This window comes from Lactobacillus sp. W8172 (assembly GCF_016102055.1).
GTDB lineage: Bacteria > Bacillota > Bacilli > Lactobacillales > Lactobacillaceae > Lactobacillus > Lactobacillus apis_A.
Genome location: NZ_JACFPG010000001.1, coordinates 1 through 230,686 on the forward strand (window position 1 = coordinate 1; position 230,686 = coordinate 230,686).

A 230,686-nucleotide genomic window follows, 5' to 3' on the forward strand; every position below is an offset into this window, starting at 1 on the left:
CATGCCGAACACAGCAGTTAAGCTTCTTCACGCCGAGAGTAGTTGGTGGGAGACTGCCTGCGAGGGTAGGACGCTGCCGTGCTTTTTTAATATTCCGGCTTAGCTCAGTTGGTAGAGCGCTTGACTGTTAATCAAGATGTCGTCAGTTCGAGTCTGACAGCCGGAGTATTTTGGAGTGTTGTCCGAGTGGCTTAAGGAGCATGATTGGAAATCATGTATATGGGTTAATCCTGTATCGAGAGTTCAAATCTCTCACACTCCGTATTTCGAATTAAGAAAGCTGTTAAACTAACGTTTAGCGGCTTTTTTTGTATAAAAAGTTCGAAAAAAATAAATTAAAGACCTAATTCGTTCATGAAATCTCGCACTCTGTTTTGTCCATCTTGAGTTGAGTGAGTGTAATGCTGAGTCATCGAAAAAGTTGCATGCCCCATCACTGCTGGAACATCTATCATATCTTCACCCTTGTTTAGAATAGCGTATGTATGTCTAAAATTGTGCACAGTAATATGTTTTTTTATTGTGGTTAGATATTTATATATTGACTTTAACCATGCTTGAGGTCTGGATAGATTTAAATATTTGCCTGATTCTTTATGGAAAATGATAGGACAAATTACTTCATTCTTTCTATGATATTCAAGTAAAATGCAGCCATATGATCAGTTAATACAGTAATCCGTTTTGAGTCAGCACTTTTGGAGATTGAACAAGAATTTTGTTTCCAACTCTGTTGGCAGATGTTTTATTTACATCGACAGGCTTTTTCTTAAAATTAATGTCTGACCAAAGCAATGCCAAAGCTTCTGATTTGCGTAACCTTGTAGTTGCAAGTAGCATAAAGTATATATATAAGAATGAAGGTTGCGTTCTTTAGCAACAGCCAAAAATTCTCTTAGAGTATAAGAATCATTTCTAAAGTGCTTTCTTTTTTTGTTTTATTAGGAATTATAACCATATTAAATGGTTTCTCTTCAGGTTTACTAAAACTGCTGATAGAAGAAAACGATAAATTTAATCAAAACTCCTTGGGCTAATAGCTTAATGGAATTTTATTAATTTAAATAGCTCTTTTTTTTAAAAAAAGAGCGTAGAAACGCAAACTAAGAATTCGACAGACACTACAAAGGTAGAGTCATAAAAGAACATTAAAAAAGATGCCAATACTGGGCAGGTGTATTGATCTTTTCTGTATACTCGATGGCCATAACTTCTTTTAATAATACTAAACAAAGTAATAGTAGTAATGGTTTGCAATAAAAAAATAGTCATTCAGTTGCTGTTGTTGAAGTCGCTGACGCCAGTAGTACTGATGAAAAAGATGATAGTAAAATTGATTCTCAAGAAGTTAAGTCTAATATCAATATGCTACTGAAGGGTGCTTCAAATGGTAATAAAAAATAAAGTACAGTAAAGATAGTATACAGGTCCAAGTTACCAACGATTTCTTTAATCTTTTAAATTATTAAGAGGATACTGTTGCTGAAAGAGTACAAGGTGTAGTCGGTGTTGGAATTTCAATGGTTGACAGCGACTACGAACTTAAAGATGACCACCAAGGATGTCACTTGAGTTTTTATTGTGGTATAAATCAACCAACTAATATATCTTTAATATCTTTTATTTAATAAAGTAGATATAACTATGGCCGTGTGTCCGTTGAAACCTAGATTGTCTCAGTAACTCAGTGGGAAAAAACTATAGCGACTTTGAAGTAATTCGAAAAAGTTCTTTTTTTACAGCATTTACTCAGATACACGGTTTTAATAATTGTTTGTTCGTTTATTAAGGGTAACAAAGCGGAAGGTATTTTTCATAGAGGCAAGAAAAGAGCTTCCAACAACTAAAGCGTGGTGAAAGCTCTTTTTATAACTAACTAAAATGATATCGTAATGTTCTTTTTAGTTAGTTGATTTATATATAACATGAAGTAATAAAGTATAAAGTAAAGTATATATGTAAGCTGACAAGTAATGCTACGCCAACTCACTATGAATTATAGCATTTGATTATTAGATGTTCAAATTAATTAGAAGAATTGTTCTTATTTATCTTAGTTATAAATAAGCTTTTTGGTATTAGCTGATTGCCCTTACGTTGAATTCTGAGGCGTATACGTTATTTATTTTGCTTGTCGACATATTTTTGAAAATAAATTAACTTCTCTTCCTATTTTTCTACCAAACATTTAAAGTACTATCTTGATTTTTTAATGAAGTGATTAAAAGTGAAATAGTTGTAAAAAAATATAGAATAAAAACCCTAGACATGATTTGCGCATTATGGTAAAGTTTTAAACGTAGTCGAGTGACCGGAGGATTAGCTCAGCTGGGAGAGCATCTGCCTTACAAGCAGGAGGTCACAGGTTCGAGCCCTGTATCCTCCATAAATGATACATATTTATAATAAAGAACGTTTTAACGACGTTCTTTTTTTGTTTTTAAAATTTACATTTTAATTTTTGGAATTTATTTTCAAAAATCGTCTCAAATTTGTTCCAATTTGGTACTTTACTCCAATAGTATTGATATCATTGAATTGGAAAGCGATTACAAGATATAATGGCGGTGTCGATTGAGTAATTGATCTTAGCGGCCGAAAGGAAAATTATGATATTAGACGAAATGCTTAAAAGTAGTAAATTGACCGGCCAAGAACGTGAAGTTCTAGATTTCATTAGTAATAATCCACAAAGAGTACTTGGAATGACAGTTCATGAGGTTGCAAAAGCAAGCTTTTCGAGTTCATCAACAGTAATTAGGCTTTGCCAAAAAGCAGGCGTTAGCGGTTTTACTGAGTTTAAATATAAATTAGCAACTGAATTGCCCACGATTATTGAATTAGATGATGATCTAAAGAGCAATGGCTTTAATGGCAGTGAGGCTTCAAGAGAAGTTTTAGATAGAATTGAAACTGTTCATCGAAACTCTCTGAAATATACCAAAAACATTTTTAATACAGAGTTACTTAATAGAGTAGCTAGTTTACTTAAAACTGCTGATAGAATTGAAATTTATGGTGATGGACTTAATTATCCGCTAGCTCAATTATTTTGTTTAAATTTTCAAGAAGTCGGTGTTGAAGCAGGAGCATATGATTCTTTGAATTTGATGCATGCGAAAGTATATCGAAATAGAAAAGTCAGACCCTTAGCCTTTATTTTGACCCATACTGGGAATAACGAGCATATGTATGGTATTGCTAAAAAACTGAAGGCTGAGGACTATAAAATTGTTGTTGTGTGCGATTCCGTTAAGCGCTCAATTTGTCGATTATGCGATGAAACAATGGTTATTAAGACTACTAAAAACACGTTGGAACTTAGTAATATTGTGTATATTTCATCGATTCAATACCTATTTGACGTGTTGATGTCATTGAAAATGCTCAATAATTACTCTGAAGTAAGTGAGACTTCAGATGAGGTTGAGAAGATTAAGGAAAGACAAAATTGATTAATAAAGACTTTTTATGGGGCGGTGCAGTAGCCGCTAACCAATATGAAGGAGCTTGGGATACAGGAGGCAAAGGAATTAGTGTAACTGATGTTATGACTAAAGGTGATGTAAATACGCCTAGAAAAATAACAGCAGGGGTTTTACCAAATGAAGAGTATCCCAATCATTTTGGCATTGATTTTTATCATCATTACAAAGAAGAAATAAAACTTTTTGCAGAGATGGGATTTAAATGTTTCAGACTAAGTATTGCTTGGTCAAGAATTTTCCCACATGGTGACGAGGAAAAGCCAAATGAAGAAGGATTAGCATTTTACGACAATGTTTTTGATGAATGCTTGAAATACGGCATTCAACCTGTTGTTACGCTATCGCATTTTGAAATGCCATATTATTTGGCTGACCATTATGGTGGATGGCGTGATCGTAGGGTAATTGATTTCTTTTTACGATATGCAAAGGTTTGCTTTGAACGCTATCACGAAAAAGTAAAATATTGGATGACTTTCAATGAAATTAATAATTTGATTGATACAGATAATCCATTCAATGCATGGACTGGTGCTGGTGTTTTATATAAGGAAGATGAGAACCCAGAGCAGACAATGTATCAAATTAGTCATTATCAGTTTGTAGCAAGTTCTCTGGCCGTTCAAGAAGCTAAGAAAATTGATTCAAAACTTCAGATAGGCTGTATGCTTCATTTAGGGCCCCTATATCCTGCAAGTTGTAAACCACTTGATCAAATTGCAAGTCTTAAAGCAATGGACAGGCGCTTCTTCTTTAGTGATGTTCAGATCAGGGGTACTTATCCTTCATATACAAAAAAACTGTGGGAACGTAAAAATGTTAAATTAGACATCACACAAGAAGATTTGGCTAATTTAAAAAAAGGAACTGTCGATTTTCTAGGCTTTAGTTACTATAAGTCGACTATTGCAGAATATAATGCTCAGGCTGATTTTTTGGAAAAGCCTAATCCTTATGTTTCTAAAAGTGACTGGGGTTGGGCCATTGATCCGGTCGGACTGCGATATATTTTAAATGTTGCTTATGAGCGATATCAGAAACCATTGTTTATCGTCGAAAATGGTTTTGGTGCTTATGACAAGTTAGAAAATGGCTCTGTTAATGATGATTATCGAATAAATTATCTTCAAAGCCATGTTGTTCAAATGTTGAAAGCTATCGAACTTGATGGTGTTGATGTAATTGGCTATACCCCATGGGCAGCAATCGATATTATCAGTGCTTCAACTGGTGAGATAGAAAAACGCTACGGCTTTATTTATGTCAATTTAGATGAAGTAAAGCAAGGTACTGCAGGCGTCTACCGTAAACAATCATTTGAATGGTACAAAAATATTATAAAAACTAATGGTGAGTGTCTAAAAGATCAAGTGAGGGTAGAGAAATGAAAAAGTTCATTAACGATAAATTAGTACCAATGGTTATGAAATTTACCAATACTAAGATTATTAGCGCACTAAAAGATGGAATGATGTTTGTATTACCATTTCTAATTGTTGGCTCGCTGTTCATGCTCTTAGCAAACATACCAATACCAGCAGTCGCAAATGCGATTACTAAGAGTGGTTGGGCTGATGTTTTTAACCAAATATACCAATCTTCATTTTCATTGATGGCAATTTTTGCCGTAGTAGGTATTGCATATACTTATATTAAAAATGAAAAAGTTGATTCACCTTTTTCAGGTAGTTTAGCTGCACTCGGTGCGTTCATTATGCTATTGCCATCTGAAATTAAGCCTAAAGGTGGAGAACTTATTACAAATGTTATTTCAAAAAATTGGACTGCGGGTCAAGGGATGATCTGCGCGATTATCGTTGGTTTACTAAGTGGTTTTATTTATAGTTACTGTGTTAAAAAAGATTGGCAAATCAAACTACCTGCTGGTGTTCCACCAGCTGTAGCAAATTCTTTTATGGCACTAATTCCAACTGCAGCAGTTTTAGTTGTTGCTGGAGCAATCTGTGCAATCTTTAAATTTGTAGCTCAAACTAGTTTTGCAGAAATAATTTACTCAGCAATTCAAACGCCACTTCAAGGAATCACTGATTCTCTTGGTGGAGTAGTAATTATGACAATCGTAATGTCATTACTATGGTGGTGTGGTGTTCACGGTGGAGCAATTTGTGGCGCTATTCTGACACCAATTTTGCAGTCTAACATGTCTGATAACCAATCAATTTTGGATGCAGGGAAAAAACTAACAGTTGCTAATGGTGGACACATTTTCACCCAACAGTTTTGGGACAATTATCTGTGTATGACAGGTGCAGGAATTGTAATGGGTCTTGTCATCTACATAACATTTTTCTCAAAGTCCTCCGCTTTAAAAGAACTTGGAAAACTGTCGTTAGTCCCAAACATTTTTAATATTAATGAGCCAGTTATTTTCGGCGTTCCGATTGTAATGAACTTATACTTATTAGTTCCATTTGTGGTTTTTCCAACTTGTGTTGGAATCATTAGTTACTTACTGATGCAATGGGGAATTTTGCCACTGTTTTCTGGCGTGATGGTTCCGTGGACAACGCCACCAATTATTTCAGGATTTTTAATTGGAGGATGGCGAACCGCTTTATGGCAATTTGTTATTATCATTCTTTCAATGATTGTGTATTGGCCATTCATTAAAAAGTATGATCAATTTTTGCTAAAGCAGCAAAACGCAACGAAATAAATAAAGAGGATTAGTATCTTGAAGTACTAATCCTTTTTTGGTAGAATAACAAACGTTGTTGATCAAAGTAGCTGCTATTGCTGTAATTAACGTGTGTATTGAGTAAAAGCTATTCTTGTTGTTGCTCTAATAGGCTTTAGCAGGAGTTTTCAAACAAATTTACTTTTTTTGATTTTTTTACTTGCAAATCATTTTTTATCTAGTATACTATTGAATGTACTTTGATTCAGAACCTGACCCGTTGGTCAAGTGGTTAAGACATCGCCCTTTCACGGCGGTAACATGGGTTCAAATCCCGTACGGGTCACTTTGGAGGATTAGCTCAGCTGGGAGAGCATCTGCCTTACAAGCAGGAGGTCACAGGTTCGAGCCCTGTATCCTCCATCGTTCGATGACTACCGAATACACGGTAGTCTTTTTTTTACAAAAAAAAGAACGAATATAATTATATTTATCGGTTCAAGTCCTGAGAGGATCCAATATTTGGAGATGCCTTGTAACCGAATAGCTGACGTCTATAGGGGGACTAATATGGAAAAACGTTTATTTACTTCAGAATCTGTTTCTGAAGGGCACCCAGATAAAGTGGCTGATCAAATATCAGACGCAATTTTGGATGCAATTATTGCCAAGGATCCACAAGCTCACGTAGCTTGTGAGACGGTGGTAAATACGGGAATTGTTTATGTCTTTGGTGAAATATCAACTAGTGCATATGTTGATATTCAGAGCATTGTTAGAAAAACAGTTCTACGAATTGGTTATGACCGTTCGGAACTTGGTTTTGATGGCAATAACTGTGCTGTTTTAGTAGGGATTGATGAGCAATCACCTGATATTGCACAGGGAGTTGATCACTCGCTTGAGACGCGTGAAAACAAGTCTGATGATGACAACTTTGATCAAATTGGGGCTGGAGACCAAGGCTTGATGTTTGGCTTTGCAGTTAATGAAACGCCAGAACTCATGCCGTTGCCAATTTCTTTAGCTCATCGCTTAATGCGCCAAGTTGCAAAATTGCGTAAAGACGGCGAATTAACGTGGCTCAGACCTGATGCTAAAGCACAAGTAACAGTTGAATATGATGAAAATCAAAAACCTAAACGTGTTGATACAGTCGTAATTTCAACTCAAACAGATGATCAAGTAGCCAACGAAGAAATTCGCCAGGCGATGATTGAGCTAGTAATTAAAAAAGTAATTCCAGCAGAATTTCTTGATGAAGACACTAAATTTTTAATTAATCCATCTGGCCGTTTTGTAATAGGTGGACCAAAAGGTGATTCAGGTTTAACTGGACGCAAGATTATTGTTGATACTTATGGTGGTTATGCTCGTCATGGAGGCGGTGCCTTTTCAGGAAAGGATCCGACAAAGGTTGACCGTAGTGCCAGCTACGCTGCTCGTTATGTTGCTAAAAATATTGTTGCAGCAGGTTTAGCAGATCGCTGTGAAGTCCAACTTGCATATGCGATTGGGGTCGCACATCCTGTTTCAGTAATGATTGATACCGCAAATACCGGTAAGGTAAGTGATGAATTGTTGACAAGTGCTGTACGACAAATCTTTGACCTTCGTCCTGCGGGTATCATCCAAATGCTTGATTTAAGACGACCAATATATGAGCAAACGGCTGCCTATGGTCACTTTGGTCGAACTGACGTTGATTTACCATGGGAGAGAACCGATAAAGTTCAAGAATTACTTGACTTTGTTAATAAAAATAAATAAATTTTAAAAATTTGAAGGAGTTGTAATTGTGAAAAAGACAAATGTACCTGTAGTTACACTTGCGATTTTTATGACAACGTTTATGACAGCGATTGAAGGCACAATCGTTTCCACAGCGATGCCAACCATTGTTTCGGATCTAAATGGATTAGAAATCATGAATTGGGTTGTTTCAATCTTTCTGTTCATGACGGCTGTTTCAACTCCTTTATATGGAAAATTAGCTGACAGCATTGGTCGGAAGCCTATCTTTTTATTCGGGATAGCCTTATTTGTAATCGGTTCGGCACTTTGTGGCCAAGCTCACAATATGATTGAGTTAATTCTTTTCCGTGTGATTCAGGGACTTGGTTCGGGAGCTGTTCAGCCAGTAGCAATGACCATTATTGCCGATATGTATACTCTGGAAAAAAGAACTAAAATGCTGGGGCTTAACTCCGGTTTTTGGGGTGTAGCTTCTGTTATTGCACCACTTTTAGGTGGGTTTATTGTTCAGAATCTTTCTTGGCATTGGGTCTTCTACATCAATGTTCCAATAGGATTAATAGCTTTTTTATTAGTCGTGTTCTTTTTAAGCGAACCGAAAGATAAGCAAAAGTCTAAACTTGATGTTAAAGGCACATTTTGGCTGGTCGTCCTGCTCTTGACAGTAATGTTTACTTTGCAAGAATTGAGTTCGCTCAGCGGCTTAATATTAGCAGCTTTAGTAGCTTTAATTGTTGTTAGTGCAATTATGTTCTACCGCGAGGAAAAACGCGCAGAAGACCCAATAATGCCGCTGACGATGCTTAAGGGTAGAGAGTTCCTTGCTGTCAATATGATTACCTTGTTTGTATCAGGTGTTGTTATCGGCTTTGAATTCTATATTCCGACTTGGATGCAGGGAATTAAAGGCACTACAGCTACCATTGCTGGATTTGCAGTAACGCCAAGTTCAGTTATGTGGGTAATTGGTTCATTTTTAATCGGCGGAATGCTAAGTAAATGGGGTGTCCGTAAAACATTCTTTGGAATGTTAACCCTATTGTTGATAGCAGACGCTATGCTTTTGATTGTTCCAATGCACGCACCATTTTGGCTGTTTTGCATTATTGCAGCTATGAACGGCTTTGGTTTTGGTTCTATTATGACCGCAGCGCAAGTTCGCTCACAAGTTTTAGTTGATCAAGACCATGTTGGTGTTGCAACATCGTTTAATACCTTAATGCGCTATTTAGGACAAACTATGATGGTTTCAATTTACGGTATTACTTTCAATACGATTGTAGCAAGTGAACTTGCCAAGCATCCAAATCTAACTCAGGCAATGATGAACAAGATTGTTTCTTCTATCAAAGCTAAAGAGTTGGCGGCTAACTTGATTCCACAATTGCGTCAAGTACTGTTTAGTGCGTTAAAGGGCGTTTATGTGGTTTCCTTGATAGCAATTATTCTTTCAATTGTGTTCAACTGTATTTATAAAAAGCAACAAGAAATAGTTGATTAAAATAAATATCGACTAAAAACCTGCTGATAACTAATCAGCAGGTTTTTTATTTATAAACTTTTCTGTATAGTAGAAAAATTGGTTTCTAAAAGCATAATAGATGATATCAACAAAATTACAGATAGGAGGTATAGAATAAAAGACAAATTACTAATTAACGTTCTTTAGATGGTAGAGAGAAAAAGGCTAGAAATAACCTGCTTTTTCGGCGTGGTCAATTTGCTTGCTTAAAGCAATCAAACAAGCATTTTTCTGCTTAATTTCTTGTCTAAAAACAGCCCAGCCAATTTTGCCTACAAAAAAAGCTCAAACTATTAAAAGCTCAAACTATTAAAAGTTTGAACTTTTTGATTTTAAACTAAATTTTTTCTTGTACTCGCGTTTCCAAATAATAGTGATATAAGAAGGAGTAACCAATTAATAAAAAGGCAATTCCTTCTAAGAAACCACCAACTACGTCTGATGGATAATGAACATGATTGAAAATTCTAGTATAACCAATTAGAAATGGGAAGCACAGCCAAACGATGCATACGACTGTTTTAGCGGCTTTATTTTTAATTAGTAAAATAGTTAAGACAATTAGAATGCCAAATAATGTTGCACTACCAACGGAGTGACCTGATGGAAAACTATATCCATGTGCATCAACAAGATGATGCACTGAAGGACGCTGTCTAGCAATTGCATGCTTAATGATCCAATTATATCCATTGGCCGCAATCATAGTTCCAGCAGTAAAAAATGCATAAGCATATTTTTTAAAAATTCCGAGAATCACTACCAAAATGATTGTTTCAATCATGATAACACTCGTATTACCGAGATTAGTAAAAGTAGTGGCAAATTTGATAATTGCAGGATTGTTATTACAAATTGTCCCAATTAAAGCAGTATCAAACTGATGGATGAATTGACTGTCAGCTGAAACTAATATTGCCCATACCGCGTACAACATTAAAAAAATCGTCGCGGGTATGATGGTATCTCTTTTTGAATGAATTGTCGTATCCAAATGACTTTCTCCCCTTGTTTTTTTTAGCATTTGTGGTAAATTATAATCATTATTGAACAAAAAATAAAGGTTAGGAAATAGTAGCGATTTTATTTTTCTATAGAGAAAAGTCGGTTGGTGCAAGACTCGAAAAATATATTGTGAACTGAGCCTAGATGAAATCTTTCGTTGGCTAGCCGCGTTAAGGAGCGTTTGAGTGTCATGCAAAAATGTATGAAACTTAGGTGGTACCGCGATTATTCGTCCTATGAAATTAATTTCATAGGACTTTTTTTATGAGGTAAAATTTATGTACAATCACAAAGTTGTAGAGAAAAAATGGCAAGAATATTGGGCAAAAAACCACACATTTAAAACGGGTAATGATCCTAAAAAGAAAAATTACTACGTTTTAGATATGTTTCCTTTCCCATCTGGTAAGGGACTCCATGTAGGTCACCCAGAAGGCTATACTGCTACTGATATTGTGGCGCGGATGAAGCGTAGTGAGGGCTACAATGTTCTTCACCCAATGGGCTGGGATGCATTTGGACTGCCAACTGAGCAATATGCACTTCAAACTGGTCAAGACCCTGCAGTAGTAACCAAAGAAAATATTGCTAATTTTAAACGGCAGCTTAACACATTGGGTTTTTCTTATGATTGGGATCGTGAAGTTTCTACCAGTGATCCTAAGTATTACAAGTGGACTCAATGGACTTTTGAGCAAATGTATAAAAATGGTCTTGCTTATGAAGCCGAAGTTCCAGTCAATTGGTCACCAGATTTAGGTACAGTTGTAGCCAATGAGGACATTGTTGATGGTAAAACAGAACGTGGTGGTTACCCAATTTACCGTCGCAACATGAAGCAATGGATGCTTAGAATTACCAAATACGCAGATCGTCTGCTTGCTGGACTTGATAATCTTGACTGGCCAGAAAACGTTAAAGAAATGCAACGTAATTGGATTGGCCGTTCAGTAGGTGCTCAGATTACCTTTAAGATAAAGGATTCGGATGAAACTTTTGATGTCTTTAGTACTCGTCCTGATACTTTATTTGGTGCTACCTATGCCGTATTGGCTCCTGAAAACAAGTTAGTTCAAAAGATTACGACTGACGGGCATAAAGAAGAAGTTGACGCATACATTAAGCAAATTGAATCCAAGTCAGACTTGGAAAGAACCGATTTAAATAAAACTAAATCAGGTGTCTTTACTGGAGCTTATGCAATTAACCCAGTTAATAATCAAAAAATTCCAATTTGGATTGCTGATTATGTTCTTGGTAGTTACGGAACTGGTGCTGTTATGGCTGTGCCGGCTCACGACACGCGTGATTACGAGTTTGCGCAAAAATTTGATTTGCCAATCAAGGCTGTTATCAAGGGTGGCGACATCAGTAAAGAAGCATTTACAGAAGATGGTCCACATATTGATTCTGACTTTTTGAACGGCTTGAATATTGAAGAAGCCAAGAAGAAAATTGTTGATTGGCTTGAAGAACATAACGCTGGTAAGAAGAAGGTTAATTACAAACTTCGTGATTGGGAATTTAGTCGTCAACGCTACTGGGGTGAACCAATTCCAGTTATTCATTGGGAAGATGGCGAAACTACTTTAGTTCCTGAAGATGAATTGCCACTAGTTTTACCTCACGCTACAGACATTAAGCCATCAGGCACCCCAGAAAGTCCACTGGTTAACCTTAAAGATTGGGTTAATGTGGTAGACAAAAATGGTCGTAAAGGAAAACGTGAGACCAACACAATGCCTAACTGGGCAGGTTCATCGTGGTACTTCTTACGCTACATTGATCCACATAATGACAATAAGCTTGCAGACTACGAATTGCTCAAGCAATGGATGCCAGTAGACTTGTACATCGGTGGTGCTGAACATGCAGTTCGTCACTTATTATATGCAAGATTTTGGAATATGGTTCTATACGACTTAGGCGTTGTACCGAATGAGGAACCATTCCAAAGGCTATATAATCAAGGCTTAATTCTTAAAGACCATGACAAGATGTCAAAATCAAAGGGCAATGTTGTTAACCCTGACGATGTTATTGAGGAGTATGGTGCCGATAGTCTGAGAATGTATGAAATGTTCATGGGTCCTCTAGATGCTTCAATTGATTGGGATGACAACGGTCCTGCATCAACTAAGAAATTCTTAGATAGAATTTGGCGTCTTTTTGTAAATGACTTAGATCTGAAGGCAATTCCTCAAGAAAACGTTGTTGAAGAAAATGACGGTACATTGGACAAGGTTTATAACGAAACGGTCAAGAAGGTAACTGAGGACTTTGATGCCTTACACTTTAACACTGCAATTTCTCAATTAATGGTCTTCATTAATGCAGCACAAAAGGCAAAAACAATTCCAAGAGAATATGCAGAAGGCTTTATGACCTTAATTGCACCAATTGCACCACACATGATGGAAGAGATTTGGCAAATTTATGGTCATGATGAGTCAATTACTTTTGCTAAATGGCCAACTTATGATCCAAGTAAACTGGTTGAATCAACAGTTGAAATTATGGTTCAAGTCAACGGAAAATTACGTGGTAACTTTGATGCGCCAAAAGATGCTGACAAGGACGACTTAGAGAAACAAGCTCTGGCTTTACCGCATGTACAGAAATTTTTAGACGGTAAGGAAGTCAAAAAAGTTATTATTGTTCCGAATAAAATTGTCAATATTGTTGCCAAATAAACTTAATTTTTCCTAAAGTGCAAAGTAGATTTGTTGTTAATTGCCTTTTTTCAGTCAAAATAGGATAGTTAGTAAAATAAATTTAGGGAAAATTAATGAGAGAAAATAATTTGAAAGAACAAAATACGCAAGATACCTTTGTTAAAGGCAGTGCGTGGATGACTTTTGGTTCGATTACCTCACGTTTATTGGGCGCCCTCTACATTATTCCATGGTTTATTTGGATGTCACCGTATGGCAACATTGCCAACGCTTTAACGGCTCGAAGTTACAATATTTACAGTATCTTTATTTTGATTTCGACTGCCGGCATTCCAGGTGCAGTGGCCAAACAAGTGGCAAAATATAATGCATTGAATGAGTATGGGGTAGGACAAAAATTATTCCGTAGAGGATTAGTTTTGATGGTTGTTTTGGGCGTAATCTCAGCTGCAATCATGTACTTTGCTTCACCACTACTTGCCTCAAATGGATCTCGTAGTGATCCACGGCAGGTTGCTGTAATGCGTAGCTTATCGTATGCCATTTTGATTATTCCTGTACTAAGTATTATGCGAGGGTATTTTCAAGGCTATTCTGATATGATGCCTTCAGCCATGTCACAGTTTGTTGAACAATTGGCACGAGTAATCTGGATGTTACTCACCGCATACATCATTATGCAAGTACAACATGGTAATTTTGTTGATGCGGTTGTTCAGTCAAACTTGGCTGCTGCAATTGGGGCAGCTTTTGGGATTTTAGTGCTAGCTTGGTTCTTGTTTTCTAGACGTAAGGAATTGAATTATTTAGTTGATAATTCAAATAATGAAATTCAGGTTTCCACTGCTTCACTTTTTCGCGAGATAATTGAACAAGCAATCCCATTTATCATTATCGATGCTGGGATTCAGTTGTTCTACTTAGTCGATCAATACACTTTCCATCCAATGATAGCAAGTGTAGTTAAAGCAAGCTATAACACAATTGAAACTTGGTATGCACTTTTTGCTCTTAATGCAAATAAGTTGATTATGATTATTGTGTCATTGGCAAGTGCAATGGCTGTTACAGCTATTCCATTATTGTCTGCGGCACACGCAAAACATGACTTTAAAGGAATTTCTGACCAAATAAGTAATACATTAGACTTATTTTTGTTTGTGATGATTCCTGCCGCTTTTGGAATGGCAGCTATTGCAACACCAATTTATACAGTTTTTTATGGTTTTGATCAATTAGGATCGAATATCTTATATTTGTCGGCCTTTACCTCGATTACCTTGGGACTTTTTACGGTATTAATGGCCATTTTACAAGGACTGTCTGAAAATGGACTAGCAATTAAATATTTAGTTTTAGGCCTAGTCATTAAGATGATAGTTCAGTATCCAATGGTTTACTTGTTTAAAGTGTATGGGCCATTAATTGCTACTAATTTAGGGATGCTAGTAATTATCTTTATGTCATTTAAGCATCTCGAGGTGGAGTTTAACTTCAATAAGAGTAGAACAAGTCGTCGCTTTATCGGGATTACATTTTTCTCGATAATCATGTTCTTATTGGTATTAGCAGTGGAACATGGCTTAGAGATCTTCTTAAGTCCAGCTAAACGTGCTTCAGCATTAATAATTGTTTTTGTTGCTGTAATTGTTGGTGGTATCTTCTACGCACTGGTTGCAATCAAATCGCATTTAGCGCAGAAAATACTTGGGGATAAAATTATTCCAATTTTAGAAAAATTACACATTAAGATATAAAAACGATATTGCTAATTGCAGCAATATCGTTTTTTTGACTTATTCAAGCTAAAAATAATATATTAGCTTGCTGCCCCTGCCAAGGAACTTCATTTTAGCAATTGCTTGTTAAAGTTGCAATGCTGTCTCATCTAACTAGTAGTAAGTAGGTTAATTGTAAAACTTAGCAAGATTTTATTGCTTAAAGTTTAAAGTATAATCAACACAATCAATAATTTTCTGGACACCTTTATGCAAGTCATCGTTAGTTGCAGACAAAGAAATTCTAAAGTATCTATTTGAGTAATCAAATTCATCTCCAGGTGCTACTAAAACGTGGAAGTGCTCTTCCAAGAGTGTATAAAATAAAGCTGGCTTCTTGATTTCATCTGTCACTTTGACGAATAGATATAGGCCACCATTATAAGTGCAGGAATTAAAGTAGTTACTTGAACGGAATAATTGAGCAACTGATTTACCTTTTTGTTCAATATCCTTTAAATGTTGTTGATACTGGGAAGTGTTATCTAATACGATTTCACCAATATATTGGCTAATGGTTGGCGGGCTGAAGGTAATCCCTTCATTATAAAAAGCATTTTGGTCAATGATTTTCTTAGGAGCGATTACGTAACCTAATCTGATACCAGGCATCGCAAAATTTTTTGAAAAACTGCTTACTAGAACCTGATGAGAAATATCTGTAGATGTTGGTTTGTAGGGATGTGTGCTTGGATAATCACTGTAAACATGGTCATCGATGATAAAAATATTCTTTTCTAGAGCAAGTTCATTTAAAAAATTACGTTCTTGATCTGACAGTCCGACACCAGTTGGATTATTTGGATAATTAATAATAATTGCTTTAGTTTTTTCACTTACACAGTCCTGAATTTGCTTAATTGGCAATGCAAAATCTGGAGCAATTGATTTGACTACAACTGGTGTTCCGTTAGCTCCCTTAATTAAGTTTATATAGGAAGGAAAATACGGTGCAATAATAATTACTTCATCGTCTTTCGATGTGATAATTGACTTTAAGGCTAAAAATGCGCCGTGCAAACAAGATACAGTAATTTGAATATTTTCCGTAGTAATATTTTTAATACCGTAAGTATCTCGATAGTGAGAAATAATTTTTTCTCTAAGAAGGGGTAGACCAAGACCGGGTGTATAACCGTTACCGTCTGTTTGAACTTTTTTCGTAAGTTTTTCGATAACTGTCGGTTCTACACCAGAGCGAAAATCACCTATGGTGAAATCAATGTAGTCTGGGGGCAAAATGTTAACGTCTAAGCTCATGTTTTAACCTTTCATTGCATTAAGAATTTATTAAATAATATTCCATAATTGCAAAAGCGTCAAACTGGTTGGGTAATTAAATTCAGATAGTGCGTTCTCTATGGTAGACAATGAAAAAGCTTCAAGTAAAAGCTAACTGCAGTTTACTTGAAGCACTTCTAAATTTTTAAAATGGAATTGTAGTTGGAATATTATAGTTTATGAAAATCGCCCTCTGGAGTATCAGAGTGCTTTGGTTTGTCAGGCATCACGATTGCAGCAGCAATATATGCAATCAAACCAAAGCCAGTGCAACAAATTAGAATTGTTCCACCGATTCTAGTCCAAGCTTTGTCCCAACCAAAATATTCAGCAATTCCACCAAAAACACCTGTTAAAATTTTATCTCTTGATTTAGTTAAATGTTTCTGCATGACAAACCCTCCTCACTTAACTAAATTTTAATACAAAAAAAGCTAATCAACAATGATTAGCTTCTCAAATTAGTGCCCCGAAAAAGATTCGAACTTTCACTTAGTTACCTAAACAGCGACCTGAACGCTGCGCGTCTGCCAATTCCGCCATCGGGGCCTTATTCAATCTAGTAATAATGATACCAAAAATTTGATAGAATGTAATCATAAAACTAAAAATATCCAAAAAAGATATTGGAAGGTGATCTCCATTTTGAAACGAAAAATTTCCCAGCTTTTAGTGGTACTTGTTACCATAGTCACATTATTATTACCGACACAGACCATATCGGCTCAGGCAATACCGGACAATTACAGACAAGAACAATTGGATTTAGATGTAAAGTCTGCTCTTGCCATTGATAGTAGCACAGGTCAGCTTTTATATGGTAAAAATATTAACGAGCCACTCCCAATTGCCTCAATGACGAAACTTATAACAGCCTATCTAACATTGAAGGCAATTGATGATAAAAAAATCACTTGGAATACTGAAGTTCAACCAACTGAGCAAATTGTCAAGGTGGCGAATAATAGACTTTTTTCCAATGTGCCATTAAAACTGAATTATTCTTATACAATTAAGCAGTTGTATCAAGCCACTTTAATTGAATCGGCAAACGGTGCAGCGATGTTATTAGCTCAAGCTATTAGTGGCTCACAAAAAGCCTTTGTAAAGCAAATGCGTTTGCAAGTAGAGCAATGGGGCATAAAAGATGCCAAGCTATATACTGCTTGTGGCTTGCCCAACAAAAGTGTAGGGAGTGACGCTTATCCTGGAGCTGAAAAAAATGCAGAAAATCTAATGTCGGCTAAAGATATGGCCCTAGTTGGTCAGCATTTACTAAATGAGTATCCAGAAATAATTGAGACAACTAGAATTGCCCATTTGGATTTCGTAGATCAAGCTACCAAAACACCAATGACAAATTTTAATTGGATGCTTAAGGGGTTATCGCAACATAGTTCCAATTTCAACATTGATGGTCTGAAGACAGGTACAACTGATGCAGCGGGTGCGTGTTTTATTGGCACTGCGAAGCATCAGGGAGCGAGGGTTATCACTGTTGTTATGGGGGCTAAACACCTAAATAGTGCTGATCCAGCTCGATTTGAACAAACCAAGAAATTATTATCGTTTGTTTATCAAAAGTATCAACCAATTAAATTGAATAAGGACCAAGCAATTATTGGTTCAACTAATGTTAATGTGCATAATGGAAAAAGTAAGCAGGTTAATATTAGTTTAAAGAAGCAAGCAATTATTTGGCGACCTGTTGATGAAACATTTTCGGTTGGTCTAACTAAAAAAACAGTAGAAGCCCCAATCACTAAGGGTCAAACAGTCAGTTCATATTATTTCAAGTCAGGTAATTCAAAACTATTTTCGCTAAAGCAGCCAAACGGCATCATGCTTCCAGCTCAAGCGCAAACGTCAACTGATAGAGTAAATATCTTTATTCGCTTCTGGCACTGGCTATTTGGAGGATAAAATGACAAAAGTAACAGAAAAGATTTTAACAAAAGTAATTTCAAAGAGAAAAAGTGCTAGTCATAAAGGCGATTATGGCAGGGTTTTGCTAATTGGTGGTAGCGAAAACTATGGTGGAGCGATTATCATGGCTACTGAAGGAGTACTAAAAAGTGGTGCAGGCCTGGTAGCTGTGGCTTGTCACTCGATTAATTTAAATGCACTTCATGCCCGCGATCCAGAAGCAATGTACATCGATTGGCGTAGCAGCGACTTGGCAGAACTAGTTCCAAAAGTAGATGTTATTATTTGTGGACCAGGGATGGGTACTAATGAGTTTGGTAAAAAAATACTGATGATGTTATGCCAAAAAATTACAAGTAAGCAAACATTGATTTTAGATGCCAGTGCGCTTGATTTAATTGCAACTAATCATGAACTAATTCCACAAGCTGCTGGCTTAGTGATCCTCACCCCGCATCAAATGGAGTGGCAACGCGTCAGCCAGCTCAGAATACCTTATCAAACTGATAGTGCCAATCTTTCTACTCTTGTTAATCTTTTTCCTAATAAAAATGGCATTTTGGTTTTGAAATCAAATCATACTCACATTTATGATTCAAACGGAAATATTTATGAAAATACTACTGGTAATCCAGGAATGGCAGTAGGAGGCATGGGAGATACCTTAGCTGGAATAATAGGTGGATTTGTAGCTCAGTTTGGTAGCAACATTGATTCAGTTTTAGCAGCAGTTTACTTGCATTCACTGGCTGGAGATATCATTGCAAAAAGAGATTATGTTGTTCAACCAACTAAAATCAGTGCACTTTTGCCTAAATTAATGAAAGAATTTGAAGATCAATAAGTTTATTTTGTAAAAGATTGTAAAATAGACCTGAGAGCTTCCTAAGGAGGTCGGTTAACATGAAAGACAACTTATTAAAACCGCTCGCTACTTTTTTTATACTTTTGATTTGTGCGATTAGTTTGGCGCGCGTTTCAATGCCTCCAACACAAGAAAAGGCAAATTTGCCTCAAAAACAAAGTACGGCAACTAAGACTGCAGCTTCTTATCGTCCTTATAAAGACCCTAAAACTTTAAATGTGCCAATCAATTGGCGTAAACCAAGTCAAAGCATACCCTATCCCAAAGTTAAACGTCTTGAAAATGATTTAACGATTCGTGTCTCCTTAAAAGGGAATCGCGTTTATATTTTACGTGACAATCATGTTGTATACACAATGGTTTCAAGTGCAGGAAAGTATCACAATGGCAAGTCATATACGCCGACTGGTACATTTAAGATTCAGAATAATCGTGGGGCGTCCTTTTACAATCCTAAATTAAATGAAGGCGCGAATTATTGGACAAGCTTTGACACTGACAATGTCTATTTATTTCATTCTGTTCCCGTCAAAACCAATGGCAAGTACAATAAAAAAGAAGCAAAAAAAATGGGTATTAAGCCCTCATCACACGGTTGTATTAGATTAAGTGTGCCTGATGCATATTGGATAATGAAGCATGTACCGGCAAACACCGAAGTTATAATCAAAAACAATTAAAACGGTTGGCTTTGACAGTTTTTCCTGTTATAATCTGTTTTTGTAAGGTGTTAGGAGTAGTAAGTATCTTTTCCATTTTTAGCGAGTTCACGTTGGTGTAAGGTGAACTGGAAAAATAGCCGAAGGCGTGCCTAACGATATAAAAAGATAACAAATTAAATAAGCGGATACTTAGTGTCAATTAGAGTGGTACCGCGGGTAAAAACTCGTCTCTTCCTTTTAAGTAAGGAGGAGACTTTTTGTTTGATTTTGGAGGTAACGATGGACTTTAAAAATAAAGTAGTTGATTTGGTTTCAAGCCAAGTTGATCTACCAAAAGATAAGATTAGTCAGTTAATCGAACGGCCTAAAAATGAAAAAATGGGTGATTATGCTTTTCCTGCTTTCGTCTTGGCAAAAACAATGCATAAAAATCCAGCAGAAATTGCAAAAGAAATCGCAGCTAATTTGACTAGTGCTGACTTTGCAAATATTCAGGCAGTTGGCCCTTATGTCAATTTTGCAATTGACCATGAAAAGCTAATCAGTCAAACTCTTGATGAGGTGCTAAGTGAAAAAGAACACTATGGTGACCAGAAGTTAGGTGAAGGTAATGTTCCTATCGACATGTCGAGTCCTAATATTGCAAAACCAATGTCAATGGGCCATCTGCGTTCAACTGTGATTGGTAATTCAATTGCAGAAACAATGAAAAAGGTTGGTTACACACCAATCAAAATCAATTATCTTGGTGATTATGGTACTCAATTTGGTAAATTGATTTATGCATACAAGCGCTGGGGCAATGAAGAAGACGTCAAAAAAGACCCTATCATGAACTTGTTTAAGTACTATGTTAAATTCCATGAAGAAGCCGAAAGAGATCCTAAATTGGATGATGAAGGACGTGCTTGGTTTAAGAAGCTGGAAGACGGTGATCCTGAAGCAGTCGAATTATGGCAATGGTTCCGTGAGGTTTCTTTAGCTGACTTTAAGCGGATCTATAAAGAATTAGGCGTAGATTTTGATTCTTATAAAGGTGAAGCCTTTTTCAATGACAAAATGCAGCCTGTTATTGATGAATTGAAGGAAAAGGGCTTGTTGCACGAATCTCGCGGAGCCCAAGTTGTTGATATGGGTGAAGATGAAAACCCAGCTTTAATTGTTAAATCTGATGGTAGTAGTATTTATTTAACAAGAGATTTGGCAGCCGCAATTTATCGGATGAACACTTACCATTTTGTAAAAATGCTATATGTTGTTGGGAATGAGCAAGCACAACATTTCGTAGAATTAAAAACTGTTCTTAAGAAAATGGGTTATGACTGGGCAGATCGAGTCCATCATGTTCCATTTGGCTTAATCACACAAAATGGCAAAAAGCTTTCTACTAGAAAGGGTAATGTTGTTTTCCTTGATCAAGTTTTAGGGGATGCAGTTGACCTTGCGCGGAAGCAAATTGATCAAAAGAATCCTAACTTGGCTAATAAGGAACAAGTTGCGCATGATGTAGGTGTTGGTGCAGTTATTTTCCACGATTTGAAAAATGATCGAATTGAAAACTTTGATTTTGACTTGGATGAAGTTGTTCGTTTTGAAGGTGACACTGGTCCATACGTTCAATACACCAATGCGCGTGCTCAAAGTGTTTTACGCAAAGCCGCGAAGATGGGTCAAGAACCTAGCCTTTCAAATAATAGTCTCAATGATGATTGGTCATTTAGCGTTGCTAAGGCTCTAGCTGATTTTCCTAGAATCATTGCACGTAGTAGTGACAAGTTTGAACCTTCTGTAATTGCTAAATATGCTTTAGATGTTGCGAAAAAGTTTAACAAGTACTACGCTAATGTTAAAATTTTGACTGAAGATGAGCAGATTAATAGTCGTTTAGCCTTGGTTGAAGCCACTTCAATTGTTTTAACTGAAGCATTAAGATTATTAGGTGTAAATGCACCAAAAGAAATGTAATTTTTTTGCAAAAATAGCGTTTACATTGATTAAAAGATTGCTCATCACTTCATTATTACGGTACAATGTGACTGTAAGATTAATAGGAGGTAATTATTAATGGCATATTTAGATAATGGTAACCAAATCTTTAAAGATGCGCGTGAAAACCATTATGCAGTAGGTGCTTATAACACTAACAATTTGGAATGGACTCGTGCAATTTTGCAAGCTGCTGAGGAAACTAGAACCCCAGTTTTAATCCAAGTTTCAATGGGTGCTGCTAAGTACATGGGTGGTTACAAGGTTGCTAAGGATATTGTTGAAGACTCAATGGATTCAATGAATATCTCAGTTCCAGTTGTTTTGAACTTGGACCATGGTGATTTTGAAGCTGCTAAGGAATGTATTGCACTTGGCTACTCATCAGTTATGTTTGATGGTCATGCTTTGTCAACTGAAGAAAACTTAGCTAAGACCAAGGAAATCGTTAAGTTGGCTCACGAACGCGGCATTTCAGTTGAAGCTGAAATCGGTAAGATTGGTGAAAACCAAGGTTCCGAAGGTGGAGAACTTGCTTCTGTTGAAGACGCAAAGGCATTTGCTGCTGCTGGTGTTGACAAGCTTGCTTGTGGTATCGGTAACATCCACGGTGTTTACCCTGCCGACTGGAAGGGTCTTAACTTTGACCGTCTAAAGGAAATTGCTGATGCTGTTTCAGTTCCACTTGTATTACACGGTGGTTCAGGAATTCCTGAAGAACAAGTTAAGAAGGCTATTTCACTTGGTATTTCAAAGGTTAACATTAACACTGAATTCCAATTAGCATTCCAAGAAGCTACTCGTAAGTACTTCGAAGCTCACAAGGATGAAGACAAGGACAACAAGGGTTACGATCCTCGTAAGCTTCTTCTTCCTGGTACTGAAGCAATCACTGACTCAATGAAGGAAATGATTACTTGGTTAGGTACTCCATCAATCGACGACAAGATTAAGTCAGTTGCATTTGATAAGAGCTCATTAAACTTAGAATAATCTAAAAAGCAAAAAGTCAGTTTAAAACTGGCTTTTTTTGTACTTCAAAAAGCTAGTTCTCTAATTTTTAAATGAGTGGAAAAATTCTTGACTTAAAGTGGACTTTAAGAACTATACTCAAGAAAAACATATGGGAGGACAATTATGATTTTTGATGAAACATTTACACTTACTAATGGAGTAAAAATCCCTAAATTAGCTTTGGGAACTTGGGAAATTCCAGACGATGAAGTGGCTTCACCTGTAGCAGCCGCTTTAAAGATGGGATACCGTCATATCGATACCGCACAGGCTTATCATAATGAAAAAGGGGTTGGTCAAGGAATAAGAGAATCTGGCATTCAACGTGACCAAATTTTTGTTAATTCAAAAGTTGAGGCTGAAATCAAAAACTATCAAGAGGCGAAAAAGTCAATTGATGAAACTCTCACACGGATGGAACTTGATTACTTAGATATGATGATCATTCATAATCCACAACCTTGGCGAGAAGTAAATCAATCTTCTGATCGTCATTTTGAAGGAAACTTAGAAACCTGGCGTGCTTTAGAGGATGCAATGAAGGAGGGTAAATTAAGAGCTATTGGTGTTTCAAGCTTTGAACCAGAGGATTTGCAAAATCTGATTGCTAACAGTGATACTAAACCAATGGTAAATCAAATTTTATGTCATATTGGGGCAACTCCTAAGAAACTAATCGATTTTTGCCAAAAAAATGATATTGTGGTTGAATCATTTTCTCCAGTTGCACACGGAGAAGCAATGAATAACTCAACAATTAAAAAAGTTGCAGATAAATATGATGTTTCCGTTGCTCAATTGTGTATTCGCTACGATTGGCAATTAAACACTGTAGTTCTACCTAAAGCAAAAAATCCAGATCACATGAAGCAGGATGCAGAGCTGAATTTTGAAATAAGCGCTGAAGATATGTCTACTTTGGAAAATATTACTAGCTTTGATTACGGTTCTGCTGGACATTTTCCAGTATTTGGTGGCAAAATGTAAAACAAGAATCTAAATTTTCTAAGAAGTAAAAATGCGCAGGCAATTAGCAGCTTGGATTAAAAAGCTCTTGTAAATAAAAAACATCGTTTTTAAATGTATATTTCAATACTGAACAGTTTTTGATTCGATCTTTACGCGTAAAGGTGTTGTACTTTTCCCATTGCCGATAGAAGTTTGCAATAGCAGCTCCATGCGAAACGATTAAAATTTGTTCATGGCTAGACTCTGTAACTATTTCGGTAATGGTTTTATTGATTCTCTTAGTTAGCTCAACTTGAGATTCACCGCCAAATTGAACAAAGAAGTCATTATAAGGAAGGGGCGGATTTAAATGTTCACCCTCGCCCTCGTAAGTACCAAAGTTCCATTCACGCAACCCTTTGTGAGTTGAAAAAGGTAAATCAGTGATCAGCTTTAGAGTATCAACTGCGCGTTCTGAAGTAGAACAATGAGCTTCTTCCAGAGTAATCTGGTTGCAATCAAAATATTCTTTTTTGGTAGTCAAAGCTTGTTTAATACCTAATTCGGTCAATGGTGAATCACAGAAGCCTTGAATTTTATGTTGAACATTAAACAAAGTTTGCCCATGACGTACCAGATAAACTGTTTTCATAAATAAGTTACCTTTCTATTTTGCATTAATGCGTAAAATTCAGAATATATTATATTACTTTTGCTTTTAAATATCATCGTAGCTTTTATGCAGCACACTAAATTAGTATGTTAAGATTTCAGTAGTAAAAGTTCTTTTCAGTATTTTGCTAACTTCGCTAATTTCTTCTGCCAGCTGAATATTTGCCGTATCAGTAGAAACCGCAAAATTGACATTAATCTCATTAACCGGCAACACAATATAATTGATATTGCTAAATCTATCATTTTTAACCATTTCAATACTAGTTGTCATGTTTCCCAATCCCTTGCTCGCTAGCTTAAGGGCAGTGAGCGAATCTCGAACGTGAATTTGTGGGTAAAAATGAAGGCCAATTTTATTAAAGTAGTTATTAATAATTTCTTGATAATGACGTTCACCATCAACAATAATAAAGTTTTCCTGGATGAGCTCATGAAGTTTGTTAAGAGAAAAAGGGATTTCTTTTTGACGAGGCTGGTATAACTTTGAATTTCTACCTAAAACTAAAACTTGAGTATCTTTGTGCAGGCTTTGACTTTTAATACCTGGAAGTTGAATAATATTACCAACAAACAAATCTAGTTGTTCATCTTTAAACGCTTTTTCTGCATCAGCTGTACTAAGTTCTAGTGTAGAAGTTTTTAAGTTAGGAAACTTCTCCAATAAAATTGGTAATATGGTTAAGTTAAAGTTCTCTCCAAGTGGGGGAGTAATTCCCATTCGTAATGTGGGAAAAGAACTTTGCTCATATTTTCTCATTTTATTAGTTAATTCGTTTTGTAATTGTAAATCTTTGCGCAAATAAGTGATTAAAAGATGCCCTGCAGGGGTTAATTGTACGGGGTGAGAATTACGATTAATTAGAGTAACATTGTACTGTTTTTCATATTTTTTGATGACACGACTGACGTAAGGCTGGGATAAATAAAGCTTTTGTGCAGCTTCGGAAAAAGACGTACTGCTTTCAAGTGCTTCCAAAAAAGTTAACAACCGACTATCCATTTTATTCACCTATTCCTATTTTGTAATAGTGATTTCAATAATTAAGTATTTCACATACTTTGAATTATAGTGTTAAATAAAAGAGTAAACAACAGTTTATATAGGAGAATAAAAATGGTTAATAACGAAAAATTTCAATGGGATGCAGTATATGATGTAGCCGTTTTGGGCTTTGGTGGAGCTGGTGCAACTGCTTCTAGATTTGCCGCTGATAACGGTGCAAAAGTTCTTTTAGTAGATAGTGCCCCTGAGGGCCATGAAGGTGGTAATACAAGATATTCAGGTCAAATGGTTGGTGCTGGTACTGACTATGAAGCATTAAAGAACTACCATGAACATATGGCGGCACCGCTTAAGCCAGACAATGAAGCTTTTGAAAACTTGATTGAAGGTATGGCTAACATGGGAAACTATTTTAGAAAGTACTTAGATGTTGAGCCAGTAAGTATGAAAAAAATGCTCGCAGGAACGCCTTCAACAGCATACGTAACTGAATACCCTGAATTACCTGATGCAGATTCATATGACGATTATTTAGTTCACGAAGGCGTTGATGACGCAGCTTTGTGGAAGATTTTGAGACAAAAGGTCATTGATCGCTCAGATAAAATTGATATTTGGTATTCTTCTCCAGCTAAGCATTTAATTCAAGACAGTGTCTCAAAAACAGTTATTGGTGTTCAAATTGAACGTGATCATGTTTTAAGAAATATCAAAGTCAAGAATGGTGTGATTTTGGCTGTAGGTGGTTTCGAAAATAATAAAGAAATGATTCAAACGTTTTTGCAATCGCCTTATTTGTCACCAATTGGTTCCCTATATAATAAAGGTGACGGCATTAAAATGCTGCAAGAAGTAAATGCTCAATTGTGGAATATGCGATCATTTGAATCATTGGGACAATTCCACGGTTTATCATTGCGTCAAAAAGAGGGTGTTCGCTCGACTTACGCTTTGAATGTCTTTTGGCAAGAGAGTTCAACTGGTAGTGTCGTTGTAGTTGGTGATGATGGTACACGTTACTTTAACGAAGCCGAAATGAACCGTCATGGTCATATTTATAACCACGGCGACTGGGTTGTTCCACTAAATCAAGAGCGCCCATACATGATCTTTGATCAACAAAAATATGATGAACTAAAGAATGAACCTGATGATGGTCTAAAAGTTCCTGGTTACCTTGAAAAAGCTATTAAAGCAGAAACAATCGAAGAATTAGCAGAGAAAATTAATAAGAGTGCTACTAATTTGACTGAAACAATTGAAGAATTTAACTTTATGGCTGAACAAGGCAAGGATTATGCCTTTCATCGAGATCCAAAAACTTTGCGTAAATTTAGCGTAAATGGACCTTATTATGCAATTGCTTTAAGACAAAATATGCTTAATACGCAAGGTGGAGGAAGAAGAGACGGACACTGCCAAGTTCTTGATTCTAATAACCAACCAATTCCACACCTGTATGAAGCTGGAGAATTAGGATCACCATTTGTTAACAAATATACTACTGGTGGTAATGTAGCGGATTGCTTGATTTCTGGTAAAATTGCTGGAGAAAACGCGGCAATGCTTAAGCAGGATTTACCAGTTTCTGGTGGTATTGACCTTAACGAAGCAGCTGTAAATAGTAATTTTGATGCAACCAGTGATGAGGACAAAGGACAATATTCTGTTGGTGAGAACCAATATTTAGGTTATAGCAACCAAGGAATGGGTGACGGTGTCGTTGTCCGGACTACAGTTGGTGATAATGGCCAGATTAAAAATGTTGAGATATTGAAACAAACTGAGAGTGACGACTATGGTCTAAAGGCAGTGAAAGAATTGCCACAAAAAATGGTCGAAGAAAACACGTATGATGTTGATGCAGTTTCTGGTGCTTCACAAACTAGCCGCGCAATTAAGGAAGCAGTTAAGGACTCATTAGATAAAGTCAAATAAACTAGATGATTTTCTATATATAAAAAGGCACTGCAATTTGCAGTGCCTTTTTAGTTTTTTATTTTACTTTTGTAAATTCAGTTGATTCTTTAAGTGCAGGATCAGATTGAAGTGCAATTTTATCTTTACCTAATGTAATTGGAATTAGGCCATGTTGGTATAATCTTTCTTCGATGAACATTTTACCGTCTGCATTTTCAATTACTGGATAATTCCATTTGCCAATAGTAGCTTTTAGTTCACCGTTTTCATCGCAGAGGGTAACCAAACCGTAACCTGGATTTTGATAATCACCGAGTAATTCAACTGTTGCTTTTACTGCTTTTGGAGATGGTCCTTTAAGCTTAGCAATGTTATCTTCACGAGCACGATTTTTATCTGCCATGATTTTACTTACTTTGTCTGCCCAATCTGTATCATGAATTCCTAAAGTTTCATCAATTGTTTGATAGCCAAGAGCAAAAATTGAATCTGTTGAATCCATATTGGTGGTAAAGACAAAGGCAAGGTCAAGGTCAGGAACAAAACCAAGGAATGAGCAATAACCAATGTATGAGCCACTGTGATAGAAGTATTTGTGACCGCGATAGTCTTCCATCATCATACCCAAACCATAAGCACCAAAGTTTGCCCCACCGTAAGGACGATTAGGTAACATAATTGATTGTGGTAAATAACGTTGTGCTGTCACTTCATCTTTGGTTGATTTTTGGGTTTTCAGTTGAAATTCTGCCCAAGTTAGCAAGTCAGAAATTGTAGCTAGCATACTGCTGGCACCACCAACTTTACCAGGGGCAATAAATGGTACTTCTTCTGTTACATCATTGTCTCTAATATATGGTTTAGGAATGCGGTCACGAGGAGCCTCATTATGGTTGATGTATGTGTCATTCATGTGTAGTGGCTTTAAAAGGTGTTCACGCTCATATGAACCGTAATCTTGACCGATTGCTTGTTCCATTACGTAGGTAGCCACAGCATAAACCAAGTTGCTGTATTGCATTTTTACACGCAATTCGTGATTGGGCTGTAAATAACCGACATGCTCTGCTTTTTCTTTTAATGAAAGATCATGTTTATTCATATTAGTAAAACGCATTAAATCATGTGCTGGTAAGCCACTTTGATGACTTAATGCATCCCTGAATGTTAAGTGATCTTCAACATATTTGTCGACCATTTTAAAGTCAGGCCAATATTTCTTTAATGGATCATCTAAGCTAATTTTGCCTTCATCAGCCAATTGACAAATTGCTGTAGCTAAGAATGACTTAGAAATAGAAGCCAATGGATACAGACTATCTTCATTTGCATCACCGTAGACGTGGCTGTAGCTTTCATTTTTGTAATATACACCAAAGCCTAGACTAGGTAAATTAAATTTATCCATTACTTTTTCAGCGAAATCAGTTATTTTTTGCTTTTCCATTACTACTCCTTTAAAAATTACCGGTACATTGGTATAAAAGTATCGGTAAAAAACAGACTTTTATCATCATTTTACTCCTTTCTTTACTAAAATTAAATGTTGTTTTTATAATTATGATGTAATAATTTTATTTGTATGATATATTTATTAATATTAATAAATATAATTTATAAAGAAATGAGAAATAAGATGAAAAAAGCTAAACTATTTTCTTCAATTGGTATTTTGAGTTTGTCTGCATTTGCTTTAACCGCATGTGGTAAAGGTAATGACAACAACAATGCTAATAATGATGACACCAAATCAGTAGCCAAGTTTCCAATGGAAACACCGAAAAAGGCAGTTAAAAAGGGTGGCACAGTCAAAATTGCCGTTGAAACAGATACTCCATTTTCAGGTATCTTTTCTCAAGAATTGTCTTCTGAAGATGTAGATTCTACAGTTGCTTCACCTGGTCAGGAAACCCTGTTTGATAGTGACGATAATTATCGCGTTACGGACAAGGGTGCTGCTACACGTAAATTAGATCCAAAAAACAATACAATCACCATTAATATTAAAAAAGGTGTTAAATGGTCAGATGGTAAGCAAGTCGTTGCCAAGGACTATGAATATGCATATGAAATCCTAGCTAACAAGGATACAGCTTGCCAAAGATATAGTAGCCAATTTGAACTCTTAAAGGGCCTCAAAGAATACCATGAAGGTAAGGCTAAGACTATTTCTGGAATTGAAATGCCAGATGGAGAAAATGGCCGTAAGTTGATTCTTCACTTCACTGAATTAAGCCCAAGTATGTACAATGCGGGAAGTCGTTCACTTTGGGAAGGGGTTGAACCATACCACTACCTTAAAGACGTTCCATTTGCTAAATTAAAGTCATCTGACAAGATCAGAAAGAACCCATTATTCTTTGGTCCATATAAGATGGAGAAACTTGTTCGTGGTCAATCAGCTACTTGGGTACCTAACGAATACTACTGGCGTGGTAAGCCTAACCTAGATAAGATCGTTGTTTCAGTTATTTCACCAAACTCTGCTTCACAAGCAATTAAGAGTCATAAGTTTGATGTAATCCCTGTAATCAACACGCAATGGCCACAAGTTAAGGAAACTAAAGACGTTAACTTCATTGCCCAAATTCCAATTGCATATCACTACTTAGGTTTTAAGGTTGGTAAATGGGATAGTAAGCTCAGCAAGAACGTTGAAAATCCAAAGGCTAAAATGAACAACAAGTATTTACGTCAGGCAATTGGATATGCAATGAACGTTGATGCAGTTAATAAACGTTATACTTATTCATTAACTTTCAGAGTAAAAACACTGGTTCCACAACAATTTGGTGACTTTTACGATAAGAGCGAAAAAGGTTTTGATTATAACTTAAAGAAAGCTAATGAAATTTTAGATAAGGCTGGTTATAAGAAGAAGGGTAAATGGCGTGTACAACCTAATGGCAAGCCTTTAACTATTAATGTTGCCGCTATGAGTGGGGACGCAACTAAGGAACCAATCATCCAAAACTACATCCAACAATGGCACAAAGTAGGCTTGAATGTTCAATTAGCTACTGGCCGTTTAATCGAGCACAACTCTTTCTACGACAAGTTGCAACACGATGACAAGGGGATTGACATGTACATCGGTGGTTGGTCAACCCCTACAGAACCATCGCCCAACCCATATTACAGTGAAACGGCACCATTTAATATGACTCGTTTTGTAACTGAAAAGAACAACAAGCTCTTGGAAGAAATGAACTCGCAAAAGGCTTTGAACCATGAATATCGTGTTCAAAAATTCCATGAATGGCAAAAATACATGAATGACGAAGCTTATGTAATTCCAATCGATAATTCATATCAAATTTCAGCAATTAACGATAAGATTACTGGTTATTCATTGAAGCCATCTGATGGTAATAACGGGCACCCATTATGGTACAAAGTTGGTTACGCAAAATAAGATTAAAATAGGCTAGAAAGGGACTAGACTAACTAATGAGAACAGGTTCAAAAATTATCACTTTAGATAACGGCTATCACTTATGGACAAGTACCCAAGGTGAAGGCGATATCCATTTATTAGCATTACATGGAGGCCCAGGCGGCAATCATGAATATTGGGAAGACGCCGCAGATCAATTGGCTAAACAAGGACTTAACGTTCAAGTAACAATGTATGATCAATTAGGCTCACTTTATTCAGATCAACCTGACTATGATGATCCTGAGATTGCAGCTAAATACCTAACTTACGAATACTTCCTTGACGAAGTGGACGAGGTTCGGGACAAGCTCGGCCTTGATAATTGCTACTTGATTGGACAAAGCTGGGGCGGCTTGCTTGCGCAAGAATATGCGGTTAAATATGGTCAACACTTAAAAGGAACAATTATTTCTTCTATGGTTGATGATACTGATGACTACATTGAATCAATCAATCGTCGTAGACAAGAAATTTTCCCACAATCAGAAATTGACTTTATGCGTGAATGTGAAGAAAACAATGACTATGACAATAAACGCTATCAAGAAGACGTTCAAATATTGAACATTAACTTCCTTGATCGCCGTCAGCCATGTAAGCTATATCATATTAAGCGGATTGGCGGTTTGCCTGTATACCACGCCTTTCAGGGTGATAATGAATTTGTGGTGACTGGTAAATTGAAAGATTGGCACTTTAGAAAGTATTTAAAAGAAATCAAAATGCCAACATTATTGACCTTTGGTGAAGAGGATACGATGCCTTTGGAAACAGCAAGAATTATGCAAAAAGAAATTCCTAATTCTCGCTTAGTTACTACACCGAATGCGGGACATCACCATATGGTTGATAATCCAGATGTTTACTACAAGCATGTAGCTGATTTTATCCGTGAAGTTGAAGCTGGCACTTTTAAGGGGGAATAACCGCTTATATAACTGCTCGAGCTAAAGATAAATAAAACAAAAGAAACCGTGAGTCGATTGACTTACGGTTTCTTTTACTTTTTGCTTAACTAGTATCTATTCTTTTGACTCGTTTTTATTTACCAATTATGCCGAATCCACCTAAAATAATTCCGGCAATCAAAACGGTAATAATCAATTTAGTTGAAGTCATTTTCTTCTTGCCGAGAAGCCAGTAGCAGACTGAAACTAATAGTACTGGAACAAGGGAAGGCATGATTTGATCTAAAATTGATTGTGCTTTTAGAACAACTTTACCTGTTTTAAAGACTAATGGTACATTTGCATTAACAACTGTTGGAATCAGAGCTCCTACAACTGTTACTCCGAGTAAAATTGCTGCATCAGTTAGTCTATTTAATTTATTTCCTGCTGCATAAATTAATTTTTCACCCTGCGAATATCCCATCGGAAGTAGGGCAAAACGTAAGAATAGGACAACAAAGTTTGCTATCAGCCAAATGATTGCACCAATTGGATTTCCTTTTAGTCCCATATATGAAGCAATTGAACCGAAAATTGTTGGTAGAATAACACCAAAAATTGTATCACCGACACCAGCAAATGAGCCCATCAGACCAGCTTTTAAACCGGCAATTGCTTCTTCAGCTTTCCGTCCTTCTTTTTCTTCGATGGCCATATCCATTCCGACAATAAACCCACCGACGTATGCGTTCGTGTTGAAGAACTGGTTGTGAAGTTTCATCATTGCAACACGATCTTCTTTTTCAGGATAGAGTTTTTGAATTGTTGGTAACATTGTGTAAAGATATCCAGTCGACATCATTCGCTCATAGTTCCAACAGATTTGGCTGCTCCACAACCAACGCCAGTTTGCGCGGAATAAATCTTTCTTAGTTATTTTTTGGGAATTAGTCTTCGTATTCGCCGAGTTCATTTTCATGTCCTCCTTCAGTTTGAGTAGTTGTTGCTTCCTTAGTTTCACTTTGTTTGTAATAGATAATTGCCATTGCCGCACCAATAATTGCTACACCAAGCATTGGTACTTTGATGTATGCTGCTAAAAAGAAACCAATTAGTAGGTAAGCGATAAAACGTTTAGTAGGTAAAAATCTAAGTAAAATTGCAATTCCGACTACTGGTAAAATTCCACCGGCTGCGGATAAACCATTAGTTAGCCATTGAGGCATAGAGTTAACTACAACCTGAATTGTGTTTTTACCAACTAATAACATCAAAAGTACAGGGAGTGCTCGTGATAACCCCCAAGGAAACATCCCGTAAATAATGTTATGGGCAACGCCTTTTTCATTATCTTCTTCAATCATCTTATCTACCCGATGTAAAAAGAAGGTATTAGTAAAACGAGCCAGAACATCTAGTTGAACCATTAAAAGGCCGACAGGAACTGCTAAACCAATTGCAAAGCTAACCCCTTTGTTACTCATAACTGCATAGGCAGTGCCGACGATAGCCCCAGTCATGAAGTCTGGCATGCTGGCGCCGCCATAAGTACCAACACCTAGTACCATTAATTGAAGCGTTGCGCCCACAACTAAACCTGTTTTTATATCACCCATAATAAGTCCAGCTACAAGACCAATTAAAAGCGGATAATTACACAATATTGCAACTGTCAGTTGGTCAATAATCATCCAAAAAGCAAGTGCTGTTAATAATAAAATTTGCCACCATGTGATTGCCATTTTAGTTCTCCTTCTTATTTAACATTGAAATAAATGGCTCTTGTTTATCGTTGGGAACCATTTGATGATAAAATTCAATTCCTTTTTCCGCCATCTGACTAAAGGCAGCAGTATCCTCGTCAGTAACAGCAACACTTTTAGCAACTTGACGCGCTCCCTGAGACATTGACATGTTACCAACATTTACTGCCGGAAGCTTAACACCAGCAGATACTAACTGTGCCAAGATTTGCGGCTTTTTAACGAGTAAAAGAACTCTTTGACCATTGTATTGCCCATTATTGATTCGTTTTGCAGCTCCCTTAGCCGTAAGAATACTTAAGTGAATCCCAGCTGGAACAGCTGTTTTTAAGGTTGCCTTTTGTACCTCACTGGTAACGATTTGATCGTCAACGACCATGATTCTCGTCGTATTAAGGCTTCTAGTCCACATGGTAGCAACTTGACCATGAATTAAGCGCGAATCAATTCTTACATTGACTAGAGGGTTACCAGTATTTACAGGAGCAGTTTCTTTATTGGGTGCTACGGACTGCTTTTTAGGCTTCTTTTTGATGTTTGACTCCATTAATTCAATTGTTTGACTGATTGCCTCTTCAGCAGGAGTTCCTGTTGCCAGTGATAAGGTCAACATCAGGGAAAGACCGGAATATAGTTTGACATCAGGATGTTCTGCAATAAAAGTATTTGCTGCGTTTGCTGGTGTACCGTTTGGAATATCAGCAATAATTGCGACCTCCTCAGCAGCATCTTGCCTGTTCTGATAAATATCTTCATAGCATTTGACGACATCATCAATGCCCATCGGATCTTTAAAAGAAACTGTGGCGAAATTAGTTAATTCGCCTGTAATCATTTCACAGCTCTTAAGCGTTTGTTTTGCATAGTCACCATGACTTGCTAAGATATACATATAAAAATCACTCTCCTTCAACTTAATGTGTTAACTTTGTTACAATATAAATATTAATTCTAAATGAAAGCAATTGCAATAGCTTAATAACAATATTTTATCAAAGAAAGCTATGGACTTTTATATTTCTTAGTGTTTAACTTAATGTGTTAAATGTTGAAATGGAATGGGAGGAATAAATATGGTAGAAGCTTTGACTAGAATCAAACAATATGAAGACTTGGGGTTAGGCTTATTTATTCATTGGGGCTTATATTCGCAATTAGAAGTCGGAGAGTGGACAGAATATATCCATCATCGAGATAAAGCAGAGTATGAACACTTAATTAACAATTTTTCTGCTAAAGATTTTGATGCTGAGCAAATTGTTCTGTCTGCTAAAAAAATGGGTGCTAAGTATATTGTTTTAACAACCAAGCACCACGAAGGCTTTTTCCTGTATGATACTCAAGGACTATCTGAGTTTGATGCAATGCACAGTCCTGCTCATAGAGACTTGATTCGTGAATTTATTGATGCCTGCCATAAATATAATGTTCAGCCTTTTTTATACATGGCGACATATGATTGGCATAGTGATCTGTACCAAACTGACTTCAATAAGTATTTAGATTATCTATTAAAATCCGTTGAAATTTTGTGCAAGAATTATGGCTCAATTGGAGGATTTTGGTTTGATGGTGATTGGAATAAAAAAGAGGCTGATTGGAAATTAGATCGTTTATATGGAACAATCAGAAAATATCAGCCTAACGTAATAATTGTTAACAATACAGGTTTAAAAAACAGAGGAAAGATAAGTAATCCTGAAATTGATGTTGTGACATATGAGCGAAAAACGCCAGATCAAGTTAATCATGGTTTCCAAGATAAATATGTTGCTGGGGAAGCCTCAGTAACAATGAATAAACATTGGGGCTACGCAAGAGATGACTTAAACTTCAAATCTACAAAAGAGCTGATTGAAAATATTGTTCATGCTCGTGGCATTGGAGCCAACATTTTACTTAACATTGGCTTAACGGGAACTGGACAAATTCCGCTAATGAATCAAGCTGTCATGGAGCAAATTGGTAAATGGACAAAGATGGCGGGGCAAAGTATTTATACTTCACGACCTTCTTCCGAAATCAAGGCTAGTGGAAATGATAAAGATATCGCCTTGATAAATGAAAATACTCTATATTTATTTTTGCATGATTTAGAAATTGTTGGCGATGATAACGTGGTTTTAGGCGGTGAAGGTATCAATTTACGTTCATTTAGTGGTATATTCAAACAGATAGAAAAAATAACTTGGCTAGATGATCAAAAAGAACTTCCTTTTATGCAAGATGTTGATCGAGGAATGCTTACGGTGGACATAGGTGGATACACTTATGGGACAGATTGGTGTGTAAGAATAGCCAAGGTTTCCTTTAAATAAAGCCGGTGAAATTGATGTCAAAATATCAAGATATTGTTTTAAAATTGGTTGAAAAGTTAGATAATGGATGGCTAAATCCTGGTGATCGTTTCTATAGTGAAGCAGAAATCAGTCGAATTTATCATGTTAGCTCTACGACCGCAGTAAAAGTTCTAAATACCTTAGAACAACAAAATAAGGTAACTCGAGTTCAAGGAAGTGGGACTTTTGTAGCAAAAGAAGCACATAAGCAGGTTGCAATGCTCACGGATTTGAACTTGGCTGAGGGACAAACTGAAAGTGTTAAAGTTCTTTTAGTCAGAATGGGCGATGATCAAGATGTACTGCAAAAACTTCATTCCGATGAGATTAACAATTATCTTGAAGTAAGACGTTTACGCTATATTGGTAAAAAAGTAAGTCAATATTCAATTAGTTATCTAAATCCAAATTATTTAAATACTGATGAATTGGATAACTTGTCATTGTTCAATTCAATTTACCAAAAGGTTAGGGATGACTCTAAAATTGATCCTTTTGAATTGCCATTTAAACAAAAAAATTGGGCAAAAACTGTTTCCGATAAAGAAATATTGCAGTACTTCACGCAAGAAGCAAAACAACTTTTTATTTATCAGGAACGAGAAACTTATTTGCCACTAGTTTCTGGTGAACTACTTGAATATACAATTAGCTATAAACTACCTGAATTCTGGGGTTATGAGGCAACTGCAACAGCTTATCGCCAGTAACTCTTACATCTAAATTAATAGAAAACAAAAAACTAAATCAAAAATGATTTAGTTTTTTGCTTCTTTAAGTAAAAGCACTTTGTCGTCAGGTAACTTAACCCTCAGTTTGTCTAATGTGAAGGGTACTTGTAAAGAAATCTGATATGCGGTTAAGTGGAGAAACTCGTCTTTTTTAGCATTTCGGTTATAGAGGGGATCACCTATAATTGGACAACCAATTGCGGCAAGATGAACGCGAATTTGGTGTGTGCGTCCAGTCTCCAGTGTTAATTTAACTAAAGCTGTATTGTTGTCATAGCGCTTCAAAACTTGATAGTGTGTGATTGATTTCAGTCCATCACTAACAACTTTGCGCTTACGTTGATCAAGCGGGTCATGTCCAATGGGTAAGTCAATTGTTCCGCTGTCATCAATTGCTTTTTCTAGATTAACAACTGCTAAATATTCACGGTGAAAGGCCTTGGTAACTAATTCACGGTTTAGAATAGGCACAACTGCTGGATTTTTGGCAACGAGGAGCAGCCCACTCGTCAACATGTCTAAACGATGTACAATAAAGGGAGAAAAAACCAGATAGGTGGCGCAATCATTTAGGGCAGTGTTAGTTTCAAACAAGTTAGGATGAGTTTTTTGACCCGCTGGTTTGTTAATTATTATGAAATTTGGGTCTTCGTAGATTATTTCCGGCATTTTACCACTAGGTGCATATTCATTTTGCGCTGTTTCAACGTGGTCTAACCAAAGTTCGACTTTATCGTTAGGATAGACCGCTTGATTGAAATACCGATAAGCACCATTAATTATTATCTTTTGTTCGGTACGCAAAAAATGACGCCATTTGCGTGGAATTAGTAATTGACGTAACAAGTCGTTTACTGAACAGGGTTCATGATTTGTTGGAATGTTAAATGTAAAGTAATAGCTCATAAATATTTGTTAAATCTTCTTGAAAATAAAGGGAAGCCTTGTTAATATGATAAAATTTTAGTTGTTTCTAAAGGAGCAGATAAAATGGAAAATAATGAACCAAAGAAAAGTGGCTTAGCGGCCTTATGGTATCGCATTGATCACCGCTTTTATATCGGGCGCTGGATTATCTTAATCTTGCTCAGCATGACGCTTTTGGTTTGTACTTATTATACCGTCAAAGTTAAAACATCAAACATTTCAAATTTGAAGGCTTCATTGTCTACGACGACAGCTATTTATGATTATAAAGGTCAAAAAGCAGGAGCACTATATTCGCAAAAGGGAACTTTCGTAGAATATAACAAAATTTCGCCAAACGTAAAAAATGCTGTGATATCGACCGAAGACCGTACTTTCTGGAAAAATCCTGGCTTCAGTATCAAGGGAATGGGACGTGCGGCATTAGGACTGGTCGTCCACCATGGTCAAATTTCAGGTGGTGGTTCGACTTTAACGCAACAGCTAGCCAAAAATGCTTTACTGACACAGAGGCAAACTTTATCGCGAAAAATCGAAGAATTATTTTTTGCGGTTGAAATAACTCATGTATACTCTAAAAAAGATATTTTAACAATGTATCTTAATAATGCCTATTTTGGCAATGGGGTTTGGGGTGTCCAAGATGCCAGTAGAAAGTACTTTGGTAAAAACGCAAACGAGTTAACGGTCGGAGAAGGTGCAACCTTAGCAGGAATTTTACGTAATCCAAGTAATTATAACCCAATTGATCATATGAATTATTCTTTATCAAGACGGAATTTAGTCTTGGATTTAATGGTTGCAAACAACAAGTTGACTTCTTCCCAAGCTAAGATTGCAAAAAGTCAAAGCTTGGTTCTGCGTGATACTTATCACAACCAGGATGGCTACCGCTACCCGTACTTCTTTGATGCTGTTGTCGATGAAGCAATCAAACGCTACGGCTTAAAAGAAGAAGATGTTATGAATAAAGGCTTGCGTATTTACACGACGCTGAACCAAAATTACCAGGGACAACTGCAAGAAAAATTTAGCCAAGACTGGTTATTTCCTCAAGGTTCAACTGATGGAACTAAGACGCAAGGCGCTAGTGTGGTAATGGATCCAGGTACTGGAGCAGTCCGGGCGGTCATTGGCGGACGCGGCAAGCATGTCTTTCGTGGCTATAACCGAGCTACTCAAATGAAACGTCAGCCTGGCTCTTCAATCAAACCGCTTGTGAGCTACGCACCTGCATTACAACAAGGCTATCATTATGACTCTCAGCTTTCTAATAAGTTGCAGCGTTTTGGTAAAAATGGTTATGAGCCGCATAACGTTGATAACGGCTATTCAGATAAAATCCCAATGTATGTTGCTTTAGCCCAAAGTAAAAACGTACCAGCGGTTTGGTTACTAGACCGGATTGGTGTGTCCAAAGGGGTACAATCTGCAAATAATTTTGGCATTAAAGTTCCAAAAGAAGACCAAAACCTAGCTTTAGCCCTAGGTGGTTTATCAACCGGTGTATCTCCACTACAGATGGCACGAGCATATTCTGCTTTTGCCAATAAAGGTAATTTGCCGAATAATTCATATTTCATTACTAAAATTACTGATGCAAGTGGTAACGTAATTGCCGAAAATCATGATACTGGCAGACACCGGGTTATTTCTGAAAGCACAGCGCATGAAATGACAACAATGTTATTAGGTGTGTTTACCAATGGTACAGGAGCATCTGCTCAACCAGCTGGTTTTCGAGTTGCCGGGAAAACTGGTTCAACTGAGGTTCCAAATTCATACGGCTTTGGAACCAAGGATCAGTGGATTGTTGGTTATACACCAGACGTAGTTGTTGCAACTTGGGTTGGATATGATCGCACTAATAAGCAACATTTCATGCATGGTGTGTCAGAAACTGAAATCACTAGGCTATACAAGGCAGAGATGGAAGGAATACTTCCTTATACTGCCCAGAACCAATTTACCGAACAAGCTCCTAAGCAAATTATCCAAAATAATGGTACTGGATCGGATTGGACAAACGGGTTGAATGATAAAATTCAAAAAGGTATAGGGTCAGCGGGAGAAAAGCTAAATGAATGGTATAATAACCTAAAGGGTCTTTTTGACCGATGATTAGGAGGACTAAAAAATGGTGAATATTTTCGATACGACCAATCAATTAGCATCCGAACTGCAAGAAATTGATGAATTTAGTGGTTTGAAAGAAGCAATTGAAGGTGTTAAGAATAACGCAGAAAGTAATGCACTTTTCAAGGAAATGGACAAGGTGCAAAATGCGATTGTAATTGCCCAATCCAAAGGTGAAGACTTATCGCAAGAGCTTCAAGATGAATATAAAAACTTAAATGAAAAAGTACAACAAGATCCACAAATTTTGAACTTATTACAAGCAGAACAAGGTCTATATGGTACGATTGAAGAAGTACAGAAGATAATTACTCAGCCGATTAATGATCTGTATAAAGGTCTTAGAAATTAGTTAGACCAATGAAATTTATCCACTTAGCGGATGCGCATCTAGATAGTCCTTTTTTGGGGCTATCTTTTTTGCCATCTAAGAGCTCATTACAAATACATCAGGCACCCAATAAATCGTTCACCAAGATTGTTGACTTGGCTTTAAAAGAAGACGTTGACCTAGTATTGATTGCGGGTGATACATTCGATAGTGCGCGTCCTAACCCAAGTACGCAGATTTTTTTCGCTGAGCAAATTGAACGGCTAACTAAGGCACAAATTCAAGTAGTCATGATTTTTGGTAATCATGATCACATGGCAGAAGCTGATTTGCTCGTTCCCGAAAGCCAGTATTTCAAGTTGCTTGGCGACGAAGAGAAAATCGAGTCTATTACTTGTCAGACCAAGACGGGCTTTACTTATGATGTAACGGGTTTTTCTTATTTAAATAATCACATCACGGAAGATAAGGCGAGCCAATTTCCTAGTAAAGCAGCGCATTACACCTTCGGACTAATACATGCACAAGAAAAGACAAATCAAAGTGCCCAGGATGTTTATGCGCCTTTCAGCTTAACTGCTTTAAAAGACCTGAATTATGACTATTTTGCTTTAGGTCATATTCATCTTAGACAGGTTTTAGCTAAAGATCCGTGGATTGTATACTCTGGAAATATTCAAGGGCGCCACATTAACGAAACAGATAAAAAAGGCTGCTACTTGGGTGAAATTAATGAACAGACAAAGGAAACAACCATTCAGTTTGTTCAAACAGGTCCAATTGTGTGGCAGCAGCAAGTAATTAAGTTGAATTCTGAAGTTTCACAAACCGAATTGCAGAATCTAATTATCGATTCATTAAATCCAAATGAAACAACTTACTTTTGTCTGCAAATAAGCGGAGCGGAGTATTTAAATGATAAAGAGCGTGAGCTGATTCAGAAAAATGATTTTTGGCGCATGATTTCCAATCAATTAGATTATGATTCTCAATTAGTAGACGTTCGTCTTTCGGCGAATAGTCAGCTAAAAATCGCTGAAAGTGATCTTGCCTTTTTTAATCGAGCAGAAAAAGAGCTTTTTGCTACAGATGAATTTACTGAATTAAGTAAAGACTGGGCCAAAAAAGATGAACTCTCAAATCAACTGGAAAATGCTCCAGATTTTCTAAAGGAAGTGAAGGAACTGGCCGAGGTTAAACTGAATAGCAAGCTGAAAGGAATTAGCGATGAAGTTAAAGAAAATTAAAATTGTCAATTTTGGGCAGTTTTCTAATGTTACCTTTGACCTGTCCAGTCCTAAACTCAACGTTTTCTATGGTACGAACGAAGCTGGTAAAAGTACGGTAGTTGCCTTTATTAAGCAGATTATGTTTGGCTTTCATTTAAAAAAACAGAGTTCAACTTTTTTTGAAGATTACACACCTTTAGCGCGGGTCAGTCCGATGGGGGGCTCTTTATTTTTTGAAAACAATCAAGGAGATCTCTTTGAACTTGAGCGCTTATATGCTGGCGGTAAAGGACTTAAAGGAGGCACATTAACGGTAAAACTAAACGAGCAGATTGTTCCAGAAAGCGTCTTTTTCGAAGAAATCAAAAATATTGATGGCGACTTTTATGCGGATAGTTTTATTTTTAATCAAGACATGCTTGCTAAAGTCGAGAAAATTCAACAAACTGACCTCTTGGAACGAATCTATTATTTGGGAGCCTCAAACAGTGACCAGTTAATCGATTTAAGAGATGACTTTGCTAAAAAAGCTTCCGAAATCTTCAAAAAGATGGGGAGTAACCCGCCACTTAATGTTCTTTTTAACAAATTAAGGGATCAGCGAATTAAGGTTGATGAAGCTGAAAACGAGTTTAATGATTATCGTACTTTGAGTGAGCAAGAAAAAACACAAGCAAGTGCACTAAGAGATCAGGAGCAAGCTCTTCAAAAACTTCAGAGTGAGCAAGAGCAATTACGTCAACTGCAAAATCAGGTTCCTAACTACCGCAAGCTAATCGAACTAGAGCAAGAAGTGGAACAAGTTGAATTTGATCCAGAAAAATATCAAGCTGCGCAAAGACTCGATTTAGAAGCTAAAAATCTTCAAAAAGAGCAAAGTGAGCTAGAACAGCAACTCGCCAACTTTTCGTCTAATGATGAAAATCAGATTCCTTTGAAGTTGTTGGTACAAAAAAAGCCTGAAATATTGCAATGGCGCGCAGAAGACCGTGATTGCCAGCAGGACTTTCAGCAAGTTAGTCAGCAGCAGGAACAATTACTCACTTTAAATCCAGACTTGCATCAAATCACCAATTTAACTCAAGTAGATATTATTCAATTACAAAATGATTTTGAAAAATTGCCAGCTTCTGAAGACAATACCTCTAGTTCTGAAAATGCTGTTGGTAAATACGCTACGATTGGTTCAGGCTTAATCTTTGTTATCGGCATAATTCTGTTAGTTGCATCATCACCTCTAATCGGTGGTTTTGTCATGTTAATTGGCCTAGTCGGAGCTTGTTGGGGCATTGGCAAACAAAAGCAAGAAAAGCGTGTGCTCAACCAACAGGCTAAACAGGCGAAGCTGATTAAGGAACAAAGAATTACATTTTCACATAAGTATGGTCTTAATCCTGATCAGCTTGATCTTCATAGTTTGGTCAATGAATGGCGTCAATACCAAATGCTTGAGCAAAAAAAGCAGAATGATTTGCAGCATGAACGCGAGCTTAACGAGCAACTTGCAAAAATTGCAATGAAAATCAGTGCCACACTCGATCGCTCAATTGAACCTAGTTTTGAGGCCGTTATAGCTTCATTAGATGAACTTGAGAATCGGTTAGCGAACTCGCGGCACATAGCAGATCAAAGAATTGATCTGCAAAAGCGGCTGGCAAAAACTCAAGCTAAGTTGCATGATCTGAATTTACGGTTAAAGACGGCATTTGCTCAGGCACAGGTTCAAGATATGGCTGAATACCAGGTTTTGCAGGCTAAGAGTACTCGACAAGCGGAACTTAAAACTAAGATTTCTCTTTTGAAAGATAATCTTGGCGAAAATCTAGCTGAGATTAAACAGCTTCAAGAAAGTGATCAACTTGCCAAAAAGCTTGAAACAGTCCAAATTAAAATTGACCAAAAGCAAGAAGTAATCAAGGAATTGCAGACTAAAGATGCCGAAATAAAGGTAAAAATGACCAATTTGGCGAATTCAAATGCCGTTTTCGCAGCTAAACAAGAATTAGCTAATACAGAAACTGAATTTAGGAATTTAAGTATTGAATATCTAGCTAATTTAGCTGTTTCAAAGTGGATTTCACGCGCTTTAGACCTCGCTTCAAATGAACGGTTCCCTAAAATGTTAAAGACAGCAAAAGAATATTTGCGACTATTAACAAATAATCGGTATAATAGTCTTAATATTGATAAGAAATTAACAGTTACTAGATTCGATGGTAAAAAGATTAAAGTACAATATTTGTCACGCGGCACATCTGAGCAGCTTTATTTTGCACTCAAGTTGGCTTTTGTTGAACAAATTAAAGATCAGATTAACTTGCCAATTTTAATTGACGACTCTTTTGTAAACTTTGATGATCAAAGAGTAAATCAAATTAAGCAGTTGTTGGGCCAGGTATCCGAGAATAATCAAGTACTTATTTTTACCGCACAAGCTGGATTAGTTGAAAAGTTACAGCTTAAGCCGCTAACTTTTACGAAAGGAACCGAGTAATGTATAAACACTTACTGGACTACAATGATGGCGAAGAATTAGAGGCGATTGTCTTAATTAAGAATTCCCAGTTAAGACATACTCAGAAGGGTAAATTATATTTGGCATTGTCTTTTGGTGATGCTTCTGGTGAAATTCGTGGAAATTATTGGGATGCAACTAATCAAGATGCTGCAACCTATAGTAGTGGCACAATCGTTGAATTGGACGGTAAGCGCGAAGAATATCAGGGACAGCCACAAATTAAGATTTATGGTTTGCGTGTGGTAGGACCTGAAGAGGGCTATGATCTAAATCAATTTGTTAAATCGGCGCCAGAAGAAATTTCTTCAATGAAAGATGAAATTAATCAGTATGTGTTTGAAATCCTAAATCCAACTTGGAATAGAATTGTGCGCTATTTATTGAAAAAATGGGACAAGCGCTTTTTTGATTATCCAGCAGGCAAGAGCAATCACCATGCGGTACGTGGCGGTCTGGCATACCATACATTGTCAATGCTAAGGGATGCTAAAGCAATTGCCGATAACTATTCACAAGTTGACCGTTCTCTCTTATACGCTGGCTGCATTTTACATGATATGGGTAAAGTTTTGGAATTGTCTGGTCCAGTGGCAACCCAATATACTACGGAAGGTAACTTGATTGGGCATTTAGTTTTAATTGATGAGCAAATAATGCTTGCTGCAAGAGAACTAAATTTTGATCTTGAATCAGAAGACGTTTTGTTGTTACGCCACATGGTATTGTCGCACCACGGTAAATTTGAATATGGGTCACCAAAATTGCCAGCTTTATTAGAAGCTGAGTTATTACACAGAATTGATGACCTGGATGCATCGCTTTATGCAATAACAAACGCGCTGCAAAATACACGTCCTGGTAACTTTACAGATAACATTATGAGCCAAGGAGGAAGACGCTTTTATCGGCCGAAGAATGATGAGGCGTTGACGAAGTTTAAAAAATTAGAGTAAAAAAAGAAGTTCATTAGAAAATGAACTTCTTTTTTATTGCTTTTTATTTCTTAGAGTCTGAAGTAGAAACGTAAGATGATAAGACGTTCTTCAGGTCGTTATCCTTAATTGAAACATCAGCCTTCTTTAGAACAGTTGAAATAACACTACGCATTGTTTCCTGATCTTGGGACATTGAACGATAAATTTCATCATCAATTTCCTTCTTGTGAGAAGCAAATGTACCCTTATCTGGGTGTTTAATCATTCTAATTACGTGGTAACCAGATTGAGATTTAACTGGGCTACTAGTAGTTTCGCCAGTCTTAAGTTTAAATGCTGCTTTCTTGAATGCAGGATCTAAAGTTGCATCAGTTGAATCAAATGCAGGAAGCTTACCTTCATCAGCCTTAGTACCAGGGTCTAATGAGTACTTCTTAACTAAGCTTTTGAAGCTCTTACCATTCTTTAATTCTTTAATGATGGTGTCAGCCTGTGATTTCTTAGAAACCAAGATGTGTTGAACAGTAACCTTAGGTTGATATTCTTTCCAAGCCTTGTCTTCCTGACTCTTGGAAATTTTCTTAACATCTTTTAATGCAGCTTCACTGAGTAAATTGGTCTTCAAGTTTTGTTTGAAACTTGAAACTGTCATACCGTTTTGTTGTAAAACAGCACTAAATTGAGAACCATATTGCTTTTTGTAGCTGTTGAATTGTTTATCAACTTGTTTCTTAGAAACTTTACTACCATATTGTTGCTCTAAAACATGGTTAATAATCATGTTTGCAAGAGTAGTTTGACCCGCTTGTGATTTCTTCATTTCATCGTAGTAATCATTTTGGGTAATCTTGCCACCCTTATAGGAAGCAACTGTTTTACCACCGTTAGAACAAGCAGTGGTTGATAGCGCAATACCAGCTACAGCAGCTACTGTAGCTAATTTTTTAATATATTTTTTCATAAAATATTTCTCCACATCCTTAATTAAATAAGTCACCGACAATTAATATAACATAAACTCGCAGAACAAGTTTTTAAATTTACAGAATTCATTCAAAAAACAAACTTTCTTTAACAATTTTTAGAATTATTTGTTCTTTGAAGTACTTTGAACTAGTTTATCAAGTTCTTGCTGTAAACTATCAACTATGCGAGAAACACTAAGTTGGTAATACTCAATCTCTTTTTCTACTTCAGTCAATCCCTGCTTAGCAATCGGTGTTGCATCTTTTAATTCTTGTTGAGCCGTTTTTAAATCAGCGATGGCATTAGTCAGACTCGTAACATCATCTTTAACACCATTAAATTGCTTTTGAACCGGTTTAGCTAAACGATTGCCATTTTTATCTTCAAAAAGAGAGAGGACCATCCCGAATCCTGCACCTACGGCAAGTCCTAGGCTAAAATGTTTCATTTTTTCTCCTTAAAATTGTGCTTTATCTGATCAGCAATCTTTTGATAGTCGTCAGGAGTGTATTTATCTTCATTATTCCGGGTGGCAAGTTTTAAGCCATCGCCTTCAAAACGGGGAATGAAGTGAATATGTGAGTGCATTACAACTTGACTAGCACTTTCACCATTATTGGTGGTAACGTTCATTCCAGTAATCTTAGGATCAAATTTCTTAATTGCATTGGCAATTGCCGGAATATACTTTAAGTACTTTTCTGCATCTTCGGCAGTATAATCAAATAAGTTTGTGAGATGCTTTTTGGGCACCATTAAGGTATGTCCTGGATTAACCTGTGATAAATCTAAAAAAGCTTTAACGTCATCATTTTCGAAAACGGTATAACTAGGAACTTCACCACGAATAATTTTGCAAAATAAACAGTCTTTATCTAATTCATCCATTTTTAAACCTCTTGATTTTGAAATTTAGTTTCCATTAATATCATGCTATCATATAAAATAAGTAAATTCACTAAAAGAAAGATAGGAATTATGGTTCTAAAAATAGAGCATTTGACTGGTGGCTACACTGGTGTGCCAGTCATTAACGATATTAATATTGAAATCAAACCAGGAGAAGCATTAGGCATTATTGGACTTAATGGTGCTGGAAAATCTACTACAATTAAACATATTTTAGGATTGTTACGTCCGCAAAAAGGGAAAATTAGTTTAAATGGAATAGAATTAACTAAACAACCAACTGAATTTAAGCGACAAATTGCTTATATTCCGGAGATACCAGTTTTATATCCTGAACTGACCTTAAAAGAGCATCTAGATTTAACAATTTTAAGCTATCAACTGGATGAAGATAAGGCTTGGCAAAGAGCGAATAAGCTGTTAACGATGTTCAGGTTGGAGGACAAGCTAGAGTGGTTACCAATTCATTTCTCCAAAGGGATGAAGCAAAAGGTGATGATCGTCACTGCGTTTCTAGCAGACACGCCACTTTTAGTGATTGACGAGCCATTTACTGGTCTGGACCCACTTGCTGTAGCTAATTTAATTGAACTGATTAAAGCAGCGATAAGTGACGGTAAAATGATTTTGATGTCGACTCATATCCTAGCTGATGCAGAGCAAGCAATTTCAAATTATGCGGTATTAAACAATGGGGTAATTGATGTTGTAGGTAATCTGACTGAGATTAGGCAGCATTATGGTCTAAACGATAGCGATTCTTTCGACAAGATTTACCAAATCTTAAATCAGGAGCAACGTCATGCGTGAGTTAGCTCAAAAAAGATTACGCAAAAATTTACAGCAGTCGCTTAAGTACCTGGTGCTAGTTTTTAATGATTTCTTTATTCTGGCCCTGATTTTTCTATTCGGCGCCTTAATGTTTTGGTACGCCCAGAGTATGAAAAAGATGCCAACCGGATTATGGTTTTACCGCCCGCTAGTTGGAGTAATTATTTGGTTGCCCTTAATTTCTGGAAAACTAGTAACTTTACTAGAGCCAGCTGATTTACATTTTCTCTTACCGCAGGATAAGCAAATGCGTGACTATTTAAAACCAATGCTAAATTATAGCTTGATTGTACCCACAATTATTTTGGTACTTATTGCGGGAATCTTGTTTCCCTTCGCGACACTTAAAGCTGAAATATCTCCAGTAGCATATGTTGTACTTGCAGTAGTAGTTTTATTGGCAAAAGTTCTTCAGTTGAAATTAGAAGAATATAATTTATATTCGAGTCATAAGCTTTCATTGCCACTACTTAGCTTGCTACTGTTACTTGGCTTAATTTGCAGTGCCACTTGGACAATTTGTAGCTATATAGCTGTCATCTTGATTTTAGGTGCGCTTTTTATGCTTGCACAAAAGCAAAAAAATGTTGCTTTATTTGATTGGCAATATGCGGTTAACCAAGAACAAGGTAGAAAAAATCGTGTTTATAGTGCCTTTAGCATGTTTACTGATGTAAAAGAAAAGAAAATCAGTATAAAGCGGCGTAAATGTTTAGACTTTTTGCTACCAAAATCTTTGGCAAAAGAAGAACCAAATAAATTCCTATACCGTCGTTCTTTGTTGCGTAACCCGGAATACCTTAATTTACTGGTAAGAATGACTGCATTTGCAATTTTAATCTCATGGCTAGTTCAGAACTGGCTTTGGGCGTTTGGTTTGTCATGCTTAGTTATTTTTCTGACCGTTTACCAGTTATTACCTTTGGTATCTGAATTTGATGATAACGTTATGTATCGAATTTATCCGATTGAACGTGAAAAAAGGGGCCAAGATTTAGTAGCAGTACTTAAATTAGCGCTAGGCCTGCAATGGCTTATTATTAGCTTATCTTGGCTAATTATCTTACCAATTAATTTGCAGCTAGCTGAGGCAATCCTCGGTCTATTAATTTTTAGTATAATTATTTTGTGGTTGTATTTACCAATCAAAATCAAGAAAAGGAAGATTTAAAAGTGAGATTACGGAATAAGCCGTGGGCAGTTAAATTGGTGCAAGAGCATCCAGAAAGTGTATTAGACCGTCCTGATCCTGAAAAACAGATTGATTGGTCACAGCGTTTTGCAGACTGTTCCAGACCGTTGGAAATTGAAGTTGGTTCAGGCAAGGGACATTTTATTACCACTTTGGCTGAACAAAATCCTGATAAGAATTTTGTTGCACTTGAACTGCAAGTGACAGCTGCCGGAATGATTTTGCGAACCAAACTTGAAAAGAAGCTGGATAACTTACAAATTTTATGTGCTGATGCAGCTGACATTACGGCATTTTTCGCTGCAAATAGCGCTGATACACTATACTTAAACTTCAGCGATCCATGGCCTAAAACAAAACATGAAAAACGGCGCTTAACTTATAAAACCTTTTTAGAAAAATATAAAAAGATTTTGAAGCCTGAAGGTCAAATTGAGTTTAAGACTGATAACTCAGGATTATTCTCATATTCAGTCGCTAGCATGAACAATTATGGCATGCATTTTGACTTCGTTTCTGTTGATCTTCATCATGAAAATGAGGAGATTGTAGCAAAAAACATTGAAACTGAGTATGAGCACAAATTTGCTGCTAAAGGTAATCCAATTTACGCTCTTCATGCAGATTTTGGAGTAGAATAGATTAGATATTTATCTAGATGAGTGAGGCTAATAAGATGGAACAGATTAAAGAATTAAACAAAGAAAAATTATCAGAGATAACTAGAAGTGGCCGAGTAGTTTTAGAATTTTCAGCTGATTGGTGCCCTGATTGCCACTTTTTAGATCCATTTTTACCTGAAATTGAACAAGACTTTTCTGAAAGTAAGTTTTACCAAATTGACCGTGATGGTTCAATTGATGTGGCTAAAGAGTTAAATATTATGGGAATACCATCATTTGTGGTCTACCAAGATGGCGAAGAAATTGGTAGACTAGTTAATAAGGATCGTAAAACCAAAGACCAAGTTGAAGACTTTTTGCGGTCATTGGACTAAGTGAAAGAGGATTGAATTTTGATGATTACTAGTATTAATAAACATAGCTATCCCAATACTTTGATTGTTATTTTAGGCCAAGATCAAGGTAAGAGTGAATATGAAGAAAAAGGTGATATTACTCGTATCACTGATGAAAAAGGGAACGTCACTGGCTTCAACTTTTTCAACGTTGATAAAGTTATTGACTACGATAAGTTACCAGACGGTCAAGTTAAATTATCCGATGCAGATTTAAGTGCATTGAATAAAGCATTAGCAGATGCCGGTTTTGCTGAGGGACTTGCATATGGTAAACCAACATTGGTTTATGGCTATGTTAAGACTTGTGATAAGCACCCTGATTCTGATCATTTACATGTCATTACAGTTGAAGTTGGTAATGGCGAAGAACATCAAATTGTTTGTGGCGCTCCTAATATTGCTCAAGGACAAAAGGTAGTTGTTGCCTTACCAGGAACTTTAATGCCTAACGGACAAATGATTTGGCCTGGTGAATTACGTCATGTTGACTCATACGGAATGATTTGTTCAGCACGCGAATTAGGCCTTGAACATGCTCCAGAAAAACGTGGCATCATGGTTTTACCAGATGATTTTCAAGTTGGAGACGAATTTGATGCTGCTAAATGTGATGAATTATTAGCTAGCGGTAAAATCAGCCTATAAATAAACATAAACTTCACGGTTAACGTGAAGTTTTTTTATGGTTAAAAACGTACAGCGGTAATTTGAAATTTATTTTTATAATTAACTGTTTATTTGAATTCTGCTCTTTTTACTGCAACAATGGTAAAATAATAAACGATGAAAAATAGATTTTGGAGCTAAGATATGTTAGACAAGAACAAGCAAATTTGGTTTATTGGAATTAAGGGAACAGGAATGGCTGCCCTAGCATTATTACTTAATGATCTAGGTTATGAAGTGAGCGGTAGTGATATTGAAAAATATACATTCACGCAGGAACCACTCACAAAAGCTGGGATTAGAATTGCTCCTTTTAGTGCTGACAATATCAAAACTGAAGGTCAAGTAATTGTTAAAGGGAATGCGTTCAAAAACGATAATGTTGAAGTTAAGGCTTGTGAGGACAAAGGGATTAGCTGGCAAAGCTATCCTGATACGGTTGAAGAAGTTGTTGCGATGCATACAAGTATTGGTGTGGCAGGAACTCATGGCAAGACCTCAACAACTGGAATTCTTGCTCGCGTAATGAGCGAAGCAGCGCCAACTTCATATCTAATTGGAGATGGTGAAGGAAAAGGAATCAAGAATTCACGCTTTTTTGTCTACGAAGCTGACGAATATCGCCGTCACTTTTTGGCCTACCATCCTGACTATCAGATTATGACAAATATTGATTTTGATCATCCTGACTACTTTAAGGATCAAGCAGATTATACTTCTGCTTTTCAAACCGCTGCTGATCAGACAAAAAAGGGTTTATTCGTTTGGGGTGGAAATGAACGTTTACGTGAACTCAAAACAGCAGTCCCTAAATATACTTACGGGTTTGAAGCTAATGATGATTTTCAAGCAGTAGACGTCAAGCGAACAACAGAAGGCTCCACCTTCAGTGTTTTGGATCACGGTCAAATGATTGGTGAATTCACAATTCACTTGTTTGGCGATCATAATATTTTGAATGCAACAGCTGTTATTGCTGTTGCTCACACAGAGAAGATACCTTTGGAAGATATCAAGCAAGGGCTCCTTACGTATCAAGGTGCTAAACGTCGCTTTTCCGAAAAGGATTTTGGCGATATTAATATTATCGATGACTATGCTCACCACCCAACTGAAATGCGGGCAACGATTCAAGCAGCTAGACAGAAGTTTCCTGATAAGAGACTTGTAGTTGTCTTCCAACCGCATACTTTTTCGCGAACTAAAAAGTATGCACATGATTTTGAAGAAATTTTAAGAGGAGTTGATAAAGCATACGTTACCCCAATTTATGCTTCCGCCAGAGAAGCAAGTGGCGACATCTCGAGTGAGGATCTAGTAGCTAAGATTCCCGGGTCCGAAGTAATCAACCTCGACAACATTGCTGACCTGGCCCAAAATAAAGACAGTGTGATTGTCTTTATGGGCGCAGGTGATATTCAAAAATATGAAGATGCTTTGGAAAAATTAATTTAATTAAAAAATGGCTGTTACTTATTAGGTAATGGTCATTTTTATTTATTAAAGTCGTAAATAGTATTTAGGACTATAATTGATAATGAGGTGATATTATGAAGTTAAAGAAAAGAATTGCATTAGGTGCCATAGCAAGCGTTTTGGCGTTAGGATCTTTTGCAACAGTACGTCAAGCAAATGAAGTGTTTGCAGCAACGACAACTACGAATACAATGAAATTAGTGCATGGCGCTTACGTTTATAATAAAAATGGTAAACGACTCAAGAGATTTCAGGGCAGTAGATACAAGACTCATTTGTATAAAGGAGCAACTGTAAAGTTTGCTGATAAACTTGAATCAATCGAGCCCAATACTAAGCAGTACTTCCTTTTAGATGATGATAATTATCACCAAACATGGTTACCATATACTAAGATTGGCAAAAGCTATTATTACAATATAGGTTCTGGTGGTTATATTAATGCGGCCAATGTTGGCCAGATTAATCAAAAACCGCTTTATACTGCTGAAGCAACCGTTAAGGTAAAAACTCCTAATTCTTTTCCTGTTGGTCGCGGAAAAGACAGCATGATGATCAAGAATAAGCAAAATATCAAGGTAGATCGTACCACGTTAAAGCAGGAGGATCCATCTGCAGTTCCTTCTTACCGCATTAGTGGTACAAAGACTGGCTTTTTAGCAAAATCAGTTGTAGTAACGCCACCAAGACAGAAATTACTGACTTTTAGTGGTTACACCTATGTTTTAATTAATGACAGTATCAATACTTTTAACAATAAAGGTGAAGTTAGAGAAAATCAACAGCCACCATTTGAAGCCTATAGACCTTTTGGTAAAGGTGATAAACTACCAGTAGATGAATTACTTTATATTTGGTTACCAAAAGAAAATAAGGCGGAGTTATTTTATCATTTGCTAGGTGATTCAGGTATGGGTGATATTGTTTACGTGGACAATTCTAAGGATAATTTGAGCTATCTTAAAGCAGATGACTGTAAATATATCGGTGGCCCATACTTTACGCCAGTTAATACGCCTGAGCAGGCTAAAGCTGATACCCGGCTAGCAACAAATACTGAAAAATCAGACTTGCAGAAACTAATTGATCAAGAAAATGTAGTTAAGAATTCAGAATCTTACAAGGAATTTAAACATGACGGTTATGATGCAGCGTTAGCAACTGCCAAAAAGCTCGTTGCCTCAGATACTGCAACTGTAATGGAAGTCAAACAAGCAACCTTTGTCCTAAAAGGACAGCAAGAAAAAGAATTGAAGTCGCCTGACGAACTTAGTCTTCTAGATTATGTAACCGATACGAAGCCATATTAGGTGTTGATTTAATAGTTTTTATTAAGCATTAGAAATTCTGTAGTTAATTTATGAACCAAACTAAAAATTTTAGTTTGGTTTTTTCTTTATTAATTTTATTTTTCAGCTAAAATAGAGATTAAAATTTTTAAAAAAGTAGTTTGAGGTAATTATGAATTTACAAAAAAAGATGCTTAAAGGCGCAGTAGCTGGAATGATAACGCTTGGGCTTGTAAGCCGGTTAGCAAGTTTTAACGCTGCAACTGTTAAAGCAGCAACAGACAATAACAGTCTCGAATTAGCGCATAATGCCTATATTTTTAATCAAAAGGGTAAAAGGATTAAAAATTATCATGGGCAAAAGAATAATGCATATTTGAAAAAGGGCACGAGTATAAACTTTTCTGGTTCTATTAAAGAAGTTGAACCTAACACTAAAAAGTTCTATTTGTTAAATGAAGATCGTGAAAAGCAATCTTGGTTACCATATAAGATGATTAAGGGCCAATGCTATTACAAACTTAGCTCCGGTGGATATGTTAAAGCAAACAATGTTTATCGAATTGCTGGCCATCCCTTATATACTGATCAAGCAACTGTTAAAATTGCCAATTTAAAAAAGAACGAATCATACAAAATCGGTGTTGGTAAAGACAGCATTAACTTAAAAAATGGTAAAACCTACCAAGTTGACCGTGTGACTGGTATGTCAGGTCAATCCGGTCTTTCGGTTGAATATCGTGTTCGCGGAACTAAGACTGCCTTTATTCCAGAAACCAAAATAAAGGCTAAACCTAAGCAACAATTGCAAACTTATACGCAAGCTAGTTACATTATATTTACCCAAAAAGCTGGAACTTATAATGTGGATGGTTCAGCTCGTCCTACAACTGATCCTAACGCAACTTTTGCTGCCTATGATGTTTATCCAGTTGAAAGTGCAACTTATTTGTGGAATGCTAATGACAATAAGGCAGAACTATTTTACTTGTTAAAGGATTCCTGGAACGAGCCTCGTTTTTATTCATTAGCTAATTATCACGCACAAGATTTTACTGGTTTAGTTTATGTTAAGGCAGATACAACTGAATATGAATCAGGTCCAGCTTTAAAACCAACTAACACACCTGAGCAGGCTCAAAAAGATGCTAAGATAGCAGTCAAAGAAGACAAACAGGAATTACAAGATTTAGTAGATCAAGAAAACATTACGCCATACCAAAGCTCGTCTTTGAGTAATCTTGAAAATCGCTTTAATGCTGCACTGAAGTTAGCTAAAACGACACTAAGTTCTGATAAGGCAACAATTGCAGAAGTCAAAGCTGCAAAAGCAATCTTGGTTAAGACCCAAAATGATTTATCTCATTATGATAAGTCACAAGCAGAAAGTGATGCTATTTTAGGCGCTACTACACCATATATTATATGGATCAGTACAATGAACTAAATAGAAAACAACAAAAAAGACTGAGTTTTCAGTCTTTTTTGTTGTTCAAAATTAATAAGTTAAGTAAATTGCAAGATAGATCTGTATTGTGCCAGAAAAAAGGAAAAACTGGTAAAATGATTAATGAATACTAGACTAGTTTAACTGTGAGGAGATCTAATGGCTAACCAAAAACTACTTTTAATTGATGGTAATTCTGTTGCCTTTCGCGCTTTTTATGCATTATACCGTCAGCTTGAGAACTTCAGAAATCCTGAGGGATTACATACTAATGCCATTTATACATTTAAAAACATGCTTGATGTCTTACTTAACGATGTTAAGCCTGACCATGTTTTAGTTGCTTTTGATGCGGGCAAAACTACTTTTAGAAATAACATGTACGAAGATTATAAGGGTGGACGTCAGAAAACTCCAGGCGAATTGTCCGAGCAATTACCGTATATTCAAGAATTGCTGCATGACTTAGGTATATCGACCTACGAGCTGGAAAACTATGAAGCGGATGATATCATCGGTACTTTTTCTAGAATCGGTGAAAAAAATGGTTTCGATGTAACAATTGTGACTGGTGATAAAGATTTAACCCAATTAGCTACTGAAAAGACTACGGTCATGGTGACTAAGTCAGGTGTGATGAACTTAGAGGCTTACACACCGGAACACATGAAAGAAGTTAATGGTGTTACACCAACTGAATTTATCGATATGAAAGCATTGATGGGCGACAATTCCGATAATTATCCTGGAGTAACCAAGGTGGGTCCCAAAAAGGCTTCGCAATTGGTCCAAGAATATGGTTCAGTTGAAAATCTTTATGATCATATCGACGAAATGAAGCAGTCAAAATTAAAAGAAAACCTGCTAAACGATAAAGACAAGGCTCTTTTGGGTAAAAAACTTGCTACTATTGATTGTCAAACTCCAGTTACGATTGGAATTGATAATATTAAGCGTAAGGATGTCGACTACCCAAAATTACGACGTTTTTATGAAAAAATGAATTTCAGAAAGTTTTTAAGTGAACTTGATCCTAGCGCTGCAGATTCAGAAAATCAAAATGATGAAAATGAAAAAGTTTTGATGGAATATACGGAATTGACAAAGGATAATTTGGCAAAAGTTGACGCTAAAGAAGGCGACACCATTGTCTTTTACTTAGGGATGCTCGGACCTAATTATCATTTAGCTGATTTCGTTGGTTTTGCAGTTAAAATTGCTGGTCAAATTTATGTCAGTCGCGATGTTGACCTATTAAAAGAGCAAAATTTGCAACATCTGTTAGAAGATGAAAAAATCAAAAAGGATGTTTTTGATTTAAAACGTACGACAGTTGGACTTAACCGACTTGGAATTCATGCACATGGAATCGATTATGATATGCTCCTTGCTTCATACTTGATTAACAATGAAAATAATTCGGATGACATGGCTGAAGTTTGCCGGATGTATGGTAATAATTCGGTTAGAAGTGATTTGGACGTCTACGGAAAAGGAAAAAGTGAACAAATCCCTGAAGATGATAAGGTTTTGTTTAATCACCTTGCAACCAAGGCTGAAGCAATCGAAAGCTTGAAGGAAACCTTACTTGCTAAACTTAAGGAGCATGAACAGGATGATCTTTTTGCTAGCGTCGAGATTCCCGTTGCGCGCGTTTTGGCAAAGATGGAAATTAATGGTATCAAGGTATTACCTGATACATTGACCCAATTGCAAGATGAGTTTGCTGGTGAATTGTCCAAAATGGAGAAGGAAATTTATGAAGAAGCTGGCGAAGAGTTCAATATTAATTCGCCAAAACAGCTTGGCCATATCCTGTTTGAAAAAATGGGCCTTAAGCCAATCAAAAAGACTAAAACTGGCTATTCGACTTCAGTTGATGTTTTAAATCAGCTTAAGGATGAGAATCCAATTATTGAAAAGATTCTTTCTTATCGTCAAATTGCAAAAATCCAGTCAACTTATGTTAATGGCTTGCTCGATGTCATTCAAAAAGACGGACGTGTACACACGCGCTATTTGCAAACTTTGACCGCAACAGGACGTCTTTCTTCAGTGGATCCTAACTTACAAAATATTCCAACTAGGACAGAGGAAGGAAAGCAGATTAGAAAAGCGTTCGTTCCTAGTCAACCTGATGGTTATATTTTCTCTTGTGACTATTCACAAATTGAATTGCGGGTTTTAGCTCAGGTTTCAGGTGACGAGCAGATGCAAGAAGCATTTAGAACGGGTTACGATATCCACGCTCATACTGCAATGAGAATTTTTCACTTAAAGTCAACCGATGAAGTAACACCATTAATGCGTCGCCGTGCAAAGGCAGTTAACTTTGGTATTGTTTATGGTATTTCAGATTATGGTTTGTCCAAAAACTTAAATATTAGTCGTAAGCAGGCAAAAGAATTTATTGATAACTACTTTGAACAATATCCACAAATTAAAGATTATATGGATAAAGCAGTGAAAGTTGCGCGTGAAAAAGGTTATGCGGAAACTATTATGCATAGACGTCGGTACCTTCCTGACATTCATGCGAAGAATTTCAATGTCCGTTCTTTTGCGGAAAGAACTGCAATCAACTCACCAATTCAAGGATCTGCCGCAGACATTATTAAAATTGCAATGATTAATATGCAGCAAAAGTTAGATGAAATGCACTTGAAGACTAAGATGGTTGTCCAGGTTCACGATGAATTGATTTTTGATGTTCCAAAAGATGAGCTTGAAACAATTAAGAAGATTGTGCCTGAAGTAATGCAATCAGCAGTTAGATTAGATATTCCTTTAGTTGCTGATTCAGGTTATGGTCACAACTGGTTTGATGCCAAATAAGGAGTATAAGTAATGCCAGAAATGCCAGAGGTTGAGACGGTACGTCGTACCTTATTACCACTGATTAAAGGAAAAACAATAAAAAAAGTTACGTTGTGGTACCCCAAAATTATTGCCAGTGATCCGCAAGAATTTGAACAGCAATTAGTTAATAAGAAAATAGAAACGATTGATCGCTATGCCAAGTACTTGTTGATTAGGTTGAGTGGGAATTTGACGGTAGTTTCTCATTTGCGCATGGAAGGCAAGTATCGCTTAGTTAAAGAAAATACGAAAAAAGATAAGCATGATCATGTTCAGTTTGTTTTTACCGATGGCTCAGCTTTGAGATATAACGATGTTCGTAAATTCGGTAGAATGCAGTTAGTTAAAACTGGAACGGAAAAAGAAGTAACTGGTATCAGTAAACTGGGACCAGAACCTAATTCCCCCGATTTTACAGTTGCTGCTTTTACTAGGGGACTTGCGCGCAAGAAAAAGAGTATTAAGAATACGCTTCTTGATCAGTCAGTGGTTGCCGGACTAGGTAATATCTATGTTGATGAAGTTTTATGGGAAACCAAAATTCATCCTTTAAGTATGGCCAATGCTCTTCCCAAAACAAAAATCAAGCAGCTTCACGATAACATTAATTCTTTAATTGAATTAGCGATTGAAGAACGAGGAACTACGGTTCATACATACCTTGATGCTAATGGAAAAACCGGTGGTTTTCAGGAAATGCTCAAAGTTTATGGTCATAAGGGAGAGCCATGCGTTCGTTGTGACACACCATTAGAAAAAATAAAAGTTTCGGGCCGAGGGACTACATTTTGTCCCCACTGTCAGGTAATTTATAAATGACTTTAGTACTTGGCTTAACAGGTGGAATTGCAAGTGGAAAAAGCACGGCAGATGCTTTTTTCCTTAAGCGCAATTTACCTGTTATTGACAGCGATGTGATTGCACATGACATTTTAAATATTGGTCAGTTAGGCTATAAAAAAGTGATTAGTTACTTTGGCCAAGATATTTTAAATTCTGATCGTACACTTAATCGCAAAAAGTTAGGACAAATTGTTTTTAATGATCAAAGTAAGTTAAATGTGCTTAACCAGATAACACATCCATTGATTTTTAGCGAAATTGAAGATAAAATTACGCAAAATAAACTTTTAAAGAAACCAGTAGTTATTGTAGATGCACCTTTGCTATTTGAAACTAAAGTAAAAGATTATTGCGATAAAACCTTGTTAATTGCGGTTCCAGAGGAGTTGCAATTGCAGCGATTAATGACACGTGATCGCCTAAATAAAACTGAGGCTTTAAATAGAATAAAAACACAGATGCCACTATCGCAAAAGGAAAAATTAGCAGATTATGTCATCACAAATACTGGTACAATAAAAGAGCTAGAAACTAAATTAGCAAACCTGCTATGTGAACTAAAAGAGGAGGACTAAGATGGAATGTCCTAATTGTCGGCAAAATGCCTCACGTGTAATCGATTCGCGTCCAAGTGATGAAAATCGCGCAATTAGACGCAGAAGAGAATGTGAAAACTGTGGCTTTCGCTTTACTACTTTTGAGCGAATTGAAACAACGCCATTATTAGTAATTAAGAATGATAATACTAGAGAGCCGTTTAATCGTAAAAAGATTCTGCATGGTGTAATGGCAGCTGGACAAAAGCGTCCAATTACCAGTGCACAATTTGAAGAACTAGTTGATCACGTTGAAAACAAGGTTAGACAGCAAGGTGTAAGTGAAATATCTTCGAAAAAAATTGGTCAGTTGGTAATGGATGAATTAGCTGAACTAGATGATGTTGCTTATATTCGTTTTGCGTCGATTTATCGCGAATTTAAAGATATGTCGAGTTTTATGAAGACAATGGAGGATATGATTGCTAAAAGAGAGAAAGGAAATTAGAAATGTTTGAGACAGATAATCCCAAACACCCCTTTTTTATTGCTAATCATATTGACCTATATCCAGCTGATCTTCGCATTTTAGTAAAGCTTTATCAGCCTTTAATTGGCTCTCTAGCTCTTTCCATGTACCTTAGTCTGAATGAAGATTATAATTCTGGTGCAATGCTATCTGATTCAACTGGCTTATACGCGTTACAAGAACAGCTTGATTGCAACCTTAAAAGTCTTTTTACTGCGTTGCATAAGCTTGAAGGTACTGGTTTGATTCAAACACGCATGATTGAAAATGAAATTATGGGTAAGGTACTAGTTTTTCAGCTAGCAAAGGTTCCAAGTAGTAATGAATTTTTTGCCACACCTCTTTTAGCCAGTTTGCTTAAAGAAAAAATTGGTATCAGCGCATTTCAAAAATTGAGTCATGTCTTTGCGCAAGAAGCTAGTCAGAACTTAAACCAACCTAATGGCTTAACAACTGCAACTGATGTTTCGGCCTCATTCATGGATGTCTTTCGCTTACCTGATCAAGAAGCAATTGAACCTTCAATTGAAGTGAAACAGGCTGCTCAAGAAAACCAGATTCCTAAACCTGTTCAGGCAAGTATCAAACAAGATGACAAGATTGACTGGGATTTTATGAAGCAGCAGTTTGAGATTTATCAGATTCCGGAGACAGAAATTGATCGCAACCGCGAAGCAATTCGGGCCGTTATGCGCACCTATGGTTTGTCCGAACAAGAATTTGTTGATGAGGCTTTATCGTGTTTACACGGTGACTATCAGCTTGATATGTCTTTAATCAAAAAAACAATCGCAAACAGTATTCATGCCCAAACAACACGTGATCAACTTAAAAGAGTCACGCGTGCTGAAGAAACCAGTCCTTCAAATACGCATTTTAGTGAACAAGAACAAAAACTTTTACAACTTGCTAAGAGTAAATCTCCAGCTCAGTTTTTATATTATCTAAAAACTGAGCGTCATGATTATGTTGATGCAAGCGAATATCATGTCCTTGACAGTTTATACAATGAAAAAGGGATACCAGCTGAATTGCTGAATCTTTTGACCTACGCTTGTCTAAAAAGCGCACCGAATATTTCCTATCGTTTAGCGAATAAAATCCTGCATGATTGGTTGCAGCACGGTGTGAAGACGGGTGAGCAAGCACTTGACTATATGAGTAAACGTGAGCAAAATAAAGGGAAATATCCTCGTTATAGTCAGGCGAAAAGGGTTGAAAAGGCAACGGACTGGAGCAAGAAAAAAGCTACAGTTAAATCAGACGTTTCTTCGGCAGATTTAAAGAACTTTTTCAAGAACTTTGAAGACCAAAATGGCATGAAGTAGGTGAATCTATGGAACCGATTAATAAATTTATTTCTGGAAAGAATCATCCAGCAGCTAAAAAAATTGATCCAGCTCAGATTAGGCAACAAGTTTTAGCTGAACCGGCTGTCAGTCAGTTCATTAGCGCTCATCAGGACAAAATAACGGATGAAATGATTGATAAGAGTATGTCTGCTCTTTTTGAATTTTATTTGTTTCAACAAAATAAAAAGGATCCAGTCACACAGGGTTTTAAACCGAAATTGATTCTAAATACTAATGCGATTGATATTACTTACGTTCCTGAAGACAGTAAGATTGAACATGATCGGGAAATTAGTGCCAGAAAGAATCTGCGTTTAATTGATCTGCCAACCAGTTTGCATGATATTAAACTCAGTCAAGTTGAGATAACGCCTGAAAGAAAGCAAGCAATGGCTGATATTAGTCAATTCTTGAGTGCGTACTCTAAGAATATTCATCAAAAAGGTCTATTTTTATCAGGTAGTTTTGGAGTAGGTAAAACTTTCATTCTTGCTGGCTTGGCAAATTCGCTTGCAATGATGAATAAGCGTGTTGTTTTCATGCATGTGCCTAATTTCATTGCCGGTCTTTCAAGTCATTTTAATGATAATAGCCTGCCGGAAGAGGTACAGCGAATTTCAAATTGTGATGTACTAATTTTGGATGATATTGGTGCTGAAAATCTCAGTCAGTGGTCTCGTGACGAAGTTTTAGCAGTAATCCTGCAATCCAGGATGGACAATCAATTGCCGACTTTCTTTTCTTCCAATTTCTCGATGAACGATTTGGAAGAACATTTTAAGGAGACTAAAAATGCAATAGATCCAGTTAAAGCTGCAAGACTAATGGAAAGAGTACGGACTTTGGCTAAAGAGGTCGTTGTTTCTGGTCCTAATAGACGACGCTAAATTAAAAAAAGGTTAAAGCAAAAGCACTTAACTAAAAAGTGCTTTTTGTGATTTTTATTAAAAAAGTTCTTGCAAAAAAATGTTAGATATGTATAATTATCTTAATTGAATGAACATGATGCAGCTCAAGTCAGAGAGAATCACATTATTCTGGAAGTGGTTCAATGTAGATGTACCCCACTCATTCAAACTTAAAAAGTAATTAAAATGGGTGAGTTCCATTATCAACTTAATTTGAGAAGTTAGATTTGTATGTCTGACTTGAAATTTGGGTGGAACCACGCTAATAACGTCCCAGTGCAGTGATGCACTGGGGCGTTTTTTTATATTTTCGGAGGTATAGATGAGTTTTTCAGTTATTTTGCCAGATGGATCAAAACGTGATTTTGATCAAGCAATTACAATTAGTGATTTGGCACATGGTATTTCAACATCACTAGGAAAAGCAGCACTTGCTGGTAAGGTAGATGGACAATTACAACCGGTTGGTTATCAACTCGATCGCGATGCTAATGTAGCAATTATTACTGATAAAGATGAAGAAGGCTTGAATGTCTTACGTGACACAGTAGCATTTGTTTTTGAAGCAGTTGCTAAAAAAGCATATCCAGAATTACGTTTTGGTGAACATGCTGCAGGCGAAGATGGCTTTTTTGTTGACACCGATAAGGAAAATCAAATTAAAGTCAATGAATTACCTGAACTTGAAAATGCTGTTAAGAAAGCAGTTAAAGCAGGCGAAAAAATTGAAAGTGTTGTTATGCCTAAGGCTGAATTGGAAGAAATCTTTAAAGATGATCCATTCAAGCTTGAGCTATTAAGTCAAGAAGCAGGCGATGAAGTTAAGGCATACAAGTTAGGTGACTTTGTTGACTTTGGGTTTGCCGCACTTTTACCAAACACTGGCAAAATTAAACAATTTAAGCTTTTATCTGTTGCTGGTGCATATTGGAAGGGCAAGTCATCCAATCCAATGCTGCAAAGAATCTCAGGTACAGCATTCTTTAAGAAAGCAGACTTGGATGCAGATATTAAACGCCGTGAAGATATTAAAGAACGTGATCACCGGACAATCGGACGTGATCTTGACTTATTCTTCGTTGATCCTAAAGTTGGTGCTGGCTTACCATACTGGATGCCAAAGGGTGCAACTATTCGCCGTGTTGTTGAACGCTACATTATTGATAAAGAAGTTGCCGATGGCTATCAACACGTATATACCCCAGTTTTGATGAATGTTGATGCATATAAGACTTCTGGACACTGGGCACACTATCGTGATGATATGTTCCCACCAATGGATATGGGTGATGGTGAAATGCTCGAATTACGGCCAATGAACTGTCCTTCACATATTCAAATTTACAAGCACCATATTCGTTCTTACCGTGAATTACCAATCAGAATCGCTGAATTAGGTATGATGCACCGGTATGAAAAATCAGGTGCCTTATCTGGATTGCAACGTGTTCGTGAAATGACTTTGAATGATGGTCACACTTTCGTTGCACTTGAGCAAGTTCAAGAAGAATTTACCAAGATTCTGAGACTAATCATGGAAGTATATAAGGACTTTGATATTACTGATTACTACTTCAGACTTTCATATCGTGATCCAAAGAACACTGAAAAATACTTTGCAAATGATGAAATGTGGGAAAGAAGTCAATCAATGCTTAAGAAGGCAATGGATGACATGGGACTTGAATATGTTGAAGCCGAAGGTGAAGCAGCCTTTTACGGTCCTAAACTTGATATTCAAACCAAGACTGCTTTAGGTGCGGATGAAACCATGTCAACCATTCAACTTGACTTCATGTTGCCAGAACGCTTCAACTTGTCATACGTTGGCCAAGATGGTGAAGAGCACCGTCCAGTTATGATTCACCGTGGAATTGTTGGAACAATGGAACGTTTCATTGCTTACTTAATTGAAATTTACAAGGGTGCGTTCCCAACTTGGTTAGCACCAGTACAAGTAGAAGTAATTCCAGTTAACCTTGATGCACACTCTGAATATGCGAAAAAGGTACGCGATGAACTTAACAAGCGCGGCTTCAGAGCTGAAGCAGATTTAAGAAATGAAAAATTGGGTTACAAGATTCGCGAGTCTCAAACCCAAAAGATTCCATATACCTTAGTTTTAGGTGATGAAGAAATGTCTTCTAACAGCGTTAACGTTCGTCGTTACGGAACTGAAGAAGAAATTGTAAAGAGTTTTGACGAATTTATTGCAGAAATTGATCAAGATGTTAAGTCATACTCAAGAAAAAAATAGGTAGTTAGAAATTGAAAAAGTATTTATCGATAAATCAAAGATTATAGGGTGACAACATAAACATTTAATTTTTAGTATACTGGAACTTTGCAAGTCGGGTAACAAACGTAGTGTTGACGGGGATGCACTTTTGATTTTTTAAATCAATTGATAAGAAAAGTATGATGTGTTTTTGTTGATCGAACACAAAGGAGCATTTATATGTCAATGATAGAATTCCACGACGTGCAAAAATATTATGGTAAATTTCACGCCTTACACGATATTAATTTAGAAATAGACAAAGGTGAAACGGTCGTTTTAATTGGTCCTTCGGGGTCAGGTAAGAGTACGCTAATTCGGACAGTAAATCGATTAGAATCGATTCAAGGTGGAAAGTTGATTGTTAATAATCAAGATTTATCCAATCCTAAAACGGATTCCAATCGTTTACGTCAAGATGTCGGGATGGTTTTCCAACACTTCAATCTTTATGCAAACAAAAATGTACTAGAAAACATTATGTTGGCACCAAGAATAGTTAGTCATATGCCTGAAGAGGAAAACAAAAAACAGGCGATGGAGCTATTAGACATGGTTGGTCTTGCAGATAAGGCACAAAACATGCCTGCGCAAATTTCTGGTGGACAGAAGCAGCGTGTTGCAATCGCTAGATCCTTGGCAATGAAACCTAAGTTGTTACTGTTTGATGAGCCAACTTCTGCACTTGATCCTGAAATGATTGATGATGTTTTGCAGGTTATAAAAAAGGTAACCTCTGCAAGCGAAATGACATCATTGATTGTTACGCATGAAATGGGTTTTGCTAAAGAAGTAGCTAATCGCGTGATTTTTATGGATCAAGGACATCTTGTTGAAGATGACGAAAGTATAGCCTTCTTTAAGCAGCCTAAGACAGTGCGTGCACAACAATTTTTGAGTAAAATCATTTCGCACTAAGGAGGTTGGCATGATGAAAAAAATTATCTGGCCAATTGCTCTATTATTCAGTGCATTAATGCTCACTGGTTGCGGAAAAAGCGTAACAGATCAATCCGCTTTAAAAAATGTCCGTTCATCTAACACAATTACATGGGCCGTCGAAGGTGACAAAAAGCTTTTCAGTCTAATTGATATTCGTGATGACCAGGAAAAGGGATTTGACATCGATATGGCTAAAGCCATTACTAGAGAGATTTTGGGGCCAAAGGGCCAAGCAAGATTTACTTTAGCAACATCACAATCAAGAATCCCACTTTTGAAAAATGGTAATGTTGATGCAGTAATTGCAACTTTAACGATTACGCCTGAGAGAGCCAAAATCATTAGTTTTTCTAAGCCATATTTTAGGGCTGGTAAATCATTGCTGGTTAATAAGGACTCTAATGTTAAAAGTGTTCGTGACCTAAATGGTAAAACTGTGATAGGAATTGTCGGTGACAACTCGGTCGAAGTAATTAAAAAAGTTGCTCCTAAAGCTAAAGTTGTTGCAATGCAAGATTACGGTCAAGCTGTTTCTGCCCTTAAATCACATCAAGGTGACGCCTTAACTAGTGATAATGGTATTTTGTATGGACTTGCTGCGCAAAGTGCGGGAAGTTTAGAAGTAAGAGGTGGCACTTTTACGAAAGAACCTTATGGTATTGCGGTTAACCAAAATCAGGAACCTTTTCATCGCGCAATTAATCGCGCAGTTGATAAAATACAACGCAGTGGTGAATATAATCGCTTAATTAAAAAGTGGTTTGGCCAAGTTCCCGGTTTCAACTATAAGGAGATGTATTACAAATGATCAACATATTAAATCACTTTAGTAACGAACTTTTTGTAGGTTTTGGCTGGACACTTTTAGCTAGTTTTTTAACCTTAGTTTTCAGTTTGATTTTCGGTATTTTAATTGCTTTGTTAGAAGTAATTCCTCATAAAGTTGCTAACAAAATTGGACGTGGTTATGTAGAAATTTTTCGTAATATTCCTCTGTTGATTATTGTGATGTTTTTCTACCTAATAGTTCCAAAGTATATTATTCAATTAAATGGTTTCACAGCAGGTACAATCGGATTGTTTCTCTATACTTCAGCTTTTATTGCTGAAATAATTCGTTCAGGTATTCAATCAGTATCTGGTGGTCAAATGGAAGGTGCTAGATCTACTGGCATGACTTATAAACAGGCAATGCAGTACATCATCTTGCCGCAAGCAATGAAGATTGTAATTCCACCATTAGGTAATCAGTTCGTTAACCTTATTAAGGATTCCTCAATTTTAGCCTTTGTAGCTGGCTTTGATTTAATGTATCAAGCCAATGCAATTGCATCCGTAACTTTTGACACAATGAATAGTTACTTCATTATTGGGGTCCTGTATTTAATCATCACGATGCCGTTAAGTTACTACATGCGGTACCTTGAAAAGAAATTAGCGTAGGGAGGCGACTGATATGCAAACATGGATAGATGCACTATCTTGGCTCAACTTTGGCTTCTTGCTTAAAGGTTTGGCCGTTACATTATATATTTCATTAGTATCGATTGTTTTAAGTTTTATTTTGGGTTCGGTATCAGGGATAATAAGATATTCAAAAATTAAATATATTTCAGCTGCGGTTGGATTTGTAATTGATCTGGTTCGTAACCTTCCTTTATTGTTAATTATTTTCTTTACTTATTTTGGAATGCCTAAAATTGGCTATCGACCTAGTGCAATCACTTCGGCAATCATTGCAATGACAATTTTTGAATCAAGCATGCTAGCTGAAATTGTTAGATCTGGTATACAGTCAGTTTCTGAGGGGCAAATGGAAGGGGCAAGATCGACGGGGATGAGTTTTGTCCAAGCATTGTGGCACATTATACTGCCACAAGCATACCGCCATATGATCCCAACGATTATTGGACAATTTGTCTCTTTAATTAAGGATACCTCTCTTGCCACAATTATCGTTGTTCCAGAATTGATGCAACATGCTCAAGTCATCTATGGTCAAAATGCTAATTACATTGTTCCAATGTTTGCAGCATTAACCTTGCTGTATTTTATTATTTGTTTTACACTTTCAATGGCAGGAAGCTATTTGCATAAGCACATGGCTAGTTAACAATTTTGATTTTTTGATAAAAGGTCTTTCCTCAAGACTAAGAACATTTTTAGACAGATTATATTGACTAATTGAATACTAACGCGTATAATCACATTAGTTGAGAACAAGAAGAAGCTCCCGCTTCTCGCCTATGTTAAGTTGACCTCTGGGCTAATCGATATTTTCTGTTGATTAAAGGCGGGTACGTTTTACCCGCCTTTTTCTTGTCCTCAAATTAACACGGAGGTGAAGAATTATACCAAAGAATTTGATATTAAACGATCAAATACGTGCTCGTGAAGTTCGTTTAATTAATGAAGATGGTGAACAAGTTGGTGTTGTAACAAAGACTGAGGCTTTACGCCAAGCCAGTGCTGCAAGTTTAGATTTAGTTCTAATTTCGCCTAATGCCAAGCCACCAGTTGCCCGCATTATGGATTACGGTAAATACCGCTTTGAACAACAAAAGAAGGTTAAGGAATCTCGTAAGAAATCTAAGACCGTCAGTGTCAAAGAAATTCGTTTGAGCCCAACAATTGAAGGCAATGATTTTAACACTAAATTAAAGCACGCTCAAAAATTCCTCACTAAAGAGGGAGCAAAAGTTCGTGTTTCAATTAGGTTCAGGGGTCGAGCTATTACTCATAAGGAATTAGGTCGCGAAGTATTGGAAAAGATGGCTGAAGCCACTTCGGATATTGCTACTGTAGTAAGTAAACCGAAAATGGAAGGTCGCTCAATGTTCTTAATGCTTGCTCCCAAGAGTGATAAAAAGTAAATTAGTTAATTTGGAGGAATTAGAAAATGCCTAAAATGAAAACCCACCGCGCTTCTGCAAAGCGTTTCAAGAGAACAGGTTCTGGTCAATTAAAACGTCATCACGCTTTTACTGGACACCGTTTCCACGGTAAAACAAAGAAGCAACGTCGTCATTTGAGAAAGGCTGCATTAGTTTCACGCAGCGACTTGAAGCGCATCAAACAGATGCTCTCTCAAATGCGTTAATTAATTGTAAGAGACGATATTTAGGAGGAATTTTAGATGCCAAGAGTTAAGGGTGGAACTGTTACACGTAAACGTCGTAAGAAGGTTATGAAGCTTGCCAAGGGTTACCGTGGCGCAAAGCATATGCAATTTAAGGCTGCAAGTACACAATTATTTGTATCTTACAGATATGCATTCCGTGACCGTAGAAGACGCAAGAGCGACTTTAGAAAATTATGGATTGCCAGAATCAATGCAGCTGCAAGACAGAATGATATTTCATATTCTAAGTTAATGCACGGCTTGAAAGTAGCTGGTGTTGACATTAACCGTAAGATGTTAGCTGATATTGCTTATAACGATTCAAAGACCTTTGCACAATTAGCTGAAACAGCTAAGAAGGCTTTAAATTAATTTAAAAATGGCGCATTGGCGCCATTTTTTTATGTCAAAAATTATCACTTTACTGAATTTTTTTGATATATTAGATGAGTGAAAACTTAAATAAAGGGGAAGTTGAATGTTATTCAGGCCACGTTATACAATTGATACGATTTATCATTTAGATACTGATGTGCTTCAACAAATGAATGTCAAAGCAGTTTTTTCAGATTTAGATAATACATTACTTGCATGGAATGAATTTGAGACTGCCAAAAAAATGGATGAGCTCAATCAACGTTTGGCTAAAGCTGGCATCAACTTGGTTGTAATTTCCAATAATAATGCAGAAAGAATCGGTAAGGTTCTAAACCCATATCAAATTGACTTCGTTGCGAAGTCAAGAAAGCCGCTTCCTTTTGCAATAACTAAAAAAAGAGAACAACTTGGTTTGGCAAAAGATCAGGTAATGATGGTTGGCGACCAGTTGATTACTGATATTCAGGCTGGAAATTTAGCCGGTGTAGAGTCAGTTTTGGTGAAACCATTGGTTGAAACGGATAAATGGAATACTCGCATTAATCGCTTCTTAGAAAAAATAATTTTTTTCTTTTTAGCAATTTCGCATAGAGTTACCTTTAAGGAGACATTAGAAAATGGATGATGAGTTAATTTGTATCGGTTGTGGAGCAAAGCTGCAATCAACTGATCCAGAAGAAGCAGGTTTTTTACCAGCGCAACGTTTGAAGAAAGCTATCGAAAATCAAGACGAAGATAATGATACATATTGCCAACGCTGTTTCCGCTTGCGTCATTATAATGAAATTATGCCTGTTAATGCGGATAACGATGACTTTTTAGCACTGCTAAATTCATTGGCAGAAAAAAAGGCGTTAATTGTTAACGTGGTTGATTTGTTTGATTTTACTAATTCATTATTATCTTCTCTTAAACGTTTTATCGGTGATAATGACTTCATTTTAGTAGGAAATAAATTTGATTTATTTCCGCTAAATTCTCGTCAAAGCAAAATTAAAGATTGGATGCGTCAAGAGGCTAATAGAGTTGGCCTATTTCCAAAGAAAATTTTTTTGGTTAGTGCAAAAAAACAAAAGAACTTAGAAACTTTAATTTCGTATTTAGATAAAGCTTCTAGAACAGAAGATGTATACTTTGTTGGCATGACTAATGTTGGAAAATCAACTTTGTTAAATGCAATTATTGACCAAATGGGTGACATTAAGAATCTGATTACAACTTCTCGTTTCCCTGGAACTACATTGGACAAAATTGAAATTCCGTTGGAAAATGGACACTTTTTAGTTGACACTCCAGGTATTATGACTGAAAATCAGTTGGCAACGCGGTTAAATGCTAGTGAATTAGCAGTTATTTCACCACAAAAGCCATTGAAACCTATGACATACCAATTAAAGCCAGGTAATACACTATTCTTGGGAGGACTTGGGAGAATAGACTTTATCAAGGGTGATCCGGCTAGCTTTACAGTATATGCGGCGCGTGGATTATACATTCATCGCACCAAGACTGAGAATGCTGATACTTTTTACGAAAAGCATGTTGGTGAATTATTGAATCCACCAGAAAAAGAAACAGATCTTCCCGAACTAAAAGGGCAAGAATTCCATACTTCAAGTAAAAGTGACTTGTTATTTGGTGGTATTGGTTTTGTGACAGTACCGGTAGATTGTTTGGTTAAGATTTATACTCCTGATAAAATTGGTTTAGGAATTAGACGCGCACTAATTTAGAGGCAAAAATGATCGCTATTGCTAAGGATTTAGGAAAAATTCCGTCAGTTGAAATTAAAGAAGAAAAAATAGAGCCTAAGAAGGGTAAACAAATTGGAATTTTAGGTGGAACATTTAATCCCGTTCACTCGGCTCATTTAATAGTAGGTGAACAGGTATATAATAAGCTTCATCTCGATGAAGTTTGGTTTATTCCAACTAATATTCCGCCTTTGAAGGATTCCCCAACTGTTTCACCGCAAGATCGTGCTAATATGTTAGAATTAGCAACTCAGGACAATCCTCATTTTCAGGTGAAGTTATTTGAACTCTATCGAGGTGGAGTTTCATATACAGTCGATACATTGCGATACCTACATGAAACTCAACCTGAAAATCATTACTACTTGATTATGGGCAGTGATCAGGTAAATAATTTCAACGAATGGAAAGAACCGACTAAAATTGCGCAAATGGCAACCTTGGTTGGAATTAAACGCGCGGGCTATCCCACTAAAGCAGAATTGCCAATGATCTGGGTCGATGTGCCAAGCTTAGATGTCAGTTCGACCTCAATACGTCAAACTATTGCAATGGGTGGCTCAATCAGGTATCTTGTACCTGACACAGTGAGAAACTATATACATAAAAAGGAACTATATCATGAGTGATTTATTTTTTAATGAAACGTACTCACCGCTATCTAGCGCTGAAATAGTTGCTAAAGAAAGAAGCAATATGGATCAAAAGCGTTTTACCCACTGTGTAGGAGTGAGTGAGACGGCTCGTAAGCTTGCTAAACTAAATGGTTATGATGAGGATAAAGCCGCACTTGCTGGTTTTATCCACGATTATGCCAAGCAAGTGCCAGTAGAAGAGTTTCAACAAGCAATTAAAACCCAGGGATTTGATCAGGATTTGCTTAATTGGGGTCCTGCAATCTGGCATGGAATAGTTGGTACTTACTTTATTGAACGTGATTTAAAAATTACTGATGCGGAAATATTAACCGCTGTTCGACGTCATACAACTGCAGATACAGAAATGACCACCTTAGATAAGATTGTTTATATGGCTGATTATATTGAGCCTGGACGGGATTTTGCAGGGGTTGAGCAAGCACGTAACGTTACCTATGCCAACTTAAATGAAGGTGTAGGTTATCAGCTTGCACATACGCTTGAATATTTAGTCCATAACAGAAGTAAAATTTATCCACGCACTTTAGAAGCATACAATGTGTGGAGTATCAATAAGCAATAAGGAGAAAAATTGACTAGTAAAGAAATTTTAGCTTTTACATTAAAAGCGATCAGCGACCGCCATGGTGAGGATACTGCTGCATATGACATGCAAGGATACAGTATTTTAGCTGATTATTACGTTGTTACCAGTGCGGGTTCTAATAGGCAGTTGCACGCAATTGCTAATACAATTATTGATGAGGCACATAAGGCTGACTTCTATGATTATCGAGTTGAAGGAAGTAGCGAATCAAATTGGCTGCTTTTAGATTTAGGTGATGTAGTCGTCAATGTCTTTACTGAAGAAGCCCGAGACTTTTATAATGTCGAAAAACTATGGGCAGACGGTAAAAAATTAGAGTTAGAGGAAGATTAGCTGCTAATGAGTGTTGTTGGGATCATTGCTGAATACAATCCCTTTCATAGTGGACACGAGTTTTTGATGAATCAGGCTCGCTATCTGGCAGGAGACAAAGATCCAATCGTGATTGTTATGTCAGGTAACTATGTTCAAAGGGGCGAAATGGCAATTATGGATAAGTGGTCGCGTGCTAGGGCTGCACTTGAAAGTGGTGCGGATTTAGTATTTGAACTACCATTTTCAACTGCGGTTCAACCAGCAGACCTCTTTTCGCTTGGAAGCATCGACCAATTAGTTAAAGTTGGTGTTACTGACTTAGTTTTTGGCGTTGAAGATGCAACCCAAAATTTTGCTTACTTAGGAAGCAAAATTGCAGAAATTCCACAAAGTCATATGGACTTTAATGATTATAGTCAGACATATTCAACACAGTATAATCAAATGGTTGCACGTGAAGTTGGGCATGAAGTTAATGAGCCTAATGCAATTTTGGCGTTGGCCTATGCTGTTGCAAATCACAATTTAGGTACACCTTTAGCACTACATCCAGTTAATCGAATTGGTGCTGGGCATGATGATTTGTTACAAAATAATGGTGTAGTTCAAAGTGCGAGTGCAATTCGCAATATTATTTTGCATAACAAAATAGATTCGGAATTAGAGCAATGGCTGCCCAAAAAAGAAGTTCAAATGCTTGATGCCCAAAGCGAGTATCCAAACTGGAATATATTGTTCCCATTTTTAAAGTATCGACTTGAATCTACTAGTGTAGAAGAACTACGTCAAATATATCAAATGAGTGAAGGCCTTGAATATAAAATGAAACAAGAGATTCACTTGGCCCATGACTTTACTGAGTTTTTACGTAGAATCAAGTCGAAACGGTATACCTATGCGCGTTTGAGAAGATTATGCTTGTATACTTTACTGAATGTAAGTCAAGACGATATGATTGAAAGCTTTAACCATGAGTCGTTGTTACTATTGGGTTATAGTAAGCTTGGGCGCAATTATTTGAAGCAAATTAGAAAAGATACTTCTGCCAATATTATTTCAAAGGTTGATCAGAACAATGCTAAGCATGGTTCATTGGGCTTACAGGTTCGCGTTGATCGTTTATTTGAACAAATAATGCAGAAGGATCAAAATTTTGGCCGTCGTCCGTTGGAGGTTTAGAATGCTATCAATTAACTTTTCACAAATCAAAAATAGTAATGAAGTTTTGACGAAGATTGATCAGGAAGTTCAAATGAGGCCAGAATTTTTTGACCGGAGCAAAAACTTAGTTGATCAAGTAAAAAAGGTGAAGTTAACTGGTTCACTTTTTTACAATGAACCATATGTAACTGGCGATTTTCATGTTAAGGCTTCCTTGGTTGTTCCGTCGAGTCGAAGTTTAGAACCTGTCGATTACCAACAGGACTTTCGGTTTACGGAAAACTATACTGATGAAGAAGTACCGAAGGAAAAGATTGATGAAAGTGAAATTCCAATCGTTAAGGTTGAAGATGACTTAATCGATTTGCAGACTGCAGTCGAAGATAATATTATTCTTAATATTCCAATCACAATTTTGACACCTGAAGAAGAAAAAGAAGATATCTATCCTCAAGGCAATGGCTGGTCTGTTATTTCAAAAAGTGATCATGACCAAGGAAAGAAAAATCAAGTTAATCCCGCATTTGCCAGGCTTAAATCCTTGCTTGAGCAGGATGAACATGATAAAAATAATAAGCAAAAATAAAAATAAGTAATGCAAAAACTTTGAGTTAGTCTTAACTCGGTTTTTTAATCTTGTTTTAAAACCTCTTTTAAAGTATGCTTATCTTAATTAAAAGGTTTTAACTTGATTTAGCATTTGATAGTTAATATAAAGGATGATAAAAATGGCAAAAATTTTAATTGTTGAAGATGAAAAGAACTTAGCTCGCTTTGTGGAGCTAGAATTAAAACATGAAAAATATGATACTGTTGTTGAGAGCAACGGTCGTAAAGCATTGGATTTGGCTTTGAAAGAAGACTTTGATGCTATTTTACTCGACCTAATGTTGCCTGACTTAAATGGTCTTGAAATTGCTCGTCGTGTTCGTCAAGTTAAGAGTACACCGATAATTATGATGACTGCACGTGATTCTGTAATTGATCGTGTTTCTGGTTTAGATCATGGTGCAGATGATTACATTGTTAAACCTTTTGCCATTGAAGAATTGTTAGCTCGTCTACGTGCCGTTTTACGTCGTGTCAAGATTGAAAAAGATGCGTCAGATGATACAGTTGAAAAGAAGGTAGTTAAGTTTAAGGACTTAACAATTGAAACTGCAAATAGAATTGTTCGTCGCGGGGATGGTAAAGCAGTTGACCTAACCAAACGTGAATACAACCTCTTGATGACTTTAATTAAGAACAAGAACAACGTTGTTAGCCGTGACCAACTACTTTCTAAGATTTGGGGACCAGGTTCAAACATTGAAACTAATGTTGTTGAAGTTTATGTTCGTTACTTGCGTAATAAGATTGACATCCCAGGTCAACAATCATATATCAAGACTGTTCGTGGTACCGGATATATGGTAAGAGATGAAGATGATGAAAAGAAGTAAAGTCAAAGGTAAAAAAGAGACTAAGCACTCATCGTTAATTGTACGCTGGGTCAGTATCGTTGCTTTAACGATCATGGTCTCTTTTATTGTATTTTCAGTTGTTATTTACTCTGTTGTTGGACAGCAATCGTTGGTGCAGCAGAAAAAAACTTCGACTGAAATGGTTGTTAAGCTAAATGAGAGCTTAAATAGAATCCCACATGAATTACAGATTTCCAATGTAGTTCCTGCTCTAACGCCATCAACCAGAAATGTTTTAGAAGGCAATCCGCCTATTACTAATGATGACCATCCTGGAAGTGCATTTAATGATGACCTCCTTTCATCACTAACGAATCCTGATTTGAGTGTTGTTGTTTATAACTTGGAAAAAGAAGACGTTTTTGATAACGGTGGACCAATCCCTAAGTTTAAGCATATTAAGGGTGATTATTCGATGGAGAGCGTCTATGTTAAGGGCCATCGGCGACAAATTATTACCTATCAGAAAGTTAGAGCAGCACATAGTGGCAAACTCACAGGCTACATTGTTGTTGCCAACAAGATGTCTTACTACAATGAATTGATGCACGATCTACTTAAATGGATGGTACGGATTTCCGCTATTGCAATTGTGGTCTTTATTTTGATCTCGTACATGATTGTGCGCGGCGTTGTTCGGCCAATCAAAGAAATGTCTAAAGTTGCCCGTGAAGTTAATGCAGATCCAAATAGTACTGCTCGAATAAGAAGTTTTCACCGAAATGATGAGCTGCAAGAACTTGCAGTTTCTCTGAATCAAATGCTTGATCGAATGCAGCGCTACATTGATCAACAAAAAGAATTCGTTGGTGACGTTTCACACGAGCTGCGTACACCAGTTGCGGTAATCGAAGGGCATTTGAACTTGTTAGAACGGTGGGGCAAAGATGATCCAGAAATTCTGGAGGAGTCAATCAATGCTTCATTACAAGAAGCTAAGAGAATGCAACATCTAATTCAAGAAATGCTCGACTTAACCCGTGCGGAACAAATCAATGTGCAGTATCCAAATGCCGTAACAATCGTTGCGGATGTTTTGAAGCGTGTCGCTGGAGATATGGGAATGGTCCATCAGGACTTTTCAATCGGTTTGGAAATGGATGATTTACCGCAGGATACTGAAATTCAAATTTACCAGGGACACTTGGAGCAGCTACTTGTCATTTTGGTTGATAATGGAATAAAGTATTCAACTACGCGAAAAGAAATTAATATTTCTGCTGGTCTGGCCCAAAATGACGTACACATTATCGTGCAAGACTTTGGTGAAGGTATCTCTAAAGAAGATCAAAGCAAGATTTTTAACCGTTTCTACCGTGTTGATAAAGCGAGAACACGTGAAAAGGGTGGTAATGGTTTAGGTCTGTCGATTGCACAAAAACTGGTTAACAGCTATCATGGTAAAATTAGTGTTGAATCAGTCGAAGGTCAGGGTAGTCAGTTCATTATTGAGTTCCCAGCCCTCACAAAGAAGCAGGCACAAACTTTGCGTGAACGTGCTCAAAGTCAAAAAGAAGCAGAGTAATAGAGGAATATATGAAACAGCAAAAGAAAAGCTTTTGCTGTTTTTGTTTTAGCTAAATTTAGGTAAGTAAAAAGGCTAATTCTATGTACTGGAATTAGCCTTTTAGGAGTTCTATATTATTTAGTAAAAATCTTAAGTGATCATTATTTATGATGCTTTTGTTGTTTACCTTTATTACGGTTGCGCAAGTTTTCGTGCAATTCCTTTTCTTTTTCAGAGACAGCTGAACCTGAAGTTTTTTGATTTAGTAATTCATCAATTTTTTCTTTCGTTACAATCGCCTTTATTGGTTCGTTCTTAAGGTGTTCATCAACGTCTTTTTTAACTTTTGGCATGATGATAAAAGTAACGATTAGTTGCTGAATGACCGAGAAGAAGTTTCCAGCAGCCCAGTATAGAGCAACTGAACCAGAAACGGATAAAGAAATAAACAAAGTCATGATTGGGTTCATCAACATCATTGATTGCATTTGTTTCTTTTGCTCTTTAGGGACACCGATAATTGACAGGTATCCTTGTATGAAAGCAAACAGTGTTGCAATGATGGTAACCGAAATGGATCGTTCACTAAGTGAGATACCAAAGAAAAACGAGTTTGCCAGTGGTTTGGAATACATTACGGCTTGATAAATTCCAATCATGATTGGAAACTGAATAATCAAAGGCAAGCAACCCATACCGCCTGTTAAGGAAATGTTGTTTTGCGAATAAAGTTCTCTTTGCCAGCCTGCCAAAGTCATTTGTTGGTCTTGAGTTAAATCTTTACGCTTCATTGCGTCCTGGATTAACAGCATTTGAGGCTGAACTCGCGTCATTTTTTCCTGTTGTGTAGTTGATTTCTTTTGTTGGCTTAGCATTAAAGGCAGAAGAACTATTCTAACAACTAACGTCATTAAAATGATTGCCCAACCTGCGCCATTTGCTCCACCAATCATGTGCGAAAACGACAACATGATATTTTGAAGTGGCTTCCCAATAAAGCGATAAATATTGCCATAGAAAAAGCCTGTAGGGGGCTTAGTAGCAGCATTACCATTTTGGGCACATGCTGTAACAGTTAGCATGACCGCAAAACAAAGAGCAATTAATCCAATATATTTACGAAATTTTTTCATTAAATTCACCAAGTTAGTTTTTTAAAAAGTCAACACCTAATATAATACATGAAAACCATGGAGTTTGGCTACATCTGTCAGTTTTTCTTTTTTTATTGTAGAAATACGTGCAGAAGGTGAAACATTACGAGGCAGTTCCTTGATAAATTGATTGACGCAATCAAGGTTAGTCTGTAAAGTAATGGTGACTGTGCTGTCGCTATTATTACATACGTTACCAGCAATATTCATCTGCTTGGCAAGGTTCATAACACTCCAGCGAAAGCCAACACCTTGGACAATACCAGAGGCAGTTAACTGCCACGTTTCAACTGGTGAGTCAGTCGTTTTTTCACTATTGTGGTTGTGATGATTAAATAAGCCCATAATGATTTTCCTTTCTAAAAGCATATCATCTTGATTTTACCATTTTCTTCATCGAATATTACAATTGTCAGGTACTAAATCTAAATAAAAAGAGGACAAATAAATGGAACAAATTACTTCGGTAAATAATCAACTTATTAAAAGTTTAGCTAAACTAAAGCAAAAAAAGTATCGTGAGCAAACCGGTACTTACATGATAGAAGGTTTTCACTTAATAGAAGAAGCACTTAAAGCAAAGCTAAGTTATGTTTATTTACTAGGAACAGAAGATGCTTTGGAACGCGCAGAAGAGGAATTAAATGTAGAATTAAGTGCCAAAAACGTTTTTTTGATAAATACAGCAATTACACGAAATTTAACTAGCACTAAAAATTCACAAAGTATTTTTATGGTTCTTAAGATGACTCAGCCGAAGAACTATTCATTTAACTTTGGTAAGTGGGTATTGCTTGATAATCTTTCTGATCCTGGCAATGTGGGTACAATTATCAGAACTGCCGACGCTGCCGGCTTTGATGGTGTTATTTTGTCACCTAAAAGTGCTGACCTATATAATCCTAAAACGCAGCGTGCAATGCAGGGTAGCCAGTTTCACCTTAATTTAATAGTTAAACCACTATCCGAAGTAATTAATGAATTGAAGTTAAATTCTATCCCTGTCTACGCTAGCTTATTAGACAAAAATGCGAAGCAATTACCAGAATTTGAGCATGTTGCTCAATTGGGGCTGGTAATTGGGAATGAAGCACACGGTGTAAGCGAAGAAGTTGCTAATATTTGTGATGAAAAGCTCTATATTCCGATTAAAGGTCAAGCAGAATCACTTAATGCTGCAGTTGCGGCTGGAATTATGATTTATTATTTTGCCTAGGTCTGGTACTTGTTTCTAGTAAGTGTTTTTTTTATAATAAATTCATGACATTGCTTTGCTGTAGGAGGAAAGTAGGATGGCTTCAAGTAGTAAAAACAAGGAAGGTACTGACTATATTGGCACAGACAACGAGATGTGCCAGCACTATATAAATGCATTTCAAATAATTGGTAAAAAGTGGAATGGCTTAATAATTAGTTCCCTCTGTGCCGGAAATTACATGCGCTTTAAAGACTTAACACGTTGTGTCAGAGCTTGTTCTGATCGTGTTTTGGTTGAACGTTTAAAAGAACTAGAAAAAGAAGGAATTGTTAAACGTTCAGTTGATAGTGATACTAAGATTATTTCTTATGGTTTAACGAGAAAGGGTGCAGATTTAAAGCCAGCTTTAGACAAAATACATGATTGGGCCGACAAGTGGGTCTAATTTTTAATAATTGCTTGCATGTTTTAGCAAAAAGAATTATTCTAATAGTTAATTACATGGAGTAAGACTAGTAGCAGTATTCGTTTATTGCAGAGAGACTTTTTTATTAGCTGAAAGAAAAGTCTAAATAGAGCTGTGAATTTCATCTTACTAGTAGGATTTAATCAATTCCGGTATTCACCGTTATCGAAGACTTGAGTGTAGACTACCTTTGTGAAGTCTAAACCAGGGTGGTACCGCGAAGCTTCGTCCCTTGATATTGGGGGATGAAGCTTTTTTGTTTGAAAGGAAAAATTATGGATTTGTTTGAGAAGCTACAAGAACTTCGCGACCAAGGATTATCAGAAATTGATAAGGCAAAAACCGAAGAAAAGCTAAACGATGTACGCGTTAAGTTAGTAGGTCGTAAAAGTGAATTAACTGAAATTTTGCATTCAATGAAAGATGTTGAACCTGAAAAAAGACGTGAGATTGGTCAAAAGGTCAACAAAGTGCGTGATCTGTTTAATCAAAAATTAGATTATGCCAAAAATGAAATTGTTGAAAAATTGGTTAAGGAACAACTGGAAAAGGAAGCAATTGACGTGACGCTTCCTGGACGTGAGGAGCATCTTGGCTCTAAGCACCCAATCAATATTATTTTGGATGACTTAGAAAAGTACTTTATTGGCATGGGTTTCAAGGTAGCACAGGGGCCTGAAATTGAAACTGATCACTACTGTTTTGAAATGATGAACTTACCAAAGGATCATCCAGCACGTGACATGCAGGAAACCTTTTATATTGATTCAGAGGATTTGCTTCGTTCGCAAACTTCAGGTGATCAAGCCCGTGAATTAGAGAAGCATGACTTTTCAAAAGGTCCACTTAAGATGGTCGGGCCTGGTAAGGTATATCGTCGTGATGATGATGATGCAACGCACTCACACCAATTTATGCAAATGGAAGGTTTAGTAGTTGATAAAAATATTACAATGGGCGATTTAAAAGGCACATTGGAGTTAATGGCTAAGCATGTTTTTGGTCAAGACCGCGAGACACGCCTACGTCCTAGTTACTTCCCATTTACTGAACCATCAGTTGAAATGGATGTTTCTTGTTTTAACTGCAATGGTAAAGGCTGCTCAATTTGTAAATATACCGGTTGGATTGAAGTTTTAGGTGCCGGAATGGTTCATCCTAATGTTTTGGAAAATGCAGGGGTTGATTCTAATGTTTATGGTGGTTTCGCCTTCGGCGTAGGATTAGACCGCTTTGCTATTCTTAAATATGGCATTGATGATATCCGTGACTTCTATACTAATGATGTTCGTTTCTTAGAACAATTCAGCAAGGAGGAAAGATAATGTTAGTTTCATATCAATGGTTACAAGATTTTCTTAAATTAGTTCAAGAGCCACATCAATTAGGCGAAAAAATCACCCGTACAGGAGTTGAAATTGCTGAAGTAAAGCATCCCGAAGAAGGACTTAAGAAAATTGTTATCGGTCACATTATCGACTGTGAGCCAATTGAAGGCACACACTTGAACCTAACTCATGTTGATGTTGGTGACGAAGAACCCCACCAAATCGTCTGTGGTGCTCCAAATGTTGCTGCAGGTGAGGACGTTGTAGTTGCATTGCCAGGTGCGCGTATTGCGGATAACGTTAAAATTAAAAAGGGTAAATTGCGTGGATACGAATCCAATGGCATGATTTGTGGCTTGCAAGAGATTGGTTTTGCCGACAATCTCGTTCCAGAAAAATACGCTGATGGTATTTTTGTCTTCCCTCAAGATGCTGATGTAAAACCTGGTCAGGATGCTTACGAACCTTTAGGAATGGATGACTATATTTTTGATTTTGATATCACACCTAACAGGGCAGATACATTATCAATGGAAGGTGCTGCTTATGAAGTAGGTGCAATCGTTGGTGAACCAGTTAAAATTGAAAATGTCACTTTAAAGGCAGACGGTGAATCTTGGACTGACAATTTCACTACCGAAGTTGACCCTAAGCTCGCACCAAAATTTAATTTACGTAAAATCAGTGGTGTAAAGGTGGCCGATAGCCCTCTTTGGATGCAAAAGAGACTTTGGAATGCTGGTATTAGACCGATTAATAATGTCGTTGATGTGACAAACTACATCATGCTTTTAACTGGTCAACCAATGCACACTTATGACGCTCGTGCATTTGAAACTAACAAGTTAGTAGTAAGAAAAGCAAATCAAGGTGAAAAGTTAACTCTTCTAAATGACAAAGAGATTGACCTTGATGAAAATGATATCGTTATTACTAATGGTGAACGTGTTGTCATGATGGCCGGTGTTATGGGTGGCCTTAATTCAGAAATTGAGGATGACACAACCGATGTTATTTTGGAATCAGCAATTTTTGATCCAACTCTAATTCGTAAAGCAGCTTTACGTCATGCTAATAGAACTGAAGCTTCAAGTCGTTATGAAAAAGGTGTTAACTGGGATGCTACTGAACGTGCGCTCGACATGGCAGCTTTACTTCTTCGTAACAATGCTTCGGGTACAATTGATGAAGGCGTGATTACTGTCACCGATGAAAAGCGTCAACCTGACATTATTCACACTACTGTTTCTTATTTAAATAAAGTGCTGGGAACAGAAATTTCGAATGATGAAGTAGGTCATATTTTCGATCGACTTAACTTTGAATACGAACTTGATGGTGATAATCTAACAGTCAATGTACCTGCAAGAAGATGGGACGTTTCTATTCCAGCAGATTTGGTTGAGGAAGTTGGTCGGCTTTATGGTTATGACAAGATTAAATCAACTCAACCAGTTTTAGCGGAAACACATGGGGGTTATTCTGAAACAGAGGAAGCAATTAGGAGAATTAAAGCAATTGTTCAAGGTCAAGGACTAATTGAGGCAATTTCATATTCACTGACTTCCCCTGAAAAGGCTGTTTCATACACTCACAATCCCCAAAAATTAGTTCAAGTACAAATGCCATTAAATTCAAGTCGTTCAACTTTACGTCAAAACTTAATGACTGGACTAGTTGATGCAGCAAGTTATAATATGGCACGTAAACAAAATCAGCTTGCACTTTTTGAACAGGGACGAGTATATGATTTTGAAAACGACACATATAATGAGCACGAGCATTTAGCAACGCTATATTCTGGGAATGTCTATTTTGATAACTGGCAACATGAAAAAGAACAAATCGACTTCTTCTATGTCAAAGGACAATTAACCAACTTGTTTAAAGCCATTGGTGTTAATTTAAGTAAAGTTGAGTATAAAGCAGAAGAAATCGAAGGAATGCATCCAACAAGAACAGCTGGTATTTATATCGATGGTCAATACGTTGGAATGATTGGAATGATTAGTCATGCTATAACCAGAGCAAGCAAGGCATTAAACGGCAGTGAGATTTACGGCTATGAAATCGATCTTGATACTTTAGTTCCAATGATTATTAGTCCTAAGACTGTTTCTAAAAATGCACCTAAGTTCCCTGCAATTGAGCGTGACCTATCAATCTTGGTTGAAGAAAGTGTCTCTAATCAAGCCATTGAAAATGTCATCAACGATAATGGTGGCAAGTTCTTAGTTAATTTACGTGTTATTGATGTATATCAAGGTGCTCATATTGATGAAAATAAGAAGAGTCTGGCTTACCGTCTTACTTTCCTTAATGAACAAGACACCTTGACTGATGAAGTAGTTAACAAAGCGATGGCTGCGATTGATGCAGAACTGAAGGAGCAACTTGGTGCTGAAATTCGGTAAAGGTTGACTTTAGAAGTAGAAATCAATATCATAAACCAGTGCAAATAGAATTTTAACTTTAAGGAGTAGAAAATTTCATGCCTGAGAAATCATATCCAATGACTGCTGAAGGAAAAGAAAAACTTGAAGCAGAACTTAAGAATTTAAAATTAGTAAAACGTCCTGAAGTAATTGAACGAATCAAAGTTGCTCGTTCATACGGTGATTTATCTGAAAACTCAGAATATGATGCCGCTAAGGATGAACAAAGTCACTTAGAAGACCGAATCAATGTCGTTGAAGAAATGTTGAAATATGCACACGTTGTTGATGCGAATTCAAGTGACCCAGATGAAGTTGCTGTCGGAAAGACTGTTACTTATACTGAAGTTGGTGAAGATGATCCAGAAACATATACTATTGTTGGTAGTGATGAATCTGATCCAATGAATGGTAAAATTTCTAACGATTCACCGATTGCTCAAGCCATTCTTGGTAAGAAAAAGGGTCAAACAGTGACCATTACAACACCAGGTGGTAAATTTGACGTTGTTATTAACAAAGTTGAAGAATAATTATAATAAAAAACCAGTTACTTTTATGTAACTGGTTTTTTTGTGGGAAATTACTAGTGACTAGTAAAGTAACGATAATCTTTACTCTTGTCAAAAACAACACCGCGGGCATTTTCTCCATTAGAGATTGAAAATACAGCTTTTGGATAGCGCTCATGAACTTTAGCTTCCAAGTAATTCCGCATCATTTCATTGTTTGCAAGAACTGAACCTGTCAGAGCAATGCGCATTGGTTTTGGTTCCTCGTAGCGATCCATACCAATGATAATATCGCGGGCGAGTAGCTCAGCCTGTTCTTTAATTACTGCAGTTGCATTTTCATCGCCACTGTCAGCCAATTTTGCAACGCTAACAGCCATTGAAGCAACTTCTGGATTAGTCATTTGGTAGAACTTGGCAGTTCCATCAACAATGTTATCAGTCTTAAATAAGTCATTAAACATTGGAATAAGTTTGTTATCTTCGCGCTTATCCCAGCTTAATAAAGCAGACTTAAGTGCAGTCAAGGCAATTGCATAACCAGAACCTTCATCTCCCAAAGTGGCACCGTATCCGCCAGTAGTGATGATTCGTCCATTTTGTAAACCGTTAAATACTGAACCGGTCCCTGCAATAACCAAACCGCCGTCTTCGCCTTCAAGACCACTATAAAGTGCTAATAATGAGTCTGTAACTGCACGCGTTGGTAAGTTATTAACTTTAGCAGAAATTTCTGCAGCCACTTCGGAGGCATGTCCAATAACTGATAGGCCTGCCATACCGCACAAAATGCGTTGGCAATCACCATCAATTTCATCAATTAGGTGGTTAATGGCACTAGTGATGTTCTTGATTGCAGTGTCGTAATCTGTATTGACTTGACCCGGGCCAGCTTCACTACGTTTAATTTCGTTACCGGTTAGATCATAAGCAATTGCGGTAGTATGTGTACCACCAGCATCGACACCAATTTGGTATTCAAGTGTCATAGTTTTATCTTCCTTCCATTAATTACTCTTTTCACTATCTATTCTATTACAAAAAGCTTAAATGCAGAAGATGTTTCAGTAAATAAAGAAGTAGATAATTGCTTTTTAAAAAGAGTGATTCAACAAATTTACTATTTTGCTGTTCTCTTTTTAAATTTTGTCAAAGCAACAAGCAAGTGATGGAATTACAACACTGCATTTGATAAAATAGCCTTAGTTTAGTGAGGTTGGATTACGTGAAATTTTTTAAAAAGGATCAAAAATCAAATAGAAATAAGACAGAATCGTCAACACCACTCAGAATGAAGTTAATTCTGGGCATTATTTTTGTGCTTTTTGCTACATTAATTGGTCAATTAGCTTATTTACAAATCGGTTATGGGTCACGGTTTAAAGCAGAAGTACAAAAATCAAATTCAGCCGTTGTCTCTAGCCAGGTTCCGCGTGGTGTGATGTATGATAATAAGGGACGAGTTTTAGTTGGTAACACCGCCAAAAATGCGATTACTTATACTAAGAGCGTTTCAACGACTATTGATGATGTCTACTCAATTTCTAATAAGCTCAGCAATTATATTTTGATTAAGAACGAGAAGCCAACTGAACAACAAATCATTGATTACTATTTGGGTAATAAGGAGAATAGTAAGCGAGAAGCTGCTAGAGTTCCTAAATCTATCCGTGCTACCGAAGATGATGAAAAAATTAATAAAAGTATTCAACAACAGGTTCAAGCAAAGCATTTAAAACTATCTAAACGGCAGGAAACAGCAGCGTTAATTTATAACAAAATTTCCGGTGCGTATACACTGTCAACCATTTACGTTAAAAATGATGGTTTAACCGATAAGGAAATTGCTGAAGTAGGTGAGCACTTATCTGAATTGCCAGGAGTTGGAATTGGAACTGACTGGCAAAGATCATATCCTAATGGTTCTTCTATTCAAAGTATTATTGGCTCGGTTTCCACCCAGAAGGCTGGTTTGCCGAGTGATAACTTGCAATACTATTTGACCAACGGTTATTCAAGAAATGATCGGGTTGGTACTTCATATTTAGAAGAAGAATATGAGCCACTGTTAAAAGGAACAAAATCAACCAGTAAAGTTTCAACGACAAGTTCCGGTAATATTGAGCAGACTAAATCAGTTTATTCTGGTCAAGCTGGAGCAAGTTTGGTTTTAACGATTGATGCACGCTATCAAAAAGAAGTACAGAAATCACTTGAACAGATTTATTCTTCCGCGATTGCATCTGGAGCTGCTCATTATTCAAACGGTGCCTATGCCGTTGCAATGAATCCTAAAACGGGTGCACTTCTAGCAGTTGCTGGAATTAGTCGAGATCCAAAGAAAAATAAAACAACTAATAATGCCTTAGGCGTCATCAATCAAGCCTTCGTTATGGGATCTGCCGTTAAGGGAGCAATGGTTAGTGGTGGCCTAATTAACAAGATTATTACGCCAACAGACAACGTGATGCCCGATGTTCCAGTTTATCTACCCGGAACACCGATTAAGAAATCAGTATATCCAGTGGGAACGTTTGGCTCATTGGATGCCTCAACAGCACTGGAAGTTTCTAGTAACATTTACATGATGCGTTTGGCAATGAAATGGGTTAACGCTAAGTATGTTCCTAAAGAATTTATTAGTATGCCTAATACTGCCTTTGATACAATCAGACATAATTTTAATATGTTTGGCTTAGGGCAGAAAACTGGTGTTGATTTACCAGGCGAAATTTCAGGTATTCAAGGTAAGTCCTTTAATGAACACGGGCAGATTTTATCAGGGTCAGTTCTAGACTTATCTTACGGCAACTATGATGCATATACACCAATTCAAATGGTGCAATACGTTTCAACAATAGCTAATGGCGGCTATCGAATGCAACCATATATCGTCCAGTCAATTGGTCGAACTTCCAGAAATGGTAAAAAGGTTTATATTGATTATGACAAAAAACCTAATGTTCAACTAAAAATTCCATGGACACCAAGTGAACTGGATGTAGTTCGGCAAGGATTTTGGCGTGTTGTACACGGTACTAACTCATGGGGTACTGCGCATAAGATAAAGAATGTTAAACCGTCAATTTCCGGTAAATCTGGAACAGCGCAAACCTTTTATTATGATCCAGATAACCCTAATCAAAAGAATCCACCAGAGTTAGTCAATGCAACGTTTGTAGGATATGCACCATCGGACAATGCAAAGATTGCGACTGCCGTTGTTTTCCCAGGTTTAGACCCTGATTTGGAAGGCTCTTACACACTGCAAATGACTAAAGCAATGGTTCAAGATTACTTTAAACTCTATAAAAAATAGAAAAAAGATAATAATTACTGGTAAAAGTGAAAGAGAAATGCTAAACTTATACAGTCAGAATAAAGAATTTAGGTGGTGAAAGAAATGGCAGATAACATCATTTTGGAATGCACCGAATGTGGCGATAGAAGTTACTTATCTAAGAAAAACAAGCGTAAGCATCCGGATCGTTTAAGTTTGAAGAAGTATTGTCCAGTTGAAAGACACACTACTCTTCATCGTGAAACTAAGTAATAAACCAATATGGCAGGAGCCTATGCTCCTGCTATTTTTTGTATAGGGAAGACATGGACAAAAAAGAATTTAGGCAACAACAAATAAAGATTTTAGGTGAATATGCGGACAGTGAGCAAAAGATAAATGAAGATCAAGCTTTGCTTGACAGCTTAATTAATACTGAGCTGTTAAAAAATAATCGTAGTATTGGAGTCACTTCTTCTCTATCCTATGAAGTAGATACTGCTAAGCTGATTGCTTATCTGTGGGATTTGGGCAAAGAAGTTTATCTTGCACGTGCGAATAACGATAAAGAACACACGCAAGATTTTGTTCTATATAACTATATGACAAGAGTTTCGCGCTCAAAATTTGGTGTAGAAGAAGTAAGTGATCCGCACGCTAAAATTAATAATGAACTCGATTTGTTGATTGTTCCTGGATTAGCTTTTGCCGAAGATTCCCATCAACGTTTAGGCTTTGGTGGAGGCTATTATGACCGTTTTTTGGCTAAACATACTTCCACTAAGACTGTTGCCTTAGCGAATACAAAAATGATTTTTAGTTCTGCTCAGTGGGAAATTGAGGCAACAGATATTCCGATTGAAATGATTATTACGCCTACTTCAATTTTACAAAATTAACGAGGTTAAGATGGATCAACGACAATATTTAAAAAATTGCTACGTAACTGTTGGCATTTTGGTAGTACTACTACTTACCTTTATTGTAGAAACAGCTCTTGGTGGCTCAGAAAATACGGCTGTCCTGGTTAAAATGGGCGCCATGAACAATTATGCTGTAGTTGGTGGGAACCAATGGTGGCGACTCTTTACAGCCCAATTCTTACACATTGGCATTATGCACTTGGTTTCAAATGCGGTAATGATTTATTATATCGGTTACTACATGGAACCACTTCTTGGTCACTGGCGCTTTTTATTGCTTTACCTGCTTTCAGGTGTAGGTGGTAATTTGTTAAGCTTGGCTATGGGAAGCGACAGTTCTCTTAGTGCCGGTGCTTCAACAGCATTGTTTGGCTTGTTTGGTGCAATGACTGCAGTGGCTTTAAAAAATCGTGCTAATCCAGTTATTTCGTATTTGGGCCGTCAGGCTTTCTGGCTAGCAGCCATTAATATTGGATTGGATTTATTTGCTCCTAACATCGATATTCAAGGTCATATTGGCGGTTTTGTTGCAGGAGTACTTGTGGCAATTATCTTAGGAGACCGCACGACACATCATTACTCGGTTAAAGAAAGAACTGTTGCTGCAGCTGTCATAATTGTTTATTGTGTCGCCACAGTCAGAATGGGTATGGTCATAAAACTATAATGAAAACACTATATGATGTACAACAGCTTCTTGAAAAATACGGCATATTTGTTCATGTTGGTAAGCGGATCTGGGATATTGAACTCATGGCGCTAGAACTCGATAATATTAATCATGCCCATCTAATTAGTCAGCACGATTACTTAGTGGCAAAACTAATTTTAAATCGAGAGCATGAATACGAAGAAAAGCATCAACAAGATAACCATAGCTCTTAAAGAAATTTAGGAGTATATTATTTTTATGAACATTTTTACTAGAGGAGAAATCGATTTTTATGTCAACTTTTATAATTATTGTAGATATAGTATTAATAGTTATCATCTTGGCTTTTGTTGTTGTTTGGCTGTGGAATAAGATTCAAACAAAACGATTAGGCAATGGTGACTTAACCAATGAAGAATTTAATCAAGGAATGAGAAAGGCACAAATTGTTGATTTACGTGAAAAGGAACCTTTCAAAAGAAAGCACATTGATGGTGCCCGTAATCTTCCATACACGATGATGAAATACCAATATTCAGAGTTAAGACCAGACTTACCTGTTTATTTGTATTCCGATTCTTTGTCGGTTACTCTTCGTGCCGCTAGATTTTTGCAAAAGAAGAACTTCTCTTCAATTAAATGGCTAAAAAATGGCTTTGATGAATGGGATGGCCGTACCAAATCATCTAAATATTAATCTAAAAACATGTTTGTACTCTTTTTCAAACGTGTTTTTTTAATATATAATTAAAATCGATATGCAAAAAAAGGGAAGCGAAAGATGCAAAAAATATTAGCAATTGTTGGACCAACGGCTATTGGTAAGACAAGCACAGCGATTAATCTAGCTACTGAGCTCAATGCGGAAATTATCTCCGGCGATTCAATGCAAATTTATCGTGAAGTTAAGGTGGGCACAGCCAAGCCGACGAGCGAAGAACAAGCATTAATTAAGCACTATTTGGTCGATGTGCAGTCGGTTTATGAGCCCTATTCAGTTAAGGATTTTGTTGACCAAGCGCAGCAGGCAGTTTCAGAGATTGCACACAAAAACAAGTTGCCAATTTTGGTAGGGGGAACAGGTTTTTATGTTAATGCCCTATTAAACCGGATGCAACTTGGTGAAGTAAATGAACATAAGCAAGCAGTAGACGATTATTGGCAAAGCTATTTAGATAAAAACGGTGAGGCTGCTTTGTGGCAAGAATTGGCTAAGCAAGATCAAGTGACTGCGTCTAAGATTCCAGTTACAAACTCAAGAAGGGTTTTACGTGCTCTGACAGTTATTAAGCGCACAGGGAAAAAGTTTTCAGAGCAACAAACACAAATTAAGCCGCGTTATGATTATCTGATTTTTGGCCTAAATTCTGATCGCCAAGAAATTTATCACAGAATTGATTTACGAGTTGATCAGATGATGGATGCGGGCCTACTTGAAGAAGCTAGGTTTATTTATGACAATCGGCAAAAAGAGTACCAAGTCCTGCAGGCAATTGGGTATAAGGAATTTTTCCCATATTTTGAAGGCAATAAAGAACTTGATGATAGTGTTAAAGACTTAAAGACGGCATCACGTAGGTACGCCAAACGGCAACTGACCTATTTTAGGCATCAATTACCAATTACATGGGTCGATCCCCTTAATGATCAAGATTATTTAGTAAAAATGAAGAAGAAAGCAGAGGAATGGTTGAATGAATAATTGGCCAGAAGAATTACAACAGATTGTTAGTGAGATTGATAAGCAAATTGCTCCGCAGTTAGCAAAAATTGACGATAATATTTTGTATAATCAAAACAAAGTATTGCAAGCATTTAAGGATAAGGCCGTAGCAGAAGCTGACTTGATTGGTAGTACTGGTTATGGTTCAGATGATAGTGGCCGTGATAAGCTTGATCGTATTTATGCGCAAATTTTTCATACCGAGGATGCGCTGGTTCGTTCCCAGTTTGTTTCCGGAACGCATACTTTAGCTACTGCGATGGCAGGTAATTTACTTCCAGGGGATGAGTTAACTTATCTAACTGGAATGCCTTATGATACCTTGCAACAAGTTATTGGAATTGCAGGAGATGGTCGAGGGAGTCTGAAATCATACGGGGTAAAATTTTCTCATGTTGATTTGCTTGAGGATGGTAGCGTTGATTTTGATAGTGCACGTAGCTTGTTAGCTGAACATCAGCCAAAAATGGTGGTTATCCAGCGTTCACGTGGTTATGATACTCGTAAAAGTTTTACGATCGAAAAAATCAAGCCAATGATTGAAATGATCAGAGAAGTGAGCCCCGCCAGCATCATTTTTGTCGATAACTGCTATGGCGAATTTTCTGAAAAACATGAACCAACAGAATATGGCGCAGACATAATGGCTGGTTCTTTAATTAAAAATGCTGGTGGTGGTTTAGCTAAAGTCGGTGGTTATGTTGTTGGAAAGCATGAGTTAATTGAAAATACGGCCGCACGTTTAACAGCTGGTGGTATTGGACGTGAAGAGGGTGCAAGTCTAAATAATAATTTGGATTACTTTGAAGGTCTGTTTATTTCTCCAAGTGTAACGGGAAATGCGATTAAAGGTGCAATTTATTCTTCTGCAATTTTAGAACGAATGGGAGCAGAAGTTTCTCCAAAATGGAATGACGATCGAACTGATTTGATTCAGGCAGTAATTTTCCATGACAAAGATAAAATGATTCGCTTCGCTAAAGCACTACAGGAAAATTCACCAATTAACTCGTTTGTTGATCCTGTGCCAAGCAATGATACTGGCTATGAAGATAAGGTTATTATGGCTGATGGATCTTTTGTTGAAGGTGCAAGTATCGAGTTTTCTGGAGATGGACCAATTCGGCCGCCATACGCAATTTACATGCAAGGTGGGTTAACTTATGCTCATGTCAAAATTGCGATTACAAATGCAGTTAATGAATTATTCTTCAAAAATTAATTTTGGCCTGTCAATGGCTTTATATTAGTAAAGCTTTTGTAAAGATTAGCAAAAAAATGGTTAGACCACTTTGACAAGCATTTAATGTTTTGCTAATCTATTAATCAAGTTTTGAGCAAGGTTTGGAAAACTGTGTTCGGGCTATACCAATTGTTAGTTATTTATAGTTGTTTATATTTTTAGGTGGAAAAGCATGACAAAGAAAATTACAGCAGATGATATTAGAAAGAGCGTTATTGATGATGACGTTCGCTTTATTCGATTGGCTTTTACAGATATTAATGGAACTCTTAAAGCAGTAGAAGTTCCAACTAGCCAATTAGACAAGGTTTTGACTAATGATGTTAGATTTGATGGTTCTTCAATTGATGGCTTTGTTCGTCTAGAAGAAAGTGACATGATTTTGTTCCCAGACTTTTCAACTTGGTCAGTACTACCTTGGACAGATAGTCGTGGTGGTAAAATCGGTTGCTTGATTTGTTCCGTTCATACAACAGATGGTGAACCATTTGAAGGTGATCCACGTAATAATTTGAAGCGAATTGAAAAGCAAATGAAGGACATGGGCTTTTCTGCATTTGACATCGGTTTTGAAGCAGAATTCCATTTATTTAAATTAAATGAAAAAGGTGATTGGACTACTGAGGTTCCAGATCACGCTTCATACTTTGACTTAACTTCAAATGATGAAAGTGCAAGTTGCCGTCGTGATATCGTTGAAACTTTGGAAAGTATCGGTTTTGAAGTTGAAGCAGCTCACCATGAAGTTGGTGATGGCCAACAAGAAATTGACTTTAAGTTTGACGATGCTTTGGCAACTGCGGATCGTGTACAAACTTTCAAGATGATTGTTCGCGAAATTGCTAAAAAGCATGGCTTGTTCGCAACATTCATGGCTAAGCCATTACAAGGTCAAGCTGGTAATGGTATGCACACTAACATGTCTTTGTTCAAAGATGGTAAAAATGCTTTCTACGATAAGAATAATGAGTACCACTTATCAAATACTGCTCTTTACTTCTTAAATGGTATTCTTGAGCATGCTCGCGCAATTACAGCGGTTGCCAACCCAACAGTTAACTCTTATAAACGACTTATTCCTGGTTATGAAGCACCAGTTTACATTTCCTGGGCATCTAAGAACCGTTCTCCAATGGTCAGAGTACCCTCGGCTGAAGAAGTTAATACTCGTTTGGAAATGCGTTCTGCTGACCCAACTGCTAACCCATATCTATTGTTAGCAGCATGTTTGGAAGCGGGTCTAGATGGTATCAAACGTGAAAAGATGCCAATGGATCCTGTAACTTGCAACTTGTTTGAAGTTAGTGAAGAAAAACGCAACGAAATGGGTATTAAACCTTTACCTTCAACACTTCACAATGCACTTAAGGCATTCAAGGAAGATAAATTAATTCAAGAAGCACTTGGTGAACATCTTACCCAAAGCTTTATCGATTCCAAGGAACTTGAATGGGCACAATATGCCGAAACAGTTTCAGATTGGGAAAGAAATCGCTACATGGGCTATTAATTAACAAGAAATATAGTAAAAGCGAAACAAGCGATTGTTTCGCTTTTTATTTGCTACAGTATTTTGGAGTTAAAAAACTGAAAAATTATGAATTAGAAGGTTTGTATCAAAGTTGGTCAGCTAAATATACTTTTATGGGAATTTGATTCTCTATTCTTTAATATCAATGTCTTTTTGTAAAAATAAAAATTTGCAAGGAATCTGCAGTTAACTCAAAATGTTATAAGTGATAGAATAAAAACATTAATCTATTTTTAAAACTAAGTGAGAGATTAAATGGCTAAAGAAAAATCAATTTATACCAAAGACGTAATTCTAGTGATGGCAGCTTCGTTCTTTTTTATGTTCAGTACAATGTTTGTTAATCCACTAATTAACGGTTATGCCAAAAGTCTTGGAGCAAGTAGTGCATTTGCAGGCGTTATAGTCGGCATTATGAGTATTGCATCAATGTTTCTAAGGCCAATAGCAGGGAATTTAACAGATAAACTTTCTAAATATTGCTTATCATTGATTGGCGGTATTTTAATCATGGTAGGTGTGATTGGCTATGTCATAGCTCCTGCTAGCAATTGGCTATTAATTTTTCGCTTGATTAATGGTGTAGGGTTCGTTCTATGTACTGTTTGCATGTCTACGTGGCTAGCATTTTTGGTTCCTCGGGCTCATGTTGGCCAAGCTATGGGCTTTTATGGCTTAATGAATGCTTTGGCAATGGCGGTTGCTCCGGCCTTGGCAATTAATGTTTATCAAAAAACTGGTTACCGGCTAGCACTAATTGCTTCTGCAATTGCAGCTTTTATGATGGTCATTATCATTCAATTTGTTGGTAATCGTGCAAATCCTAAAAAAGGTACGGCTAAGAAAAAGTCCGGTTCTTCGCATCAGTTTAAAATTATTCAAAAAAATGTCCTGCCAATCGCAATGCTGACGACATTATTTGCTTTTCCTTATTTTTCCACGCAAGCTGATTTGGTTACTTATGCTCAAGAACGTCATCTGAATGTTAATGTGGGATCATTCTTTTTGATTTATGCTGTGGTTCTATTAGTAATTAGAATTTTTCTAAAGAACTTTTTCGATACAGTCAAATTTGGTATCTGGTTTTGGGTTAGTATTGGAGCCACTTTGATCTATCTGCTTTTATTATCAACTATGAAGAATAATTTGATGATGGCCTTAGCTGCTGCTTTTATGGCAATTGGCTATGGGGTAATCTATTCAATCTTGCAGTCAACAGCACTTCTTTTGGCGCCAATTAGTGAGCAGGGACTAGCAAGTAGCACTTTTTACTTGGGATTAGATATTGGGATGGCATTTGGTCCAATTATTATGGGATTAATTAGCGATCTTTTGCCAATTAAATTTTTCTACCCAATTCAATTGCTGTTATTACCACTGATGTTGATTGTGTACTGGCGTTACCATACCCGATTGAATGGAGCAATTAATCATCATTAAAAGTGTGATAAGACCTAGGGAGACAAATAGACTAGAAGTATGTAACATAGACAATTTTTCGCAAAAATTTGCGTGTAAATTACGATTGCAACTAAAAAAGTGCAACTAAACGATTGTTTAGCTGCACTTTTTGTTAGCAAGATTAATTATTGGAACTTTTTACCCCATTCCCATGGATCTTCGTGCCACGTTTTTAATGCTTCATATTCATCAGAACTAATGTAGTTCATTTCTTTTTCTTTTTGAAGTAGTTGGGGATAGGTGAGTAGAGGACTGAAGTCTACACCTGCATCAGCAAAGTTCTTTTTAGTATCACTAAGGTAGTAAGTGAAGATTGAACCTACACCGATGACATTGCCACCTTCATTTTCAGTCGCCTTAACGGCGTTGATGACAGAACCACCTGTTGTAATTAAGTCGTCGATTAAAACAATTTGATCATTTTCAGTAAAGCGTCCTTCGATTTGGCGACCTTTTCCGTGATCTTTAGGTTTTGGTCGAACATAAATCATTGGTAAGTCTAATTTGGTGGCAATCCAGGCTGCATGAGGGATTCCAGCAGTAGCAACACCACCAATTACGGATACATTAGGATATTTTTCTTTAATCAGTGCGGCTAAGTCGGTAGCAATCCAGTCGCGTAAGTCAGGATAAGAAACTGTCAATCTTAAGTCAGTGTAGATTGGTGATAACATACCACTGGCATAGGTATAGGGTTTGTCAGGTGAAATAGTAATAATTTTTTCTTCAACAAGTTTGTTAATGATTTGATCTTGATACATTTAATTGAACTCCTTTTTAATTTTTTGATATGTCAATTCTGGATTATCTGCTTGTGTGATTGATCGTCCAACAACAATCGCGCTAGAACCAAATTCTTTAGCTTTTTGTGGTGTTGCAACACGCTTTTGATCTCCATTGGTGTCACTTGCTAAACGAATGCCGGGTGTGACGTATAAAAAGTCATCTCCAACTTCTTTTTTCAGTTTTTCAACTTCAAGTGGTGAACAAATTACACCATCAGCGCCAGCTTTCTTAGCTGTTTGGGCAAGGCTAACAACTTGCTCAGCCATTGGTAATGAACAATTTTGTTCATTTGCCAAGATTGAATCTGAAATGGATGTGAGCTCGGTTACTGCTAGCAGTTTAGGAATTTCCTTTCCTTCAGGAGTTCCGTCTATCAATCCTTTTTGTGCAGCTGCAATCATTTCACTACCACCAAGAGCATGGATAGTTGTACAAAAAATTCCAAGTCGAGCAAGCTGTTTAGCTGCTTGATAAACTGTGTTTGGAATATCGTGTAGCTTTAAATCTAAAAAAATGGGGTAACCTTGCTGAACTAGTTTTTTAACTAAGTCCGACCCGGCGTGATAGAAAAGTTCCATTCCAATTTTTAAATAAGTATTTTCGGGCTTGCCTAGTTTTGCCAGTAGCTTTTGAACATCATTTTCATTGTCATAGTCCAAAGCTACAAATACCGCTTTTTCCATTAAAAACCTCCACAAGCAAAAAAGCCTATTCTGGTACAAGAGTGCAACAAAATAGACTTTTTATTTAATTTAAGTCATGTTCAACTTGCGGTCTCTCTGTACCGTTTAAAGTTTGTCAACATTGAGATTACCACCTTCATCAATAAAATACAACCAATTTTTAGTTTTTAAAAAATGGAAAAACGTGTAAAATAGAGCCAAAAATAATTGTAATGACTGAGAGCATTCATTTTTGGAGGAACTTATGACAAATATCAGCGTAAAATTACCAGGACTTAATTTAAAAAATCCAATCATGCCTGCTAGTGGTACTTTTGGTTTTGGCGACGTACCAGCAGCTAAGAAATTTGATTTGAATGAATTAGGTGCACTAGTAATTAAAACAACTACGCCAAAAGCGCGAGTTGGTAATCCGCAACCACAAATTGCCGTTTTAGACAATGGGGTACTTAACTCGGTTGGCCTAACAAATCCAGGAGTTGATCAAGTCGTAAGCGACAAATTACCTGAATTGAAAAAGAGTTATCCGACGCTGCCACTAATTGCAAGCGTAGGTGGTGAAAGTGAAGAGGGCTACGTTGAAGTAGCGACCAAATTAGCTAATTCAAACTTAGTTGATGCACTAGAAATCAACTTTTCCTGTCCTAATGTTGCTGAAGGTGGCATGACCTTTGGTGTTCATCCTGAACTCGTTGAAAGTTTAACTGCTAAAATTAAGGCTGCGGTTAATGTGCCAATTTATATTAAGTTAACGCCAAATGTAACAAGCACAACTGAAATTGCGCGTGCAGCAGAAGCTGGTGGCGCTGATGGATTGGCAATGATTAACACGGTAACTGGGATGCGGATTGATCTTAAAACACGTAAACCACTTTTAGGTAACAATATCGGCGGTTATTCTGGTAGCGCTGTAAAGCCAATTGCACTGTTTCAGATTAATCAAGTGCGTCAGGCTACTAACTTGCCAATTATCGGAATGGGTGGAATTGAATCTGCAAAAGATGTTGTTGAATTTATGCTAGCAGGTGCTAATGCAGTCGAAGTTGGCAGTGCTCATTTTAAGGATGCATTAGCATGTCCACATATTGCACGTGATTTGCCAGCGGTACTTGAAGAACTAGGTATCGAAGACATTAATGACTTAGTTAATCAGGTCGAGTTTAACAAATAAGAGCAAATTTATGTTTGATACGCTTTCTTGAATTCAGCTAATAACCTAAGATTTTTAGTTGACAAGTAGGAGTGGAACACGTATATTTAAATAGAAATATGTCCTTTAAATTAGTCCAGTGAGGCTAGCAAGGCAGGCTTAATTAAGTATCAAACTTTTTAGGAAGCACCTAGTCTCATTTAGACTAGGTGTTTTTTCATAGCAACGGTAATAGGAGAGAAAATGATGGCAAAAGAAATCTGGGATGCGCTTGCAATGAAGCGTGCTTTGACACGAATTACTTATGAAATTATTGAACATAATAAAGGCACAGAAGATTTAGTTTTAGTTGGCATCAAAACTCGTGGTGTTTATTTAGCACAACGTATTCACGACCGGATTCAAAAACTTGAAGACGTAGATGTACCTTTTGGTCAACTTGATATCACACTTTATCGTGATGACCGTCATGATGCTTCTTTAAAACAGGATCCTGTTGTTAACTCAGATGAATTGGGCGTTAATATTACTGATAAACATGTAATCCTTGTTGATGATGTTATTTACACTGGCCGAACAATTCGTGCGGCTATGGATGCATTGATGGACATGGGACGTCCGAGCTCAATTTCTGTTGCCGTGTTAGTTGATCGCGGTCACCGTGAGTTACCAATTAGAGCTGATTTTGTCGGTAAAAATATTCCAACTTCTTCAAACGAGCAAGTTGCCGTTAAAGTTGAAGAAATTGATCAAAAAGATAGTGTTGAACTGCAACCACTATCGTGATAAAAGTTATGATTTAATTCAACCATTTAATTGGCTCCAGAGAGGGTCAGAAGGGCTTGAGTTTCTTTTGTGCGGCACTGCATAAAAAATTCCCTTTTGATAAACCTGGAGTAAAAAGCTTCTGGTTTATTTTTTTGCAAAAGAAAAGAGTTTTAAAATGAAAACGACCAATTTAGTCACTTTATCATCATTCGTCAGTGTTGAAGACCTGAGTGTGCAAGAAGTTGAAGCATTGATTGCGCGAGCACAATACTTTAAAAATGGTGGTGCCAGACCTCATTTAACTGAGCCTGTATATGTTACAAATATGTTTTTCGAAAATTCTAGTAGGACACATACTAGCTTTGAAGTGGCTGAAAGAAGGTTAGGCTTGACGGTTATTCCGTTTGATCCATCTCATAGTTCAACTAAAAAAGGCGAAACGCTTTATGACACTTCTCTAGTTATGCAAGCCGTTGGAATTGATCTCGAAGTAATTAGACATCCTGAGAATGAATATTATGAAGAGTTAATCCACCCTAAGGAAAATGAGCATTTAAACATTGGCGTAATTAATGCCGGTGACGGTAGTGGACAACATCCTTCGCAATGCCTACTAGACATGATGACAATTTACGAACAATTTGGTCATTTTAAAGATCTCAAAATTGCAATTGTTGGTGACATCACTAACTCAAGAGTAGCTAAGAGCAACATGGAGCTCTTAAATAAGTTAGGTGCGCAGGTTTACTTCTCTGGCCCATGCTACTGGTACGACAGCAAATATGATCAGTATGGTCAGTTTAAAGAGCTTGATGAATTAGTCGACCAAATGGATGTCATGATGCTCTTACGGGTTCAACATGAACGTCACGCCGGTGATCCAAATGAAGCACAGTTTGATGCAAAGCAATATCACGAAGAATTTGGAATTAATCAGAAACGCTATGATCAAATGAAAGACGATGCCATTATTATGCATCCAGGTCCAATTAACCGGGGAGTTGAATTGGCAAGTGAGTTGGTAGAAGCACCTAAATGCCGCTTTGTTCGCCAAATGGAAAATGGTGTATTTATGAGAATGGCAATGATTGAAGCTGTAGTGCGTGGGCGCAAGCTAGGAGGCCTTTCCTAATGTCAACTGTAATTAAAAACGGTCAACTTTTTATCGGGGACCGGATTGAATCGGGCGATCTCTTAATTGAAAAAGGCAAAATAGTTGCTATTGGACAATCACTTACAGGAGACAATGAAATTGATGCAGGTGGAAAATTAGTTAGTCCTGGTTTAGTTGATGTCCACGTTCATTATCGTGATCCAGGTCAAACTAATAAAGAAAACGTGCAGACCGGTTCTAAAGCAGCAGCGCACGGTGGATTCACTACTGTTGGTGCCATGCCAAATGTTATTCCAGTACCTAACACACCGGAATTAATGTCCGAGATGGTTAAAAATAATCAGGACCGTGGTGTGGTTCATATCATGCAGTATGGTCCGATAACAACAGATGAAATAGGCGATGAGATTCCGGATTATCGCGGCTTAAAAGAAGCAGGCTGTTTTGCATTAAGTAACGATGGTAAGGGTGTTCAGAGTGCACAAACAATGTACTTGGCCATGCAGCAAGCAAAGAAGAATAATCTAGTCATCGCTGAGCACGCGCAAGATGATTCGCTTTTTAATCTGGGTGTGATAAATGAAGGAAAAAAAGCAGAAGAGTTTGGGGTGCGGCCAGTTACTGAGTTGGCTGAAACAACGCAAATTGCACGTGATCTATTGCTTGCACAAAAGACGGGTGTGAGATATCACATTTGTCATGTTTCAACTGAAAAGAGTGTGGCTTTGGTAAGACTTGCCAAGAAGGCAGGTATTAACGTTACTTGTGAAGTTGCACCACATCATTTGTTAATTGCGGATTACGACATTCCTGCAAACGACGGTAACTATAAAATGAATCCGCCACTTAGAAGTAAGGCTGATCAACAAGCGCTAATTGAAGGTTTACTTGACGGTACAATTGATATGATTGCAACAGATCATGCTCCGCATACCCAAGAAGATAAGGCCGGTGGTTTTGCAAAAGCCGCCTTTGGCATCACTGGGAGCGAAACTGTTTTTAGCGAACTATATACCCATTTTGTTAAAACTGGTGTTTTTTCACTAACGCAGTTATTGAAATGGTTAACTGTTAAACCTGCCGAGGCGTTTGGACTTAGTCAAGCGGGCAGGATAGCTTTAGGACAACCAGCAGATATTGCAATTTTTGACTTAAATAGCAGTTATAAAATTGCCGAAACCGATTATTTATCAAAAGGAACTAATACTCCTTTTACGGGTGATGAAGTTTATGGTCAAACATCCATGACCATAGTCGATGGTAAAGTTGTTTACTAAAAGGAAGGAAATTAAATGAGATACTTAATCTTAGAAGATGGTAGCATATATGAAGGCGAAGGCTTTGGCAGCAAAAGAGAAACCAAAGGTGAAGTCGTATTCACAACAGGTATGACAGGTTATCAAGAAGCTATTACGGATCAATCATATGCAGATCAAATTTTAGTTTTTACCAATCCGTTAATTGGTAATTATGGGATTACGCTGGCAGATTATGAATCACTTGAGCCTGGCATTAAGGGCGTGATTTGCCATCAAGTTGCACGCTACCCAGATAATTGGCGGATGCAAACAACTTTACCAGATTTTTTGGAAAGCTTGGATATTCCGGGAATCCAAGGAATTGATACTAGGGAACTGGTTAAAAAGTTGAGAATGCATGGAACTATGAGAGGACAAATCTGCGATTCTAAAGAAGAAGCAGAAACAATTGCTTCTGAGCTTAAAAAGACCAATGTTACTCAAGGTGTAATTAGTCGAGTTTCAACTTCTACTTCTTACCCTGTACCTGGTTCAAAACGTAATATCGTTGTAATTGATTTTGGCTTAAAGAACAGTATTTTACGTGAGCTTGCCAAACGTGACTGTAACTGTGTTGTTTTACCTTACACAGTTTCGGCCGAAAAAATCTTATCATTGAAACCAGACGGTGTGCTCTTGTCCAATGGACCTGGTGATCCGCTTGAAATGGCAGATGCCGTAGAAATGGTTAAAGAGGTGGAAAAGCATATTCCTTTGATGGGTATATGTATGGGTCACCAAGTATTTGCCCTAGCTAATGGTGCCAAAACTTATAAAATGAAATTCGGTCACCGTGGCTTTAATCATCCAGTGCGTGAAATTGCAACTGGCAATATCGGCTTTACTTCGCAAAACCATGGATACGCAGTTGATCGTGATTCGGTTGATCCAGAAAACCTCATGATTACACACGTTGAAGTTAATGACGGTACTGTAGAAGGATTGCGCCATAAAAAGTATCCAGCTTTTTCAGTTCAATTCCATCCAGACAGCACTCCTGGACCTCATGATGAAGAAAGTATTTTTGACTATTTCATGCAAATGATTGATCAAAGAAAGGAAGCACAGAAGCATGCCTAAAAGAACAGATATCAAAAAAATAATGGTGATCGGTTCTGGTCCGATTATTATTGGTCAAGCTGCTGAATTTGACTATTCGGGAACTCAAGCCTGTCTTGCTTTACGTGAAGAAGGTTATGAAGTAGTACTGGTTAACTCTAATCCAGCAACAATTATGACTGATACAACAATTGCCGATAAAGTATATATCGAGCCATTAACAGTTGATTCAGTCTCACGCATCATTCGTCAAGAATATCCTGATGCAATTTTACCTACTTTGGGTGGTCAAGTTGGCTTAAACATGGCCTTATCCCTAGCTGAAACTGGTATTTTGGATGAGCTAAATATTGAACTTTTGGGAACTAAACTTGAGTCAATCGAACAAGCAGAAGACCGAGAGAAGTTCAAAGAACTGTGTCAAAAATTGGGTGAACCGGTTCCACCTTCAAAGAGTGTTAAAACTGTTCAAGAAGCTTTAGACTTTGGTGATGAAATTGGTTATCCAATAATTGTTCGTCCTGCTTTCACAATGGGTGGAACAGGTGGCGGTATTTGTAATGACCGCGAAGAACTTGCTAGTGTTGCCAAAAATGGTTTGGAATTGTCACCAGTAACTGAATGTTTAATTGAAAAATCAATTGCTGGCTACAAAGAAATCGAATTTGAAGTAATGCGAGATCATGATGATAATGCCATGATTGTATGTTGTATGGAAAACTTCGATCCAGTTGGTATTCACACAGGAGATTCAATTGTTTTCTCGCCTTCTCAAACTCTATCTGATAAAGAGTATCAAATGCTTAGGGACTGTTCCTTGCGTTTGATTAGAGCTTTAAAGATTGAAGGGGGATGTAATGTCCAGTTGGCCCTTGATCCTAATAGCTTTGACTACGACGTTATCGAAGTTAACCCTCGTGTTTCAAGATCATCAGCCTTAGCTTCTAAAGCAACTGGTTATCCGATTGCCAAGATGGCAGCCAAAATTGCTGTTGGTTTAACTTTAGATGAAATCAAGAATCCTGTTACTGGTACAACTTTTGCTGAATTTGAGCCTGCGCTTGATTACGTTGTCTGCAAGATTCCACGTTTTCCATTTGACAAGTTTACCAAGGCTGATCGTCAACTTGGTACACAAATGAAAGCCACTGGAGAAGTAATGGCAATTGGTCGTACAGCTGAAGAAGCATTCCAAAAAGCTGTGCGTTCACTTGAAATTGATCAAAAAGACTTTTTCTCTAAAGAGGCACATGAAGCAAGCGACGAAGATCTTGAAACTAAATTAGTTAAAGTGCAAGACGACCGTCTCTTCTATATTGCTGAGGCCTTTAGAAGAGGTTACTCAATTTCAGACGTACATGAGTTGACTAAAATTAATTTCTACTTCTTGGATATCGTTAAGCACATTGTAGAATTAGAAAAAGAAATTCAAGCAAATCCTGATGATATTGCCATATTAAAGAATGCCAAAAAATACGGTTTTAGCGATGATACTATTGCCAACTTGTGGAATGAAAATGTAGATCAGGTACGTAATTTACGTAAGAGTAATGGAATTATTCCAGTCTATAAAATGGTTGACACTTGTGCTGCAGAATTTGTTTCTAAGACACCATACTTTTATTCAACTTATGATCTTGAAAATGAAAGTTTGAAAACTAACAAAAAATCAGTTTTGGTTGTTGGTTCGGGTCCAATCAGAATTGGTCAAGGGGTAGAGTTCGATTACGCTACTGTTCACTGTGTGAAGGCATTGCAGAAAATGGGATATGAAGCAATTGTCATTAACTCTAATCCTGAAACTGTTTCAACTGATTTCTCTATTTCAGATAAATTATACTTTGAACCATTAACCTTAGAAGATGTCTTAAATGTTTGTGACTTAGAAAAACCTGAGGGTGTCATTATTCAGTTTGGTGGACAAACCTCAATCAACTTGGCTGCGGGCTTAGAAGAACATGGAGTTAAGATATTAGGTACTAGTGTGGCTGATTTGAACCGTGCTGAAGACCGTGAATTGTTTGACCAAGTAGTTAAAGAGTTAGGATTAAAGCAACCTCAAGGTATAACTACTACCACGCACGACGGTGTAATTGAAGCAGCAAAGCAACTTGGTTATCCTGTTTTAGTAAGACCTAGTTATGTGCTTGGTGGTAAGGCAATGGAAATTGTTTATACTGAAGCAGAACTCGAAGATTACTTAAATAATCACGTTGATATCGCCAGTAGCCATCCAATCCTGGTTGATGACTATCTTGATGGTCGCGAATGTGACGTTGATGCAATTTGTGATGGTGAAACAGTTCTAATTCCAGGAATTATGGAACATATTGAACACGCCGGAGTTCACTCTGGTGACTCAATGGCTGTTTACCCAGCTCAAACCTTTACCCCTGACATTAAACAAAAAATTGCTGATGTTACCAAGAAACTAGCCTTGAAGCTAAATTGTCATGGTATCATGAACTTGCAGCTAATTGAGCGTGATGGGGAAATTTATATTATTGAAGTTAACCCACGTGCTAGTCGAACAGTTCCATTTTTGAGTAAAATTACTGATATTGAAATGGCGCAAGTAGCAACACGAGTAATTATGGGCGAGAGTTTGAAAGAGCAAGGTTATGCTGATGGCTTGGCTCCTGAACCAAAAATGATTAGTGTTAAGGCACCTGTCTTTTCATTCAGTAAGCTTGCTGATGTTGATAGTTACCTTGGACCAGAAATGAAATCAACTGGTGAGGTTATGGGTAGCGACTTGAGCTTCCCTAAAGCATTGTACAAGGCCTTTTCAGGCGCCAATATGCAAATTCCTGACAGCGGCAATGTTTTGTTAACAATTGAGGACCGTGACAAACAAGCAATCTTACCGATTGCCAAAAGATTTGCTCAAATCGGTTACAGAATTTTTGCCACTAGTGGAACAGCTAACTTCTTGCGGGATAATGGCCTTCATGTAACTGAAGTAAGTAAAATCCATGAAGAAAAGGAAGACAACCTTTTAAGTGAGTTTAAAAATGGTAAGATTGATCTAGTAATTAATACGATGGGACACGATGTGGCCAAAAACTCTGATGGCTTCATTATTAGACAAAATGCGATCCAGCAAAATATTCCATTGATTACTAGTCTAGATACAGCGCGAGCACTATTAATCGCTTTGGAAAATCGTTCATTTATAACAACGAGCTTAAAATAGAAAAAAGCTAACAAAAAGAGAACTACGGGTTATCCGTAGTTCTCTTTTTGCTTCAATTTATTTTTCGTTAAATTTGATTTCTGTTTTTGCGAGATCAATCGTATAAGTTGTTTCTTCAAGTGGTCGTTTGGTCATGCCTTGGTCAGTTGAATAGATAATTAAGCATAGTTTGCTGCCTACTGGAACTTTATAGTAAGTAGGTTGTAATTCAAAGCTCAAATCATAGAATTCTCCTGGCTCAATTGCTGCAGGTTTTTGCATGTCCGCATAATTCTGTAGATTCATGTGAGCCTTGGTTATTAATTTAGCATGAGATAGCTTATCAGGAACAAATTCTTGCAATGTATCTGTTCCAAAACGAAAACCAAGTTCTTGGCCATCACGCATCAGAAATTTTGGTACTTCAGTTAGACGCTTACGGTCACCAAGTTCCACTAGAGCAACAGAAATTTGGCCTTTGTTAAGACTAGATGAAACACGTAATTTTACTTCAGGACGCCCAACAATAGTTACTGGGTGAATAAACTCATCTGTTGTAAAGCGAAGACTAGGCTTAGCCCATTTTTCATCACCAGCAATAAATTTATCTTGCCAAGCACTTTCAGAAATTTTAGATGCTTTAAAATCTTTACCACCTAAATCAAGAAAAGCAAGCTTCTTTTTGCCGTTACCATCTTTTTGCAATTCGGCATCGTCAGTTGGGTAGTAAACTACTTCTTGACCAACGTCATTGCTCCAGTCCTCTTCATCGTGCCAGATATCGGCCTCGAGATTGTCTTGAATCATGACAGTTGGCCATTGATTATAGGCATTATTTTCGATACCCAATAATTCGTGAACAAACCATAAATTCATTAAATCAGTGAAATCAATTGATACCAAGTTATTCATATTATAATGAGGTCCTTGGTGTAAAAATAGGTGATGCTCAGCCGGTAAGTCTTTTACTTTTTGCCAAATTTTATAGACATTTTTCGGCTTGACGTTCCAGTCGTTTAGGCCATGAACGCTAATCCAAGAGCAGTTGATTTTATCTGTATGATGGCGGTAATTTCTATTTTCCCAATAATCAGAATATTGGCCCGTTTTACGGTCTTCTTTTTCTAGTAGACTAGCCTGCATTTCATCATATTTAGGCTTAATCTTAATGTAGTCACCTGAATCTAGTAAGTTAGATTGACAAGTTTCTGCTAATAAATCTAAGTCTTCACCTTGACAATCTTCAGGAGCGATTACAAGGCCGTGTTCACGGTAGTAGTCATACCAAGAAGATATAGCAGCTTCAGAGACAACTGTCTTTAATCCAGCAACACCAGTCGTTGCGATTGCAATTTGTAAAGTCCCTAAATATGAGCGACCGGTCATTCCAATATTATGGTTGCACCAATCTGCTTTAATCTCATGTTTTCGCGAGCGGTCGGTATAGGCAATTCTGCCTCCATGAAGCCATTCAATAATTTCTTTGGCACTCTCAGTTTCTTCTGGGGCACCTGTGATTCGCAGCCCATCACTTCCTCGTGTACCGATTGCACCAGCAAAAACACTGGCAAAGCCGCGAGCTAACAAATATTCATTTAGGGTATAAGAAGATTTGCCGACAGCCATTTCAGTTGCAGAAGAAGTATTTTCATCACTAGGTTTTCTCGCTTTGACTACAGCAGATGGCTCGTACTGTGGATTTGTCCATTCAGTAGCATCCGTCAGATTTTCGTCAACATTATGGTTACGTTTTTCGTTGTCAATAATTCCACCAAAGTAGGGACTAGCTGTATACAAGGCTGGAACAGGCATTTTTTCACTTTCGAAAGGACGAAAAATAGTTGCTTGAAGTAAGTCGGATTGGCCGTCGCCATCAGTATCTAGATCACTTTCAACATAAACAACTTCTCGAATTACTTTGCTAGTGTCAAATACTGGTAAGCTTTTACCGTTCAAGAAGACAAACTGGTTAGTAGGCAATTCATTTTTACGGTTATAAAAATAGCCTTTGCCAGCCATTACATCGATTAGCAGCTGACCGTTTTTGGTACGCGTACTTAGTAATCGGTAAAAGGCACTAATTAGTTCTTCTTTATTACTAATACTGTCGACCATTGGCAAAGCTTGCTTTTTCATTGTCTTGCAGGGATCATTTAGGTCGTAGTCATAATGAACACGGTAGTCCAATAACTGTAAAGCGATATTGTAAAATTCAATCAATGAAATTTCTTCTGGTTTTGTATCCAAGAAAGCTGCCAAGGTTTGTGTAGGTGAAACAGCAAATTCATTTAGTTTTGTAGCACGAGCATTTTCATCATTGGGCTGAACTTCAGCCCGACAATTTTCTACCATTTCGGCTAATAGTTGCGCAAAAGATAGATCCTGATAGTTAGCAGGCAAAAATTTAATTTGTAGTAGTTCTTTAACTTGCGTTTCTAATTTTGTTTCAACATATGCATACTGGTTATATTTCATCTTGTCCTCCTTATTATTTTCTTATTTTACCTGTTCTTGAGATGTTACGAAAGTTTAAAAAGAGGATAAATAAAAAACGGATTTTTACATCCGTTTTTACAGCCAAGTTTTTTTATATAAATCTTCTTTAAAGCCACAAGTTAGTTTTTCACCCTCAACAACTAGTGGGCGTTTAATTAGTTTACCGTTCTTCGACATCATATCGGCAGCCTCTTCAATTGACATTTCTGGAACGCGCTCTTTTAAGTTCAACTTGCGGTAGTCTTGACCATGAGTATTAAAGAAATATTTTAACCCTCGATCTTGGTGCATTGTCATCCACTTAACAAGATCTTCTTTTCGAGGAGGTTGCTCAACTAAATCTTGAAAAGTGAAGTCAACATTATGATCTTGAAGCCATTTTTGTGCACTTCTAGAAGTTGAACAACGTTTATAACCATAAAAATTAATCATTATTATTTCCTTTTCTTAATCATCTTGGCACTTATTATAGCAGTGATTAATTAAATAGAAAATATATAGGCTAAGTCATTTTTATTCAAAATCTAATTCGAAATCTTTGCCAGTGAAAAAGTGGGTTTTAACCGATAATAAGTAGTTGGCAATAATTCCAAGTGCAATCGGTAAAATGAAAAAGAGGATTGTAATTAAAGCAATGTTAGCAAAATTAGCTTGTCGGCCGGTCATAGCAGCAACTGGTCCGATCAAACCGGAGAAACCGAATCCAGCACTCATTGGATTACCAACAATTCCAAAGATTGCGCCTAAAGCACCCATAATTCCAGCGTTAACTGCAAGTGGAATCAACAGCTTGGGTTGAGTAAGTAGGTTTGCCATCTGCATTTTTGGTGAACCCAAAAAATGCGCAATTGAGGTACCGAATGAATTTACTTTCCAACCAAAAATTGCTAGGGCAAAAGCTGCAGCAGTAATTCCCAAATTGGCAGAACCAGCCGCGATACCGTGAATACTAATTGCAGTTGCGATGCCGACAGATGAAATAGGTGAAACGACAAGGATTGCAAAAACAATTCCCATCAGTGTTCCCATTAGAATTGGTTGCAGTGATGTTAGATGTTCAATTCCTAAACCAATTATTCTCGTAAATGCACTTATTGGAATTCTGGTGAGACTTCCAATTCCACCTGCAACTACCAAAACAATTAGGGGGACAAGTAAAATTGTGTATGCCTTTAACTTTTTACCTAAAAACAGGACTAATGCGTAGGCAACCATGATCGTGACTGCGACATTAATTACGTCGCCGCTGCCGATTACCACAACTTTACCGTTTTGAATCGTAAAGTTACCAGCTGCAGCAGTAGCTGCAAGTGCAATGGATGAAGTTTGGATAGGGGTCAACTTACCAGTCATACCAACACAAACGGCACTAATTGCAGGTAGAAGTGAAGAAGCAAAAGTAGTAAAGGTAAGAATGAATCCTAGTTGAGGAAACATGGGTAGGAGTACTTTAATTAATTGACTAACTAAAGCGCCTGGAATTAACGCGACTACTATTCCTGTGGATAGGCCATTAAGCGTATCTAAGGTAATTCTTTTTAAAATTTTCATTCTTTTCTCCCGAAATAAAAAACTCACACAGTCAATCGCTGTGTGAGCATTACTCGAGAAGAAGCACTTAAGCTACGACACACAGCATTTTATTTGAACTGTGTGTCTAAGACAATACAAATTAGGCACTCAGATCATTCACTAAAGTACCAAAAATAATATTTAACTGGTGTTAGATTAGTTTTTATGTTTGTCATAATAATCCGTACCTCTCATAAATATTTAATCAATATCATACTAAACTAAATTTTAAAAAGCAAGCAAAATTAAAAATAAAATATTTAGTGTAAATACTAAGTACTAATCATAAATAGAAAATAATTCCTAAAAAATAAACTATTTAATACTTGTTAAGGACACCTTTGTTGAACTAAAATATTCAGTAATTGCATTATGGATTTTCCATAATCAGGTTTGAGAAAAAGGAGAAGTGATTAAAATATCTACGTTTATTAATTTTATTAGCTTTTTGGGTGACTGGTTGCTCTTTTCTTTTCCTTTATATCAGGGATTGATGGAGCTTTATGATTATAAGTGGTTTTTGACCGAATTTAATCAGTCTAGTAAATCACAACCGAAAATCTCACCGCTTTATTGGATTGCACCAATAGTTAAGATTTATCTTGAGAAAAAACGTGCAGTGAAAATTTTAGGTGACATTATCAAGAATGAATCAGATTTGAGAACTGCGATGAGTTTTATTGACAAAGCTACGGCTTGGTACTTTGTGTCACTTGGTGGTTGGCTTAAGATGGTCTCATCTTTATATGAGTTCTTAGGCGAGCTTCACATTGAAAGTGTCCTCTGGCTAATTGTCGGTACAGTCATTTTAACTTTCTTAGGTATTTCTTCGGCATACTACCGTATTAATCCTAAGCGTCAAGAAAATCTGATTTCAAAACTCAAAGACAATTAAGTTATTAAGTGATTTACAAATCAAAAGGGCCTCAACTTAAAGTTGAGGCCCTTTTTGCTAGTAGTCATTCTGGTTTACGAAAAAGCCACCCTTACAAATTGTAAAGGTGGCTTCAAAAAGTGATCCGGGTGAGATTCGAACTCACGACCCACGGTTTAGAAGACCGTTGCTCTATCCAGCTGAGCTACCAGACCATTGAATTTACGCTTGCCGCGCAAGAACAGTAATTATTATAGAAAAAAAGATGTCTAATTGCAACCACTAATTTTCAAATCTTCCATAATAATTGTGGTACTTTAAATAAATTTATATAGGGTAGTGTTTTATATAGTAATAATCTGTATAATTAAACCAATAAACTAAGGAAAAGGTAGAAAAAGTATGAGAAGAAAGCTGTTAAAAATACTTCCTCTTATAAGTGTTTTGCTATTTTGTTTTGCTATGCCGCAAAAAGCGAAGGCAGAAGTTGAAGTTAAATATGATATTCAAAACAACCAGGTTACTTCTAAAGTAAATCCGGATGGCTCATTAACGATAAAACGCAGAATTGATTATGAATTTCAATCAACTGCTAACGGCGTTTTTTATCGTCAAAATCTTGAGCCTAATCAAAAGATTAAGCATGTCAAGATAACGACCAAGGCCAATGATGCACCAACGCTTAATTCGACCGATTTTACGCTTCGTAAAAGTGAACACGGCTATGAAATGATAGTGCCTCATGTTGTTAGAGAAAAGCATGAACATTTCACTGTAACTTACGCCTACCAAATTACCAATGCAATTACTAATTATCGCGATATTGCTGAATTAAACTTTATGATTATTGGTAATGGCTGGGATACAAGATTAAAAAAAGTAAAAGCCAGTGTGATTTTTCCTGGTCCAGTTAAGGACTTGAAGGCTTGGGCCCATGGCCCACTTGATGGTAAGCTTGAAGTTGATCCTCAAGATGGCAAAATTATCATGACTGCTGATAATTTGGGTGGTCATACGGGAATTGAAGTCCATACCATTTTTCCATTAAGCGTAACGCCTAAAAATAAAAATGTAAAAAATGTCAATCATAAACAGGCCGTTCTTAAACAAGAAAAGAAATTAGCAGCGCAAAGTAACGCTAAACAAAAGAAAAATTTGATGATTAGTCTAGTTCTTGTTTTAGTCAGTGTTGTGACGGGAATCCTTTCTATTTTTAAAGGCTTTACCACACAGAAGATAGGCTATAAGCCTAAAAAGACTAGTGAGTTAAGTCACGATTATGAAATACCTGATGCCAATCCAGTGATTGCTCAAATTCTTGATACTGCTAAAGTTCCCGATAGTAAGGCTTTTACTGCTTACTTAATGGAGCTTGCTATTCATAAGAAAATTAAAATTGAAGATTACAAGAGTAAGTTAAAGACAACCTATTATCGTATTTCTTTAATCGATGAGAATGTTGCACATGAAAGTACCCTTATGTGGATGCTTTTTAATGAAATTGGGGATGGAACAAGTTTTACTACAAAAGAATTGAAAAAAGCACGTGGTAAAAAGTTGGGACGTAGTTTTGATGACTGGGCTGATGACCAATTCTATTCAGCTGATAAAGACCAATACATGCCTGAGGAGTTATTGTTAAAGAAGAAACGCAGTAACAGGATAATTCTTGGTTTGAGAATTGCTAGTTTGGTTGCAGCAGGTCTCGCCTTGTTATTTACCCGCAAGTATTTCTGGCCAGTTATTATTGTTGCAGGACTACTTTTTGTCATTGGTACTATAGGTATGTACAGGGACAAAAACCAGATCAATCTGTATTCCAAGAAGGGTGCACTTGAAGTTGACAAGGTACGTAGCTTTAAGAAGATGTTGAAAGACATTGGTCGTTTCAATATGAAAGAAGTTGGCGATTTAATCTTGTGGGAAGATATTTTACCTTATGCAGTTTCTTTTGGCCTAGCTAAGAAGGTAATGAAAGAACTTAAAATTGAATTTAACCAGGATGAGTTAAATAATAGTGATTTATTCTTCTATGGTTTTCTGGCTAATAGTGGTAAAAATAGTTTTGCTGAAAACTTCAATACCTGCTTTAGAAACGGAATTGCTGCTGGTTCAAGTAGTGTTTCAAGTGGTTCATTTGGTTCCGGTTCATCAGGCGGCTTTGGCGGCGGTTCCGGTGGTGGAGCATTTTAGATATTTCATTAAAGGTCTAGTTGTTATGCTAGGCTTTTTTTGTTTGCTATACTATTAAAGATAGAGATTAGAAAAAAGTTGGAGATTAAAATGTTTGATTACCGGAATAATATAAAAAGAATTTTAAATCAGACTACTGGCGATGAGAAAAGCTTACGAAATGGTCTAGCAGCAATTAAGTTGATTTTAGGCATGACAGATGGTGATCAAGCAATACCAAAAGAAAAAAGGAAAAGTTCGATTGAACTTGATTTAAATCAAGTAAATATGCTTTTGACCAGTCTCACTAAATTGCTCCGGACACCAGGTGATGTTCAGGCAAAAAACACCGCTTTATCGGCAATTCAGAAACTGACAATGACACCACAAGTTGACAAAAAATTCAGGGATAACCTGATTGATCTTAAAAAGAATGTCAATTTGTCTAAAACTTCGAATGAGCAAGTCAATCAAAAAATCTTTGAGCAAGCGCTTGAGAAAAAGGAAAAACCAAAAAAGGATTATCGAAAAGGTAAGCGCTATACAGTTGTTAGACTTTTATCTGGATGTGATTTAGTCGATGATGGTAACAGAATTGTTTATACAATGAAGGAATCGCAAATTCACTCTTTGAATTTAAAAAGTGGTGATATTGTCGAAGCCTTACCGGAAGAAAATAATCCGCATTATGAAGCTGAAATTTTACGTGTTGTTGGCTTTCGCAAGTTATCGAAAATGGAAGTTGATACGATTTCTACTTTTAAATATGCCGTTGTACAGGGGAGACCAGGGCACTTGTCAATCAGCCGCAATGCTCAGGGGCAAAAACTACGTATTCGCGGCAAGACCGTTTTATTACCAATAGATTCAAGCAAATATTGGGATGATAATATTCAATTGGTTGATGGCTCAATTGTTGATTTAGCTTGGTATGACGGGGATGTTAGGTTGAAGAAAAGCCCGGCTGACGCTATTCAAATTCGCTGGGTTTACCAGCTTGAACAGCCGCAGAAAGCGACTCACGTTAAGAAGAAGAAAGATAAAGTTGAAACGCAGGCAACTGAGTTACCTAAATTAGTTTTAGATCTTCATTACCAAAGAGTCGGTATTGCGGTAGGAGATAATCAAAACGAAGCATTATTAGAGGGCATCGTAACTCGTTATAATGGAATTCCGATTCCAGTAGATGCCTTTCAGGGAAAGAAAAAAGTTATTGAGAACCAAATAAAAGATTTAGATATAGTTATTTTGGTGACCGCATTTGCTGCTCACGATAGTGCTTGGAATATCAGTGAATTTGCAAGTAAATACAATGTCAAATTCGCGGTTAGTTCAAGTAAGGGCTATCAATCATTTGAACGTGCGCTATATCGTGCTGGCAAAGGATTACCAGCATATGAGGGTAATCAAACCATTCAATATGAAAAAGCAAATAACAAGATCAATTAAATCTATAAGTTTTTGATAATTTAGGGGGCAAAAAGACTTATTTCTTGCGTATATTAGTTATTTTCTTGTATTATATTAAATAACAATTTTTTATGGAAGGAAGATGAGATGAAAAACATAAAGCACAAACACACATGGCAATATTGGTTATTTTTCTTGGCTGGACTTGAGATTATAACAATTGCAATTAACTTCTTCTATGCACCAATTAATGTAGCAGCAGGAGGATCAACAGGAATTTCAATTCTTGTAGACGCCGTTTGGGGCATTAATCGATCAATAACAGTTTTTATTGTCAATTTAATTATGCTCATTTTGGCAGTCATTTTTCTTGGCAAGGAAACTTTGAAAAAAGTGACTCTCGGTAGTATGCTGCTGCCAATTTTAATGGCAGTCACGCCAAGCATGAAGCTAACTACTAATAATATGCTTGCAGTAATTTATGGCGGTGTTCTAATGGGAATCGGGGTATCAATGCTTTATCGCATCAATGCCTCATCTGGAGGAACAACAATTCCACCACTTATTATCAAAAAGTACTTTTATATCGATCCTGCTATGTCACTGATGGCAATTGATATGACTATAATTGTCTTAAACATTTTTGTTGATGGAACGGAAGCATTCTTACTTGCTGCTTTCTCGCAGGTAATTACAACAATTACAATGCGATATACAGAAACTGGTTTTGATAAGAAATACCAGGTTAGAATCATGAGCAATAATAAGTTGGATCAGGTTCGTGATATGCTACAAAATGACTATGAAGGTTTAACAGTCTTCAACGTTGTTGGTGGCTACACCGATAAAGACAAACAACAGCTTGTAATTGTAGTTGATACCAATGAATATGGTCAATTAGTAGCTAAAATACGTGAAATTGATAATGAAGCCTTCATCGTGACAGAAAACGTAGCAAAAGTTCACGGTGGAAAGTGGCAAATTTAAGGCTTAATTAGTTGGATTTTTATTGCCAATTTTTGTTTGAAGTAGTACTATATAGGAGTTGTATTTGTGGAGACCTTCACATCTGCAACCGCACATTTTGTGGTTAGAAGTTTTCTATCAAGAAACACCTCAATTGGCGAGTCTAAGTAAATTTTTGGAGGGCAGTAAATGTACGCAATTATTAAAACCGGCGGAAAGCAATACAAAGTTGCTGAAGGCGATAGTGTTTTTGTTGAAAAGCTTGACGTTGAAGAAGGTAAGGAAGTTACTTTTGATGAAGTAATCTTAACTTCTGACGGCAATAACGTTAAGGTTGGTGCACCTTTAGTTGATGGCGCCAAGGTTGTTGCTAAGGTTGAGAAGCAAGGTAAGGAAAAGAAAGTTGTTACTTTCAAGTACAAGCCTAAGAAGCACTCACATTCAAAATATGGTCACCGTCAACCTTATACTAAGGTTACAATTGAAAAAATTGAATTAAACTAGAGGTGAAACAATTATGAATATTTTAAATCTTAAATTATTTGCCCACCACAAGGGTGGAGGTTCTACTGCTAACGGCCGTGATTCAGCTGGTCGTCGTTTAGGCGCTAAGGCTGCAGACGGTCAAACAATTCACGCAGGTACGATTATCTATCGTCAACGTGGTACTAAGATTCACCCTGGCAAGAACGTTGGTCAAGGTGGAGATGACACATTATTTGCATTAGTAAATGGTGTAGTTAAGTTTGAACGTAAGGATAAGTACAGAAAGCAAGTTTCTGTTATCCCAGTTGAAGAAGAAGCTAAGTAATTTAGTTCTTAATTAAGAAGACGAAAAGCATGTGCTTCTCGTCTTTTTCTGTGTTAAAAAATACGTTATGATCTATAAATAGTTTTTAGCAGTAAAATATAGTCAAACTTTACATAGGAGAAAAAAGATGGCTGAAAAAAATGAATTATTAAGTCTACTGAATAGGCGTATTACAGAAGTAGCTAATTTAATAAAAGGAAAAAATGCAGATGCTATACTCATTTTTAATCAAGCTAACTATCGTTATTTGACTAATTTTACTGGTGAAGAAGCACAGTTGATTTTGACAGCTGCAGGTGATCGGATTTTACTATCAGATTCGCGTTTTGCGGGTCAAATAAAGGCTCAGGCTCCTGGTGAAATGACTGTTATTATGAAGCATGGCAACCAGGATCAAGAAATATCTGATCAGTTAAAAAAGGCTAATCTGAAAAAAGTCTTGGTTGAAGGGGAATTTGTTTCAGCAACTGAATTATTTACTTTGCAAGAGCTTAATCCAGAAATTGATTTTGAACTTTGTGAAGAACTAGTTGAACGAGTTAGAAACGTCAAAGATCCGCTGGAAATTGAGATGCTCCGTCGTGCGATTAATATTTCAATGGATAGCTTCAATGAAATTCTACCTTTAGTAAAGCCAGGGGCAATTGAGCGTAATATTGGTGCCAAACTTGATTACCTCTTTAAAGTTAATGGAGGCGATGGTCCGAGCTTTGATACAATTATTGCTTCTGGCGTGCGCTCAGCTTGGGCACACGGAGTTGCAAGCGATAAAGTAATTGAAGATGGCGACATGGTTGTAATTGACTTTGGTGCCTTTTATAATGGTTACGCAGCTGACATTACGCGGACTGTAGCAGTTGGCAAAGTTGATCAAGAAATGCAAAAAATTTATGAAATTGTTCATGAAGCTCAAAGACGTGGTATCGAAGCAGCAGTAGTAGGCAATCAAGGTAGTGATGTTGACCATGCTGCCCGCGACTATATCACTGAACAAGGCTATGGTCAGTACTTTGGTCATGGCATTGGGCACGGAATCGGCTTAGAGATTCACGAACTCTGTCAACCGGCGTTACCATTTGGTAAGCAAGAATTGGTAAATAATATGGTTCATACTGTCGAGCCCGGAATTTACCTTCCTAATAAAGGTGGGGTTAGAATTGAAGATGATATTCTTGTTCACGACAATTCGCCGGAGACTTTATCTACTTTACCTAAGGATGAGTTAATTTCTTTATAAAGTTAGAGATTATTTATAGTAAAATCACGTGTTAATTGGTAAGATATTAGTATGGAGATGAGGTTCTTAATATGACAATGATTTCAGTTAACGAGTTTAAAAATGGTTTGACCATCAAGTACAATAACGACTTATGGCGCATCGTTGAGTTCCAACATGTTAAACCTGGTAAAGGTAGTGCCTTTGTTCGTTCCAAGTTAAAGAGCTTAAACACTGGTGCAGTTCAAGAATATACATTCCGTTCCACTGCTAAAGTTGAAACTGCGGAAATTCAAACAAAGGGTATGCAATACCTTTATAACGATGGTTCAAACTATGTTTTCATGGATACAACTACTTATGATCAGTTAGCAATTCCAAATGAACAAATTACTGATGAAGCTAAGTATTTAAAGGAAAACATGGATGTTAGTGTAATTATGCATGATGGTAAGACATTAGGAATTCAATTACCTAACACGGTTGAATTAGCGGTTTCAAAAACTGAACCAAATATTAAGGGTGATACTTCTTCAGGTGGTGGTAAACCTGCTACAATGGAGACAGGTTTAGTAGTCAACGTGCCATTCTTTATTAATGAAGGCGATGTATTAATTATCAATACTGTTGATGGCACATATGTATCTCGCGCAAATAAATAGTTTTTTGAGGTAAACAAAATGGCAGATAGTTCAAAAATTGTCTTAGATGATAAAAATAACGGTGAAGAAATTGAAATAGATCCTAGTGTTCTTGAAGTTATTATGGGCATTGCTGCCGAAAAAGTTGACGGTGTGGCTGAAATGCATGGCAATGTCAGATCTGGAATTAACTGGGTTTTAGGTCGCGAAGATTTACGTCGCGGCGTCGAAATCAGAGTAAACGAAGATGGTGACTTAATTGCTGACGTCTACGTTGGTCTTGAAGCTGGCTGTAATGTTCCAAAAATCGCAAAGGATCTTCAAAAGTCATTAAGACAGCAAGTGCTTCAAATGACTGATCTGACTCTCAAGGAAATTAATGTCCATGTAATCGGTCTAGTATTCCCAGAGGAAGAAGAGCAGGATGATAGTGGTACCTCTCAACTTTTCTCTGACATTGATGAAAAGGATAAAAATGAATCAACACGAGAGTCGTAGAGTTGCAATGCAGGCTGTATATTTAGCTAATCAAGATTTAAAGTATACACCTGCTGAAGTTGAGGCAAAAACCGTTGCAATGCTTGATTTAAAAGAACTTTCTGCTTATTCAAAGACTTTAATTGAAGGTGTGATTGAAAAGCGGGACGAGCTAAAAGGTCAGCTTGCTTCTTATCTGAAGAAAAACTGGCGTATTGATCGAATTGACCAAATTTCGCTGGCTATTTTAGAAATAGCTCTATTTGAAATTAAATATAGCGATGAAATTGAGCCTAAAGCAGCGGTCAATGAAGCTTTGAACTTATGTGATGAGTTTGCAGATCCAAAAACTAAACCGTTTATTAACGGTATTTTGGCAAATTTCATCCAAAAATAATTAATAGTCGGCTTGATAGCCGGCTATTTTTTTAAAAAAGGAATAAACTAATGGGTCAATTTCTAGATGGAAAGAACTTAGCTGATGAGCGCGCGGCTATACTAAAGACACAGGTTAGTGAATTAAAAAGTCAGGGAATAGTTCCATTATTTTGCGTAATTAATATTGGTGATGATCCAAGTAGTAAGCTCTATATTAAAACTAAAAAAAGGCGAGCAGATGAAATTGGAATTGTTCAAAAAGTCTATCAACTGCCTAAAACACAGAGTCAGCAGTCTTTGTTGACTCTGATTGATCGGTTAAATCAGGATAAAAAAGTTTACGGTATTATGATCCAGTTACCGGTCCCACCGCAAATTAACCTCAATGAAGCATTGGAACATATCGATTCAGAAAAAGATGTCGATTGTTTGACGCCGAGTAATGTAGGCCGCTTATGGCGCGGTGACCATTATGTCGAACCTGCAACAGCTCATGGTGTATTGGCATTACTTGATCACTATCAAATTAAGTTACATGGCAAAAAAGTGGTAATCATCGGTCGTAGTAGTATTGTTGGCAAGCCATTAGCTGCTTTAATGCTAGAACGAGATGCGACAGTTTCTATTTTGCATTCAAAAACAAAACAGCTTGCTGAATATACCAAAAATGCCGATATACTTGTTTCAGCTGTTGGACACGCTAACTTGATTACGCCAGAGATGGTCAAAGAAAATGCAGTGGTGATCGATGTTGGCATTAATAGAGTTAACAATCAAACTGTTGGGGATGTTAATACTGCTTTGGTTAAACCTAAAGTGAGCTTTATTACGCCAGTCCCTGGAGGAATTGGTCCTTTAACTGTAGAATCATTGATGGAGCAAGTTGTTAAACTAACAAGGAGAAAAAATGGCAGATAATAAGTATCTTACAGTTACGGATCTGAATTACTATATTACACAGAAGTTCAAAAATGATCCGTATTTGCATAAAGTTTTTCTTCAAGGTGAACTGTCTAATTTTCGCTATCGCAGAAATTCTCATCAATATTTTTCGTTGAAAGATGAAAAGTCCAAAATAAATGTGGTAATGTTCCGTTCATATTTTGATAAGGTTAAATTCAAGCCTGAAGAGGGTATGAAGGTCTATATTTCGGGTTATGTAAGTGTATATGGTCCTCAGGGAACCTACCAGTTTTATGCCGAATCAATGGAACCTGCTGGTCTTGGGGCACTATATGAGCAGTTAAAACAATTGCAAAGAAAATTATCTGACGAAGGTTTGTTTGATGAAGCCCATAAGAGGCCATTGCCAAAGTTTCCAGATCATATTGCAGTAGTTACAAGTGCTTCCGGAGCAGTAATTCATGATATTTTGGTTACTGTCAATCGCAGATTTCCTCATGCCGAAGTTGATTTATTTCCTGCTCAAGTTCAAGGAGATCGTGCTGCAGATTCTTTGGTGGAAGCAATGAAACAAATTACCAGTTATGGTGACAAATATGATGTCATGATTATTGGTAGAGGTGGTGGCTCGCTTGAAGATTTGTGGCCTTTTAATGAAGAAAAAGTGGTTCGGCAAGTTTATGATATGAGTATGCCGGTTATTTCATCAGTTGGTCATGAAACTGATACTACCTTGTGTGATTTGGTGGCTGATGCCCGTGCTGCAACACCCACTGCTGCAGCTGAATATGCAACTCCTAACTTGCCTGATGAATTAACTAATATTCATCAATTACAAAGCAGCCTATTGGCAAGTATGCAGAATATTATTCGAGTTAGACGTGAATATTTGAATCGTATTAACAATTCGGTCATTATGAGAGAACCGGCCAGACTATATGACGAGCAGGCCCAAACCGTCGATTTATTACGTGAGCGGCTTCACAGTAGCATGATTCATCTACTTGAGCGGCAAAGACAACAATATCAACTTACAAAGCAAAAGCTAGTTGGTGTGAATCCAGAAAAGAAAATTGAGCAAGTGCTTCAACAAGAGAACTTTTTCTACCAAAAACTGGTTTCCAATATGCAGACGCTTTTACGCGAAAAAAGGCATCATTTGGCTCAAGCCGGTCAGCAATTGAACGACTACAGTCCCTTAATGACGCTTGATCGTGGTTATGCTTATGTAACTGATGATACGCAGAAGACAATTACTTCTGTAGATCAATTGAAGAAGAATAATGAAATAAACATTAATTTTAAAGATGGTAAAGCACAGGCTGTTGTAAAAGCAGTTAGGAGAAACGAAAATGGCAACTAAGAAAAATAACTTCGAAGAAGAATTAAATGAATTACAAAAAATTGTTAGCAACCTTGAAAATGGTAATGTAGCCTTAGAAGATGCATTGACTGAATTTCAAACTGGAGTAAAACTGAGTAAGGACTTAAACAAACGTTTAACGGAAGCAGAGGAGACTGTTGCCAAATTAATTGATAGTGATGGTACAGAACATCAATTAGATCCAAATGACGCTGCAGCACCGGAAGAGTAATATGAATTTTGTAGAATTTAGAAAAAAATGGACACCCAAAATTGATCAATATTTAGAGGAACATTTAAAACAAGACGTTGATGACAAAAAAATAAGTCAAATTATGACCTATTCAGTAATGGCTGGTGGTAAAAGACTGCGGCCCTTATTGTTTCTGGCTACCTTAGATTCTTTAAATAAGGACATTACGAATTCTGAAGTTCAAATTGCTTGTGGTATCGAACTAATCCACACGTATTCTTTGATTCATGATGATTTACCTGCGATGGATAATGATGATTATCGCCGTGGCAAATTAACCAGTCATAAAAAATGGGGTGAAGCTGAAGCAATATTGGCTGGAGACGCATTGCTTCCATTAGGAATTCAATGGATTGCAGAAGGCAGCAAGTCCTATGAATTGGTTGAAATTATTACCTCAGCAGTTGGACCCAACGGCATGGTTGGAGGACAATATCTTGACATTGACTCAACCAATAATGCAAGTGTGGCTGATGACGAAGTTTTAATTGATCGAATGGAATGGTTAAAAACAGGTTGCTTGATTGAAGCTTGTGTCAAAATGGGTGCTGTATATGCGGGAGCAGATGAAAATAGTAAGACAAATCTAATTAAATTTGCCGATAATTTTGGTCGAGCATACCAAATTTATGATGATTTAGTTGATGTCGTTCAAACTAGTAAAGAGGCTGGAAAAGCAACTCACAAGGACCAAGAAAATGGTAAGAACAATACTTTAACAATTCTTGGTATTGAACAAAGTAGAAGAGAACTAACCAAATTAATTGCTGAGGCAAAAGCAAATTTAACGAGTCTTAACAATGGAGTTTTAACTGGTTTTCTAGATTTATATCAAAAGGTGCTCTAAAAAATGAAAGAAAGAGCTGACGTACTATTAGCTAAACAAGGACTTTTTAACTCTCGAACTCAGGCACAGCGAGCAATTATGGCTGGTTTGGTTTCGGATCACAATCATCAGCGGATTGATAAGAGTGGAACAAGTTTTCCTGAAGATGAACATTTTTATATTAAAAAGTCGGATAAAAAATATGTCTCACGTGGTGGTTTTAAGCTCGAAAAAGCCCTTGAATCGTTCGAAATTGATTTAACAGATAAAATATGTCTTGATATTGGAGCTTCTACCGGTGGTTTTACAGATGTTGCACTACAGAACCACGCCAAAATGGTGTATGCACTTGACGTAGGATACAATCAGTTGGCTTGGCAGTTGCGAGATGACAAACGCGTTGTGGTCATGGAAAAGCAAAATTTCCGTTTTAGTAAACCTGAAGATTTTACCCAGGGATTACCTGATTTTGCGATGACTGACGTTTCTTTTATTTCACTTGATCTAATTATGCTGCCAATGTACGACATTCTTAAAAATGATTGTGATGCTGTTTGCCTAATTAAGCCTCAATTTGAAGCGGGGCCAGAAAATGTTGGTAAACACGGAATTGTTCATGACCACCAGGTTCATTGCAATGTAATTGAACATACCATCGAAAAAGCGCGTGAAATAGGCTTTAACGTGCTAGGCCTTGATTATTCACCAATTAAAGGTGGCAAAGGCAATATTGAATTTTTAATTCATTTGCAAAAAAGTGAAGAAAATGGTGGGCAAATGCTATGGTCAGGAACCCCTGAAGAAGTTGTTGAACGAGCAGTTGCTGAGCTTTAGGAGATAATTATGTTAGTTGAACTGGATATTAAAAACTTCGCCATTATTAAGGCTTTGAAGGTTCGCTTTCAAGAACATATGACAGTGCTAATTGGTGAAACAGGTGCTGGTAAATCTATTATTATTGATGCCGTTTCACTATTGATGGGTGGAAGAAGCCAAAAAGAAATGGTTCGTAGTGGTGAAAAGAAGGCTGTTATTACAGGTCTTTTTGAAATTGATAATCAAGCCGCTAAAATTACAGAACTATGTGAGCAGTATGGCTTGCCTATTTCAGACGGGCAACTTGTGATTAGTAGGGAGCTTGCCGTTAAAGGTCGTAATGTAGTCAGAATTAATGGACAGTTAACGACGATTAACGTTTTACGAGAATTGGGTTATTATCTGGTTGATATTCACGGTCAAAATGATCAACAAATTTTAATGGATCAGGAACGGCAAATTGATTTAGTTGATAATTACGCTCCAGAACAATTTAAAAAAGAGCTAGCGGAGTACCAGGCCAATTTCGCTACTTGGGAAAAGTTAAGCGACCGGTTGAACCATTTGCAAAGTGACGCTCAAGAGTTAGCCCAAAAACAGGATATTTTAACGTTTCAAAGTGAAGAATTATCTTCTGCCAACTTAACTGATCCAACAGAAGACGAGCAACTAGAAGAGGAATACAACGAATTAAGTAACTATCAAAAAATCGTGGATACTGCCAATTACTTAATGCAGTTGTACGATGATGACGAACATGGTTTGGAAACACTACTAGGTAATGCTCAAAGTGCTGCAAATGAACTCGGCGAATATGGTGCTAAGTTTAAGGACATTGCCAAAACAATTGATGACGGTGTCTTTGCATTAAGTGATGCCAGAAGTGAACTATCAAATGTCTTAGATGAAATGGACTTTGATGAGGAACGCTATCAATATGCTACAAGTAGATTAGATTTACTCAATTCGCTAAAGAAAAAGTATGGCCCTACTTTGCAGGATGTGTTTGCTTTTTATGAAAAAGTACAAAAAGAGTTGAGTCAATATGAAACTGGCGGTTTGGATGAAGAAAAATTGCAGAAAGAAGTAGCTCAAGTTGAAAGTAAGCTGACTGAAGAAGCAAAGAAACTTCATCAGATGCGTGAAAAAGTTGCAAATACATTAGAAGAGAAGATTAAGCAAGAGCTCAAAGACTTGTACATGGCAAAGGCCCGTTTTGCAATAGATATTTCGACGACTAAGGGTTTCACCAAAAAGGGAACAGATGAAATTGTGTTCCTAATCGCTCCTAATCCGGGAGAAGATTTAATGCCATTGGTAAAAATTGTTTCAGGTGGTGAGCAATCAAGGTTGATTTTAGCGCTTAAAGCAATTTTTAGTCGGGTTGAACCTGTCGGAACAATGATTTTTGATGAAATTGATACTGGTGTCTCTGGAAGAGTTTCAGCGGCAATTGGAAAGAAATTGCATTCAATTGGACAAAATAAACAAGTTATTGCCATAACTCATTCTCCTCAGGTAGCTGCAGCTAGTGATCAAAAGTACTTAGTTGCCAAGGAAGTTAAAGATGGTGCAACCTACACTCAAATAGGTCCATTAACCCAGGAAGAAACAGTAACTGCAATTGCCGAAATGATGGCAGGAAGCGATGTTACTCAAGCTGCAAAACAAAACGCGAAAGACCTAATGAGGAGTTTTAAAAAGAAAGAATGAGATATCGCGAAAAAATAAAATTAGATTCTAAAGAAGTGAAGCAGGCTCGTCAGCTAGCTAAAGTAATTCATGAACACGATAAAACTTTTTGTGATATCTATTTAAGTAATCAATACAATTATTTTAAGGATATGCCTACTTTTATTCTAGCTTATGATAATGAAGAGCTAATAGGTCTAACAATGCTTTATGCTGATGAGAAGCCGGATGAAGAAGTCGACATTCATGTGGAAGTATCACCCAAAAAACGTCAACAAGGCGTAGCTACTGAAATGATTAAGCGTGCAAAAAAGATTCTGAATAAATATGGTTATCAGAACTATGATTTTGTTAGCGAGAAAGCTTTTATAGAACAAAATCCTACATATTTGTCCAATAATAATTTAAAAGTTGATGCTACTGACTATCATATGTGTACACAAAATCCAGAGAAAATTTCTCAAGATGATAAACTGAATCGCATACTAGGCGTGCGTCAGATGGTCAAAACGGATTTTAATAATGTTGCAAGTATTTATAGTGTAGCTTTTGATCTAGATATTGCGAACGCTGAAACTTATATTGCCGAAAGTTTGGCTGATGATCAAATGTTGAGCTTTGTTTTAACCTATAAAGAAGACGTGATTGGCTATTGTGCTGTTGATGACGGGTATTTCTTTGGTTTATTTGTTGCTCGTGACTATCAAGGACATGGATATGCTAGCTTCTTTATTAAAAAAATGATGGAACTTTTGCTTAGAAAAGGAATAAACGAGTTTTCGCTTGATGTCGAACTTGATAACATAGCGGCAGTTCGGACTTATCAAAATGCTGGCTTAAAAATAGTTAGTGAAACTTACTATTTAGTGAAAGAAAAATAACAGGCAAAAGGCGATAAATGGACTGCTCCAAAAAATGCAATTTTTGCTCCTAAATTAAATACACGAGACAAAATTAAAATCTATCAGCTTTAGTATAATTATAGAATTTGTGTGGTTGACTTGAGTCATTGCTATATCACCTTGGACGTCCTAATATTAATTACTGGTTGGTTTTGACTAAAACGGCAAGGAGTAATTATTTTGAATCACCCTTATACTACTAATCTTATACAAGTACAAGTAAATTAAAAAAAGGCACTCAGGTATAGTTATTATTCCCTTAACCATTTGCTTATTGAGGGAATAATAACGTCGCTTTCATAACCTGCAAACATTAATTTTAACAGTTAACTAATTTTGAAAATTCTATATAAACACATAGCACATTTTTTAATCTCATTATTGTTTTTACAGCAGGTTTATAACGTAGTTAATCAAAAATCCATACAATATCTTACGTTACTATATTGTATACATGATTAAAAATAACTTGATTTTTGTATCGGAATATAGTAATATACTAGCTGGTCAAATAAGCATAATTAAATAGCTAATATAGGAGTATATATAATGAAAAGAATTAAACGTAAGAATATAATTGGTTTTATCGGTATTCTCACTTTGGTTTTTATTGACTTATTTTCTGTTACTACCGTAATGGCAGAAAATAAAAATAACGGTATTTCAAAAACAACTAGGTTAGGAACAAAACACAAGGGTGCTTGGACTACTGAAACAGCTTCAGTATATTATAATGGTGGTGTATTTTTCTATCCATATTATGCTACTCGTACACACCAAGGTTTTGCTAAATACAGTAGAGGGCGTAGAACCTTAGATTATAATTATACAGGATATGTTTCTAAACCCGGAAAACGTCATTCGGTATCTAAAAAGCGTGAAGCAAAGGTTAGTGCTTGGGATTCTCTTAAATGGAGTGCTCCTAAGACGACCTTTAATTATTCATTTAAGTAAATTTGATTATATTAAGTAAGGTATTGGTTTATTAGTGACTAGGAACATATTAAAGCTGACTGATTTTATTTGTAGCTTTCTGGTAGAATTATCAAATATTATTGTGGTCGTATTGTATATTTTAAATAATCTTGTTCCCGAAGTACTCCCTAGTATTTTGAAGACGATTTTGGAAAACAATATATTGTTTTTGTTTATTCCTATTTTGACTAATTCTATTACTCTTCTTTATGTGTATCATTTAAAAGTACGCACAAAAAAAGAGATTCAAGTAAGAATTATAGTCGGATCAACAGTACGTCGAATGAAGTATCAAATTCCAACACTATTATTAATTGATAATTTTGTTGCTGTAATTGGTATTTGTATCGCAATGCTATTCAGCTATTCACTTTTAAACAAATTTTACTTGATTTTTATAATAACTATTATGCTTAGACTTAGCATAATAGTTATTCTTACTTTTATTGAATATTAACTGATAGAAGGAGAATTCAGAAAAGTGTATAAAGTGTATAGTGAATTTATTAGAAACGTATTTTTAAAGCGTGTAGTCTTGATACTCTTAACTTTGGTTACTATGGTTTCCTTTAGTTTCATTTCTTATACTCTTATCAGGTCTAATTTATTTGTCCTACAAGGGGAAAAAGATTTACAGCAATTGATTAAAAAAGATGTGTTTATGGGAAATAATCAAATGACCACTAGTCAATTTCATTATAATTTTGACGAGAAACATATTAAACAAACAAATAAGAAAGCAGAGGAATTATTTGATTATATTAATCGTAATTACGATTACTCATCTAGATGGTCTTTTAACACTGAATTATCTGATGGGGCTATCCCCATATCTATAGATACAATTAACGATAATTTTTTAAAATTTTATCCTCTCCAAATACAACAAGGTAGAGTTTTTTTAAACTCAGAATATAGTAATAACGCTAAGGAAATTCCAGTTCTTGTGGGTCCAGGATTGAAGAAAAAAGCAAAACTTGGAGAAACATTTAAGCTGTTTAATCCTGCAAATGAAAAAATTGAAAAGTATAAAGTTATTGGTATCCTGAAAGAAAATCAGAAACTACCATCAGTTTACATGATGGACGGTGGCCGTGTACTCAATAAAACTGTGTTTAGACCTTTGACTAATAAAGACAAGGAGCATGTTACTGCAATCCAACTATTTTCAACATTTCAAGATTTATTAATTTATAATACTTCTAGAGATGAAGTTTTAAAATTATCTAAAATTATTAGGAAAAAAATCTTTGCTAATGTTGAATTTTTTTCAGTAAAAGAAAATATTGAGGAATTTTATTCTATATATAAGCCAAAAGTTTTATTATTTCTAGGTATATCACTGATTAGTTTGATAATTTTCATAGGTTTATTCTTATGGAATATTTGGAAGAGTTTATCAGAATCTAGACAAGAAATTGCAATTAGAATTTCACTTGGGCTGAGGAAATATCAATTGTATATCATAACTTTTTTATATCAATTAATGCTCACCATAGTTTCATTTATACCGATTACTATTTATGCGGTTATAAATACCTATTCATTAGCATCAAATCAAGCTAACGCGGCAGCTCAAATAATTTTATCATCACCTCTTCCTAAAATCGAAACGCTCAGCTTAATTCTTAGTTTTTTAATATTATTGATTATAGGTACTATTTCCTCCATGTTAACTATATATAAATTTAATAAAATACCATTAACCTTAAGGATGGGGACGGACTCATGAATAAAGTAGTAAATATTAAGCATTTGAGTAAGGGCTTTGGGAAAAATAAATTTATTTTGAAAAATATTGATTTTTCACTAGAAAAAGGTTCTATGACAGCGTTAATTGGTGCGTCTGGTGAAGGCAAGACAACTCTCTTGAATTTGATTGGTTCACTAGATAATTGTTACAGTGGTCAAATTATTGTTTCGGAACAAGATTTGTCACTTTGCAATGAAAAAAAATTATCACAATTACGCAATACCAAGGTTGGATTTGTGTTACAGGAACCAATTTTAATTCAAAGGCTAACAGTAGAACAGAATATCTTATTGCCGACAGTTTATTTGCCTTCAAAATTAAAGAATAAAACAAAAATCAAAGATAGAATGCATAAGTTGGCTCAGTATTTAGATATAGAACCTCTTCTCTCAAGAAAACCAAATACGTTATCAGGCGGACAAAAGCAGAGAGTTGTTGCAGTCAGGGCTCTAATCAATGATCCAGAAATTGTATTAGCAGATGAACCTACTGGATCATTAGATGAGGAGAATGCTAAAATTATTATAGAATTGTTTAAAAAGATAAAAGATGAGGGCAAAACAATTTTGACCGTGACACATGACAAGGAAATTGCCGCACTACACGACAGTACATTTAGACTTAGCAATGGAGAAATTACTAAAGTAAATTAAAAATTTATTTATTATAAGGCTTGAAGTAATGGTTACATCCTTTCTACTAGGATATTATCGGTTATTTTTAGAGAAAGAATTTAGGTTAAGTTCATTATCGGCAAGACCTATGGTAATTTGCAATTTATTTAGTTTCATTTATTTTATAGTTATTCATAGTGTCTAGTTTTAATTTATTTGCTATCAAATATTATTTTCCGCTATATAACAAAAAGAGACTAAAAAAGTGAAGTGACCCCCAAATTTGGGGGTTATTTTTGTGACTAAATATCCTAAACAAGACAAAGATTAAAATCTAACAGCTATTGCTATTTATTAGGAACACAAGACTCATAAATAGCTTTACATTACTGTAAAGCTCAGACAGCATGGACTATTAGTTAATTCTAAAAGGAGTAATGCTTAATGAATAAATTGAAATTATTTATTAAGCGAGTAGTGCTGACGTATTATATAAGCTATGTGACACACAGGGCCGATTAAGCATACTTGGATTATGCGCAACTTTAATGTGGTTTATTCCGATTACAAATGTATTCATTGGACTAGTCAAGCAATGACTCGCAAGTTTTTTTCTAAGGATGGATTAATAATGAAAGGATTTCTTCGAGATACTCAAATAACAATGTTCTATTGCTTTGAGAAAGAGTTTAGTAATCTGACAGGAGAGGAATTGCAAACAGAGCCTGCATACTTATTACGATTAGAAAAGAATCAAGATTAAACAAAAAGGACTAACTCCAGTTGAATTTCGGAAGTTAGTTCTCAATTAACAGCTAATAAAGTGTCCTAATTTAAGTATTTACATCAAAAATACTCCCCAGCGCTTTTCTTTATTAAGCCAAATCGACCCTAAAAATATTATCTAAGTCAATAACTTTTATTAGCTTTTGGTTAGTTGTGCGCAAGGCAAAGCGTCCTGCAGAAATGTGCTTAATGACCTGCCCAATTTCACTAGTACCATCTTGATATCTTAATAGGACATAAGCCCGGTGAAGTAAAGCAAATTCTAAAGAAGATAGAATTTCACTGTGATATTGGTCATAAATACTCAGTTTATCAATGTCATAATCAAATAAATAGTGATAGATTTTTTTAAGTGAGTTTTTCATCAATCATACCTCAGTTTTTCTCGAACACTTGTTTGACCCTTTATATTATAAGAACATTTGTTCAGAAAAACAATACTTTTTCCAAAAATAATTTTCAGGGCGCACTACTTTAAAAATTGTTTGTTGTACATAATAAATAGGTAGAACTTGAAAATATTCTGCATTTAGTGCAAACTAGACATAATAGCTTTTATTAGGGGAGTATGGCATGACAGAAAAAGGCTTGTTGCTTGTTCTTTCTGGTCCTTCAGGAGTAGGAAAGGGCACTGTGAAAAGTGCAATCGTAGATGGTAAAGTTTTTCCGTTTGAATATTCGGTTTCGATGACAACAAGAAAACCTAGACCGGGCGAGGTAGATGGTAAAGATTATTACTTTGTTAGCGAAGAAAGATTTCAAGAAGCCATTAACCAAGGTGAACTTTTAGAATATAATAAGTACGTTGATCATTTTTATGGGACACCTTTAGTACCGGTTAAGCGAATGCTTGAAGAAGGCAAAGATGTACTGCTGGAAATCGACGTTAATGGAGCAAAAAAGGTACGAGAAAAAATGCCTGACGGAGTTTTTATCTTTTTAACGCCACCAGATTTGCATACATTACATCAACGCCTAGAAAATCGTGGGACTGAGTCCGAAGATGTTATTATGGGAAGAATCAAGCAGGCGCGTAATGAAATTTTAGTCATGCAAGATTATGATTATGCGGTGGTCAATGATACTGTTGCAAATGCAGTTGATCATATTAAGGCAATCGTAGATGCTGAACATGTCAGTGTAAAACGCGTTATTGATACTTACCGTAAAATGGTTAGGGAGGATTAAAGATGAGAGTTACATATCCATCAATTGATAAATTATTAGCCCAAGTGGATTCAAGATATTCATTATCAGTTCTTGCTGCTAAGCGTGCACATGAACTTGAAGCTGGTGATCCAGAGGCACTGAAAGAATATAAATCATTAAAGCCCGTCGGAAAGGCCCTTGAGGAGATTGAAGCCGGTAAAGTTACCGTCGATTCAAGCCATCGCGAGGTTAATCAGTAGTTGGTTGAATTATTTAACCTCCATCTCTTTTGGGATGGAGGTTATTTTTTTAAGGATGATTAAATGATTGCGCAAGTAGTAATTGATATTGCAGCAAAACAGACTGACCGCATTTTTGAATATCATGTACCAGATGACCTAGATGTTGTAGAAATCGGCTCACGAGTATTTGTACCATTTGGTTCACGTAAACTGCAGGGCTTTGTCGTTGGTCTCAGTGAAAAAAGTAACTATCAGGGTGAATTAAAAGATTTGCTTTTAGTAGTAGATGAAATGCCACCGTTAACACCCGAATTAGTTGAATTATCTAACGCGCTGACTAATCGGATTTTTGCCTATCGAATTTCGATTCTTAAGACAATGCTCCCAAGAGTGATGCGGGCAAATTACCGCAAAATCTTGGTACCGATAACCGACGAAGCAAAAAAAATGCCATACTTTCACGGTGATCCAATTGATTTAGCTAATGTGACTGATAATCAAGAGATTGGTCGCATTAATAGCTTGCTACGCAGTCAAGATGCCAAGATAGAATATTTGGTTGAAAATCGTGCCAAAGTAAAAACAGCCAATTGTTATGAACTTACTTTAGCTAAAAAAGATTATATTAGTTTGTATGAAGAGCTTCGTACAAATGCCGTTAAGCAGCGACAACTATTAATGTTTGTCATTGAAAATTATGAACAATTTCCAATGATGCAAAATGAACTTGAGCAAGGGGCTCAGCTCAAAACAGAAACTTTAACAAGCGCGATTAAAAAAGGTTGGCTTGAAAGAAGTCAAACTGAAATTTATCGTGATCCAATAGCTAGCTATGGACGGTCTAAAGCAAGTCAACCAAAGGTTGAGTTAAATGAGGACCAGAAAGAAGCACTTGCGCAAATTACCCCTGCGATTCAAACTAAAACGGCTAAGACTTTTTTATTAGAAGGGATTACGGGTAGTGGCAAAACTGAAGTCTACTTGAATGCAATTAGTAAGACGCTTGAGCTTGGCAAAAATGCGTTAATGCTAGTACCAGAAATCTCACTAACACCGCAGATGGTTGAGCAAGTAAAAAATCGTTTTGGTGATCAAATAGCGGTATTGCACAGCGGTTTATCTGAAGGGGAATTATATGATGAATGGCGTCGTATAAGACGCGGAGAAGTTCATGTTGTAGTAGGTGCACGAAGCGCGGTTTTTGCTCCTTTAACTAACATCGGTTTAATTGTAATTGATGAAGAACATGAATCGTCTTATAAGCAAGAAGACAATCCGCGTTATCATGCACGGGATGTTGCAATTTGGCGTAGTAAATATAATTCTTGTCCTTTAGTTCTTGGTAGTGCTACTCCATCTCTTGATAGCCGTGCACGGGCCCAGAAAGGTGTTTATCAGTTATTAGAACTTCCAAAACGTGCCAATGCCAAGAAACTACCTGAAGTAAATCTAATAGACTTAAAAAAGGCTGATTTTGCAGGTAATCAACTTGATTTATCAATTCAACTAGTTGATGCAATTAAGCAAAGACTGCAAAAAAATGAACAAGTCATTTTAATGCTAAATCGGCGCGGCTTTGCTAGTTTTATGCTTTGTCGTGAATGTGGTTACGTAATGAAATGTCCTAATTGTGACCTTTCGTTGACAATGCATAAGGATACCCAACAAATGCAGTGTCATTATTGTGGCTATACAACTGCAATTCCACAAATTTGTCCAAATTGTCACAGTAAACGAATCAGATTTTTAGGTACCGGAACGCAGAAGGTGTTAGAAGAGTTGAATGAGCTAATACCCAAAGCAAGAGTGTTACGGATGGACGTTGATACGACGAGAAGAAAAGGTGCTTTTAAAAAAATTCTTGATACTTTTGGAAATCATGAGGCAGATATTCTATTGGGCACACAGATGATAGCCAAGGGACTGGATTTTCCCAATGTAACTTTAGTTGGTGTAATCAATGCTGATACGGGTTTGTGGGTGCCAGATTACAATGCATCTGAACGTACCTTTGAGCTTTTGACACAAGTAGCTGGTCGGGCAGGACGTGCTGAAAAGACTGGCGAAGTCATAATACAAACTTTTAATCCAGATCATTACGCTATAAAATTTGCTAAAAAACAGGATTATGAGAATTTTTATGCTTATGAAATGAAAGTCCGTCATGCTGGTGATTATCCGCCATACTTTTATACCGTTTTGGTTTCTGTTGCATCCAAAAATGAGCAAAATGCTGCTAAGGAAGCATTCAAAATTAAAAAGCAACTTCAGCAACATTTGAGTAGTTCGGCAATTATCTTAGGACCATCACCAAGTGCAATTTCTCGCCTAAAAAACCAATATTATTATCAAATACTGGTAAAATATAAAAAAGAAGGCAATTTAAATAGCTTATTACATCAAATCCAGGATTCTGCACAAAAAGTGAAGAGATATGGATTAAATATTTATATCGACAATGAACCAGAACGAATCATGTAAAGGGGATATGTTTAATGACATCAATAATTTTTATGGGAACACCAGATTTTTCTGTACCAATTTTAAAAGGACTAGTCGAAAATAATTATGAAATTAAGGCTGTAGTGACGCAACCAGATAAAAAGGTTGGTCGAAAGCAGCAAGTTACTAAAACGCCTGTTAAGGTGGCGGCTGAAGAACTTAATTTACCGATTTATCAGCCTACTAAGTTGGCTCGTTCTGAAGAAGTCGAGGAGCTGATTGAAATGCACGCTGATCTTATTGTTACAGCAGCATATGGTCAATTTTTACCAACTAAATTTTTAAATTCAGTTAAAATTGCTGCGGTTAATGTTCACGGCTCACTTTTACCTAAATATCGTGGTGGAGCGCCAATTCAATATTCTGTGATTAATGGCGATCAAGAAACAGGTATCACTATTATGGAAATGGTCAAGGAAATGGATGCGGGCGACATTTATGCGCAAAAGGCAATTAAGATAGAGTCTGATGATACTACTGGTAGCGTTTTTGATAAATTATCACTTGTTGGTCGAGACTTGCTTTTAGAAACACTTCCACATATAATTGCTCATCCAGATGAAAAAACGGCGCAGGATTCTGATCAGGTAGTTTTCTCTCCGAATATCAGCAAGCAACAAGAAAAGATTAATTTGACGTTAACTGCGTCACAAGCAAATAACTTAATAAGAGGGCTCAATCCTGATCCAGGCGCTTACCTAATGCTTGGAAATAGTCGACTTAAAGTTTGGCAAGCTCAAGTTTCTGAAGAAAAAACAACTCTGCCCGCTGGAAGTCTAGTTGCTAATGATAATCGTTTCGCAATTAGTTTTGCGGAAGGCACCGTTTTGAATCTGCTAGAAGTTCAACCAGCTGGAAAGAAGAAAATGGCAATTCAGAGCTTTTTGAATGGTCAAGGTAGTAAGTTTAAAGTAGGAGAACAAGTAGTTGACGGATAAAAGTGCTCGCTTTATTGCTTTAGAAACTTTAATACACATATTTAATGATGGCTCATATTCAAATATTAGCTTGAATAATAGCTTGCGCAATTCTAGTTTATCGGAAACTGACCGCAACTTTGCTACCAGGCTTGTTTATGGTACAGTTCAATATAAGATTTATTTGGAATTTCAATTGCATGATTTAATCAAAACTAAGCTAAAAGAAGACTATCTAAGGCCATTGTTATTAATGTCAGCTTATCAACTCTTTTTTATGGATAAAGTTCCTAACCGAGCAGTTTTAAACGAAGCTAATATTTTGGCTAAACAGTTTGGAAAGCGTAATTCGACTGGCTATAAAATAGTTAATGGAATCTTGCGCTCTTTAATTAGACGTGGGCCAGTTTTACCTGAAAAAGAGCAGCAGATAAATTATTTAAGCGTCAAAGAAAGCGTCCCAGAATGGTTAGTTAAGTACTTAGTTGATCATTGGGGAATTGAACGAACAGAAAGTATTCTGGCAAGTATTAATGAACCAGCTAAAAATACTGTTCGTCTTTCTCGGCTGGCGAATCCAACTGAAGTTGTCAGTGAATTGAATGAATTAGGCTTCTCGCCACAACCTTCCCAATTGACGAGTGAAGAATTGGTTTTGGATCATGGCGGTGTTAGTTCAACTAACTTATTTAAATCTGGCAAACTAACCATTCAAGATGAAGCTGCTAGCTTAGCAGTGAGCGCTTTTGATTTTACAGGAAATGAAAAAGTTCTCGATGCCTGTAGTGCCCCAGGCGGTAAAACAGTGCAGATTGCTGAAAAACTAGACAGTGGCACAGTTACGGCGTTGGATATTCATGCCAATAAATTACGCTTGGTTAAGCAAAACGCTGAACGAATGAATGTAGCTGAGCGGGTAATCACCAAGGAAATGGATGCTCGCAAGGTGGATAGCGAATTTAGCAAAAATTCTTTTGATAAGATTTTAGTGGATGCTCCTTGTTCAGGATTAGGATTACTTAGAAGAAAACCAGAAATTCGCTACAATAAAACCCTAGCTGATCTAACCAAGCTGCAACAAATTCAGTTGGCGATTCTTGATCATGTTAGTCAATTACTGAAGCAGAATGGAGAGCTAGTATATTCTACCTGTACGATTGCAAGTGAAGAAGACGAAGACGTTGTAGAAATTTTCTTAAAAGAGCATCCGGAGTTTGAATTACAGTCATTCACTACAGGTAATATGGATGCGCCAAATGGTTTAATTAAGCTTTTACCGGACAGTTATGGCAGTGATGGCTTCTTTATTGCCAAGTTTATAGCACGAGGTTAACATTTTGATTAAAACAGCATTTGCTTCAAGTATTGGACGAATACGTAAAAGCAACCAAGATTTTGTACAAGTTTTTAAAAACAAAAGTGGAGCGACAATGGCAATCGTTTGTGATGGTATGGGGGGACACCAAGGGGGTGACGTTGCCTCAACCATGGCTGTTAGTCATTTAGGTCACAGTTTTAGCGAGACAGATTTCAGTGATTGTGCAAATGCTCATAAGTGGCTTGATGTTCAATTAAGCTCTGAAAATGAAACGATTTTGCGCACAGCAGATCGTTTTCCCGATTTAAATGGAATGGGCACAACAATTGTTTTGGCAATTGTGTTTGACCAGCAAGCTTTGATTTCCCATTTAGGTGATTCACGTGCTTACGGTTATGCAGATGGAAAATTTGTTCAGCTAGTTGAAGACCATTCTCTTGTTAATGAACTAGTTAAAATGGGGCAAATTACCAAGCAGCAGGCTTTAACCCATCCGCAAAAGAATATCATTACGCAGTCACTTGGCGTTTCAAGCACAATTGATCCTGAATTTCGTGAAATCAACTTCAATGATGACGACCTTATTTTGCTATGTACAGATGGCCTAACCAATTCTTTGACTGATCCGCAAATTCAACAAATTTTAGCCACTAAGGATCTATCACTCAAAGACCGCTGTCATAAGCTAATTAATGAAGCAAATCGTCTAGGTGGTGGCGATAACATTACCGTTTGTCTAGTCCTAAATGAAGGTGGTGGATCACGTTGATTAATAAAGGCTATTTATTAGGCGACCGCTATCGCATAATCGATACATTAGGTGAAGGCGGAATGGCAAATGTCTATTTAGCTGAAGACATCATTTTACAGCGGAAAGTTGCCGTTAAAATTTTAAGGCTAGATCTACAAAAAGAGCCCCAAACTGTAGCACGTTTTCAACGTGAAGCGTTGGCGACCAGTGAATTAAGTCATCCTAATATTGTGATGGTCTTAGATGTAGGCACTGATCAGGGCTTGCCATACATGGTAATGGAGTATGTAGATGGACCTGATTTAAAAGACTATATTATTCAAAATTCACCACTTAATTTGCACGATGTGATTCGAATTATGGATCAAATACTTAGTGCAATGACTTTGGCTCATAAGCACAATGTGATACACCGTGATTTAAAACCACAAAATATTTTGATGGATAAACACGGTAATATTAAAATCGCCGATTTTGGCATCGCAGTCGCATTAAACCAAAATTCAATTACGCAAACAAACTCTGCACTTGGTTCAGTGCATTATATGTCCCCTGAGCAGACGCGTGGTGGGCTAATTACTAAACAATCAGATATTTATTCACTTGGAATAATTCTCTATGAACTGATAACAGGCTCAGTGCCATTTAACGGTGACTCTGCAGTTGCGATTGCTCTTAAACATGCTCAGGAGCCAATTCCATCAATTAAAGAAAAAGATGTCAAGGTTCCGCAAGCGTTAGAAAATGTTGTGCTAAAAGCAACCGCCAAGGATCCTCGCGATCGCTATGCTTCCGCAAGTGCAATGCGTGCGGACATTGATACCAGCTTGGATCCTGCACGAGTTAATGAACCTACTTTTGTACCAACACATGGCACAAGTGACGATGAAACTATAATTTTACCTGATTTTAAGACTAATCGTCAGCGAGAAGATAGTAATCAAGCAAAAGAAGAGACATTAGGCGATAAAAATAATAAGCCCTCAACTAAAGGTGATTTTTTGCAAACGTTAAAAACTCATAAATGGTGGTGGCTCTTTATGGGGCTAGCAGCTGTTTTAGTGGTTGGATTATTGCTTTTGGTTGTTACCAGTAACAGCCAAAGTGAAGTAAGAATTCCAGATGTTACTAATTTGTCCGAAGAATCTGCGCGCCAAAAAATTGAACAAGTCGGTCTGAAGGTGGGCAAAATAAGGCACCAAAATTCAGAGCGAATTGGTCGAGGTAAAGTTATTTCAACATCGCCACCAGCCGGTAGAATGACAAAAAAAGGTAGATTTGTTGACTTAGAAGTTTCTGATGGCGTTGGAATGTCTAAAGTGCCGGATGTGTCAGGTGATTCGTATCAAGTAGCGGTTGCTAAACTAGAAAAAATGGGTTTTGACGTTATCCGCGAAAACCAATTTTCTGATAGCGTTCCAATTGATCATGTGGTTTCGCAAAGTATTGCTGCTGGAGTAGAAGTAAAGCCAGCGGAAACAACGATCACCTTGGTCGTTTCAAAGGGACAAGATAATCACGAAAAAAATGATACTGTTAAGCTTCCAGATTTTAAAGATTACACGCTGCGAGAAGTTCAAGAATATGTTCGTCGGCATGATTTGATTTTGCAAGTCAGTCCTGCATATTCAAAGAAAGTAAAAAAGGGCATGGTTATCTCCATGAGTCCTGCACCCGGAACACATGTCCCTCATGGAAGTACAATAATGGTGAGTGTTTCCGAGGGTCCAAAAATTGAGCGCGACCATAATTCAATCAAAACATTTACTGTAACGTACCAAGATAATGATGATGATTCCCCCAACAGAAGAGGAAATCATATTCAAATTTATGTTTCTGATGACGATCATTCAATTAATAATATTTACCGTGATTTATACATAAAACGAGACATGAACTTCTCAATTCCATTTTCGTTAAAGGATGGAGCCGGTGAATTACGTGTTGTCAGGGATGGCCAAACTATATTAAACGAAAAGGTAAATAGATGATTAAACAAACTGAGGGGATAGTTGTTGGACTAATTTCCGGTTTTTATGATGTTCAAACTGGAAACCAAATTGTGCGCACAAGAGCACGAGGACTTTTCCGGAAAAATAAGGAAAAACCGACTGTTGGCGATCATGTAAAAATTCAAATAGACGAGCAGGGTACAAGCTATTTAACAGAAATCCTGCCTCGAGTTAACATGATTGGCCGACCTGCACTAGCAAATGTAGATCATGTTTTACTGGTGATTTCAGCTGTTGAACCTGATTTTTCCCTTCAATTATTAGACAGGTATCTAACCTTCTTTTCTTGGCAAAAAGTTGCAGTTAGTATTTATCTTTCAAAAAGCGATTTGGTCGATGAAGCAAAATTGGCCGAAATTAAAGCTAGTTTGTCTTACTACGTAAAAATAGGCTATCCAGTTTTTTACCAATGGGAAGAACTGGCAGAGAAATTGCCGTCAGCAATTGAGTCTCAACAAATTTGGACTCTGGCTGGTCAATCTGGTGCTGGAAAATCAACATTGATTAACCATCTGAAGCAAGATATAGAGCAGGAAACTGCTGCAATTTCTACCAGTTTGAACCGTGGTAAGCACACTACTAGAACTGTTCAACTGTTCCCTCTTGGTGAGGGCTTTTTAGCTGATACACCAGGCTTTTCTGCGATTGACTTTACACCAATTAAAATTAATGATTTATGTAATTACTTTGTTGAATTTAAACGAGCAAGTGCTAAATGCAAGTTTCGTGGCTGTCAACATATCAAAGAGCCTAAATGTGAAGTCAAAAATCTGATTGAAAAACATGAAATCACCCAAAGTCGATATGATAACTATTTACAGATGCGCTCAGAAATTGAGAATGGTAGAATGCCAGAGTATTTAAAATAAGGAGACAATAATGATTGCACCATCAATTCTAAATATCAATAATTTGAATTTGAAGGATGATATTGCCACTGCTGCAGAAAATGGGATTACGCGTTTTCATATTGATATTATGGATGGCCATTTTGTGCCAAATTTGTCATTTGGCCCGCAGCTAGTTAGCGATTTCAAAGCTGAATTTCCAAATCTAGAAGCCGAAATTCACCTAATGAGTAATAATCCTGATATTTTGGTACCAGAATTTGCTAAAACAAAAGCGGATTTGATTTTACTTCATTATGAGGCAATGACTGAAGATAAGCTGAATCACTGGATCGATTTTTTACATTCAAATGGGATAAAAGCTGGCATTGTTCTTAATCCAGACACACCTGTTTCAGTTTTAGAAAAATTCCAAACTAAAGTAGATCAGGTCTTAATGATGACTGTTTATCCGGGATTTGGTGGACAAAAATTTATTTTGGACTCATGTGAGCGAATTAAAGAAGCGAATGAACTTTTAGCAGGAAGGGTTCCGATTGAGGTTGATGGTGGTATTAACGACCAAACTGCTCAACTAGCTAAGGAAGCTGGAGCTAATATTTTTGTTGCGGGGTCGTATTTATTCTGTCAAGCGAGTATCCAAGTTCAAATCGAAAAATTAGAAAAAGCTGTTGAAAAGTAATGAAGGCAATTGCACTATTAGGCGGTCCAAAAATTTCTTGGCCTATAGATATGAAGGATGAACTAATAAAAGCTCGTGAAGAAGGAACTTTTATTATTGGTGTGGATCGAGGAAGTCTGCTATTGGAAGAGTTAAATTTGACTCCTGATCTTGCGGTAGGTGATTTTGATTCTCTGAGAAAAGAAGAGCTATTGCGGATTAATCAGAGTGTTTCTGATATTCGTTACTCAGTGCCTGAAAAAGACTTAACCGATACCGAACTTGCTTTGCATTATGCTTTTGATGATTATTGCGTCGACTCACTATCCTTAATTGGTGCAACTGGTGGAAGACTAGATCATTTTTTGACTAATTTATTCATGCTGTTAAAACCTGAGTTTAGACAATATGCTGAAAAGATACAAATAATTGATCAGCAAAATTATATTTCATTTTTAAACCCAGGTAAGCATGTTGTTAAACGTATAGAAAATTACACTTATTTTGGTGTCGCTCCATTGAATGAGGTAGAAGAACTGAATATCTCAAATGCCAAGTATAATCTTGCAGGCTATTCAAATACTAATCCTGTATCACTTAGCTCAAATGAATTTTTGCCTGATCAGGATACGTTTAATGTATCATTCAAGAAGGGGTTAATCGCGATAATCCAATCGCGTGATCTCGAACGTTTTCAAAATATTCAAAAATAAAGAAAAAGCCACTTACTCAGCTTAAAAGAGAAAGTGGCTTTTTAAGTACAAAAAAAGACCGACAAACTATTTGTCAGTCCATTTATTAGGCACGAGTAACTTTACCAGACTTTAAAGTCTTAGTTGATACCCATACGCGCTTTGGTTTACCATCAACAAGAATACGAACTTTTTGAAGGTTTGGCTTCCACGTACGACGTGATGAATTCAATGAGTGTGAACGTGTGTTACCAAAAGTGGTCTTTTTACCAGTGATATAATCTTTTGCCATTTGCTAAACCCCCTTTATTTGTGTTTTCATACTTAGTTAAGATAGCATATTCTCTAAATCATTGCAACCTGAAAAGTATTTTTTATAAATGGATTTTTGTATTATTACTTGATTACTATGATAAAATAGATTCATAATATTGAGAACAATGATTCGGAGGATAAACATGGCTGTTAAAATCAAAACAAAAGATGGTTTGATTGATATTTCAAACGGAGTAATTGCAACTGTTGTTGGTAGTGCAGCTACATCCAATTACGGTGTTGTTGGGATGGCATCTAAGAATGCCATTCGTGATGGCTTTGACGGAATTCTTAATCGAGCAAACTATAAACGTGGTGTTGTTGTTAAGTCAGAAGATAATAGTATTACGGTTGATGTTTATATTATTGTGGGCTACGGACTAAAAATTTCTGAAGTTAGCCGTAACGTACAAACTAGCGTTAAATTCAATTTGAAGAATCAACTTGGAATTGATACTAAGGCTGTTAATGTCATCGTTCAAAGTGTTAAAGTGCTTGACGAATAACTCAAGCGGAGGTTATAAATTTTGGTTTTAAAGGAAATAGATAGTAAAAAGTTCAGAGACATGGTCCGTGTGGCAACACACCGACTTGGTCGAAATGCAGAGTTTATTAACTCCTTGAATGTTTTTCCAGTTCCTGATGGTGATACTGGAACAAACATGAATTTAACTATTGAAAGCGGAGCAAAGGCAGTCAGCGAAAACCCAAGTAATAGTGTCGGTGATTTAACCGAAAGCTTGGCTAAAGGGATGTTAATGGGTGCTCGCGGTAACAGTGGGGTTATTTCTTCCCAGCTCTTTAGAGGTGTGTACAAAGCTACTCAAGGAATGCAGACTTTAAACGCTCAAGAACTTGCAAATGCCTTTTCTAATGGTGTTGCCACAGCTTACAAGGCTGTGATGAAACCAGTTGAAGGTACAATTTTAACTGTTGCCCGTGTAGCAGCTCAAGAAGGTGCTAATAAGGCTAACGAAACGGACGACGTCGAAGAAGTAATGAAGGCGATTGTTGAAGGAGCAAAAGCAGCTTTGAAGACAACACCTGATTTGTTACCTGTTTTAAAACAAGTCGGTGTAGTTGATTCAGGTGGACAGGGCTTGCTCTTTATCTATGAAGGATTTTTGGAAGGTCTTCTCGGCGAAGATTTTGCAGATCGCTACCAACCAGATGAAGGTGAAATGGATGAAATGATTAATGCCATGCACCACCAGTCCGTTCAATCACAATTAGCTACTCAAGATATTGACCATGGTTATTGTACAGAAATTATGGTTGATTTGACTGCTGATATGCCTGATAAAAAGCCATTTAACCTTGAAGAATTTAGAGATCACTTATCTAAATTAGGTGATTCGCTTTTAGCTGTTTCTGATGACGAGGTGGCTAAAGTTCATATTCATACTGAGCATCCAGGTGCAATTTTTGAATATGGCAGCCAATTTGGACAATTAGGTAAAATCAAAATTGATAACATGCGTATTCAACATGAGACGATTGTTAACAACAATGAAGAACAGCAAGAAAGTGTAGATTTTGCTGTAATCGCAGTTGCTTCTGGTAACGGTATCCGTAAGCTATTTGAAAGTGAAGGAGTAAACCGGATTATTTCTGGTGGACAAACAATGAATCCTTCTACTCAAGACATTATCGATGCGATTAAGAAATCAGGAGCCAAGAAGGCAATCGTTTTACCTAACAATGGCAACATCGTAATGGCAGCAAAACAAGCAGCAGAAGTTAGCGATATTCCCGTTGGAATTGTCCCTACTAAGACAATTTCGCAAGGACTAACTGCAATGCTGTCTTTTGATGCAGATGATACATTGGAAAACAACGTTGATAATATGACTGATTCACTTGAAGATGTGGTTTCAGGAGAAGTTACTAAAGCTAACCGTGATACAACAATCAATGGTATTGAAATCCATGAAAATGATTTTTTAGGTATTATTGATGGTGATATTCAAGTTGCTGAAAAAGATCTAGTTCAATCTACCGTTGATATGGTTGAAAAAATGCTTGATGAGGATTCAGAAATTATTACTGTGATGTTTGGTCGTGATTCTAACAAAGAAGAGGCCAATCAAGTTGTTTCTGCGCTAGAAGAAAAGCACGATGATCTTGAATTTGAAGTGCACAATGGTGGGCAACCAGTTTATAATTTCTTGATTTCTGTAGAGTAAAATGGATGCAAACAAACTATTTGCTCCTGTGACCAATTTAAAAGGTGTAGGAACAAAAACTGCTGCTGCTCTTGGTAGCTTAGGAATATATAGCATATATGACTTGTTATTTTATTTTCCATTTCGCTACGATGAATTGCAGACGATACCACTTGATCAGATCATGGATGGTCAAAAGGTAATGCTAAAAGGGATTGTTGCGACTGACGCCTTTGTTAGCAGATTTGGTTACAAAAAAAGCAGACTTAGTTTCAAAATGAGAATTGACCATGATGTAATCTTGGTCAATTTTTTTAATCAGCCATGGCTAAAAGAGAAAATTGAAGTTGGAAAAGAAGTAGCAGTTTATGGCAAATACAACCTTGCCAGGCAAAGTTTAGCCGGCTTTAAATTTGTTGCTGCAAAGGAAAATGATAGCGGAATGGCTCCGATATATTCGGTTAACCATCATATTAGGCAAAAGAAGCTTGTTGAGTTAATAGATTTAGCTTTGGAAGATTTTTTGCCAGACGTAATGGATATTGTTCCAGAACCAATTCGTCAAAAGTATCGCTTACTTCCAGAGCAACAAATAATTTTGCAAATGCATCATCCAAAAAATGGTCGTGAAGCAGAATTAGCGAAAAGAAGCGCAATTTTCCGCGAATTTTTTATTTTCCAAACAGAACTTGCTGAACTGACTAGGCATAATTCCCAAAATACTGGAATAGCAAAAAAGTATGACTTGGAAGAAATCAATGAACTGACCAAAGCATTGCCATTTGATCTTTCAGATGATCAAAAAAGGGTTATAAATGAAATCTTTGCTGATTTGCATTCTACTAAGCAAATGAATCGCTTGCTGCAAGGGGATGTTGGGTCAGGTAAAACGATTGTTGCAATCTATGCGATGTATGCAGCCGTTACTGCGGGGTTTCAAGCAGTTTTAATGGTGCCAACAGAAATCTTAGCTACGCAGCATTTTAAGAAGATAGATGATCTTTTGCGGCCGTTTGGAGTTAGGACAGCACTTTTAACTGGAACTACTAAGACACTAGAGCGTCGAGAAATATATCGTGAATTGACCGACGGCACTATCAATGTGGTTGTTGGAACTCATGCATTAATTCAACCAAGTGTTATTTTTAAAAGCCTAGGACTCGTAATTATTGATGAGCAACACCGCTTTGGAGTTGGACAGCGTCAAGCTTTGATCAATAAGGGCAATGCACCTGATACTTTGGCAATGACTGCAACTCCAATTCCAAGAACGCTAGCTTTAACAGTCTATGGTGAAACTTCTGTTTCAGAAATTCGCCATCTTCCTGCGGGTAGAAAGCAAATTAAGTCCTTTTGGAAGACTGGCAACCAGATGAGTGATGTTTATCGTCTAATGCGCGAGCAGCTGGAGCAACATTTTCAGATTTACGCGGTTACTCCACTGATTACTGAATCTGAAGCGCTTGATTTAAAAAATGCAGAGGAACTTTTTGAAAAGTTATGCCATGATTTTCCTGATCAACGTATTGAACTTCTTCACGGCCAAATGCCGGGAGCAAAAAAAGAAGAAATCATGTCAGAGTTTGCAGCTGGTGAAATCAATATTTTAGTTACTACTAGTGTGATTGAAGTTGGAGTCGATGTGGCCAATGCGAACTTAATGATTATTTACAATGCCGATCGTTTTGGAATTAGTCAGTTGCACCAACTTCGTGGCCGAATTGGACGTGGAAAAACGCAAAGCTATTGTGTCTTTTTAGCAGATCCAAAAACGGAAGCCGGGAAGGTGCGAATGAAAATAATTGCATCAACAACCGATGGCTTTAAACTGGCCGAAGAAGACTTAAAGCTTCGTGGTGAAGGTGATCTTTTCGGGCGTGCACAATCTGGTTTGCCAGAATTTCAGGTAGGAAATGTGGTCAACAACTACGAAACAATGGTTGTGGCTCAACAAGTAGCCAACAATATAGTTGAAAAAGATCCAGAATTATCTGATAGTGAGCACAAAAATTTAAAACAAGTGATAGAATATAAAAAATTACAGCAAGAACGTACTTAGAAAAGATTGTGGAAATAAATGAGAACAATTGCAATTGATGCAATGGGTGGCGAAAATGCGCCAGAAGCCATTGTCCAAGCCGTTTTGCAGGCAAAAACAGAATTAAAAGAAACCAAATTTATTTTATTTGGTGACAAAGCAAAAATTAAAAAACTGGTCGGTTCCGATACTGACCAAATAGAGATAGTTGGTACAACAGAAGTTATTAATGATGAGGATGAACCTGTTAAAGCAATCAGGACAAAGAAAGATTCTTCTTTGGTTGTCGCAGCGCAGTATGTTAAGCAGGGAAAAGCGGACGCACTTTTATCATTAGGAAATTCTGGTTCAATTCTGGCCAGTGGTATTTTTATTATTGGTCGGATTAAGGGGATTGCTCGTCCAGGATTTATGCCAACTTTACCTGTTAAAAATTCAGACGATGGTTTTAACATGATTGATGTTGGTGCAAATGCCAAGACCAAATCTGAGTACATCCTTAATTGGGCTAAAATGGCATCATATTATGCTGAAAAAGTCCGCGGTATTAGGAATCCACGCGTTGCCCTTCTTAACAATGGGTCTGAAAGTGATAAGGGTGACGATGTTCATCAAGAAGCTTATCAATTATTACTTGATAGTGAATTAAACTTCATTGGTAATATTGAAGGAAATGAGCTTTTAGAGGGTAAAGCCGATGTTGTGGCAACAGATGGTTTTACAGGTAATGCCGTCTTAAAGAATATTGAGGGAACGTCTTCCGTTCTAATTCATTTATTGAAAGACAATTTGCTAAATAGTGGCTTTTTGGTTAAAATTGGTGCTTTATTAATAAAAAATGCCTTGAAAGGTTTAGTTTCAAAATTTGACGTTGATAAGTACGGTGGAGCAGTTTTACTAGGCCTGGATGCCCCTGTAGTAAAGACTCATGGACGTTCAGATCAGCGAGCAGTCTATTTTACAATTAAACAGGTCGATAAAATATTAAAAGAAAATATTATTGACCAATTTAGGGCTGAATTTGCTACTGATAAATAAAAAGTAATAAAGGAGAATTGATAATGACTGAAGAAGAAATTTTCACTAAAATAAAGGACATTTTAGCCGATAATTTTGAAGTCTCTAAAGACAAGATTACAAAAGAAACGAATTTTACAACTGATTTAGATGCTGACTCAATTGATTTAGTAGAGTTCATTTTACAATTGGAAGATGAATTTGGTGCAGAAATTTCTGATGAAGATGCTGAAAAGATAAAAACAGTTGGCGATGCAGTTAGTTACATTGCTTCACATCAAAATTAATTTCAACAAATTTCAGGTTGATATTTGCATATAGCCATTTTGATGTATATAATTAGAAATTAAATAAATTTATTAAGTATCTTTAATAAACTTGTTGAAAAATTGAGAGGGGAAATGGCCTTTGGAAAAACAAAGTGATCTCTTGCTAGATATCCAGCATCTTCATACTGCTTATCGTCTAAACGGAAAGTTTTACGATGCAGCAGACGATGTCAACATTACTCTGAAGCGAGATGAAATTTTATCAGTCGTTGGTGAATCTGGCTGTGGTAAGAGTACAATAGCCGCAAGTATTATTGGTTTATATGACCATAAAAATACAAAAGTAACTGGAGATATTCTATACAATGAATTAAACCTTGTCGGTTTAAATGAATCTCTATTTGATAAGATTCGTGGAAATAAGATTGGTATGATCTTCCAGGATCCACTAGCCAGTTTAAACCCACTTATGCGTGTAGGCGACCAAGTTGCAGAAACTCTGTACTACCACACCGATATGAATGAAAAAGAACGCCATGAACGCGTGATTGAATTGTTCAATCAGGTTGGTATGCCAAAGCCGGAAGAAACATACTCAATGTATCCCTTCGAACTTTCAGGTGGCTTGCGCCAACGTATCGTGATTGCCATGGCAATTGCCTGCAAACCAGAAGTTATTATTGCAGACGAGCCGACTACAGCCTTGGATGTAACTATTCAAGCACAAATTCTTGATTTACTTGAAGATATTCAAAGACAATCTCATTCAGGTATTATTTTGATTACTCACGACTTGGGTGTTGTGGCAGAAACAGCTGATGAAGTTGCTGTTATGTATGCCGGTCAAGTAGTTGAAAAAGCAGACGTTAAGACAATTTTCAACAATCCGTTACACCCATATACACGTTCATTATTGAACTCAATGCCTCAATCTGATGATACAGATGAAGATTTACACGTTATTCATGGAACCGTTCCATCATTGATAAACATGCCACGAGAAGGGGATCGCTTTGCGGATAGAATTCCGTGGATTCCTGCTAGTGCCCATGAAAAGGAACCAGTCATGCATGAAGTTGAGCCAGGTCACTGGGTGAGATGTACATGTTGGAAGACGTTCCACTTTGATGATTCTGAAGCAAGTGGGGAGTAATTATGGCAAAAGAAATTATTCAAGTAAAAGATTTAAAGGTACATTATCCAATTAGATCTGGTTTTTGGAATCGTATTACTGATTATGTTCGTGCAGTTGATGGTGTCAGCATCACTATTAACGAAGGTGAAACATACGGTTTAATTGGTGAGTCAGGTTCGGGTAAGTCAACAACAGGAAAAGCAATTGTTGGTGTTGAACCAGTAACAAGCGGACAAATTATTTATCATGATGTTGATATTACAAAGTCTAAGAATCGTCGTAAGTTAAACTATAACAAAGATGTCCAAATGATCTTTCAGGACTCAATGTCTAGTTTGAACCCTAGAAAGCGAATCGAAGACATTATTGCTGAACCAATTCGTAATTTTGAGAATTTAACCACTGATCAAGAACGTGATCGTGTACAAGAGTTATTGGACATCGTTGGTATGCCAAGTGACTCAATTTATAAGTACCCACATGAATTTTCTGGTGGTCAGAGACAAAGAATTGGTGTTGCACGTGCGGTTGCAACAAATCCAAGGCTGATTGTTGCCGATGAGCCAACAAGTGCTTTGGATTTGTCGGTTCAGGCGCAGGTTTTGAACTTTATGAAGCATATCCAACAGCAATATAACATTGCGTATTTGTTTATTTCTCATGACTTAGGTGTTGTTAAGCACATGTCTGAAAACTTGGCTATTATGCACCGTGGTCGTCTAGTAGAAATTGGTAGTCGTGAGGACATTTACAACCATCCAATGCATATTTATACTAAGCGGTTGCTTTCAGCAATTCCTGTTGTTGACGTTGAACACCGTGCAGAAAACAAAAAGCACCGTGAAGAAGTCGAACAGGAATTTCAAAATGACCAAAGTAAGTGGTACGATCAAGAAGGTCGTGTCTTTCCACTGCAACAAGTTTCAGGTAAGCACTGGGTTGCTTTGCCAAAAGATGAACTTGAACGTGAAGAGCTAAAAGAAGAAGGGAGAAATTAATAATGTGGAAAACAGTCTTAAGACGAGTATTAATTATGATTCCTCAGGTGATTATCTTGAGTCTTTTGATCTTCTTCTTAGCTAAAATGATGCCTGGTGACCCATTTAGTGGCCAAATTAATCCTAATACTGATCCAAAACAACTTGAGGCTTTAAAACGTGCTGCTGGTTTGTACGATCCGATACCAGTGCAATATGGTCGCTGGGTTGGTAACTTATTTAAAGGTGACTTAGGTACTAGTTATATCCAACATGTTCCAGTAACTTCACTAATTGCTGACCGTGCTGTAAATACCTTTTGGCTCGCGCTGTTAACTACTACCATAAGTTATGGAATCTCAATTCCTTTGGGCATTACCGCTGGTCGTCACCAAGACGAATGGCAAGATCAAGCAGTTCAAATTTTTAACTATGTGACTTTTGCAGTACCACCATTTGTCTTCTACATCTTAGGAATTTGGCTATTTGGTTTTACTTTAGGTTGGTTCCCAATCTCAGGTTCTGTGTCACCTAATGCTTCTGGTTTCTGGGGTACTTTAGGTAGTCAAATTTATCACATTATTTTACCTGCTTGCTTGGTTGCCTTAATTACAACCACTTCAATTGTACAGTATTTAAGAACTGGTATTGTTGATAATAAGGTTGAAGATTACGTTCGTACAGCCCACAGTAAGGGTGTTCCAGAAAATGTTGTTTTCCGTAAGCACATTTTACGTAACTCACTTTTACCAATTGCCTCTTCATTTGGTACAACAATTACTGGATTATTAAGTGGTTCAATGATCGTTGAGTCAGTCTTCAGTTATCCAGGAATGGGTAAATTGTTCCTTGACTCAATTGGTCAACGTGATTACACAACCTTAACAGCACTAATTTTAATCTTTGGTATTCTAACTTTACTCGGTAATTTATTATCAGATATTATTATGAGTATTGTTGACCCACGAATCAGAATTAAGTAAGGAGGAAAAGAAATGTCTGAAAAGAAAGAAAATACTTCAACCGAAGAAGTTAACAAGAAAAAAGTTTCTGCTCCTGCTTCAAGCATTAAAGTGATTGCGCGAGAAATTTTAAAAGACAAAGTTGCTTTAACTGCATTTATTGTCATAATTGCAATTTTACTATTTACCTTTGGTGGTTCACTTTTCTTGAACGCCGAAAAGGTTACTGAAACTAACATTATTGATGCCTACTATGGTTGGGGAACCAATGGACACTTATTAGGTACTGACGATGGTGGTCGTGATATAGTGAAACTATTGATTATGGGTGGACGTAACTCAATTCTTATTGGTATGGGTGTTACTGCTATCTGTGAAGTTGTCGGTTTGGTTGTCGGACTAGTTTCAGGTTATTATGGTGGTTACATTGATGCAATTATCATGAGAATTGTTGATTTTATTCAAGTTTTACCTGTAATGCCTATCGAAATTGTTTTGGTAACAGTTATTCCTCACTATAGCCCATTGAGTTTGGTTTGGATAATTTCAATGTTTGGTTGGACTGGAACGGCAAGGTATTTTAGGGCCTTCATTCTTTCCCAACGAGGTCGTGATTATGTGTTAGCGTCAAAGACTTCTGGCTCGTCTGACTTTAAGATTATGTTCCGTGAAGTGTTACCTAACATTACCTCAATGATTATCATCGACGTTGTTATTGCAATTGCAAGTAACATTGGTGTTGAAACAACTCTTTCATTCATCGATTATGGTTTACCATCTTCTGTGCCTTCACTCGGTACATTAATTGGCTTTGCAAATGACCCAGTTAACGTTGTTAGTCGTCCTTGGTTGTGGCTTCCAGCAACGGTTATGTTGTTAGCTATTTCACTTAGTATTAACTATGTAGGTCGAGCATTACAACGTGCAGGTGATGCAAGACAACGTGAAAACTAAAAAATAAAAAGACTTGTGAGAGCAAGTCTTTTTTGTTGCAACGAAAAATAGTAGAAAGTGGTTTCATTTAAAAGTGGCGGCAAATATGTTAAAATTATTACATTAGCTTATTCCAAGAACATACGGAAATTTATTATTCATTGATTAGATAGGAGTTTTTAAATAATTATGAATAAGTCAAAAATTCTTCGTTCCATAGGTTTAGTGTCTGCTGCGGCTTTAACACTAGTAGCCTGTGGTAAAAGTAATAATACTGCTAATGATGAAAATGCTAAGACAGCAAGTAAATTTCCTCAAGCAGTGCCAGAAAAAGAGGCTAAGCAAGGTGGTACTTTAAAGTACGCAATTAAGACAGATACACCATTTACTGGTATTTTCTCAGATGAATTATCAACTACTGCAATTGATAGTTCAGTAGCTGAACCTGGTGAGGAATCATTGTTTGATACTGACGACAGCTACAAAATCACTAATAAAGGTCCAGCAACTTTTAAACTAGACCGAAAAGCTAAAACAATTACAATTACAGTGAAAAAGGGTGTGAAGTGGTCTGATGGTAAGCAAGTAAATGCTAAGGACCTCGAATACCCATATGAAATCTTAGCAAACAAGAAAACAAAAGCACAAAGATATAGCAGTCAATTCGAAGAAATTGTTGGTATGAAAGAATACCACGATGGGAAAGCCAAAACAATTTCAGGAATTGAAATGCCAGACGGTGAGTCAGGTAGAACTATTGTTTTGCACTTCAAAGAAATGAAACCAGGGATGCTTTACAGTGGTAATGGTTACTTCTGGGAATCAGCAGCGCCATACCACTATTTGAAGGATATTCCTTTTGATAAATTACAATCATCTGATCAAATCAGAAAGAAGCCGATGTTCTTTGGTCCGTTTAAAGTTCAAAAAATTGTCCGTGGACAATCAGTTACTTGGGTTCCTAATAAGTACTATTGGCGTGGTGAACCAAAACTAGCAAAAATCGTTTCACAAGTAGTTTCCGATAACTCAATTTCGCAAAGTATTAAAAGTAATAAATTTGATGTTACAGAAGTAGTTAATTCACAATGGAATGAAGTTAAGGATACTAAAAATGTTAACTTTGTAGCGCAAATCCCTCTTAGCTACCACTACTTAGGCTTTAAAGTAGGTAAATGGGACGATAAGCAAGGCAAGAACGTTACAGATCCTGGGGCCAAGATGAATAATAAGGCATTGCGTCAAGCTATGGGCTATGCAATGAATGTTTCATCTGTTGATCAACATTATACTTCTGGTTTAAGCTTCCGCATCCCAACTCTAATCCCTGCTCAATTTGGTGATTACTACGATAAAAGTGCCAAAGGTTATGATTATAACTTGAAAAAGGCAAATCAGCTACTTGATAAGGCTGGCTATAAGAAGAAAGGTAAATGGCGTGTTCAACCTAATGGTAAGCCATTAACCATTAACTTCTTGGCAATGACCGGTAGTTCTGTTCAAGAGCCAACCGTTCAAAACTATATTCAACAATGGCAAAAAGTTGGCCTGAATGTAAAGCTTGTCGGTGGCCGTTTGAGTGAATTTAATTCATTCTATGATAAGATTCAAAACGACAACCCTCAAGTTGATGTGTTCATGGCTGGCTGGAGTTTAGCGAGTGAGCCATCGCCAGCAGCGCTTTATGGTGAAACTTCTCCAATGAACTACACTAGATTTGTTACGCCAAAGAACAGTAAACTATTGAAAGAAATTGATTCGCAAAAATCATTCAATCATAGCTACCGTGTAGATAAGTTCCATGAATGGCAAGATTACATGAATGACGAGGCTTACGTAATTCCTCTAGATAACTCATACAAAGTAATAGCTGTTAATAAGAAGATAACTGGCTACTCAACAAATCCATCTGAAAATTCAAATGGACACCAATTATGGTATAAAGTTGGCTTTACTAAATAACTAAGTTTATAGCAACACCTCAAGATATTATCTTGGGGTGCTTTTGTTTGCTTTTTTATTTTAAAAACAGAACTACCGGTTACCATTTTTAATTCTGAACTTGAAGGAGTACTTTTATGAAAAGAGCAAAACTAACTTGATCGGCAGGGATGCTGAGCTTTGCTGCGCTGACTTTGGTAGCATGTGATAAAAAAATAATACGGATAACACCGATAATGCAAAAACGTCAAGTCGCTTTCCTAGTGCAATGCCTAAAAAGGAAGCCAAACAAGGCGGCACTGTACGGGAGCATTGGAAACAAATGCCCCTTTCACAGGGATCTTTTTAGATGAACTTTCTGTCACTAGTTTTGATGCTCAAATTGCTTATCCAGGTGAGGAATCATTATTTGCAACTGATGACTACTACAAGTCAACTTGAATACATTAAGGGGATGAAAGAATATCACGAGGGCAAGGCAAAGACCATCTCAGGCTTAGAACTGCCAGACGGCGAAATCGGTAAAACCATCTGATTCAAATGCTGTTTGGTTTAAGGTTGCTTATATCAAATAAAAGCTCAAGCAGAGCTTGAGCTTTTTAAATTATGAAAAACAATTTATTATAATTAAACCTGATTTAGTATATATTAATAATAAAATTATTTATTTATTAAAAACATATTGATATTTTAATTAAATATGCTAGTATTTTATTATTAACTTGTTTCCAAGAAAATACTCAAATTAAAAAAAGGAGTAGGTATAAATGAAAAAGTCAAAAATTTTAGGGTCTGTCGGAATTGCCAGCTTGGCGGCTTTGACACTCGCTGCTTGTGGTAAAAGCAACGATAATAACGCTGAAGAAGTAAAGAAAGCAAGCAAGTTTCCAACTGAGATGCCTAAGAAAACCGCCAAGCAGGGTGGTACCGTAAAATTTGCTATTGAAAGTGACTCACCATTTACAGGTATTTTTGCTAGTGAATTATCGACTACACTAACTGATTCTAATGTAGCTTCACCAGGTAATGAATCGTTATTTGACGTTGATGATGATTACAAGATTAATGATAAAGGACCAGCTACCTTAAAAATTGATCTTAAAAATAAAACGGTAACCATTACTGTCAAAAAAGGCGTTAAATGGTCGGATGGTAAGCAGGTAAACGCTAAAGATCTTGAATATTCTTATGAAATCATAGCTAATAAAGCGACTAACTCACAACGCTATACATCTTCGCTACAATCTATTAAGGGGTTGAAAGAATACCATGATGGTAAGGCAAAGACTATTTCTGGTCTTGAGCTACCAAATGGTGAAAGTGGTCGTACTTTGATTATTCATTATACTGAATTAAAACCAGGCATGTATAATAGTGGTAATGGCTATTTTAGGGAAGGAGCTGCACCATATCACTATTTGAAAGATGTACCATTTAGTAAGCTTGAATCTTCGGATAAAATTAGGAAAAATCCCATTTTCTTTGGCCCGTATAAGCTTGAAAAGTTAGTTCGAGGTCAATCAGCTACATGGGTACCAAACAAGTACTATTGGCGTGGTAAACCAAAATTAGACAAGATTGTTTGTCAGGTTGTTTCAACTAATTCTGCTTCTCAAGCAATCAAGAGTCATAAGTTCGATATTGCTGACGTAATTAACTCCCAATGGAAACAAGTAAAAAGTGCAAAAGATTTTACTTTTATTGCAAATGTACCATTACAATACACTTATATAGGATTCAAAGTAGGTAAATTTGATACTAAAACAAGTAAGAGTGTCATGGATCCAAAGAGTAAAATGAATAACAAAGCTCTTCGACAAGCAATTGGCTATGCAATGAATGTGGATCAAGTTAACAATAAGTATAACAATGATTTGAACTTCAGAATTCCAACTTTAATTCCGGCACAGTTTGGCGACTATTTTGATAAAAGTGTTAAAGGGTATTCATATAACCTTAAGAAAGCCAATGAAATTTTGGATAAAGCTGGTTATAAGAAAAAAGGTAAATGGCGAGTTCAACCTAACGGAAAGCCTTTAAAAATTAAATTTATGGCTAAGCCAGATTCAGCTGTTCAGGAGCCAATCGTCCAAAACTATATTCAACAATGGCATAAAATTGGTTTAAATGTTAGCTTGTATAATGGACGTTTAATAGAAATTAATTCATTTTATGATAAAATTCAACGTGATGCTCCTGGTATTGATATGTTTATGGCTGGTTGGAGTTTATCAAGTGAACCTTCGCCTGCAGATCTTTATAATGAAGGAGCACCATTTAACTTTACTCGATTTGTAACTCCTGAAAATGACAAATTGTTGAAAGAAATGGACTCGCAAAAAGCATTTAATCATAAATACAGAGTTGAAAAATTCCATGAATGGCAAAAATATATGAATGATCAGGCATATGTTATTCCAATTAATAATTCGTATTCAATTACTGCCGTTAACAGTAAATTGACTGGGTATTCAGTAGAACCGTCCCATAGTAATTCACTTTGGTATGAAGTCGCATACGCTAAATAAGTAAAAAACTCGAGTTTTACTCGAGTTTTTTGTTGCTTTTGAATAATAATATAAAAAACTTAACTTTTAATTAATCAAATTATTGCAATTATCATTTTTAATGCTAAGATAAAATGGTTAACTTGTTTCGAGAGCTCAGTTAAATTCTTATTTATTTAAGAAGGAGAATCTCGCTTATGAAAAAGAGTAAGTTTTTAAGTTCGTTAGGAGTTGTGACTGCTGCAGCCCTAACATTGGTTGCATGTGGCAAAAGTGAAAGCTCAAACAATGAAAGTGCCAAATCAGCAAGTAAGTTTCCTGTAGAAACTAAGAGTAAGGCAGTTAAACAAGGTGGTACAGTTAAGGTTGCTGAAGAAGTAGATACTCCATTTACAGGTGTTTTTAATGAAGAACTGCAAATGAGTACACCTGATGCTGAAGTTTCGAGCCCAGGTCAAGAATCGCTGTTTGATACTGATGATCATTTCAAGATTAATGATAAAGGTCCAGCTACTTTAAAGCTGGATCGTAAGGCTAAAACAGCTACAATTACAATTAAAAAGGGCGTAAAGTGGTCTGACGGCAAACAAGTAACTGCTAAAGATGTTGAATTTGCTTACGAAATCATTGCCAATAAGGCTACTAACTCACAGCGTTATTCGTCTCAATTCAACATTATCACTGGAATGGAAGAATACCACGAAGGGAAAGCTAAGACTATTTCTGGTATTGAAATGCCTGATGGTGAAGATGGTCGAGTAGTTGTATTACACTGCAAGGAATTAAAACCAGGGATGTATTACAGTGGTAACGGTTATATTTGGGAAAATGCTGCTCCTTACCATTATTTGAAGAATATCCCATTTTCTAAACTTGAAAGCTCAGACGAAATTAGAAAGAGACCTCTGTACTTTGGTCCATACAAGGTTCAAAAGATTGTTCGAGGTCAATCAGTAACATGGGTGCCAAATAAGTACTACTGGCGTGGTAAACCAAAATTAGATAAAGTTATTTATCAAGTAGTATCACCAAATTCTGCTTCACAGTCAATTAAGAGCGGTAAGTTTGATATTGCGCGGGTTATTAACAGTCAGTGGAAGGAAGTCAAGGGAACTAAGGATGTTACCTTTGTCGCTCAAATTCCTTTAGCATACCGTTACATTGGCTTTAAAGTTGGTAAATGGGATGCTAAGAAGTCCAAGAATGTAATGGATCCTAAAGCTAAGATGGGCGACAAGTCACTTCGTCAAGCAATGGCTTATGCGATGAACACTGATGCTGTTTATAAGCACTACACAGACGGTCTAAGTTTCCAAATTCCAACTTTAATTCCTGCACCATTTGGTGACTATTTCGATAAGAGCAATAAGGGTTATACATATAATCTTAAGAAGGCTAACCAAATTTTAGACAAAGCTGGTTACAAGAAGAAGGGTAAGTGGCGCACCACTCCGGAAGGTAAGCCTTTAACAATTAACTTTATGGCAATGTCTGGTCAAGCAATCAATGAGCCGATTGTTCAAAACTTTATCCAGCAATGGCATAAAGTTGGTTTAAATGTCAAATTGCTTGGTGGTCGCTTGACGGAATTCAATTCATTCTACGATAAAGTTCATCATGATGATCCTAAGGTAGATGTATTTATGGCTGGTTGGGGACTATCATCGGAGCCATCACAAGAGCAAATGTTTAGTGAAGGAACAATGTCCAACTATACACGTTTTGTAACTCCTGAGAACACTAAGTTGATTAAGGAAATGGACTCACAAAAAGCCTTTGATCATAAGTACCGAGTTGATAAATTCCATGAATGGCAAAAATACATGACTGATGAAGCGTATGTTGTTCCAACTTACAATGAGTATCAAATTGACGCTGTTAACAGCAAACTAACAAATTATTCACTAAAACCTTCTAAAATGAATAATGGACACCAATTGTGGTATCAAGTTGGTTATGCTAAATAAAAATTGAATGAGCTTTAAGCTTAATCTGGCAAAAGAGTAAAGAAATCTAAATTTCTTTACTCTTTTTTGTCAAATTGATAAGAAAATGCACCTATCATAAGCGATTGATTGGATAATAAAAATAAATTAAATAAATATTAATTTTTATATTGATTTTATAATTTTTGATGGTATTATTAACTTGTTTCTAATACTCAATTAAAATTTTACGAATTAAGGAGGAACACGCTTTATGAAAAAAGGTAAATTTATCAGTTCCCTAGGTATTGTGTCAACAGTTGCTTTAGCACTAGTTGCTTGTGGTAAGAGCGGTAATGGAGGTAATGAGGGCGCTAAGACGGATAGAAAGTTCCCAATTGAGTCTCCAAATAAGACTGCTAAACAAGGTGGAACGATTAAAATAGCATTAGAATCTGATACACCATTTACTGGAGTTTTTAACGAAGAGTTGCAAAATGATCAGCCTAGTGCTGATGTGTCAAGTCCTGGTCAAGAATCTCTCTTTGATACAGATGATGAATATAAAATTAATGATAAAGGTCCAGCAACATTAAGGCTTAATCGTAAAGCGAAAACTGTTACGATTACAATAAAAAAGGGCGTTAAGTGGTCGGATGGTAAACAAGTAACCGCTAAGGACGTTGAATTTGCCTATGAAATTATTGCTAATAAGGCAACTAAGTCACAGCGTTATTCCTCCCAATTTAATATCATAAATGGTATGGAAGAATATCATGAAGGTAAAGTCAAGACAATTTCCGGCATTGAAATGCCAGATGGTGAAGAAGGTCGAGTAGTTGTATTACACTGCAGTGAATTAAAGCCTGGCATGTATTACTCTGGTAATGGATACTTCTGTGAGAATGCTGCACCATATCATTATCTTAAAGATGTTCCTTTTTCTAAGCTAGAATCGTCTGATCAGCTCAGAAAGAAGCCGTTATATTTTGGACCGTACGAAGCTCAAAAAATTGTTCGTGGTCAAGCTGTAACTTGGGTACCTAACAAGTACTATTGGCGTGGTAAACCAAAATTAGACAAGATTGAATACCAAGTAATTGCTACAAATTCAGCTTCTCAGTCAATTAAGAGTCATAAATTTGATATTGCTCGAGTTGTGAACAGCCAATGGAAAGAAGTAAAAGACACTAAGGACGTAAACTTTGTTGCCCAAATTCCATTAGCCTATTTCTATATGGCATTTAAGGTTGGGAAGTGGGATGACGCAAAGTCTAAGAATGTGATGGATCCTAAGGCTAAGATGGGTGATAAGTCACTTCGTCAAGCAATGGCATATGCGCTTAACACGGATTCTGTATATAAGCACTATACTGATGGCTTGAGTTTCCAGGTCCCAACCTTGATTCCTGCGCAATATGGCGATTACTTCGACAAGAGTAACAAGGGCTATACCTTTAATCTCAAGAAGGCTAATCAAATTTTAGATAAAGCTGGTTACAAGAAAAAGGGTAAATGGCGTACAACTCCTGATGGTAAGCCATTAACGATCAACTTATTAGCTAAGGCCAAGACCCCGATCGACGAACCAATTATTCAAAACTACATCTTACAGTGGAAAAAGGTTGGCTTGAATGTTAAGCTGGTCGGTGGCCGTTTAGCCGAGTTTAACTCCTTCTATGACAAGGTTCAACATGATGATCCTAAGGTTGACGTCTTTCTAGGTGGATGGACACTTTCATCTGAACCTTCACAGGAACAGCTCTATAGTGAAGGAACCATGCAGAACTATTCACGTTTTGTAACTCCAGAAAACACTAAACTGTTGAAGGAAATGGACTCACAAAAAGCCTTTGATCATAAATATCGTGTTCAAAAATTCCATGAATGGCAAAAGTATATGAATGATGAAGCATTTGTTGTTCCAACATACAACGTATATCAAATCGACGCTGTTAACAGCAAACTGACGGGTTACTCATACAAGCCGTCTAAGATGAATAATGGACATCCACTATGGTATCAAGTAGCTTTTACTAAATAAAAGTAATCTTGATTAAGGTTGATAGACCAAATAATATAGAAAACTATTACATGAATTTGATGTAATAGTTTTCTTTTTCATTTTTAAAGGTAAAAACTGGTATAATCTATAAAGAAAAAGGGGTTGAAAAGATGGTCAGTACAAAATTTATTAATCAATTAAAAACCAAATACAAGATTACCTTTAATAACCCAAAATTATTAGAGGAAGCTTTTACCCATTCATCGTATGCCAACGAGCATCCGAATGATGGCGTTCGTGACTATGAAAAACTGGAATTTTTAGGTGATGCAGTTCTTGAATTAGCCATTTCAGATTATTTGTATCGTAATTTCCCTCAACTTAATGAAGGGGAACTAACACGGATGCGGTCAAATATTGTGGATACCGAGGGCTTTGCTAGGTTTGCACAAGAATTTTGCTTCCCAGCTGAAATTAATTTAGGTCATGGTGAGGAAAAAGCAGGAGCAAGAGCCAGAAAAACGCTCTTGGAAGATGTTTTTGAAGCATTTAACGGTGCACTTTTTCTTGATCAAGGCATGAATGCGGTTGAGCACTTTCTAAGATTAACGGTTTTCCCAGAAATTGATGCTGGTAATTTTGATGCATCGCGGGATTACAAAACGGACTTACAAGAATTTTTACAACAGGACGGACCGGTTAAAATTGAATATCAAGTAATAAAAGAAGTTCAGACACCTTCTAGTTTTACTGTTCAGTTAGTTGTAAATGGGAAAGTGGTTTCTCAAGGAAATGGGCATAATAAGAAGGCAGCAGAACAAGAAGCTGCTAAGGTTGCCTTAAACGAACTCAATTAGGAGGATAAGTGTTTGCCATTAACAGAACTTATCATTGATGGTTTTAAATCATTTGCTGAAAAAACTAAAATTGAATTTGACACTGGTATTACCGGAATAGTTGGCCCAAACGGTAGTGGTAAAAGTAACATTACTGAAGCAATACGTTGGGTAATGGGTGAATCGAGTGCTAAGTCACTACGTGGGTCAAATATGAAAGACGTCATCTTTGCAGGTAGTGAATTTCGTAAGCCCGCTAATCGCGCTGAAGTTTCAATGATTTTTGATAACAAAAAACGTGAACTCAATTTTGATGATGACCACGTAATTGTTACCAGAAGAATACTGCGTTCCGGGGATAATGAGTACTTAATCAATAAGCGTAGTGTTAGGCAAAAAGATATCCGTGCTTTGTTTCTGGACTCCGGAATTTCTCAAGATAGTCTTGCAATTATTTCACAGGGGCGAGTAGATCAGATTCTAAATTCCAGACCGGAAGAAAGACGAAGTCTATTTGAGGAAGCTGCTGGAATACTACATTTTAAAAAGCAAAAAGAAGAAGCCAGTGCTCAATTAGACCAAACTACTGAAAATCTAATCAGAATTAACGATTTGGTCAAGGAACTGGAACAACGAATTGAACCGCTACATGAGCAAAGCTCACTTGCTAAGGAATATCAGTTTCAAAAAGATAGTTTAGATGAAGATTTAAAAACTCTATTAGCATTTGAAATTGAAGACTTAGATGAACAAAAAAAGGCAGTTCAAGAAAAAGCTGATCAAAACCAAGTTCTTTTATCAAAGCTTGATAGTGAAGTGAAAGAATCTCAAGCAGCTGTTGCTGCCAAGCGTTCAGAGTACAAAGCAGCAAATGATGAACGCGAACAAATTCAGGAAAAACTACTTGCTTTGACAAAGAAACTTTCTGATTTGAATACTGAATTGCAGGTTGCTGAGCAAAGCAAACAGTATAGTGAAGCAACAAAGAAAGAGTATCAGAAGGAGCTAGCAGATCTAAAAAAGCAGATTGCTGACTTACAAGAAGAATCTGCGGCGCTACTTCAACAAAAAAAGGAACTGGCTGAAGAACAAGCTCAGCTGAAAGATAAAAGAACTAAGCTAACCGAGCAATTGGATGAAAATCCAGAGCAATTAAATAAGAAATTAGACGATCTAAGAGCTGATTATATTCAACTTTTGCAAGATCAAACCTCTAATAATAATGAAATTGTTTATTTAAATTCAGAACTTAAGCGCACTAGCGATGATAGTGATTACCAGAATGATGATGTAGTTAATCAGCTAGAAAAAGCGGATAGTGAGCTTGAACGGCTACGTGAACAAGGAAAAAAATTAAAAGAAAAACACCAAAGAGCTAGAGCCGATGTAAAGCAATTGACTGACAAGCAAGCTAGTCAACAAGCAACTTTAGCTAATTTGCGTCAAGTAGTCAGTGATAATAACCAGCGCTATAGTCAGGTTAATGCTAGGTATGAAGCACTTAAAAACATTAGAAACCGGCATGAAGGCTATTATTATGGTGTAAAAAATGTGCTTAATAACTTAAGTGATTTTCCAGGAGTTATTGGTGCGGTTGGAGAACTAATTACTTTTTCGGCTGAATTTGAAGCGGCAATGACTACTGCTTTAGGTGGAGGAGTTCAAGATCTTGTCACCATTTCTCGCACTAGTGCGCGGGATGCGATTAATCGATTAAAAATGAATCATAGTGGTCGTGCCACTTTTCTACCACTTGATGGTTTAAGAGTAAATGAAATACCTTCCTCAACAGTTAAGATTGTTGAATCTTATGACGGCTATCAAGGGATAGCAAGCCAGCTTGTCAAAAGCTCTACTGAAGAAGATATTAGTGCTGCAATCTGTTATTTGTTAGGCAGCACAATTGTGGTTGACACAATCGATAATGCAATGAAGATTAGGCAACGAGTTGCTCGGTATCGCATTGTTACACTCGATGGTGATATTATTTCGCCTGGTGGTTCAATGACAGGTGGAGCGCGAAATCAAAAAAATAATTCCCCGCTCCAGACTGTTTCTGAACTTAACCAATTAAAGAAAACACTTGCTCAACTGAAAGAGCAAATGGCAAAGGATCAAGTGCAGTTTACTGAACTATCTGATTCTAGTGATTCTTTAACTGAAGAAATTACTCAGCTACAAAACAAGGAACGAGAATATAGCAGAGACTTAGGTGAAGCTGCTCTTTCTTTTCAAAATCAGGAGAAGGAAGTTAATCGATTAAAGGCTGCCAAACGTTTGCTGGAAGCTCATCAACAAGAACGTGACGTGCAAATTGCAAAGATTAAAGAAAAGATTTCGTCAGCTGAAAAACAAAAAGCTGATTTTGTCAAAAAAATTGACCAACAAAAAGAATTAATTAGCAAGATACAAGATAGAATCAAAAACTTTACCGAGCTTAATCAAAAAGTTCAGGCACAGCTTTCTGAATTAGATCCGCAAATTGCTGTTTATACTAATAAGTTGGAAAACTTAACTAGACAAGAAAATGACAAGGCCGTAAGCTTGAAACAGCATCAAGCTCAGCTTAAGTCTTTGTCCGAAAAATTATCTTCCCTCAGTCATAGTGGCGAGCTAGACCAGGCTAAGAAAAAGCAAATGGATGAAGAAATTAAGCAAGGCTCTATTGAAAAAGAAGAATTACAAGCTAGTTTAAATAATCTTAGTTCAAAGCTGGGACAATTTGATGCTAAGATTAATCAGCTCGATCAAGTGGCAAGTAGAAACTATGATTTGCGCAAAGATGCAGCAAGTGAACAAGAAGACTTCTCAGTTAAGATTGCTCGTCTAACTAGTCAAATTGATCAGCGACTTGACCAATTAAGTAAAGATTATTCTTTGAGTTTTGAAGCTGCTTTGAATCAGGCGCAAAGCCCAAATAGTCAAGAAACCCGTGAACAACTTCAAAAGAGTGTAAAATTACACAAAATGTCACTTGAAGATATTGGGCCAGTTAATTTAAAGTCAATTGAAGAGTATGAGAATGTTAAGCAACGGTACGACTTCCTTAACAATCAACAAAATGACTTAATCAAGGGGCGTGACAATTTACGCGAATCGATGGCCGAATTGGATCAAGAAGTTAGTTCAAGATTTGAAGCGACATTTACCGCAGTTGCTGAGAGCTTTAGTCAACTATTTCCAGTAGTTTTTGGCGGCGGTAATGCTAAACTTGTTTTAACTGATCCGGACGATATGTTAACTACTGGAATCGAAATCATGGCAGAGCCACCTGGTAAAAAGTCACAACGTTTAAGCTTACTTTCCGGTGGTGAGCGTGCTTTAACTGCGATTACGTTATTGTTTGCGATGCTAAAATATAAACCTGTTCCGTTCTGTGTTTTAGATGAGGTTGAGGCCGCTCTTGATGATGCTAATGTAACTAGGTTTGCCAACTTTTTGGAAGAATATGATATGCATACTCAGTTCATTGTTATTACGCATAGACGTGGAACGATGGAACGCGCGGATCAGTTATATGGGGTAGTAATGCAGGAGTCGGGAGTTTCGCAGGTACTTTCGGTTTCATTAAAAGAACTAAAAGATGAGGTGAATTAACTTTGGGATTATTTGATAAGATAAAAAAATCTTTATTTGGTGAAGATGAAAATACAGATAAAGAAACCAAAAAAGATGAGAAAGCCGAAGAAGAAAACGGTGAAAAAACAGCTAATGGTGAAGAACCGGCACAAGACGAAAACATAGAAGAAGCTGAAACAGCAGAAGAAAATCCGGAAGATGATTCTTCGAATCAATCTAGCGATGCTGAGGAAGAGCAGACTGAACAAGATAAAGAAGATACTGCCCAAGAAGATGTTGATTCTGACTCAACAGATAATGAGGAAAATGAAGTAGAGGATCAAACCAGTTCTGAAGAACAACAATCTGAAAGTCAGACTGAGTTATATGAAAAGGGATTAGAGAAGACGAACCAAGGTTTTGGTGCTCGTTTGAATCGCTTTTTTGCACAATTCAGAACGGTTGATGAAGACTTCTTTGATGATCTAGAAGAGCTGTTAATTGAATCAGATGTTGGTTACGAAACGGCGGAGCAGTTAACCGATGCTTTGAGGGATGAGGCTAAACTACAAAAGGCTAAATCTCGCGATGATCTTAAAAAAGTTATTGTTGAGAAAATGGTTGAGCTATACGATCAAAATGGTGACAGCGAAAACGAAAAACTAAGTCATCATGATGATGGCAAGACTAACATCTATCTTTTCGTTGGTGTTAATGGCGCTGGTAAAACTACCACAATTGGAAAATTGGCCAAACGTCTTAAAGATGAAGGTAAATCTGTTTTACTTGCTGCTGCAGATACTTTCAGAGCTGGTGCAGTTGAACAATTAGTTGAATGGGGTAAACGTGTCGATGTTCCTGTTGTTACCAGTAAAGAGCAAGCCGATCCAGCCTCGGTAGTTTATGATGCAACTAAGAGAGCAATAGACGAACAAGTTGATTACTTGCTAGTTGACACTGCTGGACGCTTGCAAAACAAAAAGAACTTGATGAATGAGCTTGAAAAAATAGAGCGAACAATTAAAAAATTAGCTCCTGACGAACCAACAGAAACGTTGCTTGTTTTAGATGGCTCAACTGGCCAGAATGCATTACTTCAAGCAAAAGACTTTGACAAAACAACTAAATTAACGGGTTTAGTTTTGACTAAATTAGATGGTTCCTCTAAAGGTGGGGTTGTCTTGGCAATTAGAAACGAAATGAAATTACCTGTGAAATTGGTTGGTCTTGGTGAAAAAGCAAGTGATTTAGCCGATTTTGATGCCGCAGACTATGCAGTTGGTCTTTTCCACGATTTGGTTTAAGATATAAAGATAGAACAAAAAGAGGAGATACTTGATGAAAGAATATAGCGCATGTACCACAATTTTAGTAGGTAAAAATGCTTCTGTTGACGGTTCGACTATGATCTGCCGAAACGATGATACTTTTCGTCCAATTACACCACAGAAGTTCATTATCGAACCTGCCGCAAAAGGTGAAAAGGGCCGTAAAATTAAGTCTTGGCTAAACAAATTTGAAATGGATTTGCCAGAAGATGCTCAAGCAGTTCCAGCAGTTCCTAATGTTGATTATAAAAATCGTGGTTACTACGATGAAAGTGGAATTAATCAAGAAAATGTTGCAATGTCATGTACTGAATCAACTTATGGTAATGAACGTGCATTGGCCTATGATCCCCTTGTAAAAGATGGTCTTGATGAAGATTGTATGCAGACAGTTGTTTTGCCATACATTCATTCTGCTAGAAACGGTGTTGAGTACTTAGGGAAATTAATTGCTAAATATGGTTCACCAGCTGGAAACTCTGTTCTGTTTGGTGATAAAGACGAAATTTGGTACATGGAAATAGTTACCGGTCATCATTGGGTAGCTGAACGTATACCAGATGATGCATATGCTGTAGCAGCTAATCGTGTTTCAATTGAGCAAGTTGATTTTGAAGATACTGACAACTTCATGTGGAGTGACGGTATTCGCGAGTTTGTTGAGGAACATCATTTGAATGTCGATCATGAAGGCTGGAACTTCCGCCATATTTTTGGTACTTACAGTCAACAAGATCGTTTTTACAACACTAACCGTGTTTGGTATGGTCAAAAGTACTTTAATCCAGAGATTGAACAAGATCCAACAGACGGTGATTTGCCATTTATTAGACGTGCTGCTAAAAAAATCACTCGTGAAGATATCGAATTTGTTTTAGGTAGTCATTATCAAAACACTCCATATGATCCTTTTGGTAAGGGCACTGAAGAAGAAAAGCACCGCTTCCGTCCAATTGGACTTAATCGTACTCAAAATGCGCATATCTTACAAATAAGAAATGATGTGCCAGACGACAAGGCTGCTGTAATGTGGCTTTGTATTGGTGGACCAACATTCACGCCATTTGTTCCATTTTTTGCTAATATGAATGATACTGATCCTTCATATAACAATACTTCAATGGATTACAATATGGATGACGCTTGGTGGTACTACAAGTCACTTGCAGCGTTGGTAGAGAGTCATTACCCACAATTTGTTCAGTTAGATACTGATTACTTGAATGAACTGAACCAATACTATCGTCACCGTGTACATGACGTTATTGAAGGTGCCGGTGAAAAATCTGGAGCTGAATTGACTGCTTACTTAACGAAGGCAAATCAAGAGACCGTTGCATATACTAGAAAACGTTCAGAAAAATTATGGGCACAAATGATGATTGATTCTATCAATATGTCTAAGCTAACCTTTAATATGGATGCTAATCTATAAGTCACTTTTAGAGATAAGTGAAAAAACCTCCTAGTTTTTACTAGGAGGTTTTTTAATGCTATTTAATTTCGTTTATCCATCGTTGAGTGTCTGATTCCGTAAAAGCAATAAATAATAAGCCCAATAATGGTCCAGAAGAACATGTATTTTTTAGCTTGCATGTCTAATCCCCAGAAAACAGCGAAAGATCCTAAGAAAGCTAAGAACGGTAAAACCGGATACCATGGCATTTTAAAGGCTGGATCAGTAATATCTTTTCCTTCACGCGGACGTAAGCGATAAATTCCGATTGAAACGAACATAAAGGCAATTAAAGTTCCTGCAGATACCAATTGCGTTAAAAAGGTAAACGGTATGAAGGCAGAAATAAAGATAGCAATAATTGCAACTGTCCATAGCGAACATGTTGGACGACGAGAAGCCGATAATTTTCCTAATTTTTTAGGTAGCATCCCATCACGACCAAACGAATATATCAAACGTGAACTAGCCAAGCAAAGGCCAATTAAAGCAGTAAACATGCCTAGAACTGCAATAGATTGGACAATAACTGCGACCATGCCATGACCCGTTTGTCTTAATGCGTAGCCAACTGGTTCTGCTGAATTAAGGTATTGTTGATAAGGGACCATTCCTACAAGAACTAGACTAACAGCAACAAATAATGCAACTGAAATAAGCAAGGAACCGATAATTCCACGCGGCATTGTCTTTTGCGGATTGACTGCTTCAGCTGAATTTGAAGCGATTGTGTCAAAACCTAAAAAGGAAATGTAAATCATTGAAACGCCAGCATATATTCCTTGCCAACCCCCAAAAGCACCGTGGCTAGTAGGCCGGTATGAAGGAACGAAGGGAATGAAATTAACTTTTTGTACTGCGGTTAGACCAACAACAACAAATAAAAGGATTGCCAGAACTTTTGTTACAACTAAAACATTTTCAATTTTTGAAGCTTTAGATACACCGCAACTAACAATCAGAGCAGCTAGTGTAATCGCAATTAAGGCAATGAGATCAAAGAAGCCGCCGTTTACTCCTAAAGGGTTAGCTAACGCATTTGGTAGTTGCCACCCAAGTGGAGCAATTAAAGCGCGGAAATTGGCTGAAAGCCCAGAGGCGATAAAGGCCATTCCAATAAGATATTCAGCAAGTAGTGCCCAGCCAGAAATCCAGCCCCAGAATTCGCCGAAGATAACATTAATCCATGAATAAACTGAGCCTGCAAATGGCATTGCTGCTGCCATTTCAGCGTAGGCAAATGCAACCAAACCAGCAACAATTGAAGCAATTACACAGGAAATTGCAACGGCGGGACCCGCGTGCAGGGCAGCAACTTCACCAGGTAGGGTAAAAATTGAGGTTGAAACAATTGTTCCGACACCTAAAGCTAAAAAATCTCGGACTTTTAAAGTGCGGACCAAGTGACCATCTTTTTCCTGATAAATGGCTGGATTTTCTTTCCGATTCATTTTTTTCCAAAAGTTCAAACAAAAATCTCCTTAGTGTTATATTAAATTTAACAAGCAAAAGCTTGTCATTACTGTATTCTTACCTTTTAGTCAAAATAGCACCGTAATGATACAAGCTATTATCTTTGAATGCAAGAAACTTTAATTGGATTTTTTAGGTAAACTCATCTTTCTAGATCGTCAAGTACGCGCATTTTTGCTATACTGGTTCAAGGTGAACGCAATGGATGAACTAACAAAAAATGAAGTCCTAGGTGATTTATACGCCTATTATGGAAAATTATTGACTAAAAACCAGCAAAGTTATTTTGAAGATTATTATTATAATGATCTTTCTTTGGGTGAAATTGCTCTGAATCATCAAGTTTCACGGCAAGCAGTTTATGATAACTTACGGCGCTGCCGCACGCTGCTAGTCAATTATGAGGAAAAACTGCATATGCAAAAAGACTATAATGAGATTGAAGAGAAGTTAGGTCAAATTTCCATTGCAATTAAAGAAAAACAGCAAAATCAAGCTTTAAATGATATTAACGAGTTATTGCACAAAATGAGGGGAGAATAATTCATGGCGTTTGAGAATCTAAGTGAAAGAATTCAAAAAGCTCTACGCAATTTATCTGGTAAGGGTAAAATTTCTGAAGAGGACATCAATAATGCCAGTCGTGAAATCAGACTAGCTTTACTCGAAGCGGATGTTAACTTTAAGGTTGTCAAAGACTTTATTAAAAAGATTAAGCAAGAAGCCTTAGGAAAAGAGGTTCAAGAAAGCTTAAATCCGGGTCAACAAGTCATTAAGATTGTTAATGATGAATTGACTAAAATGATGGGTGAGAGTGCCACAACACTCAACAAATCTAAGCACATTCCTACTATTATTATGATGGTTGGTTTGCAAGGTACCGGTAAAACGACAACTGTTGGTAAGCTAGCTAATCGTCTGATTGAAAAAGAAAAAGCCCGTCCTTTATTGATTGCGGGCGATATCTACCGACCTGCCGCAATTGATCAGCTTGAACAAATAGGTGATCAATTAAAGGTTCCAGTTTATAGTCAGCGGGATGAAAAAGACGTTGCGCAAATTGTAAAAAATGGTCTGCAACAGGCTGATCAAAATAAAAATGACTATGTCATTATCGATACGGCTGGTCGACTAGAAATTGACGAACCATTGATGGAAGAGCTTGAGCAAGTTAAAGCAGTTGCACATCCAGATAATATTTTGCTTGTAGTTGATGCAATGACTGGTCAGGCAGCAACAGATGTAGCAAAGGGGTTTGACAGCCGCCTAGATATTACCGGCGTCATTTTGACTAAATTAGACGGTGATACTCGAGGCGGTGCAGCTTTATCAATTAGAGCTGTGACTGGAAAGCCAATTATTTATACTGGACAAGGTGAAAAATTAACTGACCTTGAACAATTCCATCCTGACCGGATGGCTTCCAGAATCTTGGGCATGGGTGACATGCTTACTCTGATTGAAAAAGCTCAGCAAGATTACGATGCCAAAAAAGCTGAAGAAGTAGCAGAAAAGATGAAGGAGAATACTTTCGACTTTAATGACTTCGTTGATCAGCTTGAACAAGTTGAAAAGATGGGACCACTAGACCAGATTGTTAAGATGATTCCTGGAATGGCTAATAACCCTCAGCTAAAAAATGTCAATTTTGATAAAAAGCAAATCGTCTATGTTAAAGCAATTATTTCTTCAATGACAGAAGAAGAGCGTGAAAATCCTGAATTGTTAAATCCAAGTCGCAGAAGGAGAATTGCTGCTGGATCTGGTAGACCGATTGTTGAAGTTAATCGAATGATTAAGCAGTTTAAGCAAGCTCGTGACATGATGAGTAAGATAACCAAAGGGAATTTAAAAGGAATGGAGAATATTCCTGGTATGGATTCACCAATGGGAAGAATTGCAATGAGAAGAATGGGCAAGAAGTTTAAGAAAAATAAGAAGAAGCGAATGAAGGTCAAACGTTATCATTCTTAGTTTTTACCTGTTAAGGGAAAAAGCTTTACACCCTCAAAAAAACATGCTATATTATTATTCGTAAGTTTTAGGAGGATATTAATTTATGTCAGTAAAAATTCGTATGCGCCGTATGGGTGCCAAAAGAAAACCTTTCTACAGAATAGTTGTTGCAGATTCAAGAATGCCACGTGATGGTCGTTTTATTGAAGAAGTAGGCTACTACAATCCAGTTTCAGAACCTAAGGAATTGAAGCTTGATGAAGACAAGATTTTTGAATGGTTGAAGAAGGGTGCACAACCTTCAGATACTGTACGTTCACTTCTTTCAAGCGCTGGCTTAATGAAGAAGTTGCACGAATCAAAATTCAACAAATAATTGAATTTGTTAGAAAAAGTTTGGAGTAGTTTGCTTCAAACTTTTTTCTTGGTTTAAATTTAGGAGAAAAGATGCAGTTTTATGACGTTGCGCGCATATTGACGACACATGGTTTAACTGGAGAAGTCAAAGTAACGCAAATTACCGATTTCCCAGATGAACGGTTTGCTCCTGGGAGCAAGTTATCATTGAAAGATGATCCGCAAACGGAATTGACAATTAAGAGTAGCAGACCGTTTAAACAATTCTGGCTTATTCAATTTGAAGAGATTAATCAAATTGAGCAAGCAGAATTACTCAAGGGAAAAATCTTGGTTGTTAGCGAGACTGAACAACATGAACTGCCACAAGGCTATTATTATTACCGTGATATTTTAGGATGTTCGGTTATTGATAATCAAGATGGTAGTGACTTGGGCAAAATCACTGGAATTGAAACTCCAGGAGCTAATGACGTTTGGGAAATTACTGAAGAATCAGGCAACGAGTATTTAATCCCCTATATTGATGATGTTGTCAAAAAAGTCGATGTCGACGCTAAAAAAGTTTATGTAGAACTATTGGAGGGCTTGCGAGATGAAAGTTAATATTCTGACACTTTTTCCGGATATGTTCACTCCTTTAACAACTTCAATGCTTGGCCGTGGTCTTGAAGACGGTAAATGGGAACTAAATTTAGTTAACTTTCGTGACTTTACTTCTGATGTTCATCATCATGTTGATGACACTCCATACGGCGGCGGTGCAGGCATGGTTTTACAGATTATGCCAATTAAAAAAGCACTTGACTCACTTGCCAATAAAGGTAAAGTGATTATTACAGCTCCACAAGGAAAGACTTTCAATCAGAAAATGGCACAGGAATGGTCAAAAGAAGATAATTTGACTTTTATTTGTGGCCATTATGAGGGTTTTGATCAGCGTGTTTATGATTTAGCGGATGAAACTGTCTCAATCGGAGATTATGTTTTAACTGGTGGAGAATTACCAACGATGAGTATGGTAGACGCAACTGTACGGCTATTACCTGGTATTTTGGGTAACGCAGCTTCTCCAGTTGAAGAAAGCTTCGCACATGGCTTATTAGAATACCCGCAGTATACTCGACCAGAAGATTTTGAGGGAATGAAGGTCCCAGCTGTCTTGACTTCTGGTAATCATCAAAAAATTGATGAATGGCGTCATAAAGAGTCGCTACGAGCAACATACGTGCATCGGCCTGATTTACTGAAAAATTATGAACTGAGTTCTCAAGAAAAAATCATGTTAGAAGAGATTAAACAAGAAGACACAAAGGCTTGATTTTACAAGCTCTCTTTGCTAAGATAACAAAGGTGCAATTGTAATGTACTAATAGTTATGGGTGTTCCGCTGGCGTAGATAATCGTTGATGAATGCCGAAGAAGGAGAAAAATATGGATCCATTAATTCAAGAATTAACTAAAGAACAATTACGTGATGATATTCCTGACTTCCGTGCTGGTGACACTGTTCGTGTTCACGTACGTGTTGTTGAAGGTTCTCACGAACGTATTCAGATGTTCGAAGGTGTTGTAATCAAGCGTAAGGGTGCAGGTATTGCTGCAACTTATACTGTACGTAAGATTGCTTCTGGTGTTGGTGTTGAACGTACCTTCCCAGTAAATGACCCTCGAGTAGCTAAGATTGAAGTATTACGTCACGGTCGTGTACGTCGTGCTAAGCTTTACTACTTACGTGAACGTCATGGTAAATCTGCAAGAATCGCAGAAAAGCGTCGTTAATTCACGCTTAAATAAAAGAGAATCACTCCGTAAAGGAGTGATTCTTTTTTGTTTATGTTAAAATATTCATTAAAATATTTTTAATGAGGAAAAGAACTATGAAAGAACCATTTTTGTTAAATTTTGATCCTGAACCGCGGGCGGTTTTAGAACCAGATCATGAAAAAAAGATTAATAACTTTCGTTTTCAGCCTAAGTTACTGTTCGCATTCTTAACTCCTGATGTAATCAGTGATTTTTTGGCTCGTTATCCTCATAAAAATCTTGGGTTCTTTGACTGCTTTGAAGGAGAAACCCCAATATATGAGGTTGATTTAGATGGACAAAAAATTACTTTTTGTCAGGCAAAAATAGGTGCTGCAGCTGCTGTAGAGCTATTAGATTGGCTAATAAGTTATGGTGTTAAACAGATTTTAGCAATAGGATCAGCAGGCTGCTTAGTTGATTTACCAGAGAACTATTTTCTAGTGCCTACAAAAGCTATTAGAGACGAGGGCACATCCTTTCATTATATGAAACCAGGAACGTATATTGACTTAAAGTCAGAGTTTTTAACTAAGACCAAAAAATTGCTGAATGAAGAAGGTCTTAAGGTTGAAGAAGTAACTACCTGGACTACTGATGGTTTCTTTAGGGAAACAGTCAAGAAAGTAAAGCAGGCCAAGGAATTTGGAGCTTCTTGTGTAGAGATGGAATGTGCAGCAATGGCTGCGTGTGCACAATTTAGAGGGGTCGACTTTGCACAAATATTATTTACGGCAGATTCTCTTAAAGACATAGAAAAGCATGATGAAAGAGGCTGGGGCAGGGATGCTCATGAGGCAGCCATTAATTTGGCGGCAAATATTATAGCCAACATTTAATTTCCAACTTTGTGAAAAATGGAAGTGTGAAACCAATGTGAAACCATGCTGTATTTCACAAAGTTTAAAACAAATATTGATATAACAGCATTCAATACTGAGATAACTTCAAAAAATTGTGAATTACATTTTAATAATTGCTGTGGAAAGATAAAAGGACAAATTTTGCATTTCTGCTTTATTTAGATGCGACTCAAAAAATGTAGAAAAAAACCATTGAATTCCGAATAAAACTAGTTCGTAAATTTCAATGGTGTAATAAATAGTTTCTAAATAATGTTGTTTCGATATAAGCCAACCACTTTACCTAAGATATGAACGCTGTTCAAGAGTATTGGTGCCATAGTATCATTTTCTGGCTGTAAACGGTAATGATCTTTTTCTTTATAGAACCGCTTGACGGTTGCTTCATTTTCATCGGTCATTGCAACAACAATCTCACCGTTAGTAGCAGAGCTTTGTTTACGGACAATCACATTGTCTCCGTTTAAAATACCAGCGTTAATCATGCTTTCGCCGTGAACTCGTAGCATAAATAAGTCGCCAGCATCATTAGCTAAATCGGGAGGAAGTGGGAAATAATCTTCAATATCTTCAACGGCTAAAATTGGTTGACCTGCTGTGACATCACCAACAACGGGAATATCAGTAGGCTTGACACCAAGTGCCTTTTTGCCTTCTTCTGTTATTTCTAGTGCTCGAGGTTTAGTTGCGTCCTTAACAATTAAGCCTTTTCTTTCTAATCTAGAAAGATGACCGTGAACTGTAGAAGTTGATGAGAGTTCAACTCCTTGGCAAATTTCTCTAACAGTGGGAGGGAATCCACGTTTTTCAACGGTATCATATATATAACGAAGAATTTGTAGTTGCTTAGAACTTTGCTTATTGGTCATTTTTTTCTCCCATTCGTTAGTTAATTCTTTGTATTAACTACATTCTAACAAATAATGTTGCCTAATACAAACAGGCGTTCTAAATAATTATTCTTTTTTTTATCCAAAAAGTAAGGTAGACTTTTACAAATGAGAGGTGCAAAAATGACTGAAAATAATGAACAAAGATTAACTGAAGAACAAGAAAAAAAACTAACTGATAGAATCAATGAATTATACCATAAGAAAGAAGCTCAGGGATTAACTAAAGAAGAAGAAGAGGAGCGACAAAAACTTCACAAAGAATTTATCAGAAATTTCCGTGCTGGCTTTAAACAAGATGTCGAAGACTTGGTTATCGTAGATAAAAATGGTAAAGAAGTAACTTCCGAAAAAGCAAAAAAAGCACAGCGTAAGAAAGGCTTGAGAAAAGACTGATTTATAGCTTTTAATTTACTTATTTTTTAGGTAAGATATAACTATTGGACAAATTGAGGTGATTATTTTATGAATTTAGGATTAGCAATTGTATTAATTATTGTAGCGCTGCTAATAGGTCTTATTGGCGGCTTTTATGGTGCTAGAGCATACATGAAGAAATATTTTAAAGATAATCCACCAATCAGTGAAGATATGATTGTTGCCATGATGTCACAAATGGGTCAAAAACCTTCTGCTAAAAAGGTAAACCAAGTGATGAACATGATGAAACATCAAAAATAAAATCTTAACTAGATTGACATCAGACGGAGGATTGTTTCTTCCGCCTTTTTATTTTGAAAGACAGGTGAAAAATGGGTATATTTTTTAAGTTAGGCTGGTTTTTTAAAAAGGAAAAGAAACGCTATTTAATCGGTGTTGCTTTTCTAGCACTGACTTCAGTAATTAACTTAGTACCACCAAGAATTTTGGGTTTAATGGCTGATCAATTAGATAAAGGTCATATTTCTTGGCAAGAATATGCGACCCTAATCTTAGCCATTGTACTAGCTGCGTTAGTTTTATATGCTTTCCGCTATTTTTGGCGTCGTCAAATTTGGGGTGGTGCAGCCGAATTAGAATTGCAAATGCGCTCTAAACTGTTTGAGCACTTTATGGAAATGGATCGTACATTCTATCAACGCCATAGAACAGGTGACCTAATGGCACATGCCACAAATGATGTTTCAGCGATTCAGGAAGTTGCGGGTGAAGGTGTATTGACACTAGTTGATTCACTTTTGATGAGTGTAACAACAATGGTCGCAATGATAGTATTTGTTGATTGGCGGTTAACAATCGTTGCACTTATTCCATTACCATTTCTTGCCTGGGGGGCATGGAAATTAGGCGATCAGCTATACGGTGCGTTTGATGAATCTCAGGCTGCTTTTTCTCGTTTAAACAATAAAACTCAGGAATCGATTTCCGGGATTAAGGTCCTAAAAACCTTTGGTCAAGGAAAAGAAGATACTGAAGTCTTCAATGACATGGTTAATGATACGATAAAAATCAATAAGCGTGTCTTTAAGTGGGATTCATTATTTGACCCATTGGGAACGCTTCTTATTGGACTGACCTATACAATAACTATTATTTATGGTGGATTGTTGGTTAGTCACAAGGCTTTATCAATTGGGCAACTTGTATCATTTATTGCCTATATCGGGAATATGGTTTGGCCCATGTTTGCAATTGGTTACCTATTTAATATCCTTGAGCGAGGTAGCGCAAGCTATGATCGAGTTGAAAAACTACTTGATGAAAAACCTGAAATTACCGATCAACATGCTGATCAAAGCCTTCAGGCTCAAGATATTGCAGGTGATTTGAAATACCAAGTAAAATCCTTTGCCTATCCTGATGAGCCACAAATTCCTGTGCTGCATAATATTGATTTCACTCTAAAAACAGGGCAGACACTTGGACTAGTTGGGAAGGTTGGAGCAGGTAAAACTACAATCATTCAACTATTGCTGCGCGAATTTGATAAATATGATGGGAAAATCACATTAAATGGTCATGACATTAGAGAAATACCATTAAATGTTTTATTGCGTCAGATTTCATATGTTCCGCAAGATAATTATCTTTTCTCAACCAGTATTCAAAAGAATATTGCTTTTTCAGATGCAAATTCAGATGAGAGTGCGATTGAGTCAGCCGCTAAAAAGAGTGATTTGCACAATGATATTTTGCAAATGCCTGGTGGTTACAACACTCTTGTTGGTGAAAATGGTGTTTCTCTTTCTGGTGGACAGAAGCAAAGAATGTCAATTGCACGGGCCTTATTGAAGCAAAGTCAAATTTTAGTCCTAGATGATGCTTTATCCGCTGTTGACGCAAAAACTGAAATGGCAATTTTAGAGTCACTAAGTAAAGAGCGTGAAGGTAAAACCACTTTAATTGCTACGCACAGACTGACCTCAGTTATGAATGCCGATTTAATTTTGGTTCTAAAAGACGGTCAAATTGTTGAAAGAGGTACGCATGATCAGCTGTTAGCAGAAAACGGCTGGTATGCAGACATGTGGCAACGCCAAGAATTAGAAGCAAAGGTAGGTGAATAAGATGGACGATCAAAGTAATTATGAATCTGTCTGGTCAAAAGAAATACCTGTAAAAGAACAAATTAGCATCTTCAAGCGTTTGATGCGCTTTGTAATGCGGTTCAAAAATGAAATGATTATTGCGGGTATTGGAGCATTTTTGGTTAGTGTAATCAACATGCTTTTGCCATACGGACTGCAGTTCTTTTTGGACAATTACTTAGTCAAAGAGAGTGTTACAACCCAAATCATCTTATTTGCTGGTTTCTTATATGCTTTTGGTTCAGTTATCAAAGCGGTTTTGCAGTTTACTTACGAGTACTTTTTTGCTTTAGGTTCTGAAAAATCGCTTGAGAGTTTACGGTCAGCATTATATAAGCAATTGCAAAGCTTGGGAATGCGCTATTTTGATCAAACTCCAGCCGGGTCAATCGTTTCGCGTGTTACTAACGATACGATGACTTTGAGCAACTTCTTAGTTGTACTTTCAAGTGTAGTCATGTCATTCTTCTCAATTATTTCCGCTCTAGTAGCGATGTTTACGACTAACTTCTATGCTGGTTTAATTGTTTTGGCATTTTTACCCATTTTATTGCTAATTATTTGGCAATATTCTAAGAGAAGTTCAAAGTTATACCGAAATTATCGCGAGCGCTTAAGTCGCATTAATACGAATTTAAACGAATCAATTGAAGGGGTTTCTTTAATTCAGCAATTCAAACAAGAAAAGCGGATGACTGATAATTTTGAACATGAAAACACTTCTTTAATGAAAACTCGGTTTAGTATGATAAACCTTAATTCATTACTTTTATCACCGTTAACGAGTATGCTTTACTCGATAGCACTTGCTTTAACCCTAATGTACTTTGGTTTTCCACTACGTGAGACTTTTGTCCCTGCAGGTGTGGTTTACGCATTTTCACAATATATCTCACAGTTTTTCAATCCAATTGCTAATATGATGGATCAAATGACCTTTTTCCAAGATGGAATTGTTGCAGGAAAAAGAATCTTTAGAATCCTTGATAATACAGATTTTGAGCCTGAGCAGCAAGCTGAAAAAGGCGTAACAATTACTAAAGGTAAAATTGAATTTAAGCATGTGAGCTTTTCATATGATGGTAAAAATGAAATATTGCATGACATTTCTTTTACTGTTAATCCAGGAGAAACCCTGGGAATTGTTGGACATACTGGTTCCGGTAAGAGTTCAATTATCAATGTAATGATGCGTTTTTATGAATTCTACAAGGGGCAAGTATTAATTGATGGTGTAGATATAAAGAAGTATCCAAAAGAAGAGCTCCGCAAAAAGCTGGGTCTAGTTTTACAGGAACCATTCATGTTTTATGGTGATGTCAATTCCAATATTAGACTCTATAATAAAAATATCACTGATGAAGAAATTAAGAATGCAGCAAAAACTGTTCAAGCAGACGGGTTTATCGAAAATCTTCCCGGTAAATATCATGCCAAGGTTGGTGAAGGTGGCAGCGAGTTCAGCCAGGGACAACGACAACTGATTTCATTTGCACGTACTTTAGTCACTGATCCGAAAATTTTAGTTCTTGATGAAGCAACGGCTAACGTTGATACTGAAACTGAAACATTAATTCAAACTGCCTTAAAGAGTTTAAGAAAAGGTCGAACTACTTTGGCCATTGCACACCGATTGTCGACAATTGTTGATGCTGATCAAATTATCGTTTTAAACGATGGTAAAATAGTTGAACATGGAAATCATGAACAATTATTAGCTCAAAAAGGTTATTACTACAACTTATATAAGTTGCAAAACAGTCAAAATTAAGTTTATGCACGGGTTATTTAATTATCCCGTGCTTTTCTTTTACACCAATCGTTGACAGCGGTTACACAAAGATGTAAATTAATTATAATAACAATTAAAAATATTTATGTTTTAGAAATAGGAAGTTTGAAATGGAATACCATCAAATTAATGATACTGATCGTGAAAATTTACGTAAATTTATTTCAGAACCTGAACGTTTTGTTACAGAGCCAACTAAACATTGGGATCATGACCAATTTAGAACAGTAACAGCAATGCCAGAATTAGTAATTCAACCAGTTACTAATCAAGAAGTAGAAAATGTTGTTAAATATGCGAGTGATCATCATATTCCTTTGGTACCACGTGGTAATTCAACTGGGTTAATGGGTGCCAATTTATCTGTTGATGGTGGTATCTCACTCGATATGGTTAAAATGAACCGTATTTTAGAATATGATCCGGATGGGTTAACTATGACAGTTCAAGCCGGAATCAGATTAAAGGATATTGAAGAATATCTTGCTGATAAGCCTTTTACTTATATGCCAGCACCTGCTATGCACTGGGCTACAATTGGTGGTAATGTTGACACAAATGCTGGTGGTTTAAAGGCAATCAAGTATGGTGTTACAAGAGAGCACATCCGCGAATTAAAGGTTGTTTTAACTAACGGAAAATTGTATAAGTTTGGCTCAAAAGCAGTTAAATCTTCATCTGGTTATTCTCTAAAAGATTTGATTATTGGTTCAGAAGGTACGCTTGGCGTTGTTACTGAAGTTACACTAAGACTATATCCAAAACCACGTAAATCAATTAATGCAATTATTCCTTTCCCAACTTTGAATGATGCAATTAGATCTGTTCCAGCAATCCTTGCTTCCGGTGTTGTTCCAACTACAGTTGAATTTATGGGACGTAAAGTGATTAACTTATGGGAAAAATATGCAAATGACGAATTCCCAATTAAAAATGGTAATGGCTTTATTATCATGGGTCTCGATTCATTTACTGAAGAGGAGTGGCAAGCAGAATTGAAACAAGCATTGGAAGCTGTAAAAGAGTTTAAAGCTGAAGATGCAGTTATATTGAATGCCGATTCAGAAGAAGCTAAGAAAATTTGGAAATGTCGTGAAGAATTACTTCTTGCAATTCAAAAGTCAACTCCAAAGATGGATGAAATCGATGTCTGTGTTCCGATTAACCACATTCCAGAGGTTTTAGATCGTATTGAAGAGCTTGAAAACGAATTGAATATTAGAATTCCAAACTTTGGACATGCTGGCGATGGAAACCTACATATTTATCTTTGCTCTGACGACATGTCTGATGAAGAATACGCTAAGACAAGTGATAAAGTAATTTCTGAATTATACAAGACAGCTAAATCACTTGATGGTAATATGTCCGGCGAACACGGTATTGGTTATGCTCGCGCTGGTTACTATGAAGATTTTTATGGTCACGACTACACTGAGCTTTTACGTCAAGTTAAGAAGTTGTTTGATCCTAATGAAGTGGTTAACCCTGGCAAAATTTTTAAGATGTAACAATATAGAAGTTAAATAGTTAATAAAACAACTTTCGATATCATAATTGAATTCGAAGGTTATTTTTATTTTTAGCAAAAATTTCTAATTCAAAATAAAAAAGACTAGTTACGATAAAATACGTAACTAAATCTTTTTAAAATCGAGTTATAACTCATCTGTTTTAATTTTTAAGCATGTAATCACGAGTCATTGGTAAGTTTTTACCAGACGGCCCTTTGGTTAGGAGATATTGAACTACGTCAATATTTCCTGATTCAAAGGAGGCAGCACATGCTTGTAAATAAAGATCCCACATTCTAGTGAAGCGCTCACCCATGTTTTTCTGAATAACATCACGATGATTGTTAAAGTTTTTATCCCAAATTTCAATTGTTCGTTGATAATGGCGTCTTAACATTTCCATGTCATCAATTTGCATACCATTTTCGACAACAATATGATGAACATTTTCATCTAGTCCTGGGATATAGCCACCTGGGAAGATGTACTTATCAATCCAAGCATTGCTAGCGCCACCTTGTTGGCGGGTAATTCCGTGGATTAGGGCAACGCCGTCTTTTTTAAGGTATTTTGCAACGTCATTAAAATACTGACCAAGATTTTCTTTACCAACATGCTCAAACATGCCAACTGAAGTAATGTAATCCCATTGTTGATCGCCAAGTTCGCGATAGTCTTCTAGCTTAACTTCTACCTGATCCTGTAGATTTTCATCGTAAATTTTCTTTTGAACAAGTTTATATTGTTCTTCGCTTAAAGTTACACCAGTAACCTTAAGATCATATTCTTTGGCTGCAGTCAACATAAGCGTTCCCCAGCCACAACCTATATCTAAAAGAGTTTTACCTTTTTGTGGATGTAGTTTATCAAGAATGTGATTGATTTTATCAATTTGAGCCTTTTCAAGGTCGTCTTGATTACCTTCCTTGAAGTATGCACATGAGTAGGTCATCGTAGGGTCAAGCCACAACTTATAGAAATCATTACCGATATCATAGTGACTTTGAACGTCTTTTTCACTCTGTTGTTCAGTATGATTTTGCTTAGGCATAAATTTGCGGAATTTACTAGACCGCATAAAACTGTTTGGGCTTTCATAAGCTCCAAGGATAAGTTCCTGTATACTGCCCTTGATTTCAATCTTTTTATCCATGTATGCTTCGCCGAGGGCTAATGAAGCATTACGGGTGATTTCATTAACTGGAATTTTTTCATTAAAAATGATTTCAATGTTTGGGTTGCCATTGCCATAAACTTCACTCTTACCATCCCAATAGGTTACTTTCACTGGGAAAGGAAAAGACTTACTTAACATCATTTTATAAAATGTTTTCTCTAACAATTTTTTGACTTCCTCCATTCAATTACAGTCGTAATTATTTTAACACTACAAAAAAAGATTAAACTTATTAAAGTTTAATCTTTTCATTTTGTCTGTTTTTACTTTGGTTGATAATGAAAATTAGGATTCTGTTCTTGATCAATCTTATTCCAAGCTTCTTTAAGCTGATTATCTAACATTGCTTCATTTTCATGTGTTAGTTTGACTTTTCGATCAACTTGAATAGGGTCGCCAAAGCAAACCTCAAGTGGTTTTCTCTTTAGAAGTCCTGTAAAGGTCAGAGGACCTTGATAAACAACGGGAACAATTGGCTTACCGGATAGCTTTGCAATTGCAATAGTTCCGCCTTTTAGTTCGGCGGAATGTCTGGTTCCAGATGGAAAGATAATTAATGAATAATTCCCATTTTTTAGTCCCTTGATAGGTGTCTTTAGAGCAGATGGACCAGGATTTTTACGGTCAACTGGAAAGGCATGTGCATGCTTTAAAATGAAATTTAAAACAGGATATTTAAATAATTCAATTTTTGTCATAAACATGAATTCTTTTGGACTTGCAGCTAAAGCAAACAAAATCGGTTCCCACCACGTGCGATGCGGAGCTGCCAAAATATAATTCCCATCTGGGATACGTTCTTTATGATTAACATGTAAATGCCCATTTAGTAGCCAGACAATAAAGCGGGCAATTGGGCGAATGATATGATAAAACATTATTTCCTCCAATGATGTAAAATATTATAACAGAGCTTGAGGAGAGGAAGAAATTTTTATGGTAAATTTGTCAAAAAATGAACGAATTGATTATATGTATAGCGATAATCTTAAAATTGTTCAGGACAAAGATGCCTTTAGCTTTTCGTTAGACACATTATTACTGGCAGCAGAAGCTAAAGAATCAATTAAAGATAGTTCGAAAGTTGCTGATCTCTGTGCAGGAAACTGTGCTGCAACAATTTATATGGCATATTTTAATCGAGCTAAGTATGATGCAATTGAAATTCAAGATGAGGCTGCTTCACAAGCTAGGCGATCGGTTGAATTAAATCAAATGGAAAACCGTATTCAAGTTCATCAAAAAAATGTTAAGGATGCACCTGAATTTTTACGTAAAGATTCTTATGATGTAGTTGTGGTTAATCCACCATATTTTAAAGTGGCAAAGAATCATAAGGTAAATCCTGATCCTAAAAAAGCAATTGCACGTCATGAATTGTTAATTAACTTAGAAGAAATAATTATGGTTGCCAGTGATCTTCTTAAGATGAAGGGAAAAATGTATATGGTACATCGACCTGAACGTCTTAACGAAATTGCATATTTTTGCATAAAGCACGATTTAAGTATCAAATTTGTACAGCCGTATGTATCTCATCGTGGAGATGATGCAAATTTAGTTATTATTGAAGCTGTTAAGCACACGGCAACAGATGGCTTGGTTTTGAGGGATGCGATTGAAGTTCATGATGAAAACGGTGATTTTTTACCTGTGATTCAAAAAGTAATTCGTGAAACTGATGAAGAGCGGCAAAAACATGATGAAGGAAAAAGTTACTATTTTTATGTTTTGTTGTGCAATGACGGTAGTTTTTATGGCGGCTTTACAAATGACCTACAAAAACGGTTAACTGCACATAACACTGGTAAAGGGGCAAAATATACTAAGACTAGAAGACCTGTCAAAATGATTTATCACGAAAAATTTCAAGATAAGCAATTAGCATTGAAAAGAGAGTACTGGTTTAAGCATCATACACGCCAGTGGAAGGAAAATTTTTTGCGTGAACGATCAGTTGATTTTTAGCCTTGATTCTTAAGCCTAAATTTAGTATTATTTTACTTGTGTGTTAAACACACAAGTAAGAAACATCAAGAGTGATCAACGTTTTGGTGCCACACACTGGTGAAACGTTGAAATGATCGCTTGAGAGGTATAAAACCATAGGAGGAAGTTAATTATGTCAGTAGTTTCAATGAAACAATTACTTGAAGCTGGTGTCCACTTCGGTCACCAAACTAGAAGATGGGATCCAAAAATGGCTCCTTACATCTTTACTCAAAGAAATGGTATCTACATCATTGATTTGCAAAAGACAATCAAGATGTTGGATGACGCATACTCATTCGTTAGAGCAGTTGCTCAAGACGGTGGTGTAATTCTTTTTGTAGGTACTAAGAAACAAGCTCAAGACTCAATTGCTGAAGAAGCAACTCGTGCTGGTCAATATTACATTAACCAACGTTGGCTTGGTGGTACTTTAACCAACTGGAAGACTATTCAAAGTCGTGTGCAAAGATTAAAGGACCTTAAGAAGATGTCAGAAGATGGTACTTTTGATGTATTACCAAAGAAGGAAGCATCTTTATTAACTAAGGAAAAGGACAAGCTTGAAAGATTCTTAGGTGGTATTGAAGACATGCCTAGAATCCCAGACGTAATGTTTGTTGTTGATCCTAAGAAGGAAAAGATTGCTGTTCACGAAGCAAACGTTCTTGGTATTCCAGTTGTTGCAATGGTTGACACTAACACTGATCCAGATCCAGTAGATGTTGTTATTCCTTCAAACGATGACGCTATTCGTGCTATTCGCTTAATTTCAGGCGCGATGGCAGATGCCGTTATTGAAGGTAAGCAAGGTCAAGATGACAATAACGCTGACGTAGAAGCTGAAATGACTAAGAATGCTGCAGCTGATGGTGCTGAAGAAGCAACTGAAGCTGAAGAAACTTCAGACGAAGACTAGTTAAATATCTTTTATTTGAAAGGATACATCAATGGCAAATATTACTGCTAAACAAGTTAAAGAGTTACGTGATCGTACTGGTGCCGGAATGATGGACTCCAAGAAAGCTTTAGTTCAAGCTGATGGAGACGTTGAAAAGGCAATTGATATTTTAAGAGAAAACGGTGTTGCAAAAGCTGCTAAGAAGAGTGGTCGAATTGCAGCTGAAGGTTTGGCTGAATATGCATTCTCTGGTAACACAGCTGCATTAGTTGAAATTAACTCAGAAACTGACTTTGTTTCATCAAACGATAAGTTCATTAAGTTAGTTGATGATGTAACAAAGGCAATTCTTGCTGCAAAGCCTGCTAACGTAGAAGAAGCTTTAAAGGCTCCAATGGCTGGGTCAACAATCGGTGAAGAAATTACCAACTTGACTGCTGTTATCGGTGAAAAGATCACTTTAAGAAGATTTGATTTAATCAGCAAGAATGATGATGAAGTATTTGGCGCTTACAAGCATAATGGTGGATCAATTGTTGCTGTTGTTACTTTAAAGGGTGACAACGAAGAAGCAGCTAAGAACATTGCAATGCACGTTGCTGCTATTAACCCTGAATACTTAGATAAAGCTTCTGTTCCAAAGGCTGATTTTGATCGTCAAAAGGCAGTTTTCACTAAGGAAACTGAAAACGAAGGTAAACCTGCAAACATTATTCCTAAGATCGTTGAAGGTCGTGTTAACAAGTACTTAAGCGAAATTTGCTTGGTTGACCAACCTTACGTTAAAGATGGCGATATGACAGTTGCAGAATACGCTAAATCTGAAGGTTGTGAAGTTGCTGCATACACTCGCTACGAAGTTGGCGAAGGTATCGAGAAGAAGCAAGAAGACTTTGCTGCTGAAGTTCAAGAACAAATTAAATAGTCGTTAAAATCAAAAAACGATTTTCTAAAAACCTTGTCCATTAGGATAAGGTTTTTTATTCTTAAAGAAAACTAAAGTTACTAAAGTAATTCTAAAATAAAACTAAACGAATTTACTGGCTAATTTCTATATGGAAAAATATAATTAGATGAATTTTAAAGCGAGGTAAAGTATATGGGCTTTGACATAATGATGATTGCAGTGGTAGTTGGAACAATATGTATATATTTAAGCGTTGAAAAGTCCTTTTCTAAGTTAAGCAATAATTTAGTTTTTGCTATGGGTATCATTCTAGATGCGCTAGCATTTTTCTTAGCTGTCGGATAAAATTTTTGTCTAAAATAGAAACGTTTTTCATAAGATAGAGAAAAAAGAACCCTCCTTAAAGGAGGGCTCTTTTTGTACTACAGTAGTTAGATATTAGTTTCTATGAGTAAGTTCATGAAGATAAGAATAAACGTGATCCACAAAGTAAGATTGCGATTTTTAAATGCAGTTTTTGAAAATTTATGATACAGTAGAATTCTTGATTGTCTAAAAGTAATGCAATCAAAAATTGAGTTTTAGTTTATAATCTTTTATGTATGTGGCTCTTATGGCTGTAACTTTTAATTTATCTATTGGTGAAGGATGAAGATGAAAAATTATTTAAGTATTGATATTGGCGGAACAGAAATTAAATACGCACAAATAGACCAAGCTGGTAATATTATTGAAAAGGGTAAAGTAAGTACTCCTGACAATAAAGCTGACTTTTTAGTTGCAGTAGATAAAATTGTTAAAAAATATACAGATAGAATCAAAGGCTTGGCAATTTGTGCTCCTGGAAAAATCGAAGGAACAAAAATACGTTTTGGAGGTGCAATTCCTTATCTTGATGGCATTGATTTTGGAGAAATCTATCAAGATAAGGACTACCCTGTAACTGTTCTTAACGATGGTAAAGCAAGCATTCTGGCAGAAAACTGGCTAGGAAGTTTAAAAGGAGAAACTAACTGTGCAGCACTAACATTAGGCACGGGTGTTGGCGGTGGCATCATAGTTAACGGTCATCTTTTACAAGGCTCCCATTACCAAGCTGGTGAATTGAGCTTTATGATTGTTGATTTGACCCACCCGGAAAAAATGCAAGGTAGCGTCGGTAATCTATGCTCTGCTGTCAACTTCGTTAAGCATGTAAATCAAAAAACAGGTTATTCTGAAATCAATGATGGAATTCATGCTTTTGAAGAAATTAAAAACGGCAATGAAGACGCAATTAAGATTTTCAACGATTATTGTTTAAACATTGCAGCTTTAATTTTAAATATGAATACAGTAGTTGATATAAATAAAGTGGCAATCGGTGGCGGCATTAGTGCTCAACCAATTCTACTTTCTGGCATCAATCAGGCTTATGATAAGTTAGTTGGCAAAATGAATTCAATCATTGGCCAAACATTAGTCAAACCGAAAATAGTTGCAGCCAAGTTTAGAAACGACTCTAATTTATATGGAGCCTTATATAACTTGTTATTAACTGTAGATAACGAAACTGATTATTAATAGTAAAACCTCACTTAATTTTAAGTGAGGTTTTTTATTAGCTTAAAAACTGCTGGATTAATTTTTTCTTTTCCGTATTCTTTTGATAAATGGCTTGGACATGGTAGTTTTGGGCACTGCTGTTGCCCTCTAATGGCAAATATTCAATTTTCTCACTCGGAGAGTTTGAAGGTTGAAGTAAGCCATCTGGATAATATGCATTAGCTTGATTAGAGGAAACAAGAATTTGCATTTGTTCAATAGTTGAAATTCTAGCGACCGGTAAATTTTGATAAGCTTCAGGTAAGGTGGCAAGAAAGGCATGCTTTAAATAATTGGTTTTCTCAGGTCCATAATATAAAATAGGTTTTTCTTTAAGAGCAGTTAATGGAAAAACAGAGCCGCTACTTAAAGGATTGAGTTTACTGACGCCAATCACCATTTTGCTTTGAAAAATACTCTTGTTAGTTAGGTTCTTAGTCAAAAATTCTTGTTCTCCATAATCTAAGATAAAAGCTAAATCTAATATGCCGAGAGAAACGTCTGATATTAAGTGTTCAATACTCTCCTCGGTTATCTTGATTTTTAATTCAGGCTGTTTTTGATTTGCATCAAAGATTTTTTGTAGCAACAATGCCCCTTCAAAAGGAGAAAAGTAGCCAACTTTTAGTTCTTGATAGGTGGTGGCAGCTTCATGCCGCAGAGAATTGATTTCTACAGAAAAGCTATGTAATATTTCCTTAGTTTTCAAGAAAAATTCCTGTCCTTGAGAGGTGATTGAAATCTTGTTTTTGCCGCGCTCGAACAATTTAAAGCCTAGTTCGTTTTCAAGCTTGCCAATTGACTGTGAAACTGCGCGTTGACTAATGTACTGTGTTGCAGCAGCTTTTTGAAAACTCCCTGTTTCGACTACCGTAATGAAAGTATTTAATTGAGTGAAATTCATCTTTATCCGAACCTTTTACTTCTAGTGTTGAAAAATAAAGTGTCTATATTTTTTATTTGTAAGCACTTACTATTAAAGCATAAATAGTTTTAAAGAGGTACACGGTTATGAAAATTTCAAAGAAAGAAAATTATGATGTTGTAGTTGTAGGTTCGGGTGCTGCTGGTCAAGCTGCTGCATTAACTGCTGTCGAGAACGGTAACAGTGTTTTGATGCTTGAAAAGGGTCGCCACACAGGTGGTTCTGCAAATTATAGCGAAGGACTTTTCGCAGTTGGTTCATATTTACAAAAAGAAAAAGGGATTAATGTTTCAACTTTAGATGTTTTAAAAGAAGAAGTTGAGTATTCCAGCTATAAGGCGGATTCAAGGATTTGGCGTAATTACTTGGATACTAGTGCCGAGAATATTAAATGGTTACATGATGAAGGCGTCGAATACGAAGGTGTTCAAGCAATGGGTGCTGGTGAAGCAACGTGGCATATTTATAAAGGATATGGCGATGGCGCAATGCATAATGGTTTGGAGCCTCGTTTTAAAAAATTGGGTGGAGAACTTTTAACTTCTACATCAGCAATTAACTTAGAAATTGATTATGATGGCAATAAAAAGGTAACACTCAAAAATGAAGCTAACGGTGACATCGAAATAATTACAGCCAAAGTAGTGATTCTGGCAACAGGAGGCTATTTAAACAATGACGAAATGATGGCAAAAGAAACCAATTATGATTTATCTAGATTGATTACAGTTTCATGTGGCAAAGGCACTGGTGATGGCTTGAGATTAGGTTGGCATGTAGGTGGTCAAAAATACGGCATGGGCACGGCAATGTTATTTGGCGGCTATCTTAAAGATCCAGGTCAACCATCATTCAAGATGATGCGGAGCCAGATGAATGTGGCTGCAGGACAACAACCACTTTTATGGGTAAATGAAAATGGTGAGAGATTTGTTGATGAATCAGTCGTTTATAACTTTTCATATGCCGGCAATGCTCTGTATAGTCAAAATAAAGTTTACAGCATTTTAGATAAAAAGATCATTGATGAAATGGCCGAAAAGGGCAACTTTATGGGACTAGGTGTTTACATTGAACGTGGACATAAGATGGATAAGTTACAAGAAGAAATTGATCAAGCAGTTAGTGAAAACAAACCATTTATCTTTAAGGCCGATACACTAGAAGAGTTAGCAGAAAAAATGAACTTGCCAAAAGACAAGTTTGTTCAAAATATAAAAAAATTCAATGAAGATGTAAAAACTGGTGAGGACAAGTCATTTGGTAAGGATCCAAAGTACTTAAGAACTGTTGAAGATGGACCATTTTATGGCTTTAAGTTAACAGTTGGTGCATATTGTACAATGGGTGGTTTAAGAATAACCCCTGACAATGAGATTGAAGATGAAAAAGGTCAACCAATTGAAGGGGTATACGCAACAGGTAATGATGCAAGTGGTTTAACTGGAGATACATATGGTCCAAACATGCCAGGAACTTGTGCCGGATATGCATTCTATTCCGGAAGAAATGCAGCGCAACATGCACAAAAATATTTGAAATAATAATAGATTAAAAAGCTCTGTTTAATACGACAGTGCTTTTTATTTTCAATAGAAAATACTAAATAATCAGTGTGTTTTTCTTCTATTAAAAAAGCTTTTAAAGAGAAAATAAATTTCTTAATAAAATTCTGCTCTTTTGTTTTGTAGTCCTACATTTGCCATTTTTATATGGTAGAATAACTAAAGTTAATAGAGGAGGTTGTCATGACTCAAGTTAAATATAAGCGAATTGTTTTAAAGATTTCTGGTGAAGCACTGGCTGGTAGTCAAGGTACTGGAATTGATCCTACAGTTATCAGCCATTTAGCCGAAGAAATTAAAGCGGTTCACGACCTAGGCGTTGAAATTGGAATCGTTTGCGGTGGCGGTAACATGTGGCGTGGTGAAACTGGTGAAAAACTGGGAATGGAACGTTCACAGGCAGACTACATGGGTATGCTAGCAACTATCATGAATGGTTTAGCTCTTCAGGATGGTTTAGAGCACGTAGGTGTGCCAACAAGGTTACAGACATCAATCGAAATGAGACAAATTGCTGAGCCTTACATTAGAAGAAAGGCAATTCGTCACCTTGAAAAAGGCAGAGTAGTAATCATGGGTGGTGGAACCGGTAACCCATACTTTTCAACTGATACCACTGCAGCTTTACGTGCGGCTGAGATTAATGCAGATGTCATTTTAATGGCTAAAAATGGTGTTGACGGAGTATACTCCGCTGATCCAAAAATTGATCCAAGCGCTAAAAAGTACAATGAGCTAACTCAACTTGATGTAATCTCCAAAGATTTGAAAGTTATGGACAGAACTGCTAGTTCACTTTCAATGGATACAAATATTCCTTTAATTGTGTTTAACGTCAATACAGAAGGAAATATTAGAAAAGTCGTTATGGGTGAACATATAGGAACTGTAATTGAAGGTGGAAAATAATGAATAACGAAACGATTAAAAAAGCGCAAGATAATATGGAGAAATCTATCAGCGTTTTTGAAAAGAATCTCGGCTCTATTCGCGCCGGTGTTGCCAATGCAGCCTTGCTTGATGGTGTTCAAGTTGAATACTATGGTGCACCAACCCCATTGACTCAAATGTCGAGTGTGACTATTCCAGAACCTCGTGTTCTCTTGATTACGCCGTACGACCAAAACAGTGTCGATGATATTGAACATGCTCTTCTTGCTTCAAATCTAGGCTTAACACCAGCAAATGACGGTAAAGTTATTAGACTAGTTATTCCTCAATTGACTGGTGAAAGACGCCAAGAAATTGCAAAAGAAGTAAATAAAATTGCCGAAGAAGGAAAAATTGCCATTCGAAACGTAAGACGTGATGCAATGAACTCACTTAAGAAGCAACAAAAAGATGATGAAATAACTGAGGACGAGCAACGTAACCTTGAAAAAGAAGTTCAAAAGGTAACGGATCAAGCAACTAAAAAGATTGATGAATTAGCTGATAAAAAGCGTAAGGAAATTACTCAAGGCTAAAAATGGTAGAAAAAAGAAATCAATTAAATCATCTTGCAATCATTATGGATGGTAATGGTCGCTGGGCTACCAAGCAAGGCAAACCACGTGTGGCTGGTCATTACGAAGGGATGAACAATGTTGAGAGAATCACCTTAGCAGCTGATCAACTTGGAATAAAAGTCTTGTCTCTATATGCTTTTTCAACTGAAAACTGGGCACGACCAAAAGAAGAAGTTGCGTATTTAATGAACTTGCCTGTACGCTTCTTTGATCATTTCATGCCGACATTAATGGAAAAGAATGTAAAAGTTAATATTATGGGCTACTTGGATGAATTACCTCGTAAGACATATGATGTAGTTCAACGTGCAATGGCAGAAACTGCGCAAAATACTGGTTTAATACTGAATTTTGCTTTTAATTACGGCTCAAGAAGAGAAATAACCACAGCGGTTAAAGAAATTGGTACGTTAATTGAGACGGGTCAACTTACCAGTGATCAAATCACTGAAGAACTGATTTCGGATCGGCTAATGACGGCAGGCTTTAAAGAATTTAGGGATCCTGATTTATTAATTAGAACCTCTGGAGAACAACGCATCTCTAATTTTATGCTTTGGCAATTGGCTTACTCTGAACTTGCATTTAGCTCTAAAAACTGGCCTGATTTTACAAAAGAGGACTTGCAAGAATTTGTTAGTGATTTTCAAAATCGTCATCGCCGCTTTGGCAAATTAGATGAAACGGATAGTTAGGTAATTATTATATGAAACAACGTGTAATTACAGCAGTTATTGCTTTAATTTTATTTATTCCAATCGTCATTATGGGCGGTTTGTGGATGGATTGGCTGACAGTCGCTTTTGCAGCGGTTGGAATAAGTGAAATCTTTTTAATGAAAAAGCAGATTTTAGTTTCTGTTAACTTTTTGCTAGCTTTATTGGCAACAATCACTTGGGCAGTTCCTGATAGTTTTATCAAGAGCATGCCGTTCCACTGGACCAAATACGGTATTTACTTTGCTCTAATTATGTTAATGTTAACTTGGACAGTTTTATCAAAGAATAAGACAACTTTTGATGATGTTTCAGTGTATACACTTGGCTCACTGTATATCGGTACCGGTTTTCACTACATGGCAAGCATTAGAAATAGTTCAAACGGCTTTGCTTTACTTTGCTATGTTTTCGTTGTCGTTTGGTTAACTGACACAGGCGCTTACATGATTGGACGTAAAATAGGTAAACACAAGTTATGGCCAGTGATTAGTCCTAATAAAACATGGGAAGGGTCAATTGGCGGAACTATTTGCGCGGTCATTTGTGCAGCTATCTATGTATATTTCGTCAATGTCGATTATCCGCTATGGCAAATGGTTGTTTTTGCCCTGATTCTATCAATTGTTGGTCAAATGGGTGACTTAGTTGAATCCGCATATAAACGCTATTATGGTGTTAAAGACTCAGGTAAGATTTTACCGGGTCACGGTGGAATTTTAGACCGATTTGATAGTATGCTATTTGTTTTGCCGGTATTCGCGGCATTACTAGGAATTATACATTAGGAGTATTCCATGAAAGGTATACTGATTTTCTTAGTAGTTTTTGGCTTATTAGTGTTTGTTCACGAATTCGGGCACTTTATTGTTGCAAAAAAGTGCGGTATTTTGGTTCGTGAATTTTCTATTGGGATGGGCCCTAAGCTATTTCAGGTAAGACGGAATCCAACCACTTATACTATTCGCTGGCTGCCTTTAGGTGGATATGTTCGTTTAGCAAGTAAGGACGATGAAACTGAACTTTCACCTGGGATGAATGTAATTCTTCAACTAAATAATCAGAATAAAGTGGTCAAAATTGATGCCTCAGAATCAGATATTCCGGTGGAAGGAATTCCAGTTCAAGTAATAAAGGCTGATTTGGTAGATAAACTGGTAATCGAAGGCTATGAAAATGGTGATGAAGAAAAACCGGTTAGGTATTCAGTTGACCATGATGCAACTGTCATTGACCAATCAAAGACTGAGCTAATAATCGCACCTCGTGATACGCAATTTCAAGAAGCAAATGTTTGGCAAAAACTTGCTACTAATGTTGCTGGACCTTTGATGAATATTTTACTTGGCTTTGTAGTTTTCATGATTTGGACGTTTACAATTCCAGGCCCTGCAACTACAACAATTCAATCAGTGTCACCAAATTCGCCAGCTGATGTGGCTAAGATTAAAAAGGGCGCAAAGTTGGTCTCGATTAATGGTCACAAGACGAGTTCATTTGAAGATGTCTCTAATATAATTGCTCAAAGTAAAGGCGAGAACTTAAAAATAGTTCTGGAAAAAAACAATCAGACTACTACAGCTACGGTAAAGCCAAAGGTTGTAAAAGTCAGTGGTCAAACTGTTTACCAAATAGGAATTAAAGCTCAAAGTGATGATCGAGCTATTTCAAAAGCTAAACGTGGATGGAATACAGCTGTGTCAACCACAGGAATGATTTTTAACGCTTTAGGTGGTTTAATTAGAAACTTTAGTTTGAACAAATTGTCTGGTCCTGTTGGGATATACTCTCAGACGGCTCAAGTTTCGCAAATGGGTTTTTCATACCTTTTGGCATTTTTAGCAATGATTTCAATTAATTTGGGAATTGTAAACTTAGTACCGATTCCTGGACTTGATGGTGGAAAATTCTTACTTAATATTATTGAGATTTTCCGTGGAAAACCTATTTCTGAAAACCATGAGGCTATTGTTGAATTGGTTGGATTTGGTCTGCTCTTACTTTTAATCATCGCAGTTACTGGTAACGATATTTATCGCTACTTTATTAAATAAAGAATTTGGGGAGAATTTAATGCGACAATCTAAAATATTTATACCTACTTTAAAAGAAGCACCAACAGATGCGGTTGCTGAAAGCCATAAGCTGATGCTTCGTGGTGGCTATGTAAGACAAGTTACTGCAGGAGTTTATGCTTATTTGCCTTTAGGTTTTCGAGTTTTAAATAAAGTCGAAAAAATCATGGAAGAGGAAATGGAAAAAATAGGTGTTCCAGAAATGGAAATGCCTGAACTTTTACCAGCAACTCTCTGGGAAGAATCAGGTAGATGGCAGAAGTATGGTCCTGAAATGTTTCAGTTAAAAGATCGCCATGGACGTCAAAGTCTTTTAGGGCCAACCCATGAAGAAACTTTTACCGAAATTGTTGCTAAAAATCTCAAGAGTTATAAGCAAATGCCAATTGCGCTTTACCAAATTCAAACTAAGTTCCGTGATGAAAATCGTCCTCGGTTTGGTTTACTTCGTAGCCGTGAATTTATTATGTTAGATGCATACAGTTTTGCTGCTACTAGTCAACAATTAGATGAGCAATTTGATGATGAGAAAAAAGCATTTGAAGCAATTTTTAGTCGTTGCGGTGTCAAAGTAACCCCAGTAATTGCTGATTCCGGCACGATGGGCGGCAAAAACTCAATGGAATTTCAGGCTCCAGCTGCAATTGGTGAGGATACCATTGCAACTAATGAAGCAGGTACTTATTCCGCAAATCTAGAAATGGCTCAAAGTATTGATACATTTAAACAAGATCCAGAACAGGTTGCCGAACTAGAAGAGGTTGCAACTCCTGGTCAGGAAACAATTGCTGATTTAGCTGAATTTTTGAAAGTACCAGAAACAAAAATAGTAAAAAGTGTTTTATACATTATTAATGAAAAAGAGCACGTTCTAGTTTTAATTCGTGGTGATAAGCAGATAAATGAAGTTAAGTTAACTCATTTACTAGATGCTAATTCTGTTCGTGTTGCTACTGATGAAGAATTAAAGGAAATTACAGGTGTTGGCAAGGGTAGTGTTGGTCCAGTTGAAGCAAATTGGGCTGATAAGATTATTGCAGACGATACTGTTAAAGACTTGACTAATGTAATTGTCGGGGCAAACAAAGATGGATTCCAATTTAAGAATGCTAATCTAAATCGTGATTTTAAAGTTGAAGAATTCAGTGATTTACGTGTTGCAAATGAAGGTGAACCAGATCCTGTTGACCATTTACCATTAAAATTCACTACTTCAATTGAAGTTGGTCATATCTTTAAGTTGGGAACCTACTATACAGATAAAATGGGCGCAAGTTTCCTTGATCAAAATGGGAAGGCTCAACCTGTTATCATGGGTTCATATGGAATCGGAGTAACCAGAGTTCTATCTGCAGTTATTGAACAACATTTAACTGAACGAGGAATTTCTTGGCCTAAAGAAATTGCTCCTTATGATCTTCATATTGTTCAAATGAAGATGAAAGATGACGACCAAACAAAATTGGCTGAAAGTCTTGAACAAAAATATAGTGCTGACTATGATGTTTTATATGATGATCGTAACGAACGCGCAGGAGTTAAATTTGCTGATGCAGATTTAATTGGTGCGCCTCTTAGAATCACAATTGGTAAAAAAGCTAGTGATGGAATTATTGAGGTTAAGCGTCCAACTGATGAAAAATCAATAGAGCTGAATGTTTCTGAACTCGATGATTTTGTAAATAAAGAGTTAGGATAATTTCTGTGGCTAATAAAAACGAACTTTTCTTAAGACTGTTAGAACAAATTCATTTTCCAGATCAATTTGAAGACAATGACCTATTAAGAAAAGGTGAAATTAAGAACGTGGATGTATATGCTAAAGAACATAGATGGGATATCCATGTTCTTTTTGCTACTCCACTTAAATTTGAAACATATGATGCTTTAAATAAGGCAATAAAAGCAAATTTTTCATCTTTTGTTAAAACCAGGCTTTTTGTATCTACCCAAGATGGACTTGATGACTATTTAACTGATTATTGGAAATACGCAGTTCAAAATTCTGATATCTTACAACCAGTTGCACGCGAATTTATTTCTAGTCATAAACCCAAAAAAGAAAATGGTCGTTGGATTATTCCAGTAGATAACTTGGTGGTTGATGGCCTTATTGAACAAAAGATGCTGGACCAACTCGCAGAAGAAATGCGTAATTATGGTTTCTTCAATCTAAAGTTTGTTACTGAAGTTGATGATGTCAATTCACTAAGCAACTTAGAGAGTTTACAGCAACTGCAAGAGCAGCATGAACAAAGCATGCAGGAAGTATACGAAGCTGCTCCGGTCAAGGAAAGACCAAAGCAGACTACTTACCAGACCAAAAAGACACATTATGGCAATCGTAAATTAGATGAAAGTTTACCTATTACTCAGATTAAGGATGTTATTGATGGTACAAGAAATGTTGTCATAGAAGGGAACATTTTTAATACTGATAGTAAAGAGTTAAAAACAGGTACAATTATCTTCACTGGAGAAATAACTGATTATAGTGATTCGATTTCCTTTAAAAAGTTTATTTCAGATAAAGACCAATTGGAATCGATTAAGGCTTTAAAACCAGGGACTTGGGCTAAAATGCAAGGTTCTGCTGCTGAAGACCAATGGAGTCATGATGTCGTGTTCAACATTAGCAGTTTTGAAGCAGTTGAGCATGTCGGAAGACAAGAAAAATATGAGGGTGATGAAAAGCGCGCTGAGCTTCACCTTCATACTAATATGAGTCAGTTAGATGCAACAAACACTGCCACCGATTTTGTTTTAGCTGCTAAAAAGTTTGGTCAAAAAGCAATTGCAATTACAGACCACGCTGATGTACAAGCTTTCCCTGAAGCATATAATGCCGGCAAAAAGAACGGTGTTAAGATTGTTTATGGTGTTGAAGCAAATATGATTGATGACCATGCTATGTTAGTTCTTAATCCGGCACCAATGAAATATGAAAATAGAGAGTTTGTTATCTTCGATGTTGAAACAACTGGTTTATCATCAGTTTACGACACAATTATCGAAATTGGTGCAGTCAAAATGAGGGATGGAGAGGTACTTGAACGCTTTGACAAGTTCATCAATCCTCATCATGCGCTTAGTGAACAAACAATCAATTTAACATCAATTACTGATGAAATGGTAAGTGCTGCTGATGATGAAGCAGTCGTCATTAAGCAGTTCCAAGATTTTTATGGTGATCGACCATTGTGCGGACACAATGTTCAATTCGATGTGGGCTTTGTAAATGCTGCGCTAAAAAGAGCAGGGTTGCAAGAAATCACTCAACCTGTAGTAGATACACTAGAAGTATCTCGTTTGCTTCATCCTGAACAAACAAGACATACTCTAGATTCTTTAGCTAAAAAGTACAACGTTGTTCTTGAACATCACCATCGTGCTAATCAAGATGCGGAAGCAACTGGCTATTTAATGTTCAAACTACTTGAAGCCTTTACCAAAAAATATGGTGAAGATGATATGGGTAAGATGAATGATTATGCGGCTCATGGACAAGTTTTCAAAAGAGCTCGCCCGCAGCATATGACTATTTTGGCTAAGAACCAGGCTGGCTTGAAGAACATGTATCGGCTAGTTTCAATTGCTAATACAAAGTACTTTTACCGCATTCCGCGTACCCCTAAATCTGATTTAACTGATAATCATGAAGGATTGTTATTTGGTTCCGGTTGCTCAGAGGGTGAAGTTTTTGTTGCAATGATGCAAAAGGGCTATGATGAAGCTCGTGAAAAAGCTAAATTCTATGATTATTTAGAAGTTCAGCCACCAGCAAACTATTCCCAGTTAATTGAGGACCATTTAATTGCTGATGAGGCTGAATTAGAAGAAATATTAACTAACATATACAAGTTAGGAAAAGAATTAAATAAACCTGTTGTTGCAACGGGAGATGCACATTATGTTGAAGAGCACGATGCAATTTATAGAACAATTTTGATTTCAGCACAGCGTAGTAATCCAGACCGCAATAAAAAGCAACCTGATTTACATTTTTACACTACGCAAGAGATGCTCGATGCATTCAATTTTTTAGGTGAAGATGTTGCAAAAGAAATTGTCATTACAAATCCAAACAAAATTGCAGAATCAGTTGAAGAGATTGCTCCAATTAAAGATGGCTTGTATCCGCCGCATATTGAAAATTCAGATGAGGAAATGAAAAAGTTGACTTATGATAAGGCTCATGAACTGTACGGTAATCCTCCTCCTAAAATCGTTCAGGATCGTTTGGATATGGAGTTAAATTCAATTATTTCAAATGGTTATGCAGTCATTTACCTGATTTCCCAGCGGCTTGTTGCCAAGTCAAATAAGGACGGCTACTTGGTTGGCTCCCGTGGGTCTGTTGGATCTAGTCTAGTCGCTACAATGTCTGGAATTACTGAAGTAAATCCGCTTGCGCCACACTACCGGTGTCTGAAGTGTAAATATTCACAATTTTTTGAAAATGGTGAGTACGGTTCAGGTTATGACCTTCCTGATAAGAAATGTCCTGAGTGTGGGGCAAATTTGGTTAAGGATGGGCAGGATATTCCCTTTGCCACTTTCTTGGGCTTCCATGGAGATAAGGTTCCCGATATCGATTTAAACTTCTCAGGAGACTATCAACCTGTTGCTCATAACTTTATTCGTGTAATGTTCGGACCAGGTAATTCATATCGTGCTGGTACTATTGCGACTGTGGCTGATAAAACTGCTTATGGTTATGCAAAGCACTATGATGAAGAAAAAGAACTGAACTTAAGAAAAGCTGAACTTGATCGTCTTGCTGCTGGGGTCAGCGGGGTAAAGCGGACTACGGGACAGCACCCCGCTGGTATAGTAGTAGTGCCAGATGATATGGACATTTATGACTTTACACCAGTCCAATACCCTGCCGATGATGTGAATGCTGCATGGAAGACGACTCATTTTGATTTTCATTCAATCCACGATAACATTTTGAAATTTGATATCTTAGGTCACGATGATCCGACGATGATCAGAATGTTGCAAGACTTATCTGGTGTTGATCCATTGACAATTCCGCCTGATGATCCTGGTGTTATGTCATTGTTCTCGAGTCCTGATATCTTGGGTGTCACTCCAGAACAAATTCAATCAAAAACTGGTACTTTGGGTGTTCCAGAATTTGGAACCAGATTTGTAAGGGGGATGCTCGAAGAAACCAAGCCGACCACATTTTCTGAACTACTTCAAATTTCTGGCCTTTCGCATGGTACTGATGTTTGGTTAGGCAATGCTGAGGAGCTAATTAACAATGGTACGTGCAAGTTGAAAGACGTAATCGGCTGTCGCGATAATATTATGATGGACCTTATCCACTGGGGTATAAAACCAGAAACAGCATTTTCAACAATGGAGTCTGTTCGTCGTGGCCGCGGAATTAGTGATGAAGACATGGAAGTTTTGAAGCAAAATGATAAAATTCCAGACTGGTATATTGAATCTTGCTTGAAAATTAAATACATGTTCCCTAAGGCGCATGCAACAGCCTATATCCTTATGGCTTTAAGAATTGCTTGGTTTAAGGTTTACTATCCTGAAATATATTACACTGCATACTTTTCTGTGCGTGCTGATTTGTTTGATCTTGTGGCAATGAGTCACGGTAAAAATACAGTAAAAAAAGCAATAGCAGACATTCAGGAAAAAGGAAATGATGCTTCTGCTAAAGATAAGAGTTTATTGACTGTTTTGGAAATCGCTAATGAATGTTTAGAGCGGGGAATAAAAATCAGGATGGTTGACATCAATGAATCAGAAGCTACAAACTTCAAAATTATTGATCAACACACTATTTTGGCCCCATTCAATGCTGTTCCTGGGTTAGGGAACAATGCAGCTAAGCAAATTGTTGCGGCCAGAGCAGAGCAAGAATTCTTATCAAAAGAGGATTTGGCAAAAAGAGGTAAGGTTTCGCAAACAATTATGGACTATCTGGAAGAAAATGAGGTCTTGGAAGGGATGCCAGACCAGAACCAGTTATCACTTTTTTGATTTTTGCAGAAGAAATATAAATATGATATACTGTTAAAAGAAGTTCGAATAAATGATTCGGAGTGAGCAGGTTTTGCTCACTCTTTTTATTACGGAGGAAAGTACTTGGCGAAAGTTGAAGATTCTGTACTTGCAGAAATCAAACCAATCATTGAACAGCGCAATGATGAATTTGTTGATATTGAATATGTTAAAGAAAAGGGTCAAAATTATTTAAGAATATATGTTGATCGCGAAAATGGAATTGATATGGATGAAATTGCTGGCCTTAGCGAATTGATTTCTGAAAAACTCGACGAAATCACACCAGATCCTTTTCCTGATCCATATATTTTAGAATTATCATCTCCTGGTATTGAGCGTCCTATCAAAACTGAAAAAGATTGGAAAAAGGCGCTTAATAACTATATTCATGTCGGCCTTTACCAAAAAATTGAGGGCGAAAAAGAATATGAAGGTACTCTGAAAGCCTTTAATGACGAAGAAATCGAACTTGAAGTAAAGGTAAAAACAAGGCGGAAACAGTTAACTATTCCCCGGAAGTTGATTGCAAGCATTCGTTTTGCAATCGAATTTTAGAAAGGCTGATTAAAAACTTATGTCTAAAGAAATGCTAGAGGCCTTTGCGACTCTAGAAAAAACCAAAGGTATAAAACAAGATGTGATTGTTGAGGCTATCGAAGCAGCACTTGTTGCAGCCTATAAGAAAAACTATAATCAAGCAACTAACGTGGTAGTTGAATTTGATGAACGTAAAGGTGATTTTAAGTTAATGACTGAAAAGGAAGTTGTCGATGAAGTTCACGATGACCGACTTGAAATCAGCTTAAAAGATGCTTTGACAATTAATAAAGCTTATGAAGTTGGAGATAAAATCCGCTTTGAAGTTGCGCCAAAGAATTTTGGTCGAATTGCCGCACAGACTGCTAAGCAAGTTATTATGCAACATTTACGTGAAGCGGAAAGAAATCATATTATTGATGAATATTCGCAATATGAAGATGAATTGATTACTGGGACCGTGGAAAGACGTGATAATCGCTTCGTTTATGTTAAAATTGGTAATGTCGAAGCTGTTATGCCACGTAATGATCAAATGCCAAATGAAAATTATAATCCGCAAGATCAGATACGTGTCTTGGTAACTCATGTTGGTTCAGACACCAAGGGAGCACAAATTACGGTTTCACGTACTGCTCCAGACATGGTTAAACGTCTATTTGAACAAGAAGTTCCTGAAATCTATGATGGGACTGTTGAGATAGTTTCAATAGCTCGTGAGGCTGGCGATCGAACAAAAATTGCGGTAAAATCTAACGACCCTAATATTGATCCAGTCGGTACCTGTGTTGGCCAACGTGGTGCTCGTGTGCAAAACGTTGTTAACGAACTCGGTGGTGAAAATATTGATGTTGTCAAATATGAAGAGGATCCTTCAGATTTTATTGCAAACGCGTTAAATCCAGCAGAAGTCATTGCTGTTCAGTTTGGTAATGAAGAAGACGAAAAAAGTGCACTTGTAATCGTTCCTGATTATCAATTGTCACTTGCCATTGGTAAAAAAGGTCAAAATGTTAGATTAGCTGCAAGATTAACTGGTTACAAAATTGACATTAGACCAGAATCTGAAGTTGAATTTGTTGATGAAAACACAGCTGAAGCTAACCAAGAAAATGCAGAAGCTGAAACAGAGGAAATTGTTGATTCAGTTGCTGACGGCATAGATGAAGATATTTCGGCTGAAGCTGTTGATCAAGATGATGTTGAAATTGAAGACTCTGTGGATAGTGACGAAGAGGCTGATCAAGAATAAAGCGAGGGGTGAGTTCTTTTGAAAAAAAGAAAAATTCCAATGCGAAAAGATCTATTAACAAATAGTATGCAACCGAAAAAAGAATTAGTCCGTGTCGTAATTGATAAGGAAAAAAATATTTCGGTTGATCCTACTGGGAAACAGCCAGGCAGAGGTGCATACGTATCTTTAGATCCGAGCAAAATAAAATTTGCCCAAGAAAAAGGGTTATTAGATAAAAGCTTAGGTACAAAAGTACCTGAGTCCTTTTACGAAGAACTCTTTTCTTATGTTGATCATCAAAAAGCAAGAAAAGAATTGTTTGGTGATAAATAAATTTGCAAAATAGAACAAAAGCATTAAATTTACTTGGGCTATGTGAGCGAGCTGGAAAAATGGTTTCTGGTGTAGATATCGTTCTTGCTTCACTAAAGTCGCAAAAAGTAAAAGTAGTTATTTTGGCTAATGACAGTCATGCAGACACCTGCGGAAAAGTCACTAGAGTTGCTAAGCAAAATGACGTAACAGTAATAGATGATTTTAGCAGCGATGAAATATCACATGCGGTAGGCAAAAACCGAAAAGTATTGGGAATTACTGATACAGGTTTTGGTAAAGCACTAATACAAAAAATACATAAAGGAGTGTGATTTGATGACTAAGAAAAGAATTTATGAAATTGCAAAAGATTTAGGCATCGATAATAAAGACGTGGTCAAAAAGGCGAAAGACCTTGGCTTTGATGTAAAAAATCATATGTCATCACTAGAAGATTCTCAGGTGAATCAATTGAAGGGTAGTTTTAGCAACCCCGCTCCCGCTAAAAAGCAAGAGAAGCAAGCCAATAAAAAGAGCAGTAAAATCAAAATTTCTGTCACTTCAATTCGTAAAAACGAAAAGAACCACGAAGAAACCAAAAATACTAATGGCCCTCGACGTAGCAATAATCGTAAAGCGAATAACCGTAGTCAACAAAATCAAGACCGTTCTAAGCAAGCTACTAATCAGAATCACGCGCAAAAAGTTACCAAACCAGCTGCTCAAGATTTGCTAAAACAGTTGAAACAAAAGCAAAGAGTTGAACAAAGTTCATTAAACAAGCAGACAGAAAAAGCGCGCGAGTCATATCATAAAGATATAAATAAGCCTGATAGTACAAAAGAAGAAAAGAAATCAACTGAAAAAACAGAATCTACTGTTTCAAAAGTAACTAAGGTGGAGAAAACAACGTCTACAGTAACTGGTCCAAAAATCATTAAACCATCACCAGCCAGATTGAAGCAAAATCAAGAAACTTCTTCTAACCAAGTTAGAAAAATTGACAATGCTGCAGCTCCTGAACCTGCTAAAGATGAAAAAAGACGCGGTAACGGTCATAATTCCCGCAACGCAGGAAAACCAGGACGTAAGGGTAAAAATCAGTCATTTGGCAATAACAGCAATGGTTTCTCAAAACGTCAAGAGAAGCGCAAGAATAAAAATAAAAAACATCAGGTTGAGCAAGTGCCTAAAAAGCAGCCAACTCAAAGAAAAGAGCGTCCATTACCAGAGACTCTTGTATACGAAGTAGGAATGAATGCCCAAGACTTAGGTAAAATTTTACACCGTGAACCTGCTGAAATTGTTAAGAAATTGTTCATGCTTGGTGTGATGACCAACCAAAATCAATCATTAGATAAAGATGCAATTGAATTAATTGCTGCAGAATATGGTATCGATGCTGAAGAGAAGGTACATGAAGACATAGCTGATATCGACAACCTTTATAGTAAGCGGATGGAAGCATCTAAGGAGTCGAAACATCAACACAAACGTCCACCAGTTGTCACAATCATGGGTCACGTTGATCATGGTAAGACAACTTTACTTGACCGTTTGCGTCATACTCATGTTACTGATCATGAAGCAGGTGGTATCACGCAGAAGATTGGTGCATATCAAGTCAGAATCGATAACCAACCAATCACATTCTTGGATACCCCAGGACACGCTGCATTCTCAAACATGCGTGAACGTGGTGCTGAAGTAACTGATATTGTTATCTTAGTTGTTGCTGCAGACGATGGTGTAATGCCACAAACTATTGAGGCCATTGACCATGCTAAAAGTGCTAAGGTTCCTATTATTGTAGCCATTAATAAAATGGATGCTCCAGGTGCAAATCCACAACACGTTACTGAACAGTTAATGAAATATAATTTAATTCCTGAAGATTATGGTGGCGACACAATTTTCGTCAATATTTCTGCTAAAACTGGTGAAAATGTTGATGAATTGTTGCAGATGATTTTATTACAGGCTGATATGATGGAATTAAAGGCTGACTCCACACAAATGGCAATTGGTACTGTAATTGAAGCACGTTTATCTCGTGGTCGTGGTCCTGTAGCCGATGTTCTTGTTCAACAAGGAACTTTGCGTACAGGTGATCCAATTGTTGTCGGTAACCGCTTTGGTCGTGTCCGTGTAATGACAAATGACCGTGGTCGTCAAGTAGAAAAAGCAACGCCGTCAATGCCAGTTGAAATCACTGGATTGAACGATGTTCCTGAATCAGCTGATAAGCTTGTTGTCTTTGAAGATGAAAAGACTGCTCGTAGTGTTGGTGAACAGAGAGCACAACAGGCATTGCAACAATCACGTGAAAACGTTCAACATGTTACTCTTGACAACTTGTTTGATACGATGAAGAAAGAGAACATGAAGGAAGTTGACGTCGTTTTGAAGGCCGATGTTCAAGGTTCAGCAGAAGCATTACAACAATCACTTGAAAAGATTGAAGTTGAAGGCGTTCGCGTTAATATTATTCACGCTGGTGTAGGTGCTGTTAATGAATCAGACGTTACACTTGCTGGAGCTTCTAACGCATTTATCATTGGGTTCAATGTTCGTCCAACGGCAACTGCCAAATCACAGGCCGAAGCTGATGGTGTTGATATTCGTTTGTACAGTATTATCTATAAAGCAATTGATGATGTTAAGGCCGCTATGCAGGGTATGCTTGAACCAACATACGAAGACAAGGTTGTTGGTAATCTAACTGTTCGTGAAACTTGGAAGGTTTCAAAGGTTGGTACAATTGCCGGTGCATTTGTTGATTCAGGTTACGTTTCTCGTGATGCTGATGTCAACTTAATACGTGATGGCGTGGTTATTTACTCAGGTAAAGTGGCTTCTCTGAAACGCTTTAAAGATGATGCCAAAATTGTTAAGCAAGGATTTGATTGTGGTTTAACCATAGAAGGCTACAATGATATTAAAGTAGGCGATGAACTTGAAGCCGTTGAGCAACAAGAGGTAAAGCCTAACAACTAGTTTAACTAGGAGGAAAACATGAAACACAGAGTAGGTCGTGTTGAAGGAGAAATCCTCCGTGAATTAACTAAAATTTTGCGGAAAAATATTCGTGATCCGCGTGTAAGTGATGTTACAATTACAGCAGTTGAATGCACTAATGATCTATCATATGCAACTATTTATTACAGTATTCTTTCTGAAAGTGTTAAAAAGGAAGAGGAAGCTGCAGCTGGTTTAGAAAAGGCAAAAGGGATGATGAGACACCTGTTAGGACAAGTGTTGACAGTCTATAAAGTTCCTGAGCTGATTTTTAAACGCGATAATTCAGTTAAATATGGTAGTAAAATTGACCGTTTGATTGCTGAAGTAAAGAAGCAAGATGAGGATCGCAATAATTAATTAAGAAGCGCTTGCGAGCGCTTTTTTTATGGAATAGGAAAATATGATAAACGGAATTTTAGTAATCGACAAAGATAAAGGCATGACAAGTGCTGATGTTGTCTATCATTTGCGAAAAGCATTACATATCAGAAAAATTGGTCATGCTGGTACACTAGATCCAGATGTGACAGGTGTACTGCCAATTGCAATTGGCCAAGCTACTAAGCTAATTGAATTAATGCACACACAGAATAAAAAGTATGAAGGCACAGGAATTATTGGTTATGCGACTGATAGTTATGATGTAAGTGGGACAGTTTTAGAAAGTGAAAAAATCACAGCCCCAATTTCAAAGGAAGCTATCCAACAAGCAATGCAAAGCTTTGTGGGAGAAATTGAACAGGTTCCGCCAATTTATTCCGCTGTTCGAGTTAATGGTAAGCATTTATATGAATATGCCCGTGCCGGTATTGAAGTAGAGCGACCAAGGCGGCAGGTGCAAGTTTATCAATATGATATTAAAAATGATCCAACCTTTGATAAGGAAAAAGGTGAGGAAAGTTTTGACTTTCAGATTGAATGTAGTAAGGGCACTTATGTCAGGTCTCTGGTCAACGATCTTAAAACTGAATTGAATGTTCCTGCAGTTATGGAATCATTGAGAAGAACTGCTAGTTCAGGTTTTGACTTAAGTCAAGCAGTTAAACTGGATGAAGTAATTAATGCACCTGGAAAAATTACCGATTTTATTCAACCAATTGATGCTTTTTTCAAGGATTATGAGTATATTAACTTGAATGATCAACAATGGCCTAAAGTTAAAAATGGTAATGCAATAGTTTTGAAAACGAATGCAAAAAAAGTTGCGTTAAGGTACAATAATAGCATTAAAGCAATATACGAAAAGGATGACCATATGTATCATCCGTTTTTAATGCTATTACAAAACCAATAAGATGAAATGAAGGCTTTATTGTGCAAATTATCCATTTAACTTATCCAATTAAGGAGAATATTTTTCCTACTAAGATTGTGCTTGCTTTGGGCTTTTTTGATGGCGTACATCGTGGTCATCAACATTTAATTAGAACTGCCAGAGAAAAAGCAACTGAGAAAAAGCTTCCTCTTGCAGTGATGACATTTGACCTTCATCCAAAATCAGTTTATCAAGGAGCAGATGTTAGCTATATCGACAGCCTAGAAGAAAAAGCATACAAAATGGAAAAATTAAATGTCGATTATCTTTTGGTAATGCATTTTAGTGATGCTTTTTGTAAGTTAAGTGCTCAGCAATTTATTGATGAAATTATTGTGAAACTTGAAACAGATACAGTCGTTGCTGGATTTGATTATACCTATGGTCCAAAAGACGTAGCAAATATGGAAAATTTTCCTAAGTTTGCTAAAGGCAGATTCGATATCGTCAATGTGCCACAGCAGTCATATGGTGGACAAAAAATTGGTTCTACTGAAATAAAAAAAGCCATTGTTAATGGTGACATAGAACTAGCTAATGAACTTCTTGGCTTTCCATATATGATGTCTGGTAAAATTGGTCATGGTTTGCGCAACGGGCATAAACTAGGTTTTCCAACTGCTAATTTGGTTTGGCAAGATAATAAGGTTATTCCAAAAATTGGTGTTTATGCCACAAAAACAAAGATTGATGGGCATTGGCATGATTCAATGACTAGTGTTGGATATAATGTAACGATCAGCGATGGAAAAAAAGTTTTAATTGAATCAAATTTATTTGGCTTTGATGAAGAAGCCTATGGCAAAAAAATGGCTATCAAATGGTACAAGTATACACGTGGTGAGATTAAATTTGCTAATTTGGATGATTTGAAGAAACAAATGGAAGCAGACGAGACCGAAATAAAGGCTTATTTTGCTCAGCAAAGTTAATTTTAGGTAAACAGTAATTCAAGTTAAAATTAATTGCGAAAAAATTAGCACTCAACTTGACATTCTGCTAAAAGCTAGTATCATAATAATTGTTAGCACCAAAAAAGTATGAGTGCTAAAAGTGAGGGCGATATTTATGTTGACCGAACGTCAAGAATTAATTTTAAAAACAATTATTAATGATTTTACTCAGACGCATGATCCTGTTGGCTCAAAAACAGTGATGAATCAGTTACCGATGAAAGTCTCAAGTGCGACAATTCGAAATGAAATGGCTGCGCTTGAAGATAAGGGTCTTCTTGAAAAAACACATCTTTCAAGTGGACGAATTCCGTCGATGGACGGTTATCGGTACTATTTAGACAACTTGCTTGAGCCACTTAAGATACCATCCTCTGTTTACAAGAGAATTGTTAGTCAACTTGATCAACCATTTCATCAAGTTAATGAAATTGTTCAAGAAGCAGCAAAGATTTTATCTGATTTGACTAATTACACAGCTTTTGCAGAAGGGCCAGAAAATAATGATATCACAATAACTGGTTTTAGAATTGTCTCTTTAATTAATAGACAAGTGATGGCAATTTTAGTTACTAGTGATGGTGATGTTCACAACCAAGTTTATAACTTGCCACGTAACATCAGTGGTGATGAAATTGAAAAAGCAGTTCGAATGATTAACGATGAGTTAATTGGTAAAACGCTAAATGAGGTTACATCATCTTTGCTTAATCGAACTTTGGGTAAGAAGCTTGCTAATTCTCATGCAAGTGACTTACTTGAGTTGGTTGAAGACGTCATTAAAGATGCTACAAGTGAGCAAATGTATGTTGATGGTCAGATTAATTTACTTAATAATACTTCTTTGGATGATGTCTCAAGTTTACGCTCTGTTTATGAGTTAATTGATCACAATGATTTGATTTCAGATATGGTTGATCAATGTATGAACTCAGACAGTGGTAGGTATCCAATTCGTGTTAGTTTGGGTTCAGATTTGCCAAGTGATTTACTTAAGGACTATAGCCTGCTCACTGCGGAATATAGTGTTGGTTCACATGGTAAAGGCGTAATTGCTTTACTTGGTCCTAACAATATGCCATATTCGCAAGTAATTGGTCTTTTGGAATATTTTAGAAATGAACTTGCTAAGAAACTACTTGAGTATTATGGTAGATTCAAATAAAGGAGGTTAGCCGTGAGTAAAGAAAAATATGCTAGTGAAAAAGATCTAAACAAAGATCAAACTAAAGCTGAAGAAAAAAAGTCTGATACAAAGGCTAATACTACAGATAAAAGTAAGAAACCTGAGACTTCAAAAAAGCTTGAAACAGAATTAGCAAAAATAAAAGAAGAACAAAAAGAACTAGAAGACAAGTACCTTCGTAGTCAAGCGGAAATGCAGAATATGCAGAACCGCTACAACAATGAACGTGCTCAATTGATTAAGTATGAGTCACAATCCTTAGCTAAAGATATTTTACCAGCAATGGATAACTTAGAAAGAGCATTGGAAACTAAGGTAGATGATGAGGCGTCGCGTCAACTTAAAAAGGGTGTTCAAATGACCTTGGATGCGCTTGTTAAAGCCATGAAGGATCATGGAATTAGCGAGATTGATGCTGAAAAAGCACAGTTTGATCCGAACTTACATCAAGCAGTTCAGACTGTTGCAGCTGAATCCGATGATCAAAAAGATCATGTCGTTCAGGTTCTACAAAAGGGATATTTATATAAAGATCGCACATTAAGACCAGCAATGGTTGTTGTTGCTCAATAATTGAAAGGATGATTATTAATGTCAAAAGTTATCGGTATTGACTTAGGAACTACTAACTCAGCAGTTGCAGTTCTTGAAGGAAAAGAACCTAAGATTATTACTAACCCAGAAGGTAACCGTACTACTCCATCTGTTGTTGCTTTTAAAGATGGTGAAATTCAAGTTGGTGAAGTTGCTAAGAGACAAGCAATCACCAACCCAAACACAATTTCATCAATCAAGCGTCACATGGGTGAAGCTGACTACAAAGTTAAAATTGGTGATAAAGCTTATACCCCTCAAGAAATTTCAGCAATGATTTTGCAATACATTAAGAAGTTTTCTGAAGACTACTTAGGTGAAAAGGTTACTGAAGCTGTTATTACAGTTCCTGCATACTTCAATGATGCACAACGTCAAGCAACTAAGGATGCTGGTAAAATTGCTGGTTTAGATGTTAAGAGAATCATCAACGAGCCTACTGCTTCTTCACTTGCTTATGGTCTTGATAAAGATGCAGAAGATGAAAAAGTTTTAGTATACGACCTCGGTGGTGGTACTTTCGATGTTTCAGTTTTGCAATTAGGTGATGGCGTCTTCCAAGTATTGTCAACAAACGGTGATACTAACCTTGGTGGTGACGACTTTGATAACAAGATTATCGATTGGCTAGTTCAAAACTTTAAGGATGAAAATGGTGTTGATCTTTCTAAAGATAAGATGGCTTTGCAGCGTCTAAAGGATGCTGCTGAAAAGGCTAAGAAAGACTTATCTGGAGTATCTTCAACTCACATCTCACTTCCATTCATCTCAGCAGGCGAATCAGGTCCACTTCACCTTGAAACAGATTTAACTCGTGCTAAATTTGATGAATTAACTGCTGATTTGGTTGACCGTACAAAGATTCCATTTGATAATGCATTAAAGGATGCAGATTTAACTGTAAATGACATTGACAAAGTTATCTTAAATGGTGGTTCAACTCGTATTCCAGCTGTTCAAGAAGCGGTAAAGAGATGGGCTGGCAAAGCCCCTGATCACTCAATTAACCCTGATGAAGCTGTTGCCTTAGGTGCCGCAATTCAAGGTGGTGTCATTTCAGGTGACGTTAAGGATGTTGTTTTACTTGATGTTACTCCACTTTCACTTGGTATTGAAACCATGGGTGGTGTCTTCACTAAGTTGATCGAAAAGAACACAACTATCCCAACTTCAAAGAGTCAAATCTTCTCAACAGCTGCTGATAATCAACCAGCCGTAGATGTTCATGTTTTACAAGGTGAACGTCCAATGGCTGCAGATGACAAGACTTTAGGTCGTTTTGAATTAACAGATATTCCTGCGGCTCCTCGTGGTGTTCCTCAAATTCAAGTTACTTTCGATATCGACAAGAACGGTATCGTTAACGTATCTGCTAAGGATATGGGTACTGGTAAGGAACAAAAGATTACTATCAAGAGTTCATCTGGTTTGTCTGATGAAGAAATTCAAAAGATGCAAAAAGAAGCTGAAGAGCATGCTGAAGAAGACAAGAAGAAGAAAGAAGAAGTTGATCTTCGTAACGAAGTTGACCAATTAATCTTCTCAACTGAAAAGACTTTGGATGATGTTAAGGATAAAGTATCTGAAGAAGATACCAAGAAAGTCAAAGATGCTCTTGAAGCTTTAAAGAAAGCTCAAAAAGATAACAACTTGGACGAAATGAAGACCAAGAAGGATGAATTATCTAAGGTTGCTCAAGACTTGGCTGTTAAGCTTTACCAAGCTAATGGTGGTGCTCAAGGTGCTGAAGGCCAAGCTGGTCCTCAAAACCCTGGTTCACAAGATGGCAATTCAACAGGTGGTTCTGCTGACGAAGGTGAATTTCATAAAGTAGACCCAGACAAGTAAAGGGTTTATAATTAAATAAATTAGAAAAGAACTGCCGCAATAGTAGTTCTTTTCTTTTGTAAAGTAAGGAGCTTTTAGATGGCACAAGAAGATTATTATGACGTGCTAGGTGTTAGTCGTGATGCCAGTGATAAAGAAATCAACTCTGCTTACCGTAAATTAGCTAAAAAGTATCACCCTGATATAAACCATGAGCCAGGTGCTGAAGAAAAGTATAAGAAAATTAATGAAGCTTATGAAGTTCTTCATGACCAACAAAAGCGTGCACAGTATGACCAATTTGGTTCTGCTGGTGTAAATGGTCAAGGTGGCTTTGGCGGTGGAGCAGGTCAGGGCTATGGTGACTTCAGTGGTTTTGGTGACTTTAGCGATATTTTCGGTGATATCTTTGGTAATGGTGCGCGTCAGCAACACGTTGATCCAACTGCACCTACTAGGGGCGAAGATTTAGATTATACTTTAACCATTGATTTTATGGATGCAATTACTGGTAAGAAGACTCAGGTTTCATATACTCGTAGCGAAACCTGTTCAACCTGTCAGGGTAGTGGCGCTGAAAAAGGAACACATCCAACAACATGTGACAAGTGTCAAGGAACTGGTTATATGACCATTACGCAACAGTCTTTAGTTGGTGTTGTACGAAGACAGACAACGTGTGACAAGTGTCATGGCCGTGGTGTAATTATTGAGCATCCATGTCAGACATGTCATGGTAATGGTGTTGTTGATGGCAAGAATACGATTGAAGTTAATATTCCTGCAGGCATTGATAACGGCCAACAATTGCGCTATGAAGGTCAAGGTGAAGCTGGTAAAAATGGTGGACCTTACGGGGACCTATACATCAGTTATCGAATTAAGCCTTCAAAAGAATTTGAACGTAGTGGTAACACAATTTATACAACAGTACCGATTTCATTTGCACAAGCTACTTTGGGTGATGAAATTAACGTTAAAACCGTCCATGGTGAAAAGAAGTTGAAGATTCCTGCTGGTACTCAGCCAAATAAGAAGTTCACTATACATGGTGAAGGTGTACCATACTTACGTGGTAACGGTAATGGTGACCAAGTAACCACGGTTCTGGTTCAAATTCCTAAGTCAATTAATGAAAAACAAAGAGAAGCACTGGTTGAATTTGTCAAAGCCGGCGGAGGATCAATTACCCCACAGGAGAAGGGTTTCTTTGAACGCTTAAAAGATAAATTACAATAAACTATCAAAGCAATGAGTTTAATAACTTGTTGCTTTTTTGTTTAAGCGGGATTAAAAGATTAGCTGAGATGACAATTAAAAGTTTTATCCCTTTTAGCGAATTTGCTATAATAGGAAAGATAGAGTAAAGGGTGCAATTTATGGATATTAAAAAATTACAAGATTATCAAGAACACATTCGCAATTTTTCTATTGTGGCACATATTGATCACGGAAAATCAACAATTGCTGATCGAATTTTAGAGCTGACTGATACAGTTTCAGAGCGACAATTAAAAAATCAAATGCTGGATGACATGCCACTTGAGCGTCAACGTGGTATTACCATCAAAATGAACTCTGTAGAAATTAAGTATCATGCAAAAAATGGTGAAGACTATATTTTCCACTTAATTGATACACCAGGTCACGTCGATTTCTCTTATGAGGTTTCGCGTTCTTTGGCCGCCTGTGAAGGAGCACTGTTGGTTGTAGATGCTTCTCAGGGTGTTCAAGCACAGACTTTAGCTAATACATATTTAGCAATTGATGATGATTTAGAAATTTTGCCAGTAATCAATAAAATTGACTTACCTTCCGCAAATCCAGAGCAGGCTAAGGAAGAGATCACTGAAATGCTAGGTCTAGACGCTTCGGACGCTGCCGAGGTTTCTGGTAAGACTGGACAGGGAATTGACGAATTACTCGAACGGATCGTAAAGGATATTCCTGCTCCGTCAGGTGATTTAGAGGCTCCTCTTAAAGCGTTAATTTTTGACTCAAAGTACGATGATTATCGCGGCGTAGTTCTTTCCGTTAGAATAGAAGAGGGAACAGTAAAACCTGGCGATCAGATTAAGATTATGAATACCAACCAAGAGTATGAAGTTACTGAAGTTGGTGTCTCAAGTCCTCATCCAGTTAAAAAAGATTTATTGATTGCTGGTGATGTTGGTTACTTAACGGCTAATATTAAATCTGTTCGAGAGACACGAGTGGGTGATACGATTACTTCAGCTGAACACCCCACTGCAGAACCTCTTCCTGGCTATCGTCAAATACCACCAATGGTATACTCTGGTATGTATCCAGTTGACAATGCTAAATATGACGACTTAAAAGAAGCTCTCCAAAAGCTGCAGTTAAATGATGCTGCATTGGAATTTGAACCAGAAACTTCAACTGCTTTGGGATTTGGATTTAGATGTGGTTTTCTTGGCTTACTACACATGGATGTGGTTCAAGAACGGTTAGAACAAGAATTTGATTTGGATTTAATTATGACCGCGCCTTCGGTTGATTATCATGCAATTATGAATGATGGTTCAACCAAAGTAATTGATAATCCAGCCGATTTGCCATCAGCAGGAGAATATAAGGAAGTTCAAGAACCTTATGTTAAGGCTGAAGTAATGGTTCCAAACGATTTTGTCGGACCAGTAATGGAACTTTGTCAACGTAAGCGTGGCGAATTTGTCACAATGGATTATCTTGATAAATACCGTGTCAATGTGATTTACAATATGCCACTTGCTGAAATAATCTATGACTTCTTTGACGATTTGAAATCTTCGACTAAAGGTTATGCATCACTTGATTATGAAATTACGGGATATCGTGCAACTGATTTAGTTAAAATAGATATTTTGCTTAATAAGCAGGTAATTGATGCATTGAGTTTTATTGCGCATAGGGATGAGGCACAAGATCGTGCACGTCAAATGACCTCTATGCTTAAGAAGCTGATTCCGCGGCAAAACTTTGAAGTTGATATTCAAGGAGCAATTGGTGCAAAAATCATTTCACGTGCTACAATTAAGCCTTATCGAAAAGACGTTACCTGGAAAATTCACACGGGTGACCCAGACCGTCGTGCTAAGTTATTAGATAAGCAAAAACGTGGCAAGAAACGAATGAAAGCCGTTGGTCGTGTAGAGGTACCACAAGATGCTTTCATGGCTGTCTTACGAATGAATGATGACGATTTAAACTCTAAATAATAAATTGTTTAACAAAATAAGCAAGGCTGCGACTCTATTATCTGATGGATATTAATCCTTATGTATTTTTAGAATATAATCAGATAATGGTGTCGCAGTTTTAATCTGGTATTTTTATCAAGCAGATAAAGATAAGTGTAAATAGAAAAAGGCTTAATTAATTTAATGATAGATTGGAAACAGCGCACAGGAGAAGAGCTAGCTCCTGAACTAGTTGAAAAATACCAACTTGGCAATACTGAGGCAAAATTATTTTCTTTACGTGGTATTAACACTGATGAAAAACTGAATTTTTGGTTTAATGCAACAGAAGAAGATTTAGCAGATCCCAGCTTAATGCGCGACTTGGATAAAGCAGTTGCAAGAATCAATGATGCAATTGACAAAGGGGAGAAAATAACAATCTATGGTGACTACGATGCAGATGGCATTACTGCAACCAGTATTATGATGGAAACCCTGGCTATCTTAGGTGCAGATGTTCATTTTTTCATTCCTAATCGTTTTCGTGATGGTTATGGTCCCAATATGGCAGCTTATGAAAAAATTGTTGCAGACGGAACCAATTTAATCATTACTGTAGATAACGGGATAACAGGGGTTGAAGAGGTAGCTTACGCTAAGTCCAAGGGGGTCGATACTATTATTACTGACCACCACAAAATTCAAGAAGATGTACCGGATAGCTATGCAATTGTGCATTGTGATTTTTCTGGACAAGATTATCCCTTTGACGACTATTGTGGTGCCGGTGTAGCTTATACAATCTGTCGGCAATTAATGCAAGATCCAATGCCAGAACTATTGGAACTTGCAATGATTGGAACAATTGGTGATATGGTAAAAGTTTCTGGTGAGGGTCATATCATCGTAAAAAGAGGACTCCAGCAGCTTAATCAAACTGAGCGCCCTGGATTACGCGCTTTAATTAAAAATTCTGGCTTGAATTTTGGTCAAATCAACGAAACAGATATCGGCTTTAATATTGCTCCACGACTTAATGCAGTTGGAAGACTGGCTGATGCAAGCTTAGCCGTAGAATTATTACTGAGTGAAGATGAAGAAGAGGCCCAAGAAATTGCAGACCGGGTTGAGAAGCTCAACGATGAACGTAAAGAACTAACGGTTGAGGTTTATCAAAATTGTTTGGAGCAAATTAAAGCGAAGGGCTGGCAATCCAAAGGAACACTAGTAATTTATAATCCTGAATTCCATGAGGGTGTTTTGGGCCTTGTCGCAAACAAGGTTGCTGAGCAGGTGCATAAACCAACAATCGTTTTAACTAAAAATGATGATGGAATTGTTAAGGGATCTGGACGTTCTATTGCAGGTTTCAATCTATTTGATGCTCTCGATCCACTTAAAAAGGATCTATTCTTAAAGTTTGGTGGCCATGATTTTGCCTGTGGTCTTTCTATGGAAGAGAGTAAAATTGAGGCGCTAAGAAAAGCACTTGAAGATAGTTATCATGGCGTTCATGAGCAAATTGTAAAGCCATATGATATGGAATTGCCTTTTGAAGAGCTTACGATTGATTTAATTGATAAAATCAATCAAGTCGGTCCATTTGGAACGGATAATCCGCAACCCATTTTCTGCATATCTCAACCACAAATTAGTGGCTGCTTTTATATGGGCAAAGAGAAAAATCACATTAAAGTAACGGTAACTAAAGGAAATGGAAAACTTGAGGTTGTTGGCTTTAACAAAAAATATCTGACAAAAGTTCTGTTGCCATACATTGATCAGATGTTTATTCAACTCGGTAAGAACACTTTTCGTAATCAAGTTAAGCTGCAAGGCATTATGGAAGGGATGATCTTTGCTGCGCCTAAACTGGCTGTTCCTGCTCCAGTAGTTGATTTAAGGCAAGAAAAATATGTCATGGGTTTTGCTGACCGCTACATGTTATTCGATAAGAAAAACAAATTTGCAGCAATGAATAATTTCGACCTGGATGAAACCAAAATTACTTTAGCCAGTGAATATGATGAAGATGAAGATGGAGAAGTGGTCGTTTTACTTGATGCTCCTCATAATCAGAATGAGTTAGATTTTGCACTTAGCAATAACTTTGAGCAACTGTACTTGCGCTTTTTAATGGATCAGCTACCTGTAAAGAATATTCCAGATAATAATGCATTTGAGAGTGTTTTACGCTATGTTTATTCCCATCCTGGACTAAGTGCAGAAGATTACCGTCAGGTAGGGCCATTTCTCAATCTAGACTATAATAGTATTCTATTCATCCTTCGGGTACTTTTTGAACTTAATTTCGTTGAAATGAAGCAAGGAAAAATTGTAGGCGTTAAAAATCCGGCTAAGGTGCCTTTGACTGCTTCTAAATATTACAATGGTATTAGCTCACAGCTAAGTTTTATCAAGCAACTTCGACAAATGCCAAGCAGTCAATTGCTAATGTACGTGAATAAGCAATTAAAACAGCATTAATACAGATGCGCAAATATGCAAAAAATGGTAGAATGAGTGTGTAAAACAGCTTAAGTTATAAGATTGTATTTTTGGAGGTCTTTCTTCTTTTGGCAAACGATTTTAAAGAACACATTGCAAGTGTTAATAATTTCCCTAATGAAGGTATTGTATTTCGCGACATTACCCCGATTTTACAAGATGGAAAATTATTTCGAGAGGCCACTCATGAGTTGGCTGAGTATGCTAAAAATAAGGGTGCTGACGTCATTGTTGGCCCTGAGGCGCGAGGATTTATCGTTGGTTGTCCAGTTGCAACTGAATTAGGTATTGGCTTTGTTCCAGCCAGGAAGCCGCATAAATTACCTAGGGATGTTGAACGTGCTTCTTATGATTTGGAATACGGTTCAAATAGTTTAGAGATGCATAAAGATGCCCTTAAGCCAGGGCAAAAAGTGGTGATTTGTGACGACTTGCTAGCGACTGCAGGAACACTAACTGCTTGCAAGCAGTTAATTGAAAACCTAGGAGCTGAACTAGTTGGCGCTGCTTTCTATATTGAATTACCTGATTTGCATGGTAGAGAAAAGTTACCTGATTTGGATGTCTTTTCATTAGTTCAATATCACGGTGCTTAAAAAATAAAAAGATTGCACTTTCATAAGTACAATCTTTTTTTGTACTCTTTTTAGAGCAAGATTTTTAACATCAATGAAAAAGCAAACTATACTAAATATGTCTGAATGAAAAAGTGCTAGCAAGGAAAATGCCATGATCTTTTCATTTGATTTAGGTTGTCAAAATGTTGTTAAAAAAAGAATTAGCCAGCAAAAATAATTCCTAAATGAAAATCATTTTAAGTTCCAAAAAAAGTGTTCAATTTTTTTTACAAGTGAGACTTGAGTGGATATAATGGTACGGTATTTCAAAAAAGGGGATAGAGTAATTTGCAATTAAGAAAAGCAACAATGGCCGATTTTGACCAAATTATCACTATTTTAAAAGACGGTGCTAACCAGTTAGCTGAACGTGGAGTCAATCAATGGCAAGGTGACTACCCTTCAAAAGGCCAAATTAAGGAAGATATTGAACAAGGTTGGGCTTTTTTAGCTGAATCTGATGATCATGAGACAGTTGGTGCTATTGCAATTGTCGATGGTCCAGATCATGTTTATGACCATTTAGATGGTCAGTGGCTGTGTGATACTGATAACTACGTAGTAATTCATCGTGTTGCAATTAAATCGAACCATGCTGGAAAAGGCTATGCTACTCAACTTTTGCAAGCTGTAATTAACGACGTTAAGGATAATCGTGACGAAATTGATTCTGTCAGAATAGACACACACGAAGACAATAAGGCAATGCAACATTTAATAGATAAAATGGGCTTCACCAAAGTTGGTCTCCTTCATGGGGTTTACCGGCCAAATGAAACCTCATATGTCTATGAATTGAAAAAATAAATAATTAGTTTTGATGAAGACTCTCAAGTATTTGGGAGTCTTTTTTCTACTAGAAAAAAAAACGCACCAAATTAATTTGATGCGTTTAAAAAATATGTATTTAACGTTGCTTACTTTTACCTGTTCTTCATTATTGGTTGGTAAAAGAGGTCAATGACAATTGCAGCTACTAGTGCCACCAAGAATGTAATTGCGAGATTAGTCCAGCTAATCTTATCCATTGCAATCCCCAAGATTGCTAAAATGACTGTTAGAATGATGTCACCTAACTGAGTTAAACCGACAGCTTTGGAAGGGTAATCTTGCCAAAAGTAACGTTTTGTTCTTGTAATTAAGATCAGGAACATTGCACTCAAAACAAGATATACGTAAACCATGGTTGAAATCGTCCCATGATTCCAGCCATGAGTATTCAGATAGGCAACGGCTAGGATACCAATTAAAGTCCAACCAGAAGCTAGTGAAAAAGCAATTTTTGCCAATCTAGCCATATTCCAATTTTCTGGTTTGTAGGTAATATGCGTTCGGTCAGTACCAATCATCATCGTTACCATATTATTCATAATAGTATAAATAACCATTGCGTTTAGAGCCATTGGAATGTAACCAAAGAAGAGGTAGCCAAAAGTTAGTAACATGGTCAGTTCAGCTGTTCTTGCGAGCTTGGTAAGAGACCAAGTAGTCATTCGTTGGTATACGCGATGTCCCGCATCGAGAATTTTAACGATTGAAGTTAGTCCATCCGTTAAAAGAACCATTTTACCTGAGCGTTTTGCAACGTCGGCCGCATTGGAAACAGCAATTCCAACTTCAGCTTGTCTAAGGGCAGGTGAGTCGTTCACACCATCACCAGTCATTCCGACAATATAACCTTTTTGCTGGAAAAACTTAACCATTTTTAGCTTATCTTCTGGCAAAACGTCTGCAATTCCGGCTAACTTGTTTGTGTCAGTTTGATCCGTAAAATCATGAATTGAAATTACTTCGCCTTCCAAACCGACTTCTTTCGCAACTGCCTCAGCAGTTTTTTGGTTGTCACCAGTTAACATAATAGGCATAACACCACGTTTTTTAAGTTCAGCCAAAGCTGCTTTTGAATCGGAGCGAACTTTGTCTTGTAAAATAAAGACACCGGCTAACTTGTCATCAATTAGTAAGGCAACGGAACGGCCTGCACCAAAATCAATGTCCTTAACTTTATCAGTAGCGGATACATCAATAAGTGACAGCTGCTTAAAAGAACCTAATTTGACATTATATCCAGCAATAGTAGCCATTGAGTAGCCAGTACTTGAAGTAAACGGTGTAAAGTCATCAGGTGCTTTAACCTTTAGGCCAAGACTAGAAACGTAATCATCAATTGCAGAATCAATGATTTTTTTATTGCGTTGATCAGTTGCAGCAGCAGCTAGTTCTAGAACTTCGCTATCAGTCATCTGACTAAAATTGGTCCAATTGGCAACTGCTGTCTTATTTTCAGTAATAGTTCCAGTTTTATCAAGTAAAATCAGATTTAAGTTGGCAGCATCTTGAATACCAGTTAAATCAGCTGTCAAGACACCTTCCTTACTTAGTCGAGTTGCTTCAAATGAGTTCGAAAGGGCAAAGGTTGAGGGCATTGCAACCGGAATAGAGGCAATAAACATCATTGCCAAGAAAGGCAACATTTCAATAAAATTACTTATCTTTCCACCCTTAAAGAAGAAAGCAATGACTATTACTAGGGTCAAGATACCATCCAAAATACACAAATAATAAATAATTTTGGTTAGGAGTTGTTGTAAGTGTCCTGGAGCAGCAGAGTTGTTAATTAGATTAACGGTCTTGCCTGAACGGGAATTAGCACCAGTTGCAGTTACCGTTGCCAAGCCGCTACCTTCTACAACCGTGGTTCCAGCATAAGCAGTGTCTTTTACCTGCTTTCTAACAGTTTTTGCTTCACCTGTAATTGAGCTTTCATCTGTAGAAATTTGTCCGTCGATTAGCTTCACATCAGCTGCAAGAACGTCTCCAGCTTGAATACTAACTAAGTCACCAGGTACAAGGTACTTTGAATCAATATTTTGCCATTTATCATCGCGCATTACGGAAACAGTTGGAGTTAATTTATGCGAGATATTATTTAAAACGCGTCTTGACTGTTTCTTTTTAGATGCTCCGTTCCAAGCCGCAAATAATAGCATGAGTAGGACAAAGAGCGACTGAATCCATTTGCCTAAAATGCATTCTAGTAACAATGCTGCTTCCAAAATCCATGCCGATAAATTCCATAATTTTGATAAAAATTCCTTGAAAAAGTTGAATTGAGGTTCGGGGACTTCATTTAAACCATTTTTAGTAAGGAATTCATCTGCTTTGGCTTGGGTTAAACCTTTAAAATTTTCAGACATAATTTATCCTTCCTTAGTTTTTAAATACTTATCTAAATTAGCATAAAAGGGGCTTTTTTTCTAGCTAAAGGGTTAGCTCATATCAGTTTTTTACCGACATTATACTTAACTGAGAAGCGAATTTTATCTGCATACAAAAAGCCTGCATTGCTGCAGGCTTTTTCAGGTTAACAAATTAGTCTTTGTCAACACTGTCTGGGAAAGTAGCTAAACGCTCGCCTTCACCAAGTTCTTCTTCGATTTCAAGTAAACGGTTGTACTTTTCAACACGTTCTGAACGAGCTGGGGCACCAGTCTTCAATTGACCACCGTTGATAGCAACAGCGAAGTCAGCGATGAATGTGTCACCAGTTTCACCTGAACGGTGAGAAATCATAGTGTTGTAACCATTCTTACGTGAAAGACGAATAGTTTCCAAAGTTTCAGTAACAGTACCGATTTGGTTCAACTTGATCAATGATGCGTTACCAGCACCTTCCTTAATAGCTTTAGTTAAAAGCTTAGGGTTAGTACAAATAAAGTCATCTAAAACAATTTGAATTCTGTCTTTGTGGCTTTGAGTGAACTTGATCATACCTTCAACGTCGTTTTCGTCGTAAGGGTCTTCGATAGAAATTAATTCTGGGAATTCATCAAGTAACTTGTCGTAGTATTCAGCTAATTGATCATCATCGAATACTTTGCCTTCAAAGTGGTACTTGCCATCTTCTTTGTTGTAGAAGTATGAAGCAGCACAGTCACAAGCAATAGCAATATCTTCACCTGGCTTGTAACCAGCTTTAATGATAGCTTCGTGTAAAGCTTGTAAAGCTTCTTCAGAGTTCTTCATGTTAGGAGCGAAACCACCTTCATCACCAAGGCCAGTTTCGTAACCCATATCTTCAAGAACTTTCTTCAAAGTATGGTAAGTGTTAACGATCTTTTCAAAACCATCACGGAAAGAAGTCTTCTTAACTGGAGTGATCATGAATTCTTGAACGTCAATACCGTTGTCAGCGTGCTCACCACCGTTAATAACGTTGTGGAAAGTTTGTGGCATTTCAAGGTCAGTACCGCCAAGGTATCTGTACAAAGGTTGGTTGCTGTCCTTAGCAGCAGCGTCAGCTGTAGCCATTGACACACCTAAAATTGCGTTAGCACCAAGTTCAGCCTTGTTTGGTGTACCGTCTAATTCGATCATTACACGGTCAATGTTAGCTTGGTCATGAGGGTCTAAGCCTTTCAAAGCTTCAGCAATCTTAGTATTAACATTGTTAACTGCTTTAGAAACACCTTTACCACCAACGCGATCGCCACCGTCACGTAATTCAACAGCCTCATTTTCACCAGTTGAAGCACCTGATGGAACTTCAGCTTTACCTACGACACCGTTTGAAAGGGTAACAAAAGCCTCTACAGTTGGGTTACCACGTGAATCATAGATTTCCAGTGCATGAACATTTTCAATGACTGATTTTAACATCTAAAAACCTCCTAAATAATACATGCTGTACCAAGTAGGTACATACATTAAGAGGAGCAAAGGGCTCCATCTCTACATGACAAATTTTAGCCTAAGTTTGTGATTATGTAAACATTTGTAAACGATTTCTACCATTAAAAAAATTTAAAAAATAATTAGTCGCTTTTTTAATTCAATTGAATTATTATTTAGCTATACATTTTTTAAAAAAATCAGTTTATTTTCTATACAAGGTGTTTATTATGGAAGAAGTAAAATTAATAATCGATTCTGGTGCCAATGAAAAAGCTAGTGAGAATTTAACCGTTGTACCATTGACCGTTACTATAGCGGGTAAGGATTTTCTTGATAATGAGGACCTTAACATGGAAGAATTTCTTACTAGTATGGAAGAAAACACTGAGGAAGGCAGAACCTCTTGTCCAAGTATTGATGAATGGCTAAAAGCCCTTGAAGGAAGTAAAAGAGCGGTTATGCTAACTATTACCAGTGGACTTAGCGGCAGTTTCTCATCTGCCTATCAGGCAAAACAAATTTATGAAAAGGACAATCCTGGTAGTAAGGTAATTGTTGTTGACTCAAGGACTGCGGGTCCAGAAATATCGGTTATTCAACGTGAAATTAAACGCTTAGTAGAAGATAAATCAGTTCGTTTTGTAGATATTGAACAAAAAATTTCAGAGTATAAAACCCATACTCACTTATTGGTTATTTTGCAGTCATTACACAATTTGGCCTTAAACGGTCGGGTCAATATTGCTGTAGCTAAGATGGCAAAAGTGTTGAATATTGATGTTGTCGGCACTGCAAGTGAAGAAGGTAAGCTAGAACCAATTTCAAAAGTGCGAGGAATGAAACGAGCTTTTAAAGAGCTTTTGAAGTTAATGGATGAACGGAAATACAAAGGTGGCCCTGTCATTATTGACCAGTGCAATAACGAAAAAGATGCCAATAGTCTTAAAGAAAAAATTCTTGCTCTATATCCCAAAGCAGAAATAGTCATTCGTCCAATGCGTGGTTTGTGTGCATTCTATGCTGAAGAAGGAAGTCTGATGGTTGGCTTTGATGATCTATAAAGTCCTAATAGCTGCTTACCAATTTTGTAATTGCACATAAAATAACAGCATAGTAAAAGCCCTAGTTATGATAAACTAGGGCTTTTTGTTAGGAAGATTATTTATTTCTTATGATATTTCAAAAAATTGTTCTTAAGTATCTTTATAGTTGGTAAGCTACTTAGATAGCTTTAATTTTAAAAAAGAATAATAAAAATACCGCAGTATTGTTGTAATGACTGCGGCATTTTTTACAAGCCTAAATTACTAATAATAGAAATTGTTGACAAATACTAAAACAAAAAACAGCTAGAGAGGTTGCACCTAGAATATCAGAAGGAAAGTGGGCTTTTAAACTAATACGAGAAATTACAACCATCATCCAAATTAAAATAAGAATCAATAATAATTTGCTACCTAATGTATCTGCAAAAAGTCGCCAAACGATTAAAGCCATGATTGTCGTTCCCAAAACGTGTCCGCTAGGGAAACTATAACCATTTTCTAAACTAGAATGCATGATTGGTCTTTTTCGGTGCATCCATTTTTTTAAAACAATGCCGACAAAGTCGGTAAAGCCAAGAGTAAATAAAGCCCAGAATGCTAATAAAGTTTCATTTTTACTCATTAAAAAGCTAGCAAGAAATACATCCCAAACCACTAATAATTTAGGATCATTAATGAAAGCAACGATTTGCCAACTAATTCCGTCACGCTGTCTGACAAATTTGTGATGTAGCCAGTGATCTAACAGGTTAAAGCGCCGTGAATTTCTAACATTGAAAATAAGTAACAGCAGAATTAAAGCGGATAAGCTAGCAAGCCAAATATAAATATCCAAATTACAACCCTACTTTCAGATAAATACCGAATGTATTTTATCAGCTTAATAGTGTTAGTTCCAACTAGGTACATAGCCTTGAACAAAACTTAAGAAATAAATACCTTGTAACTAAATTGGATAGTTTCAAAAACTTTTGTTGTGTATTCTATTTAGTAATATAATTTCATAAGAAAAAATTGGATAGTGGGGGATAGAATGAAGAAGTTTATTAAGAAAAACCAAGTGGTAATCATTGCAATCTTTTTTCAATTGCTATACCACTAGTTATCTTTTTATTTGTTGGTGATAAAACTAGTATAGGTGACTGGCTGGGATTCTTAGGGTCTTATATTGGAAGTATTATCACAATTATCTTTTCTTACGTGAATACGCAATATCAATTAAAATCAAGTGAATGGCAAACGGACATGCTAGCTTTGCGCGGTTTGTTTAATTCCTCTAAAAAATTGTCATTAAGATTCACACGCTATATAGTTCTATTAAATCAATTAATGCAAAAATCAGATAAGCCGTTAGATAAAAAAAGTTCTTGCAGTCTTTTTTGAGCAGTCCGAAAAATTCTTTGATGAGTTAAAAGATTATCTTGATAACTACAATTCTGCAATCATGGCAACAACTGAGGAAATATCCGGAGAATTGAAGCCTTACAATAGTAATTTTAGTAAAGAAGCTAGCAAGACATTTCTGACATTTACAAAAATGCTCAGTGCAGGAGATAAGAAAAATACTCAAGGTAATAAAGATGTAGTTGAAGTAAGAAGAGACTACTTAGAAGAAGTAAAAAGACTAGAGAAGGAACTAACAATAGTCCATAGAAAAATTAGGAAGCTATATAACCAACTTAAGTCAGGCAAATAATAGTATAAAAATGGGATTGGAGTATTAATAGTAATGAATAAAGTTTATCGATTTCAAAAGCAAAAAGGGAATACAACAATAAAAATGAAAATAGATTTGAGAGTAAAGACAATTTTAAAAACGATAATCATTAGCCTGATTGCTGTAGCTGTGATTTTCAGTTTGGTTAAACTGTAGGGCTAGTTCTAAATGATTTTGCAAATATAATGAAAGAGCTCAATTTGATTAGATCGCAAGTTTAGACAGATTAAGAAAACAATAGAATTGCTTTTAACTCTTTGACAAATTTTACTACCAAAGAGTAAATGAGTATAATCAAGTAGATAATAAACTACTTGATTTTTCTTTTGCCGTAATATAATAGGAGATTTTTAAGGATAATAATGTTTACTTGACATTAATGAAGGAAAAATTAGAATAACTGTATAGAATAAAATACTGAACAAAAGGAGATAGAAATTGAATAATAAAACAAACAAGCATGAAACTGTTGGTGAAGCTTTACGTGATATTGCACATCATGAACATGCTTTTGCGCTTGCAGACAATTCTACTAACCACATGGGAGATTTGGTTATATATGGACTTACCTATCTTTTCTTGATCCTATTACCTACTGATATCTTTGAAGTTGGCTGGCTATTTATTCTTGCAACACTCGTAGCAGCTATTAGTTTGGTTCGTTTTCAGAACTTTTTAAAGCATAAAATAGCTTCTGGTAAAATGACGACTTTTTGGGTAAATGCTAGCTTGCTTTCAACAGGAATTCGAAGTTTTGTAGTTGTTAATGCTCCTTTAACTTTTTTGAGTATTTCTATGAAATCAAGTGCTAGCATGTTTTTTTCGTTAGTCATCGGTTTAATTACCGGATTTGGCGGAATAGCACTACAGTACCACTATTTAGTAAGGAATAAAGTTATCGACAAACAGAAGGAGTCAAGAAGACAAACGGCCAAAAATTTAGGCAACTATATCAGTGAAGCTGCTAAAAAGAGTTATGCTGATCGCTTTTATTTTTTTGATCTTGTATGTGGCTATGTGATTTGCCTGAATTATTATTCATATTATAGTATCAACGTAACTAGTTATAAAGTCTGGCAGTTTGGCTTCACAACAGTCATAGTGCTTTTAGGTACTTGGTTATTTCAAAAGTTCCTACGTTACCGAATTAGCAAAAACCCAATTAGTAAAAGCTTTAAGTGGTGTTCTTTATTAATGACAGGAGCACGTGGCTACCTGATAGTAACAGCTCCCTGGATTGAAATTTGTTTACTTACAAATGCTTCGATCAATCAGTTGATGGTTAATCTCTTTGGTTGTCTTGCTGCAATAATCGGAGTAGGTTTACAGTATTTATTTTTATTAAAAGTAGGAATATTTAAAGGCTTAGTTTAAAAAATCAGTAAAAGTAATTTCTTTTACTGGTTTTTATTTGATGAATGAAGGCAAATCCCCTTCGAGTCCTTATACCTTTACATTTTTAGGTTAATGTATACACCAAAGTAATGATTGCTGACTATTTTAGCAAGGCAATTGACGAAGCGGTATATAAGAGAATTATGGGTGATGACTACGTGGCACCGTTTGCTTAGTAATATTAATGAAAATTTAGAACAAACATTAACGGAAGAGTCAATTAGTAAAATTGGCCCTTCTCTTTGGTTTGAGCATGGTTTTTTCTAGCAGCTCGAACTCGCATTGCTTACGGTGCCGGTAGGACATATTTGTTAAAAAAACTGCTAAAAGTGCCGACAACAAGTCCAACAGTCTTTAAAAACCGAAACCTTTAGTTTAGGTAAAGCTCTAAAATACACACTTCACCATATATTTGTGCACCTGCGATTGCTAAATTGCCCAAGGGAGTGCAAAAAAACGATGACGCATTACAAGTTGTCAAGCGTCTATGGTTAAGGCAGCCACGAGCAAGCGGATACGGCTATATTGTTGGCGGGGACAAGTGCTGTAAAGTGGGACATTTTTAGATAATATATAATTACGCTACTCAGATTTAATTTCTTAGAGACTTCTTTTGTTGGATTAAAGTATTAGATTTACAGACTTTTAACAGTATACACACTATATATAGAGGGATATTTTAAATAGTCTACTATATATTCCAATGATTTAAAAAGTAATTGACTTCATTAAATTAATACTATTAAATTAACTCAGATTAAATTACATTAAGGGAAAATGAAACACATGAAATATTATAATCAAGAGGATTTTCCAGATTCTATCGAATATCAATGTCCACCTAAAGAAGCTAAGCAATTTCAAGGAAAAATTTATAGATTTTCTAAAAAAGTCAATAATAAAACTGATAGCAAAGATTGGATATCAGACTCAAAAATTAAAAATGCATACAATAAATGGAGCTCTGTTAATAATTATGAACTAATGTGTCAGTCATCAGGGTATTCGTGCTTTCTCTCAGAGAAACAAGCTAAAACAGCATTTAATGAAATGACAAAAAAAAATAAAGCACTTAAAAAGAAATTTAAAAGTTTATACTATGTAGCGGTGAACAAGACTGACGGTGTTCTACTTGATACCACCAATCCAAAAAAAGAGTATGAACATTTTACATTCTGGATGTCATGTAAATCAGATATAGCTACACATCATTTTCAAGTAACCAAATTACAGGCATAATTATGGAAAAAATAAAATATACTCCTTTTAAACAAATTAATATTTATCATATTTATGACTATTATGATGAACCTATTCTTTATTCTTTTACTAGTGATACTGGGCAACTTTATATCGCTAATTTTATAGATTATGAAGAAAAAAGCGATACTGATGTGTGGGCTTTTTTACCAGTAACATTTGATAAGTTACGTCATTTGGAAAATAGTGATATTTCTTTACTTGATTTATATAAGAATCCAGTTTCAAAAATTACTTTTATTGAAAAGAAAAACACTGATCAAGATGAATTTTTTATTCAAGAAACATCTGAAATTAGCTCAAGTTGTTTACCAGATGAAGATTCTTTTATAGAGTATGAAGACATTTCAACATTAAAAAATTCAATGGTATCTGATCAAATTAATACAGATAATAGATATGGCATAGATTTTTCTATTCAGCCGATCCAGTATAAGCATGAAGTTTCTATTGGTATATACACAAGATTGTTAAATGAAATTCAAAATTTATTGACTGCTATTAAACAGCCCAAAAAATCCAAAACTTTGTTAAAGAGCTATGTGGAAGATAGCACAATACAGCTTCAAGTTGTAGGAACTTATCCTGGATCTTTTGGTACAAAATTGCTATCAAGTGGTATATCTTCATTAATAAATGACGATGAGGCATTACCATATAAAGAGCTTGTAGAGCTATTTCAAGACACACAAAATGGCAATGAAATAGAGCCCAATGAGATAGTAGAGAAATATGGCTGGCTTGTTCTCGAGCATCTAAATAAATTTTCTGAATGTATTACAGGAGTGAAAGGAGGCAAGATTAAGGCAGAAATACCACGACCAGGAGAAAATACTGAGATTGTGAATTCACATTTTACCCCTAATAATATTAGTAAATTTATAAGTAAAATTGATAAATTATCTCATACTATAAACGAAGAAACTAAAAATTTGAGCGGATACTTAACACGTTATGATTTTAACCAAAAGAAGTTTACTTTAACTGTTATAGATGGGAATGATAAATCTTTTAATTATAATGGAATTGTAAAAACAGAGAGAGAAAAATTTGTTATCCCAGCTTTTGGTCATGCAAAATTAAAAGTAACTGTAAGTTCAGATCATCTTAATAGGGTTAAAGAACGTGTTACATATGAGCTCTTATCATGGGAAAGTAGCGACGATTCAGATTAATATAATTAAAAGCCACTTCAGTTTTAACTAAAGTGGCTTTTTTGAACTTTTAATCAGTGTATTATATTTATATAGGGTGGTGAGTCTTGGGTAGCAAGAAATAAAAAATGATTTCAACGATAGCCGAATAAACAATTGCTAAATATGACAATACCGGCCGTATTAGCAGCTTAATTCATGAAATTATTAAAGTATTTTTAAAATAAATGAAGATGTGGATCCATATTCCACTTTCTGCTATCTATTTTTATAATATGAGTAACAAAGAAAAGAAGTACTATAAATTAGCGATAATTGCTATATTTCTTGGAATATTGGTGTTTGCAATAGGGGAATTAATATGACGCTAAGTGATGCGCAGATACGTGCGAACAAAAAGTGGAATGATAAAAACAAAGATAAAATGAACTACTTTCGAAGAAAATCTGACTCTAAAAACTTCATTTTGAAGTATGCTAATGAAGAAGATCTAGACAAGACACTAGAATATATTAAGCAACGAAGAAATGAATTAAAAAGTTGAAGTCATTTAGCATAATAGACTGGCACGAGCAATGGTTAAAACACTCTTAGACTAATAGTTTAAGGGTGTGTTTTAGTAACTAACAAATAAATATTGTTTCTTGCCTTTTAACCTTTATGCTATGTTTTTACCGAGCAAACAAAAAAAGACTGTAACATCAACTGTTACAGTCTTTTTAAATAAATACAAGGAGAGTACAGGATTTGAACCTGCGCGCCAAGGAAAACTTGGTTCGCCGGATTTCGAGTCCGGTGCATTACCACTCTGCCAACTCTCCATAACGAATATCATTATACCTTATTTAAATGTTTTTTCAACTTACTATTTTGAATACTAGCCAATACCAAAAGTACATTTGCTTAGCATTTTACTAGTATAAGGTACGAATTTTGCTTCACCCTTGCTCAATTATCAGTGTATAATAAGAACGTATGTTTGTTACGGAGGTGGACAAAGTGAAAAAAAGACACGATCAAAAAGAATTTGATCAAGTTTTAGACGATTTTTTTAGAACATATCAAGACCGTGGAATGAAAAAATGGCAAGGCTTTATGCTAAGCGACTATACATCAACCGTTAGTAAGATTGATAAAAAACGCGCTCAAGTTTATGAAAAAAAGCAACCAATGTCCCAGGAGGCAATTAGTGAGTTGCTTCTTAGTGCATACGCTAATCATCATCCCGTATCAGTTCAACTTAAAGTCATCGATAGTGAAGATGATTTTTTGCCGAATCTAGTTGGTTTAGTTCAAGGCTATCAAGCAGATCATATTGTCATTTCAGATACATGGGTCGAATTAGAAAATATAAATCACGTTGAGCTATGCTAGTACTTTTATAAGCTCAAGGTGTGACAAACGTGGTGGTACAGGTAAGATATGCTCTTATTCTTTTAAATCCCCAAGTGTTTTAAGATATGTTTTGATTTTTCCTTCGATAAAGGAAATGCTATCATCAATTTCTTTTTCTTGCTTATGCAAATTGTCTAGCTGATTAAAAAGTAAAACAAGCCGGTCAGGAATAGTTTGATCACCTTCATAGCGCAGTTTTGCATATTTTTGCATCTCTTTAATACTCATATCTGTCTTTTTTAAGCGCGAAATAAACTTAATCCAAGCCACATCTTTTTCATAATAACAGCGACGATTATTTTCATCCCGACTTGGAAAAAGTAGTTCTTGTTTTTCATAATAGCGTAGCGTATCAATTGAAAAGCCACTAAGTTCAGAAAACTGACCAATTGAATATTTCATCTTATTTCCTCCAGCAATAACTCTATTTCAGTATAGTACTTTATCATATTTTAGCATGACAAAATATTTTTAAAATAGCAGTTGACATGGACTACACTCCAGCAATTATTCTATTAACTATTAAAAATAAGTTTGTAAAACGAAAAGGGGAAAGCTATGGAAAATAATGAACGCTATAAAAAGGGCTTAGAAAATTTGGAAAAAGTTGACGGTGAAGGCGGTAAGTCAGTTATTAATTCATTAGCTGGTTTATCTGAAGATGTGGGTCGTTACATCATTGAATTTGCCTTTGGCGATGTATATGATCGTGGTGTCTTAGATCTTAAGCAAAGAGAAATGATTACAATCACATCTTTGCTTTCACAAGGCGATACTGAACCTCAACTAAATGTTCATATTAATGGTGCCTTGAATGTAGGTCTAACACCAGAAGAAGTAATTGAGACTTTTATTCAAACTATTCCTTATGTAGGATTTCCAAAAGTATTGAATGCGATTAATGTTGCTAAAGAAGTATTCAAAAATCGTGGAATTGATTTTACAAAATCAAGTAAAGATTAATAAGTAAAGTCATAAATAAAACTAGTTGCTATAGATGGCAACTAGTTTTTTAGTTCAATGCTTTTAGTGTCTAACTTAAATTGGACCTTATTAAATGATGAATGTAAATTTGCTTCGATTTGTTTTAAATTAATGTTTATAACTAAGGAGGCGTAAGGTGGACGATTCATTAACTAAGCGAGCTGCAGTAGTTGATACTCTTCCAACAGTTTTTGGTTACTTAGGAATTGCGACTGCTTTCGGAGTGATTGCTCGTGCCTCGGGATTTTCGATCATTACAGTAATTTTAATGTCAGTTATAATCTATGCCGGTTCAGCACAATTTACCACTGTTAGTATGCTAGTAGCAGGTAGTCCCATTGCTTCAATCGTTTTTGCTACCTTTATGGTTAATTCAAGAATGATTTTAATGAGTACAACCGTTGTACCATATTTTAAGAAAGATAGCTTGAGCAAGGGGATGCTAATTGGCACACTTTTAACTGATGAAAGCTTTGCTCTAGCAATGAATAAACTTAATTATACTAACGGAAAAATGAATTTTAGCTGGTTCAATACCGAAAATATTATTTCTTATTCAACTTGGGTAATTGCCACAATGATTGGTGCCTTGCTAGGTAATTTCATCGAGGATCCAAAGAAATTAGGGCTTGATTTTGCAAATGTAGCGATGTTTATCGGCTTGTTATATTTACAGGTAAACAGTGATAAGGCTTTAAACAAGGCATTACAAGTAATAGTGGTTTTATTGACATTGGTATTAACTTACATTTCAACCATAATTTTGCCAGCTAGTCTAGTTATTATTGCTGTAACACTTATTGGATGTACATTGGGGATGGTAATAAAACATGTCTTCTTCTAATTATCTATTTTTAACTATTGTCGGCTGTGGAATAGCGACGTGGTTATCACGTGTACTTCCATTTATTTTATTAAAAAAATTCACTTTGCCTAAAACAGTGGTTGAATTTTTATCCTTTGTACCAATTGTTATAATGTCTACAATGTGGTTTAGCAATTTAGTCACTGCTCAACCGGGGCAGTTGCCAAAAATTAACATGGAATACCTAATTGCTTCAGTACCAACATTGGTATCAGCGGTTATTAGTAAATCACCTTTAGTAATCGTTATTGTAGGAATAGCTTCTTTAGCTTTGCTGCGATTGTTTTAATAAAATAGCTAGGCTAAAAGTTTTCCGCCTTTCAAACTTTGTATTAAAAAAATTGTGAGTTATACTAATAAAAGTTGCCAATTTATACTGATAAAGTAAATTGGTCATTAAAATGAATCAAATAAAAATTTGGTTGGAGTCTAAGATTTTCAAGAATTGTCCTCAGGTCTGGGTTGCCTGAGCAATTTTGAAAGTCTTTTTGTTCATTTCAGAGAGTGGAATTAATAATGCAGATTATGGGAATTTTATGTTTAATTTTGCTATTTGCCTTAATTGGCGGACAGATTGCTAATCGCTGCAGTTTACCAGCTGTAATCGGAGAATTGCTAGCCGGAATTGTTATTGGCCCAGCTATGCTTAACTGGGTACAGCCTAGTGGTTTAATTAAAAGTTTTTCCGACATTGGAGTTGTCTTGCTAATGTTTTTAGCTGGACTTGAAAGTGATCTAGCGATTTTGAAAAAATTATGGAAACCTAGCTTCCTTGTGGCCACTTTTGGAATGATCGTGCCAATTGTAATTGCTTATTTAACGGGGATTGCTTTTAAATTCTCGCAAACAGAAAGTCTCTTTTTAGGTATTACGTTTGCCGCCACTTCAGTTTCAATTTCTGTCGCTGTTTTGCAAGAAATGAAAAAGTTAGAAACTAAAGAGGGGATGACGATTCTTGGAGCTGCTGTGGTTGACGATTTGCTGTCAGTTATTCTCTTAAGTGTTGTAAGTAGCGTTACGGGAACCCACACGGACTCCGCGAACGCGAATCTTGGCCTGGGACTGACTTTACTATTACAGCTAGTTTATTTAGTCGTATTACTAGTTGCAAGTATTTGGTTATTTCCACGCATACTTAAACTGAGTGAACGCTTTTTACTACCAGCGGCTAAACAACTTGTTACGATAATTATTGTTTTACTGGCAGCGTTTGGAGCAGAAAAAGTGGGCCTGAGTAATGTCATTGGCGCTTTCTTTGTAGGATTAGCTTTCAGTAGATTACCTGATAAACAAAAACTGCAAAAAAGTTTTACGGATATCGGTTATAGTTTATTTATTCCTATCTTTTTTACCAGCATCGGTTTAGAAATGTCAATCACTGGAATTTTTAAGGATGGTTTATTATTTATCGCCCTATTTGTAGGCAGTGTTATCTCTAAATTAGTGGGTGCAAGTGTAGGAGCTAAAATGGCTGGTTTTTCTAGTAGTAGTGCTTACCAAGTTGGAACAGGGATGATTTCGCGTGGGGAAATGGCACTGGTTGTAGCACAAATTGGCTTATCCAATCATTTGCTCGCTCCTGCTGCTTATTCAACTGTAGTTGGAGTAATAGTTTTAACCACACTAATCGCTCCAATAATGCTAAAAGGGGCGCTAATGAAAAAGAGATAAGGAAAAGCTGACAACAAGGGCTATTAATTGATTTGTATGATAAAAATGCTATGATAGAAAACGTGTTTTTGCACAAATTAAGAAAAATGGTGGGATAGTGGATAATGAATTTTCAACCAAATACCGACATCTTTAAGCCTAAATGGTATTTAGAGCAAATGAGAGGATGGAGCTTTAAGACTTATATGCTTCTGATGCTAGGAATTGGAGTTATTATCGGAACAACAATTTCTACGCCGGTTAATCCAATTAGTTTAATTACGATGGTTGCTGCAATAATGGGTTTTACTTGTACGCTCGCAATTACTAATGCCAAACCGATTAATGGAGTTTTAGGTTTACTTTCTTCAATCATCTATATAATCGTATCGATTTACGCACAAAATTATGCAAATGTTGTCTTGCAAGCGTCCTATATCTTCTTACTCGACTTACCGGTATTGTTGCTACCGGCATGGTCTAAAAACGCCGAAAAGCACATTAAGGGGCTTAAATTTAAACAATGGTGTTTTACCGTGATCTTCTTTTTATTTGTAACAGCTATGCTTTATCTGATGGACACAAGAATATTTATTAGTCCTCGTCCGTGGATTGATGCAATTGCTGGTGCAATTGGGATTACTGGCTCTGTGTTATGTACTTTTAGATTTCGCGAGCAATATTATTTCTGGACGATTCAAGGGGTTATGTCAATTATTTTGTGGGGTGTAACTGCATTTCAAGGAGACGCAAATTTAACGCTATTTTTTACATACATCCTATACTTGATTAATGACGTTCTTGCATTTACTGACAAGCATACGCATTGGTTCCATTAATTTTGATATAACTAAAAAACAAGGTTCAATCATTTGAAACCTTGTTTTTTATTTTGCTAAATGTGCTTTAACTATTTTAATTAAGATCTTAGTTGCGCCTTTTCCTGCTTTATCATCGTAATATGACTGATAGCGCTCGTCTGTCTCATAGCCGTTAACAATACCCAAATGTATTTCTGGAGTATAATTTGGCAT

209 protein-coding genes, 8 tRNA genes, 1 pseudogene, 1 riboswitch and 3 other annotated features (1 of these 222 cut by a window edge) are annotated in these 230,686 nt (G+C 36.6%); of the genes and pseudogenes, 180 read left to right on the forward strand and 38 right to left on the reverse strand.

Going from position 1 to position 230,686, the window contains the following annotated elements:
- The first annotated feature begins 93 nt into the window (after positions 1–93).
- A tRNA-Asn gene (locus H3R21_RS00005) sits at positions 94–166 on the forward strand.
- A 6-nt stretch (positions 167–172) separates the two neighbouring features.
- A tRNA-Ser gene (locus H3R21_RS00010) sits at positions 173–262 on the forward strand.
- Between the two features lie 73 nt (positions 263–335).
- On the opposite strand, the gene H3R21_RS00015 is transcribed toward H3R21_RS00010, so the two are convergent.
- The gene (locus H3R21_RS00015) at positions 336–650 is read right to left on the reverse strand and encodes a tyrosine-type recombinase/integrase (RefSeq protein WP_198183037.1); all 315 of its coding nucleotides are present in this window, start codon (positions 648–650) and stop codon (positions 336–338) included.
- Positions 651–2,313: 1,663 nt separating this feature from the next.
- Between H3R21_RS00015 and H3R21_RS00020 the strand changes: the two genes are divergently transcribed.
- The 8 genes from H3R21_RS00020 to H3R21_RS00055 all read left to right on the forward strand — a co-directional run bounded on the left by H3R21_RS00020 (position 2,314) and on the right by H3R21_RS00055 (position 9,382).
- Positions 2,314–2,386 (forward strand) — tRNA-Val (locus H3R21_RS00020).
- Between the two features lie 223 nt (positions 2,387–2,609).
- Positions 2,610–3,455: a MurR/RpiR family transcriptional regulator gene (locus tag H3R21_RS00025; RefSeq protein ID WP_046307362.1), complete on the forward strand. Its 846-nt coding sequence runs from the start codon at positions 2,610–2,612 to the stop codon at positions 3,453–3,455.
- The gene (locus tag H3R21_RS00030; RefSeq protein ID WP_198182271.1) at positions 3,452–4,876 is read left to right on the forward strand and encodes a 6-phospho-beta-glucosidase; all 1,425 of its coding nucleotides are present in this window, start codon (positions 3,452–3,454) and stop codon (positions 4,874–4,876) included. Before H3R21_RS00025 ends, H3R21_RS00030 begins: the two co-directional genes overlap by 4 nt.
- A complete protein-coding gene (locus H3R21_RS00035; protein WP_198182272.1) occupies positions 4,873–6,165 on the forward strand; it encodes a PTS sugar transporter subunit IIC in 1,293 nt (430 codons plus the stop codon). Before H3R21_RS00030 ends, H3R21_RS00035 begins: the two co-directional genes overlap by 4 nt.
- Positions 6,166–6,400: 235 nt before the next feature.
- Positions 6,401–6,472 (forward strand) — tRNA-Glu (locus tag H3R21_RS00040).
- Positions 6,473–6,476: 4 nt separating this feature from the next.
- Positions 6,477–6,549: transfer RNA gene (locus H3R21_RS00045), tRNA-Val, on the forward strand.
- Between the two features lie 68 nt (positions 6,550–6,617).
- Positions 6,618–6,699: riboswitch (SMK box riboswitch) on the forward strand.
- Entirely contained in the window at positions 6,697–7,896 is a 1,200-nt protein-coding gene (metK, locus tag H3R21_RS00050) for a methionine adenosyltransferase (protein ID WP_198182273.1), read from the forward strand. Its footprint overlaps the riboswitch before it by 3 nt.
- Before the next feature lie 28 nt (positions 7,897–7,924).
- The gene (locus H3R21_RS00055; protein ID WP_198182274.1) at positions 7,925–9,382 is read left to right on the forward strand and encodes an MDR family MFS transporter; all 1,458 of its coding nucleotides are present in this window, start codon (positions 7,925–7,927) and stop codon (positions 9,380–9,382) included.
- Between the two features lie 358 nt (positions 9,383–9,740).
- Here H3R21_RS00055 and H3R21_RS00060 read toward each other — a convergent pair whose 3' ends face one another.
- The gene (locus H3R21_RS00060) at positions 9,741–10,427 is read right to left on the reverse strand and encodes a phosphatase PAP2 family protein (protein ID WP_198182275.1); all 687 of its coding nucleotides are present in this window, start codon (positions 10,425–10,427) and stop codon (positions 9,741–9,743) included.
- Positions 10,428–10,686: 259 nt separating this feature from the next.
- On the opposite strand from H3R21_RS00060, the gene leuS reads away from it, so the two are divergent.
- Both leuS and H3R21_RS00070 read left to right on the forward strand, forming a co-directional pair.
- Positions 10,687–13,101 (forward strand): leucine--tRNA ligase, encoded by a 2,415-nt coding sequence (gene leuS, locus H3R21_RS00065; RefSeq protein WP_198182276.1) that lies wholly within the window; start codon positions 10,687–10,689, stop codon positions 13,099–13,101.
- 95 nt (positions 13,102–13,196) lie between these two features.
- Positions 13,197–14,840, forward strand: a complete 1,644-nt coding sequence (locus tag H3R21_RS00070) for a polysaccharide biosynthesis protein (protein WP_198182277.1) — start codon at positions 13,197–13,199, stop codon at positions 14,838–14,840.
- Between the two features lie 174 nt (positions 14,841–15,014).
- Here the strand turns inward: H3R21_RS00070 and H3R21_RS00075 are convergent, their stop codons facing one another.
- The 3 genes from H3R21_RS00075 to H3R21_RS00085 form a co-directional block, all read right to left on the reverse strand.
- Positions 15,015–16,121 carry a pyridoxal phosphate-dependent aminotransferase gene (locus H3R21_RS00075; RefSeq protein WP_198182278.1) on the reverse strand — a complete coding sequence of 369 codons (1,107 nt, stop codon included), beginning with the start codon at positions 16,119–16,121 and terminating at the stop codon, positions 15,015–15,017.
- 191 nt (positions 16,122–16,312) lie between these two features.
- Positions 16,313–16,534: a PspC domain-containing protein gene (locus H3R21_RS00080; RefSeq protein ID WP_198182279.1), complete on the reverse strand. Its 222-nt coding sequence runs from the start codon at positions 16,532–16,534 to the stop codon at positions 16,313–16,315.
- Positions 16,535–16,607: 73 nt separating this feature from the next.
- A tRNA-Leu gene (locus tag H3R21_RS00085) sits at positions 16,608–16,691 on the reverse strand.
- Between the two features lie 93 nt (positions 16,692–16,784).
- Here H3R21_RS00085 and H3R21_RS00090 point away from each other — a divergent pair.
- From H3R21_RS00090 to H3R21_RS00115, 6 genes are all read left to right on the forward strand, one after another.
- Positions 16,785–18,065, forward strand: coding sequence for a serine hydrolase (locus tag H3R21_RS00090; RefSeq protein WP_370628082.1), 1,281 nt, complete (start codon positions 16,785–16,787; stop codon positions 18,063–18,065).
- A gap of 1 nt (position 18,066) precedes the next feature.
- A complete protein-coding gene (locus tag H3R21_RS00095) occupies positions 18,067–18,912 on the forward strand; it encodes an NAD(P)H-hydrate dehydratase (RefSeq protein WP_198182281.1) in 846 nt (281 codons plus the stop codon).
- Positions 18,913–18,971: 59 nt separating this feature from the next.
- Positions 18,972–19,613 (forward strand): L,D-transpeptidase, encoded by a 642-nt coding sequence (locus H3R21_RS00100; protein ID WP_198182282.1) that lies wholly within the window; start codon positions 18,972–18,974, stop codon positions 19,611–19,613.
- A gap of 261 nt (positions 19,614–19,874) precedes the next feature.
- The gene (gene argS / locus H3R21_RS00105) at positions 19,875–21,560 is read left to right on the forward strand and encodes an arginine--tRNA ligase (RefSeq protein ID WP_198182283.1); all 1,686 of its coding nucleotides are present in this window, start codon (positions 19,875–19,877) and stop codon (positions 21,558–21,560) included.
- Between the two features lie 99 nt (positions 21,561–21,659).
- A complete protein-coding gene (fba, locus tag H3R21_RS00110) occupies positions 21,660–22,574 on the forward strand; it encodes a class II fructose-1,6-bisphosphate aldolase (RefSeq protein ID WP_109715677.1) in 915 nt (304 codons plus the stop codon).
- Positions 22,575–22,718: 144 nt separating this feature from the next.
- The gene (locus tag H3R21_RS00115; protein ID WP_232352273.1) at positions 22,719–23,582 is read left to right on the forward strand and encodes an aldo/keto reductase; all 864 of its coding nucleotides are present in this window, start codon (positions 22,719–22,721) and stop codon (positions 23,580–23,582) included.
- A 43-nt stretch (positions 23,583–23,625) separates the two neighbouring features.
- Here H3R21_RS00115 and H3R21_RS00120 read toward each other — a convergent pair whose 3' ends face one another.
- Both H3R21_RS00120 and H3R21_RS00125 read right to left on the reverse strand, forming a co-directional pair.
- Positions 23,626–24,195, reverse strand: a complete 570-nt coding sequence (locus H3R21_RS00120; RefSeq protein WP_198182284.1) for a histidine phosphatase family protein — start codon at positions 24,193–24,195, stop codon at positions 23,626–23,628.
- A gap of 102 nt (positions 24,196–24,297) precedes the next feature.
- Positions 24,298–25,218, reverse strand: a complete 921-nt coding sequence (locus H3R21_RS00125; RefSeq protein ID WP_232352294.1) for a LysR family transcriptional regulator — start codon at positions 25,216–25,218, stop codon at positions 24,298–24,300.
- 114 nt (positions 25,219–25,332) lie between these two features.
- Here H3R21_RS00125 and H3R21_RS00130 point away from each other — a divergent pair, with 114 nt between their 5' ends.
- Positions 25,333–27,159 (forward strand): FAD-binding protein, encoded by a 1,827-nt coding sequence (locus H3R21_RS00130; protein WP_198182286.1) that lies wholly within the window; start codon positions 25,333–25,335, stop codon positions 27,157–27,159.
- A 58-nt stretch (positions 27,160–27,217) separates the two neighbouring features.
- On the opposite strand, the gene H3R21_RS00135 is transcribed toward H3R21_RS00130, so the two are convergent.
- On the reverse strand, positions 27,218–28,588 hold the full coding sequence (locus H3R21_RS00135) for a serine hydrolase (RefSeq protein WP_198182287.1): 1,371 nt from the start codon (positions 28,586–28,588) through the stop codon (positions 27,218–27,220).
- A gap of 189 nt (positions 28,589–28,777) precedes the next feature.
- Here H3R21_RS00135 and H3R21_RS00140 point away from each other — a divergent pair, with 189 nt between their 5' ends.
- Both H3R21_RS00140 and H3R21_RS00145 read left to right on the forward strand, forming a co-directional pair.
- A complete protein-coding gene (locus H3R21_RS00140; RefSeq protein ID WP_198182288.1) occupies positions 28,778–30,556 on the forward strand; it encodes an oligopeptide ABC transporter substrate-binding protein in 1,779 nt (592 codons plus the stop codon).
- 35 nt (positions 30,557–30,591) lie between these two features.
- Positions 30,592–31,506: a proline-specific peptidase family protein gene (locus H3R21_RS00145; RefSeq protein ID WP_074425011.1), complete on the forward strand. Its 915-nt coding sequence runs from the start codon at positions 30,592–30,594 to the stop codon at positions 31,504–31,506.
- A 115-nt stretch (positions 31,507–31,621) separates the two neighbouring features.
- Here H3R21_RS00145 and H3R21_RS00150 read toward each other — a convergent pair whose 3' ends face one another.
- From H3R21_RS00150 to H3R21_RS00160, 3 genes are read right to left on the reverse strand one after another with little or no spacing between them, the layout of a single operon-like run.
- Complete coding sequence (locus H3R21_RS00150) at positions 31,622–32,443, reverse strand: PTS system mannose/fructose/sorbose family transporter subunit IID (RefSeq protein WP_198182289.1); 822 nt, start codon at positions 32,441–32,443, stop codon at positions 31,622–31,624.
- Complete coding sequence (locus tag H3R21_RS00155; protein WP_074425012.1) at positions 32,418–33,212, reverse strand: PTS sugar transporter subunit IIC; 795 nt, start codon at positions 33,210–33,212, stop codon at positions 32,418–32,420. Before H3R21_RS00155 ends, H3R21_RS00150 begins: the two co-directional genes overlap by 26 nt.
- A gap of 1 nt (position 33,213) precedes the next feature.
- Complete coding sequence (locus tag H3R21_RS00160; protein WP_198182290.1) at positions 33,214–34,125, reverse strand: PTS mannose/fructose/sorbose transporter subunit IIAB; 912 nt, start codon at positions 34,123–34,125, stop codon at positions 33,214–33,216.
- 181 nt (positions 34,126–34,306) lie between these two features.
- Between H3R21_RS00160 and H3R21_RS00165 the strand changes: the two genes are divergently transcribed.
- Positions 34,307–35,551 (forward strand): alpha-L-fucosidase, encoded by a 1,245-nt coding sequence (locus H3R21_RS00165; RefSeq protein WP_198182291.1) that lies wholly within the window; start codon positions 34,307–34,309, stop codon positions 35,549–35,551.
- 14 nt (positions 35,552–35,565) lie between these two features.
- Positions 35,566–36,282 carry a GntR family transcriptional regulator gene (locus H3R21_RS00170; protein WP_109715667.1) on the forward strand — a complete coding sequence of 239 codons (717 nt, stop codon included), beginning with the start codon at positions 35,566–35,568 and terminating at the stop codon, positions 36,280–36,282.
- 48 nt (positions 36,283–36,330) lie between these two features.
- Here the strand turns inward: H3R21_RS00170 and H3R21_RS00175 are convergent, their stop codons facing one another.
- Positions 36,331–37,209 (reverse strand): RluA family pseudouridine synthase, encoded by an 879-nt coding sequence (locus H3R21_RS00175; protein ID WP_198182292.1) that lies wholly within the window; start codon positions 37,207–37,209, stop codon positions 36,331–36,333.
- Positions 37,210–37,293: 84 nt separating this feature from the next.
- Between H3R21_RS00175 and H3R21_RS00180 the strand changes: the two genes are divergently transcribed.
- The 5 genes from H3R21_RS00180 to H3R21_RS00200 are packed head-to-tail and all read left to right on the forward strand — an operon-like array spanning position 37,294 to position 44,397.
- Positions 37,294–39,351: a PBP1A family penicillin-binding protein gene (locus tag H3R21_RS00180; protein WP_198182293.1), complete on the forward strand. Its 2,058-nt coding sequence runs from the start codon at positions 37,294–37,296 to the stop codon at positions 39,349–39,351.
- Between the two features lie 16 nt (positions 39,352–39,367).
- Positions 39,368–39,718 (forward strand): YlbF family regulator, encoded by a 351-nt coding sequence (locus H3R21_RS00185; RefSeq protein ID WP_046307319.1) that lies wholly within the window; start codon positions 39,368–39,370, stop codon positions 39,716–39,718.
- 8 nt (positions 39,719–39,726) lie between these two features.
- On the forward strand, positions 39,727–40,944 hold the full coding sequence (locus H3R21_RS00190) for a DNA repair exonuclease (protein WP_198182294.1): 1,218 nt from the start codon (positions 39,727–39,729) through the stop codon (positions 40,942–40,944).
- Positions 40,925–43,420, forward strand: a complete 2,496-nt coding sequence (locus tag H3R21_RS00195; RefSeq protein ID WP_198182295.1) for an AAA family ATPase — start codon at positions 40,925–40,927, stop codon at positions 43,418–43,420. The genes H3R21_RS00190 and H3R21_RS00195 overlap by 20 nt, the downstream gene beginning before the upstream one ends.
- Complete coding sequence (locus H3R21_RS00200) at positions 43,420–44,397, forward strand: 3'-5' exoribonuclease YhaM family protein (RefSeq protein ID WP_046307314.1); 978 nt, start codon at positions 43,420–43,422, stop codon at positions 44,395–44,397. The genes H3R21_RS00195 and H3R21_RS00200 overlap by 1 nt, the downstream gene beginning before the upstream one ends.
- Positions 44,398–44,440: 43 nt before the next feature.
- Here the strand turns inward: H3R21_RS00200 and H3R21_RS00205 are convergent, their stop codons facing one another.
- The 3 genes from H3R21_RS00205 to H3R21_RS00215 all read right to left on the reverse strand — a co-directional run bounded on the left by H3R21_RS00205 (position 44,441) and on the right by H3R21_RS00215 (position 46,233).
- Positions 44,441–45,340 (reverse strand): peptidylprolyl isomerase PrsA, encoded by a 900-nt coding sequence (locus H3R21_RS00205; RefSeq protein WP_198182296.1) that lies wholly within the window; start codon positions 45,338–45,340, stop codon positions 44,441–44,443.
- A 126-nt stretch (positions 45,341–45,466) separates the two neighbouring features.
- On the reverse strand, positions 45,467–45,793 hold the full coding sequence (locus tag H3R21_RS00210) for a hypothetical protein (protein ID WP_198182297.1): 327 nt from the start codon (positions 45,791–45,793) through the stop codon (positions 45,467–45,469).
- Entirely contained in the window at positions 45,790–46,233 is a 444-nt protein-coding gene (locus H3R21_RS00215) for an HIT family protein (RefSeq protein WP_198182298.1), read from the reverse strand. Before H3R21_RS00215 ends, H3R21_RS00210 begins: the two co-directional genes overlap by 4 nt.
- Before the next feature lie 90 nt (positions 46,234–46,323).
- Between H3R21_RS00215 and H3R21_RS00220 the strand changes: the two genes are divergently transcribed.
- From H3R21_RS00220 to H3R21_RS00370, 31 genes are all read left to right on the forward strand, one after another.
- Entirely contained in the window at positions 46,324–47,064 is a 741-nt protein-coding gene (locus H3R21_RS00220; protein ID WP_109715660.1) for an ABC transporter ATP-binding protein, read from the forward strand.
- Positions 47,057–48,256, forward strand: a complete 1,200-nt coding sequence (locus H3R21_RS00225) for an ABC transporter permease (RefSeq protein ID WP_198182299.1) — start codon at positions 47,057–47,059, stop codon at positions 48,254–48,256. Before H3R21_RS00220 ends, H3R21_RS00225 begins: the two co-directional genes overlap by 8 nt.
- Positions 48,257–48,258: 2 nt before the next feature.
- Entirely contained in the window at positions 48,259–48,918 is a 660-nt protein-coding gene (gene trmB / locus H3R21_RS00230; protein WP_198182300.1) for a tRNA (guanosine(46)-N7)-methyltransferase TrmB, read from the forward strand.
- 35 nt (positions 48,919–48,953) lie between these two features.
- The gene (locus H3R21_RS00235; protein WP_109715657.1) at positions 48,954–49,274 is read left to right on the forward strand and encodes a thioredoxin family protein; all 321 of its coding nucleotides are present in this window, start codon (positions 48,954–48,956) and stop codon (positions 49,272–49,274) included.
- Between the two features lie 21 nt (positions 49,275–49,295).
- Positions 49,296–49,943 carry a YtpR family tRNA-binding protein gene (gene ytpR / locus H3R21_RS00240; RefSeq protein WP_198182301.1) on the forward strand — a complete coding sequence of 216 codons (648 nt, stop codon included), beginning with the start codon at positions 49,296–49,298 and terminating at the stop codon, positions 49,941–49,943.
- 165 nt (positions 49,944–50,108) lie between these two features.
- A complete protein-coding gene (gene murC / locus H3R21_RS00245) occupies positions 50,109–51,419 on the forward strand; it encodes a UDP-N-acetylmuramate--L-alanine ligase (protein WP_198182302.1) in 1,311 nt (436 codons plus the stop codon).
- A gap of 95 nt (positions 51,420–51,514) precedes the next feature.
- On the forward strand, positions 51,515–52,750 hold the full coding sequence (locus H3R21_RS00250; RefSeq protein WP_198182303.1) for an SLAP domain-containing protein: 1,236 nt from the start codon (positions 51,515–51,517) through the stop codon (positions 52,748–52,750).
- Between the two features lie 151 nt (positions 52,751–52,901).
- Positions 52,902–54,176: an SLAP domain-containing protein gene (locus tag H3R21_RS00255; protein WP_198182304.1), complete on the forward strand. Its 1,275-nt coding sequence runs from the start codon at positions 52,902–52,904 to the stop codon at positions 54,174–54,176.
- Positions 54,177–54,335: 159 nt separating this feature from the next.
- Entirely contained in the window at positions 54,336–57,011 is a 2,676-nt protein-coding gene (gene polA, locus H3R21_RS00260; protein WP_198182305.1) for a DNA polymerase I, read from the forward strand.
- A 12-nt stretch (positions 57,012–57,023) separates the two neighbouring features.
- Positions 57,024–57,854: a DNA-formamidopyrimidine glycosylase gene (gene mutM / locus H3R21_RS00265; RefSeq protein ID WP_109715652.1), complete on the forward strand. Its 831-nt coding sequence runs from the start codon at positions 57,024–57,026 to the stop codon at positions 57,852–57,854.
- The gene (gene coaE / locus H3R21_RS00270; protein WP_109715651.1) at positions 57,851–58,453 is read left to right on the forward strand and encodes a dephospho-CoA kinase; all 603 of its coding nucleotides are present in this window, start codon (positions 57,851–57,853) and stop codon (positions 58,451–58,453) included. The genes mutM and coaE overlap by 4 nt, the downstream gene beginning before the upstream one ends.
- 1 nt (position 58,454) lies before the next feature.
- Positions 58,455–58,922: a transcriptional regulator NrdR gene (gene nrdR / locus H3R21_RS00275; RefSeq protein ID WP_046307290.1), complete on the forward strand. Its 468-nt coding sequence runs from the start codon at positions 58,455–58,457 to the stop codon at positions 58,920–58,922.
- Positions 58,923–58,924: 2 nt separating this feature from the next.
- A complete protein-coding gene (locus H3R21_RS00280) occupies positions 58,925–60,271 on the forward strand; it encodes a DnaD domain protein (RefSeq protein ID WP_198182306.1) in 1,347 nt (448 codons plus the stop codon).
- A gap of 8 nt (positions 60,272–60,279) precedes the next feature.
- Positions 60,280–61,182, forward strand: a complete 903-nt coding sequence (gene dnaI, locus H3R21_RS00285) for a primosomal protein DnaI (protein ID WP_198182307.1) — start codon at positions 60,280–60,282, stop codon at positions 61,180–61,182.
- Positions 61,183–61,525: 343 nt separating this feature from the next.
- Positions 61,526–63,460: a threonine--tRNA ligase gene (thrS, locus tag H3R21_RS00290; RefSeq protein WP_198182308.1), complete on the forward strand. Its 1,935-nt coding sequence runs from the start codon at positions 61,526–61,528 to the stop codon at positions 63,458–63,460.
- Positions 63,461–63,661: 201 nt separating this feature from the next.
- The gene (locus H3R21_RS00295) at positions 63,662–64,399 is read left to right on the forward strand and encodes an amino acid ABC transporter ATP-binding protein (RefSeq protein ID WP_046307278.1); all 738 of its coding nucleotides are present in this window, start codon (positions 63,662–63,664) and stop codon (positions 64,397–64,399) included.
- 10 nt (positions 64,400–64,409) lie between these two features.
- Positions 64,410–65,231 (forward strand): transporter substrate-binding domain-containing protein, encoded by an 822-nt coding sequence (locus tag H3R21_RS00300; RefSeq protein ID WP_232352274.1) that lies wholly within the window; start codon positions 64,410–64,412, stop codon positions 65,229–65,231.
- Positions 65,228–65,866, forward strand: a complete 639-nt coding sequence (locus H3R21_RS00305) for an amino acid ABC transporter permease (RefSeq protein ID WP_046307274.1) — start codon at positions 65,228–65,230, stop codon at positions 65,864–65,866. Before H3R21_RS00300 ends, H3R21_RS00305 begins: the two co-directional genes overlap by 4 nt.
- Before the next feature lie 13 nt (positions 65,867–65,879).
- The gene (locus tag H3R21_RS00310) at positions 65,880–66,536 is read left to right on the forward strand and encodes an amino acid ABC transporter permease (RefSeq protein WP_198182309.1); all 657 of its coding nucleotides are present in this window, start codon (positions 65,880–65,882) and stop codon (positions 66,534–66,536) included.
- Between the two features lie 102 nt (positions 66,537–66,638).
- Positions 66,639–66,749, forward strand: a sequence feature (ribosomal protein L20 leader region).
- 37 nt (positions 66,750–66,786) lie between these two features.
- Positions 66,787–67,296 (forward strand): translation initiation factor IF-3, encoded by a 510-nt coding sequence (infC, locus tag H3R21_RS00315; RefSeq protein WP_046307269.1) that lies wholly within the window; start codon positions 66,787–66,789, stop codon positions 67,294–67,296.
- 26 nt (positions 67,297–67,322) lie between these two features.
- Positions 67,323–67,523: a 50S ribosomal protein L35 gene (gene rpmI, locus H3R21_RS00320; protein ID WP_046307267.1), complete on the forward strand. Its 201-nt coding sequence runs from the start codon at positions 67,323–67,325 to the stop codon at positions 67,521–67,523.
- A gap of 36 nt (positions 67,524–67,559) precedes the next feature.
- Positions 67,560–67,916, forward strand: coding sequence for a 50S ribosomal protein L20 (gene rplT, locus H3R21_RS00325; protein WP_046307264.1), 357 nt, complete (start codon positions 67,560–67,562; stop codon positions 67,914–67,916).
- A gap of 106 nt (positions 67,917–68,022) precedes the next feature.
- Positions 68,023–68,547, forward strand: a complete 525-nt coding sequence (locus H3R21_RS00330) for a YqeG family HAD IIIA-type phosphatase (RefSeq protein ID WP_198182310.1) — start codon at positions 68,023–68,025, stop codon at positions 68,545–68,547.
- Positions 68,540–69,655, forward strand: coding sequence for a ribosome biogenesis GTPase YqeH (yqeH, locus tag H3R21_RS00335; protein ID WP_198182311.1), 1,116 nt, complete (start codon positions 68,540–68,542; stop codon positions 69,653–69,655). The genes H3R21_RS00330 and yqeH overlap by 8 nt, the downstream gene beginning before the upstream one ends.
- 8 nt (positions 69,656–69,663) lie before the next feature.
- Positions 69,664–70,305: a nicotinate-nucleotide adenylyltransferase gene (locus H3R21_RS00340; protein WP_198182312.1), complete on the forward strand. Its 642-nt coding sequence runs from the start codon at positions 69,664–69,666 to the stop codon at positions 70,303–70,305.
- Positions 70,298–70,897 carry a bis(5'-nucleosyl)-tetraphosphatase (symmetrical) YqeK gene (gene yqeK / locus H3R21_RS00345; RefSeq protein WP_198182313.1) on the forward strand — a complete coding sequence of 200 codons (600 nt, stop codon included), beginning with the start codon at positions 70,298–70,300 and terminating at the stop codon, positions 70,895–70,897. The genes H3R21_RS00340 and yqeK overlap by 8 nt, the downstream gene beginning before the upstream one ends.
- A 9-nt stretch (positions 70,898–70,906) precedes the next feature.
- Positions 70,907–71,254, forward strand: coding sequence for a ribosome silencing factor (gene rsfS / locus H3R21_RS00350; RefSeq protein WP_046307255.1), 348 nt, complete (start codon positions 70,907–70,909; stop codon positions 71,252–71,254).
- Positions 71,255–71,260: 6 nt separating this feature from the next.
- A complete protein-coding gene (locus H3R21_RS00355; protein WP_074425068.1) occupies positions 71,261–72,415 on the forward strand; it encodes a nucleotidyltransferase in 1,155 nt (384 codons plus the stop codon).
- Between the two features lies 1 nt (position 72,416).
- Positions 72,417–72,983 carry a DUF177 domain-containing protein gene (locus H3R21_RS00360; protein WP_198182314.1) on the forward strand — a complete coding sequence of 189 codons (567 nt, stop codon included), beginning with the start codon at positions 72,417–72,419 and terminating at the stop codon, positions 72,981–72,983.
- A gap of 142 nt (positions 72,984–73,125) precedes the next feature.
- Positions 73,126–73,839 carry a response regulator transcription factor gene (locus H3R21_RS00365; RefSeq protein WP_046307250.1) on the forward strand — a complete coding sequence of 238 codons (714 nt, stop codon included), beginning with the start codon at positions 73,126–73,128 and terminating at the stop codon, positions 73,837–73,839.
- Entirely contained in the window at positions 73,817–75,385 is a 1,569-nt protein-coding gene (locus tag H3R21_RS00370) for a HAMP domain-containing histidine kinase (protein ID WP_082089552.1), read from the forward strand. The genes H3R21_RS00365 and H3R21_RS00370 overlap by 23 nt, the downstream gene beginning before the upstream one ends.
- 143 nt (positions 75,386–75,528) lie before the next feature.
- Here the strand turns inward: H3R21_RS00370 and yidC are convergent, their stop codons facing one another.
- Both yidC and H3R21_RS00380 read right to left on the reverse strand, forming a co-directional pair.
- Entirely contained in the window at positions 75,529–76,500 is a 972-nt protein-coding gene (yidC, locus tag H3R21_RS00375; protein ID WP_198182315.1) for a membrane protein insertase YidC, read from the reverse strand.
- A 36-nt stretch (positions 76,501–76,536) separates the two neighbouring features.
- Positions 76,537–76,866, reverse strand: a complete 330-nt coding sequence (locus tag H3R21_RS00380) for an acylphosphatase (RefSeq protein WP_046307244.1) — start codon at positions 76,864–76,866, stop codon at positions 76,537–76,539.
- 103 nt (positions 76,867–76,969) lie between these two features.
- On the opposite strand from H3R21_RS00380, the gene H3R21_RS00385 reads away from it, so the two are divergent.
- From H3R21_RS00385 to greA, 5 genes are all read left to right on the forward strand, one after another.
- Positions 76,970–77,737 carry an RNA methyltransferase gene (locus H3R21_RS00385; protein ID WP_198182316.1) on the forward strand — a complete coding sequence of 256 codons (768 nt, stop codon included), beginning with the start codon at positions 76,970–76,972 and terminating at the stop codon, positions 77,735–77,737.
- Positions 77,738–77,813: 76 nt separating this feature from the next.
- Positions 77,814–78,164, forward strand: a complete 351-nt coding sequence (locus H3R21_RS00390; protein WP_109715635.1) for a helix-turn-helix domain-containing protein — start codon at positions 77,814–77,816, stop codon at positions 78,162–78,164.
- A 48-nt stretch (positions 78,165–78,212) separates the two neighbouring features.
- Positions 78,213–78,421 (forward strand) — a binding site (T-box leader).
- 39 nt (positions 78,422–78,460) lie between these two features.
- Complete coding sequence (gene pheS / locus H3R21_RS00395) at positions 78,461–79,510, forward strand: phenylalanine--tRNA ligase subunit alpha (protein WP_198182317.1); 1,050 nt, start codon at positions 78,461–78,463, stop codon at positions 79,508–79,510.
- Entirely contained in the window at positions 79,510–81,927 is a 2,418-nt protein-coding gene (gene pheT, locus H3R21_RS00400; protein WP_198182318.1) for a phenylalanine--tRNA ligase subunit beta, read from the forward strand. The genes pheS and pheT overlap by 1 nt, the downstream gene beginning before the upstream one ends.
- A 77-nt stretch (positions 81,928–82,004) precedes the next feature.
- Positions 82,005–82,481: a transcription elongation factor GreA gene (gene greA, locus H3R21_RS00405; protein ID WP_046307234.1), complete on the forward strand. Its 477-nt coding sequence runs from the start codon at positions 82,005–82,007 to the stop codon at positions 82,479–82,481.
- Positions 82,482–82,534: 53 nt separating this feature from the next.
- Here the strand turns inward: greA and H3R21_RS00410 are convergent, their stop codons facing one another.
- On the reverse strand, positions 82,535–83,449 hold the full coding sequence (locus H3R21_RS00410) for an N-acetylglucosamine kinase (protein ID WP_046307233.1): 915 nt from the start codon (positions 83,447–83,449) through the stop codon (positions 82,535–82,537).
- Between the two features lie 302 nt (positions 83,450–83,751).
- Here H3R21_RS00410 and H3R21_RS00415 point away from each other — a divergent pair, with 302 nt between their 5' ends.
- The 10 genes from H3R21_RS00415 (at position 83,752) to H3R21_RS00460 (ending at position 93,252) form a co-directional block, all read left to right on the forward strand.
- The gene (locus H3R21_RS00415) at positions 83,752–85,779 is read left to right on the forward strand and encodes a penicillin-binding protein 2 (RefSeq protein WP_222710185.1); all 2,028 of its coding nucleotides are present in this window, start codon (positions 83,752–83,754) and stop codon (positions 85,777–85,779) included.
- A gap of 84 nt (positions 85,780–85,863) precedes the next feature.
- Positions 85,864–86,013, forward strand: a complete 150-nt coding sequence (rpmG, locus tag H3R21_RS00420) for a 50S ribosomal protein L33 (RefSeq protein WP_046307229.1) — start codon at positions 85,864–85,866, stop codon at positions 86,011–86,013.
- 53 nt (positions 86,014–86,066) lie between these two features.
- Positions 86,067–86,639, forward strand: a complete 573-nt coding sequence (locus tag H3R21_RS00425) for a 5-formyltetrahydrofolate cyclo-ligase (protein ID WP_198182319.1) — start codon at positions 86,067–86,069, stop codon at positions 86,637–86,639.
- 10 nt (positions 86,640–86,649) lie between these two features.
- Complete coding sequence (locus tag H3R21_RS00430) at positions 86,650–87,330, forward strand: rhomboid family intramembrane serine protease (protein ID WP_046307225.1); 681 nt, start codon at positions 86,650–86,652, stop codon at positions 87,328–87,330.
- A complete protein-coding gene (locus H3R21_RS00435; RefSeq protein WP_046307223.1) occupies positions 87,330–87,548 on the forward strand; it encodes a YqgQ family protein in 219 nt (72 codons plus the stop codon). The genes H3R21_RS00430 and H3R21_RS00435 overlap by 1 nt, the downstream gene beginning before the upstream one ends.
- A 59-nt stretch (positions 87,549–87,607) precedes the next feature.
- Positions 87,608–88,012, forward strand: a complete 405-nt coding sequence (locus H3R21_RS00440; RefSeq protein ID WP_046307222.1) for a rhodanese-like domain-containing protein — start codon at positions 87,608–87,610, stop codon at positions 88,010–88,012.
- A gap of 84 nt (positions 88,013–88,096) precedes the next feature.
- Positions 88,097–89,017, forward strand: a complete 921-nt coding sequence (miaA, locus tag H3R21_RS00445) for a tRNA (adenosine(37)-N6)-dimethylallyltransferase MiaA (RefSeq protein WP_198182320.1) — start codon at positions 88,097–88,099, stop codon at positions 89,015–89,017.
- Entirely contained in the window at positions 89,010–90,260 is a 1,251-nt protein-coding gene (locus H3R21_RS00450) for a methionine gamma-lyase family protein (RefSeq protein WP_198182321.1), read from the forward strand. The genes miaA and H3R21_RS00450 overlap by 8 nt, the downstream gene beginning before the upstream one ends.
- A gap of 193 nt (positions 90,261–90,453) precedes the next feature.
- The gene (gene glnA, locus H3R21_RS00455; protein ID WP_187158062.1) at positions 90,454–91,791 is read left to right on the forward strand and encodes a type I glutamate--ammonia ligase; all 1,338 of its coding nucleotides are present in this window, start codon (positions 90,454–90,456) and stop codon (positions 91,789–91,791) included.
- Positions 91,792–92,067: 276 nt separating this feature from the next.
- Positions 92,068–93,252, forward strand: coding sequence for an MFS transporter (locus H3R21_RS00460; protein ID WP_198182322.1), 1,185 nt, complete (start codon positions 92,068–92,070; stop codon positions 93,250–93,252).
- A gap of 146 nt (positions 93,253–93,398) precedes the next feature.
- On the opposite strand, the gene pyrE is transcribed toward H3R21_RS00460, so the two are convergent.
- Together pyrE and pyrF are read right to left on the reverse strand one after the other, a co-directional pair.
- Positions 93,399–94,034 carry an orotate phosphoribosyltransferase gene (gene pyrE / locus H3R21_RS00465; RefSeq protein ID WP_198182323.1) on the reverse strand — a complete coding sequence of 212 codons (636 nt, stop codon included), beginning with the start codon at positions 94,032–94,034 and terminating at the stop codon, positions 93,399–93,401.
- Positions 94,035–94,742 carry an orotidine-5'-phosphate decarboxylase gene (gene pyrF, locus H3R21_RS00470; RefSeq protein ID WP_198182324.1) on the reverse strand — a complete coding sequence of 236 codons (708 nt, stop codon included), beginning with the start codon at positions 94,740–94,742 and terminating at the stop codon, positions 94,035–94,037.
- Between the two features lie 244 nt (positions 94,743–94,986).
- Between pyrF and H3R21_RS00475 the strand changes: the two genes are divergently transcribed.
- The 6 genes from H3R21_RS00475 to carB all read left to right on the forward strand — a co-directional run bounded on the left by H3R21_RS00475 (position 94,987) and on the right by carB (position 103,327).
- The gene (locus tag H3R21_RS00475) at positions 94,987–95,913 is read left to right on the forward strand and encodes a dihydroorotate dehydrogenase (protein ID WP_198182325.1); all 927 of its coding nucleotides are present in this window, start codon (positions 94,987–94,989) and stop codon (positions 95,911–95,913) included.
- A gap of 225 nt (positions 95,914–96,138) precedes the next feature.
- Positions 96,139–96,678, forward strand: coding sequence for a bifunctional pyr operon transcriptional regulator/uracil phosphoribosyltransferase PyrR (gene pyrR, locus H3R21_RS00480; protein ID WP_198182326.1), 540 nt, complete (start codon positions 96,139–96,141; stop codon positions 96,676–96,678).
- 157 nt (positions 96,679–96,835) lie between these two features.
- The gene (locus H3R21_RS00485) at positions 96,836–97,792 is read left to right on the forward strand and encodes an aspartate carbamoyltransferase catalytic subunit (RefSeq protein WP_198182327.1); all 957 of its coding nucleotides are present in this window, start codon (positions 96,836–96,838) and stop codon (positions 97,790–97,792) included.
- Positions 97,792–99,051 (forward strand): dihydroorotase, encoded by a 1,260-nt coding sequence (locus H3R21_RS00490; RefSeq protein WP_198182328.1) that lies wholly within the window; start codon positions 97,792–97,794, stop codon positions 99,049–99,051. The genes H3R21_RS00485 and H3R21_RS00490 overlap by 1 nt, the downstream gene beginning before the upstream one ends.
- Positions 99,052–99,066: 15 nt before the next feature.
- Entirely contained in the window at positions 99,067–100,152 is a 1,086-nt protein-coding gene (locus tag H3R21_RS00495) for a carbamoyl phosphate synthase small subunit (RefSeq protein WP_198182329.1), read from the forward strand.
- Positions 100,145–103,327 carry a carbamoyl-phosphate synthase large subunit gene (gene carB / locus H3R21_RS00500; protein WP_198182330.1) on the forward strand — a complete coding sequence of 1,061 codons (3,183 nt, stop codon included), beginning with the start codon at positions 100,145–100,147 and terminating at the stop codon, positions 103,325–103,327. Before H3R21_RS00495 ends, carB begins: the two co-directional genes overlap by 8 nt.
- A gap of 57 nt (positions 103,328–103,384) precedes the next feature.
- On the opposite strand, the gene H3R21_RS00505 is transcribed toward carB, so the two are convergent.
- The 3 genes from H3R21_RS00505 to H3R21_RS00515 form a co-directional block, all read right to left on the reverse strand.
- Positions 103,385–105,781, reverse strand: coding sequence for a Xaa-Pro dipeptidyl-peptidase (locus tag H3R21_RS00505; protein ID WP_198182331.1), 2,397 nt, complete (start codon positions 105,779–105,781; stop codon positions 103,385–103,387).
- A 96-nt stretch (positions 105,782–105,877) separates the two neighbouring features.
- Positions 105,878–106,234, reverse strand: a complete 357-nt coding sequence (locus H3R21_RS00510) for an arsenate reductase family protein (protein ID WP_198182332.1) — start codon at positions 106,232–106,234, stop codon at positions 105,878–105,880.
- 81 nt (positions 106,235–106,315) lie between these two features.
- Complete coding sequence (locus tag H3R21_RS00515; RefSeq protein ID WP_074425115.1) at positions 106,316–107,353, reverse strand: PTS sugar transporter subunit IIC; 1,038 nt, start codon at positions 107,351–107,353, stop codon at positions 106,316–106,318.
- Between the two features lie 430 nt (positions 107,354–107,783).
- Here H3R21_RS00515 and H3R21_RS00520 point away from each other — a divergent pair, with 430 nt between their 5' ends.
- Positions 107,784–108,269 carry a hypothetical protein gene (locus H3R21_RS00520; protein ID WP_074425117.1) on the forward strand — a complete coding sequence of 162 codons (486 nt, stop codon included), beginning with the start codon at positions 107,784–107,786 and terminating at the stop codon, positions 108,267–108,269.
- Positions 108,270–108,389: 120 nt separating this feature from the next.
- On the opposite strand, the gene H3R21_RS00525 is transcribed toward H3R21_RS00520, so the two are convergent.
- A tRNA-Arg gene (locus H3R21_RS00525) sits at positions 108,390–108,463 on the reverse strand.
- Between the two features lie 247 nt (positions 108,464–108,710).
- On the opposite strand from H3R21_RS00525, the gene H3R21_RS00530 reads away from it, so the two are divergent.
- The 19 genes from H3R21_RS00530 to H3R21_RS00620 all read left to right on the forward strand — a co-directional run bounded on the left by H3R21_RS00530 (position 108,711) and on the right by H3R21_RS00620 (position 126,455).
- Entirely contained in the window at positions 108,711–110,441 is a 1,731-nt protein-coding gene (locus tag H3R21_RS00530; protein WP_198182333.1) for a DUF2207 domain-containing protein, read from the forward strand.
- 90 nt (positions 110,442–110,531) lie between these two features.
- Positions 110,532–111,869 carry a DUF2325 domain-containing protein gene (locus H3R21_RS00535; protein ID WP_198182334.1) on the forward strand — a complete coding sequence of 446 codons (1,338 nt, stop codon included), beginning with the start codon at positions 110,532–110,534 and terminating at the stop codon, positions 111,867–111,869.
- A 108-nt stretch (positions 111,870–111,977) separates the two neighbouring features.
- Positions 111,978–112,817 carry a YitT family protein gene (locus tag H3R21_RS00540; protein ID WP_198182335.1) on the forward strand — a complete coding sequence of 280 codons (840 nt, stop codon included), beginning with the start codon at positions 111,978–111,980 and terminating at the stop codon, positions 112,815–112,817.
- A gap of 76 nt (positions 112,818–112,893) precedes the next feature.
- Positions 112,894–112,971, forward strand: a sequence feature (ribosomal protein L21 leader region).
- 14 nt (positions 112,972–112,985) lie between these two features.
- Complete coding sequence (gene rplU / locus H3R21_RS00545; protein WP_046307185.1) at positions 112,986–113,300, forward strand: 50S ribosomal protein L21; 315 nt, start codon at positions 112,986–112,988, stop codon at positions 113,298–113,300.
- Between the two features lie 13 nt (positions 113,301–113,313).
- Positions 113,314–113,607, forward strand: coding sequence for a 50S ribosomal protein L27 (gene rpmA, locus H3R21_RS00550; RefSeq protein ID WP_046307181.1), 294 nt, complete (start codon positions 113,314–113,316; stop codon positions 113,605–113,607).
- Positions 113,608–113,734: 127 nt separating this feature from the next.
- Positions 113,735–114,844 carry a Xaa-Pro peptidase family protein gene (locus H3R21_RS00555; RefSeq protein ID WP_198182336.1) on the forward strand — a complete coding sequence of 370 codons (1,110 nt, stop codon included), beginning with the start codon at positions 113,735–113,737 and terminating at the stop codon, positions 114,842–114,844.
- A 71-nt stretch (positions 114,845–114,915) separates the two neighbouring features.
- Entirely contained in the window at positions 114,916–115,485 is a 570-nt protein-coding gene (efp, locus tag H3R21_RS00560) for an elongation factor P (protein ID WP_046307177.1), read from the forward strand.
- Between the two features lie 18 nt (positions 115,486–115,503).
- Positions 115,504–115,962 carry an Asp23/Gls24 family envelope stress response protein gene (locus tag H3R21_RS00565; protein WP_046307175.1) on the forward strand — a complete coding sequence of 153 codons (459 nt, stop codon included), beginning with the start codon at positions 115,504–115,506 and terminating at the stop codon, positions 115,960–115,962.
- A complete protein-coding gene (gene nusB / locus H3R21_RS00570; RefSeq protein WP_046307173.1) occupies positions 115,940–116,338 on the forward strand; it encodes a transcription antitermination factor NusB in 399 nt (132 codons plus the stop codon). The genes H3R21_RS00565 and nusB overlap by 23 nt, the downstream gene beginning before the upstream one ends.
- Positions 116,339–116,388: 50 nt before the next feature.
- Entirely contained in the window at positions 116,389–117,237 is an 849-nt protein-coding gene (locus H3R21_RS00575; protein WP_198182337.1) for a tetrahydrofolate dehydrogenase/cyclohydrolase catalytic domain-containing protein, read from the forward strand.
- The gene (gene xseA, locus H3R21_RS00580) at positions 117,227–118,585 is read left to right on the forward strand and encodes an exodeoxyribonuclease VII large subunit (RefSeq protein WP_198182338.1); all 1,359 of its coding nucleotides are present in this window, start codon (positions 117,227–117,229) and stop codon (positions 118,583–118,585) included. Before H3R21_RS00575 ends, xseA begins: the two co-directional genes overlap by 11 nt.
- Positions 118,575–118,817 (forward strand): exodeoxyribonuclease VII small subunit, encoded by a 243-nt coding sequence (locus tag H3R21_RS00585; RefSeq protein WP_046307168.1) that lies wholly within the window; start codon positions 118,575–118,577, stop codon positions 118,815–118,817. Before xseA ends, H3R21_RS00585 begins: the two co-directional genes overlap by 11 nt.
- A 1-nt stretch (position 118,818) precedes the next feature.
- Entirely contained in the window at positions 118,819–119,685 is an 867-nt protein-coding gene (locus tag H3R21_RS00590) for a polyprenyl synthetase family protein (protein WP_122035429.1), read from the forward strand.
- Positions 119,686–119,688: 3 nt separating this feature from the next.
- Positions 119,689–120,498: a TlyA family RNA methyltransferase gene (locus tag H3R21_RS00595; RefSeq protein WP_198182339.1), complete on the forward strand. Its 810-nt coding sequence runs from the start codon at positions 119,689–119,691 to the stop codon at positions 120,496–120,498.
- Positions 120,499–120,507: 9 nt separating this feature from the next.
- On the forward strand, positions 120,508–122,193 hold the full coding sequence (gene recN, locus H3R21_RS00600) for a DNA repair protein RecN (RefSeq protein WP_198182340.1): 1,686 nt from the start codon (positions 120,508–120,510) through the stop codon (positions 122,191–122,193).
- Positions 122,190–123,053: a GNAT family N-acetyltransferase gene (locus H3R21_RS00605; RefSeq protein WP_198182341.1), complete on the forward strand. Its 864-nt coding sequence runs from the start codon at positions 122,190–122,192 to the stop codon at positions 123,051–123,053. Before recN ends, H3R21_RS00605 begins: the two co-directional genes overlap by 4 nt.
- 570 nt (positions 123,054–123,623) lie before the next feature.
- Positions 123,624–124,028, forward strand: coding sequence for a hypothetical protein (locus H3R21_RS00610; protein ID WP_232352275.1), 405 nt, complete (start codon positions 123,624–123,626; stop codon positions 124,026–124,028).
- 502 nt (positions 124,029–124,530) lie between these two features.
- Positions 124,531–125,781: an ABC transporter permease gene (locus tag H3R21_RS00615; protein WP_198182342.1), complete on the forward strand. Its 1,251-nt coding sequence runs from the start codon at positions 124,531–124,533 to the stop codon at positions 125,779–125,781.
- Positions 125,778–126,455, forward strand: coding sequence for an ABC transporter ATP-binding protein (locus H3R21_RS00620; protein ID WP_198182343.1), 678 nt, complete (start codon positions 125,778–125,780; stop codon positions 126,453–126,455). The genes H3R21_RS00615 and H3R21_RS00620 overlap by 4 nt, the downstream gene beginning before the upstream one ends.
- Before the next feature lie 836 nt (positions 126,456–127,291).
- Here the strand turns inward: H3R21_RS00620 and H3R21_RS00625 are convergent.
- Entirely contained in the window at positions 127,292–127,567 is a 276-nt protein-coding gene (locus tag H3R21_RS00625) for a hypothetical protein (protein ID WP_046307161.1), read from the reverse strand.
- A gap of 208 nt (positions 127,568–127,775) precedes the next feature.
- Between H3R21_RS00625 and gmk the strand changes: the two genes are divergently transcribed.
- From gmk to H3R21_RS00675, 10 genes are all read left to right on the forward strand, one after another.
- Positions 127,776–128,390 (forward strand): guanylate kinase, encoded by a 615-nt coding sequence (gmk, locus tag H3R21_RS00630; RefSeq protein WP_046307159.1) that lies wholly within the window; start codon positions 127,776–127,778, stop codon positions 128,388–128,390.
- A gap of 2 nt (positions 128,391–128,392) precedes the next feature.
- Positions 128,393–128,611, forward strand: a complete 219-nt coding sequence (gene rpoZ / locus H3R21_RS00635; protein ID WP_046307157.1) for a DNA-directed RNA polymerase subunit omega — start codon at positions 128,393–128,395, stop codon at positions 128,609–128,611.
- A gap of 63 nt (positions 128,612–128,674) precedes the next feature.
- Positions 128,675–131,074 (forward strand): primosomal protein N', encoded by a 2,400-nt coding sequence (gene priA, locus H3R21_RS00640; protein WP_198182344.1) that lies wholly within the window; start codon positions 128,675–128,677, stop codon positions 131,072–131,074.
- A 14-nt stretch (positions 131,075–131,088) separates the two neighbouring features.
- Complete coding sequence (gene fmt, locus H3R21_RS00645; RefSeq protein ID WP_198182345.1) at positions 131,089–132,033, forward strand: methionyl-tRNA formyltransferase; 945 nt, start codon at positions 131,089–131,091, stop codon at positions 132,031–132,033.
- Positions 132,023–133,345 (forward strand): 16S rRNA (cytosine(967)-C(5))-methyltransferase RsmB, encoded by a 1,323-nt coding sequence (rsmB, locus tag H3R21_RS00650; RefSeq protein ID WP_198182346.1) that lies wholly within the window; start codon positions 132,023–132,025, stop codon positions 133,343–133,345. Before fmt ends, rsmB begins: the two co-directional genes overlap by 11 nt.
- 4 nt (positions 133,346–133,349) lie before the next feature.
- Positions 133,350–134,099 carry a Stp1/IreP family PP2C-type Ser/Thr phosphatase gene (locus tag H3R21_RS00655; RefSeq protein WP_046307148.1) on the forward strand — a complete coding sequence of 250 codons (750 nt, stop codon included), beginning with the start codon at positions 133,350–133,352 and terminating at the stop codon, positions 134,097–134,099.
- Positions 134,096–136,072, forward strand: coding sequence for a Stk1 family PASTA domain-containing Ser/Thr kinase (pknB, locus tag H3R21_RS00660; protein ID WP_198182347.1), 1,977 nt, complete (start codon positions 134,096–134,098; stop codon positions 136,070–136,072). Before H3R21_RS00655 ends, pknB begins: the two co-directional genes overlap by 4 nt.
- On the forward strand, positions 136,069–136,962 hold the full coding sequence (rsgA, locus tag H3R21_RS00665; RefSeq protein ID WP_198182348.1) for a ribosome small subunit-dependent GTPase A: 894 nt from the start codon (positions 136,069–136,071) through the stop codon (positions 136,960–136,962). The genes pknB and rsgA overlap by 4 nt, the downstream gene beginning before the upstream one ends.
- 7 nt (positions 136,963–136,969) lie before the next feature.
- Entirely contained in the window at positions 136,970–137,623 is a 654-nt protein-coding gene (rpe, locus tag H3R21_RS00670) for a ribulose-phosphate 3-epimerase (protein WP_198183045.1), read from the forward strand.
- Complete coding sequence (locus H3R21_RS00675) at positions 137,623–138,315, forward strand: thiamine diphosphokinase (protein ID WP_198182349.1); 693 nt, start codon at positions 137,623–137,625, stop codon at positions 138,313–138,315. Before rpe ends, H3R21_RS00675 begins: the two co-directional genes overlap by 1 nt.
- An 85-nt stretch (positions 138,316–138,400) precedes the next feature.
- Here the strand turns inward: H3R21_RS00675 and rpmB are convergent, their stop codons facing one another.
- On the reverse strand, positions 138,401–138,586 hold the full coding sequence (gene rpmB / locus H3R21_RS00680) for a 50S ribosomal protein L28 (protein ID WP_046307139.1): 186 nt from the start codon (positions 138,584–138,586) through the stop codon (positions 138,401–138,403).
- A gap of 166 nt (positions 138,587–138,752) precedes the next feature.
- On the opposite strand from rpmB, the gene H3R21_RS00685 reads away from it, so the two are divergent.
- The 18 genes from H3R21_RS00685 to H3R21_RS00765 all read left to right on the forward strand — a co-directional run bounded on the left by H3R21_RS00685 (position 138,753) and on the right by H3R21_RS00765 (position 163,640).
- Complete coding sequence (locus tag H3R21_RS00685; protein ID WP_046307138.1) at positions 138,753–139,115, forward strand: Asp23/Gls24 family envelope stress response protein; 363 nt, start codon at positions 138,753–138,755, stop codon at positions 139,113–139,115.
- Positions 139,116–139,136: 21 nt separating this feature from the next.
- Positions 139,137–140,795, forward strand: a complete 1,659-nt coding sequence (locus H3R21_RS00690; protein ID WP_198182350.1) for a DAK2 domain-containing protein — start codon at positions 139,137–139,139, stop codon at positions 140,793–140,795.
- A 1-nt stretch (position 140,796) separates the two neighbouring features.
- Positions 140,797–142,833: an ATP-dependent DNA helicase RecG gene (recG, locus tag H3R21_RS00695; RefSeq protein ID WP_198182351.1), complete on the forward strand. Its 2,037-nt coding sequence runs from the start codon at positions 140,797–140,799 to the stop codon at positions 142,831–142,833.
- Between the two features lie 18 nt (positions 142,834–142,851).
- On the forward strand, positions 142,852–143,850 hold the full coding sequence (gene plsX / locus H3R21_RS00700) for a phosphate acyltransferase PlsX (protein WP_198182352.1): 999 nt from the start codon (positions 142,852–142,854) through the stop codon (positions 143,848–143,850).
- A gap of 23 nt (positions 143,851–143,873) precedes the next feature.
- The gene (acpP, locus tag H3R21_RS00705) at positions 143,874–144,116 is read left to right on the forward strand and encodes an acyl carrier protein (RefSeq protein ID WP_046307130.1); all 243 of its coding nucleotides are present in this window, start codon (positions 143,874–143,876) and stop codon (positions 144,114–144,116) included.
- A 121-nt stretch (positions 144,117–144,237) separates the two neighbouring features.
- Complete coding sequence (locus H3R21_RS00710; RefSeq protein ID WP_046307128.1) at positions 144,238–145,251, forward strand: ABC transporter ATP-binding protein; 1,014 nt, start codon at positions 144,238–144,240, stop codon at positions 145,249–145,251.
- Between the two features lie 2 nt (positions 145,252–145,253).
- A complete protein-coding gene (locus tag H3R21_RS00715) occupies positions 145,254–146,231 on the forward strand; it encodes an ATP-binding cassette domain-containing protein (RefSeq protein ID WP_198182353.1) in 978 nt (325 codons plus the stop codon).
- Between the two features lie 2 nt (positions 146,232–146,233).
- Positions 146,234–147,193, forward strand: coding sequence for an oligopeptide ABC transporter permease (opp4B, locus tag H3R21_RS00720; protein WP_198182354.1), 960 nt, complete (start codon positions 146,234–146,236; stop codon positions 147,191–147,193).
- A 12-nt stretch (positions 147,194–147,205) separates the two neighbouring features.
- Positions 147,206–148,126, forward strand: coding sequence for an ABC transporter permease (locus H3R21_RS00725; RefSeq protein WP_198182355.1), 921 nt, complete (start codon positions 147,206–147,208; stop codon positions 148,124–148,126).
- A gap of 168 nt (positions 148,127–148,294) precedes the next feature.
- Positions 148,295–150,067 carry an oligopeptide ABC transporter substrate-binding protein gene (locus H3R21_RS00730; protein WP_198182356.1) on the forward strand — a complete coding sequence of 591 codons (1,773 nt, stop codon included), beginning with the start codon at positions 148,295–148,297 and terminating at the stop codon, positions 150,065–150,067.
- A gap of 388 nt (positions 150,068–150,455) precedes the next feature.
- On the forward strand, positions 150,456–150,581 hold the full coding sequence (locus H3R21_RS07505) for a hypothetical protein (protein ID WP_255524803.1): 126 nt from the start codon (positions 150,456–150,458) through the stop codon (positions 150,579–150,581).
- A gap of 232 nt (positions 150,582–150,813) precedes the next feature.
- Positions 150,814–152,574, forward strand: a complete 1,761-nt coding sequence (locus H3R21_RS00735; protein ID WP_198182357.1) for an oligopeptide ABC transporter substrate-binding protein — start codon at positions 150,814–150,816, stop codon at positions 152,572–152,574.
- 176 nt (positions 152,575–152,750) lie between these two features.
- Positions 152,751–154,520 (forward strand): oligopeptide ABC transporter substrate-binding protein, encoded by a 1,770-nt coding sequence (locus tag H3R21_RS00740; protein WP_198182358.1) that lies wholly within the window; start codon positions 152,751–152,753, stop codon positions 154,518–154,520.
- Between the two features lie 232 nt (positions 154,521–154,752).
- On the forward strand, positions 154,753–156,522 hold the full coding sequence (locus H3R21_RS00745) for an oligopeptide ABC transporter substrate-binding protein (RefSeq protein ID WP_198182359.1): 1,770 nt from the start codon (positions 154,753–154,755) through the stop codon (positions 156,520–156,522).
- A 131-nt stretch (positions 156,523–156,653) separates the two neighbouring features.
- The gene (rnc, locus tag H3R21_RS00750) at positions 156,654–157,340 is read left to right on the forward strand and encodes a ribonuclease III (protein WP_198182360.1); all 687 of its coding nucleotides are present in this window, start codon (positions 156,654–156,656) and stop codon (positions 157,338–157,340) included.
- 12 nt (positions 157,341–157,352) lie between these two features.
- Positions 157,353–160,916 carry a chromosome segregation protein SMC gene (smc, locus tag H3R21_RS00755; RefSeq protein WP_198182361.1) on the forward strand — a complete coding sequence of 1,188 codons (3,564 nt, stop codon included), beginning with the start codon at positions 157,353–157,355 and terminating at the stop codon, positions 160,914–160,916.
- Between the two features lie 2 nt (positions 160,917–160,918).
- Entirely contained in the window at positions 160,919–162,181 is a 1,263-nt protein-coding gene (gene ftsY / locus H3R21_RS00760) for a signal recognition particle-docking protein FtsY (protein ID WP_198182362.1), read from the forward strand.
- A 34-nt stretch (positions 162,182–162,215) separates the two neighbouring features.
- Positions 162,216–163,640, forward strand: a complete 1,425-nt coding sequence (locus tag H3R21_RS00765; RefSeq protein WP_046307105.1) for a C69 family dipeptidase — start codon at positions 162,216–162,218, stop codon at positions 163,638–163,640.
- Positions 163,641–163,702: 62 nt separating this feature from the next.
- On the opposite strand, the gene H3R21_RS00770 is transcribed toward H3R21_RS00765, so the two are convergent.
- Positions 163,703–165,130 carry an APC family permease gene (locus H3R21_RS00770; RefSeq protein ID WP_198182363.1) on the reverse strand — a complete coding sequence of 476 codons (1,428 nt, stop codon included), beginning with the start codon at positions 165,128–165,130 and terminating at the stop codon, positions 163,703–163,705.
- Positions 165,131–165,335: 205 nt separating this feature from the next.
- Between H3R21_RS00770 and ylxM the strand changes: the two genes are divergently transcribed.
- The 7 genes from ylxM to H3R21_RS00805 all read left to right on the forward strand — a co-directional run bounded on the left by ylxM (position 165,336) and on the right by H3R21_RS00805 (position 170,092).
- Positions 165,336–165,677 carry a YlxM family DNA-binding protein gene (gene ylxM / locus H3R21_RS00775; RefSeq protein WP_046307101.1) on the forward strand — a complete coding sequence of 114 codons (342 nt, stop codon included), beginning with the start codon at positions 165,336–165,338 and terminating at the stop codon, positions 165,675–165,677.
- Positions 165,678–165,680: 3 nt separating this feature from the next.
- A complete protein-coding gene (gene ffh / locus H3R21_RS00780; protein WP_109715585.1) occupies positions 165,681–167,108 on the forward strand; it encodes a signal recognition particle protein in 1,428 nt (475 codons plus the stop codon).
- 85 nt (positions 167,109–167,193) lie between these two features.
- Entirely contained in the window at positions 167,194–167,466 is a 273-nt protein-coding gene (gene rpsP / locus H3R21_RS00785) for a 30S ribosomal protein S16 (RefSeq protein WP_046307097.1), read from the forward strand.
- Between the two features lie 71 nt (positions 167,467–167,537).
- Positions 167,538–168,053, forward strand: a complete 516-nt coding sequence (rimM, locus tag H3R21_RS00790) for a ribosome maturation factor RimM (RefSeq protein ID WP_198182364.1) — start codon at positions 167,538–167,540, stop codon at positions 168,051–168,053.
- Positions 168,043–168,768, forward strand: a complete 726-nt coding sequence (gene trmD / locus H3R21_RS00795; RefSeq protein WP_198182365.1) for a tRNA (guanosine(37)-N1)-methyltransferase TrmD — start codon at positions 168,043–168,045, stop codon at positions 168,766–168,768. The genes rimM and trmD overlap by 11 nt, the downstream gene beginning before the upstream one ends.
- A gap of 113 nt (positions 168,769–168,881) precedes the next feature.
- Positions 168,882–169,229: a 50S ribosomal protein L19 gene (gene rplS, locus H3R21_RS00800; RefSeq protein ID WP_046307093.1), complete on the forward strand. Its 348-nt coding sequence runs from the start codon at positions 168,882–168,884 to the stop codon at positions 169,227–169,229.
- Positions 169,230–169,327: 98 nt separating this feature from the next.
- Positions 169,328–170,092, forward strand: coding sequence for a nucleoside phosphorylase (locus H3R21_RS00805; RefSeq protein WP_198182366.1), 765 nt, complete (start codon positions 169,328–169,330; stop codon positions 170,090–170,092).
- A gap of 269 nt (positions 170,093–170,361) precedes the next feature.
- Here the strand turns inward: H3R21_RS00805 and lexA are convergent, their stop codons facing one another.
- The gene (gene lexA / locus H3R21_RS00810) at positions 170,362–170,985 is read right to left on the reverse strand and encodes a transcriptional repressor LexA (protein ID WP_046307089.1); all 624 of its coding nucleotides are present in this window, start codon (positions 170,983–170,985) and stop codon (positions 170,362–170,364) included.
- A gap of 144 nt (positions 170,986–171,129) precedes the next feature.
- On the opposite strand from lexA, the gene H3R21_RS00815 reads away from it, so the two are divergent.
- The 5 genes from H3R21_RS00815 to H3R21_RS00835 all read left to right on the forward strand — a co-directional run bounded on the left by H3R21_RS00815 (position 171,130) and on the right by H3R21_RS00835 (position 176,837).
- On the forward strand, positions 171,130–171,402 hold the full coding sequence (locus H3R21_RS00815; RefSeq protein ID WP_046307087.1) for a DUF896 domain-containing protein: 273 nt from the start codon (positions 171,130–171,132) through the stop codon (positions 171,400–171,402).
- A 69-nt stretch (positions 171,403–171,471) separates the two neighbouring features.
- Positions 171,472–171,687, forward strand: coding sequence for a YneF family protein (locus H3R21_RS00820; protein WP_074425186.1), 216 nt, complete (start codon positions 171,472–171,474; stop codon positions 171,685–171,687).
- A 71-nt stretch (positions 171,688–171,758) separates the two neighbouring features.
- The gene (locus H3R21_RS00825; RefSeq protein WP_198182367.1) at positions 171,759–173,513 is read left to right on the forward strand and encodes an ABC transporter ATP-binding protein; all 1,755 of its coding nucleotides are present in this window, start codon (positions 171,759–171,761) and stop codon (positions 173,511–173,513) included.
- A gap of 1 nt (position 173,514) precedes the next feature.
- The gene (locus H3R21_RS00830; protein WP_198182368.1) at positions 173,515–175,305 is read left to right on the forward strand and encodes an ABC transporter ATP-binding protein; all 1,791 of its coding nucleotides are present in this window, start codon (positions 173,515–173,517) and stop codon (positions 175,303–175,305) included.
- 131 nt (positions 175,306–175,436) lie between these two features.
- Positions 175,437–176,837, forward strand: a complete 1,401-nt coding sequence (locus H3R21_RS00835) for an FAD-binding oxidoreductase (protein WP_198182369.1) — start codon at positions 175,437–175,439, stop codon at positions 176,835–176,837.
- A gap of 163 nt (positions 176,838–177,000) precedes the next feature.
- Here H3R21_RS00835 and H3R21_RS00840 read toward each other — a convergent pair whose 3' ends face one another.
- Positions 177,001–178,182, reverse strand: a complete 1,182-nt coding sequence (locus H3R21_RS00840) for a cyclopropane-fatty-acyl-phospholipid synthase family protein (RefSeq protein WP_198182370.1) — start codon at positions 178,180–178,182, stop codon at positions 177,001–177,003.
- Between the two features lie 98 nt (positions 178,183–178,280).
- Complete coding sequence (locus H3R21_RS00845; protein ID WP_198182371.1) at positions 178,281–178,895, reverse strand: 1-acyl-sn-glycerol-3-phosphate acyltransferase; 615 nt, start codon at positions 178,893–178,895, stop codon at positions 178,281–178,283.
- A 58-nt stretch (positions 178,896–178,953) separates the two neighbouring features.
- Between H3R21_RS00845 and H3R21_RS00850 the strand changes: the two genes are divergently transcribed.
- The 4 genes from H3R21_RS00850 to H3R21_RS00865 all read left to right on the forward strand — a co-directional run bounded on the left by H3R21_RS00850 (position 178,954) and on the right by H3R21_RS00865 (position 183,377).
- Complete coding sequence (locus H3R21_RS00850) at positions 178,954–179,985, forward strand: GIY-YIG nuclease family protein (protein ID WP_198182372.1); 1,032 nt, start codon at positions 178,954–178,956, stop codon at positions 179,983–179,985.
- Between the two features lie 154 nt (positions 179,986–180,139).
- Positions 180,140–180,925 carry a 30S ribosomal protein S2 gene (rpsB, locus tag H3R21_RS00855; protein ID WP_046307068.1) on the forward strand — a complete coding sequence of 262 codons (786 nt, stop codon included), beginning with the start codon at positions 180,140–180,142 and terminating at the stop codon, positions 180,923–180,925.
- A 31-nt stretch (positions 180,926–180,956) separates the two neighbouring features.
- Positions 180,957–181,832: a translation elongation factor Ts gene (tsf, locus tag H3R21_RS00860; RefSeq protein WP_074425200.1), complete on the forward strand. Its 876-nt coding sequence runs from the start codon at positions 180,957–180,959 to the stop codon at positions 181,830–181,832.
- 630 nt (positions 181,833–182,462) lie between these two features.
- On the forward strand, positions 182,463–183,377 hold the full coding sequence (locus H3R21_RS00865) for an ROK family protein (protein WP_198182373.1): 915 nt from the start codon (positions 182,463–182,465) through the stop codon (positions 183,375–183,377).
- 37 nt (positions 183,378–183,414) lie between these two features.
- Here the strand turns inward: H3R21_RS00865 and H3R21_RS00870 are convergent, their stop codons facing one another.
- Both H3R21_RS00870 and H3R21_RS07540 read right to left on the reverse strand, forming a co-directional pair.
- Positions 183,415–184,107, reverse strand: a complete 693-nt coding sequence (locus tag H3R21_RS00870) for a LysR family transcriptional regulator substrate-binding protein (protein WP_232352277.1) — start codon at positions 184,105–184,107, stop codon at positions 183,415–183,417.
- Positions 184,108–184,128: 21 nt separating this feature from the next.
- Positions 184,129–184,302 (reverse strand): annotated as a pseudogene (locus tag H3R21_RS07540) (LysR family transcriptional regulator); the annotation flags it as partial.
- 107 nt (positions 184,303–184,409) lie between these two features.
- Between H3R21_RS07540 and H3R21_RS00875 the strand changes: the two are divergent.
- From H3R21_RS00875 to H3R21_RS00990, 24 genes are all read left to right on the forward strand, one after another.
- The gene (locus H3R21_RS00875) at positions 184,410–185,867 is read left to right on the forward strand and encodes an FAD-dependent oxidoreductase (protein WP_198182375.1); all 1,458 of its coding nucleotides are present in this window, start codon (positions 184,410–184,412) and stop codon (positions 185,865–185,867) included.
- A gap of 204 nt (positions 185,868–186,071) precedes the next feature.
- The gene (gene pyrH, locus H3R21_RS00880; RefSeq protein ID WP_046307061.1) at positions 186,072–186,797 is read left to right on the forward strand and encodes a UMP kinase; all 726 of its coding nucleotides are present in this window, start codon (positions 186,072–186,074) and stop codon (positions 186,795–186,797) included.
- Positions 186,797–187,354 (forward strand): ribosome recycling factor, encoded by a 558-nt coding sequence (frr, locus tag H3R21_RS00885; protein ID WP_198182376.1) that lies wholly within the window; start codon positions 186,797–186,799, stop codon positions 187,352–187,354. The genes pyrH and frr overlap by 1 nt, the downstream gene beginning before the upstream one ends.
- 2 nt (positions 187,355–187,356) lie before the next feature.
- Positions 187,357–188,091: an isoprenyl transferase gene (locus H3R21_RS00890; RefSeq protein WP_198182377.1), complete on the forward strand. Its 735-nt coding sequence runs from the start codon at positions 187,357–187,359 to the stop codon at positions 188,089–188,091.
- Between the two features lie 11 nt (positions 188,092–188,102).
- A complete protein-coding gene (locus H3R21_RS00895) occupies positions 188,103–188,900 on the forward strand; it encodes a phosphatidate cytidylyltransferase (protein WP_046307055.1) in 798 nt (265 codons plus the stop codon).
- Between the two features lie 9 nt (positions 188,901–188,909).
- Positions 188,910–190,166, forward strand: a complete 1,257-nt coding sequence (gene rseP / locus H3R21_RS00900) for an RIP metalloprotease RseP (RefSeq protein WP_198182378.1) — start codon at positions 188,910–188,912, stop codon at positions 190,164–190,166.
- A 19-nt stretch (positions 190,167–190,185) separates the two neighbouring features.
- Positions 190,186–191,886 (forward strand): proline--tRNA ligase, encoded by a 1,701-nt coding sequence (locus H3R21_RS00905; protein ID WP_198182379.1) that lies wholly within the window; start codon positions 190,186–190,188, stop codon positions 191,884–191,886.
- 5 nt (positions 191,887–191,891) lie between these two features.
- On the forward strand, positions 191,892–196,199 hold the full coding sequence (locus H3R21_RS00910) for a PolC-type DNA polymerase III (RefSeq protein ID WP_198182380.1): 4,308 nt from the start codon (positions 191,892–191,894) through the stop codon (positions 196,197–196,199).
- 105 nt (positions 196,200–196,304) lie between these two features.
- Complete coding sequence (gene rimP, locus H3R21_RS00915; protein WP_198182381.1) at positions 196,305–196,778, forward strand: ribosome maturation factor RimP; 474 nt, start codon at positions 196,305–196,307, stop codon at positions 196,776–196,778.
- 19 nt (positions 196,779–196,797) lie between these two features.
- Complete coding sequence (nusA, locus tag H3R21_RS00920; protein WP_198182382.1) at positions 196,798–198,012, forward strand: transcription termination factor NusA; 1,215 nt, start codon at positions 196,798–196,800, stop codon at positions 198,010–198,012.
- Between the two features lie 18 nt (positions 198,013–198,030).
- The gene (gene rnpM / locus H3R21_RS00925; RefSeq protein ID WP_143451903.1) at positions 198,031–198,327 is read left to right on the forward strand and encodes an RNase P modulator RnpM; all 297 of its coding nucleotides are present in this window, start codon (positions 198,031–198,033) and stop codon (positions 198,325–198,327) included.
- Positions 198,328–198,329: 2 nt separating this feature from the next.
- Positions 198,330–198,641, forward strand: a complete 312-nt coding sequence (locus H3R21_RS00930) for a ribosomal L7Ae/L30e/S12e/Gadd45 family protein (protein WP_198182383.1) — start codon at positions 198,330–198,332, stop codon at positions 198,639–198,641.
- Between the two features lie 4 nt (positions 198,642–198,645).
- Positions 198,646–201,306, forward strand: a complete 2,661-nt coding sequence (gene infB / locus H3R21_RS00935) for a translation initiation factor IF-2 (RefSeq protein ID WP_046307039.1) — start codon at positions 198,646–198,648, stop codon at positions 201,304–201,306.
- Between the two features lie 18 nt (positions 201,307–201,324).
- Positions 201,325–201,687 (forward strand): ribosome-binding factor A, encoded by a 363-nt coding sequence (locus tag H3R21_RS00940; protein ID WP_046307037.1) that lies wholly within the window; start codon positions 201,325–201,327, stop codon positions 201,685–201,687.
- A 43-nt stretch (positions 201,688–201,730) separates the two neighbouring features.
- Positions 201,731–202,624: a tRNA pseudouridine(55) synthase TruB gene (gene truB / locus H3R21_RS00945; RefSeq protein WP_046307035.1), complete on the forward strand. Its 894-nt coding sequence runs from the start codon at positions 201,731–201,733 to the stop codon at positions 202,622–202,624.
- 20 nt (positions 202,625–202,644) lie between these two features.
- Positions 202,645–203,577 (forward strand): riboflavin biosynthesis protein RibF, encoded by a 933-nt coding sequence (ribF, locus tag H3R21_RS00950; RefSeq protein WP_198182384.1) that lies wholly within the window; start codon positions 202,645–202,647, stop codon positions 203,575–203,577.
- A 136-nt stretch (positions 203,578–203,713) separates the two neighbouring features.
- Entirely contained in the window at positions 203,714–204,763 is a 1,050-nt protein-coding gene (hrcA, locus tag H3R21_RS00955) for a heat-inducible transcriptional repressor HrcA (protein WP_046307033.1), read from the forward strand.
- Positions 204,764–204,775: 12 nt separating this feature from the next.
- Positions 204,776–205,357 (forward strand): nucleotide exchange factor GrpE, encoded by a 582-nt coding sequence (gene grpE, locus H3R21_RS00960; protein ID WP_074425234.1) that lies wholly within the window; start codon positions 204,776–204,778, stop codon positions 205,355–205,357.
- 18 nt (positions 205,358–205,375) lie between these two features.
- Positions 205,376–207,226, forward strand: coding sequence for a molecular chaperone DnaK (gene dnaK / locus H3R21_RS00965; RefSeq protein WP_046307030.1), 1,851 nt, complete (start codon positions 205,376–205,378; stop codon positions 207,224–207,226).
- A 78-nt stretch (positions 207,227–207,304) separates the two neighbouring features.
- Positions 207,305–208,444, forward strand: a complete 1,140-nt coding sequence (dnaJ, locus tag H3R21_RS00970; RefSeq protein ID WP_198182385.1) for a molecular chaperone DnaJ — start codon at positions 207,305–207,307, stop codon at positions 208,442–208,444.
- Between the two features lie 140 nt (positions 208,445–208,584).
- Positions 208,585–210,423 (forward strand): translation elongation factor 4, encoded by a 1,839-nt coding sequence (gene lepA / locus H3R21_RS00975; protein WP_198182386.1) that lies wholly within the window; start codon positions 208,585–208,587, stop codon positions 210,421–210,423.
- Positions 210,424–210,591: 168 nt separating this feature from the next.
- On the forward strand, positions 210,592–212,874 hold the full coding sequence (recJ, locus tag H3R21_RS00980) for a single-stranded-DNA-specific exonuclease RecJ (protein WP_198183047.1): 2,283 nt from the start codon (positions 210,592–210,594) through the stop codon (positions 212,872–212,874).
- A gap of 89 nt (positions 212,875–212,963) precedes the next feature.
- Positions 212,964–213,491, forward strand: coding sequence for an adenine phosphoribosyltransferase (locus H3R21_RS00985; RefSeq protein WP_109715554.1), 528 nt, complete (start codon positions 212,964–212,966; stop codon positions 213,489–213,491).
- A gap of 309 nt (positions 213,492–213,800) precedes the next feature.
- The gene (locus H3R21_RS00990) at positions 213,801–214,319 is read left to right on the forward strand and encodes a GNAT family N-acetyltransferase (protein ID WP_046307023.1); all 519 of its coding nucleotides are present in this window, start codon (positions 213,801–213,803) and stop codon (positions 214,317–214,319) included.
- A 116-nt stretch (positions 214,320–214,435) separates the two neighbouring features.
- On the opposite strand, the gene H3R21_RS00995 is transcribed toward H3R21_RS00990, so the two are convergent.
- Together H3R21_RS00995 and eno are read right to left on the reverse strand one after the other, a co-directional pair.
- A complete protein-coding gene (locus tag H3R21_RS00995) occupies positions 214,436–216,709 on the reverse strand; it encodes an HAD-IC family P-type ATPase (protein ID WP_198182387.1) in 2,274 nt (757 codons plus the stop codon).
- A 175-nt stretch (positions 216,710–216,884) separates the two neighbouring features.
- Positions 216,885–218,171 carry a phosphopyruvate hydratase gene (gene eno, locus H3R21_RS01000; protein ID WP_046307019.1) on the reverse strand — a complete coding sequence of 429 codons (1,287 nt, stop codon included), beginning with the start codon at positions 218,169–218,171 and terminating at the stop codon, positions 216,885–216,887.
- Between the two features lie 242 nt (positions 218,172–218,413).
- Here eno and H3R21_RS01005 point away from each other — a divergent pair, with 242 nt between their 5' ends.
- Positions 218,414–219,247 (forward strand): DegV family protein, encoded by an 834-nt coding sequence (locus H3R21_RS01005; RefSeq protein ID WP_198182388.1) that lies wholly within the window; start codon positions 218,414–218,416, stop codon positions 219,245–219,247.
- A gap of 238 nt (positions 219,248–219,485) precedes the next feature.
- Here H3R21_RS01005 and H3R21_RS01010 read toward each other — a convergent pair whose 3' ends face one another.
- The gene (locus H3R21_RS01010; protein ID WP_198182389.1) at positions 219,486–220,067 is read right to left on the reverse strand and encodes a phosphatase PAP2 family protein; all 582 of its coding nucleotides are present in this window, start codon (positions 220,065–220,067) and stop codon (positions 219,486–219,488) included.
- A 609-nt stretch (positions 220,068–220,676) separates the two neighbouring features.
- Here H3R21_RS01010 and H3R21_RS01015 point away from each other — a divergent pair.
- From H3R21_RS01015 to H3R21_RS01035, 5 genes are all read left to right on the forward strand, one after another.
- Positions 220,677–220,928, forward strand: coding sequence for a hypothetical protein (locus H3R21_RS01015; protein WP_198182390.1), 252 nt, complete (start codon positions 220,677–220,679; stop codon positions 220,926–220,928).
- A 459-nt stretch (positions 220,929–221,387) separates the two neighbouring features.
- On the forward strand, positions 221,388–222,323 hold the full coding sequence (locus H3R21_RS01020) for a hypothetical protein (protein ID WP_198182391.1): 936 nt from the start codon (positions 221,388–221,390) through the stop codon (positions 222,321–222,323).
- 807 nt (positions 222,324–223,130) lie between these two features.
- Positions 223,131–223,583 carry a hypothetical protein gene (locus tag H3R21_RS01025; protein ID WP_109715548.1) on the forward strand — a complete coding sequence of 151 codons (453 nt, stop codon included), beginning with the start codon at positions 223,131–223,133 and terminating at the stop codon, positions 223,581–223,583.
- A gap of 2 nt (positions 223,584–223,585) precedes the next feature.
- The gene (locus H3R21_RS01030) at positions 223,586–224,779 is read left to right on the forward strand and encodes a DUF6575 domain-containing protein (protein ID WP_198182392.1); all 1,194 of its coding nucleotides are present in this window, start codon (positions 223,586–223,588) and stop codon (positions 224,777–224,779) included.
- Positions 224,780–225,119: 340 nt separating this feature from the next.
- Positions 225,120–225,302, forward strand: coding sequence for a hypothetical protein (locus H3R21_RS01035; RefSeq protein WP_109715546.1), 183 nt, complete (start codon positions 225,120–225,122; stop codon positions 225,300–225,302).
- A 188-nt stretch (positions 225,303–225,490) separates the two neighbouring features.
- Here the strand turns inward: H3R21_RS01035 and H3R21_RS01040 are convergent.
- Positions 225,491–225,579 (reverse strand) — tRNA-Ser (locus H3R21_RS01040).
- 178 nt (positions 225,580–225,757) lie between these two features.
- Here H3R21_RS01040 and H3R21_RS01045 point away from each other — a divergent pair.
- On the forward strand, positions 225,758–226,132 hold the full coding sequence (locus H3R21_RS01045; protein ID WP_109715545.1) for a hypothetical protein: 375 nt from the start codon (positions 225,758–225,760) through the stop codon (positions 226,130–226,132).
- Between the two features lie 54 nt (positions 226,133–226,186).
- Here H3R21_RS01045 and H3R21_RS01050 read toward each other — a convergent pair whose 3' ends face one another.
- A complete protein-coding gene (locus H3R21_RS01050) occupies positions 226,187–226,555 on the reverse strand; it encodes a MerR family transcriptional regulator (protein ID WP_198182393.1) in 369 nt (122 codons plus the stop codon).
- Positions 226,556–226,711: 156 nt separating this feature from the next.
- On the opposite strand from H3R21_RS01050, the gene H3R21_RS01055 reads away from it, so the two are divergent.
- The 5 genes from H3R21_RS01055 to pnuC all read left to right on the forward strand — a co-directional run bounded on the left by H3R21_RS01055 (position 226,712) and on the right by pnuC (position 230,491).
- Positions 226,712–227,116, forward strand: a complete 405-nt coding sequence (locus H3R21_RS01055; RefSeq protein ID WP_198182394.1) for a carboxymuconolactone decarboxylase family protein — start codon at positions 226,712–226,714, stop codon at positions 227,114–227,116.
- A gap of 157 nt (positions 227,117–227,273) precedes the next feature.
- Positions 227,274–227,981, forward strand: a complete 708-nt coding sequence (locus H3R21_RS01060; RefSeq protein WP_198182395.1) for an AzlC family ABC transporter permease — start codon at positions 227,274–227,276, stop codon at positions 227,979–227,981.
- Positions 227,968–228,291: an AzlD domain-containing protein gene (locus H3R21_RS01065; RefSeq protein WP_198182396.1), complete on the forward strand. Its 324-nt coding sequence runs from the start codon at positions 227,968–227,970 to the stop codon at positions 228,289–228,291. The genes H3R21_RS01060 and H3R21_RS01065 overlap by 14 nt, the downstream gene beginning before the upstream one ends.
- Positions 228,292–228,518: 227 nt before the next feature.
- A complete protein-coding gene (locus tag H3R21_RS01070; protein WP_198182398.1) occupies positions 228,519–229,673 on the forward strand; it encodes a cation:proton antiporter in 1,155 nt (384 codons plus the stop codon).
- A gap of 104 nt (positions 229,674–229,777) precedes the next feature.
- The gene (gene pnuC / locus H3R21_RS01075; RefSeq protein ID WP_198182400.1) at positions 229,778–230,491 is read left to right on the forward strand and encodes a nicotinamide riboside transporter PnuC; all 714 of its coding nucleotides are present in this window, start codon (positions 229,778–229,780) and stop codon (positions 230,489–230,491) included.
- Positions 230,492–230,539: 48 nt separating this feature from the next.
- Here pnuC and H3R21_RS01080 read toward each other — a convergent pair whose 3' ends face one another.
- Positions 230,540–230,686, reverse strand: partial view of a TipAS antibiotic-recognition domain-containing protein gene (locus tag H3R21_RS01080; protein WP_052726776.1) — the end only. 165 nt of this gene lie beyond the right edge of the window; 147 of the gene's 312 nt are visible here — the last part of the coding sequence; its start codon lies off the right edge, out of view; the stop codon is at positions 230,540–230,542.

Coding starts and splice junctions, on each gene's coding strand:
- H3R21_RS00025 (WP_046307362.1), top strand. CDS start 2,610: ATGATATTAGACGAAATGCTTAAAAGTAGTAAATTGACCGGCCAAGAA.
- H3R21_RS00035 (WP_198182272.1), top strand. CDS start 4,873: ATGAAAAAGTTCATTAACGATAAATTAGTACCAATGGTTATGAAATTT.
- metK (WP_198182273.1), top strand. CDS start 6,697: ATGGAAAAACGTTTATTTACTTCAGAATCTGTTTCTGAAGGGCACCCA.
- H3R21_RS00060 (WP_198182275.1), bottom strand. CDS start 10,427: ATGCTAAAAAAAACAAGGGGAGAAAGTCATTTGGATACGACAATTCAT.
- leuS (WP_198182276.1), top strand. CDS start 10,687: ATGTACAATCACAAAGTTGTAGAGAAAAAATGGCAAGAATATTGGGCA.
- H3R21_RS00070 (WP_198182277.1), top strand. CDS start 13,197: ATGAGAGAAAATAATTTGAAAGAACAAAATACGCAAGATACCTTTGTT.
- H3R21_RS00075 (WP_198182278.1), bottom strand. CDS start 16,121: ATGAGCTTAGACGTTAACATTTTGCCCCCAGACTACATTGATTTCACC.
- H3R21_RS00080 (WP_198182279.1), bottom strand. CDS start 16,534: ATGCAGAAACATTTAACTAAATCAAGAGATAAAATTTTAACAGGTGTT.
- H3R21_RS00095 (WP_198182281.1), top strand. CDS start 18,067: ATGACAAAAGTAACAGAAAAGATTTTAACAAAAGTAATTTCAAAGAGA.
- H3R21_RS00100 (WP_198182282.1), top strand. CDS start 18,972: ATGAAAGACAACTTATTAAAACCGCTCGCTACTTTTTTTATACTTTTG.
- argS (WP_198182283.1), top strand. CDS start 19,875: ATGGACTTTAAAAATAAAGTAGTTGATTTGGTTTCAAGCCAAGTTGAT.
- fba (WP_109715677.1), top strand. CDS start 21,660: ATGGCATATTTAGATAATGGTAACCAAATCTTTAAAGATGCGCGTGAA.
- H3R21_RS00115 (WP_232352273.1), top strand. CDS start 22,719: ATGATTTTTGATGAAACATTTACACTTACTAATGGAGTAAAAATCCCT.
- H3R21_RS00120 (WP_198182284.1), bottom strand. CDS start 24,195: ATGAAAACAGTTTATCTGGTACGTCATGGGCAAACTTTGTTTAATGTT.
- H3R21_RS00125 (WP_232352294.1), bottom strand. CDS start 25,218: ATGGATAGTCGGTTGTTAACTTTTTTGGAAGCACTTGAAAGCAGTACG.
- H3R21_RS00130 (WP_198182286.1), top strand. CDS start 25,333: ATGGTTAATAACGAAAAATTTCAATGGGATGCAGTATATGATGTAGCC.
- H3R21_RS00135 (WP_198182287.1), bottom strand. CDS start 28,588: ATGGAAAAGCAAAAAATAACTGATTTCGCTGAAAAAGTAATGGATAAA.
- H3R21_RS00140 (WP_198182288.1), top strand. CDS start 28,778: ATGAAAAAAGCTAAACTATTTTCTTCAATTGGTATTTTGAGTTTGTCT.
- H3R21_RS00145 (WP_074425011.1), top strand. CDS start 30,592: ATGAGAACAGGTTCAAAAATTATCACTTTAGATAACGGCTATCACTTA.
- H3R21_RS00150 (WP_198182289.1), bottom strand. CDS start 32,443: ATGAACTCGGCGAATACGAAGACTAATTCCCAAAAAATAACTAAGAAA.
- H3R21_RS00155 (WP_074425012.1), bottom strand. CDS start 33,212: ATGGCAATCACATGGTGGCAAATTTTATTATTAACAGCACTTGCTTTT.
- H3R21_RS00160 (WP_198182290.1), bottom strand. CDS start 34,125: ATGTATATCTTAGCAAGTCATGGTGACTATGCAAAACAAACGCTTAAG.
- H3R21_RS00165 (WP_198182291.1), top strand. CDS start 34,307: ATGGTAGAAGCTTTGACTAGAATCAAACAATATGAAGACTTGGGGTTA.
- H3R21_RS00170 (WP_109715667.1), top strand. CDS start 35,566: ATGTCAAAATATCAAGATATTGTTTTAAAATTGGTTGAAAAGTTAGAT.
- H3R21_RS00175 (WP_198182292.1), bottom strand. CDS start 37,209: ATGAGCTATTACTTTACATTTAACATTCCAACAAATCATGAACCCTGT.
- H3R21_RS00180 (WP_198182293.1), top strand. CDS start 37,294: ATGGAAAATAATGAACCAAAGAAAAGTGGCTTAGCGGCCTTATGGTAT.
- H3R21_RS00185 (WP_046307319.1), top strand. CDS start 39,368: ATGGTGAATATTTTCGATACGACCAATCAATTAGCATCCGAACTGCAA.
- H3R21_RS00190 (WP_198182294.1), top strand. CDS start 39,727: ATGAAATTTATCCACTTAGCGGATGCGCATCTAGATAGTCCTTTTTTG.
- H3R21_RS00195 (WP_198182295.1), top strand. CDS start 40,925: ATGAAGTTAAAGAAAATTAAAATTGTCAATTTTGGGCAGTTTTCTAAT.
- H3R21_RS00200 (WP_046307314.1), top strand. CDS start 43,420: ATGTATAAACACTTACTGGACTACAATGATGGCGAAGAATTAGAGGCG.
- H3R21_RS00205 (WP_198182296.1), bottom strand. CDS start 45,340: ATGAAAAAATATATTAAAAAATTAGCTACAGTAGCTGCTGTAGCTGGT.
- H3R21_RS00210 (WP_198182297.1), bottom strand. CDS start 45,793: ATGAAACATTTTAGCCTAGGACTTGCCGTAGGTGCAGGATTCGGGATG.
- H3R21_RS00215 (WP_198182298.1), bottom strand. CDS start 46,233: ATGGATGAATTAGATAAAGACTGTTTATTTTGCAAAATTATTCGTGGT.
- H3R21_RS00220 (WP_109715660.1), top strand. CDS start 46,324: ATGGTTCTAAAAATAGAGCATTTGACTGGTGGCTACACTGGTGTGCCA.
- H3R21_RS00225 (WP_198182299.1), top strand. CDS start 47,057: ATGCGTGAGTTAGCTCAAAAAAGATTACGCAAAAATTTACAGCAGTCG.
- H3R21_RS00235 (WP_109715657.1), top strand. CDS start 48,954: ATGGAACAGATTAAAGAATTAAACAAAGAAAAATTATCAGAGATAACT.
- ytpR (WP_198182301.1), top strand. CDS start 49,296: ATGATTACTAGTATTAATAAACATAGCTATCCCAATACTTTGATTGTT.
- murC (WP_198182302.1), top strand. CDS start 50,109: ATGTTAGACAAGAACAAGCAAATTTGGTTTATTGGAATTAAGGGAACA.
- H3R21_RS00250 (WP_198182303.1), top strand. CDS start 51,515: ATGAAGTTAAAGAAAAGAATTGCATTAGGTGCCATAGCAAGCGTTTTG.
- H3R21_RS00255 (WP_198182304.1), top strand. CDS start 52,902: ATGAATTTACAAAAAAAGATGCTTAAAGGCGCAGTAGCTGGAATGATA.
- polA (WP_198182305.1), top strand. CDS start 54,336: ATGGCTAACCAAAAACTACTTTTAATTGATGGTAATTCTGTTGCCTTT.
- mutM (WP_109715652.1), top strand. CDS start 57,024: ATGCCAGAAATGCCAGAGGTTGAGACGGTACGTCGTACCTTATTACCA.
- coaE (WP_109715651.1), top strand. CDS start 57,851: ATGACTTTAGTACTTGGCTTAACAGGTGGAATTGCAAGTGGAAAAAGC.
- nrdR (WP_046307290.1), top strand. CDS start 58,455: ATGGAATGTCCTAATTGTCGGCAAAATGCCTCACGTGTAATCGATTCG.
- H3R21_RS00280 (WP_198182306.1), top strand. CDS start 58,925: ATGTTTGAGACAGATAATCCCAAACACCCCTTTTTTATTGCTAATCAT.
- dnaI (WP_198182307.1), top strand. CDS start 60,280: ATGGAACCGATTAATAAATTTATTTCTGGAAAGAATCATCCAGCAGCT.
- thrS (WP_198182308.1), top strand. CDS start 61,526: ATGAGTTTTTCAGTTATTTTGCCAGATGGATCAAAACGTGATTTTGAT.
- H3R21_RS00295 (WP_046307278.1), top strand. CDS start 63,662: ATGTCAATGATAGAATTCCACGACGTGCAAAAATATTATGGTAAATTT.
- H3R21_RS00300 (WP_232352274.1), top strand. CDS start 64,410: ATGATGAAAAAAATTATCTGGCCAATTGCTCTATTATTCAGTGCATTA.
- H3R21_RS00305 (WP_046307274.1), top strand. CDS start 65,228: ATGATCAACATATTAAATCACTTTAGTAACGAACTTTTTGTAGGTTTT.
- H3R21_RS00310 (WP_198182309.1), top strand. CDS start 65,880: ATGCAAACATGGATAGATGCACTATCTTGGCTCAACTTTGGCTTCTTG.
- rpmI (WP_046307267.1), top strand. CDS start 67,323: ATGCCTAAAATGAAAACCCACCGCGCTTCTGCAAAGCGTTTCAAGAGA.
- rplT (WP_046307264.1), top strand. CDS start 67,560: ATGCCAAGAGTTAAGGGTGGAACTGTTACACGTAAACGTCGTAAGAAG.
- H3R21_RS00330 (WP_198182310.1), top strand. CDS start 68,023: ATGTTATTCAGGCCACGTTATACAATTGATACGATTTATCATTTAGAT.
- yqeH (WP_198182311.1), top strand. CDS start 68,540: ATGGATGATGAGTTAATTTGTATCGGTTGTGGAGCAAAGCTGCAATCA.
- H3R21_RS00340 (WP_198182312.1), top strand. CDS start 69,664: ATGATCGCTATTGCTAAGGATTTAGGAAAAATTCCGTCAGTTGAAATT.
- yqeK (WP_198182313.1), top strand. CDS start 70,298: ATGAGTGATTTATTTTTTAATGAAACGTACTCACCGCTATCTAGCGCT.
- H3R21_RS00355 (WP_074425068.1), top strand. CDS start 71,261: ATGAGTGTTGTTGGGATCATTGCTGAATACAATCCCTTTCATAGTGGA.
- H3R21_RS00360 (WP_198182314.1), top strand. CDS start 72,417: ATGCTATCAATTAACTTTTCACAAATCAAAAATAGTAATGAAGTTTTG.
- H3R21_RS00365 (WP_046307250.1), top strand. CDS start 73,126: ATGGCAAAAATTTTAATTGTTGAAGATGAAAAGAACTTAGCTCGCTTT.
- H3R21_RS00370 (WP_082089552.1), top strand. CDS start 73,817: ATGAAGATGATGAAAAGAAGTAAAGTCAAAGGTAAAAAAGAGACTAAG.
- yidC (WP_198182315.1), bottom strand. CDS start 76,500: ATGAAAAAATTTCGTAAATATATTGGATTAATTGCTCTTTGTTTTGCG.
- H3R21_RS00380 (WP_046307244.1), bottom strand. CDS start 76,866: ATGGGCTTATTTAATCATCACAACCACAATAGTGAAAAAACGACTGAC.
- H3R21_RS00385 (WP_198182316.1), top strand. CDS start 76,970: ATGGAACAAATTACTTCGGTAAATAATCAACTTATTAAAAGTTTAGCT.
- H3R21_RS00390 (WP_109715635.1), top strand. CDS start 77,814: ATGGCTTCAAGTAGTAAAAACAAGGAAGGTACTGACTATATTGGCACA.
- pheS (WP_198182317.1), top strand. CDS start 78,461: ATGGATTTGTTTGAGAAGCTACAAGAACTTCGCGACCAAGGATTATCA.
- pheT (WP_198182318.1), top strand. CDS start 79,510: ATGTTAGTTTCATATCAATGGTTACAAGATTTTCTTAAATTAGTTCAA.
- greA (WP_046307234.1), top strand. CDS start 82,005: ATGCCTGAGAAATCATATCCAATGACTGCTGAAGGAAAAGAAAAACTT.
- H3R21_RS00410 (WP_046307233.1), bottom strand. CDS start 83,449: ATGACACTTGAATACCAAATTGGTGTCGATGCTGGTGGTACACATACT.
- H3R21_RS00415 (WP_222710185.1), top strand. CDS start 83,752: ATGAAGTTAATTCTGGGCATTATTTTTGTGCTTTTTGCTACATTAATT.
- rpmG (WP_046307229.1), top strand. CDS start 85,864: ATGGCAGATAACATCATTTTGGAATGCACCGAATGTGGCGATAGAAGT.
- H3R21_RS00425 (WP_198182319.1), top strand. CDS start 86,067: ATGGACAAAAAAGAATTTAGGCAACAACAAATAAAGATTTTAGGTGAA.
- H3R21_RS00430 (WP_046307225.1), top strand. CDS start 86,650: ATGGATCAACGACAATATTTAAAAAATTGCTACGTAACTGTTGGCATT.
- H3R21_RS00435 (WP_046307223.1), top strand. CDS start 87,330: ATGAAAACACTATATGATGTACAACAGCTTCTTGAAAAATACGGCATA.
- H3R21_RS00440 (WP_046307222.1), top strand. CDS start 87,608: ATGTCAACTTTTATAATTATTGTAGATATAGTATTAATAGTTATCATC.
- miaA (WP_198182320.1), top strand. CDS start 88,097: ATGCAAAAAATATTAGCAATTGTTGGACCAACGGCTATTGGTAAGACA.
- H3R21_RS00450 (WP_198182321.1), top strand. CDS start 89,010: ATGAATAATTGGCCAGAAGAATTACAACAGATTGTTAGTGAGATTGAT.
- glnA (WP_187158062.1), top strand. CDS start 90,454: ATGACAAAGAAAATTACAGCAGATGATATTAGAAAGAGCGTTATTGAT.
- H3R21_RS00460 (WP_198182322.1), top strand. CDS start 92,068: ATGGCTAAAGAAAAATCAATTTATACCAAAGACGTAATTCTAGTGATG.
- pyrE (WP_198182323.1), bottom strand. CDS start 94,034: ATGTATCAAGATCAAATCATTAACAAACTTGTTGAAGAAAAAATTATT.
- pyrF (WP_198182324.1), bottom strand. CDS start 94,742: ATGGAAAAAGCGGTATTTGTAGCTTTGGACTATGACAATGAAAATGAT.
- H3R21_RS00475 (WP_198182325.1), top strand. CDS start 94,987: ATGACAAATATCAGCGTAAAATTACCAGGACTTAATTTAAAAAATCCA.
- pyrR (WP_198182326.1), top strand. CDS start 96,139: ATGGCAAAAGAAATCTGGGATGCGCTTGCAATGAAGCGTGCTTTGACA.
- H3R21_RS00485 (WP_198182327.1), top strand. CDS start 96,836: ATGAAAACGACCAATTTAGTCACTTTATCATCATTCGTCAGTGTTGAA.
- H3R21_RS00490 (WP_198182328.1), top strand. CDS start 97,792: ATGTCAACTGTAATTAAAAACGGTCAACTTTTTATCGGGGACCGGATT.
- H3R21_RS00495 (WP_198182329.1), top strand. CDS start 99,067: ATGAGATACTTAATCTTAGAAGATGGTAGCATATATGAAGGCGAAGGC.
- carB (WP_198182330.1), top strand. CDS start 100,145: ATGCCTAAAAGAACAGATATCAAAAAAATAATGGTGATCGGTTCTGGT.
- H3R21_RS00505 (WP_198182331.1), bottom strand. CDS start 105,781: ATGAAATATAACCAGTATGCATATGTTGAAACAAAATTAGAAACGCAA.
- H3R21_RS00510 (WP_198182332.1), bottom strand. CDS start 106,234: ATGATTAATTTTTATGGTTATAAACGTTGTTCAACTTCTAGAAGTGCA.
- H3R21_RS00515 (WP_074425115.1), bottom strand. CDS start 107,353: ATGAAAATTTTAAAAAGAATTACCTTAGATACGCTTAATGGCCTATCC.
- H3R21_RS00530 (WP_198182333.1), top strand. CDS start 108,711: ATGCCGCAAAAAGCGAAGGCAGAAGTTGAAGTTAAATATGATATTCAA.
- H3R21_RS00535 (WP_198182334.1), top strand. CDS start 110,532: ATGTTTGATTACCGGAATAATATAAAAAGAATTTTAAATCAGACTACT.
- H3R21_RS00540 (WP_198182335.1), top strand. CDS start 111,978: ATGAAAAACATAAAGCACAAACACACATGGCAATATTGGTTATTTTTC.
- rplU (WP_046307185.1), top strand. CDS start 112,986: ATGTACGCAATTATTAAAACCGGCGGAAAGCAATACAAAGTTGCTGAA.
- rpmA (WP_046307181.1), top strand. CDS start 113,314: ATGAATATTTTAAATCTTAAATTATTTGCCCACCACAAGGGTGGAGGT.
- H3R21_RS00555 (WP_198182336.1), top strand. CDS start 113,735: ATGGCTGAAAAAAATGAATTATTAAGTCTACTGAATAGGCGTATTACA.
- efp (WP_046307177.1), top strand. CDS start 114,916: ATGACAATGATTTCAGTTAACGAGTTTAAAAATGGTTTGACCATCAAG.
- H3R21_RS00565 (WP_046307175.1), top strand. CDS start 115,504: ATGGCAGATAGTTCAAAAATTGTCTTAGATGATAAAAATAACGGTGAA.
- nusB (WP_046307173.1), top strand. CDS start 115,940: ATGAATCAACACGAGAGTCGTAGAGTTGCAATGCAGGCTGTATATTTA.
- H3R21_RS00575 (WP_198182337.1), top strand. CDS start 116,389: ATGGGTCAATTTCTAGATGGAAAGAACTTAGCTGATGAGCGCGCGGCT.
- xseA (WP_198182338.1), top strand. CDS start 117,227: ATGGCAGATAATAAGTATCTTACAGTTACGGATCTGAATTACTATATT.
- H3R21_RS00585 (WP_046307168.1), top strand. CDS start 118,575: ATGGCAACTAAGAAAAATAACTTCGAAGAAGAATTAAATGAATTACAA.
- H3R21_RS00590 (WP_122035429.1), top strand. CDS start 118,819: ATGAATTTTGTAGAATTTAGAAAAAAATGGACACCCAAAATTGATCAA.
- H3R21_RS00595 (WP_198182339.1), top strand. CDS start 119,689: ATGAAAGAAAGAGCTGACGTACTATTAGCTAAACAAGGACTTTTTAAC.
- recN (WP_198182340.1), top strand. CDS start 120,508: ATGTTAGTTGAACTGGATATTAAAAACTTCGCCATTATTAAGGCTTTG.
- H3R21_RS00605 (WP_198182341.1), top strand. CDS start 122,190: ATGAGATATCGCGAAAAAATAAAATTAGATTCTAAAGAAGTGAAGCAG.
- H3R21_RS00610 (WP_232352275.1), top strand. CDS start 123,624: ATGAAAAGAATTAAACGTAAGAATATAATTGGTTTTATCGGTATTCTC.
- H3R21_RS00620 (WP_198182343.1), top strand. CDS start 125,778: ATGAATAAAGTAGTAAATATTAAGCATTTGAGTAAGGGCTTTGGGAAA.
- H3R21_RS00625 (WP_046307161.1), bottom strand. CDS start 127,567: ATGAAAAACTCACTTAAAAAAATCTATCACTATTTATTTGATTATGAC.
- gmk (WP_046307159.1), top strand. CDS start 127,776: ATGACAGAAAAAGGCTTGTTGCTTGTTCTTTCTGGTCCTTCAGGAGTA.
- rpoZ (WP_046307157.1), top strand. CDS start 128,393: ATGAGAGTTACATATCCATCAATTGATAAATTATTAGCCCAAGTGGAT.
- priA (WP_198182344.1), top strand. CDS start 128,675: ATGATTGCGCAAGTAGTAATTGATATTGCAGCAAAACAGACTGACCGC.
- fmt (WP_198182345.1), top strand. CDS start 131,089: ATGACATCAATAATTTTTATGGGAACACCAGATTTTTCTGTACCAATT.
- rsgA (WP_198182348.1), top strand. CDS start 136,069: ATGATTAAACAAACTGAGGGGATAGTTGTTGGACTAATTTCCGGTTTT.
- H3R21_RS00675 (WP_198182349.1), top strand. CDS start 137,623: ATGAAGGCAATTGCACTATTAGGCGGTCCAAAAATTTCTTGGCCTATA.
- rpmB (WP_046307139.1), bottom strand. CDS start 138,586: ATGGCAAAAGATTATATCACTGGTAAAAAGACCACTTTTGGTAACACA.
- H3R21_RS00685 (WP_046307138.1), top strand. CDS start 138,753: ATGGCTGTTAAAATCAAAACAAAAGATGGTTTGATTGATATTTCAAAC.
- recG (WP_198182351.1), top strand. CDS start 140,797: ATGGATGCAAACAAACTATTTGCTCCTGTGACCAATTTAAAAGGTGTA.
- plsX (WP_198182352.1), top strand. CDS start 142,852: ATGAGAACAATTGCAATTGATGCAATGGGTGGCGAAAATGCGCCAGAA.
- acpP (WP_046307130.1), top strand. CDS start 143,874: ATGACTGAAGAAGAAATTTTCACTAAAATAAAGGACATTTTAGCCGAT.
- H3R21_RS00715 (WP_198182353.1), top strand. CDS start 145,254: ATGGCAAAAGAAATTATTCAAGTAAAAGATTTAAAGGTACATTATCCA.
- opp4B (WP_198182354.1), top strand. CDS start 146,234: ATGTGGAAAACAGTCTTAAGACGAGTATTAATTATGATTCCTCAGGTG.
- H3R21_RS00725 (WP_198182355.1), top strand. CDS start 147,206: ATGTCTGAAAAGAAAGAAAATACTTCAACCGAAGAAGTTAACAAGAAA.
- H3R21_RS00730 (WP_198182356.1), top strand. CDS start 148,295: ATGAATAAGTCAAAAATTCTTCGTTCCATAGGTTTAGTGTCTGCTGCG.
- H3R21_RS00735 (WP_198182357.1), top strand. CDS start 150,814: ATGAAAAAGTCAAAAATTTTAGGGTCTGTCGGAATTGCCAGCTTGGCG.
- H3R21_RS00740 (WP_198182358.1), top strand. CDS start 152,751: ATGAAAAAGAGTAAGTTTTTAAGTTCGTTAGGAGTTGTGACTGCTGCA.
- H3R21_RS00745 (WP_198182359.1), top strand. CDS start 154,753: ATGAAAAAAGGTAAATTTATCAGTTCCCTAGGTATTGTGTCAACAGTT.
- rnc (WP_198182360.1), top strand. CDS start 156,654: ATGGTCAGTACAAAATTTATTAATCAATTAAAAACCAAATACAAGATT.
- H3R21_RS00765 (WP_046307105.1), top strand. CDS start 162,216: ATGAAAGAATATAGCGCATGTACCACAATTTTAGTAGGTAAAAATGCT.
- ylxM (WP_046307101.1), top strand. CDS start 165,336: ATGGATGAACTAACAAAAAATGAAGTCCTAGGTGATTTATACGCCTAT.
- ffh (WP_109715585.1), top strand. CDS start 165,681: ATGGCGTTTGAGAATCTAAGTGAAAGAATTCAAAAAGCTCTACGCAAT.
- rpsP (WP_046307097.1), top strand. CDS start 167,194: ATGTCAGTAAAAATTCGTATGCGCCGTATGGGTGCCAAAAGAAAACCT.
- rimM (WP_198182364.1), top strand. CDS start 167,538: ATGCAGTTTTATGACGTTGCGCGCATATTGACGACACATGGTTTAACT.
- trmD (WP_198182365.1), top strand. CDS start 168,043: ATGAAAGTTAATATTCTGACACTTTTTCCGGATATGTTCACTCCTTTA.
- rplS (WP_046307093.1), top strand. CDS start 168,882: ATGGATCCATTAATTCAAGAATTAACTAAAGAACAATTACGTGATGAT.
- H3R21_RS00805 (WP_198182366.1), top strand. CDS start 169,328: ATGAAAGAACCATTTTTGTTAAATTTTGATCCTGAACCGCGGGCGGTT.
- lexA (WP_046307089.1), bottom strand. CDS start 170,985: ATGACCAATAAGCAAAGTTCTAAGCAACTACAAATTCTTCGTTATATA.
- H3R21_RS00815 (WP_046307087.1), top strand. CDS start 171,130: ATGACTGAAAATAATGAACAAAGATTAACTGAAGAACAAGAAAAAAAA.
- H3R21_RS00820 (WP_074425186.1), top strand. CDS start 171,472: ATGAATTTAGGATTAGCAATTGTATTAATTATTGTAGCGCTGCTAATA.
- H3R21_RS00825 (WP_198182367.1), top strand. CDS start 171,759: ATGGGTATATTTTTTAAGTTAGGCTGGTTTTTTAAAAAGGAAAAGAAA.
- H3R21_RS00830 (WP_198182368.1), top strand. CDS start 173,515: ATGGACGATCAAAGTAATTATGAATCTGTCTGGTCAAAAGAAATACCT.
- H3R21_RS00835 (WP_198182369.1), top strand. CDS start 175,437: ATGGAATACCATCAAATTAATGATACTGATCGTGAAAATTTACGTAAA.
- H3R21_RS00845 (WP_198182371.1), bottom strand. CDS start 178,895: ATGTTTTATCATATCATTCGCCCAATTGCCCGCTTTATTGTCTGGCTA.
- H3R21_RS00850 (WP_198182372.1), top strand. CDS start 178,954: ATGGTAAATTTGTCAAAAAATGAACGAATTGATTATATGTATAGCGAT.
- rpsB (WP_046307068.1), top strand. CDS start 180,140: ATGTCAGTAGTTTCAATGAAACAATTACTTGAAGCTGGTGTCCACTTC.
- tsf (WP_074425200.1), top strand. CDS start 180,957: ATGGCAAATATTACTGCTAAACAAGTTAAAGAGTTACGTGATCGTACT.
- H3R21_RS00865 (WP_198182373.1), top strand. CDS start 182,463: ATGAAGATGAAAAATTATTTAAGTATTGATATTGGCGGAACAGAAATT.
- H3R21_RS00875 (WP_198182375.1), top strand. CDS start 184,410: ATGAAAATTTCAAAGAAAGAAAATTATGATGTTGTAGTTGTAGGTTCG.
- pyrH (WP_046307061.1), top strand. CDS start 186,072: ATGACTCAAGTTAAATATAAGCGAATTGTTTTAAAGATTTCTGGTGAA.
- frr (WP_198182376.1), top strand. CDS start 186,797: ATGAATAACGAAACGATTAAAAAAGCGCAAGATAATATGGAGAAATCT.
- H3R21_RS00890 (WP_198182377.1), top strand. CDS start 187,357: ATGGTAGAAAAAAGAAATCAATTAAATCATCTTGCAATCATTATGGAT.
- H3R21_RS00895 (WP_046307055.1), top strand. CDS start 188,103: ATGAAACAACGTGTAATTACAGCAGTTATTGCTTTAATTTTATTTATT.
- rseP (WP_198182378.1), top strand. CDS start 188,910: ATGAAAGGTATACTGATTTTCTTAGTAGTTTTTGGCTTATTAGTGTTT.
- H3R21_RS00905 (WP_198182379.1), top strand. CDS start 190,186: ATGCGACAATCTAAAATATTTATACCTACTTTAAAAGAAGCACCAACA.
- nusA (WP_198182382.1), top strand. CDS start 196,798: ATGTCTAAAGAAATGCTAGAGGCCTTTGCGACTCTAGAAAAAACCAAA.
- infB (WP_046307039.1), top strand. CDS start 198,646: ATGACTAAGAAAAGAATTTATGAAATTGCAAAAGATTTAGGCATCGAT.
- H3R21_RS00940 (WP_046307037.1), top strand. CDS start 201,325: ATGAAACACAGAGTAGGTCGTGTTGAAGGAGAAATCCTCCGTGAATTA.
- truB (WP_046307035.1), top strand. CDS start 201,731: ATGATAAACGGAATTTTAGTAATCGACAAAGATAAAGGCATGACAAGT.
- hrcA (WP_046307033.1), top strand. CDS start 203,714: ATGTTGACCGAACGTCAAGAATTAATTTTAAAAACAATTATTAATGAT.
- dnaK (WP_046307030.1), top strand. CDS start 205,376: ATGTCAAAAGTTATCGGTATTGACTTAGGAACTACTAACTCAGCAGTT.
- dnaJ (WP_198182385.1), top strand. CDS start 207,305: ATGGCACAAGAAGATTATTATGACGTGCTAGGTGTTAGTCGTGATGCC.
- lepA (WP_198182386.1), top strand. CDS start 208,585: ATGGATATTAAAAAATTACAAGATTATCAAGAACACATTCGCAATTTT.
- H3R21_RS00995 (WP_198182387.1), bottom strand. CDS start 216,709: ATGTCTGAAAATTTTAAAGGTTTAACCCAAGCCAAAGCAGATGAATTC.
- eno (WP_046307019.1), bottom strand. CDS start 218,171: ATGTTAAAATCAGTCATTGAAAATGTTCATGCACTGGAAATCTATGAT.
- H3R21_RS01005 (WP_198182388.1), top strand. CDS start 218,414: ATGGAAGAAGTAAAATTAATAATCGATTCTGGTGCCAATGAAAAAGCT.
- H3R21_RS01015 (WP_198182390.1), top strand. CDS start 220,677: ATGGCAACAACTGAGGAAATATCCGGAGAATTGAAGCCTTACAATAGT.
- H3R21_RS01025 (WP_109715548.1), top strand. CDS start 223,131: ATGAAATATTATAATCAAGAGGATTTTCCAGATTCTATCGAATATCAA.
- H3R21_RS01030 (WP_198182392.1), top strand. CDS start 223,586: ATGGAAAAAATAAAATATACTCCTTTTAAACAAATTAATATTTATCAT.
- H3R21_RS01035 (WP_109715546.1), top strand. CDS start 225,120: ATGACGCTAAGTGATGCGCAGATACGTGCGAACAAAAAGTGGAATGAT.
- H3R21_RS01050 (WP_198182393.1), bottom strand. CDS start 226,555: ATGAAATATTCAATTGGTCAGTTTTCTGAACTTAGTGGCTTTTCAATT.
- H3R21_RS01055 (WP_198182394.1), top strand. CDS start 226,712: ATGGAAAATAATGAACGCTATAAAAAGGGCTTAGAAAATTTGGAAAAA.
- H3R21_RS01065 (WP_198182396.1), top strand. CDS start 227,968: ATGTCTTCTTCTAATTATCTATTTTTAACTATTGTCGGCTGTGGAATA.
- H3R21_RS01070 (WP_198182398.1), top strand. CDS start 228,519: ATGCAGATTATGGGAATTTTATGTTTAATTTTGCTATTTGCCTTAATT.
- pnuC (WP_198182400.1), top strand. CDS start 229,778: ATGAATTTTCAACCAAATACCGACATCTTTAAGCCTAAATGGTATTTA.